Origin of the sequence: Enterococcus sp. DIV0806c (genome assembly GCF_051710905.1) — a bacterium.
Classification (GTDB): domain Bacteria; phylum Bacillota; class Bacilli; order Lactobacillales; family Enterococcaceae; genus Enterococcus_B; species Enterococcus_B mundtii.
In genome coordinates, this window is sequence record NZ_JBIOLO010000001.1 from 852672 (window position 1) to 1070000 (window position 217329).

Consider the following 217329-nt stretch of genomic DNA (forward strand, 5'->3'; position numbering starts at 1 on the left):
TATTTTGCGGCAGATGGACGTATTGATTTTCGTGAATTAGTGAAAGATTTGGCGGCCGTTTTTCGTACAAGGATCGAATTGAAACAAATCGGTGTTCGGGATGAGGCGAAGATGATCGGAAGTATCGGGCCTTGTGGGCGACCACTCTGTTGTTCTTCTTTCTTAGGAGATTTTGTGCCTGTTTCGATCAAAATGGCAAAAGAACAAGGATTATCACTGAACCCAACTAAAATTTCTGGCTTGTGTGGTCGCTTGATGTGCTGTCTACAGTATGAAAGTGAAGCATATGAAGCCGCAAAAAAAGAACTCCCTGACTTTGGGAAAACACTTGAAACTCCTGATGGTAAAGGGAAAGTCGTAGGATTGAATCTGCTTAGTCGCTTAGTTAGTGTGCGACTGAACGGACGGGAGAATCCTGTTGAATATGAATGGGATGAACTAAAAAATTTCATCCAAGTAGGTGAGATGAATGGATAAGAGATCATTATATGATGGGTTGAACCAATTGGAGTCAGAGTTACGAAATACATTGACTGAATTAGTAGAGATGAAACATGCACTGCATGAGATCGTTGAGAAAAATACCACCTTAGAGATGGAAAATCAACGACTACGCGAACATCTTCGTGAATTGAACCAAGTGGCGCAAGCTCCAGCTGAAAATGCCAAACAGGAACTATCAAAATCCCGAATGAATCTTGAAAAGATTTATGAAGAAGGATTTCATGTTTGTTATGATTTGTATGGTTCAAGACGTGAAAATGATGAACCTTGTGCGTTCTGTTTAGAAGTGATCTATCGAGAAAGTGGACGCTAAATCAAAGGATCTAGTGGCTTCTATCACGGTCAACGAATACCGCAAAGCATTCTTGTTTTGCGGTATTCGTCGTTGAACTACCAGGATAAATTTTTTAATTAGAGTAGCTTCCTTTACTCTGTTTGAGAAGGAGAATCATATGTATAACCAAAAGAGCTTTAAAGGAAATCACGTGTTTGGCACACTTTACCTCGTTCCAACACCGATCGGAAATTTGGAGGATATGACTGTTCGCAGTGTGCGCACATTACAAGAAGCGGATTTGATCGCAAGTGAGGATACACGCAATACACAAAAGCTATTGAATCATTTCGAGATCCAAACTGCCCAAAAAAGTTTACACGAACATAATTATAAAGAACGTATTCCTCAATTGATCGACTGGCTAAAAGAAGGAAAATCGATAGCACAAGTGAGTGATGCAGGCATGCCATCTATCAGTGATCCTGGACATGAGCTTGTCGTTGCTTGTATCAAGGAAGATATTCCAGTCGTTGCATTGCCAGGACCTACCGCAGGAATGACTGCATTGATTGCTTCAGGTCTCGTACCGCAGCCATTTTTATTTCATGGTTTTTTACCTAGAAAGAAAAAAGAACAAAAAACAATGTTGGAATCGTTGCGCAATCAAACAGCAACATTGATTTTTTATGAATCACCTTATCGCGTGGCCGCAACGTTGATTAATATGTTAGAAGTGTTCGGTAATCGTCAAGTTGTGCTTTGTCGAGAATTGACGAAGATCCATGAAGAATATTTACGCGGAGACATTGAAGAATTACTTGCTTATTTAGAAAAACAGCCGATCAAGGGAGAATGCTGTTTACTTGTTGAGGGAAGTAACGAAGAGGTCGTACCAAGTGAACAATTTCAAGGTACGTTAAAAGAACAGGTACAACAATTGATTGAGCAAGGAGAAAAAACTAACGTGGCAATCAAAACGATTGCAGTCAAAAACGGAATAAAAAAACAAGAAGTTTATCGTCAGTTCCATGAATTGGATGATTAAACGAAATAAGAAGAACAAGCTACATCAACTATTCTAGATAAATGAAGCGGAGAGACGGAAATCAGGTTTAGATTTTCGTCTCTCCGTTTATTATTGATGAATCATTTCTTAAATTTTAGTTTTCGTATTTTGAAAAGAGTAGAAGGGAACAATACAGCTATTTAGTTTACTGCGATGAATCCACTCTTTTATGATGCAGAAATTATTTTGACAGCTTGTTCGTTTGATTGCATCTAAGTGATATAAGAGTGGTTAATCGGATTAATCTACAGGATCACGATAAGGTAAAATAGAGATATTCCCGCTTTGCCCGGCTTGCCCAGCGCTACCACTTATTCCAGCACTGCCACTTGTTCCCGGTGAGCCCGGCTTGCCATCACTTTTCTTAGACCCGCCTTTTCCAGCAGCGCCGCCATTTCCACCGTGTCCACCACTTCCTGGGGAAACGTCATGTGTACCTGTAAGAATATATTCCACTCCTTCATCTATATAGATAACTATATTTGCTCCGTTTCCACTTTTTCCACCATTTCCGCCATTTCCACCTTTTGCTCCGTTTCCACCGTTTCCGCCATCCGTGCAGCTCTTTGAGTCTTCGCCGTCTCCGCCGTCTCCGCCACTGCCACCATTTCCACCATTTCCGCCATTTCCGCCATTCCCACCATAGCTGCCAAAAGGAGTATCTCCTGTAAGTTTTTTGATATAAAACGTACATTCAGATGAGTTGCCACCCTCTGTTCCGGGAGAGCCATCTGCACCCTCAGTCCCATTTCCGCCCAATTTTTTATTAATATCTGAACCACCGTTTCCGCCGTTTGCTCCAGCTGCGCCATTCCCGCCATTCCCGCCATTTCCTCCATGTGTCCCAATGACGACAATTCCATTATTCAAGGAAGTATGATCCAATTGAGTCATCTGTTCAGTTTGAAAGTGGACATGTGTGTGTGCACAAACGAGACTAGCGTTCTTTTCTAATGTCACCGACTTAAAAGAAAGGGAGACAGTATCGCCAGAATCAATCACAAAACTAGTGTTTTCTTTGATTGTGAGACTTTGCTCCTTGCTGCCATAATGCTGGAGAGTCATAGGGAAGATAAAGCGATTCAACATTTCCTCGTACACCTGAGCATCATTAGAATTACCATATACATAAGCTTTTAGAACAGTACATAGATTTTGACTTGTACGGTTTTCTTTTAAATTGATATCTGGTAGTACTTTGAAGCGTTCATCTTCGGTTGTTAACTCATTTTCAAATAGAAAATCTGGCGTTCCAGTCAATAGTTTGAGAGTCTGAACATCAGGACATTTGATTTGCTGATACGCTATACCAATTTTTTTTGCACTATCAGGAGTTAAAGTAAAAATATCAGAAGTATTCACAATATGATTGGATGGTAGAGTATTATCGGGAGTAGTTTTTGTCAAATTTTTTTTTAAGAATTTAGTTCTGAACTGATTGATTTCTTTAAACTCTTTTTCTAAAACGGGACTAATGTTATTTTTTAAGTTATTTAACATGGTTACTCTCCTTTAATTTTAATTAAGACTGGCCAGTCTTTTACAAACAGATAATAGCATAATATAATGATGTTTAAAAATCATAAGAATTGTTATTTAATATTGAGCGTCTCCAAACGAATAAGTAGACTTGCACAAATAGAGACGTGTGCCAAAGAAAAGACAGCGCGTATTCACAGGATTTAAGGAAGATCTTTTCTTGAAAGGGAACAAAAGTTCGTGTATAATGATAGTGGGGTGAGTCTGATGGAATTACAGTTTCCTTTACATAATGATACGTCAAGAAAAATCATCCATATCGATATGGATGCCTTTTTTGCATCCGTTGAAGAACGAGATCACCCTGAACTTCGTGGTAAACCCTTAGTGATCGCCAGACATCCGAGTGATACTGGCGGGCGTGGGGTAGTGACAACGGCTAACTATGAAGCACGTAAGTTCGGTATTCATTCAGCAATGAGTGCCCAAAAAGCCTATGAACTTTGTCCAGAAGCGATTTTCAAACCGGGAGACCACCAAAAATATAGTGCGATATCAAAAGAAGTCAGGGAGATTTTTTATCGCTATACAGACTTAGTCGAACCAGTTAGTATTGATGAAGCTTATTTAGACGTCACGAATAATAAAATCAATTGTAAATCAGCGATCAAGATCGCCCGCATGATCCAACTTGATATTTGGCAAACGGTGCATCTGACTTGTTCGGCTGGTGTCAGCTATAATAAATTTTTAGCGAAACTTGCATCAGATTTTCAAAAACCTAAAGGAATGACGGTCGTCACCCCCGAAGAAGCAGTCGATTTCTTAAAAGCATTACCAATCGAAAAATTTCATGGTGTCGGCAAGAAAACTGTTCCTAAAATGCATGAATTAGGTATTTTTACAGGAGAAGATCTGTATAAATGCAGTGAAATGATGTTGATCCAACAGTTTGGTAAAATGGGGTATTCGTTGTATCGAAAAGTACGAGGTATCCATGATTCGCCGGTCAATGTCACCCGCGAGCGTAAGTCAGTCGGAAAAGAGCATACGTATGGACAACCACTAAGAACAGAAGAAGAAGTTTTAGGTCAATTACGTCAGCTAGCTGAGAAAGTAGAAGAGTCTCTCCGACGTGTTCAGAAACATGGAAAAACAGTTGTCTTGAAGGTCCGTTATACCGATTATTCTACAGTAACGAAGCGAGTGACATTACCAGAATATGTTTATAAAAAAGAAGCGCTGTTTTATCAAGCGAGTCTGATATGGGAAGAGATTTTAGGGATAGAGAAAGGGATTCGTTTATTAGGTATCACACTGACGAATTTAGATCCGATGACTTATGAGAATATTGTGTTGCCTTTGTGGGAAACGCAAGCGATAGAATCAGAAATAGAATAAAGAATGCTCCATCTTAGACTTTGAGACAAAAGCGAAATTCACTTCTGTCTTGGCCTTTTAGATGGAGCATTCTTTATTGTGTTCAATCAAAACTGAGTATAGTTAAATCAGTTCTTGTTTTTTTATTTGTTCATATGTTTGCGTAGCATCTGTACATTTTTCCCAGATGACGACTTGTTTTTCAGCAAGCGATCGTTGCACGTCAATGATGCGCTGATTACTACTTCCACGAAATTGTAATTTGAAATCTCTTTTTGACCATTCAAAACGGCCATCAACAAGAATATCGATTTTCGAGAGCAGTTCTAGTTTATCTTCCGAATCTTGTAATAATTCATCGAAGGTATAACCGGTCCAAGACCAGATGTCTTTGCTGTGACCAAATTCTTGCCGGATTCGATCGACTACACGTAGGCAAACATTCGTATTCAAAAAAGGTTCACCGCCTAAGAGTGTCAATCCTTGGACGTAATCATTGCGTAGATCAGCCATGATTTGTTCTTCCAGTTCAGCAGTGAATGGTTTGCCGTAACGGAAATTCTGAGCGGCTTTGTTAAAACAACCTTCACAGGCAAATAAACAGCCACTTACATATAAGCTATTACGAACACCTTCACCATCCACAAAGTTGAACGGTTTATAATCGGCAATATAGTCATGACTATAATCTTGAGCCAGCCATTCTTTAGGTTTAGGATTTCTCATAGTAAAACTTCTTTCATTATAAAATGGTATCCGTTATAAAAAATTCTTGAAGGTCGTAGGAGACATAAGAAAATAGCCAGAAGAAGGGGTGCTATCTCTCGTATGACTTGGAGTTGGACGGTTGTCTCACAACCTTATCTACAGTGTTCGAAAGCCAACTCCTACGATAATAAGTCAAAAGATGAAAAAATATAGAAAACTATTTTCCCATCTTCTGTCTTATTACTTGAAGCTGAACGGCTTTCTCACAACCTTATCTACGGTGTTCGAAAAGCTGACCTTCAACATTAAGCTGAAAAATCAAAAAATATGAGAAGCTATTTTCTGATTTCCCATCTTACTGCTCAGGTCAGGGCGCTTTTCTCACAACCTTACTTCATATGTTTCACGCGTGATGAGATTTCTTTGTGTCTGCCGTGGACCATTGGGCGGGCTTGTGGGTTTCCTAGATAGCCGCATGTTCGTTTGACTACGTCACATGATTTTGGATCGTGATTGCCGCATTCTGGGCATTCAAAGCCACGTTCAGTTGGTTGGAAATCTCCTTCAAAACCACATTGATAGCAATGATCGATCGGCGTATTGGTTCCTAAATAGCCTACTTTGTCATAGGCAAAGTCCCAAACAGCTTCTAATGCCTTAGGGTTTTGTTGCAAGACTGGATATTCACAGTAATGGATAAAGCCACCAGAACAGTATTTTGGATAGTCTTTTTCAAATTCAAGTTTTTCAAATGGCGTTGGATTTTTACGCACATCATAGTGGAAACTATTAGTGTAATATTCTTTATCTGTGATATTTTCAACGATACCGAATTTCTCTGTATCTAAACGACAAAAACGATCAGTCAAGCTTTCACTTGGCGTGGAGTATACGCTGAAGTGATAGCCATATTCATTTCCCCAAGCGTCTGCATTGGCTTTTAGTTTTTTCACGATATCCAGAGTGAAGTCTTTAGCTTCAGCATTATTTTCCCACTCACCGCCAAAGAAAGAAGCAGCGACTTCATAAAGTCCAATGTAGCCTAATGAAACAGTTGCTCGACGATTTTTAAATAATTCGTCTACGGCGTCTGTACGAGATAGTCGTTTACCGAATGCACCATACATATAAAGGATCGGTGCATTTGCAGGAATCGCTTCTTTACAACGTTCGACACGATAAACTAATGCATCTTTCATGATCGACAAGCGATCTGAAAGTAATTGCCAGAATTTTTCTTGGTCACCATCTGCTTCCAAGGCGATCCGTGGCAAGTTCAATGTAACCACACCTAGATTCATTCTTCCGACATTCACTTCTTCACCGTTCTCGTCTTTCCAACCTTGTAAGAAGGAGCGACAGCCCATTGGTACTTTGAAGCTTCCTGTCAATTCAACGATCTTGTCATAATTTAGAATATCTGGATACATTCTTTTTGTGGCACATTCTAATGCTAATTGTTTGATGTCGTAGTTTGGATCAGTGGGTTTCAGATTGATTCCGTCTTTTAGTGTAAATATCAATTTAGGGAAGATTGCTGTCCGTTTTTCACTTCCTAATCCATTGATCCGGATTTGTAAAATCGCTTTTTGAATTTCTCGTTCAAACCAATTTTTACCTAGACCGAAGCCAAGTGAAGTAAAAGGCGTTTGTCCGTTGGAAGTGAAAAGTGTATTGATCTCATATTCTAAACTTTGCATGGCATCAAAAATATCTTTTTTTGTTTTGGCTTTTGCGTAGGCTTCTTGACGTTCTGGTGTGTCGATCCATTCTTTGGCATCAATTAAATGCTTTTTGTAATTTAATTGTGCAAAAGGAGCAAGCAATTCATCTGTACGATCGGCAGAACATCCGCCATATTGGCTAGATGCAACATTGGCAATGATCTGTGAGATCTGTGCCGTTGCTGTTTGGATCGATTTTGGTGATTCGACTTCTGCATTCCCAATTTTAAACCCGTTGTTCAACATACCTTTGAAGTCGATCAAACAGCAATTTGTCATTGGTGTATACGGATGATAATCGAGATCATGATAATGGATATCGCCTTTTTGATGTGCGTTGGCAATATGCGGTGGGAGTAATTTTAGCCCAATCGATTTCCCAACGATCCCAGCAGTCAAGTCACGCTGTGTATTGAACACATTACTATCCTTGTTCGCATTTTCATTGACAACACTTTGGTCTTTATTGATCAGTTTCTCAATCGAAAAGTTGATGTCTGTTGCCTTACTACGAGCAAAATCACGTTTTGTTCGATAGTGGATATATTCTTCTGCTAAGGCATATTCGTTTTTTTCTAACAAAATATGTTCAACGATATTTTGGATCTCATAGATTTTTACGTTATTTGCGAAGCGATCTTTGATTTCTTTGATCACAAGTTCTGCGATTGATTGGATCTTTTCGTACGTAATAGGAGATAAGGAACCGTGAATTTTCTTTTCTGCTTTGATCAGTGCGGCATTTATTTTCTGTTCATCAAATGGTACCTCGCGTCCGTCGCGTTTGATGACAGTCATTTTTTTGGTTTCAGGCTGTTTTTCTAGTACAGCCATTTCTTGATCTGTTCGTTTCATTTTCTTCAGCTCCTACAAAAATAGTTCTTGTCTATCATAAAACAAATTGAAGAAAGGAGCAACTAATTATCTGCTACATATAGTGTTTTATCGCTGTATAATTGAATGAGTATACTATATATGGTGTATATTATCTTGTGAAAAAAAGTGAAAACGTATGGTATCAGCTTTTGGAAAATACGAATTATTTTTTTTTGAATAAAAAAATTGAATAAAAAAATTTCATGGATAAATTTTTCGAGTGGTCAGGTGACAAAATCAAAAGGGAAAAAAGTGAAAGGATGTGCTACTATTCAATTAAGGATAAAGGTGGAGGATTAGCATGAGTAAAATAATCGAAGTAAAACATCTAAGTAAAAGTTATGGAAGTAGTAAATCACCGGTCAAGGTGTTAGACAATGTTTCTTTTTCAGTTGAAGAAGGAGAGTTTATTGGGATCATGGGGCCAAGTGGGGCTGGAAAAACTACTCTGATGAATATCTTATCAACGATCAATTTACCAACGATGGGTAGTGTGATGATCCAAGGGAATGAAATCACAAAAATGAAAAAACATGAATTGAGTGATTTCAGACGAAAAAAAATTGGCTTTATCTTTCAAACGTTCAATCTTATCGATACATTGAATGGTAAAGATAATATTTTACTTCCTTTGGCTATTGAAAATATGGCAAAAGATGAAATGGACCGAAGAGTTTTACATGTTGCCCAGCTTTTAGGGATCGAAGAATTACTAAAACGTTATCCTGATGAAATGTCAGTTGGACAAAGACAACGGATTGCGGCAGCTAGAGCTTTAGTAGTAGAACCAGAGGTGATCTTCGCAGACGAACCAACGGGATCATTGGATTCAAAATCAGCAACAGAATTGTTGAATTATTTAAAAACAGTCAACGAAGTCGAAAAATCAACGATCTTATTAGTGACACATGATCCTTATACAGCTAGTTATTGCAATCGTATTTTATTTATCAAAGATGGTGTGATTTTTTCAGAAGTGATCCGCCGAGGAACGAGAAAAGAATTCTTTGAAAAAGTCATCGACATGCAGGCGACGATTGGAGGAGGCGGTAAAATCAATGCTTTATAAACTAGCCGCAAAAAGTTTTTTTAAACAATCGAGGGGCTACCTTGTCTATTTCTTCAGTTTGACCTTATCGACGATGATCTATTACTCTTTTAGCGCGATGACCTATGACCAATCACTGATTCGAAGGGCAAGTCAAGATGTTTCGATAGATACTATTTTAAAGCTTGGTAGTTGGATCATTACCGTTGTTTTACTCTTTTTCGTACTCAGTGCTAATCGTTTCTTTCTCAATCGGAGACAAAAAGAAATTGGGATCTATCAATTGTTTGGAATCAGTAAATTCCAGATTTCATCGATCTATGTGTTGGAAACGATGACTATTGGTTTTTTTGCTTGTATGTTAGGTATTTTATTGGGAAGTATTTTTTCAAAATTGTTTCAAATGATTTTAGTACGAATGATGAAGATGGATATTACTAGTCGTTTTTTTATTTCTATCCCGTCCATTGTTGAAACCGTCGTGGTATTTTTTGTCATTCTTTCAGCAGTTTCTCTTTATTCACTATGGAAGATTTGGAGTTATCCCATGAATCGTAGTTTTGGGGAAAGAGAACAAGTGGAAAGTTCAATGTTGCGTATTCGCACAAGGCATCGTTTATTAGGCGTAATCGGTCTATTGATGATTTCTAGTAGCTATTTCGCCGCATGGAACTTTAGAGAAACGATTAGTCAGCTATTTGAAAAAAAGGTAAATCTAGGATTAATGATTGCTTTCCCATTTTCGATATTTTTTGTTTGTTTATTAGGAACCTATCTGTTCTTTTGTTATTCTTTTCGCTTGTTGCTCCATTTGTTGAGCGATTCGAGATTCAAGTATCGAGGAACCAATTTTTTATTGATTGGGAACACACAGATCCATCTTTTAAAAAGTTGGCGAATGAATTCGTTAATCACATTAGTTATCGGTCTATCTTTGGCAATGATCGGAGGGATGACTGGTATATCGACACTCATTGCACATCGTGAAGAGATTGCTGCTCCTGTTTCTTATCAATTAGATACTCAGACGGCAAACAAACTTCGACCGATCTTAGCAGAAGAAAATCAGAAGATCACTGATGAATTCGTTTTTCATTACAAAGTAGTAGGTAGCTATTATGACTTGAGCATTGGTTCGGTATCTGCCGGCAATGAGATCAAGCCAGTCAATTTGATTTCTGAAAAAGAGTATCACGCTTTTCGCAAAATCAAACCTAGTCTGCCAGAAATCAAACTTACAGGAAAAAATCATACAGTCATGTTAGATGCAATAGAATCGATGTTTCGTAATTTTTCTAGTTACGGGAAAAAGATCCATCTACCTGGTCAGCAAGAACTATTGATCCAACAGGTGCTTCCGGGATTTCTGGGAGATGAAGATATGACCTATTATGGACCGACCTTGGTCGTTGATCAAGCGATCTTTGACCGTGTAACTGGATTAGACTTTCAGATCATCAATTGGAATGTAACTGGTGGCAATCAAGAAAAATTGACCGAACGATTAAATGAAGAAGTAGCTACTAATTGGAACCACACGATTTATTATAGTTATGAGATCACCGATCAAGGGATAGTTGGGACGATCCATACCGATGCTTCTAAAGCAGAGGAAAGTGAATACTCAGAAAATAAATTGACAGGTCAAGCTTCACGTTTGAATTATAATGCTCGCTATCCTAGACTGCGTGCCACTGATCGTCAAATTGGAATCAATATCTTTGTTGCCCTTTTTGTGGGGATGATCGTGATCATTGCAACTGGTAGTATCTTGATGGTTCGGCAATTATCCGAAGCTGAAATTGAACGAACCAATTATCAATTGCTGACAAAATTAGGGATTGCTCAACGTAAAACAAATCGGATGATCTATAAACAAAATGCGTTGATGTTTTTTCCACCAATGATTTTGGGCATCACTCATGCTGTATTTGCCATCAATGTGTTTTCTCAATATGTAGAAGGGGCAGACTATTGGTTGGCATACTTTGTCTGTGGCTTATTGATCGTCATTTACCTACTCTTTTACTTTATGACTAGCCGTTTGTATTGTCGGATCATTGAGGAATAAGAAGAATAGAGCAAAAAGGGTATCCTATTCTAGCTGAACGAAAGACAGAATCGAGTTGTACGAATCTATTTTCGTACGGCTCTTTTTTTTTGTTCTCTTTAGTTAGTGACAAAACTGTTAGCTGTAAAGCGCATTCTGTTAGTAAAACAAATGTTTTTTTGTGGATGGAATGAGTAGAATTTGACTAAGGATCTAAATAGGAGGAAAAAGAGATGAAACAATGGTGGCAGCAACCACAGGTTCGATATTGGCGAACTTTTATGCTTCGAACCCTTGTTTATTCTACGATACTATTGTTACTCATTTATTTGTATCATTACAAAAATATTCAAGGTGGAACATTTATATATAACGAATTCTAGGAGGGAAACGATGAAGAAAAAAGGAATCGTGGAAGCGATCGATTTTTGGGGAATAGCAGACCCAGAGAGAATGGCATATCAGACAGCAGAGGAGCGACACACATATCAAGAATTGAAGTACTCCTCAGATGCATTAGGCTATTACTTAGAGAAGCGTTTGACTACGAAAGGGCCAATCGTCGTGTTCGGCAATCTAGAGTTTGAGATGGTGGTATCATTTTTGGGCGCAGTGAAAGCAGGACATGCGTATCTACCGATTGATGCCCATACACCGAAGGAGCGGATCGAAGCGATTTTACGTGTCGCACAACCTAGTATGATCATTAGTTTAAGCGACTGGGAGATTGAGACAGATCTACCAATCATCCAAAAAGATTGTCTACGCTCGATCATCGCCTCGATAGTTGGTTATCCATTTGAGCATGCAGTGAAAGGTGATGAAAATTTTTATCTGATTTTTACTTCGGGCACCACAGGGGAACCCAAAGGCGTGCAAATCAGTCATGATAACTTAGTGAGCTTTGTCGATTGGGTCTTGAGCGATTTTTCAATCAAAGAGGGACAAGCTTTTTTAGCACAAGCGCCTTTCTCTTTTGATTTATCTGTATTCACTTTGTATCCAGCATTAGTTTCCGGTGGGATCATCAAGCCCTTATTTAAGGAAAACGTACAAGATTTTCAAAAACTATTTGCCGTTTTACCACAATTAAAACTGGACATCTGGGTATCAACCCCTTCGTTTGTCGATATTTGCTTGATGGACGCATCTTTTGACGATGGACATTTACCAGAACTGACTACGTTCATTTTCTGTGGCGAAGAATTGACGAAAAAAACGGCGCAAGCGTTACTCGAACGGTTTCCTTCAGCCAAAATTTACAACACGTATGGGCCGACAGAAGCGACAGTAGCCATCTCTAGTATATTGATCACAAGAGAAGTATTGGCTACGTATGAGCGTTTACCAATTGGCTATGTCAAGTCTGATACTACTGTATCCATTTTGAAAAATGGCGAAAGTGATCATGGCGAGATTTTGATTAGCGGTCCTAGCGTGTCAAAAGGCTATTTGAACAATCCTGAGAAAACAAAAGAAGTGTTCTTTCAAGTAACTAGGCATCAAAACTATCGAACAGGAGATGCAGGATATTTAGCAGAGGACGGTTTGCTTTTTATTGAGGGAAGAATCGATCAACAGGTGAAATTACATGGTTACCGCATTGAATTAGGTGATATTGAACATGCGTTGCTTAAAGATGAACGAATCAAACAAGCAATCGTTGTGCCCAAATATCAAGGATCGAAAGTCCAACAATTAGTGGCGTTTGTTGTACTGAACCAAGCGATTCCGGATACTAATTATCAGTTGATACGTTCGATCAAACAAAGGTTGACCGATTTTCTAATGGACTATATGATCCCACAAAAAGTGGCGTTTATTGACCAATTGCCACAAACGAACAATGGGAAAATTGATCGAAAAGCATTGACAGCTGAGGTGAATAGGTGATGAGTCTCCCACATATGATTCCTTATGCGGAGCCGTATTATTTTCTATTACTGAGTTTTGCGTTAGCGCCAATCATTTTTTCTCTACTATTTTTCCAGAAACGTTTAGGAACTTATCAAGTTCTTGTAACTTTCTTTTTCTTGTTCATCAGCTTTGGAGGAACGTATTGGCAACAAGGACTTGCTTTGATTGGCTATGTGGTCTGGCAAAGTATACTTGTTTGGTGTTATTGCACTTATCGAAAAAAAAGAAATCAGAGTGTATGGTTTTATCTAGCGGTAGTTCTAGCAATTCTACCTTTAGCGATTACGAAAGTCACACCATTTCTAACATCTGGTAAGGGATCACTGCTTAGTTTTCTGGGTATTTCCTATTTAACATTCAAATCGGTACAAATGATCATGGAAATGAGAGACGGTATGATCAAAACCTATCATCCTTACCGTTATATTCAGTTCTTGTTGTTTTTTCCAACCATTTCTTCAGGACCAATCGATCGTTATCGAAGATTTGAAAAAGATCAGCTCCAACCACCAACAAAGGAACAATATCTGGAAATGTTGGAAAAAGGGGTCCATCATTTGTTTATGGGTTTTTTATACAAATTCATCATCGGTCATTATCTGGGACAGGTACTGTTACCCATCGTATCAAAAGGTGCCTGGGCTCATGGCGGAATCTCATGGTGGCTATTGGGTTACATGTATGTCTATAGTTTGTATCTCTTTTTCGATTTTGCTGGCTATAGTTTGTTTGCGGTTGGTACGAGTTATTTGATGGGCTATGATACCCCGATCAATTTCAACAAACCATTTTTAGCTTGGAACATCAAAGAGTTCTGGAATCGTTGGCATATGTCTTTGTCCTTCTGGTTCAGAGATTACGTGTATATGCGGTTGATGTTCTTCTTGATGAAGAAAAAATGGTTCAAGAGTAGGATCGTGACTTCAAATATCGGATACTTTGCATTGTTTCTATTGATGGGTGTCTGGCACGGTTTGACATGGTACTACATTTTGTATGGTATCTATCATGCAACGCTGATTTGTGTGACAGATGCATGGATTCGCTACAAGAAAAAACGGAAGAAAAAACTTCCTTCCAATCGCTTGACCCACGCATTTTCTGTTTTCATGACGTTTCAAGCAGTATGTGCTAGCTTATTGATTTTTTCAGGATTTTTAGATCAACTATTTTTTAAATAAATGACGAGTTTAAAGGAGAGAATAGATATGGAAGAACAAGTTTTAACGATTTTAGCAGAGATTACAGGTACAGATGAAGTGAAAGAAAATAAAGAAATCGATTTGTTTGGTGAAGGTTTATTGGATTCACTAGGATCTGTTCAATTATTAGTTGAGCTGGATGGACAACTTGATGTACAAGTTCCTGTCTCAGAATTTGACCGAGAAGAATGGGCAACACCAAATAAAATTATTGATCAAATCAACGAATTGAAGGGATAACGATGAAGAAAAAGCTGTTTGCGATTTTTGGTCCAGTGATATTTGCGTTTATACTGATTGCGATTTTTTTCACTTCATCTTATCGCGTGAATGTAGCTGACCCAGAAATCATTCATAGAGCAGCCAGTTCGATGTCAGACAACGTCTTACGAGGGGATGTAATCAAAAATACAGCTTTTACTGAAAAAAAGTATGTGCCTTTTCTTGGTTCAAGTGAATTGAGTCGGATCAGTCCTTTTCATCCTTCTGTTTTAGCCCAGAAATATCAACGGAGCTACGAACCATTTTTATTAGGTGCCCCTGGGACTCAATCGCTGAGCCAGTTCATGATGATGCGCTCAGCTAGTAAGGATCTCAGAAATAAAAAAGTAGTGGTCATCGTGTCTCCTCAGTGGTTCGTAAAAGACGGGGTGAAGGAAGACTATTTCAGTACCCACTATTCAGAGTTACAGACATTGGATTGGCTGTTTTCAATAAAAAAAGTGACCGCTTCAGATCGCTATTTCGCGCGACGTTTATTAAGTTTTCCAATCGTTTCGAAAGATGAGGACATCACGCGGATTTTAAGTACAGTACAAAAAGGAATCAAACCCAATGATAAAGAATTAGCAGGCTTGGAAGATAAATGGAACATCTTGAAGCGTGAGGATGAATTATTTAGTGGGATTGGTTTGACGGATAAACAAAAACAGATCGATCAAGCGACTAAACCATTACCGACGAGCTATGAAAAAGAACAACTAAATAAGCTCGCTACGCAGATTGGTGCTAGTAAAACTAAGAATAATCCTTTTGCTCTAAAAGATGATTTCTACAATACCCGAATCAAACACCATTTAGATGAGTTGAAAGACTCACAGAAAGACTGGGATTATCGTTTTTCAAAGGAATATTCTGATTTTCAATTATTATTGCAACAACTAGCAAATGAACATACTGAAGCACTATTCATTCTTCCACCAGTGAATGAAAAGTGGAGTGATTATACTGGTTTGTCTCAAGAAATGTTGCAAGGATTTGCCAAAAAAGTCAAGTATCAATTAAAGAAACAAGGATTTCAACATATCGCAGACTTAACCAAGATGGCTAGTGTTCCCTATTTTATGGAAGATACGATCCATCTTGGTTGGCAAGGCTGGTTGACTGCAGATCAGTACATCCAACCCTTCTTAGAAGAGGAGCAGCCAGTGAGTCATTATCAGATGGACGATGCTTTCTATAGTAAAGATTGGCAATTGCAGACCCCGGATACACTACCAGAAAAATAAGTGATGCATTTGAATCAAAATAAAAGTCGAATAAAGAAATGTGAGGAATGACCTGTAACTTCCAAATAAAGTGGATGTTATGGGTTGTTTTTGAGATGTTAGCAGATCCAAAAAAACTAAAACGAAGATTGGCTTGATAATAAGACTGCATAAATCAAACAAATATGCTGCCCCAAAATCAGTGAACAATGATATAATTCTACTATTAAGTATGGAAAAGAGGGAAAGCGTTTGAATAAAAATGAAGAACAATTATTGATTGATTTAACAACTGCGCGTGGCGTACCAGGAAATGAAGAAGAGGTACGAAAAGTCTATAAAAAATATGCAGAGCAATTCACAGATGATATTTTTTACGATGGTTTAGGTAGTATCATCGCAAAACATGATTCTGGCAAGGGCCCTAAAGTATTTATCTCCGGACATATGGATGAAGTTGGCTTTATGGTTACAAAGATCACAGATAAAGGATTTATTGAATTTCAAACACTAGGTGGTTGGTGGGGCCAAGTCATGTTGGCACAACAAGTAGAAATCAAGACCCAAGAGGGAAAAATTATCCATGGCGTGATTGGTTCAAAACCACCACATGTCTTGACTGCTGAAGTTCGTAACAAACCGTATGATATCAAAGATATGTTTATTGACATCGGTGCGACAAGCAAAGAAGAAGCGACGAAATGGGGCATTCGTCCTGGTGATATGGTCACTCCTTATATTGAATATCGTCGAATGAATGATGGAAAATTCTTGTTAGCAAAAGCATGGGACAATCGTATTGGGACAGCTGTTTCTTTACGTGTACTTGAAAATCTAGCAAAAGAAGGACATCCGAATGTCTTATTTGCTGGAAGTGATGTACAAGAAGAAGTTGGTTTAAGAGGTGCGCGCACAAGTACTCATTTGGTTGACCCTGACATAGCGATTGCTTTAGATACAGGTACTGCTGGAGATACACCAGGGATGACACCGAAAGAGGCAGATTCAGTTTTAGGTAAAGGACCACAAATCTTGATTTTCGATGCTTCGATGATCCCACATAAAAAATTATTGAATTTTGTGATCCAAGTGGCAGAAGAAATGGCTATTCCATTCCAATATACTGTCATCACCGGTGGGGGAACAGATGCGGGCCAAATGCATGTGTCACGTAATGGTGTGCCATCTATTGCAATCACTGTCCCCGTTCGTTATCTGCATTCACATACATCGATCATCCATGAAGAAGATTACTTCAATACAGTGAAGTTAGTTACTGAAGTAGTCAAACGTTTGGATAGTGAAAAAGTAGCAGAAATCAGGAGCTATGAGTAATGAAGAATGTTTCTGAATATCGAAAAAAAGCCCGGGCATCTTTAGAAGGACAGTGGGGGATCAATGCTTGGATCATTTTCCTTTCAGTCTTTATTGGGTTGATCATCCAGCAGCTTTTTGTGGGCATCTTCCCAACAGATAGCACACAGGCAAACATACTCAATTTTTTGATCCAACACGTACTGATCTTTGCTTTTACTTATGGGGTCTATTATATCTCGTTAGTTGTGGTCAGAGGTGGGCGAGCAAAATCTAATCTGTTGTTTGCTGTTTTTCAAAAAGAATATTTTGTATCGATTCTGCTTATCAATCTTTTAAATACCGTATTCAATTGGTTGATCAACGGTATTATACTTTTGCCTAGTTTTTTGATAGGCGGGTTCAATACGTATATCAATTTACTTTTCAATGGAAATGCTTCACCACAAGGGATGATGAATGATTTTACGATTGATCTGAGTTTTGCAATCTTTACAACTTTACTATTCGTCGTGTCGCTATTTGTGATGACGATCGTTGCAGGATTGTTCCAATTTGCTGCTTGGACAAAGTTTGACTATCCGAAACTGACAGTTATCCAAAGTTTGAAATATGCTTGGTTTTTATTAAAAGATCGTATTGGTACCTATCTTCTCCTACAACTTTCTTTTATTGGTTGGTATATTCTCGGATTTATTGCGCTATTCTTTGGTTTACTCTGGGTGATTGCTTACGTCAATGTGTCGATTGCACAGTTTTACGAACAAGCCCGTATTGAAAAAGGTAGCCCAATGGAATACTTTAACTTAGGATAAGCAGTTTTCCTTATGAAAATAAGAAATTGTGGTAGCATAAGTTTTTGAGGGGGAATCAGTCATGAAATTAACCGTTTTAGGTTGCTTAGGTGCATATCCTTATAAAAAACAAGGAACGACGAGTTATTTGTTGCAAGCTGATCAATTTAATTTGTTGATTGATGCAGGGAGCGCAACGCTTGTGAAATTGGAAGACCATCTTGATCCGCTTGCTTTAGATGCTGTGATCATCAGCCATTATCATCATGACCATATCGCAGATCTAGGTGTCTTGCAATATGAGTGGCAATTGCATCCAAACAGAGATCAAGAAAAGATATTACCAATCTATGGACATACGAAAGATGCCAGTCATTTTGAACAATTGACAATGCCGGGAGTGTCCCAAGGGGTGGCATATGATCCAACCCAAGAACTTGAAGTCGGACCATTTTCGATCACTTTCTTGGAAACGATTCACCCAGTGGTTTGTTATGCCATGCGTATTGTCGAAAGAGCCACCGGAAAAGTATTTGTTTTTACAGGAGATTCTGGCTATTTAGAGAGTTTCATCCCATTTGCTAAAGAGGCGGATCTCTTTTTGGCGGACACGTATCTTTTTGCAGGAAATGAGCGACATAAAGCGCATTTCACTTCAAAAGAATCCGGGGAGATCGCAAAAGCGGCAAAAGTCAAAAAACTGGTTTTGACACACTTGCCACAATTTGGGGACCTAACACAATTAGAGAATGAAGCAAAAGAAGCGGCTGGAGAAGAAATCGAAGTTGCTTTAGCTGAAGTCGATAAAGTGTTTGACATATAGGAGGACGAGCAGAATGATTTTTGTACCAAATGAAAACCATGATCCAAGAGTGAATTTAGCAATTGAGACCTTTTTACTGCAAGAGATGCCATTAGAAGAACCAATCTTGCTGTTTTACATCAATGAACCGTCAATCATTATTGGTCGAAATCAAAACACGATTGAAGAAATCAATCGTGAATATGTTGAAGAGCATGGCATCCATGTGGTACGTCGTTTAAGCGGTGGTGGGGCTGTGTATCATGATTTTGGTAACTTGAATTTCAGTTTCATCATGCCAGATGATGGGGATTCGTTCCGTGACTTTGCGAAGGTGACTAAACCAATCATTCAAGCGTTACACGAATTAGGTATTTCAGGTGCCGAATTAAAAGGACGTAATGACCTGGTGATCGATGGCTTGAAGTTTTCAGGGAATGCTATGTATGCTACAAATGGTCGAATGTTTGCACATGGAACGATCATGTTCGATTCAGACATTGATGAGGTAGTCAATGCGCTTAAAGTCAAAAAAGAAAAAATCGAATCTAAAGGAATCAAATCGATTCGTTCGCGAGTTACAAATATCAAACCATTCTTACCTGAGGAAAAACAAGGAATGACAACAGAAGAATTTCGTGAAGACATTCTTTTGAAAATCTTTGGGGTGTCTTCAGTAGAAGAAGTAAAAACTTATGAATTGACAGAAAAAGATTGGGAAAAAATCAATCAAATTTCTGAGCAGTATTATCGAAATTGGGATTGGAATTATGGAAAATCACCGGATTTCAACTTTTCACGCCAAAAACGCTTTTCAATTGGCTCGATCGAAGTACATCTGAATGTCTCAGAAGGGATCATCGAGGATGTAAAAATTTTCGGCGATTTCTTTGGTCTAGGAGATATCAAAGATGTTGAACAAGTGTTGACAGGGTTAAAATATGATAAAGCTACCTTACAAGACGCAGTGGAAACGATCGATATCAAGAAGTATTTTGGTGCGATCGAAGCACAAGATTTATTGGAGTTATTGTACTAAATAAGGTTGTGCCAGAAGCGTCTTGACCTAGGAAGTAAGATAGAAAATTGAAAAATAGTTTTTCATGTTTTACAATTTTTTAGTTTGATGTTGAATGTCCGTTTCTGGAACATCATTTATTTGGTTGTAGGGGGATAAGATAACTAATGTCCCAGACCTGACAAATCTTGAATAGATCATAAAACCTTCAAAAACAGCCGGTTGACTGCTTTTGAAGGTCTTTTTTAGCCAGGGGATATATTGATTTTTAGGCGATCGACCCACTTATCTTTTTCTTGGATCAAGGTGCTGCTGTATTTTTCGAGCGTGTTCTGGATCATCATCAAGTCATACTGTTCCTGTCGTATCAATTCTTCTGTCACATCTTTTGAAAAAATATTTTTCTCATAGTGTGTACTGTGCTCACAGTGGATCTGGATGTGAGAATTGATTTCTTGGATCGATAAATAGATTTCTCGATGCAAAGGATTTTCAATGGCTTGTGTTTCGCGAAACGAGTGCTCTAGAATATGGATGAGTAATTGTGTGAAATCTTCATCATGGATCGGTAAGGAAGCTGGGATATGGGTGTGAAAATCAACCTTGATATTCTTTTTAGCAGCGACTTCTTGATATCTAGCCAAAATCAAATTTGTTAGTTGGTGACCTGTCGGAAAAAGAGACAAATCCAATCGTCTTGTTTCGTCTACGATCCGTTCTAAGTAAGTTTTCGCTTCGGCTTGTTCATTTTTATCAATCAATTGACTCAGTTCTTCCATTTGTACAACAAAGTCATTTTTTGCTTGATCGATTTGTTGGATCTGTGCTTGGATTTTTGTATAATGTGTTTCGATCAGATCTGTTTTAGTTTGTAAGAAAAGCCGTTCTTTATGGTAACTATCGATTTTCATGATATTCTCCATGATGTTGTATCCGACAATAACAATCAGGAGAATCGCAAATAAGAGCGTGGACCAGTTGATGATCGAATGCCCGATCCCTAAGGCAGTTTGAATATAAAACATACAATGAAAGATAGCGATCAAAACGATCCAAGGGCTACATACAGTGAAAAAACGATTTTGTTTATATGCTTCACCGATACTTGCTATAGAAGTAACTAAAGTGCTTACAACACTAACAACACTAGCAAAGGGCATCAATTCGGGTAATTCAAAATCTGAAAATAATGCATAAATTAAGATGTTGGCAAAAACAAATGTTTGGAAATAGCAGAAATAACCATACCATTTCTGATAGTTCGTCATTTTGGACTGATAGTAAAAAATAATCAGTATAGAAGTCAAGATTGCAAATAAGTGTGAAAAAATCGAATGTACGATTGGTTCAAAAAGAACACCGCTCAAGATATCTTCCGAAATCGATTCAAATCCAAGCACGAAAGAAAATAGGCTCAAAATCAATAATGAACGATCTAATCTATTATGCCTGTAGAGAATATAGCTAGTCCAGATCAATAATCCGATGGCAATGACGAAAGCCAAGATCATCGCGATGACTTGTGGGATCGATTGTGAAAAAATGAAGCTGATCATTGGACTGGTAGTTCCCAAATAAACTTTGGGTGTCAGACCAGCATAATTTTGATAAGGCGAGGAAACAACGATTTTCAACGTCTTGCCCACATAGGATTCTGGTAGATCGATGATCGATAAAGACAATCCAGGATTGTTTCGTGCGCTTTCTTTGGAGCGACTGTAGAGTAGCGTGTCATCTAATGAGACACTTAGCCATTGATGGTTGCCTTTGATCAAGAGATTGGCATCCGCCAATTCTTTATGTAGAGTAGTTTCCATTATAAATGGTTCATTCTTGTCGATGGACGGCATGTAGTCGATATGGTTACTGTCGAACTGAAAATAAGGATCATGCTCGGAATAATAGACCCATGAATCATCAATCTGAGACATTTGTTTATTGTCAATTGGTGTGAAGAGGTAATGAAAAAAATAAGCGATACTTATTATAAATAACGATGCAAATATAATAAGTATGCTCCATTTGATTTTCGTATAGAATGGTATAATTTTATTACGTCCGTTATTAAAAAGAACCATAGACAAATCTCCTTTAATAAATTATCTAATTCCAGAGTAAACTTTTTTCATTTAACAGTCAATTTTTAGGTATTTTTATAGTTTTTTTGTTCGTTTCTTTATTTTTTTATAGAGAATGCTCAAACTGAGTATTAATATTGTAAAAAAAATTACGTTATTATATTATAGATTTAATAAAATGTTTCTTAAGGAGGTTCAATGTGCCTATCTATAAAAAAATAACTTTTTTCAGTTCGATTTCGTTAGTGGTTCTTCTAGCAATCATTTTGTGTGTCGTGCTGCTCCCTCGAGTATTTGGACTGACACCGCATATCATTGATGATCAAGCGATGGCATCGTCTTATGCAGAAGGAAGTCTGATCTATGTACAGAAAAGAAAGACAGATACGATTTTAGTTGGAGATGTGATCACCTACTATGAAAATTCAGGTAAACATATCGTGACAAGAAGGGTCGTTGCTATTGAAGATCAACACCAGTATTTTTACACGAAAGCTGATGGAAAAACGCAAATCGAAGTTGAAGCAGTACGAGATCGTAATATTATTGGCACGCCTGTATTCAAGATCCCGTACATAGGGTTATTGTTCTCACGGCATGCGTTCAATTGGATGAAATGGGTATTCTTAGGAATCGCTGTATGCTTGTCTTCCATTACAGCTTGGCATACCTACCTTGAACTGAAAAAACGCCGAGAGAAAGAAACTGATTTTTTTTCTGACATGCAATAATCATATTTTTATTTACCAGCTTCTCCCTCTTGTCGAAAGATAGGTTTCTTCGTATAATGTTTGGAAGAGGAGGGGAAGTATGCGTAACGAAATGATGCATCGTCCCGTTGTAAAAGAAGAGTTATTGGATTTTATGCGGACAAAACAAAAACAGTTAACTGGAGAATTGGGGAAAGTCGAAGAGGAAGCACATGCGGCGGAAGTGCCGATCATTCCTCATGAGACGGTCGTCTTTTTGCAGTTTTTATTAGGACAGATCAAACCAAAAGAAGTACTTGAAATCGGAGCTGCGATTGGATTTTCATCTAGTTTGATGGCGCAAGTTATTGGAAAAGACGGTCATGTGACGACGATCGATCGCTTTGACGTAATGATCAGAAAAGCGAAAGCGACGTATGAGCGTTTAGAGATGACGGATCGAGTGACATTATTGGAAGGCCAAGCGGCTGATATTTTGCCAACATTGACTGGTCCTTATGACTTTATATTTATGGATAGTGCAAAATCAAAATATATCGAATTCTTGCCTGAATGCCTTCGTGTGTTGAAAAAAGGTGGCGTCTTGATGGTTGATGATATTTTTCAAGGAGGGACGATTCTTCTGTCAGATGAAGAGATCCCAAGAGGAAAACGAGCGATCCATCGTAAATTGAATGAATTTCTACGCGTGGTCATGGAACATCCGGATTTGACCTCTACGTTGTTACCTTTGGGTGATGGTGTGATTTTGATCACGAAAGAGGCAGAAACGATCGACTTATAATTGCCAGATTTTTTAGCAAAGATTCAAAAGAATACTAGCTAAGTCGATTTCATTGATAGCAAGGCAGAGGTTGAAAGTAGGGAATCAATCCAATCAAGTTCTGCCTTACTATTTTGAACGAAACAGACGTTCATGTTCCATGTTAAAATGACAAGTCGATCGCAGCAAAAAAGTACAATATGAAAATAGTGGCTGTATTTTTATAGTGAAATCTGTAAGAAAAAAGTACGATAAAAATTTTTGTTTCATAAAATAACTATTTTGTATTGACATAAGCTCTCAATTTATCTATAATTATTTTTGTTCCGCTAAAGCTGTCATAGTAGCTCAGCTGGATAGAGCATCCGCCTTCTAAGCGGACGGTCGGGGGTTCGAATCCCTCCTGTGACGTAAAAAACCGTTAGAAACTTTTGTTTCTAGCGGTTTTTTTGTAGATTGTGCCAAATTTGTGCCAACCAAAATGTTAAAAATCCTAAGAGTATGAATATGATGATTTTGTTTCTAAAGCATGTCAGTTAAAGACTTTGCTACAGTTTTTTCAATTTCCACGGTGCATGATTAAGTGCTTGCCGTAAAAAAAATATTTGGGAATGTGTTCCTAAGAGATAGTGTAAGATATGGAATAACGTGAAGTAGTTTTCTGTCAATTAGAAGTCTTTTTTTTGTCGCTCACTTTTTCTGAAATACCTTCATTTGATTAATCTAGGAAAATCAGACATCTATGATAAAATAAACTATCAAAAGAAACTATCAAAAGAAACTGTCTGATCAGATAGTGTGACCAACGTTTCTTAAATTGAACATCGAACGGCATATTTCAGGAGAGGACAAAGGAAAAGACGAATGTTAATCACAAGAAAATGGATGGATCGTTTGACGCGTCCATACGAGTCACAGGGAATGTTTCGCTGCTTTGCGGAATCTCAGAGTATGGACAGTGTCAGTAGTAAAGCAATTCTATTGATTGATGAGACAAAAGTGACGATTTTGTTTTTGAATTTTTTTCAAACAAAAGTCATTGATCATCTCACGTATGAGCGAACAGTGATCGAAGAGGAACAAGTAGCATTAGGTGGTGGATTATCCGTGGTCTGGCATTTTTCCGCTGGTAGAAAGCACTGGCGGTTTCGTATTATGAAAAAAATCATCCCTTTAGGTGATGAACAAAGAGAATTTTTGACGCAACTCGAGTAAGGATATCACTTACGAAAAAAAGAAGAACACTAGCAACGATAGTGTCGTTGCATAGTCGTTCTTCTTTTTTATTAAAACCGTGTGATGATGTCGTCTAAAATAGCAATCAATTCTTCTTTCTCCACGTTTAAATGACCATTGATCCATTCGGCTAAGACGCTAGTAGTTCCGGAAATAGAAAAAAGGACTTCTACTTTATTTTTGATATCTTTCATATCTAATTGTTCTTCGTCCATGACTCTTTTTATCAGGATCTGTGTAAGTTGGACAGAGAGTTCATCATCCATGAAATCATTGAAGAAAAAGTGAAAAACAGCTTTGTTCTCATCTACATGATTGACTAAAGTATGGACGAATCGGCGAAAGTCATATTGCTCTTTGTTGGGGTAAGTTTGATCGAAGATATCTGTCAGTGTACAAATCGATTCTTCAATGATTTTTGAACGCAAATCATAGATATCCTCATAGTGAGTATAAAACGTCCCTCTTCCGATATCTGCTTGTTGTGAAAGCTCCGCAATCGTGATTTTATTGATGGGTTTTTCTTTCGTTAAATCTAAAAAGGCTTGTTTGATTGCTTGCTTCGTTCGGGTGCTTCGACGATCCATATGTATCTCCTTTTTTAGACAGTATCTTCCTAAGTGTTCATTATTGAACAGATGTTGAATCATTGCCTATAGGAAGTCGCTTTTTGAGTAATTATAATAAAGTTACGTAAAGAAATAAAGTTTTGATTCAAAAGGAGTAGATGGATATGGAAAAATTAACGATTCGTTCAATTGATAGAAAAGACTTAAATAAAGCAAGTGAATTTGCAGCACAAGGGATGAATTTTTCGAGCTATACAGAAAATCCTATCGCACTTTATCTCTATCGTCAGTATGCACTTACAGGTGCATTGATGAAATCAACAGTCACATTAGGTGCGTATCTAGACGGTCAATTTGTCGGCTTTCTTTTTGCTCGCTTCGATGGGGAAACGAAAGTATCTGTTTCATGGGGAAGACGCCTGTTTATCAACGTAGTGGAAAAATTGATGGGATTGACCGGCTATCAAGATGCAATAGGTATTTATGATCAAGCCAATCAAACAATGTATCATGAATTTGCATCTAATCATCCAGAAGGCGAAGTCACTTATTTTGCCGTTGATCCCACATTGAAAGGTAAGCGGATTGGCTCACGCTTGTTAGAAGAAATAGAGAAACGTTATAAAAATAAGCGAATATTTCTCTATACAGACTCTAACTGCAACTACCAATTTTACTTAAAAAAAGGATTCACCATTTTTGGTCGCCAACCAATCGATCTAGGTGGAGGAGAATCAATGACCTGTTACTTACTAAGCACCACCGTATGATCGAAAACTCTAGTGATTAGACGACGTATAACGTTGACTCAGTGATGAGTCGGCGTTTATTTGTATTTTTATACGCTTGATTTGTAAGAGTAAGTTGCAGAAAAAAAACAACAGTTCCTTTATAATCAAAGAGAGATCGTTTTCGTTTGGTCAATCACAGCAATGATCCAGCTAAAAAAACGATCAATCACCGGTTTTAGAAAGGAAGAAAATAGATGACATTATTATCTCAAATTTTAGTTACACTTGTTGCCTTGGAATTTCTTTATATCATGTATATTGAAACTTTTGCGACGGAATCTGCCACAACTAGTCGAGTATTCAACATGCCGAAGGAAGAATTACAACGTCAGTCGGTACAGACTTTATTTAAGAATCAGGGGATCTATAATGGTTTACTTGGTGTGGCATTAGTATACGGTGCTTATTTTTCAAATGCACCAAAAGAAATCACGGGACTATTGCTGATCTATATTTTACTTGTAGCTGCTTATGGTAGCTTGACTAGTGATCGCTTGATCATCGTCAAACAAGGTGGGTTAGCAGCGATTGCACTCATTACATTATTCTTTTAGGATATAATAGAAAAACAGCTGAAAAAATTATGAAAGTTTGTGAAAAAACTTACTTTAATCAACAAAATATGCTATCCTGTAACGTGCATTTCATCAATTTTTTATGAAAATGGGGTAGTAGTGTTGTTAAAGAATTATATTGGTTTATTGAAAAAAGAATTTTCTGGTTATAATCTTTCGGTATTTCAAAAAGATTTATTGGCAGGTATTACAGTCGCGGCGGTTGCTTTACCACTCGCTTTAGCCTTCGGTGTTTCAAGTGGGGCAGATGCAGCTGCTGGTCTGATCACTGCTGTAATTGCTGGTCTAGTCATTGGTGGTTTATCTGGTGGGTTCTATCAGATTTCTGGTCCTACTGGCGCGATGGCAGCAATCTTGATGTCGATTGCCGCAAAACAAGGAATGCAAGGTGTCTTGCTGGCTACTTTTTTGGCTGGAGTTCTTTTACTCGCTGCGGGTGTCTTGCGATTAGGAACGCTGACTTCATTTATCCCTGCACCTGTCATCACAGGGTTTACCTCTGGTATTGCAATCATTATTGCTTTAGGTCAGATCGATAATTTATTCGGTGTTCACTCAGAAGGGGCCAATGTGATGGAAAAATTGGCTAGTTATCAAAACTTAGGCTTTGAAATTTCTTTGCCAACGATTTTAATGGGGAGTTTGGTCATTATTGGGATGCTGATCTATCCTAAAAAATGGGGGCAAAAGATACCAAGCTCATTGTTGGCAATCATCCTCACAACTACGTTGATGATGATCGTTGATTGGCCAATTGCGACCGTAGGGGAAATTCCCCAAACATTGATCAGTAGTAACCGTTTGGTACTTGGTGATTTTAGTTTGTCAGCGATCCAAACAGTGATTGTACCAGCAATCAGCATTGCACTGTTAGGTATGATCGAAAGTTTGTTGTGTGGTGCCTCGGCAGGCCGAATGGCGAATTGTCAGTTAGATAGTAATCAAGAGTTAGTAGCACAAGGAATTGGTAATCTACTGTTACCATTTTTTGGTGGGATTCCAGCTACAGCAGCCATTGCTCGAACGAGTGTCGCAATCAAATCCGGTGCTCAAACCAGAGTAGCTGGAATGACCCATGCAATCGTATTGTTTCTATCCATGCTTATTTTTGCACCAATCATGTCGAACATTCCGATGCCAGCATTAGCAGGCGTATTGATCGTCACTGCTTGGCGTATGAATGAATGGGAAACAATCAAAGAACTATTCGCTAAAAGATACTGGTCAGCGCTTCTTCTATTTTTCTTGACGATGGGGTGTACAGTGATTTTTGATCTTAGTATTGCGATCGTTATAGGAATTATCAGTGGGTGTGTATTTTTTATTGTTAAGAGTGCAGCCATCACGATCTCAGTGGAGGAAATCGACTGGCAGCGAATGAGTTTGCCGGAAACGAAAAAGTTGGATAATTGGGCAGTTGTTTATATCAGTGGTCCTTTATTCTTCATGTCCGCCGAACGATTGAAAGCGACGTTAACAGAATTAACAGATAAAGAAGGAATCATTTTTTCAATGCGCGGGGTGCCAAGTATTGATTTGACGGCGCAAAGTTTATTTGAAGAATTTCAAGAAAAAGCTGCTATAAAAGAACAAACGATTATTTACACCTCGTTACAACCAGAAGTGGAAAAGCAATTGCAACATCTTTGGGAAAAACAAAAGACAGAACAACATCTTACGGTGGCTCATGCGCTGGCCTCTTTACACAAACAAACTATGTTAGATAGTGAAATATAGTCAGTTGGTTCGCTAAAAAAATTGTGACTGCCGCCTGTTCTAAGGTAAAATAAGTTTATAGACGTTTGGGAGGTAGGAATGGATGAACATCAAACAAGTGAGTGAAGAAAAAGGAATCTCTGCGGATACGTTACGCTACTATGAACGAATCGGTTTGATCCCACCGGTGAACCGAACAAACGGAGGTATCCGGGATTATACTGAAGAAGATTTACGTTGGGTCGATTTCACCTTATGTATGCGTAGTGCGGGTTTGTCGATCGAATCTTTGACTGAATATATTCGTTTATATAGCGCCGGTGATGAAACAATCCTTGCTCGTAGGGATCTTCTTATGGAAGAAAGTGAACAATTGGCAAAAAAAATTGCAGAGATGCAAGCTTGTCAGGAACGTCTCCAAAAGAAAATCGCGCGTTATAATCAAGACTTAGTCAAAGGAGATCCAATCTTAGTTTGATCTAGTCGCTAAAACTAAGAACCAACCAATCGATCATGATTTGTGAGACTGGTTGGTTCTTTTGCTGTCTTTACTTTTTTTCAGCAAGTATTTTTCCAAGTTTTTGCCAATCTTCTAAAATCGTTTCTGTCAGCGTTCGATTATAAAAAATGGCCGCTGGGTGGAAGAGTGGAAGAACACGATACTGTTTAGTGGAAAATTGATAAGCATCATGCGGTGGATTTAACTCTAAGACTGGTCCGGTATATAGTTTTCCGTGATTTTTTGAAATTGTATAGCCATTACCTAATAAACGTTGCAGTCCAATATTGCCTAGCGTGGCAATCAAAGAGGGCTGTATATGTTGTAGTTCGTAATCTAAGATTGGTGCATGAGCAAAAACTTCCGTTTTACTTGGCGTTCGATTCGGATAAACGATCTCTGATTTTTTTGTCCGTCCATTGATGCGTTGGACGATTCGATAAGGACGGCTTCTGACAGCGCTAGTAATATACACTTCATCCCGAGATAACCCGACTGATTTTAGTGCATTCATCAACTCTTTGCCAGCTTGGCCGCTAAATGGAATGTGATTCTCAATTTCTGTTTTACCTGGGGCTTCGCCAACTAACATCAATTTGGGTCGGATAGGGCCTTGTCCAGCGACAAATCCTTCCACGCGGTGTCCTTGAATACGCCGAGTTGCTTCGTCAATCAAATGTTTTGGGTAATCCATAGTATCAACTCCTATTCTCATCCATTATAGAAAGAAATCGTTCAATTGACGAATGATTGGCAAAATAAAAAAGTTGTTGACTAATATAGTAGGATTTGTTATTCTAGTAATGTTGTAATTGTGGTCTCCACAGCTACAACCGCACAGAATGAGTTTGATTAAGTACAGGACACCCTGTCACTCTGGATGGCGAGTCTAAGTATGAAAATAAGGAGGTGCTTTAAAGCATGTACGCAATTATTAAAACAGGTGGTAAACAAGTAAAAGTTGAAGTTGGACAAACAATCTACATCGAAAAACTTGACGTTGAAGCAGGCGAAAAGGTTGTATTTGACGAAGTTATTTTAGTAGGTGGCGAAACTACGAAAGTAGGCGCTCCAACCGTTTCTGGTGCAACAGTTGAAGGTACAGTTGAAAAACACGGCAAACAAAAGAAAGTCGTTACTTTCAAATACAAACCTAAAAAACACTCACACCGTAAACAAGGTCACCGTCAACCATACACAAAAGTGGTTATCGACGCGATCAACGCTTAATCTGCGTTTGAGAAAGAAGGCCTAAACAATGATCAAAGGGACATTTAAACGAAATGACGCTGGTCAAATCGTTTCATTTACTTTGACTGGGCACGCTGATGCCGGTCCTTACGGAAGTGATATCGTTTGTGCAGGTGTTTCTGCCTTAGCGATCAGCACTGTCAATGGGATTTCATCATTAGCTGGTTTTGAACCGATTGTTGACATGAATGAAGAAGAAGGCGGCTATTTGTACGTCGAAGTAATTTCACGATTGACACAAGAGCAAAACAATATTGCGGAAATCTTATTGGAGAATCTCCTATTAGGTTTACAATCGATCGAAGCTGAAAACCCAGAATATATCCAAACAAAAACAATTAATGATAAATAGGAGGTGCAGACCATGTTGTTAACAATGAATCTACAATTATTTGCCCACAAAAAAGGTGGCGGTTCTACATCTAACGGCCGTGACTCAGAATCAAAACGTCTAGGTGCAAAACGTGCTGACGGACAAACAGTTACAGGTGGATCAATTCTTTACCGCCAACGCGGAACAAAAATTTATCCAGGTGTGAACGTAGGTATTGGTGGAGATGACACTTTATTTGCTAAAGTTGACGGTGTTGTTCGTTTCGAACGTAAAGGCCGCGACAAAAAACAAGTGTCTGTTTATCCAGTAGCTCAAGAAGCTTAATGAACAGTTGGCTCTATTCCTTGCCTAGCGAGGGATAGAGTTTTTTCATTTTTTCTGAATTACTAATGATTTCCGGCTCAAACAGAGTCAGGCTTTTTTGCGTTGGGAGAATGACTGGCTGTAAAAATAGTTGGTTTACTATTTTCGCTAGTTCTAACTGGAAAAGATATCCCGCAAAGTAAAAAAGAGATAATCGTTTTCTGTTATCTGAAAAAATAGTACACGTTTAGACTTGTCTAAATTGCTTAATAAATAAACAACAAATGTTCTTTTTTTGTTTTGAGCGTGTCTTGTTTTCTTTTTGATATAAATAGTTGACGAATAGTGATTAAATCAATAGTATTAGGTTTTAAGGACAAGAGAAGAGGGGCGAAAATATTGGCAAAACGAATTGACCGAATTTATACGTATGTCAAAGAAAAGACCGCTCATTTATCTATAGAAGAAAATGATCAAGGTGTAACGACCCAAGAGATTGCGGAAGTTTTGGGTATCCAGCGTACTAATAGCAGTAAAGATCTCAACAAATTGGTGCGTGAAGGAAAGTTGAAGAAAACCGATGGTCGTCCGGTTCGGTATGTCTATCAAGAAAGTCCAATCATTGAAAAGCCATTATCCAAATACGTACCTAGTTATAAAGAAGAATTGACTCACGTGAAAAAACCGAGTCTTCAAGTAGATACGAAAGATATTTTTGCCAAAATCATTGGAGCGAATGGTAGTATGAAAAACTCAGTGGAACAAGCAAAAGCCGCCATTTTGTATCCTCCCAGAGGGTTGAACTGTTTGATCACTGGACCGACTGGTTCTGGAAAGACTTATTTTGCTCATGCGATGTTTCATTTTGCTAAAACCAACCATGTGGTGGAAGAAGACACAGAGTTGATCGTCTTTAACTGTGCGGACTATGCTAATAACCCTGAATTACTGATGAGTCATCTTTTCGGGTATGTCAAAGGTGCGTTTACAGGTGCGGAAGAAGAGAAAATGGGAATCATTGATCAAGCGGACGGCGGGATGCTTTTCTTGGATGAAATTCATCGACTTCCACCTGAAGGACAAGAAATGATTTTTTATTTTATGGACCATGGTACCTATAGCCGATTGGGCGAAACAACGAAATCTCATGAAGCGAATGTTCGGATCGTCGGTGCAACGACTGAAGATCCAGGTTCGGCACTACTTGAGACATTTGTGCGCCGTATTCCGATCAATATCAAGTTACCTGCTTTTGATCGACGTCCAGCGAATGAAAAAATCGATTTAGTCAAGATCATGATTGCTCACGAAGCGAATCGTACGCAAAGAAAAATTTCTTTAACAGAAGATGTTGTGAAAGCGCTAATAGGCAGTGTTACTTATGGAAACATTGGACAGTTGAAGTCGAATATCCAATTGGTATGTGCGCGAGGATTTCTAAACCATATGAACAAACCTGAAATATCGATTACGATCGATGATTTAACTGAAGGGATTCGTAGTGGGTTGATTCAACTAGCAAGTAATCGAAAAGAGATGGCAGAGTTATCCAAGATACTTGATCCTAAAATCACCGTTTTTCCGAACGATGATGTGATGCAGTTACAGGCAGACTCCTATGAGTTGCCTTATAATCTTTACGACATTATTGGTGATAAAGCTGCTTTGCTCAAGTCAGATGGTTTGGACCAAGAAGCAATCAATCATTTTATCTCAACAGATATCAATATCCATTTAAAGTCATTCTATAAAGATCACGGTTTTTCATTTAATGCAGATAATAAGTTGGCGGAATTTGTCGATCCTAAAATCATTGAAGTAACGAATCAGATTTATCTCATGGTGAAGCAATCTTTGCCATACGAGTTTCAACAAAATTTTATTTATGCGATGAGTCTGCATATCAGTTCTTTTCTAAAACGAATCCATTTAGGAGAAGAACGGCATACGAATGATAATATCCGAGAAATGGCCATTGATTTTCCTGAGGAATACGCACTGGCGAAAGAAGTACGGCAACATATCGAAATGTATTTCCAAGTGGAAATCCCAGAAAGTGAAGATTACTATTTGACTGTATTGCTTGTTTCATTACGAGCCAATCAAGCAAGTGGTCGAATCGGGGTCGTTGTGGCTGCACATGGCAATAGTACCGCAAGCAGTATGGTCCAAGTGGTTCAACAGTTGCTAGATGCGGATAACGTCCGAGCGGTGGATATGCCACTAGACATGGACCCGAAAACTGCTTTAAGTCGGATTGAGCGTAGTGTGCAAGAAGTAGATGAGGGGAGTGGAACAATTCTTCTGGTGGACATGGGTTCGCTTGCGTCTTTCAATGCTCAGATACAGCAAGATACGGGTATCCCTGTCCGAACAGTCGATATGGTCACGACTTCTTTAGTTTTAGAAACAGTACGTAAAGTGTCGGTGTTGGGAACAGATCTTGACTTGCTTTATGAATCCTTGAAGAATTTCCGTGGGTATGCTGAAGTCTCAAGTGGAAATGTTGCAGAAGCGGACGACAAGCAACGAAAAGCCGTAGTGGCCATCTGTGCCTCAGGAGAGGGAACAGCACAGCGAATCAAATCGTTGATCGAGCGTGCAGTCAGTAAAAGACAAGAAGCTCAATTGGAAGTGATTGCTTTGTCTATCGTCGATTTGAAAACTAAGCTACCAAAGATCCAAAAAAATTATCAAATCATCGCGACGACTGGGATCACGGACCCGCATATCGATGCACCATTCATTCCTTTGGAAAGATTTATTGATCAAAACATTGAGGTGATTTTAGATCAATTACTGTTAGAGTCAGAGTTAGATGAAACCGAAGATGTTTTATTAAATGAAGAAACAGCCAAAAGTACATGTGTGTCATTTATCGCAGATAATTTTACATTTATCAATGGAGAAAAGTTAATCGATCCTCTATGGAAATTTGCAGATGGGTTAATGGATTCAGCAAGCATTGATGTAAAAGAATACGGATTTATGATCAACCTTGTTCTACATGCGGCGGGAATGATTGAGCGTGTCATCTTAAATGAACCGCTCTCTTTAGAAAATCAAGATAATCGTTCGATTAAAAACGATCCGCTCTATGTTAAAATTGTTAAGCCACTAAATGATTTAGAAGAAAAGATAAAAGTCAAGTTTCCGTTAGAAGAAGTGTATTATCTATTGAAAATGATCACTAACCATTTAGAGAAAAAAGAATACACTAATGAAGATATACACAAAAACGATACACTATTTTAGTGTATCGTTTTTGTGTATTGTATAAGAAACCATTAAATAAAGCAGTGTATCTTTTAAAAGTTGGCACGGTTCTTGCTTTTAATAAAGTGTGCTTAACGGAAATTCTTCCGACAGAAGTGGGGAGATGTTTTGAGTAGTGATTTAATAAAAAGGAGATTTACGAATGGATATTCGATTAGCACGTATAGATGATCGTTTGATCCATGGGCAAGTTGCAACTGTCTGGTCTAAATTGACTGGCGTTGAACGTATCATCGTCATAAGTGACGTAGTAGCGAAAGACAAGTTAAGAAAGTTTCTTTTAAAAGAAGCTGCTCCACCAGGGATCATGGCAAATGTCATCACTGTTGAAAAGATGATCCAGATCTTTGAGAGTGGACTCTTAGCGCGAACGAAAGTGATGCTTTTATTTACTAATCCTAAAGACGTTGAGAAAATTGTCCGAAGTGGTGTCCGAATTGATTCTCTAAATATCGGGGGAATGAGTTTTTCTGAAGGGAAGACCATGATCACAAATTTTGTGTCCGTCGATCAACGAGATATCGAAGCCTTTCATTTTTTGGATGGTCAAGGTGTGGAGTTGGAGATTCGGAAGGTGCCTGCTGATCGGAAAATCTTTTTAATGGAATTACTGACCAAAGCCAAGAAAGCATAAAATTGTTGTTGCGTAACGGTCAAATGTATCTGTTGTCAAAGGCAAGCACTTATTTTTATTTTTGATTTTGTTACAACAAAAAGAAGTAGGAGGTATAAATATGGTAGGGATTATCCTAGCAAGTCATGGGCAATTTGCTGAAGGAATCTTACAGTCGGGTTCAATGATCTTTGGCGAACAAGAAAACGTCAAAGCTGTTGTTTTACAACCGAGTGAAGGTCCAGATGACTTGAGAGCCAAATTAGAAGAAGCAGTCGCTTCCTTCGATAACCAAGACGAAGTCTTATTCTTAGTTGATTTATGGGGCGGAACACCGTTCAATCAATCAAACACATTATTTGAAGAACACAAAGATAAGTGGGCAATCGTAAGTGGTTTGAACTTGCCTATGCTGATCGAAGCATATGCTTCACGTTTTTCAATGGAATCAGCACATGAAATTGCTGCTCATATCATTGAAACAGCAAAAGAAGGCGTGAAAGTCAAACCGGAAGAATTAGAACCAGTAGTAGAAACAAAAGCTGCGGCACAAGAAGCTGCACCTTCAGGAACACCTGGTAAGTTCACTTATGTTTTAGCACGTATTGATTCACGTTTGTTGCATGGACAAGTAGCAACTGCTTGGACAAAAACAACAAATCCAACACGGATCATCGTTGTATCTGATGCTGTAGCAAAAGATGAGTTACGCAAAAAATTGATTCAACAAGCTGCGCCTCCTGGTGTAAAAGCACACGTTGTACCAGTTGAACAAATGATCAAACTTGCAAAAGATGATCAACATTTTGGCGGCCAACGCGCATTGCTATTGTTTGAAAATCCTCAAGATGTCGTACGTGCAGTTGAAGGTGGCGTACCATTAGAAACAGTGAACGTCGGATCAATGGCGCATTCTCCAGGTAAAGTACAACCAAATAAAGTACTTGCTTTCAGTCAAGACGATATTGATTCATTCAATAAATTGAAAGAATCTGGCGTGAAATTCGATGTACGTAAAGTACCGAATGACTCTAAAGGAAACATGGATGAAATTTTGAAAAAAGCGCAAGATGAATTAAAAAATCGTGCTTAATTAATTATCAGAAAAAATGGAGGATTACTATCATGGATTTAAATATTATTCAAGTGATCTTAGTCATCATCGTTGCATTTTTAGCTGGTATGGAAGGAATTCTTGATGAATTTCAATTCCATCAACCAGTTGTTGCATGTACGTTGATCGGCTTAGTAACTGGAAATCTAGTTCCTTGTCTTATCTTGGGTGGTACATTACAAATGATCGCTTTAGGTTGGGCAAATATCGGTGCCGCTGTCGCTCCCGATGCTGCATTGGCATCTGTTGCATCTGCAATTATTTTAGTTTTAGGTGGTCAAGGTTCAGCTGGCGTTTCTTCAGCAATCGCGATTGCTGTGCCACTTGCTGTTGCTGGTTTATTATTAACAATCATTTGTCGTACGATTGCGACAGCGTTTGTTCATTTGATGGATGCTGCTGCAAAAGATGGTAACTTTAGAAAAGTTGAATTATGGCATATCGTTGCTATCTGTATGCAAGGTGTTCGTATTGCGATCCCTGCTGGTTTGATCTTAGCAATCGGTGAAGGTCCAGTAAGAAGCTTACTTGAATCTATGCCTGTTTGGTTGACAGACGGTTTAGCTATCGGTGGTGGAATGGTCGTTGCTGTAGGTTACGCGATGGTTATCAACATGATGGCTACAAAAGAAGTATGGCCATTCTTTGCAATCGGTTTTGTATTGGCAACTGTATCAGAAATCACTCTTATCGGTCTAGGCGCAATCGGTATTGCTTTAGCTCTTATTTACTTGGCACTTTCTAAACAAGGTGGTTCAGGTAACGGCGGAAGCTCAAATACTGGTGACCCACTAGGCGATATCATCGATAACTATTAAAGGAGGCGTTCACGAAATGGCAGAAGAAAGAATTCAATTATCTAAAAAAGATCGTATTTCTGTTTGGTTGCGTTCGACTTTCCTTCAAGGATCATGGAACTACGAACGTATGCAAAATGGTGGTTGGGCATTCTCAATGATCCCAGCGATCAAAAAATTATATAAAACAAAAGAAGACCGTGCGGCTGCGTTGACTCGTCATTTAGAGTTCTTCAACACTCACCCATATGTTGCTTCACCAATTCTAGGGGTGACTCTTGCACTGGAAGAAGAACGTGCAAATGGCGCACCTGTTGATGACGTTGCGATTCAAGGGGTTAAGGTTGGTATGATGGGACCTTTAGCTGGTATCGGTGATCCAGTCTTCTGGTTTACAGTAAGACCGATCCTTGGAGCTCTAGCTGCTTCTCTAGCGATGGCTGGAAATATCTTAGGCCCAATCATTTATTTCGTCGCTTGGAATATCATCCGTATGGCATTTATGTGGTACACACAAGAATTCGGCTATAAAGCGGGTTCTAAAATCACAGAAGATTTATCTGGTGGTTTGTTGCAAGACATTACTAAAGGTGCTTCGATCTTAGGTATGTTCATCTTAGGTTCATTAGTTAACCGTTGGGTATCAATTGGCTTTGCGCCAGTAGTATCAAGCGTTAAACTTGACGAAGGTGCTTACATTGATTGGAGTAGTTTACCTGCAGGTGCAGAAGGTATCAAGAGTGCGTTGGAACAACAAGCAGCTGGACTTTCTCTATCTGACTACAAAGTAACAACATTACAAGACAACTTAGACAGCTTGATCCCTGGATTAGCTGCGTTGTTACTAACATTGTTCTGTATGTGGTTACTGAAGAAAAAAGTTTCACCAATCGTTATCATTCTTGGATTATTCGTAGTGGGTATTGTATTCCACTTGATCGGATTAATGTAATCTAAGGCAATAAAAGACTAAATAAGCTGTGACAGAAATCGATCATTGATTTTTGTTGCAGCTTTTTTCATAGAATGCGACGAGACTTTACTTCATCTCTCTTCTGATCAAATGGTGGACGATTGTGGAGAACCGTTTGTTAGAGGTAGTATCTATGCTCGAAAAGGCATACTATTTATGATAAGATGTCTTTGATATAGAAGTAAAAAACGCGAAATTAAGAGTAAGGCTAAACTGAACGAATAGCCAAATCATTGAAACGGTACGACTTTTGATTACCGTAACTTTAGATTGATTAGAAATGGAGTGCTTGAAATGGTACAATCGCTGAACACAAAAGTTGACTTAACGATGAATGCGACATCTTATCTAGGTGTGGCAGAATATGGGAAGATCATGATTGGTGACAAAGGTTTTGAATTTTATAATGATCGTGATGCGCGGAAATTCGTCCAAATTCCATGGGAAGAGGTGGATGTCGTGATTGCCTCGGTGATGTTCAAAGGAAAATGGATTCCACGTTTTGCGATTCGCACAAAGAAAAACGGAACCTATTCATTTTCTGCAAAACATCCCAAGGAAGTTTTGCGAGCAATCCGTAAGTATGTTGACCCAAGTCACATGGTTCGCTCTTTAAGTTTGATCGACGTAGTCAAGCGAGGCGTAATCGGTATTTTCAAGCGTAAATGATTTGTAGCTAGCCCTCATCGTTTGCTTGCTATTTATTTCTTATGATAAAATTAAAGAGTAAAGAGGGAGGTTATACGATGAGTTGGTTATGGACATTGATTGTTGGTGCAATCATTGGAGCGATTGCTGGAGCAATCACAAGTAAAGGAAATTCAATGGGATGCATCACAAATATTATTGCTGGTTTGATTGGTTCAACGATCGGTCAAGCGATTTTTGGCAACTGGGGACCAAGCGCTGCTGGTATGGCACTTATTCCATCTATTTTAGGGGCAGTGATCTTAGTTGCAGTTGTCTCATTTTTCTTTGGTAAAAGATCTTAGAAATGAAAGTCTAAAGCGTTTTGACTTGGGTGGAAAGCTCAAGCCAAAACGCTTTGTTCGTTTCTATTGAAGGAATTTATCTTTCCTATGCCTTTAAAAAAGAAAGTTTGCTATAATGATAAAAAGAGTGCAAAGAAAGAAGGAATTTACACATGATGTTACGAGTAGAAAAGTTACGCAAAAAAATGCGAGAAGCGAATCTAGATTCATTTTTAGTGACAAGTCCTTACAATCTCCGCTATTTGACTAATTTTACAGGAACCACTGGGTTAGCGGTCATCACATTAGAGAAAGCCTTCTTTATTACGGACTTCCGTTATACAGAACAAGCAGCTGCGCAAGCGCAAGGTTTTGAGATCATCAAAAATGTTGCACCAATTTTTGAGGAAGTCGCTGATTTGACTCGAAAAGAAGGATTGAAGAATCTAGCGTTTGAAGAACGCACAGTTTCATTTTTAGAGTATTCAGTATTGGAAGAATTACTTGATGCAGAGTTGATCCCAGTTTCTGATATGATCGAAGAATTGCGTGAAGTAAAAGATGCGGACGAACTAGCGGTTATTGAAAAAGCTTGTAGCATCGCTGATATGGCTTATGATCATATCCTTAAAATGATCCAACCAGGGATGACAGAGATCGAGGTCGCGAATCAATTAGATTTCTATATGCGTTCACTAGGTGCATCAGGTGTGTCTTTTGAAACCATCGTGGCAAGTGGTGTTCGTTCAGCAATGCCACACGGAGTGGCTAGCCAAAAGATCATTGAACAAGGGGATTTGATCACGATCGATTTTGGTTGCTACTATGAAGGATACGTTTCTGACATGACACGTACGTTTGCAATCGGCGATCCAGGAGAACAATTGAAAGAAATCTATCAAATCGTTTTAGATGCCCAATTGGCAGTTCTAGAAGCGGCTAAACCTGGAGTGACAGGTATCCAACTTGATGCAGTAGCAAGAGACTACATCAGCAAATACGGTTATGGGGAAGCATTTGGGCATTCCACTGGCCATGGTATCGGCTTAGAGATCCATGAAGGTCCTAATGTATCTGCGCGAGCAGAGAAACCATTTGTTGTGGGTAATGTCATTACAGATGAACCAGGAATCTACTTACCAGGAATCGGTGGTGTCCGGATCGAAGATGACTTATTGATCACTGCTGAAGGAAACCGGGTATTGACTCACTCACCAAAAGAATTGATTATTTTATGATAATCAGCGTTTTTCAATAAATGTAAATGTCGAAACTCAGACTTTGTTATAGAAAATGGGCTCATTTAATGATACACTATAAGAGAAATCAAGCGATTGTAAACGGCGCGTTTTTTCACGCATGACTGATTTACAGGCGACAGTTTTCCTAGGTACATGACATCGCTTTTGAAGTGAAAGATGTACGTAGGCAAAAGGAGGAATAAATAAAAATGGCAGACGAAAAAAACTTAGTCTTACATGCTAATCAAGATTTAGGAGAAATCGTGATTGCACCAGAAGTGATCGAAGTCATTATCGGTATTGCAGCTTCTAAAGTCGAAGGGGTCTACGGAATGCGTGGGACTTTTGCTAGCAATGTCACAGAATTGCTAGGTCGCGCAGCGCATGGTAAAGGTGTATATTTAGTCAATGACGAAGAAGGTTTGAAAGTTGACTTATATTGTTATTTAGAATATGGCGTATCAGTACCAAAAGTAGCGATGGAAATGCAGGATCGTGTTCACCAAGAAGTACTGTTCATGACCGACATTGCATTAGCTGAAGTCAATATCCATGTCGTAGCAGTTGTACCAGAAAAATTGGAACAACCAGCAATCGATGAACTTTTTGAGGACGAAGAGGAAGAAAATGAATAAAGAGTTATCAAGACACGAGATCCGCGAGATGGCATTACAGGCATTGTTCCCATTAGATTTTAACACTGATCTGACAAAAGAAGATGCAATTTTCAATGCGATCGAGTTGGACCATCAAGAGATGATCAATGAAGAGCAATCAGAATTTGTTCCAGTATATCTAGACACACTAGTTGGTGGCGTCTGTGCAAAAAAAGCATCGTTAGACACGATCATCGAAAAGCATTTAAAAAATAATTGGCGGATCAACCGCATTTCCAAAATGGATCTGATTATTTTAAGAATCGCGATTTTCGAAATGATGTACGTGGATGACGTGCCTGCAACTGTTGCATTGAATGAAGCAATCGAGTTAGCTAAAACATTCAGTGACGACCGTTCACGTAAATTTGTAAATGGTATGTTATCGAATGTGTTAAAAGAATTAGAAGCTGGGGCGTAAGTCCTAGCTTTTTTCTATGATAGTTAGTAAATCTGGTTATGTTACAAGTGGTTTATATGGTAGAATGAAAGCAAAAATATCTGGGAGTGATCGTATGTCAGAATTGATGAATGGAAAAGAATTAGCAGAAAAAATGCAAGCAGAACTTGCGTTAAAAGTAAAAGAGCTTAACGAACGACAGATCAATCCCGGATTAGTTGTTTTATTAGTTGGAGAAAATCCAGCAAGTCAAGTCTATGTTCGTAACAAAGAACGAGTTGCGAATCAATTAGGTATTTATTCAAAAGTAGAGCGTTATAGTCAAACAATCTCCGAAGATGAGCTTCTAAATGAAATTGAAAAATATAACAAGGATCCACGGTTCCATGGAATCCTTGTACAATTGCCTTTACCAAAACATATTGATGAAGAGAAAGTGTTATTAGCAATCGATCCTAAAAAAGATGTTGATGGCTTCCATCCATTGAATCTAGGACGTTTATTTGCAGGGAATCCTGATAAGATCCCTTGTACGCCTTATGGAATCATGAAGATGTTTGAGGCATATGATATTGATTTGACTGGCAAGCGTGCAGTAGTGATCGGTCGCAGTAATATTGTCGGTAAACCCATGGCGCAACTTTTGTTGATGGCTGATGCGACGGTCACCATTGCTCATTCAAAAACGAAAGACCTTGCAGCGTTAACTCGTGAAGCAGACATACTCGTAGTGGCTATTGGGCGTGGCCATTTTGTGACAAAAGACTTTGTCAAACCAGGGGCGGTAGTTGTCGATGTGGGGATGAATCGTGATGAGAATGGAAAACTGATCGGCGATGTCAAATTTGATGAAGTCGCTCCTCTTGCAAGCTATATCACGCCTGTCCCTAAAGGAGTAGGTCCAATGACGATCACGATGTTGATGGCACAAACGGTCCAATCAGCTGAAGCAGAGCGAGGAGAGTTATGACGCAAGAATATTTAACAGTTACCACCTTAACCAAATATTTAAAACGAAAATTTGAAGCAGACCCATATCTGGAAAGAGTTTATCTAACTGGTGAAATCTCAAATTTCCGTATGCGAGCGAATGCGCATCAATATTTCAGTTTAAAAGATGATCACGCAAAAATCTCTGCGATCATGTTCAAAGGTGCTTTCCAAAAGTTACGTTTTCAACCAAAAGAGGGCATGAAAGTGTTGGTGATTGGTCGGATCTCCCTTTACGAAGCCAGCGGTTCTTATCAAATTTACGTGGAACATATGGAGCCAGATGGTGTTGGTGCGTTATACCAAGAGCTAGAAGAACGAAAAGAAAAATTGATGAAAGAAGGTCTATTTGCTGGACCTAAAATGGCATTGCCGAGATTTCCAAAACGCATCGCCGTTTTAACAAGTCCTAGTGGTGCGGTCATTCGTGATATTATCACGACGGTCAAACGCCGTTACCCAATCGCGCAACTTGTTTTGTTCCCAACTGTTGTGCAAGGAAACCAAGCAGCAGATGATGTCGTCCGCAATATCCAACGCGTTGAAGTGTTAGGAAATTTTGATACAATGATTATCGGACGTGGTGGTGGTTCGATCGAGGATCTTTGGCCTTTCAACGAAGAACGGGTGGCTCGTGCGATTTATCAAGCAAAAACACCGAGCATCTCTTCTGTCGGTCATGAGACAGATACGACGATTGCTGACTTAGTGGCTGATGTTCGAGCAGCGACACCGACAGCAGCAGCTGAGTTGGCTGTTCCAGTATTATCGGAAGAGTTGATGCGGATCAAGGAAAGACAAGCCCGCTTAGAGCAAGGGTTTTTACGCCAGATCCAACGAAAACAAGAGCGGTTTGCCCGCTCAAGACAATCCTATGTCTTTCGCCAACCTGAACGTCTCTACGAGGGACAAACGATCAAACTAGATCAATTGCGGCAACGCTTGTATCAAGCAACGCAACAAATTTACCATGCAAAAGAAAAACAAACCATGACCTTAAGTCATCAGTTGCAACAAGTTGCACCAATTTATCGAGTGAAATCAGCCAAGCAAGAAACAAGCTACTTAGAAAAACGACTAGAAGAAAAAATGTACCAATATATGCAACAACAGCAACAAAAGTTTCAACAGACGGTTCAATCACTTGATTTACTTAGTCCTTTAAAAATCATGGGTAGAGGGTATAGTTACACCACGTTGCATGATCAAGTGGCAAAAAGTGTCGATGAGATCCAAGTCGGTGATGAGTTAGTCATTCATTATGCAGATGGACAGGTCAAAGGTAAAGTGGAACAGATCAAAAAGGAGACAGAATAAGATGGCAAATCCAACATTTGAAGAATCATTGCAAGAATTAGAAAAAATCGTCATGCAATTAGAGCAAGGAGATGTTCCTTTAGAATCAGCGTTAGATGCGTTCAAAAGAGGGATGGAATTAAGTAAGCAATGTCAAGATACTCTTTCTAAAGCAGAAGAAACCCTCACAAAAATGATGACTGAGACGAATGAAGAGATCACTTTTGACGAGAAAGAGGGGACACAATGAATCTAACCGATTTTTCTGCGACTCACCTTCCTTTGGTAGAAGAAGAAATGGTTTCTTTCATTACGGAATATACTTCGGATGAACGCTTAAAAGAAAGTATGATCTATTCGATCCATGCAGGAGGAAAAAGAATCCGTCCACTTGCTTTATTAGCAACCGTGGCTTCTTTTGATGCCAAGATCGATACTTCAGCTTATCAAGTGGCAGCAGCATTAGAGATGATCCATACGTATTCATTGATCCATGATGATCTTCCAGCAATGGATAACGACGACCTGCGTCGAGGAAAACCAACCAATCATAAAGTCTATGGGGAGGCAATCGCAATTTTAGCAGGGGATGGATTATTGACGGGTGCCTTCCAGTTGATCAGCATGACCCACTTAGCGAACTCACCAAAATTGTTATTATTGCAACAATTGGCTGTTAGTGCTGGGACACAAGGCATGGTTGCAGGACAAGCGGCAGATATCCAAGGAGAAACGAAAGATTTGACGCTAGAAGAACTAGCATTGATCCATGAACGAAAGACTGGACGTTTGATACGTTATGCTTTGCTAGCAGGTGGGATTTTAGCAGAACAACCAGAAGAAGTTTTGTTACAATTGCAACAAATTGCCGCTCATCTTGGGTTAGCTTTTCAGATCCGTGATGATTTATTGGATGTGACTAGTACGACAGAAGCATTAGGAAAAACAGCTGGCAAGGATGAACGAGCGGATAAAAATACGTATCCACGCTTATTAGGGATCGAGCAGACAAGAGCTGCGTTACAACGAGAAATCCATTCCGCCAATAGGATCATTGCCGAGTTAGAACAAGAAGTTTGTTCATTTGATGGAGAGATTCTTCGTCAGTTGGTCAAACGATTTGATGAGAAGTGAGGAAGAGGATGGAAAAAGAACGAGTAGATGTATTAGCCGTCAAACAAGGGCTATTTGAAACAAGGGAACAAGCAAAACGTTCCGTGATGGCAGGATTGATCTATAATGAGAAAAATGAACGTTTTGATAAACCAGGAGAAAAAATCCCCGTTAGTAGTGAATTAAAAGTCAAAGGTAAAAAATTGCCGTATGTTTCTCGTGGTGGGTTGAAACTAGAAAAAGCATTAAAACAATTTGATCTAACAGTCAAAGATAAAGTATTGCTTGATATTGGGGCATCCACAGGAGGGTTTACCGATGCTGCCTTACAAAATGGAGCAAAAATGAGCTATGCCTTAGATGTAGGCTACAATCAGTTAGCATGGAAAATCAGACAAGATCCAAAAGTGGTCGTGATGGAACGTGTCAACTTTCGTTATGCAAAACCTGAAGACTTTGATCAAGGTGTGCCAGAAGTCGCTGTCATTGATGTATCATTCATTTCTTTGAAGCTGATGCTACCGCCATTACATGCAATTTTGAAACCAGAGGGTGAAGTAATTGCATTGATCAAACCACAATTTGAAGCAGGTAGAGAAGCGGTCGGTAAAAATGGTATTGTTCGAGAAGCGACAACCCATCAACAAGTCATCGAACAAATTTTGACTTTTGCCACAGAGCAAGGGTTTGATGTATTAGATCTAAGTTACTCTCCTATTACAGGTGGAGAGGGAAATATTGAATTTTTAGCGCACTTAAAAAAAGTATCAGATAAAGGAACGATCTATGCGAACGTTGATCCAGCTCACATCGTTGAAATGGCTCATGAACAATTCACGCATAAGCGGTAGTCTAGAAATTGACAAAAAAGACTATGAGTTCTTCTTTATTAAGCGCTTAAAATAAGCTATCATTGAAAGAAGAAGGATTGGTGAAGGAGCGGATTGAGCATGAGAAAAAAAGATCGACATCGTTTGATTACTCGATTACTAAATGAACAAGATATACGTAAACAAGAAGAATTTGTTGAAATATTAAAAAATAAAGGGATTTCTGTTACACAAGCAACGATCTCAAGAGATATCAAAGAGCTTAAATTGATCAAAGTTCCCGCAGTTGATGGTGGCTATCGCTATAGTCTGCCTGCTGAAACAAGTGAAGATGTGAGCACAAAGCTAGAAAAACTATTGAAGGACGCATTTGTAGCAGTTGACCAGATGGAAAAATTTGTTATTTTAAAGACTTTACCGGGCAATGCTTCTGCAGCTGCAAATTTAATCGATAAACGTTACAAAAAAGAATTGTTCTCGATCATCAACGATGATGACAATGTGTTGATGATCACACGATTGGAAGAAGATGCTGTTCAATTAAAGAAAGATTTTCTGCATTACCTTTAATCTAAGGAGTGATTGCAATGCTACAAGAAATCAGTATCACCAATTTTGCGATTATTCCTGAATTGCGTTTGTCGTTTCATGAAGGAATGACAGCATTAACAGGAGAAACCGGAGCCGGTAAATCAATTATTATTGATGCTTTGGGCTTATTAGCAGGTGGTCGTGGATCAAGTGATTATATTCGTCAAGGTGCCGATAAATGTATTCTGGAAGGGTTATTTGAGTGGCCTAAACAAGAAGGTTTTGAAGCGCTGATGGAAGAGTTAGGGATCGAGTCTGATGGCTCGAATCTGATCGTCCGTCGAGATATGTCTTTAGCAGGTAAGAATGTTTGTCGAGTCAATGGACATATCGTGACATTAGCGAATTTGCGACGAGTTGGCAGTTATTTAGTGGATATCCAAGGTCAAAATGAGCATCAGGAATTATTACAACCTGAGTCACATCTTGTGTTACTTGATCGTTTTGGGGACTCGACATTCCAACAGAAAAAAAGAGCGTACCAAGAAGCTTATCAAGCGTATCGTGAACTTGAAAGAAAAGTACGTAAGATCCAACAAAACGAAAAAAATTATGTCCAACGTATTGATATGTTGAATTTCCAACAAGAAGAAATCGCAGCCGCTCAATTAGAAGTTGGTGAAGAAGAAAAACTTCGAGAAGAGCGCGATAAATTAAGTAATTATCAAAAAATCGTCGATGGTTTAGCTACTGCTTATGGGGCGCTTAGTGAAGGTGAACAAAGCAGTCTTGATGGGGTGGGAATGGCTGTTTCCGAGATCCAAAGTATTGCCCATCTTGATTCAGAGTATGAAGCAATTTTTGATAATATCCAGAGTGCCTATTATTTATTGCAAGATGCAGTAGGGGATATGAGCAGGCAAATCGATCTGCTTGAACTGGATGAGAATCGTTTGGAAGAAGTGACGCAACGCATGGAAACGATTCGTCAATTGAAGCGTAAATATGGCGATTCAGTTGAAGCCATCTTAGCCTACTATGAAGAAATCACAGAAGAATTGGATTCATCGGATTTTACAGAAAGTCAACTTGATAAAATGAAGAATGAACTGACCCAAAAAGAAGAGTGGGCGTTTCAATGTGCAGAAGAACTCCATCAAGCAAGAAAAGCGATCGCAAGTGACTTAGAACAGTCGATTCTGCGCGAATTAAAGAGTCTTTATATGGAAAACACCGAATTTGAAGTTCGTTTTTCAACGCAAGCAAATGGACGCTTAGATGAGCAAGGTTTTGATATTGTCGAATTTTATATTACGACAAATCCAGGAGAACCATTGAAGCCACTAGTCAAGGTAGCATCAGGTGGAGAATTGTCACGAGTATTACTTGCTCTGAAAACCATTTTTTCTTCTGAACAAGGTGTGACTAGTATCATTTTTGACGAAGTTGATACTGGTGTTAGTGGCAGAGTGGCACAAGCCATTGCGGATAAGATATTGAAAATATCCAAGTATTCCCAAGTACTTTGTATCACGCATCTCCCTCAAGTGGCTGCTGTAGCGGATTATCAATATTACATTGTAAAAAAAGTCGTCGGCGGAAGAACACAAACATCCGTCTCCGAATTAGCCGCAGCTGAAAGAGAAAATGAAATCGCACGAATGTTAGCGGGGAGTGAAATCACGCCTTTAACGATCGAACACGCCAAAGAGTTGTTACGTTTGGCGAAAAAATAAATAGAAAATAAAAATCACCCTTTGCCTACATTGGCTAGGGTGATTTTATTTTGCTTTTTTAGGGAATAGAGGTAAAAAAACAGTTGAAATCTTTCCCAACAGAAAAAATAATTGGTTATTTTTATATTGTATTTTATTATACTTTTTTTATGATTTTGAGAATGAGATTTTTAAATCCAAAAGCTGTCGATAGTCAATCAATAGTTAATCCGCTTACAAAGGTATATTTTTTTAATCATAAAAAATTTTGGTCAATGATGAAAAGATAAATTCAGTAGTAATGTTTTCCCAGTTTTTGATTATGTTTGAAAAAAAAGCACTACACATAAATTAGTTTAAACGTATGATTATTGAAAATAATTCTTTTTTGAACGCTAAGAACAGATACTTGAGGTTAGTAGGAAAATGATGTCATAAATAGTCTAAAGTATTTCTGTAAATAAACAAGAAATATTATCTGTGTAACTACCACGGATAAAAGATAGGTTTGTAAGAATGTAATAGATCAGTAAATGAATAATACGAATATTCTTAGATCAATAAAAGCTATCATTGATTCGCTTAAAGTATTGTATTAAAAGTATCGTCATATCGTCTATGTAAATGATTCGTTTCCGCTGGTGATTTATTTGTTATAGAAATAGCAAACTCAATGATTATTGTTCGTTGTTTTTGTCCCAATGGTGGTTACGTCGTATTTTTACTCATAGAGAATACCTACAAGAAAGGGAGGAAGGGACAATTCATCTAAAAATTTTTTGTAAATGGGTGATTTAGGAACGTACACTTTTAGAAGTTTTTCTAAGAAAAAGGAATGGAACAAAACAAATACATAAAAATGCGAGGAGTGTAAGATATGCCAGGAATTGATTTCAGAGAAACAGGTGGAAAGTTCATTAATCGAATGCATGACGCTAATAAGACAAATACTCAAAAAGATCTGAATAGATTAGCTATTCGCATGGGGAATGAATCCCTAAATGTGAGAGCAAACCCAATTGTTACTTATCTTTATTATTCGACAGGTATTCTTCAAAATACAACACTACAGCCGATTAATCAAAGGAATGATCGAGTTGCAGGAAATGCGCGCACCTCATTTGGAGAAAGAAATCAAGAAAGTCCTTCGTATGATTTAAATACTAGAGCAAATGCAACTCAAAGCTATCGTAATGTAGTACAGAGAATTCCTCAAGTCAGTATAGATCAAAACGTTCTAGCATCAAATGGGCTAGCTAATGTGACAGGTACGGTTCCTAAACATTTTAATAGTGAGTACGTTCCTAAAAAGGCATTGAAATTTAAACGTAAAGAATCTAGTGAACATAAGGGCAATACATCTCGCAATACAAGTGATGTATTGCAACAATCCCTAAATGGAAGTAGACAGATCAATCCAAGACATCGCCGTGCGCTCTCCAAGGAAGCCTCCTATTTAATTAAGAAAGGCACAAGTGAGCTACATGATCAGAGAGTAAAAATTCTGAATAGTATTCAAAAAGATGAAATGTTTAAGTCTGAAGTAAGATCATCCAACCATGAGCAGACATCCCAAACAAAAGACAATGAGCTAACGAATAATGGGATGACTTCCTGGCAAGAAGAAAAGTTTCACTTGTCACAGGAAGATGTAGATGCAATTAAGAAAGATGCAAGTGGACTACATGATCAGATAGTAAATCATACAAGTAGAATTCAAAAAGATGAGACTTCTTTTGTTTATGAAATCCCTAAGTTTGAAGCAAGACCATCCAAGCTAGATCAGGGAACAGACTCACGTAATCGAACAACCAATATGGAAAATCAGGAAATTTTAAAGGGATTTTTGGATGGATTACAAAAAGCCTATTCATCGCAAACAAAAGATAGTCCAAATTCAGATTTTAGATTGCGAGAAGAAAATGAGCCAACAAGCACTGGAATAGCGTCCTGGCAAAAAGGAAAGAATCACTTGTCACAGGAAGGTGTAGATACAACTCAGAAATCGACGATTGAACTACAGGATAAGGCAATGCAAAGTTTGAAGAGTATTCAAAATGATCACATATCTAAGTTTGAAGCAAGACCATCCAAGCGAAATCAGGGAACAGACTCACGTAATCGGACAACCTATATGGAAAATCAGGGAATGACAAAGAAATTTGTAGAAGGTTTACAGCAAGCCTCTTCATCCCAAACAAAAGATGATCCGAATTCAGAGGTCAGTTTTACAACGCATGGAGGAAAAGAAGTTGACACAGTTAAACTGCGCAATCTCAATGATAATCCTGTATTTGAAGCAAAAAATGTAAGAGGTGAAAACGAAGAAAGCTTGACACACGGTGTAGGAGAAAGTCTAATCAAGTTCAGAGAGCAAGCACAGCTCTATCGTTCTAAGGCTACAATATATCAACAAGCGATTCCTACGCAACCGTCTCAAAATAAATCACAGGATCTGTATAACAGCTTAGCGAATCAAAAAACTATTGATTTAAAAGATACGCCGACAGGTGAATATATTTTAAAAATGATAGAATCATCGGATGGACAGAATTTTCCCGCAGAATTGAAGGATTTTTTGAAAGATTTACAGCAAGCTCCTTCATCCCAGACCAAAGACAGTCCAACTTCAGAGTTTAGATTGAGAGAAGAACAGGCGAGTCAGTCTACACAGTCAGTGACCAGATTTCATAATGAAAATAAGAAAAGTTTTGCGATGCTAACAAGTGATGCGAGAGTAAAAAGCCAACATAAAAATATATCGAATCAAGCAAGCCAGCAACCAAGAACAAACAAAAAAGAGGTTAGTTTAAGTATGTAGTAACCAATGTGACAGACTCTTGATGATAATAGCTAATAACAGGAAATGGAGGTTGCGCCAAATTTGGCGCAACCTCCATTATTTTTACATGACACTGATTACAGCAGTTAGAACGACTGAACCGATTGTCAAAATCAACATTGTCCAAATCACTAATTTTGTGACTTTCGCAAAAGTGCTTGTTTGTTTTTTTTCTCGCATCGTGATTACCTCGATTTATTATTGTTAACTTGATTTTACATGCTTTTCACTGATTCTACAAGAGGGCATCTCTATAAAAACTTACCTTTTTTCAAATAATAAGTAGTCAGAAGTGAAATGATCACGGTCAATAGTATCAACCAAAGAAAAGCATCATCCCTTTCGGCAATTGGTAGTTTAATATTCATACCATAAATACTTCCAATGATTGTTGGAATCGTTAGGATAATCGTTAAAGAAGTTAAAATTTTCATAATATTATTCAAGTTGTTTGAAATGATGGCAGAAAAAGTTTGGTTCATCTGTTCGACAAGCTTCAAGCGGATACGAGCGGTGGTCTTTGCTTGTTCTGTTTCGATGATCACGTCTCTGAGGTGATTCATCATCGCGTGATTATTTTTTACCGATTGGTTCTCGGCTAATTGTTGCAACGCTTCAAGATTCGAGGCAGTCGCTTCTTTGAAATAAACCAAGCTTTTTTGGATATCCATGATTTGATACAATTGTTTATTCTCAGTTGAAACTTTTAGTTGTGTCTCCAACAAATCACATTGTGCAAGTAAGGTAGAGAGATAAGTGTTATAGGACTGAGTGATCTGCCAAAGTAACTGCATAAAAATATTTAGAGTTGTCGAAAGATCGTTTCTTTGAAACGTTTGATGAAAGACTTTTTTCAAAAAAAGTGGTTCGTGATTCGTAATTGTGATAAGCTTCTTTTTGGGCGTGAGAATAATCGAAAACGGATAAGTATCTACTTGGAAATATCCGCTAGGACTAGTTTTTGGAAAAGGGTATTGCAATAATACCAATGCTGGTTTTGTAAGCTTTTCTTGATTAAATTCTTCTACCCGGGAGTTTTCTGCATCGTCTAAGACAGACGTGAGGTAATCTTTAGGTATTTGGAACTGTTTGATCAATTGATTGATTTCTTCTTCTGTTGGTCGCTCGACACAATACCAAATGGTTTCAGCCGTTTCTTCCATTGAATCAACCAATTTCTGGTCTTCAAGTGTGAAATACTTTATCATTGGGAACCTCCTCAATACTTCTTTCTTCTATTATAACCAATTCTTGAAAAGAACACATTGAAAGAGACTACCCACTGATTATCAATCTTGATTTGTCAAAAAACGGCTGCAACAAAATAATAAAACAGTATAAATTTAAACTAAATGAAATCGTTGTGTAAACTAAATCACGTATACTGAACGCAACGATAAAAAAGGAGATTTGTCGAATGGGCAGTTTTTCACCACTTGTATTGTTTTGGTACATCTTTCCGGCAATCGTGATTTTTGGTTGTCAATTTCTAGTAAAAATATTTGCATTGACTCGTCGTTTCAAAGTCAAAGCACCTGATTTAGCCGTTCCTTTTTTGTGGGGAGGCATCCACGCATTGTCTCGTAATACCGCTACGTCTTCATTTTTGCCCTTTTTATTGATCACCATCCTTTTAATGGCAATCTGTATCGCGATATTCCAAGCTTATTACTATGACGAACTTGTGTATTCACGTTATTTCAAAATGACTTGGCGTCTTACTTTTTTGGTGACCTTAGTCATGTATCTCGTTTTGATCGTCCTAAACATCCTTTCGTTTCTCTAATATGGCGCAATCAGGCTGTTAAAAGACTTTAAAAAATCTTTTAGCAGCCTGATTGTTAAAATTTTTTTTACTAATCAAAAAGTTATTCTCAGATTTCCCATAAAAGGTGGTAGAAAGTGGGGGATTGTGGTAGACTGATTTTAGTTAGTGGAGGATTGGGGGTAGTTTCGATGTTAATGGGCGAATTTCGGCATAATATTGATGCAAAAGGTCGCTTGATCGTGCCTTCAAAACTGCGCGAAGAATTAGGCGAACAATTCGTGTTGACTCGTGGATTAGATGGCTGTCTTTTTGGCTATCCGATGAGCGAATGGAACGAATTAGAGTCGAAACTCAATGATATGCCCCTAGCAAAGAAAGACGCTAGAACCTTTGTCCGTTTTTTCTACTCAGCAGCTACAGAATGTGAGTTGGACAAACAAGGACGTATCAACATCCCTAATACATTAAGAAACTACGCAACAATAACGAAAGAGTGTGTCATTGTTGGTGTGTCAAACCGAATCGAAATTTGGGATGAAGCCAAATGGCAAGAATTTTCAGAAGCTGCGGAAGAAAACTTTGATGAAATCGCTGAAAATATGATCGATTTCGGATTATAAGAAATAGGAAGAGGCTGACCAATGACTGAAACATTTCAACACTATACAGTCATGTTAAAAGAAACGGTAGATGGACTTGCAATCAAACCGAACGGAATTTATGTGGACTGTACACTCGGCGGAGCCGGGCATAGCGAATACTTATTAAGCCAACTGAATACAGAGGGTCATCTTTATGCGTTTGATCAAGATCAAATAGCAATCGATCACGCAAAAATCCGCTTGGCTGAGTATGTCGAAAAAGGTATGGTCACTTTTATCAAAGCAAATTTCCGTGAGCTTGAAGAGCGCTTGACTGAATACGTACCTAAGGTCGATGGGATACTTTACGACTTAGGCGTGTCTTCGCCACAATTAGACGAAGCAGAACGTGGATTCAGTTATCATCAAGATGCGCCTTTGGATATGCGAATGGATCAATCGGCACCTTTGTCAGCGTATCATGTGATCAACGAATATCCTTACAACGAATTAGTAAAGATTTTCTTTCGTTATGGAGAAGAAAAGTTTTCAAAACAAATTGCCAGAGAAATTGAACGGGTGAGAAAAGATCATCCGATTGAAACAACCGGGGAATTAGTAGAAATCATCAAACAGGTGATTCCTGCCCCAGCAAGACGAAAAGGCGGTCATCCCGCAAAACGCATTTTTCAAGCTGTGCGAATTGCAGTCAATGATGAGCTAGGTGCGGAGGAAGCCTCCTTAGAACAAGCAATCCGCTTATTGAAGGTCGGTGGCCGGATCAGTGTGATCACTTTCCACTCATTAGAAGATCGGATCGTCAAAAACATGTTCAAAGAATATAGTACGGTCAAAGATTTACCACCCGGGTTGCCGGTCGTACCTGATGAGTTCCAACCTGAATTAAAAGTGATAACGAGAAAACCGATGTTGCCATCTGAAGAAGAATTGGCAGAAAACAATCGTTCTCGTAGTGCAAAATTGCGTATCGCTGAAAAAATACGAGAGAAAGAGGAGTAGAAGAATGGCAGAACTAAAGAAAGTCCAACAATATCCATATGATTTACAAGAAATTGAACTACCAGAGCAACCTCTGCCAGATTCACCCTCAGAGAAAGAAATCGTTCTTCCTCAATCTCCAGCAAAACGCTTGAAGCAAATCTCTATTTTTGAAAAGCTTGCAGTAGTGTGTATTGCTTTTTCTGTCATCGCACTTTGCGTATTAACAGTGATGTTACGAACCAATATCAGTGGTATGGAAAAGCAAATCGGTGCGCTACAGGTTGAATATAATGAAAAAAATCAAGAAAAAATCAGTTTGGAACAAGAGAAAAGTGAACTTTCTCGTACCGAGCGTGTTAAAAAAATCGCAGAAGAAAAAGGGTTGTCAATCAATGACGACAATTTAAGGAAAGTGAAGTAAATGAGTCTTAAAAATAAATTCCGGCGGTTTATGGAAAAGAAAAATCTAAATCCGATGAACAATCGCAAAAAAGTAGGTATCATTTTATTTGCTACGAGTATTGGATTGTTCTTTTTATTTGCCGTTCGTTTTGCATACATCGTGATCGGTGGACATGTGGCTGGCACATCACTAGAAGAAAAAACGAACCAGCTTTATCAAGGTAGTGAAGAGGTCAAGGCAAAACGAGGCACGATTTTTGATCGTAATGGGGTGGCACTAGCAGAAGATGCCACGTCTTACTCGATCAAAGCGATTCTTTCCGAAACATACACGACTGGAAACAAAAAATTATATGCACAAGAAAAAGATTTCGATACACTTGCGGATATTATCAGTAAAAACCTTTCAATGGAAAAAAGTAAAGCCTTGAAGGTGCTACGCGATGGAGCCGAGCAAAATCTCTACCAAGTAGAGTTTGGGAATTATGGACGTAATATCACCCAAGAAACGAAACAAAATATCGAAGCAGAGATGAAAGCAGCTGATGTGACTGGGCTTTATTTCGATAACCATCCTGCACGTATGTATCCTAGTGGGGTATTTTCTTCCCATTTTATTGGCTATGCGGTACCGGATGAAGAAGAAAATGGTTTAGTTGGCCGACTTGGGATCGAATCTGCTTATAATGATATTTTGAGTGGACAAAACGGAAAGATCTACTATCAAAAAGATAATTTCCAAAACCCATTACCAGGTACTGTAGCAGAAGAAGAAAAGGCAACAGACGGTAAAGATGTGTATACGACCCTTGATAGTCGTCTGCAAAGTTACTTAGAAACATTGATGGATCAAGTCAATGAAGAATACCAACCTGAAGAATTGACTGCGATATTGATGGAAGCTAAAACAGGCGAGATCACTGCGATGAGCCAACGCCCGACATTCAATCCTGAGACGATGGAAGGGTTGACTGGTGAAGATGCTGTGTGGCGTAACATCCTTGTACAAGATTCTTATGAACCAGGCTCAACGATCAAAGTCTTCACGACAGCAGCAGCGATCGAAGAAGGTAAATTTGATGAAAATGAATCTTTCCTATCCGGACAGATCAAAGTGGCTGATGCCACGATCAATGACCATGACTTTGGTAAAAAAGGAATACTGACCATGCGTCAAGCTCTTTCATGGTCTAGTAACGTGGGAATGGTAATGCTGGAACAACGTTTAGGTGGTAAGTGGTATAACTATTTGCAAAAACTAGGATTTGGGCAAAGTACTCACTCTGGGTTGGATGATGAAGTTGCGGGTGCTTTACCCACTGCTAATATCGTTGACCAAGCGATGAGTGCGTATGGCCAAGCGATTGGTGTCACGAATTTCCAAATGATGAAAGCTTTCAGCGCGATCGCCAACAACGGGACGATGATCCAACCACGTTATATCAGTAAGATCGTTGATCCAAATACTGGAGAAGAAGTTTCTACTGAAACGGAAGTGTTAGGACAGCCATTTTCGAAAGAAACGACAGAAAAAGTTCGTGAGTATATGCGTGATGTCATAGAAAATGAAAATTACGGGAGTGCTTACGGAGTATATAATGTTCCGGGATACAATATTGCAGCTAAAACAGGAACAGCCCAGATTGCTTCTGATACAGGAGGTTATCTAACAGGTGATACCGCGTATTTGTATTCGATCGTCGAAATGGTACCAGCTGAGGATCCCGAATATGTCCTTTATCTGACAATGAAACATCCTAAGACATATGACCGCACAGCTTTAGCAAAAATTGCGAACCCATTACTGAAACGAGCAATGGATTTCAAAGAAGCTGAAACAGCTACGCCAGAAGAGAAAAAGACGGAAAATATCACTGTCTCTGACTATCGTAATTTGAATCCTGATATTGCCGCTGCTGATGCACAAAAGAGCGGTTTGCAACCAGTAGTCATCGGCGATGGAAATAAGGTAGAAGCGCAATCCACAGCAAATGGGGATGAGCTGATATCGGGAGAAAAATTGATTTTATATAGTGGTGGTACTGCATTGATGCCTGATGTGACAGGCTGGTCAAAGGCAGATATCATGAAATTAGGAAAAATACTTGGTGTCGAAGTGACGTTCCACGGTGATGGTTACTGTACAGAACAAAGCCTCGCACCTTATGAAAAAATATCTGATGAAACATTAAGTTTCCATCTAAAAGAATAATAGGAGAGAAGAGAGCATGGATTTGACACAAACATTAATTCCCATTGCGAGTAGTTGTGCAATGACGATTGCAACAATGCCGTTATTTATTGGTTATTTTCAAATGAAAAAACAAGGCCAAGCCATTCGTGAGGAAGGACCTAAATGGCATAATGTAAAAGCCGGAACTCCAACGATGGGGGGATTGGTGTTTTTAGTCAGTGCGCTCTTGACAGGTATCTGGGTAGGCGCTTGGCAACAACAGCTGACGCCTACTCTTTTCATCCTACTTTTTGTACTTGCCCTATACGGAGCAATTGGTTTTTTAGATGATTTCATCAAAATCTTCAAGAAAAGAAATATGGGATTGAACTCGAAGCAAAAATTGATTGGCCAAATTGTTGGGGGGATCATCTTTTATCTCGTTTATCGTGGTGAAGGATACCCTGGAACACTGAATTTTTTTGGAATTGATCTTCCATTAAGTTGGTTGTACGGATTATTCGCGATTTTCTGGTTAGTTGGTTTTTCCAATGCTGTTAACTTAACAGATGGTATTGATGGTTTAGTAGCTGGATTAGGAAGTATTTCTTTTTTGACCTACGCAGTTATCGCTTGGCACCAACAGCAGTATGATGTCTTAATTATCTGCTTGAGTGTTTTAGGTGGTTTACTAGGGTTTTTCGTCTATAATCGCAAACCTGCCAAAATATTCATGGGGGATGTCGGTTCCTTAGCATTAGGAGGATTATTAGCAGCAATCTCGATCATGCTCAATCAGGAATGGACATTACTATTGATCGGTCTGATGTATGTCATCGAAACAGCTAGCGTGATGTTACAAGTATCTTCTTTCAAATTGACTGGTAAAAGAATCTTTAAAATGTCACCAATCCATCATCATTTCGAGATGAGTGGTTGGTCTGAATGGAAGATAGATACTGTCTTTTGGATAACAAGTGTAATTACTTCGTTGATCACATTGTGGATCGTATGGTAGGAGATGACGAGAATGAAAAAAATAACAACTTATGAAAATAAAAAAGTCCTTGTATTAGGATTAGCAAAAAGTGGATTCAGTGCGGCCAAGTTATTACATGAACTGGGCGCACTTGTCACCGTTAATGATGGAAAACCGTTTGATGAAAATCCTGAAGCGCAAGAATTACTTTCTTTAGGGATCAAAGTAGTGACTGGTAGTCACCCAATTGAATTATTAGATGAAAAATTTTCAATGCTGGTCAAAAATCCAGGGATTCCTTACACACATCCATTCGTTGCAAAAGCTCAAGAAATGGGTATTCCGGTAATTACGGAAGTTGAACTGGCTTACGAAGTAGCGGAATGCCCAATTATCGGCATAACAGGCACCAACGGAAAAACGACGACAACAACAATGACTGGGTTATTGTTGAATGCGGGGAAATCAGCAGGTATCACTCGTTTAGCTGGTAATATTGGCTATCCTGCAAGTAGTGTGGCACAAGAAGCAAATCCGGAAGACAAGATTGTTATGGAACTTTCAAGTTTTCAATTGATGGGGATTACTGATCTTCGTCCCCACATTGCAGTGATCACCAATATCTACGAAGCACATATCGACTATCATGGCTCTCGTCCAGCCTACGTTAAAGCTAAATGGCATTTGCAAAAAAACATGACGTCAGAGGATTATCTTGTACTGAATTGGAATCAGAAAGAATTACAGGAACTAAGTAAAAAAACAAAAGCGAAAGTGTTACCTTTTGCGACAGATCAAGTCTTAGAGACAGGTGCTTATTCTTTTGAGGGAGTTATTTATTACGACAAAGAAAAAGTCATGGAAATCTCAGAAATAGGTGTTCCAGGAGCACACAATGTCGAAAATGCGTTAGCAGCTATTACTGTTGCAAAACAATATAATGTCTCAAATGAAGAAATAAAAGAAACATTGAGTCATTTTCATGGCGTACCACATCGTACACAATATGTCGGTGAGGTCCAAGGACGTAAATTTTACAATGATTCGAAAGCCACAAATATCTTAGCGACCAAGATGGCATTAAGCGGATTTCAACCAGAAAAATTGATTCTGATCGCCGGTGGACTTGATCGGGGCAATAGCTTTGATGAACTCATTCCATCACTTGAAGGTGTGAAGGGATTGATCACTTTTGGTGAAACCAAAGAGAAATTGAAGGATGCTGGTGAAAAAGCGGGCATACCAACGATCTGCACCGCAGAGTCTGTGGAAGCTGCGGTTCCTGTAGCTTTAGAAAATAGCGAGCCAGGAGATGTGGTTTTATTATCACCAGCCAATGCAAGTTGGGACCAATATCCTAATTTTGAGATCCGTGGCGATCGCTTTATGGAAGCCGTTAGAAAATTAAAAATAGAAAAGTAGAAACGAGCGATAATAACTATGAAAATTTTGGTAACAGGTGGAGGAACCGGTGGACATATCTATCCCGCGCTAGCCTTCGTCAATTATGTGAAAACACAAGAGCCGAACGCCGAGTTTATGTATGTAGGTGCAAAACGTGGTTTGGAAAACAAAATTGTTCCAACCACTGGGATTCCTTTTCATACCTTAGAGATCCAAGGATTTCAGCGAAAGTTTTCACTAGCTAATGTCAAAACGATCCAATTATTCTTAAAAAGTATCCATCAAGCGAAAAAAATACTAAAAGAATTTCAGCCAGACATCGTGATCGGAACCGGTGGTTATGTTTCTGGAGCAGTTGTGTATGCCTCAGCTAAGTTAGGGATTCCGACAATCATCCATGAACAAAATAGTGTGCCGGGGATGACAAATAAATTTTTGAGTCGTTATGTGGATCGAATCGCGCTTTCTTTTAAAGATGCAGCGACCTTTTTTCCGGAGGACAAATCAGTTTTGATTGGTAACCCGCGAGCACAAGAAGTTGCAGATACGATGAAAACAGATATTCTAAAAAAATTTGATCTTGATCCTGAGAAGAAAACAGTCTTGATTTTTGGAGGAAGCCAAGGGGCATTAAAAATCAATCAAGCTGTTACTTCTTATTTGGATACATTTGAAGCGACGGATTATCAGATCCTTTATGCATCAGGAGAACGTTATTATCAAAGCATTAAGGAAAAGTTAGGAGAAACAAAAGCAAATATCAGTATTCAACCTTACATCAATGAAATGGCAGCGGTGATGGCGGCAAGTGATCTATTGGTCGGACGAGCAGGGGCAACCTCCATTGCTGAGCTGACCGCACTTGGGTTACCTGCGATCCTTATCCCAAGTCCTTATGTGACAAACGATCATCAGACAAAAAACGCGATGAGTCTCGTTCGAGTTGGGGCGGCTAAGATGATTGCGGATGGAGAGTTGGATGGTGATTCGTTGGGTGCCGCGATAAATGAGATCATGACAGATGAAACACTGCAAAAAAGCATGTCAACTGCCTCTAAAACATTAGGTATCCCGGATGCGTCTGAGCGCTTGTACCAACTAGCAAAATCGTTAATCATAGAATAAGGTGGTGGTCATAGATGAGTAAGAAAAAAGAAACAAAAAAAATGCCTGAGAAGTCAAACGATGAAAACTCGCTGACACCTTGGCAAATGGCCAACCGAAAATACTTAGAAGAACATAAAGAAAAAACAGATCATCAGACAGGAACAAGTGAAAAAAGCGAGCATGAAGAAGAACAAAAAGATCCTATTTCTTCTGAAAAAGAAGAATTGCTTGTTGAAGAAGATGATTTATTAGACTATGAAGAAATCGAACATAAGAAAGACGGAGGACCGTATAATGGTTCGTTTATCGATCGCTTGCCTAATTTAAAAAATTATCGAAACAAAGTTTTATACAAAAGGCTGAGTTTAATCATTTCCATTCTTTTGATTCCTTTGTTATTTTTGATTTATTACGTTTCCCCGTTGAGCAAATTAGAGGGTGTTTCTATTTCCGGAAATGAAGTTGTTTCGAAAGAAGAAATATTGAAGGATACGCAATTAGCATTGAATCAACATATTTGGGGACAGTATTGGCAACGCCAAAGTTACATCGATCATTTGAAAAAAGAGCAACCTCGAATAAAATCTGCTACGATCGGTTTTAGTAGTGTCAATACATTTGATCTGTCTGTCACTGAATATAAAGAGATTGCTTTGATTTTAACGGACGGAAAATATAGCCCTGTGATCGAAGATGGAACAGTGTTGGATGAGACCGTTGAAAGTCCAACAAAAAATCTTCCGATCCTAGAAGGATTTACTGACCCAACAAAAATCAAAGATTTAGCAATAGAATATAATAAACTATCTCCAGAGTTACAAAAAGCCATTTCGGAAATCAAATATACGCCACGTAATACGAATCAAAATTTGATCCAGCTGAATATGAACGATGGCAATCAAGTGATCGTCAATATTACTAACTTAGCATCACAAATGAATTTTTATGCGCAAGTAGCTAGTGAAATGAAAGAAAATGGTGTGATCGATATGGAAGTAGGGATTTTTTCTTACCCTTACTCAAATAATAGCGAAGAAGCAGAAGAAGGATCAGAAGAAAGTACAGATGAAAGTGCGCAAAGTGCGGATCAAACTTCTACTCCAGAAACAGGCGTTGATGATCCTCAAATAAGTGAGAATCAAGACGAAATGAATCCAACGAATGAAAATACGACCCCATCTTCGTCAAGTTTAGATGAAAATTAAGAAAACCACTGTAAAATGTGATAATCTACTTTCTAAAAACTGGTAATTTATGGTAAAATTGGAAACAGTGAATATATCTATAAAGTATATTTTTAAAACGGACGTTATTGGTTCGCATGTATATGGAATAGTTAAGTAGGAGGGAATCCCATTCATGGCAAAAACAGGAATGTACGTAGGCCTTGATATTGGAACGACATCTGTCAAAGTTGTCGTGGCTGAATATATCGACAGCCAAATGAATATTATTGGAGTAGGGAACGCAAAATCAGAAGGGATTAACCGAGGCATCATCGTTGATATCGATAAAACAGTACAAGCGATACAGCGAGCAGTGCGTCAGGCAGAAGAAAAAGCCGGCATTCAAATCAAAAGTGTAAGCGTGGGTCTACCAGCAAACATGCTTGAAGTAGAAAACTGCCAAGGGATGATTGCAGTAAACGGAGATTCAAAAGAAATCACCGATGAAGATGTCCGCAATGTGGCTTCAGCTGCACTGGTTCGTTCAATACCTCCTGAACGTCAAATCGTGTCAATTTTACCACAGGACTTTACGGTAGATGGATTCGAAGGCATCAAAGATCCTCGTGGGATGATCGGTGTCAGATTAGAAATGTATGGTCTATTATTTACAGGACCAAAAACAATCATTCATAACATTCGTAAGTGTGTTGAGAATGCGGGATTGATCGTCAATGAATTAGTGATCACACCTTTAGCGTTGACTGAATCAATTCTTTCAGATGGAGAAAAAGATTTTGGTACAATCGTTATCGATATGGGTGGTGGACAAACAACAACAGCTGTCATGCATGACAAACAGTTGAAATTCACGAGCCTAGATCAAGAAGGTGGCGAATTTGTCACAAAAGATATCTCCATTGTTTTAAATACTTCCTTCAACAATGCAGAAGCATTAAAAATAAATTACGGGGATGCTTATCCAGAACGTACCTCAGAGCAAGAAGAATTTCCGGTAGATGTGATTGGCCAAACAGAACCTGTTCGAGTCGATGAACATTACCTATCAGAAGTGATCTCTGCTCGAATGGAACAAATCTTCAATAAAGCAAAAGAAGCATTAGATCAAATCGAAGCATTAGAGCTGCCTGGTGGTATCGTGTTAACTGGTGGGGCAGCAAGCCTTCCAGGTGTCGTTGATTTGGCACAGGAAATATTTGGCGTAAACGTGAAACTTTATGTACCAAATCAAATGGGTCTAAGAAATCCGGTATTTACAAACGTGATCAGTATCGTTGATTACTCTGCGAATTTAAGTGAAGTATACCAATTAGCTAAAATCGCTGTTATGGGGGAATCAGCACCTGTTCATTATACAACCAATGAGCCGGAAGCTCACACATCATATGAACAATACGATGTGGCAGAAGAAACAATGTATAACGAAGAACCAGAAGAAAAAAATTCTGGCGAAAACGTAACAAGTAAAATCAAAGGATTTTTTACCAATATATTTGATTAATCATCGTGGGAGGAAAAAAACATGGAATTCTCAATTGATAATAACATCAATGACGGCGCAGTCATCAAAGTAATCGGCGTCGGTGGTGGAGGCGGAAACGCTGTAAACCGTATGATTGAAGAAAACGTTAAAGGTGTTGAGTTTATCACTGCCAACACAGACGTTCAAGCATTAAAAAATTCAAAAGCTGAAACAGTGATCCAATTAGGCCCTAAATACACACGTGGTTTAGGAGCAGGTTCACAACCAGAAGTTGGCCAAAAAGCAGCTGAAGAGAGTGAACAATCTTTACGTGAAGCATTAGAAGGCGCAGACATGATCTTCATCACTGCTGGTATGGGTGGTGGAACTGGTACTGGTGCTGCACCGATCGTTGCTGGAATTGCTAGAGAATTAGGCGCATTGACAGTAGGTGTTGTCACTCGTCCATTTACATTTGAAGGACCAAAACGTGGCCGTTTCGCTGCGGAAGGTATCGCACGTTTGAAAGAAAATGTTGATACATTATTGATCATCTCAAACAACCGTCTTCTTGAAGTCGTTGACAAAAAGACACCAATGCTTGAAGCATTCCGTGAGGCAGATAATGTCTTACGCCAAGGTGTGCAAGGTATCTCTGATCTAATCACTGCACCAGGTTACGTAAACTTGGATTTTGCTGATGTAAAAACAGTCATGGCAAACCAAGGTACTGCTTTGATGGGTATCGGAGTAGCAAGCGGTGAAGAACGCGTGATCGAAGCAACGAAGAAAGCAATCTCTTCTCCATTATTAGAAACATCGATCGATGGGGCAGAACAAGTCCTATTGAACATCACTGGTGGCTTGGATATGACGTTATTCGAAGCACAAGATGCTTCAGATATCGTAGCAAATGCAGCAACTGGCGATGTAAATATCATCTTAGGTACATCGATCAATGAAGAAATGGGCGATGAAATCCGTGTAACGGTCATTGCTACAGGTATTGATGAAACAAAAAAGGAACGAAAGTCTAGTCGTCCAGCTAGACAAACGTCAACTCAAACGCAATCTTCTGCTCAAAGCAATCGACTAGACATGGACCAAGCAAAACCAATTACTGCTGAAGATGAAAGCAGTTTTGGTGATTGGGACATCCGTCGCGAACAAAATGTTCGTCCAAAAGTGGATGAGTCTAATTACGAAACTATTGAGAAAAAAGAATTTGATACATTCAATCGTGAAGAAACAAAAACAAAAGGTGACGACGAATTGAATACACCGCCGTTTTTCCGTCGTAAAAAATAAAAGGAGGAAGAGCACATGATTGCTGACAACTTGCAGAATATCAAGCAAGACATTCAGGATTCGTGTGCTCTTGTTCATCGTGACCCGAAAGAAGTGACATTAGTAGCTGTTACAAAATCTGTAGAATCACTCCAAACTGAAGAATTAATCAATGCTGGAGTCACACATTGTGCAGAAAATCGTGTCGATAAATTGTTGCAAAAAAAACAAGATTTGCTTAAATATTCTGAAGTGAAGTGGCATTTAATTGGTAATTTACAACGCAGAAAGGTAAAATTGATTGTAAATGAAATTGATTACTTTCATGCGTTAGACAGTTTGAAATTAGCAGAAGAAATCCAAAAAAGATTAGAAAAACAATTAGCTTGTTTTGTGGAAGTCAATGTGTCTGGTGAAGTATCGAAACACGGTATCTCACCAGCGGAGCTTCTACCTTTCTTAGAATCTTTAGCAGCCTATCCAAATATACAGGTAGTGGGACTTATGACTATGGCACCGAAGGACGCTTCTGCTGAACAAATTCGTAAAGTGTTTGAAACGCTGAGAGAATTGCGTGATCTTGCCCAATCAAAACAATACACACATGCACCATGTACCGAACTGAGCATGGGGATGAGCCAAGATTTTCAACTTGCAATTGAAGAAGGAGCTACATTTATCCGTGTAGGAACAGCGCTATTCAAAGACGAGGAGGAAGAATAATGCCACTTTTAAACAGGGGAGCAATTGCTAATTTTTTCGGATTAGCTGATGAAGAAGAGTACGAATACGAAGATTATCCTGAACAACAACAGGTTGCTAAGCAACCAACTAAATCAAACACACAGTATCAACAACATTCTCCAGCTGTTTCACAGCCGATTGAAAAAAAACAACGCCCAACGACGACATCTCGTCCGGTTGGTCGTGAGAATGCGCCGACGAACGAAACAAAAAAAGTCATCGAATTACATCAAACTTCTACAAAAAATACGCAAAAAGACCAACGACAAACGAGACCATCTGTTCAACCTAACACACAGTTAGCAGGAAAAATCACAGTGATGGAACCTCGTGCCTACTCTGAAGCAATGACGATTGCTAAAAGGATCATTGCGGGAGAAGCAACATTAGTCAACTTTCGGTTAGTAGAAGAAAAGCAGGCTCGACGTATCGTGGATTTCCTAACAGGGACAGTCTATGCGTTAGACGGCGATATCAAACGAGTAGGTGATGAGATTTTCCTTTGCACACCAGCTGGTCTGGAAATCGATAGTTCAACGGCTCAATCTTTCGCAGATGGAAGTATGTTTGATCTGTAAAGAGGAGGAGCAAACATTTATATTCTTTTTATGTTACTTAATTTAATTTCACGTGCTGCATACTTTTATAGCATGATCCTAGTAGTCTATGCGTTACTATCTTGGTTTCCAGGAGGGTATCAATCTAGCCTTGGACGTATATTAGCAAAGATTTGTGAACCATATATCAGCCTATTCGATCGTTTGCCTTTAAGATTTGGACCAATGGATTTTACTGTCTTAGCATCAATTGTCATTTTAAATCTTGCTGTCCAAGGATTGCAGCATATCGTTTTATGGATGATTACGTTCGCTATTTAGTGTAGAACAACCAGGGATATATAGGAGGGAATCAAGTGGATACGAATGTGTATCAGCATTTCCGAGTAGATGAACGTCCGTTTATTGACTCTGTCGGAGATTGGATCGAACAGGTCCAAAGTCAGTATGCACCTTATCTGACAGAATTTCTTGATCCAAGACAATGTTACATCTTAGAGACCTTGATTCGCCAAAATAGTGACTTGCGTTTTCAATTATACGGTGGCTATGAGCAAGCAGAACGAAAAAGATGCTTGATTTTCCCAGACTACTATGAACCAGTTGACGATGATTTTGAAATGTCGTTATATGAAATCCATTACCCAAGTAAATTTGCCAGTTTGAGTCATGGAAAGATTTTAGGTACACTAGTTGGCACAGGGATTAAACGTTCTTACTTCGGTGATATTATTTCAGATGATGACCGATGGCAAGTTTTCATTGCAGACGAAATCGATCATTTTGTCGTTAATCAAGTGACTAAAATCGGGAAAGTGGCTGTTCGCTTAGAGGAGATCAATTACACAGATATGATCTTGCCAAAAGACAGCTGGACTCAAGAAAGAGGTACGGTCAGTTCACTTAGACTGGATAGTGTGATTTCGGAAATTTATAATATTTCAAGACAGCGTTCAAAGCAGCTGATCGAATCGGGGAAAGTAAAAGTTAATTGGACAGAAAATACAAAACCGGATTTTTTGCTTGAGTTATTAGATATTGTTTCGATCAGAGGATATGGTAGAATACAAATCCAAGACCTTGAGGGGAAAACAAAGAAAGACAAGTGCAGGGTGTTGTTTGGTGTATTACGTAAATAAAACAAGAAGGTGGTTTACTCATGGCTTTAACTCCATTAGATATTCAAAATAAAACATTCCCAACAAAAATGCGGGGATATAATCAAGACGAAGTAGATGATTTCTTAGATTTAGTTGTTCGTGATTACGAAGAAGTAACACAAAGAAATCGTGAGTTAGAAAAAGCAGTGAAGCATTCAGAAGAAAAACTTGAATACTTCAATGAACTGAAAGATGCGTTGAATCAATCGATTATCGTGGCACAAGATACAGCCGACAAAGTAAAAACAAGCGCAAGTAAAGAATCAGAAGTGATCGTGACTTCTGCACAAAATAAAGCAGACGAAATGGTAGCAAACGCTGAAAAACGCGCACACCAATTAACAACGGATGCAGAAGAAAAAGCCCGCCGTATCTTGACAGATGCGACTGAAAAAGCAAGACAATTGGCTACAGAAACAGAAGATTTGAAAAAGAAAACACGTGTATTCCATCAACGAATCAGCTTGATGTTGGAATCACAACTTGAACAAGTGAAAAGTCCAGAATGGGATGAAATCTTACAACCATTCTCGAGTTATGTAACAGACAGCCATGAAGTAATCAAAGAAGTTTTGGCAAAACAGCTTGACAATGAAATTGAAAGTGATGTACACTCTGAAACAGGAGTATACGAGTCTCCAGTGACTGCTTTTGATACGCAAGCAATCGATCTTTCGATCATTCCTGGAGAATACGAAGAAGAGTAGAACAGAAAAGCATTTTGACATTCTTAAAGCGAGCCAATGACAGTGTAAGATTGGTAAGACCCTGCAAAGTGAAAGATCCTCTACTTGCTTTATTTCTGAACGACAGTAAGAAATAGCGGCTGACCTCGTTATCGGTCTTCGAGAGTTACGATCGTAACTAAATTTGGGTGGTACCACGGCATGTTCGTCCCTAGGATGAACATGCTTTTTTGCGTTCTGTAAACTATAGTTAAGGAGTGTTTGTATGAAAATGAAAGAAACCTTGCAACTAGGAAAAACAAGTTTTCCTATGCGTGGGAATTTGCCGAACCGTGAAGGTGAGTGGCAAAAAGAATGGGAAGAAAATCAAATCTATCAACAAAGACAAGCGTTGAATGAAGGCAAACCAAGCTTTATTCTTCATGATGGGCCTCCGTATGCAAACGGAAATATCCATTTAGGGCATTCTTTAAACAAAATTAGTAAAGATATCATCATCCGTTCAAAATCAATGTCTGGTTTTCGTGCGCCGTACGTTCCCGGTTGGGATACGCATGGTTTACCAATCGAGCAAGTATTGACGAACAAAGGAATCAAAAGAAAAGAAATGACGATGGCTGAATACTTGGAAAAATGTCGTGAATACGCCCTTTCACAAGTAGACAAACAACGGGAAGACTTTAAACGTTTAGGTGTTGCTGGTGATTGGGAAAATCCTTATGTCACTTTAGATCCTTCCTATGAAGCTGCACAGATCCGTGTGTTTGGTAAAATGGCTGAAAAAGGGTATATCTACAAAGGATTAAAACCAATTTACTGGTCACCATCTAGTGAATCCTCATTAGCTGAAGCTGAAATTGAATATAAAGATGTCAAATCTCCTTCTATCTATGTCGCTTTCACTGTGAAGGATGGCAAAGGTCTTTTGGAAGAAGATACTGCTTTCGTTATTTGGACAACGACACCATGGACATTGCCAGCTAACCAAGGGATTGCTGTAAACCCAACATTTACGTATGTCTTAGTAGAAGCTGATGGTCGCAAATTTGTTGTTGCCAAAGATTTGATGGAAACGGTGCAACAGGCAATTGGCTGGGAAACAGTCGTAGTCTTAAAAGAATTTGCAGGACAAGAGATGGAATACATGACAGCGTCACATCCATTCTATGATCGTGAATCTTTAGTGATCTTAGGAGATCACGTGACCTTGGATGCAGGTACTGGATTAGTCCACACCGCACCTGGACATGGGGAAGATGACTATATTGCAGGAAATCGTTACAAATTACCTGTTGTTTCTCCCGTTGATTCTAAAGGTGTATTTACGGATGAAGCACCTGGATTTGAAGGAATCTTTTATGACAAAGCAAATCCAATGATCACGGATCTATTACAAGAAAAAGGTGCCTTGTTGAAATTGGATTTCTTCACCCATAGTTACCCACATGACTGGCGTACTAAAAAACCTGTCATTTATCGTGCAACACCACAATGGTTTGCTTCAATCAATGATTTCCGCCAAAATATTCTTGATGAAGTGGAAAAAGTTGATTGGATCATTCCATGGGGAAAAACACGTCTTTACAATATGGTACGTGATCGCGGCGATTGGGTCATCTCACGCCAACGTGCTTGGGGCGTCCCACTACCAATTTTTTATGCTGAAAATGGCGAAGCGATCATTACACCTGAGACTATTGAACATGTCGCTGAATTATTTGCGGCCCATGGCTCAATCATTTGGTTTGAAAAAGAAGCGAAGGATTTACTGCCTGAAGGCTTTACGCATCCAGGATCGCCAAATGGCGAATTCACTAAAGAAACAGATATCATGGACGTCTGGTTTGATTCAGGTTCTTCTCATGAAGCTGTTTTACGTCAACGCCCTGAGTTATCTTTCCCAGCAGATATGTATCTTGAGGGTTCAGATCAATATCGTGGTTGGTTCAATTCAAGTATCACTACAAGTGTAGCGATCAATGGTGTTGCGCCATACAAATCAGTTTTATCCCAAGGCTTCACGTTAGATGGCGAAGGTCGAAAAATGAGTAAATCATTAGGCAATACGATCGTTCCAGATAAAGTGATCAAACAATTTGGTGCGGATATTCTACGTCTATGGGTATCTAGTGTGGACTACGAAGCAGATGTTCGTGTGTCTATGGATATTTTAGGACAAGTTGCTGAAGTTTATCGGAAAATCCGAAATACGATGCGTTTCCTATTAGCAAATACGGATGATTTTGACCCTAAGAAAGATGCAGTAGCGTATGAAGATCGTCGTTCAGTTGATAAATATATGACAGTTCGTTTAAATCAAGTCATCAAAGAAATTCGTGAAGAAGGATATGATAAGTATAACTTTATGCAAATCTATCGCACAGTGATGAATTTCTTAACAGTTGATCTTTCTTCTTTCTATCTTGATTTTGCAAAAGATGTTGTTTATATTGAAGCAGAAAATGATCATCAACGTCGTTGTATGCAAACTGTTTTTTACGAAACAGCTGTTTCATTAACAAAATTATTGACACCAATCATTCCTCATACAACAGAGGAAATCTGGTCATTCTTAAAAGAAGAAGAAGCTTATGTTCAATTAAGTGAGCTACCAGGATATGTTGAATATGCGAACCAAGATGAGTTGTTAGATACATGGGCGGCCTTCATGGATTTCCGTGATAAAGTCTTAAAAGCACTAGAAGAAGCAAGAAATAGTAAATTGATCGGAAAATCATTAGAAGCAAAATTAACGATCTATCCGAATCAACAAGTGAATCAATTATTGACAGCAGTTGCTGCGGACATTCCTCAGTTATTGATCGTCTCACCAGACTACTTTACGATTATGCCAGAAAACACTGAAGCGCCTGAAAATGCTTTAGTCTTTGATGATGTAGCGATTTTAGTCGAAAAAGCAGAAGGTGAAACGTGTGATCGTTGCCGTCAAATCCGTAAAGATGTTGGAACTGATGAAAAATTACCACACTTATGCGGACGTTGCGCACAACTTGTTGAAGAATTTTATCCAGAAGCAGTCGCAGAAGGTTTTGAATAAAAGTTAGTAAAAAACAACCAAACACATTTTGTGTTTGGTTGTTTTTATTATTGTCTTTAGACCAAGTTGAGCTCGCAAAGCGAGTGAAACAGAAAACCACCTGCTATGCGGGTGGGGAATAAAAGGTTCTACCAAAAAGCCCTTCCTATCGTTAAAATATGATTGTTCAGGTCATATTGATAACGAAAGGAAGGGAAAAGAAATGGCTAATAAAGCAAATAGTTTAGCCCATACAAAGTGGCTGTGCAAATACCACATTGTATTCACACCAAAGTATAGAAGAAAAATCATCTATAATCAATATCGAGCAAGTATTCAAGAAATTATCAAACGACTATGTAAGTATAAGGGAGTAGAAATCTTGGAAGGACATATGATGCCAGATCACGTCCATCTATTATTGAGTATCCCACCAAAAATAAGCGTGTCAAGTTTTATGGGTTATCTTAAAGGAAAGAGTGCATTGATGATTTTTGATAAACATGCAAATTTAAAATATAAATTTGGCAATCGACATTTTTGGGCAGAAGGATATTATGTAAGCACAGTGGGATTGAATGAAGCGACCATAAGGAAATACATTCAAGAACAAGAGAAACATGATATAGCGCTAGATAAATTGAGCGTTCGAGAATACGAGGACCCTTTTAAGGGTTAGAGAGTAGAACAAAAACCTTTTTAAAGGTAGGCAAAAGTGACAAAGGCAATATGGCTTGAACATGAAATGAGAAAGCCAGCGTCTTTAGGCGCTGGCCGGTGTTAAGGGCTTATAGCCCTAGAGCAAACCACCCTTTTGAAGGGTGGTTATGATTACATCAAAGAGTATTTTTAAGCGAATAGCAAGTAATTGGTCACTAATCCAATTTACCGCGTTCACGGTACCAATGATCTGGTTGCCAGATCCATTCGAAACCGTCTTTTTCTAAAAGCTCGAATGCTGCTTCAGGACCCATAGAACCAGCTTTATAATTTGGGAAATCTGGTTGTACTTGATCCCAAACTTGGCGGATCACGTCAACGATATGCCAAGATTGTGCGACTTCTTCCCAATGAGAGAAGTTGGTGCTATCACCGTTCAATGCATCTAACATAAGCTTTTCATACGCTTCAGGACTATTTTCGACCATTTCAGCACTATTGCGATATTCCAGTTTGATTGGATCGGTGGCGAAGCCTTGACCAACTTTTTTTCCATTTAATGTAAATGAAAAACCTTCTGTTGGTTGAATATAGATAGTCAAAACATTTGGTGGTAACGTTGGATCATTACAAGGTTCGTCGATCGATGTTTTAAATACATTGACAGGTACTTGTTTAAAGACAATATTGATTCGTGTACCTTTTTCAGTAAGACGTTTCCCAGTACGTACATAAAACGGTACGCCAGACCAACGGAAATTATCGATCGTAAATTTTCCAGCAACAAATGTTTCAGTTGTCGATTGTGGATCAACGTTGTCTTCTTCACGGTAGCCTTTGAATGTCTGATCATCTAATTGACCTGCAGCATATTGCCCACGTACAAAATTTTCTAAGACTTCTTTTTTTTCATAAATACGAATAGCTTTTAACGCTTTGATTTTTTCTGATCTGATTTCTTTTTCGGAAAAGGCAACAGGCGGTTCCATCGCGAGTAATGCTAACACTTGAAGGATATGATTTTGGACCATGTCTTTTAACGCACCGCTGTGGTCATAGTAGCCGCCACGATCTTCGACACCTAAACTTTCACCAAAAGTGATCTGGATGTTGTCGATGTAACGATTGTTCCATTGAGACTCAAAAATATTATTGGCAAAGCGAATCGCAGAGATATTTTGAATCATTTCTTTACCTAAGTAATGGTCGATACGGAAAATATCGTCTTCTGGAAAGGCTTGTCGAATTTTTTCATTCAATTCAAATGCAGAATTGAAATCAGAACCAAAAGGTTTTTCGATAATCAATCGGTTGAAGCCAGTTTCAGTGATGATTTTCTGAGATTTCAAATGTGAAACGATCGTGCCGAAAAATTGAGGAGCCATAGCTAAATAGTACATTCGATTACCATTCAAGTGGTATTTTTCATCTAAACGATCAGATAATTCTTTTAATGTTTGGTAATGAGAAGAATCATTGACATCATGAGATTGATAATAAAAATGGCTAGCAAATCGTTCGGCTTCTTCGGCAGAAGGATTTAATGTTTCGATTGTTCCTTTAACCACTTCACGATAGTGTTCATCACTCCAAGGACGACGTGCTGTACCGATCACAGCAAAATGTTCACTCAAGTTACCTTTTTTGTATAAACGAAAAAGTGAAGGATACAATTTACGTTGTGCTAAATCTCCTGTACCGCCAAATATAGTAAATAATACGTTTTTTTCATTCATTATTTGGGTAATCTCCTTTACAGTTTATCGACAAAAATTGTGCTGGCGGCTTTAAAGCTGACAGGAATTTTTTTGGTTTTATTTTGGATGGTGATTGGTCCTTCATAGGCCGCTACATCAGTGATTTCATAAGTTTCATCAATATTGACATCGATTGTGACTAAATAGTCTAATAATTCCTTTTCATCAAGGACACGAGCGATCCGAATTTTTGTACCGACTGGATAGGATTCAAGTGTTTGACGACGCTCTTCATGGACAACCTGTTCTTTTTCAGGAATAATGCCTCCGTGAGGACAATGTTTAGGATGATTTAAATAACTTTCTAAATGATCCGCAAGCTGTTCAGAAGTCACATGCTCAAGTACTTCTGCATCGTCATGGACTTCATTCCAGTTGTAATCTAAATGTTCGACTAAAAAAACTTCCCATAATCGATGTTTACGTATCAGGCTACTTGCTTTTATCAGTCCACTATCAGTCAATTGTACACCTTGGTAAGGAGAGTGTTCGACTAGTTTTTCTTTGACGAGTTTAGAAATCATTTCGCTTACTGAAGCAGGTGACACTGCTAGGCTAGAAACGATTTGTTTATTGTTGACTTTAGTTGTGTCACCGCCTAATTCCAGAATGATTTTTAAATAATCTTCTCGGTTTGGTGTCATATGCGATCATCCTTTCATGGTAAGAAACCATCACTTGTAAGTGTAACAAAAAAAACACAAATTGACTATTTTATGAGAAAAAAATAGGACGGAAATGTCGGTTTTTTTTTCGTATTCAATCGTTCGTCCATCTTTCCAAGTAGTTGTTTGAGATGTGCAGTGATCAAATAGCCACTAGTTGAAAAGTACTTTGATCTTATCATAGCATAATTTGTTCGATCGTTGTGACCTAGAGGAAGTTGCATGGATGAAACTTGTAAAACGAGACAAAGGGTTTAGAAAACAGCAATTTTCTAAACCCTTCGTTTTATTTTTATAAAAAAGAAGTACGTTAATGAAGTAATTGGCAGTGTATCATCTACTAAGCTAGGATAATCATGATTTTTTTGATAACAAATAAGCGGAATCGTTTGCTTCATCGTACAGTAACATGTCGTTGTAAGAAAACGTTAGGTAAAAGCCGTACTGATCTCTAACTATCAATTTTTCGGAAGTAACTTCGACTAATAGTGTTCCTAAAGAACGGTCATCAAGCCAAAAAGAATAATCAGAATGAATGGTCAGTTCATGGTGTGTTTGGCTGGTATCTGTAAATGACCAAGTTCCACAGTATTTATCCAGATGATCGACCTGTGCTTCTTTCTTTTTATGATCGAGTACTTTTTTTCCAGCAAGTGTTGCGATACCGGCAAGTAGGATATAGAGGATTCTTTTTTTCATTTTTTCCACTCCTTTGTCTTCATTTATGATAAAAGCATATTTTGCTTATTGTCCCTTTTCTTATAGTTTACTAAAGAACGTGCATGATTTCTCTAAGACTTTCGACTGGTTTTTCAAGTGTTTTTAGTAAAAATATGGTAGGATACAGTAGTAGGGAGACAGGTGATCACTATTGGAGTACCAAGATGTTGAAATTGCTTACTTCATTGAAAGACCAAATCGCTTTATTTCTTTTTGTTTGAACAAAAAAGGAGAAGTAGTCAAAACCCATGTTAAGAATACAGGTAGAGGCAAAGAGTTATTGCTTCCTGGTGCAGAGGTGGCGTTAGTACACATTCCTGGAACAAAGCGTAAAACTGCGTATGATCTGATTGCTGTTAAAAAAGAGCAGCAGTGGTTCAATATCGATAGTCAGTTACCAAACCGATTAGCGGTTGATGGGATTTTAGATGGGACGATCCACTTACCAAATTTAAATGGTGATATTGTGTTCTACAAACGTGAAGTGACCTTTGGCAAGTCTAAATTCGATATTTATTTAGAAACAAGTTGCGGACAAAAAGCATTTGTAGAAGTCAAAGGGATGACTCTGGAAAACAAAGCAATAGGTGCTTTTCCCGATGCACCGACCATTCGTGGACTTAAACACGTCAATGAATTGATCCGCGCGCATCAAGAAGGCTATGAGGCCTATATTCTTTTTATTGCACAATTTGAACACTTGCATCAAGCAACGATCCATGAGCAGATGCAACCAGAATTAGCCACTGCTTTTCGTTTGGCTCAGCAAGCAGGTGTTCAAGTAATCGTATATAATTGTCAAGTAACAGAAAAACAAGTGGTATTGAAACAAGCAATCCCATTTGACCTAAATACAGTTTTTGAAGATCCTAATTTATAGAAAGAAGGCGTAAAGATGATCCATTTAGGTATAATCGGCACAAATTGGATTACCCATCAATTTGTTCAAGCAGCATTAGCGACACGTAAGTATGAATTAACAGCTGTTTATTCAAGACATTTAGAAAAGGCGCAACAATTTGGCGCAGAATATGAAGGCGATATCGCATTCGCAACAGATTTAACTGTTTTTTTTGAGTTAGAACATATGGTTACCGTCTATATTGCTTCGCCAAACAGTTTGCATTTTCAACATGCGAAGCAAGCAATTTTGGCTAGAAAAAATGTAATTGTAGAAAAACCGGCATTTAGTACGCCAAAAGAAATGGAAGAGATCATTCATTTAGCCAATCAAGAGAAAGTCTTTTTCTTTGAAGCCGCGCGAAATATCCATGAAGCTGGGTTTAAAAAAATTGCTGAATTTTTACCTTTGAAAGATGAGATCATTGGCGCGAATTTCAGCTATATGAAATATTCTTCTCGTTATGATCAAGTGTTAGATGGGGAAGAACCGAATATTTTCTCTCCGCGTTTTTCAGGTGGCGCAATGATGGATCTCGGCGTTTACCTCGTTTATGCAGCTGTAGGTTGGTTTGGCAAGCCGCAAGAAGTTCATTATTTCCCTAGAAAAATAGCCACAGGCGTTGATGGATTAGGTTGGGGAATTTTAAGATATGCTACTTTTGATGTGGCGATCCAACCGGGCAAGATCGGTGATTCATATCTACCTTCCGAGATTTATTTTGATAGTGGAACGGTGATCATGAATGGCGTCAATGCAATTGAGCAAGCAGAATACCATGATCGTAACCACGAACAAATTGAAAAATTAGAGATCGTTGCTTCTGAAAATCCAATGAGTGAAGAGGCAGAAGATTTTGCGAATGTGATCATGAACCCTAAAGATCCACAATGGGGATTACAGTATGAAGAATGGGTCGAACTTGCACGAAACGTGAATCAAGTCGTTTATGATTTGCGAATCAGTGGAGGGATCGAATTCGATGCAGATAAAGAGGGAACTGAGTAATGACTGATTTTGTAAAACATTTTCCAACTAATTGGCAAAACAAATGGGAAGAAAAAGGGTTCACTGTCCCATCGTTTATCCAACAAGAAGTATTCACTGACTTAAAAGAAGGTAAAAGCTTGATTGCTGTTTCTCCAACCGGTTCTGGTAAGACCTTAGCTTATCTATGGCCCTTGCTATTGAATGTGAAAAAAGGTGAGGCAAGTACTTTGTTGATCCTTGCTTCTTCTCAAGAATTGGCGATCCAAGTTGCAGAGGTCACTAGAGAATGGGCAAAAGATTTAGCAATCTCTGTCCAATCTGTTGTGGGCGGCGCAAATGTCAAACGCCAAATTGAAGGACTAAAAAAGAAACCGGAAGTATTGGTAGGCACACCAGGTCGTGTATTAGAGTTGATGAAACAAAAAAAAATAAAGGCTCATCAAATCAAAACAATCGTATTTGACGAGGCAGATCAACTTTTTGATGAAGGAAATCGACCATTTATTGATCAAATCGTTCATCAAGCGCCAACGGACTACCAGTTAGCTTTCTTTTCAGCAACAGCCGATCGTTCCATCCAGCAAATCGAATCATTGACAAAACAATCGCTGAAAGTGGTCGACGTTACAAAAATGGATGATTCAAGGAAAGGACTTAGTCACTATTTTATACGTGTCCCTGCTCGAAAAACAGAGGACTATCTAAGACGATTAGCGCATGTGGAAGGTTTCCAAGGTCTTGTTTTTTTCAACCAGTTGAGCGAGTTAGGCATGATGGAAGAAAAAATGAGTTATCGAGGAATCCGCGTGGCGAGTTTAGCATCTGACCAAAACAAGCTATTACGCAAAGCGGCATTAACTCAATTCAAAGAAGGCAAAATCAGCATGTTGTTATCAACGGATGTAGCTGCTCGTGGGCTAGATATCGCTGAACTTCCTTATGTTGTCAATGTCGACGTGCCAATGACAGAAGAAACATATTTGCATCGTGCAGGTAGAACTGGTCGAATGGGGCAACAAGGACAAGTCATCACCTTTGTGAATGAACATACACTAAGAGATTTAAAAAAAATTGCTCGACAAACAGAAACAGAACTCACTGAATTATTTATTTATGGGGGAGGCTTACAGACAGAAGCCCCTGAAAAAGCCCCAACAAAAATGCTCCCAAAAAAGAAAGAATTAGGAAAAAAAGAAGCAAGTGAAACAGTAACAAAAAAAGTTGCTTCTTCTCCGAAAACAAAACACAAAAACAAGCATAAAAAAGATAAAAATAAAGGAGCAAGGCGCAAATAAGCGCCTTTTTGTGTTATTATATTGAAAATGGAAACAGGTCGTTTGGTTAAAGGAGAGTTAGCATGAACGAAAGACAGGAAGAAATCTTGGATTTACTTACGGAAAATCATAAAGGATTGACAGCAACAGATGTTGCGAAGCAATTAGAGATTGATCGTAGTAATGCAAGCCGTTATCTAAGTGATTTATATAAAGCGCATTACATCGTGAAAAGCACTGGCAGACCTGTAGTTTATTCTATGCCTCCCAAAAAAACAGCTTCAGATAAAGTTCATGTGGACGCTTCTACACAAGTCACTTTTGAAACCTTAGTAGGGGAGAATGAATCATTAAAAGTAAGTATCCAACAGGCAAAAGCAGCGATCTTATATCCGCCAAGAGGATTGCATACGATTATATTTGGGGAGACAGGAACTGGAAAATCGATGTTTGCTGAATGTATGTACCATTTTGCAATCGATTCGGAAATGCTTTCTCCAGATGCCCCCTTTATTTCATTTAATTGTGCGGATTATGCGCAAAACCCACAGTTGTTGTTTGGGCATATCTTCGGAATAAAAAAAGGTGCCTATACAGGTGCAACACAAGATAGCCAAGGTTTGATGGCTAAAGCAGATGGGGGGATCTTATTTTTAGATGAGATCCATCGCTTACCTCCAGAAGGGCAAGAGATGCTCTTCACGTTTATCGACAAAGGGGTTTATCGCCCATTAGGGGAGAGCGCACAAGTCCATGAGGCGTCTGTTCAGATCATCGGAGCAACGACAGAATCATCTGAAAGTTTTTTGACGACATTTAACCGTAGGATACCGATGGCAATCACTTTGCCAAATCTGGCCTCTCGTTCATTAGATGAGCGGTATGAAATCATTTCCTTGTTTATCAAGCAAGAAGCCAATCGCTTGAATCAACGGATCGATATTGAAAAAGAAGCGATTTTAGCTTTTATGCTATACGACGCAGAGGGAAATATCGGGCAAGTAAAACGTGACCTGAAATTAGTCTGTGCGAAGTCATTCCTTCATTATCGTATGCACCAAGAAGAAAAATTAGTCATTCGAAAAGAAGAGTTATCCCTGCAAGTCCAAAAAGGATTATTACGAATCAAAGAAGTCCCTGAACGATTAGATCGCTTCATGGATAGTAAGAGTCAATATTTGACGTTTGAGCCAGGATTCGCTGATGTGGTTTGGTCTAGGGACCCAGAAAGAAACATGCAAGTGTACAATGACATTGAAGAAAAGGTGATGTCGCTTTCTGAATCGGATGGCGAAAATATTGATCTTGAAGCGTTGATCTCGAAAGATGTCGATGCCTATTTTCAAACGTACGTCAAAGAATTGACGAAAAGTACGATTCCTAAAGATTTACTTCCAGAAGACATCTGGCGTTTGACAAATGAGCTATATGATGTCGCTGAGAAACGATTAGATCGAATCTATAACCAAAAAGCACGCTTTGCGTTTGCCTTACATTTGCAAAGTACATTAGATCGTGTCAAAGATGGTCACATGATCGTTCATCCTGACTTGAATAATATACGAAAGAAGTTCAAAAAAGAATTTCAAGTTGCGATCGATTTATCTACGATCATTGAAGAAGATCAACAAGTAGAGATCCCATTTGATGAAATTGGTTTTATCAGTATGTTTTTATCGATCAATCTCGGAGAAAGTGAGCCAGTCAAAGAAAATAAAGTCGACGTGTTAGTCTTGATGCACGGGCGACAAACTGCTTCAAGTATGTTGGAGATGGCACAAGCTTTACTCGGAACAACGATCGGTCAAGCGTTCAATATGCCATTAGAGATGGAAGTTCAATCCATGTATGAAGAAGTATTGAAATATGTAAAAAATCGTCAAAGCAATTTAACAAATGGCTTGATTCTACTGACTGATATGGGTTCACTGAATACATTCAGCGATTTGATCTATGAAGAGACGGGGATACGTACAAAAGCAATCACGATGACCAGTACCATGATCGTCATCGAAGCAATCCGGATGGCAAATGTTGGTAGAAGCTTAGAAGATATCTACCAAAGTATCCAAATGTCTTTTGAATCGATTGTCAAAGATCAATTTAAAATCGAAAAGCAGGAATTGAACGAACGGAAAAAAGCAGTGATCGTAACTTGTTTTACTGGAGAAGGAGTGGCCGCAAAACTGTATCAACGAATCGTACCCGTTATCAATCAGGATAAAGTTGAAGTGATCCAAATGCAGTTTTTGGAACGTGAATCATTTAAACGCCACATTGATGCGTTATTGGAAGAATATGAGATCAAGGCGATTGCCGGAACTGTTGAGGTAGATTATCAAAATATCCCATTCTTTTCTGCCTATGACGTATTCGATGATGAAAAACTCAATACATTGAAACGCATCGCAGATGACGAAGTTCCGACAGCAAAAATTGTTGATTCATTAAAAGACTCATTGAATGCGATATCATCTGTTGAGCGTTTGATCCAAGCTTTGCAAAAAGCGATCCAACAAATCCAAACAGACTTATCGATCATTGTTGAACCAGGTGTGGATACGGGTATCGTGATCCATGTTGCTTTTTTGATTGATGGTCTGATCAAACATGAAAAATTACGTACATTTGATGATTTCCCGATTTTTGCAAAAATGTATCGCTTAGAAATGGATATCGTTCGAACGAATTTGATTGGGATCGAACGTAAATATGGTGTGAAAATCCCGGAACATGAGATTGCTTTTATCACACAAATGTTTATAGAAAATAAAATAAAAAAATGATTGAAATTGCACAGTGCACACACTAATCATTAGTGTGTGCACTGTATTTATTTGATCAGCGTTATGAAAACGCTATTTTAGCTATTTAGTGTTTGGCATGCTTCTTGCATTATAGTTATAGTGTAAAACCAAATTTAAAGGAGTGGAAAAAATGGAGAAAAAAACAATCATGTTAGTATGTTCTGCAGGAATGAGTACAAGTTTATTAGTAACAAAAATGCAAAAAGCAGCAGAAGAAAAAGGAATGGAAGCAGATATCTTCGCGGTTTCAGCTTCAGATGCTGACAATAACCTTGAATCAAAAAATGTAGATGTTCTATTATTAGGTCCACAAGTTCGCTTTATGAAAGCACAATTTGAACAAAAATTAGCGCCAAAAGGAATTCCATTGGATGTTATCAACATGCAAGATTATGGCATGATGAACGGTGCAAAAGTACTTGAGCAAGCTGAAAAATTAATGAAATAATCAAACGTGAAGCTGGAGGTAGAATAGTGGAAGATCAACAAAATCTAGAAGCCATCATGGGATTGATCATGTATGGTGGAAATGCAAAAAGCGATGCAATGGAAGCGATTTCTGCGGCAAAAAAAGGAGATTTTGATTTAGCGGAGCAAAAAATCCGCGATGCTGAAGCCTCTCTGGTAGAAGCACATCATTCACAAACTCAAATGCTCACGCAAGAAGCACAAGGAAATCATATGCAAGTAACGCTGTTGACTGTGCATAGTCAAGATCACTTGATGACATCGATCGCATTTACAGACCTTGCAAAAGAAATCATTGATTTATATCGTAGAACTTACGTTGAATAACTAAAACACTTCTTTTTTGAACGGAAGAAGAAAAAAATTTTTGAACGGATTTTTTTAATTTGATATAAAGAGTCATTCTTTATATAAAAACTTATAGGAGGAAGTAATAATGAATGGATTAACAAGTTGGATGGAAAAATACATCCTTCCAGTTGCCGGCAAAATCGGCGCGCAAAAGCACTTAGTGGCATTGCGTGACGCTTTTATCGGTACGATGCCTGCAACAATGGCTGGATCAGTAGCTGTAATGATCAATGCAATTATTCGTGATTTACCACAGCAATTTATTAGTACGTATGCTGACAGCTTAGCAGCAGACAAAGGTTTTTTTGCCGTATTGAATGTGATCATCGGCATCAATGGGTTCGTCTGGAATGGTACACTAGCAATTGCAGGACTGATTTTTGCCTTTTCATGGGGATATAATTTAGCCCGTGCTTATGGCGTAAATGACTTAGCAGGAGGGATCGTTGGTTTAGCAACGTTGATCCAAGGAATCGCTTTTGGCCCGTCGTTATCAGCTGCATTGAATGTCAATGTTCCACAAAATGTGGCAGATGCGATCAATGGATCGGAAATCGGGGCAACGATTGCTGACGGCACTCTATCAGTTGGTTTATGGGGATGGTTGAAGCTTGATCATTTAAATGGTAACGCCTACTTTACAGTAATGATCATGGGTGCAATCTCTGTTATCATTTTCTGTAAATTGATGCTTGCTAATATCACGATCAAAATGCCTGACTCAGTACCACCCGCAGTTTCTAAAGCATTTGCAGCAATCCTACCAGCAACGATTTCATTATATGTCATCGCTATCATTAATTATGTTGTTGGACGTGTGGCAGATGGTCAACTGATCATTGATTTAGTACAAAAATATATTGCAGAACCTTTCTTGGGCTTATCACAAGGTCTTGGTGCTGTATTGATCGTTACGATCTTCGTTCAGATTTTCTGGTTCTTTGGTATCCATGGTCCGAACGTATTAGCACCAGTATTAGAAGGTATTTGGGGTCAAGCACAATTGATCAACATCGATATCTTCCAAAAGGGTTACAATGGTAAAACAGGAACACCTGCAGTATTAGATGCGATTGAAGATGGTAAAGCGTACATGTGGGTACGTGGCTCATTTGATGCTTTTGCATGGTTTGGTGGGTCAGGTGGAACAATCGTTCTATTGATTGCTATCTTACTATTATCAAAACGTGCTGACTACTTGACTGTAGCAAAACTATCGATTGGACCTGGTATCTTCAATATCAATGAACCAGTCATGTTTGGTTTACCAATCGTCTTGAATGCAATCATGTTTATTCCATTCTTAGTCGCACCAGTTGTTGCGACAACGATTGGTTGGGTGGCAACTTATCTAGGATTAGTCGCACCGGTATCTCAACAAGTGACGTGGGTCGTTCCACCGTTCTTGCTATCGTTCCTTGCAACAGGAGCAGACTGGCGGGCACCGATCGTTACATTAGTATGTATGGTCGTGACCTTCCTGATTTGGGCACCATTTGTGATGTCAGCAAATAAAATGGACCCAGCAGCAGGCGAACCGAAATAAACAGTCGAAGTAGGGGCTATGGGCGATGACGATCCGTCAAATCCCTAGCCCTCGCTTCATTCGAGTAAAACTAAAAGTAATCAATAAAAAAAGAAAAGAGGAAAATAAATGATTTCAATCGCTAGTGCTATGCAACAAGATGCAATCAAAGAGTTGTTAGAAGGATACAACGAAGAAGGCATGACCTTTACTTTCAAAGAAAAACAAGGAATCAAATTATTCTTTGAAACAAGTGCAGAAGATAAAGAAGCAGCTGCCAAAACAGCAAAAGAATTGATCAAAGCCCAACCATGGGGCACAGTATTATATTTCCAAGCAGCAGCAGTCTAAGAAACAAGATAAGGGTGGTTCAAATGATAAAAAATGGATTGTTTTTGTGTAGTATTGGTTCACTGATCATACTATATAGTTTAAATCCGGGAACGCAACAATATGACATTTATAGTATGGTCACTGGATTGTTTTTTGCAGGACTAGGGATTTACTTCTTTTTAAAAGGTAAGAAGAAAGAAGAAGCAAAGGAGAAAAAGAACTAATGGAAATAATTAAAACACTAAATATTCCGGCATCGTTTTTCTATGATAAAGTGATGGATTCTGTTCTTTTCGATGTCCGCAAAGCCACTGGGAAATCAGTGACACGCAAACAATTAAAGAATCTTGAATACGTCAAACAATTCTCTCAAAATAATCGTGCACGCATTATCATTGAGGAAGTCATTGATAACCAATCTTATAAATTTCGTACCTCAACGACTAAAAATGATTTTGTCGTTCATTATCAAATCAAACCAATTGATGAAAAATCGTGTGAAGTCCACTACACGGAACAAATGGAATCACATGGTATGTTGCAGAAAATGAATGATATGATCTTAGGGACGATGTTGATGTATTTTAAAAAGAGACGTTTTAAAAAGATGCTAGGGATGATTGAAGAATCCTATTAAAAGAGGATTGCAAATCAAACCGTCATTCCAAGAGGATAACTAATGATCAAAATGAGAATAAGTTGTGGAAACAACGTTTGGATCAAAAAAACGAAGCGCTAAAAACCAAAATCGTTTGTTCTATTTTGGCTTTTTAGCGCTATTTTTTTAAATCATTTTTTTATGGCAGACTACTTTTTGAAAAGGAATGAAGGTCCGCCTGCTATTCTTATAAAGAAAAAAATAGTACAATTGGTATAGATATTTAAAGGAAGAAGGGGAAGTATGACGAATGTTATAAAAGAATTGGGGAACCAAGCACTAGAAGAAATGTACACTTTAGCAACCTATGCTTTTAATTCACAAGATACAGACGAACGACGTGAACGATTTAAAATGATTGTTGAGAATTCATGGAACTACGGCTTTTTAGATCCAGAGGGCCATTTGACAAGTCAAGTAATGGCCACACCTTTTTCAGTGGATTTCTATGGAATAAACTACTTGATGGCTGGGATCGGCTACGTTGCTTCCTATCCTGAAGCACGAGGACAAGGTGGTATCAATCGGATCATGGAAAAAATCCTTGAAGACTGTCGAGAAAGAAATGTCACGCTGTCTTATCTAGCACCATTTTCTTATCCTTTTTATCGTCGCTATGGGTATGAACAATTATTTGACCGGATCAGCTATGAGTTGGCGAGCCGTGATATGCCAGCTGTAAAGAAAACAACTGGTTATATGAAACGGACAAGTTTTGAAGAATCAGTGGATGCCATACAATCCATTTATACAAGTATGCCTGAGAGTATGCGAGGCGGTTTGGTACGAGAAGAATGGTGGTATTCTTACAAGTTCAAGCAACGAAAAGAGAATCATTATGCACTGTATTACGACCGTGAGGGAAATGCTACAGGATATGTCGTTTATAAATTAGCCGCCCCTACGTTTGTAGTCGTCGAAATGGGTTATCTAAATCATGAAGCATTGAAAGGCTTGATGCGTTTTATTGGTTCACATAGTGGCGCATTTGATTCGTTTGAGTATACATGTGGTTTTTCTGGCTATAGCAAAAATTATTTATTGGATAATCCATATGCTAAAACCACGATCACACCTTATATGATGGGGAGAATCGTAGATATTGAGAAATTTATGCAGACTTATCCATTCCGACATGCAATCAATTTTTCTATTCAAGTGACGGAAGATCCGTATGCAAAATGGAACGAAGGATTTTTTGATATTTCTTATGTCGATGGAGTACTTGAGGTGAAGAAAGTCCAACAGACAGAATTACCTGTGGTCAGTGGAACGATTCAAAGTATGACACAATTATTGTTAGGATATCAAACAGTTGAAGCGCTTGATTTCCATGAAAAAATCAAAGTAGAAGGCGTATTGGTGGCTGAACTTAGTCAAGCACTGCCTAGCCAACAACCAATTCTCAATGATTATTTCTGAGTGAAGATAATCAGATGATAGGAGGATCATAGAAATGGAAGAAATGACATATTGTCAAAGTTGTGGGATGCCACTTGATTCAGTTGAGGTTTTAGGGACAAATAAAAACAATAGCAAGAGTGAAGAATATTGCATTTACTGCTACAAAGATGGCGCATTTTTAACTGATTGTACAATGGATGAAATGATTGAAGAGAGTGTCAAGCACATGAGTGAATCAGGCATGCTGAAAGAACAAGGCAAGACAAAGGAAGAAGCGCGTGAATTCATGCATCACTTTTTCCCAGATTTAAAAAGGTGGAAACATCAATAAAGTTTATTCCAATAGCAAAAAATGGATGCTACCTCATAATTGAATAAAATGACTTCGCATAATGTATTTGGTAATAAGTTGAAAAATGGAGTTTTACTTTTGTTGCTATTTTTTTAAAAGAGCAGAAATATAATAGGGGATTGTGACCTATGGCATCTCATGATTCTTAAAACTGAATAAACAGTGTTCATAAGAAATAAGCCCGCCCCCCAAAATACAAGAACCAATTTCTGGGGAGCAGGCTTATTTCTCGGAGCTGAACATCACTATCACAAACTCGTGATAAGTTCTAAGACGTTCCTGACTGGAATCGAACCAGCGACCTATCGCTTAGGAGGCGATCGCTCTATCCTACTGAGCTACAGGAACAAGCATCAATACTATTATTTTAGCGCTTTGAAGGCATACATGCAAGCTGATTTTAGAGCAAAACGTTTCCAATAAAGGAATCCTGAGTGGTAGAATGATGGTGATAAAGGGGGTTTTGATTATGTCTGATAAGCCAAAAGAAGAAGTAATTGCAGAACGTTTAGATGAAGCAAAAAGAGAACGTGAAGAAATTACGAAAGAGGCAATCCACAAACACGAAGAAGAAAAACCTGTAGAAAAAGAAAGTCGCAAATTTACGTTTACTAAAAAAGAAGATTTATTATAAGCATATCTGTGGAATAACAAAAAAAGATCTGGGAATCTCAGATCTTTTTTTGTTTTATTATTACGCCCAGTCGCCATTTCTGAAGATCGGTACGCGTGAGCCATCTTCGCGGATGCCATCAATATCCATTTTATCTGAACCAACCATGAAGTCCACGTGCGTCTGGCTTCGATTCAAGCCTGCAGCTGCCAATTCTTCATCGGTCATTTCTGTTCCACCTTGCACACTAAACGCATAGGCTGAACCAAGTGCTAAATGGTTTGAAGCATTTTCGTCGAATAATGTGTTATAGAAGATGATACCAGATTGTGAAATCGGTGAAGGATCAGGAACTAGAGCAACTTCGCCTAAACGACGTGCACCTTCATCGGTATCTAGTAGTTTTGCTAAGACTTCTTGTCCTTGTTCCGCTGAAAAATCAACGACTTTGCCGTCTTTAAAAGTAAATTTCATTCCAGTAATGGTCGTTCCTGCATAACTTAAAGGTTTCGTACTTGAGATATATCCATCAACGCGATGACTATCAGGTGCTGTGAAGACTTCTTCTGTTGGCATGTTTGCCATGAATTTTTCATCACGAGCATTATAGCTTCCAGCGCCTTCCCACAAGTGATTTTTCGGCAAGCCAATTACGATATCTGTCCCTGGGGCAGTATAATGTAAAGCTGTAAATTGTTCCTTGTTCAATTCTTCTGCTTTTGTCGCTAATTTTTCATCGTGATTTTTCCAAGCAATTACAGGATCAGATTCATAAATGCGTGTCGTTTTGAAAATCTCATCCCACAATGCGTCGACTTGTTCTTCCTCTGGTAGATCAGGGAATACTTTTGCTGCCCACTGTTTCCCAGCAGCTGCGACAACTGTCCAACTTACTTTGTTTGATTGTGTCGCTTTTCTTAGATTCATCAATGCTTTTCCAACTGCTGATTGATAAGTGGCTACACGATCATTGTCGACTCCTGCGAATGCGTCTGGATCAGAAGAAACAACGCTGATTCTGCTCGCACCTTTTTCAATCCAATCATCTGCTTGATCGATTTTATATTGTGGAACTGTAGTGATTCGATCATCTGCTGCGTGAGTCAAGAATTCTTTTTGAATGATATCGTCTGTCCATTGAACGATCACCTCATCTGCGCCTAATTGATAAGCCTCTTTCGTGATCAATCGGGCTAATTCCGCTTGCTCTACATTGATTTGTAAGACTACTGTGTGCCCTTTCGATACATTGACCCCTGTTTCTGCAATTAAACGGGCGTATTTTTTTAAATTAACATTAAAATCAGCTAACATAATTAAATTCCTCCTCATCATATTTTTTGTAATTCCTCATTGTATGATAACATTTTATTAGAAGTGAAACAAATAAACATCTGATAAAATAATCATTTGTTTTTAATTAGAAAACAGAAAAAAGCATTGATATCCGAGTATAATGACAGAAAAATTTGTAAAAAATAAAAAAACAAGTTTTGCTTATTGAAAAAAAATGGTACAATAGTATTAATCAATGGTGGAAGCGTTATAAAAAATTTCAAGGAGATTAGAAAATTATGGCAAGAAAAAAAACGATAACAAAGGAGCAGATTTTGGCAGCCGCCTATGAAGTTGCTGCCAATGAAGGATTTTCAAAATTCACTGCGAGAAACATTGCAAATAAAATGAACTGTTCTACTCAACCAATCTATTTAGAGTTTAAAAATATGGATGATTTGAAACACGCGCTATTTGAGCAAATCTACGATTATCTAAAATACGAAGTCTTTCCTGTAGAACATACCGGCAATACGATTGTCGATCTAGCGTTGAATTACATCCATTTCGCAAATCGTGAAAAGAAATTATATAGCTCACTTTACTTGGAAGAGTATGGCGGCGGAAGAGAGATGCAAAATTTCTCCTATAATTACTTTATGGACGTAGTGAAAGAAGATCCAAAATACATGGACTTGTCAGATGATAAACTAGTCTCGCTTCACAATGGGACTTGGATCATTGCAACAGGTATCGCAGCTTTGATGTCATCGAATATCATCCATCCGACGGATACACAAATCGAAAAGATGATCCAAGACAGCATCAATGCCATTTTAAGCTTAAAAGATCCGATTGAAGTAGACTGATCTGCTTATTTGAAAAATTGATCGACCCCATTTGATAGTAATGCCTTGATTTACAAAACGTAATGCTTCTAAACAAAAAGAAGGATGTGGTAAACACATCCTTCTTTTTGTGATTAAGATAACATGGATACAAGAGATTTCGCGAACGCTTCAAGATTTTCAATATCTTCTTCCTCAGCGTTTAAATCAACTTTCACACTTTCGGCACCTTTAACAGCACCAGTTTTTGCAAAGGCAGCATCAAAATCGTCCACTGACTTACAAAACTCATCATAGAAAGTATCTCCAGATCCACACACTCCGTAGATTTTTCCAGGTAATTCAAGTTCTTGTAAGTCCTCATAGAAATCAACGATTTCGTCCGGTAGATCACCGTCATCGTATGTATAAGTAGCAACTACGCAAATATCTGCTTCTTGAAAGTCTTCTGCATCTACTTGTGTGCATTCATTGATTTCAACATCGATATCCATATTTTCCAGAGCCTCTGCAACAATATCGGCGATTTCTTCCGTGTTACCAGTCATACTTGCATAAACGATTTTTGCTAAAGCCATAAGGCGCCTCCTAAATTTTAATGAATAGCATTTCAACAACTACCAATTATACCAAAAGTTTGAGAAAAAGGAAGCGAGATTTATAAAGGTACTATGGGATTTGGCTAAATACTTCCTACTATGTTAAAATAAAAAGGATTTGTAAAAAGGAGACGAGAATAGATGATAACATTAAAATCAGCACGTGAGATCGAAGCAATGGCAGAGTCTGGTGCATTATTAGCAGATGTCCATAAAAATCTGCGAGACTTCATTAAACCAGGAGTAACTAGTTGGGATATCGAAGTATTTGTGCGTAATTATATTGAAAGTCATGGCGGAGTCGCTGCCCAAATTGGATTTGAAGGATACGAATATGCGACATGTATCAGCATCAATGATGAGATCTGTCATGGGTTTCCCCGAAAAAAACCACTTAAAAGTGGTGACTTAGTGAAAGTAGATATGTGTATCGACTTAAAAGGCGGAATCTCTGATTCTTGTTGGGCATATGTGGTCGGTGAATCCACACCTGAAATTGATCGATTGATGGAAGTGACAAAAAAAGCACTATATATCGGCATTGAGCAAGCACAAGTTGGTAATCGTATTGGGGATATTGGTCATGCAATCCAAACGTACGTCGAAGGAGAAAATCTAGGAATCGTACGAGACTTTGTTGGACATGGGGTAGGACCAACGATCCATGAAGAACCAACTATTCCTCACTATGGTGAACCTGGCAAAGGGCTAAGATTAAAAGAAGGTATGGTCATTACGATCGAGCCAATGGTCAATACAGGAACATGGAAAATGAAAATGGACCCAAATGGTTGGACAGCGTATACCAGAGATGGTGGGTTATCTTGCCAATATGAACACACATTGGCTATCACTAAAGATGGTCCAAAAATCTTGACTTCTCAAGGTGAGGAAGGAACTTATTAAGTTCTTCTTTCCGTGAACAGTTTTCAAACTGTTTGATTAACTAGAGAAAGTTGTAGATGACTTTCTTCTTCAAATAATGGATAAAAGTTGTAGGAAAGCTAGTAACTAAGATAGTAGGGTGGCAATTGGAAAAATATGTCTATTATTTTCTGGTTTGCCACCCTTTTCCTCAGTGTTATTAGCTTTTTTTTACAACCTAGATAAACGGTGTTCAAAAGCCAGCTCCTTCAATATTAAGGCAAAATTTGAAAAAATATGAAGAGCTATTTTCTCAAATTCTACCTTAATACTTGGAGCTGACCGGCTTTTTCACACCCTATGATAAACGGTGTTCAAGAAGCAACACTTCAATAATAAGTAAAAAAAATCCAAAATGAAAAAGCCATTTTCGATTTTTCTGCCTTATTACTCAGTGTAGACCGCTTCTTTCACAACCTTGATAAACGGTGTACGAAAAGTTGACCTTCAACATTAAGCTAAAAAATCAAAAAATATGGGGAGCTATTTTCTGATTTTCTATCTTACTGCTCAGGTCAAAGCGCTTTTCTCACAACCTATGATAAACGGTGTTCAAAAGCCAACTCCTACGATATTAAGAGCAACATCGAAAAAATATGAGAAGCTATTTTCTCGATGTTGCTCTTAATACTTGGAGCTAAGCGGCTTTTTCACAACCTTGAACAGGAGATTACTATGAATATTTTGAATAAAATAAAACAACATAAGAATTTAATGCGTTTTATTGAGACGACGCAAAAGAGGATCGTTGATTCTGAAATGGGAACGACTTCAGTAGTTGTGGCTTATTATTTACTCTTATCTTTGTTTCCATTGATTATTGCGCTTGGAAATATTCTACCGTATCTTCAAATCGATCAAGAAACTGTCTTGACTTATATTCGCCAAGTGATTCCTGAAACGATCTATCAGTTTATTGGACCGGCGGTAAAAAATTTGTTGACACAAAGTTCTGGTAGTTTGTTGTCATTGTCAGCTATTGCAGCTTTATGGTCAGCTAGTCAGAGTATCAATGCATTACAGATTGCCATGAATAAAGCGTATGGAGTTGAAAATAGAGAAAATTTCATCATTGTCCGTTTCTTTTCCTTAATAGTTATCATCTTGTTCATGATTGCGATTAGTGGTGTCACTTTAGTACTTGGATTAGGACAAATGATTTTAGAGGCGATTCAACCGATCTTTAAAATACCTGTAAACTTTATTGACCAATTCCAAACATTGAAATGGCCGATTACTTTGGTGGCTTTATTTGTGATCATGTTTATGATTTATTGGATTGTACCAAATGCGCAATTGAAATTTAAAGCAGTGATTCCTGGTGCTGTATTTGCAACGACTGGTTGGATGTTGTTGTCACAAGTTTTTGGGATTTATGCTCGTTATTTTGCAACGCGTGTGAGCGGTTATCAAATCATCGGAAGTTTTATCGTTTTGATGCTTTGGTTAAACTTTGCTGCGACGATCATTATTCTTGGTGGAATCATCAATGCTGTTGTGCAAGAGTACATAACAGGAAACGAAATAAAAGAACGAAGAAGCATCACATCAACATGGCTTGGTAAACTAAAAAATAAATTTTCTCAAAAAAAGAATTAGAAACACGAGTTCTTATTGTAAAATAGCGACAGTGTTTTATAATTATTAATGACTCTTTAAATAAAGTAGGTGCCCGTATGCTGGTTTCTTTTAGTATGGTAATAAGGATTTTTTTGACAATTTTATTGTCTTTGATATTGACCCCCATTTTTAAAATAATTTCAGTACAAACTGGGATGGTCGATAAACCGAATGAACGACGAATAAACAAAGTGCCGATGCCTTCAGCTGGTGGCTTACCTATCTTTGTTTCCTTCGTGATATCTAGTTTGTTTTTGTTCAAAGATATCATCCCTAAATTTTATATTCTACCTATATTATTGGCTGCATCCGTCATCGTGTTGACCGGATTACTTGATGATAAATATGAACTTTCACCTAAGCAAAAAAGTATTGGCATTTTATTAGCGGCTTTGATCGTCTATTTCATCGCTGATATCAGAATCGATTCTTTTACCTTACCATTCTTAGGTTATATCCAATTAGGTTGGCTTAGTTTTCCTGTTACCATTTTTTGGATTTTTGGGATTACTAATGCAGTCAATTTGATTGATGGTTTAGATGGCTTAGCAGCAGGGATATCTTTGATTGGCTTGATGACCATTGGTATTATTGGCTACTTTTTTTTACATGCCTCAACAGTATATATACCTATAGTTATTTTTTGTTTAGTCGCAAGTATCATCGGATTTTTCCCTTATAATTTTTATCCAGCCAAGATTTATTTAGGAGATACAGGTGCACTTTTCTTAGGCTTTATGATGGCGGTTTTATCTTTACAAGGATTAAAGAATGTTACGTTTGTTTCATCGATTTCTTTGTTGATCATCATGGGGGTACCTGTTACAGATACTTTTTTTGCAATCATTCGTAGAAAAGCGAATCGAGTATCATTTTCTACGGCTGATAAGAAGCATTTGCATCATCGATTGCTCGCTTTAGGCTTTACGCATAAAGGAGCTGTTTTGACGATCTACTCCATTGCTTTGATGTTTTCATTTACTGCAATGATCATGAATTATACGGGAAGCCTTGGAACGATCGCTTTGTTCTTAGTGATGCTATTTGCTGCTATTTTATTATTTGAATTGATCGGATTGATCAATGAAAAATACCAATTTATTCTAAAAACATTACGGTTTTTAGGGAATAAAGAATACCGTACACAAGTGATGCAGAAATACTTTAAGAAATGGAAAAGACCTTAATGGAGAACAATAAAAAAATGCCGATTTTAATTAGCATTGTGACAGCAAATAGTAAAAAAATATTCCAGACATTAGATACGATCATTGCGACGATCGGTGAAGAACCGGCAATTGAATTTCAAATTTTTGATAATAACTCGACACCTGAATACCAAGATCGATTACGCGAATATTTAAAATATCCGTTCGTGAATATTTATTTCAATAATGAAAACCGAGGCTTTGGATTTGGTCATAACCATACCTTGCTCCAAAGCGCTGCACAATATGCGGTGATTTTTAATCCAGATATCTTAGTTGACGAGCAGACGGTGATCGATCTGGTTGCGCTCTTGGAAACGCATCCTGAATGTGCGATGTTGGCACCTAAAATCTTGAATGAAGATGGGACGACTCAATACTTGATTAGACAGCGTTTAGCTCTATTCGACTATGTACTACGTTTCATTCCTTTCAAATTTGTCAAAAAAATGTTTGATCGGCGCTTGACTCGCTTTGAATGTCGTGATTTACCGGAGGATCGTGATTCTTATGTTCGCATGATTTCTGGTAGTTTTATGGTAGTAGATGTTGCGAAATTTAAATCAATCAATGGGTTTGATACTCGCTACTTTATGTATTTTGAAGATAATGATCTTTGTTTAAGTTTTGAAAAAGCAAACGAAAAAATCCTTTATACGCCACGTTACAGTGTCATCCATCTATATGGAAAAGGAGCACATCGTAATTTCAAGCTTTTTCGAATCTTTTTAAATTCAATGATGAAATTCTTCCATAAGTGGGGGTGGACTTTCTTCTAATGACACCAGAAATAGCAGTAGTGATCGTATTGTATCACCAAAAAATCAGCCAATCGCCTTCTTACGATTATTTAAAAACAGCTACGCAAGCTGGGACAGTGGAGTTAGTTATTTTTGATAATAGTCCTGTTGCACATGCTGATGTGCTTTATTCAGAAAAGAATGTCCATTATCATCATGATCCAGCAAATCCAGGCCTAGCGGTTGCTTACAATTATGCAATTGACCACATTTCTGATACGGTACAGACACTTATAACATTAGATCAGGATACTCAGTTAGGTACTGATTATTTAGAAACCGTAGCCGAACTCACTTGGACAACAGAACGAGTAGCTGCGGTTCCCTTAGTATTTTCTGGTACAAAACAAATCTCTCCGGTGTGGGCAGACCACTATATCAATCGCCACTTCGAAGTGATCGAAGAGCCAGTGGTCACACGTCAGCGGATTATGGCAATCAATTCTGGTGCGGCATTCTCGCTCGCATTTTTAAGAGAGATCAATGGCTATAATACCGTGTTCCCACTCGATTTTTTAGATCATTGGCTTTTTTGGCAAATCAAACAATTAAACAAAGAAATTGTAGTTTTACCCACTATAATGACTCATGATCTCTCAGTATTAGATTATAAAAAAGTCAACGTAACACGCTATCAGTCGATATTGGCTGCTGAGTCGATCTTTTACCAAGAATACGACCGTCAGCATTTAATGCAACATCGGAAGCAGTTAGTATTAAGAATGACAAAGCAATTTTTGACTGTCAAGAATCGTCAAATCTGGCGAATGACTTTAAGTTCGTTTGTTGATAATTGGAAGGTGTGAAATGATGCGATCGGTTTGTATAGCAACCTTTAATGGTGGCGCGTATTTAAAAGAACAATTGGATAGTATCTTAAAGCAACTTTCTCCAGAAGATGAAGTGATTATCTCGGATGATGGTTCAGTCGATGATACTTGGTCGATCTTAACGGAATATGCAAATAATGATCCACGTATCAAACTTTTTGAAGGTCCTAAACAAGGGCTGATCAAAAATTTTGGCTTTGCGATTGAACAAGCTCAGGGAGACCTGATATTTTTAGCAGATCAAGATGATGTATGGTTAGATGGAAAAGTAGAGAAAATTACACAATACTTTAGTCTTCATCCAAAACAACTAGTAGTTATTTCAGATTTAGTGATCGTAGATAGCCAGTTGAATGAGATCCATTCCTCATACTTTACCTTTAGAAGATCCAAAGAAGGCTGGTTGACGAATTTGATTCGTAGTAACTATATCGGTGCGGGTATGGCTTTTCGCTCTTCATTAAAAAAGACGATCTTACCGATACCTGACAATGTACCGATGCATGACATGTGGATTGGTTTGCTGGCGGGAAATCATGCGGGCTTCATTCGAGAACCCTTGACTCTTTATCGGCGACACGATTTTAATGCAAGTGAAATTGAAACGAAGAGTAGTTGGCGCCAGAAAATCGCTTGGCGGATCCATTTGATCCAAGCACTTATACAGCGGAAATGGAAAAAACATCCCTAAAAGATATTGTTAAATTCTCAAGAAATCCATGACAAATAGCAGGATTGATGAGATAATAACGAAAGTGAAAATTCAAAGAAAAAGGAGCGCTTATATTCATGAAAGGAATCATCCTTGCGGGAGGAAGCGGAACACGCTTGTATCCACTAACAAAGGCAACCTCGAAACAGTTGATGCCAGTCTACGATAAACCAATGATCTATTATCCAATGTCTATTTTGATGTTGGCAGGTATCAAGGAGATATTGATTATTTCAACACCTCAAGATACCCCACGCTTTAAAGAATTATTTGGAAATGGGCATGATCTAGGTATTCACCTTGAATATGCGGTTCAAGAGAGTCCCGATGGCTTAGCTCAAGCTTTTATCATTGGGGAAGAATTTATTGGCGATGATAGTGTTTGTCTTGTTTTAGGAGATAATATCTACTATGGTGGCGGACTATCAAAAATGTTGCAACGTGCTGCCTCTAGAGAAAGTGGAGCGACTGTTTTCGGGTATCATGTTAATGATCCGGAACGTTTTGGTGTGGTCGAATTTGATGAAAATATGCAAGCTCTCTCTATTGAAGAGAAACCAACAGAACCAAAATCAAATTATGCTGTCACAGGACTTTATTTCTACGACAACGATGTGATTTCAATTGCAAAAGAAATCAAACCATCTGAGCGTGGCGAACTAGAGATCACTGACGTCAACAAAGCATATTTAGAAAGAGGAAAACTTTCTGTAGAGATTATGGGACGTGGTTTTGCTTGGTTAGACACAGGCACGCATGAATCTTTACTTGAAGCTTCTACCTTTATTGAAACGATTGAAAAGCGTCAAAACTTAAAAGTTGCTTGTTTAGAAGAGGTGGCTTATCGAATGGGCTATATCGACAAACAACAATTAGCTGTTTTGGCAGAACCACTGAAAAAAAATCAATATGGTCAATACTTATTAAGATTGGCTGCTGAATAAGGAGTTTTTAGTGATGAAAGTGACGGATACTAAATTAACAGATGTTAAAATTATCGAAATGGATGTTTTTGGGGACCATCGTGGTTTCTTTACAGAAAGCTATTCAAAAGCAAAATTTGCGGAACATGGATTAGATTTTGATTTTGTCCAAGACAATCACTCTTTATCTGCTGAAGCGGGAGTGATTCGTGGCTTGCATTTTCAAAAAGGGGCATCCGCTCAAACAAAATTGATCCGTGTCACTTCAGGAGCAGTCTTAGATGTGATCGTCGATATTCGTAAAGATAGTCCGACCTATGGACAGTGGGAAAGTTATATCTTATCTGAACACAATCATCGTCAATTACTTGTACCTAAGGGATACGCACATGGTTTTGTGACGTTGACACCAAATGTGAATTTCCTTTATAAATGCGATAATTATTATGATGCCGCAGCAGACGGTGGGATCGCATTTGACGATCCAGAGTTAGCGATTGATTGGCCGATCGATCTTTCAAAAGCAATCATGTCTGAAAAAGATCATAATCATCCTACACTGAAAGAATTTGAAGCAGAAAACCCATTTGTTTATGGTGAAATCTAACATTTGATGAGGAGAAATATTAAATGAAAAATATCATTGTTACTGGTGGAGCAGGCTTCATTGGATCAAATTTTGTACATTATGTTGTACAAAACCACCCAGAAGTACATGTGACAGTCTTAGATAAATTAACTTATGCAGGAAACAAAGAAAATCTAGCAGGATTGCCAGCTGATCGTGTGGAGCTGGTTGTCGGAGATATCGCAGATGCAGAATTAGTCGATCGATTAGTGGAAAAAGCAGATGCAGTGGTTCATTATGCTGCTGAATCACATAATGATAATTCACTTAAAGATCCGTTTCCATTTGTACACACGAACATCATTGGTACGTATACATTGCTAGAAGCTTGCCGTAAGTACGATGTTCGTTATCATCATGTTTCTACGGATGAAGTCTATGGTGACCTACCATTACGTGAAGATTTACCAGGTCATGGCGAGGGTGAAGGTGAGAAGTTCACTGCTGAAACACCTTACAACCCGTCCAGCCCCTATTCTTCAACAAAAGCTGGTTCTGATTTATTAGTGAAAGCTTGGGTTCGTTCATTTGGACTAAAGGCGACAATCTCAAATTGTTCCAACAACTACGGACCTTATCAACACATTGAAAAATTCATTCCACGTCAAATCACTAATATTTTAAGTGGTATCCAACCTAAGTTATATGGAGAAGGAAAAAATGTTCGTGATTGGATCCATACGAATGACCACTCTTCTGCCGTATGGTTGATCCTAACCAAAGGAAATATTGGGGAAACCTATTTGATTGGCGCTGATGGCGAGGAAGATAACAAAACCGTGTTGGAAATGATCTTAGAAATGATGGGTCAGCCTAAAGATGCCTATGAACATGTCAAAGATCGTGCTGGCCATGATTTGCGTTATGCGATCGACTCAACCAAGCTTCGTCAAGAACTGGGTTGGCAACCAGAGTTCACTAATTTCCGGGATGGTTTAGCAGAAACCATCAAGTGGTACGAAGAGAACCAAGAATGGTGGCAAAAAGAGAAAGAAGCAGTTGAAGCAGCTTACGCTAAAAATGGACAATAAGAGGTGAGCAACCAAGCTTCCTCGGACAAGCTGCGTAGATAAGAGTCAAAGACTTCCTCTTATCGGATGTTTTTCTTGCTTGAATAGATAGCTTGAGAGACTCAACCTCTTTTAAATAGTCATTGAAGGGGCACTGCGTTTAACTGACGCTGCCCCTTTTTTCATGAAAAAGTTTTTAAGAGCGCTTGATGGATGCTCATCCTCTCGAAAAGCGAGAACCGATATGGTAGAATAAGCTTGGTTCTTAGAACGTGGTTAGAACATAACTGTTCTGCCGTTGTTTTGGGGTAAGGGGAGAGAAAGATACCGTTATTTTTGTCCGCTACTCTGAACAAACAGTTGAATGAATCGTCTTCAAAAGATAAAGCGTTCATTAAAGACAACAAGATAGCTAATGATATTTTTACAAAAATAATTTAAAAATAAATAAATCAAGGAGCGATTGCGTTATGTTTTTATTAACAGGTGGAAATGGTCAACTTGGTACCGAGTTACGTCATTTATTAGATGAGAAAGGGTTAGATTATGTTTCGACTGACGCCCAAGAACTGGATATCACGGATGCAGAAAAAACAATGACTTATATCACAGACTTAAAGCCTGAAGTCATCTTCCATTGTGCAGCCTATACTGCTGTCGATAAAGCAGAAGACGAAGGAAAAGAATTAGATGAAAAAATCAATGTAGACGGAACGAGAAATGTTGCATTGGCAGCGAAAGCAGTGAATGCGAAATTGATTTATATCAGTACCGATTATGTCTTTGATGGTAAAAAAGAAGATGAAGAATATCTAGAAGATGATGCAACGAATCCATTGAACGAATATGGTCGTACAAAACTACTAGGCGAACAAGCAGTGCAGGAAATTTTAGAAGATTATTATATTATTCGTACGTCATGGGTATTTGGCGTATATGGTCATAACTTTGTTTATACGATGCAACGTTTGGCACAAACCCATGATCGATTAACAGTGGTCAATGACCAATTTGGACGTCCGACATGGACACGCACACTAGCTGAATTTATGGTCTATGTAATCGAAGAAAAAGTACCATATGGTGTCTATCATCTATCAAATGAGAATAGTTGTTCATGGTATGAATTCGCAAAAGAAATCTTAAAAGATACAGCAGTAGAAGTAGCACCTGTTACTTCAGCTGAATATCCACAAAAAGCAACACGTCCACAATATTCAGTGATGAGCCTGAAAAAAACGGAAGATCTTGGTTTTGTTATTCCAACGTGGCAAGAAGCACTTGAACAAATGTTACAAGCTTCTGAAAAATTAAACAAATAAGGTTTTTCCTTAGAAAAAAGAAACAACGAAGAAATTGGAGAATTTTATGGAAAAACAAACAAGAAGTGCAAGGCGAGATAAATCACGACAAACGGAAATAGAACAGACGCATCCATTTTTAGATATCCTATTGAAATTGCGTTATGTGATTGGTTTACTGGTGATCGTTATGGTTGTGACATTCAACTTGAATGGTAGTTCGATCGGCAGTTGGGATAACTATGTGTCACAAAGAGATGATGGGAAAAAGACGGATGTGATTTTTGGTCAAAATCGAGAAGTTCGTTCAGATGAATGGCTAGTCCAAACGCCTTTTTATTTCTCTCAAGCAGAATCGGGCTATCCGGTCATCAACGAAGATTATTCATTGAATGGTCAAAATATGATCATTGCCTACAATTCACCAGTGAAAGATATCACTGTTATCGGTAAACCATTTAACTGGGGATTCTTCTTTTTAGGAAGGGATCGAGGGTTATCTTTTTATTGGGCAATGAAACTGGTAGTCATGGTCCTGTTAGGATTTGAACTACTGATGATCTTAACGAAACGAAACAAGCCACTTTCGTTGATCGGTTCATTTGCATTGACCTTCTCACCAGCTGTTCAATGGTGGTTCATGCAACACGTTGGCGATTTGATTTTCTTTACGATTGGTTTAATGGTCGCCTTTTATCATTATTTTTATCAACATGAAAAAAAGTGGCTGCGCGCATTGATGATGTTACTAGTGGTCATATTCGGTCTCGGCTTTATCTTAGTCATCTATCCGGCCCATCAAGTGATGCTCGCCTATCTATTAGTTTTTTATTTTGTCGGTTTACTGGTCTATTACCGCAAAAAAATACAATGGGATTGGTTTGACGCTGTATTGATTACTGCTGCGTTGTTGTTTATTGGTATTGTCATGTGGCATTTTTGGTCAATTTCTAAAGATGCGTTACTCGCCTCTTTGAATACGTTGTATCCTGGGAATAGAGTAAGTACAGGTGGTAAATGGAAATTTAGTGAATTTTTCTATTTCTTAACGAACTGGAAAATCCCATTCGAGGATATCAGTTTCTCAAATAATTCAGAAGTAGCACTATTTTACCATTTCTTCCCAACTGTCTTTTTAGCAAGTCCATTTGTCTTGTTTGGGAAAAAAGACGACGATCAAAAAATTATTGGTCGGATCTTAATGTTCTTTTGTCTATTCGCGATCTTTTGGATCACCATTGGCTTACCTAGAACGATGGCTCAATTGACCTTGTTATCATTTGTCCCGCCATTTCGTGCGATCTTGACTTTCAGCTTTGCGGCATTTCTATTATCGATTTGGTTTATCGCGTACATTTGGAAACACGATGTCATCCCTACGTGGTATAAATTTGTCTTATTGATTGCTAATGCAGGTATCTATTACTATGCGTTACAAGGTTCCAAGATGGAAGGGTATTTCTCTGACCTTGAGCTGATCAGTGTGATTGTTTTGGGAACACTTCTTTTAGCATTTGCATTGTTTCGACAACGCGTATTTTTCTACCTTTCATTTAGTGCATTGATCATTGCTTCTGGCTTCTTTGTGAATCCAGTTGTCCAAGGAACAGGTGCGATTTTTGAAAAAACGTTAGCTAAGGAAATCCAAAAAATCGACCAACAAGATCCAGGTCAAGTATGGTTAACCGAAGATGAGCTCTATAACTTCACACCGGCTTTAGGAGTGAAGGCGTTCAATACGGTCCGCTTTTATCCAGACAAAGCTGCATGGCAATTGATTGATCCAGAAGGGGAATATGAGCGTTTTTACAATCGTTATGCTCATACTAGAGCCTTTATTGCTAAAGAAGATACAGCCTTCAAGCTAGATCGTCCAGACATGTTCTCAGTGACTTTGAATTTTGATGATGCTGAAAAGTTAGGCATCAAATATGTCGTAACCAAGCGTCCTTTAGATGACTATAACCAGCGTAATGAAGCGCAGTTCACTAAATTATATGGACCAGACGACGATGGGCACATGATCTATGAAGTAGCCTATCCAAACTATGCTATTTGGCAAACCCAATCAACAGGTCAATAAAAATTTGTAGTTTGAAGAAGATGTGTGCTAAAAATGGAGATATTGGATCAGCTAGAGACCTTATTGGTTACGCTGATCCAATCATCCATTCTTAAAAAGTATTATTTAGAAGAGGAGGTGGAAACCATTCAAACATTTGTCGAAAAATTCATAAATAAAATGAGTACTGGGATCTTGTTGTTGATGCTGATCGCTCTTTTTTCTGTCTGGACGATCGGTATAGGGACACCAGCTACTTTATTTTTATATGAACATAGCGCACAGTTCGTCACTTTTGGTGTCTTTGTCTTAACAGGACTTAATATCTATAAAGCAAGAGGATTTGACTTTTTTTATCTAGGAGCAGCAGTTGTCATCTTCTGTTTCTATACGTATTTCAGTGGAATACGAGATGGTTCTTTGGCAGGTAACCTGTTGATCCCAATCCTGATTCTGATTGGATTGAGTGTAAAGTGGATCGAATTTGACAAAGTAGATCGAGGGATTTATTTGCTTGTCTTCTCATTTTTCCTTGCTGTTACGGTATATCGAGTATTTACAGAGATTCAAGTACCTGAAGGACAAAGCATATGGAACCAAGATAATAAATTATCCGATATTTGGATCAATACAAATACGATCGGTAGCTCGTTGATGATGCTTGGACTACTGATCAGTGGTTTCGCCAGTTCGTTTGAACGTTGGTATATTCGGATTCTTGGGGTACCAGCGATCGTCGCTGCATTTTTAGGAATCTGGGTATGTCAATCACGCTCGGCATTGATTGCGATCATCATTTTTGCTTTATTAGATATCTGGCCTAAAAGATTCTTTAAATTTATTCGTGCACCTTTTATCGGCTATTTAGCTATTTTTAGTCTGGCGCTACCGATATCCTATTTAGCTGCCACTTCTGAAGAGATCAATCTTTTCACTGGAAGAGAAGGCATATGGCTGAAATTTTATCAAACGATTTCCGAGAGTACGGAGCAACTACTGGTTGGAATGAAGCCTTTTCTTTATTTTCGTGGAGATGAGGTTTTAGGTAATCACAATAGTTATAATTCTATTTTGAATTTATATGGATTGATAGGAATCGCAATTGTAGGGATTTTATTACTTGTTTTTATTGGAAGACTAACACTGAAAGCAGATTATTCGAATGGACAGCTTACGTTCTTATGGGCATTCATGGCAGTAATGATCCAATCGTTTATGGAAGATACATTGACTTCTTTCCCTTGGGTACCTATCGGCTACTTGTTGTTAGCGATGGCAAGTCATCGTTACGATCAGCCACAGGGTAAGCAAATAAAAATACAAGAGGAAAATCAACTGTCAACTTCAAGACTTGCACGCTATCACTGAATTTGAAAATAAGGGGTGTGAGACAACAGTAACAATCAATTTCGTCTTTCACCTTAGAATCGAATAAATGGTGAGAACAGGAGCAAGCACTTCGGAAACAAGGCTGAACACTTCTGTCTCAACCTCAATCAATAAAATAAAGACGTGGGTAAGCCTTTTTCAGGCAAGCCCACGTTTTTTGCTTCATTGCAATTAAGTATCATCTTTTGTAAAATAGTAACGTTGATAAAAAGTTTACTTAATAGAAAATTAAGAAACAACGAATATCGCAGTCCTTGGCTCAATATGTGGTAAAATGGCTGTTGACTGTAATTAATTGAAACTGCTTGGAGGAACACAAATGTTGAAAGATTTGTTTTTATTTATGAAGGATATCTATCAAAATCGAAAGCTATTACTTCAATTCTCGTTAAACGATTTTAAATCACGTTTTGCGGGTTCATTTTTAGGGATTTTATGGGCGTTCATCAATCCCGTGTTTACGGTTCTCATTTACTGGTTAGTCTTTGGCTTCGGCTTGAAAGCGGCGATGACTGATGGGAAGTATCCGTTTATCGTCTATTTGATCACAGGGATGGTCCCATGGTTCTTTTTCTCAGATGCGTTTACCTCTACAACACTTGTTTTCCGAGAATACACCTATTTAGTGAAAAAAGTGGTATTCAATATCCGTATCTTACCAACAACTAAAATCCTTTCAAACCTGTACTCACATATGTTCTTTATTTTGATTGGTTTAGTCGTAACAATGGGACATGGTATTTTTCCAACGGTCATGTCTTTACAATTGATTTATTATCTATTTTGTATGGTCGCCTTTTTGACCGGATTGACGTGGTTGACCGCCTCGATTCAACCTTTTATACCAGATATCATGCAATTTATCACGATTTTACTACAGCTGATTATGTGGACATTGCCGATTCTTTGGAGTCCAAGTCAATTTAATCCAGCAATCATAAAGATTTTAAAACTAAACCCATTGTATTATGTTGTTCAAGGTTACCGTGAATCCTTCTTAAGTCAAGCTTGGTTCTGGGAACATGGTACTTATACAATCTATTTTTGGGTAGTTACATTAATCATGTTCGTAATCGGTTCCTTGGTGTTCCGTAGATTGAAACCACATTTTTCAGATGTGCTGTAAGGAGTATAGTTATGACAGAATACGCAATTAAATTAAACAACATCACTAAATCATACAATATGTATGCGAAACCGACGGATCGTTTTAGAGAAGCTTTGAATCCGTTCAAGAAATCGTACCATGATGTGTTCTATGCATTGAAAAATATTGATGTAGAGATCAAAAAAGGTGAAATGATCGGTTTTGTCGGTGAAAATGGTTCTGGTAAATCAACGATGCTCAAAATCATTACAGGCGTTTTGACTCCAACAAGTGGAACCATGGAGATCGAAGGAAAGATTTCTGCCTTACTTGAATTGGGTTCAGGTTTTAATCCAGAATATTCTGGATATGAAAATATTTATTTAAATGGAATGGTTCTTGGCTTTTCCCGTGAAGAAGTCGATGCGATGGTGGATGACATCATTGATTTCGCAGATATCGGAGACCACGTTTATCAACCTGTAAAAACTTACTCAAGTGGGATGTTCGTGCGCTTAGCTTTTGCGGTAGCGATCAATGTCAATCCAGATATTCTGATTGTTGATGAGGCACTCGCAGTAGGTGACTTGGAGTTCCAATTGAAATGTATGGAAAAATTTACGGAAATCAAAAATTCTGGGAAGACGATTTTATTTGTTTCCCATGACATCAGCTCGATCCGTCGTTTCTGCGACCGCTCTTACTGGCTAAAAAATGGTGAAGTTGTAGAATTTGGAGATACGATGGATGTGACAACCAATTACGAAAACTTCTTAAAGAAAAAATCAGTAAAAACAGTGGATCGTAACAAAAATCAAGTGGAGCGTTTTGCTGCCCCAGATATCGTCGATGTGTTAAGTGCTGAATTACTAGATGAAAACAAGCAACCGATCGATATGTTAGAACAAGGGGAAGATCTTTATGTAAAGGTCACCTATGAAGTGAAAGATGATACTATCAAAAAACCTGTGTTAGGGATTGCCCTACGAACGGTCGATAATTTCTATGTCTGTGGCTTGAATACTTTACTGGACGATATCACAATTCCTTGGGAAAAAGGAAAAAACGTCTTTTATCTCAAGTATAAGAAGTTAGGCTTACTTGCTGGCGAATACTATTTCGATGTGGCGGTTTTTGAAGAAAATGCCACCGTCCCACTAGTGTATAAAACGAAGTATATGAACTTATTTGTGACGGGTTCTTATATTGGTGAAGGGATCGTAGTCTTGGATCACCAGTGGAAAGAAGGAGATCAAAACAATGAAGTATGATTTCGAGATGGATTTAGATGAACAAAGTAGCGTAGGTAAGATTGTCGGACAAATCAAACCAGGAAGTAAAGTCTTGGAATTTGGTCCTGGCAATGGACGCATGACGAAACATTTGATTGGTGCAAAAAACTGTGAAGTAAGCATCGTTGAACTGGACAAAGAACTATTTGATTACGTCAATGAAATTGCACAAGATGGTTTTTATGGCGACATTGAAAGTTTTGAATGGGCAAAATATTATGCTGGTCAAACATTTGATTATATTTTATTTGCAGATGTCTTGGAACATTTAGTGGATCCTTTGAAGACATTAAAAAAAGTCAGAGAATTTCTAAATGAAGAAGGCGAGATTTTGATTACTTTCCCTAATCTCGTGCATAACTCTGTATTGATTCACCTCTTTAATAACGAATTGCCGTGGGCTTCGTTTGGGCTATTAGATGAAACACATAATTCATTTTATACCCACGAAGGCTTCCAAAAAGTATTTGCAAACGCTGATCTGCACATCAACATTGAAGATTATTTATATCTAGCAGTAGGGGATACTGAATTGAAGTCAGCATATACTGACTTACCAGAAGCAGTTCGTTATGATTTCAAAATGCGCCCATTTGGCGAAGTGTATCAGTATTTCTTTTCATTGAAAAAACACCCAAATGTGGAAGCTAAAATCAATTCACCGCAAAATTCAAATTATGTCAAAATGATGGAAATCATCAAAAAGAGTACGCAAGAAGAAATATTACAGATCCCGTTCAATAATTATACGGGAGAAAACCAAGTATTGACTTTTCCACTGACAGAAGAACCGGCAAGTTTTATTTTTCAATTTGAAAAGCAACCAAGTTACCTTGAGTTCAGTGTTGAAGTAGACGGAGTAAAGCATGATTTTATCGCATCGAATGCGGTCATCAAAACAGCGACAGACTGTTATATCTTTGATGGATCAGAAGCACCAAGACTAGAATTGACCGATATAAGTGGAGAAACGATCAAAATCTCTTGCCATTATCGATTCATTGGTGAATTACCAGCAACGATGGCTGAAGTCCTTAGAGAAATCAAACCTATGGCTGCTGTTCAAAAAGAACTATCTGCTGAAAACGAGAGATTAACAAAAGAAAACCAGCACTTACAAATAGAGAATAAAGAGCAGACGAAAGTCTTGAAGACTACGACTGATCGATATTTTGACTTGTTGCAACCTAACAATTGGGCAATAAAGCCAAAAGGACGATTGGTGAGACCAAAAGAAACGGCAAAAAAAATCCAAGCCAAAGAACTTTCTCTTTGTGTCGACGAAAAAAATTGGGATCCAGAAACAAAAGTACTCAAAATCATTGGATGGGGAATTTCAAATGCGGAACGTAAACCTTTATCTTATAAGTTGTCTGTAGATCAATCACCATTCTTCGAGGTTCAGCAGATTGAGCGAACCGAAGTGAATGAAGCCGAAAAACTTCCTCCCCACACAAAAGCTGGTTTTGAGATCCAGATAGCGTGTGAACAAGAAAAATCATTTTTGATCGAATTGATTGCAGAAAATGGGCAGTCTTGGCTAGTTGAAATATAAATAACTTATTAGGTAAAGGAGTACCAAACCAGTGCAAAAAAAAGAAATTGCTGTATTTATCGATAAAATCACTCGTGAGCGGGCGACCGGCGATTTATTGATCGTTGGTTGGGCAATCGATGAAGTAACGAAAGAAATACCGACGATCCAAGTTGAAAAAGAAAATATTATAGCAAAAAATACACCAGTCGTGCGTTTAGATATCAATCATCTCTATGATTTGGACGTAAAGACGCAAAGTGGTTTTAATCTTCGATTATCTGGAAAGATGAAGGGGAAAGCAATTTTAGATTTTCAAACGAAAGATCATCAAAATGGAATAGCCGTCAAATTGAATGGACGCTATCCTTATGATGATGGCATCGAGTCGAGTTTGGAAAAGAAAAAACGATTGTTAAAAAAAGGCTTGAACTATGCTCGGACGCATGGCCTAAAAAAGGCTGTACGTCGTGTGAAAATGGAATTGAAACCAGGTTCCATCGACTATGCGCAATGGATCGCTAAGCATGAACAAATTGACGTTGCAGCACAAAAAACAAAAGCGCAAGCCTTTGCCTATCGTCCATTGATTTCTGTCGTGATGCCAGTTTATAACGTAGAAATCAAATGGCTAGAAAAATGTATCGATTCTGTGATTGCTCAAACATATGACCATTGGGAATTGTGTATCAGTGATGATGCCTCTACCGATCCTAAAATCCATAAATGTTTAGAACGTTATCAGCAAAAAGATCCACGGATCAAAGTTGTCTTTCGTGAAGAAAACGGTCATATTAGTTTAGCCACGAACTCTGCACTTGAGATCGCTGAAGGAGAATTCATGGCACTACTTGATAACGACGACGAACTTCCTGTCAATGCATTGTTTGAAGTAGTCAATGTCTTGAATGATCGGCCAGAACTTGATTTGATTTATAGTGATGAAGATAAGATCGATGCTGATGGCAATCGCTTCGATCCTCATTTTAAAGCAGACTGGTCACCTAATACGTTGATGGGAAATAACTATATTTCTCATTTAGGCGTCTATCGATTAAGTATCGTCAAAGAACTAGGTGGCTTCCGAAAAGGCTATGAAGGTTCACAAGATTATGACCTAGTTCTCCGTTTTACAGAAAAGATCCCAGCAGATCATATTTATCATATCGATCGTGTCCTTTACCATTGGCGTACGATTCCAGGATCAACAGCTAGTAGTGGTGAAGCTAAAAGTTATATTTACGATTCTGGTGTGAAAGCTTTGACGGATGCATTAGCTCGCAGGAATATCAAAGGTAATGTGCGTCCAGGAAGAATCTCAGGGTTTTATGAGATCAATTATGATGTCCTACAAGAGGAGCTAGTCAGCGTCATCATCCCAACCAAAAATGGGTATGACGATTTGAAAATGTGTATTGATTCGATCATCGAAAAAACGACCTATCCTAACTACGAGATCATTGTAGCTGATAACGGTAGTACTGATCCTAAGATGCAAAATCTTTTTGACTCCTACAAGGAACAACTGAAAGAACGCTTCATTGTAGAGTTGATCGATATTCCCTTCAACTATTCTCGCATCAATAACCTTGCGGCTGAAAAAGCTAGTGGAAAGTATTACTTATTCTTGAACAATGATACCGAAGTGATTGCTCCTAATTGGATGACAACAATGGTCTCATATGCTCAGTTTGATTCGATCGGCTGTGTTGGCGCCAAACTTTACTATCCAGATGATACGACTCAACATGCGGGTGTACTCGTTGGAATCGGTGGCGTCGCTGGTCATGCGTTGAATAATTATGACCGCACACATTGTGGCTATTTCGGACGATTAGTGATCGACGTCGATTATTTAGCAGTGACTGCCGCTTGTATGATGGTCAAAGCAGATGATTTCAAAGCGGTGGGTGGCTTCGATGAGACATTAAAAGTTGCCTTCAATGATGTAGACTTATGTCTTAAAGTCTATGAATTGGGTCGAAACAATGTATATGCTCACCAAGTTGAGCTTTATCACTTTGAGTCAAAATCTCGCGGGTATGAAGATACGCCAGAAAAGCAGAAACGCTTTGCGGGTGAAATCAAAAAAATGCAAGATAAATGGCCCAAATATATCGCACATGATCCTTTCTATAATGACAATTTGACAAAACAAGGAATTGGCGATTTTTCATTACGACCAGAATGATTCTTGCATATTATGCTATGCCTTCAACAAAACTTGATACCTCATCAAGTCTTGTTGAAGGCATATTTTATGGGGACTGTTTTTGACACAACAGTGTTGCTAAAGCTACTAAGAGAAACTTTGAAATTAGGTTACAATTTGGTTATCCACTATGTTTTTAAAGTGTGCTATGGTAAGATGATAGAGGTATTATTTTGTGGTTAGGAGTGTATACATGAATAAAAATGGAGAATGGAATGCTGCTCGTCGGATATTCATTATCATGCTGGATGTCTTAGTTTACAATGCAGCAATATATATAAGTTTCTTATTGAAATTTCAAGGAGAAATTCCCACACGGAATTTTGAGACCTTTCAACATTCTGCAGTGTTTATATCTATTATCTTTATCGTCTTAAATATTTTATTAGGGGCATACGTCTTTTATAATCGAATGATCAGTGACATTATATTTGTGACCGTAATAGGGCAAGTATTGATGTCTTTAGGCGTAATGGTGGTAACTTTCGCTGGTCGATGGTTTGCCTTTCCACGGGCAGTTATTCTTTTATCTTTGGTAGTTGGAACAATTTTACTGAGCTTATACCGTATTTTGGTCTACAAATTATATTTGAAAGTCAGTAGAGACAAAAAAGTAGTGATCGTTGGACTTGAAAAAGATGTTGCTCCAGCAATCCAAAATTTCCAATCTAAAAAAAATAATAAACATAAAGTTGAAGCGGTCGTTATCGATAACTATTATGAGAACATCAAGAAGATGATCGATACGATCGATATCGTCTACTTGTCATCACATATTGAAGAAAATGAAAAAATCAAAATCTATCAATTGATCACTAAGAAAGAAAAAAAATTATTCTTGAATACGACTTTTGAGAACTTAACAATGATCAATCCAAATATCATGAACTTTGAAGATGAAAGTATCATTGAAGCATCTGGTTTCAAGATACAACCAGAAGATGAATTGTTCAAACGATTATTCGATATTATCATCTCCTTTATCTTACTGATCCTTGCATCACCTTTCATGTTGCTTACAGCAATACTAGTCAAAGTGACTTCACCAGGACCAGTGATCTATAAACAAGTCCGTATCACTAAAAATCAAAAAGAATTTTCAATCTATAAATTCCGGTCAATGACAGCGACAGCGGAAGCAAAATCAGGGCCTGTCTTAGCGAAAAGTAATGATGCTCGAGTAACACCGGTCGGTAAATTTATCCGTGCTGTACGTTTTGATGAATTGCCACAGATTTTTAATGTGTTAAAAGGCGACATGTCGATTGTCGGACCACGCCCAGAAAGACCTTTTTTTGTGGATCAATTCAATGCAGAAAATCCTTATTACTATTTGAGACATAATGTCCGTGCAGGCATCACCGGCTATGCCCAAGTTTATGGAAAATATGTTTCTGACTATAACAGCAAGTTACGCTTTGATTTGTTGTATATCAAAAAATATTCGTTAATGATGGATCTAAAGATTTTATTGCAAACGATCAAGATCCTTTTTGATAAAATGTCTTCCCAAGGGTTAGAAGAGGATGAAAATGCTAGTTCACTGCAGGAAATAGATTTTCCAAAAGAACGAATTTATCGCTAGATCGGGAGGCACATAAAATGATAGAACCAAAATTTAGCATTATTGTGCCAGTCTATAATGCGCAATCCACGATAAAAAAAACGATCAAAACATTACAGACATTGGACTACGATGATTATGAAGTGATCATCGTCAACGATGGTTCAACAGATGATACTGAAAAAATGATTGTCACATTGACTGAAGGAAATCCAATTTTTCAATTGATAACAACGGAGAATAATGGCCCAGGTATTGCAAGAAATATTGGTATTGAACAGGCAAAGGGTTCTTATATTTTATTATTTGATGCCGATGATGAACCGAGCAAATCGATTTTAAAGAACTATGATCAACTACTTACCAATCATCCGCAGACAGATTTGATAGTCAGCTCTTTTCTTTTTAGAACGATGGATAATGAAAAAGTAGTATCCGAAAAAGTGAATCAGGTACCTGATTCCATTTATCGAAGCCATGAAACATTTTTAGAAGACATGTATCATTTGATGAATCAACAACTAATGTATGTGGTATGGAATAAGTGCTATCGCAGAGATATAGTCATAGCACAAAATATTCGATTTAGAAATTACCGTAGCTGCGAAGATCGTATCTTTAATTTAGAATACTATCAACATTGCCAATATGTGGTCATGAATCCAATCGTTGAATATACGTATGAATTCGTTGGAGGAAAGGGTATCACTAATAAATATTATCCTAATAAATTTCAAACCTTCAAAGAATTTTATTTGATAGCAAACGATGTAACAAATCAAATAAACAAACCCGGAATGGCTGCACTTTTATTAAAAGGAACGACTTCAGTGATTTTTTCTATTTATGGCAATTCCGATCAAACATCTAAAGAAAAAAACAGAGAAGCAAAAAAAGTTTTAGCTGATCCGGTGATTCTTGAAGCTAAAAATATAGCTTTGACAGATTCAACGGCTAAAAAGGTTACGAAGCTTCTGTATAAATTACCTGCACCGATTTTTTTATCGGCTGTTAGAATAGGTAGTTTTGTAGAAGAAAAGATGCCAGGATTGATGGCTTTCTTAAAACGATCGTATTAAAAAGCACGCTCAATCAGTTGAGCGTGCTTTTTCGTAATGTTTTTTAACCAAATGGCAACTTGTAAAAAACACACGCTTGTGCGAAAATATATAAGAAATTAAAAATGGATGAGGCTGTAATAATGTATAGTAATGATGTAGAACTAAAAAATGTGCAAAAAGTCGTACTTGAAATGTCAAAGTACTTTGTTGAATTTTGTAATGAGAATGGATTGGTATGTTATTTTTGTGGCGGTGGCTGTATTGGATCGATTCGTCATCAGGGATTCATACCTTGGGATGATGACTTAGATTTTTTTATGCCTAGACAAGACTACGAGAAACTAAAGATCCTTTGGAACAAACATGCAAATAAGGATCGTTATCCGTTATTATTTGCTTCATTAGATTACAATGATCATAATTCGTTTATGACTATTCGTGATACAGAAACAACGTTTGTAAAAACGTACCAAGAAAATATGGATATCCCACATGGTATTCCTATCGACATTTTTCCATTAGATGGTGCACCAGAAAGCAGATATAAACAAAAGATTCAAAAAATATGGGCATTGATCTATGCTTTATTCTGCTCACAAGTAGTACCAGAAAAACATGGGGGGCTTTTAGCTACTGGAAGCAGAGTACTTCTGAATATCTTTAGCTCTAAAAAAGCACGATATAAGATTTGGCGTTTCGCTGAAAAACAAATGAGTAAATATCCATTTGGTTCAACAAAGTATGTGACAGAGTTGTGTGTCGGGCCAAAATATATGGGTAATATTTATAAGTTGGATGATTTTAAATCTGCAGTTTTTGTCCCTTTTGAAGATGTCAAGATGCCGATTCCAATCGGTTATGATCGCTATTTGAAACAAGTTTTTGGAGAATATATGGAACTACCTCCAATAGAAGATCGGCAACCCCATCACGAGGCTGTTGTTCTTGATACAAAAGTATCATACAAAAAAAGACATAATAAAAATAAGGAGAATTAAATGGTGAAGAAAAATACAAGAATGTTGCCCAGAAAAATCAGCATTAAAAAGATCTTGTCAGGAACACTTTTGTGCACAATGCTATTGAATGGTTTTGCTCCTAGTATGTCTGCAAATGAAATTCAGTTTTCAAAAGCCAAAACAGGTAAAGATATTTCAGCTGTCCAACAAAGTGATACCACTACCGAAGATACAGCGGGAAGTACATCGAGCAGCTCAACTGAGAATGTAGAAGAGAGTACTGCTACTACAGAAACAATATCAGAGAGCTCTACCACTACGGATGAGTCAAGTGAGTCCGTAGAAAATAGTTCGACTACAACAGAAACTGGAGATAGTTCTTCAACAACCGAGAGTAGCTCTACAAACCAAGAAACGACAGAATCAACTGATGAGGCTGCAAAACAACAATCAACTGAAGATGTCGAAGTTGGTAAACAAGGAACAAACCATAAAAAAGGTACGTATGCAATGCAATCTGGTGGGATATCTTTGCGAGCAGCATCAGTGATTGACAAAGTTTATGCGAACAATCCTAATCTTCCAGGTAAACATTTTATAGATGTAGCTAGTTGGAATGGAAATATTTCAGTAGCTGAATACCAAAAAATAAAAAGTTATGGTGTGACATCTGTATCGGTGAAATTAACAGAAGGAACTTCATACACTAACCCTTATGCTGAGAATCAAATTAACAATGCAAAAGCTGCTGGCTTGACAGTTTCTGCCTACCATTACAGTTTATATACATCAGCCCAAACTGCACAAGCCGAAGCAAATTATTTTGCTGATGCTGCAAATCGATTGGGATTAAATAAGAATACGATCATGTTCAACGACGCAGAAGACCCTACGTTGATTAACAACGGAAGAGACGCACATAATAATTCGCTAGCTTTTAACAGACAACTACAGGCAAAAGGTTTTTCTAATGCAGCTCTATATATAGGAAAATATTGGATCACTAACGGATATATCAATACTTCGGCTTTCGGTAAAGATCGGGTATGGGTAGCGCAATACCCTTATTCACCAGATCAATCAATGCAATGGAACAATGACCATGGCGCGTGGCAGTGGTCTTCTAATATGCACTTCCCTGGGATTGCTAATTATGAAAACAGACCATTTGATATCTCAATGAGTTACAGTGCATTTTTCAGTGCGCCTAATCCCGGTCCAGATCTAAGTAAATATTATACAACCAATCCAGGTAGAGTCATTGTCAAACAAGATGATAACTTTTACAATGATGTGAATTTTACTGATCCAGGTCTTAGAGTCAAAAAAAATACTCTTGTGACTGTAAAAAGTATTCAGACAACTGCTAGCGGTATCCCTCGATTGTATACAGATAAAGGCTACTTAACGGCGAATAAATCATATGTAGTTGCGGCTCAGAGCAATATCGATTCATACTTCACAACGAATCCTAAAAAAGTTCGTTTAAAAGCAGATGATTATTATTACGCAGACACAGACTTCAAGCAACGTTTGAATAAAGTGTCAAAAGGTACCATTGTAGAAGTAGAGGATCTAGCGTATACCCAATCAGGCATTTTCCGTCTTAAAACAAAGAATGGTTATTTAACAGCTAATAAAAATATAGTTGAACAATTTTTAGAAATGTCAGATTTATATTATACAGCAAATCCTGGTCAAATCATTACTTTAAAAAATGATCAATATTATAAAGACGTTGAGTTTTCGACAGCAGGTGAATCTGTCCCAACCGGTACAGTCATAAAAGTAACAGGTATCGAAAAAACTAAAAGTGGGATTCCTCGTCTCAAGACAAATAAAGGCTATTATACTGCTAATAAAGACTACGTGATCGCTACAGTATCTGGCATTGATAATTACTACACGATGCGTCCGACACAGGTTGTTTTAAAAGCAAATGACGCCTATTATCGGGACCCTGAGTTTTTGCATAAAGGAGCGTCGGTCAATAAAGGAACCTTGGTAAATGTAACCGGGGTTGAATATCGTGAAAATGCAGTCCCACGTTTGATTACACCAAAAGGCTATTTAACTGCGAATAAAAGTTACGTACAAGAAGTGCCAAGTAACATCAACGATTATTACTATAGCAATATCAATCAAGTAGTCATGAAGAAGAACGATAGTTACTATAAAGATGTTTCATTCAGCCAAAAAGGCGATCCTGTCTTAAAAGATGAAGTGATCAAAGTGCAAGATATCGTCTTCACTACTAGTGGCATCCCACGTTTAAAAACAGCCAAAGGTTATGTGACAGCAAATAAATCTTATGTTATGACATTAGTTTCTAATAGTGATAACTATTTCATAGAAAACCCAAGGAAAATCATTATGTTAAAAGAGGATCGTTATTATTCGGATCTTGCTTTTAATAATCCTGGGGCGACTATTCCAAAAGGTAGAGTAATCGATGTATTAGGTGTAGAATTTACAACTACAGGAGTTCCTAGATTAAAAACTGCCAATGGGTATATCACAGCAAATAAAACATATGTGACAGCTGCAGCAAATAGCAATAACAACTACTTTGTGACCAATCCAAATAAAGTGCAACTTTTGGTAGATGACCATTATTATAAGGATCTGAACTTTACTCAAAAAGGAAATGCAATTAAAAAAGGGACGATTTTGACAATCGAAGGTATTGAATATACCGCATCAGGTATGCCAAGATTGAAAACAGCGGATGGTTACATTACAGCAAATCAAGCCTATGTAAAAAAAGTAAACTAATACAATAAAACCAGGGACATGAAAAGATCAACTATTTTATGTTCCTGGTTCTTTCTAGTGCGTAAAAATTTAACTAGATAAATGTTTGTCGTTAGGACATTTTACCTGGCATAATATAGAAAACATTGAAACTTATTGGTAGTTGTGAGAAAATGTAAAAGGTTGAATGCAGTTTGACACTGGATTATTATTAGAACATTAAATATGACAAATACTTCATGTACTTGTAAAGGGAAGGAATTTAAATCGAATGATTACAGCTGTTATTATCGCCGGTGGAGTGGGCAAAAGAATGGGACAAGATATCCCAAAACAATTTATCAATATTGAAGGAAAACCGATTATTATTTATACCTTGGAATCATTCCAACACCATCCACAAATTGATCGAATATTAGTGGTTTGTAAATCAGGTTGGGAAGAAACGATGTGGGCGTACATCAAGGAATTCAATATCAGTAAAGTTCAGTGGGTGATTACTGGTGGTTCAAAAGGTCAAGAATCGATTAATAATGGTGTACAATTCTTAAGGGATTATTCTGAGGACGATGACACGATCATCATTCATGACGGCATTCGTCCATTAGTTGATGAACTTGTTCTGTCTGATGTCATCGTAAAATGTAAGGAATTTGGAAATGGTGTCACTTCACTTCCTTATAATGAACAGATTTTTATCAAAAAAACAGAAGAAACGACGGAACAATATGTGGATCGTAATACGTTGCGACGTGTTTCGACACCACAAGCATATCAGTATGGTAAATTGCGAGCTGCATATGATCGAGCAGTAAAAGAGAATATTGGTATGACGGATTCTTCTTATACAAATACGATGATGGTGGATCTAGGTGAAACACTTTATTTTGCTGCTGGTTCAGACAAAAATATCAAATTGACAACTAGAGAAGATTTAGATTTATTCAAAGCATACTTAAAAATGAAAGACTAGGTGGTGAGATAGATGGCTTTAAATACAAATCCGCTATATATAAATGATTTGCAAAAAGTGATCGACCACGTTGAGGGTATCAAAGACTTAAATGGAAAATCACTTTTGATGATTGGTGCATCTGGAATGGTCGGATCGTTTTTAGTCGATACGATCATGTTAGCAAATGATCATTTAGGAATCGATATTAAAGTATATGCGATGGGGAGAAATCGTAAGAAGCTAGAAGCACGATTTGAAAAGTATCAATCAAGTAATAATTTTCAAATCGTAGAAGGGGATGTTACTGAACCTTTAGATCCTTCTATCAAAGCTGATTACATCATTCATGGAGCTAGTAATACGCATCCTAGAGCCTATGCGACAGATCCTATTGGGACGATCATGACTAATTTAGCTGGCACGGAACAAGTCTTAAAGCACGCAGTAGCTACGAATGCTACACGCACACTATTTTTATCTACTGTAGAAATATATGGGGAAAATAGAGGAGATGTAGATAAATTTAAGGAAGACTACTGTGGCTATATCGATTGTAATACGCTAAGAGCCGGTTATCCTGAAGGTAAGAGAGTCAGTGAATCCTTGTGTCAAGCGTATATCGCTAAACATGATCTAGATATTGTCATACCAAGATTATGCCGTACATTTGGACCTACGATGTTATTATCTGATTCAAAAGCTTCTTCACAATTTATTTTGAATGCAGCTCGAGAAGAAGATATCGTTTTAAAAAGTGAAGGCAAACAGTATTTTTCTTATATTTATGTTGGTGATGCAGTCTCTGCCATCCTCCATTTGATGATCCACGGTAAAAACGGAGAAGCGTATAATGTATCAGAAGAGGCTTTTGACATGCAATTAAGAGATCTTGCGGGAAAATTGGCAGAAATAAACAATAAAAAAGTTATCTTTGAATTGCCTGATGAAACTGAAAAAAAAGGTTTCTCAAAAGCAAATACAGCAATCTTAGACAATCAAAAACTCAAGGAAACTGGGTGGAATTCAGCATTTACACTTGAAGAATCTTTAGCTCACACAGTAAAATTAGTTAAGGATGAAGTTTAATGTGTACAATTAGTATAATCGTGCCTGTATATAAAGTAGAGAAGTATTTAAAAAAATGTGTTGATTCTATTATTGCACAAACTTTTACTGATATTGAAATTATTTTAGTCGATGATGGTTCTCCAGATGATAGTGGGAAAATATGTGACGAATATGCGGTTCAAGATAAACGTATAAAGGTCATTCATAAAGAAAATGGCGGATTGAGTAGTGCTCGTAATGCGGGTATTGAGATGGCTAAAGGAAAGTATTTAGGATTTATTGATAGTGATGATTATATTGCTGAAGATATGTTTGAAATATTGTATGATCAGTTACTGGATTATGATGCGGATATAGCTACAATAGGCATGATCGATGTGTATGAAAACAAAGAAACAAAGGTCAATAACTTAAAATTAGTTGAAGTTCTAGATCAAAAAGATGCGATAAAAGCTGTTCTAGATAGTACAGATGTATACGCGTATGCAGTCAATAAACTTTATAAAAAAGAACTTTTCGACACTGTACGCTATCCTATTGGGAAAATTGTAGAAGATGCTTTTATAATTATGGATCTATTACTTCAATGTGATAGGATAGTTACTAATACTGAACAAAAATATTATTATTATCGAAGAAATGACAGTATTACTGGATTGTCTTTTTCGACTAAAAATTTTGATGTGATTGAAGCATGGGAAAAAAATGGTGAGTTAGTGAAGAACGCTTACCCAGAACTTTCAGATTCGATCCATCGTAGAATATGTTGGGCATATTTTGATGTTTTAGATAAGATAGCGATCAGTGATAATAGTGAATCAAAAGAAATCAGAAAACCGCTAGTGAAATTTTTAAAATCGAATTTCATGTTTGTAATGAAAAATCCAATATTCACTAAAAGTCGAAAACTGTCGATGCTTGCATTAATGATAAGTAATTTATGTTATGATACATTAGCCAAGATAAAATATAATTATGTAACTAAGAAAAATAGTTGATGGCTTAAAAATGAATGTGACAGGAGAAGAATGAGTTTTATGGAAACAAAAAAAGATGATTATCTTCAAAAAGGTAAAAATATTTTTATAGTAGGGTTATTGGTCCTGCTCATCAGTAGAGCAGTTGGTGCGTACAGTTTACTTCCTTCTACAATTGATAGTGTACTGTTTTCGATATTAGCGATATTTGGTTCAATTGTATTATTAGCTGATTTTTTTACTAGAGTATTGAAAAAAAATCGTTGGACATATGATATCTTGCTACTTTTATTTATCGTTATCATGTGTATTTCTAGCTTGATAAACATGAAGTACGGTATATTTGGTAATCTCAAATTTATTGTATGGCAAGCATTATATTTCTTTATTGTCTATGACAATGGAATCAGCAGTGATAGAAATAAGGCCGATCACTTATTATCGATCATAAGTGGAACATTGATAGTGATTTGGACTAGTTTAGTAGTCGTTTCATTAGGGATGTTTTTGACTCAGTACAATTATTCAGTCCAATTAAGCAGAGTCAATCCCCTTAGAATAGGTATGTTGGAAGGTAGACTATTTGGTGTATTTTCTGATCCAAACTATGGTTCCGTGATGTGTGTAGTAACGATCTTTCTTAGCTTGTATTATATCTTTAGTAAGAAATATTCAAACAAATGGTTGTTGACAGGTGTGTATTTTTCAATCTTCTTAAATATCAGTTACATCATTTTATCAGGTTCTAGAAATGGCTTGATTACTTTATTAGTGACAACTTTTGTTTTTGTTTTCTTTTCGATGTATCAGTATCAATTAAAGAAAAAAATGAACCTTCTTTTAAACATCTTGCTTTCAATAGTAAGTGGGGTGGCTGTTATGGCCATTGTTTTTGGCGGAGCTCAGTTGATCAAAATCGGATGGTCATATTTTCCACAGTTTTTTGAGAAAAAACAAACTGGAATTACAGCAGGTAGAGTCAACTTAACAAGGCCCGATGTGGCACAAAGTACAGATGTATCTAATTTACGTTTTACTATTTGGAAAAGTGCTGTAGAGATTTTTCAATCAAGTTGGTTATTTGGTACTTCCCCTAAAAATATGATTGCTTATGCACAAGATGTTTTACCAAATACTTATATTGCACAACGTAATTTTTCTGTACACAATGCGTATTTGAATACTCTAGCATCTACTGGGATATTAGGTGGTCTAACATTTGTTGCTTTCATCGTTAGTAAAGCAGCTCGTATCATCACCCTTTTATTCAAACCAATCACTAATTTATTTGGTACACGAATGATTTATTGTATTTGTGGTATTTTTGCATTAGCATTTTCTGGATTTTTCCATAATGAAATGATTCTTGTGAATATTTCTGGCGCATTCTTATTCTGGTTTTTACTTGGTGAAGTAATCGGGAAGCTAAAAGCAAGCGATGGAATGAATCAATAAGAATGTGAGGAAAAGTTATATGATAGCGTCGCTTAAAAATAAAATCGATCGGATGATTTTTGTAGTCAAAAGTCTCTTCTTGCGAGTAGGAAGATACGCTGTTTTTTATTGTTGTTATCCATTTTTAGTCATGCAACCTTTAAAAAGAAATAAAATCGTTGTTTCTAGCTATTTTGGAAAAGGTTATGGAGATAATCCTAAGTATATTTGTGAATATTTACTATCCCAAAAAAATGATTTAGACATTGTTTGGTTATGTAAGCCAGAAGTCCTTCAACATCAAGCAGATCTATTTCCAGATACGATAAGGTTAGTGAAAAATAAATCAGTTCGAGCATTGATTGAGATGTTCACGGCTAAGATTTGGATCGACAATTGTCGTAAAAGCTTTTATCCACCCAAAAGAAAAGGACAGTTTTATCTCCAGACCTGGCATGCTGGATTCGGACTCAAGCGAATCGAGAATAATGCAGCTGGTAAATTAAAACCAAGATATGTAAAATTAGCCAAAAAAGATTCTCAAATGTGCGATCTATTGGTTTTTGAAAGCTCTGATCTATTTAAAGATATCGGTAAAATGTTCTGGTATGAGGGAGAAATTTTTAGAGAAGGTGTTCCTAGAAATGACGTGATCGTCAATAACGATCCCACTATCATCCGTAAAGTGTATGAGTATTATCAAATTCCAACAGACCAAAAAATTGTTTTATACGCACCGACCTTTAGAGCAGGAGAACTGATAAAAGTCAGTCCAGATTTTTTGGAGCAAGTTAGAAAAGCTTTCTCAGATAAATTTGGCATCGACTATCAGATGCTTATCCGTCTTCATCCAAATGATACGGAGAATAAAAAACAGATTTTAGGAGAATTAGATAACTCTACTCTTATTGATGCTTCTGACTATAATGATATGCAAGAATTGTTGTGCGCAACAGATGTATTGATCACAGATTATTCTTCAACTATCGGTGAAGCATTAGTATCTAACAAAAAGTGTTTTATCTATGCGTATGATTATGACCAATATCTAGAAAATAGAGGTCTAGTAATGGATTTAGCAGACTTGCCATTTCCGTTGATTAGAAGTCAAGAAACATTCATTGAAGGTATTGAGAATTTTGATTTGGACGAGTATCTAGCTAAAATGGAAGAATTTAAACAAGGCTTGAATATTTCCGAATCTGGTCATGCAAGTAAAACATTAGGAGATCGTTTGTTGATTGAGATGTCTAAGTAGTTAGTTATAGACAAGACAGAGTTTGGGGTTGTTACAAACGTTAATTTAGGCACCTATGGACCTCTAAAACTGAATAAATAGAGGTTCATAGGGCTTTTTAAACTTGGTCAAAGGGCATGCCAGAAGTAGTTTCTTCGGAAATAAACAGAATACTTTTGGCACGATATCAAACTCAAATTTATTCTGAAAGGTCGTAAAAGAAGTATGAGTAAATACAAAAAATTAGTCGGGAATTCTTTCATATTCGCAGTAGGTAATTTAGGGAGTAAACTAATATCATTCGTATTGGTTCCACTTTATACATATTATCTAACTACACAAGAATATGGGAAGGTTGACTTAGTTACGACAACTGTCAGCCTATTGATCCCAATTGTTTCAGGAGGAATATCTGTTGCTGTTTTAAGATTTGCACTGGACAAAGATGTAGATAAAAAATCAGTCGTAACAAATGCTACGATCATTGCAATAATTGGGATTGTGATTACAGCGTTATGTTACCCATTATTGGCAATGACTGGTGCTTTTGATCAAATACTTCTAGCATTTATGTTTTTACTGGCATTTCAAGTATTTACACAAATCATTGCACAATTTGCTAGAGGTAACGGACAAGTTCGTATTTTTGCTTTTAATGGTATGATCAAAACTCTAGCGATCGGATTATTGAATATTTACTTCCTGGTAGTATTAAAAATGGGATTGAATGGATATTTGATATCATTGATACTTGCGGAAATCATTTCCTTCATTTATCTTGCATGTACAACACCATATTTTAAAGATTTTTCTGTTAAACTTATTAATAAATCTTTTATGAGAGAGATGCTAGTTTTTTCGATTCCGACTATTCCTAATGATGTCTTATGGTGGTTTGTCAATAGTGCAAGTCGATACTTTATTTTGTATTTTCTTGGAGTAAGCGCAAACGGAATCTATGCTGTCGCTAATAAAATACCTTCTGTTATCTCTATGATGCAGTCTGTTTTCTCACAAGCATGGCAGATTTCTCTTGTTGACGAGCGAGACTCAGAATCTCGTGGAGAATTTCATGCAAATATTTTTAAATATTATTCATTTTTGCTATTTTTTACAGCTTCATCGATCATGGTGATTTTAAAGTGGCTTTTAGGTAATTTAGTCCAAAGTTCATTTTTTATCAGTTGGCAAGTCACTCCGTTTTTATTGATTTCTGCTATTTATTCTGGATTTATCGGTTTCTATGGACAGTTTTATATTGCAGAAAAGAAAACAAAAGGATTGATGAATACTTCATTGATTTCCGGTTTACTGAGTGTCATACTTAACTTTCTTTTCATTTCATCTTTTGGCTTGATAGGGGTTGGATTTGCTTCGATGATCAGCTTGTTTGTTGGTTGGATGATTCGAATTTATGATACAAGTAAATTTATCACTGTAAATATAAATGTATGGAATATCGTATTAAATCATGTAGTTTTGGCCGCCCAAGTTGCATTGATCTTTTTATTCGATGGGTTATTGTTGATTGGATTAGAATTAGTTTGCTTAATTGCTTTATTATTTGTTAATATGGACATCGTAAAAGGTCTTTTAAAGACTGGTAAACGCATGGTACATTCAAGAAAATAAAAATATCAAAAATAGAGGAGTGAGTTCAAATGAATTCTATTTTAATAACTGGTGGAGCCGGCTTTATCGGTTCTACACTAGCCAATCATTTGAGTGAAAATAATAAAGTGGTCGTTATTGACGATCTATCTATGGGAAATAAAGAAAATCTTGATTCTACCAAAAACATTGTCTTCGTTGAGGAGGATGTAGCTGATGAAAAAGTAATGGAAGAGCTATTGAACAATCACCAGTTTGACTATATCTTCCATTTAGCTGCTATAGCTAGTGTTGCTGATTCCGTTGAACGTCCATTGGAAACTCATCGAGTGAATTTTGATAGTGTCTTGATGTTACTTGAGTTGATTCGTAAGTATCAGCCAAATTTAAAGCGTATTGTATTTAGCTCTTCTGCAGCTGTTTATGGAGATGAACCAACACTACCTAAAAAAGAAGAGTCAGTTATTCGACCGTTGACGCCTTATGCTATTGATAAATTTGCCGCTGAACAATATGTACTTGATTATTGCCATTTGTATGATGTGCCAGGAACTGCGGTACGTTTCTTCAACGTATACGGTCCAAATCAAAATCCAAATTCGCCATATAGTGGGGTGATCTCGATTTTAGTGGATCGCTATAAAAAGCAACTTGCTGATGAAAAAGCGTCATTTACTTTATTCGGCGATGGCAGTCAATCAAGAGATTTTGTCTATGTTGAAGATGTTGTGCAAGCTTTATTACTTGTTTCTAAAGAAGAAAAAGCACTAGGGCAACAATTCAATGTTGGAACGGGGAACAGTACAACTTTACTTGAGTTGATCCAGACAATCAATCAGATTCTTGAAGTTGAATTACTGTTAGATTATCAAGAGGAGAGAGTAGGAGATATCCACGACTCTTTAGCTGATATCACTAAGCTTTCAGCACTAGGTTACCAACCTAAACATAGCATACTTGATGGCATGAGAAAATATTTAGCAACAGAAATAAATACGACAAAATAATAAATTTTCTTTATTCAGGAAACAACAGAGAAAACCTTGTATCAAGCCAAATTGCTTATACAAGGTTTTCTTCGTTCTTATTCAATTATCACAGATGACAGGTCAACACATTGCTTATTCATCATTTCCCATCAATTTATAAATCTGATCTCTAAGGTCGGTGGCAGTTGTTTTATATTTTTTATCGGCTTGGATATTACTTTCTAGCACAACTGCATCAGAGGTATCTTTTTTCATTGCTAATACCGCATGGAAACGATTGATGTTTCCTTGAGCAAATATTGTATCCCTTCCACTATAGACCCCACCATTATATGGACGCCCACTCAAATTCTTTCCCCATAGAGAAAAAAGTAAATCTTTTGGAATCAATTGCCCTTTTAATACTTTTGTAAAAAATTCATTCAAATCATAGACGGACATACTGATATTCCCAGTTCCTAATTCATTACGTATATCTGTTTCAGATTCAGTCAAAGCTTGATGATAATCATCGTCTGGACTCATTTGATAAGAGACTGCGTGTTCTGAAGTGTTTTTGACTTGGTCATAGAAGGTCGTCTGTTTCAATTGTAAGGGAGTGATGATTTGATCATACACCAACTTTTCGTATGGCTGATGGGTCAATTTCATTAAAATACCTGTTAGTAATGTGAAATTCAATGGTTCATATTTGTAACTTTGATCATTGGTATATTCGAGATGGTCTATGGCAAACTGGATCACCTCTTGGTCATTCATCGGTACGGTCGGAGAAGCTGTTTTTTTCAATCCTGATCGCATATATAATAAATCTTTGATCGTGATTTTATTGCTACCGTTGATTTGGGGATAAAATTTAGCCAGTTTTGTATCTAAAGAAAGTTTCCCTATATCCACTTGTTTTAGAATCAGTAGCGCAGTCATTGCTTTTTGGATCGAACCAATTTGATAATACAGAGATGGAGTATTTGGTTGCTGTGCTTCTTCGTTAGCGTATCCGTAGCCCTTTTCAAGGATCACTCGATTGTTTTTACGAATATAGACAGATCCAACATAATCATTTTTTTGTAACAATTGGTCGATTTGATCGGCAAGGACCTGTTCGTCTTTGGTCAAATCTAGGGAATCGTTTGCCACTTGAATCGAGGCGGATACTCTTGACTGTGCCATTTCATAGGTAGACCAAGTGATGATTCCAATAGTGACGACTAAAATGAATAAGCAGATTTTTTGAGAGAAAGAAAAATGGGAAGCTTGTTTTCTTCTTAAATGTTTCCTTTTGTTCATGTATATCAATCCTTCCTGTCTAAGAGCTTAGTGATTAAATGAAGCAGATTATTGTTATTTAGTAAATAAGAATCATTTTATTTTCTATTTTAAGCCGAAGAGAATCGATTTACTACTTACAATTTTGACATAAGAATTGTTAAAAATAATTCACCTCTGCCTGAATTTCATGTATAATGAATAAAGTTATGAAGTTGATAGTAAGGAGGAGTTGTTTTGTCAGAAAACAAACAACATCCAGATGAGAAGAGACGACGACAAAAGAATGCAACTGATTCGACAGATGTAGTCAGTAAGCGAAAAGACCTACGTAAAAAAGAAGATAAAATCGTAGGAAAAATTATTTTAGTGATTGCGCTTACGTTGCTAATTATTGGATGTGTATTTGGTTTTACGGTCTATCGCTATATCGATAGTGGCTTAAAACCTTTAGACCCAGAGAATGAACAATTGGTTTCGATCGAAATCCCTAGTGGCTCTTCAAATAAGCAAATCGGAGAGATTTTAGAACAAGACCATATCATCAAGAGCGGTATCGTATTTAATTATTATACAAAATTTAAAAATATGACTGGCTTTCAGGCTGGCTTCTACCAATTAGCCCCTAACATGACGTTAGATGAAATCGGTAAACAGCTCCAAGAAGGTGGAACCTCAGAACCTACAGAAGTGGCAGATGGGAAAATCACGATACCAGAGGGATATGATGCAGAGCAGATTGCAGAACGAGTAGCTAAAATCACTGGAAAAGACAAGCAAGAATTTTTAGATCTACTAAAAAATGAAGCCTTTTTCACTGAGTTAACTCAAAAATATCCTGATTTATTAGAAAGTGCAGCTAAGGCAGAAAACACCAAGTATCGCTTAGAAGGTTACTTATTCCCAGCGACTTATGATTACTATAAAGATATGTCACTCAAAGATTTGATCATTCAGATGGTCAATAAAACGAATACCGTGTTACAACCATACTTCTCTACGATCAAGCAGCAAAATCATACGGTTCAAGAAATCATGACACTTGCTTCATTGATCGAAAAAGAAGGCGTATCTGAATCAGACCGTAAAAATATTGCTAGAGTTTTCTTTAATCGGATTGACATAGGGATGCCATTACAATCAGATATTTCTATTTTATATGCGTTAGGCGAACACAAAGAATTTGTCTCTTATGAAGATACGGCAGTCGATTCACCATATAATCTGTATACAAATAAGGGATATGGGCCAGGACCATTCAACAGCCCAAGTGAAGCAGCTATTCAAGCTGTGATTGAACCTGCAGAGAATGATTATTATTATTTCGTCGCAGATATCTCTACAGGTGAGGTTTATTTTGCAAAAACATATGAAGAGCATATGGAATTAGTACAAAAATACGTAAATAATTAAAATTGAGCGTTATCTGTAACTTTATTTATTTTTAGAAAAACATTTACATTTTAGAAAAAGCATGGTAATCTTTTTTGGACTGTAGTCCGTAAAAGATTACCTTTTGCGGTATTCCATAGAAAAAGGAGAAGAGTTATACATGGTAGAAAAAGTATATCCTATGACGCTTGAAGGAAAAGCGAAATTAGAGCAAGAATTAGAAGAATTAAAAACAGTTAAACGGGGAGAAATCATTGAACGAATCAAGATCGCCCGTGGCTTTGGTGATTTATCTGAGAACTCAGAATATGAAGCAGCTAAAGATGAACAAGCTTTCGTAGAAGGACGTATCACGACAATCGAGAATATGATCCGTTTTGCACAGATCATTGACAATGATGGCGTTGATTCGGATGAAGTATCTATTGGTAAAACAGTGACGTTCATTGAGTTACCAGATGGTGAAGAAGAAGAGTATACGATCGTGGGAAGTGCTGAGGCAGATCCTTTCTCAGGAAAGATCTCAAATGATTCCCCGATCGCACAAGCTTTGATCGGCAAATATAAAAATGATGAAGTAACGATTTCAACACCTGGTGGCGATATGCAAGTAAAAATCGTCAAGGTCGCGCAAGCATAAGTTGAAATGTAGACACAGATAATCAATTATTGGTTTGTCTATACAAGAAGGTCTGGGACCATGACACAAAGTCCCAGGCCTTTTACTGTAGAAAGCGATAGTTACATCTAAAGTCCTATAGCATCTCAAAACAAAAATAGGTATGATAAAAAAGAGAATGAAAAGGAAAGGAGAATAGCGATGAATAGCTCTTGGCGCTTTTTTATAGTAGTAGAAGCCTTACTATTGATCTTTGCAGTTTGGCAAATCGTAAATAATGTTGAATTATTACTATTAGTTTTATTTGGTATTTTTAATATCTATCTTGCATTGCGAAAATCACCGAGATCGGGGTTTCAAAATTTTCAATTTGTACTAGGTGGACTAGTTATTTTTTTCAGTTTGATCAATAGTCCTGCGCTGTGGGTAATGGCAGTCTTTGCTGTCTTGTTCATTGGTCTTAAAGGTGTAGAGATTTCTGGGATCGATCTAACAAAAAATGCTTTTTGGCGAAAAAAACAAATCATTATGGTTCAAACAGAGCAAGTGAAGTCCCACAATAATGAACGAAAAAAACAACAATTATTCGGTAATCAGCGAATTGGTAATGATGTGTATGAATGGGATGATATCAATATCGCTCTACTTTCAGGAGATACGATCATCGATTTAGGGAACACCTTGTTACCTAAAGACGATAATATCGTTATCGTCAGAAAAGGAATCGGTCGGACACGCATTTTAGTTCCATTAGGGATTGCAATCAGTCTCGAACATGCAACGTTAGTAGGAAATGTACAATTTGAAGAAGAACAATTTGCATTGAAGAACGAGTCGATTAAAATCTATAGTAACGATTACGATGAAAATCCACGTCGTTTAAAAATCATTACGAACACATTACTTGGGGATATTGAGGTGATTCGAGCATGATTGAGAAACTTTCTCGACCGATGCTAGCTATTTATGCTTCGATCGCCTCATTTATCGTCATTTTATTTTCATTTTTTACTTATTTTTACGCAAGTAATCAAACTCATTTTTGGCGTACTTTATTAAGTGCCAGAATTTTATATGTACCATTGATCTTTCACTTATTAGCGATTTCTTCAGGTGTCGGTTTGATTGTTTTTTTGATTGTCTCTCTTTTACAAAAAGCACGTTATGGGAAAATCGAAGAACAATTACGGGCAATTTCTTCCGGTAACTATGAAGCAAAAGTTTTAAATGATTCCTTACCAAGTGCATCTGACGATATATATGTCAAAGAAATTGAAAAAGAAATCACTAAAATCAAAGAAAAAATGATCGAAGTATCAAGTGAACTTCAAATATTGACGAGTCGACCTCAATACGTTGATGGACAAACAAAAGAAGAAATCTTAGAATTAGAAAGACATCGTTTAGCGCGTGAGCTACATGATTCGGTTTCCCAGCAATTATTTGCAGCGATGATGATGATGTCTGCTTTGACGGAACAAGCCGAAAAAAGTGATACGCCTGAAATGTTTCGTAAACAACTAAGAATGGTAGCAGATATCATCAATGCTTCACAATCTGAAATGCGTGCGTTGCTACTACATTTGCGACCAGTCAACCTTGAAGAGAAAAGTTTGAAACAAGGGATTGAACAATTATTAAAAGAATTAAAAAACAAGATACAAATTGCATTGAAATGGGATATTGAAGATATCACTTTGTCTGATTCGATTGAAGATCATCTCTTTCGGATCGTTCAAGAACTACTTTCAAATACGTTGCGTCATGCAAAAGCAAATGAATTAGAAGTGTATCTGCATAAAATCGATAATAACCTTTTATTACGAGTGATCGATGACGGTACTGGCTTCAATATGAATGAAACAAAAACCGGTAGCTACGGACTAAACAATATCAGAGAACGTGTAGCAGGTATTGGTGGAACAGTAAAAATCATTAGTTTCAAAGGACAAGGGACAAGTGTGGAAATCAAAGTTCCTTTAATAAAGGAGGCGGAAAAATGATAAAAGTATTACTAGTCGATGATCATGAAATGGTACGTTTAGGGGTTTCTTCCTATTTGTCGATCCAAGAAGATATCGAAGTGATCGGAGAAGCAGAAGATGGGCGACAAGGTTACGAAAAAGCCATGGAACTTCGTCCGGACGTGATTCTAATGGATTTAGTCATGGAAGAAATGGACGGGATCGAATCTACAAAAGCAATCCTCAAAGATTGGCCAGAAGCAAAAATCATTATTGTTACGAGTTTTATTGATGATGAGAAAGTATATCCAGCTATTGAAGCTGGCGCAACAGGCTACTTACTTAAAACATCGACGGCCCATGAAATCGCCGATGCGATCCGTGCGACTCAAAGAGGTGAACGAGTGCTTGAACCTGAAGTAACCTCTAAAATGATGGAAAAAATGAGTCGACGTAATGAGCCAATCTTGCACGATGATTTGACGAATCGTGAAAATGAGATTCTTATGTTGATCTCTGAAGGAAAGAGCAATCAAGAAATCGCTGACGAGTTGTTTATTACTTTGAAAACAGTCAAAACACATGTTTCTAATATTTTAGCGAAATTAGAAGTGGAAGATCGTACCCAAGCTGCCATATACGCGTTCAAACATGGGTTGGTAAAGTAAAAAGAAGCAAAATAATGAATGTACAACTATATTGGGATACGATTAACTATATTACAGATTATTTTTATCAAATATTAATCCTCTTATTGACAAAAACCAATTTTACCTGTAGGGTTTAATTATAAAAACTTGTTAGGTGAGGCTCCTAAAAGAACACAGGCTACTGCCCTTAAACGTCGAGAGACGCCACAGGGTATAACAGGCAACGTCGGCTTAAGGCGTGCTTAACGTAGCTATCTGGATTATATTTCCAGAATTACGTCTTTTAGTGCTAAAGCTCAGACGAGAAGTTCGTTCAGGTAAACATTGGTACCATTTTGATGGGATCTTATGAGACGGCTTCTTTTGGAGGCCGTCTTTTTTATGCACTTCCTGTTTTTCTAAACGAATCCATCCAACAAGTTTATATCGAAAAAACGATGTAACAAAGGAGAATGCGAGATGAGAACATTAAATGATACAAATAACCTAGAAACACAATTGAAGATTCTTAATTATCTTGAGCAAAAAAAGCTTGAAGAATTGAAGAACTATTTAGCAACGATCGAGAAAGTGGAATTGATCCAACTATTTGTTACGCTACCTTTAGATAAACAAGTGCTGGTCTTTCGATTATTATCAAAAGACAAAGCCCTCGAAATCTTTGAAACATTTGAACCGTCTGTCCAACAAGATTTGCTTCGTTCGTTTACGGATGATGGAGTGATTGAATTTGTGAATGAGATGGCTCCAGATGATCGGGTAAGGTTGTTTTACGAACTACCAGCAAGTGTAACTAAAAAACTATTGGCAGAGCTTTCTGAAGAAGAGCGAGCAACAACGAATCGATTGATGGGCTATGAACATGAGACGGCTGGGCGGATCATGACGACTGAATTTATTTCAATTAAAAAAGAAATGACTGTTGAAGAAGCACTGCATAAAATCAGAAAATTAGCGAAAGAAATGGAAACAATCTATATTTTGTATGTGACAGATATGGCGAAAAAAATTGAAGGAGTACTATCATTAAAGGATCTAGTCATTGCAGAAAGTGATCAACGGATTGAAGAAATCATGATCAAGCACGTCGCTTATGTAACCACAGATACAGATCAGGAAGAAACTGCACGATTGTTACAAGAGTTAGATTTGATCGCTATTCCTGTCGTGGATAAAGAAACACGACTAGTAGGTATTGTGACAGTGGATGACGCCATCGATGTCTTAGAGCAAGAAACGACCGAGGATATGTTCAATGCTGCTGGTTTAGCAGACGTCGCCTCTGTAGAAGCTGATCGTAGTACAGTACTGATTAACGGCAGTCTTTGGCAAATCTGGAAAGTCCGCTTGCCTTTCTTAGCGATCACATTAGTTGCAGGGATGTTAGCTGGTCTAGTGATCGATGAGTTTGAACAAACGTTAGAATCAGTGGCCGCTGTTGCTATTTTTATTCCTTTGATCATGGATATGGGTGGGAATGTAGGGACGCAATCATCGACGGTTTTTGTTCGCGGATTATCTTTAGGACATATTGATCTCAACACGTTTATCAAGCACTTTTTGAAAGAAACAGGTATTGGTCTAAGTTTAGGGATTGTTGTAGGTATCGTATCTGGAATAGTTGCTTCTGTGTGGCAAGGGATACCATTGTTAGGTGTAGCTGTGGGGATCTCTCTGGTCTTTGCAATGACCTTAGCTGCCGCCCTTGGTTTTTTGATTCCTTTTATCTTATTGAAATTGAATATTGATCAAGCTGCTGGATCTGCACCAATCATTACCTCGATCAAAGATATTGCTGGGTTATTTATTTACTTTATTTCAGTTAACGTATTCTTAGGCTACCTATTGTAGGAATAATTAGTATATTATAGGCATATCTTTTTAGTAGAAACATCAAGGAATATTCTATGATCTACCAGAGTAGCCCTTCTTTTGATCCTCCATAAAAATTAGGGGTTTCCGTAAAGAAAAGCAGGGTTGCTTTTGTTTTTAGAGTGGCTTTGCTATACTTGAAATGGAATGGAAAAAGGAGGAGAAAAGTGAAACAGAATTTTGCAATCGTAGGACTTGGACGTTTTGGTGGCAGTATCTGTCGTACGTTAGTCGAAGCTGGTCAAGAAGTTTTAGCCATTGATAGCAGTGAAGATCGCGTGAATGAATATATGAATATCGCAACACATGCAGTGGTTGCGAATGCACAAGATGAAATGACTCTACGGTCTTTAGGAATCAGAAATTTTGATCATGTGATCGTAGCAATTGGAGAAGACATCCAAGCAAGTATTTTAGTGACTCTGATGGTCAAAGAAATGGGTGTTCCGAATATCTTAGCGAAAGCACAAAATGAGTATCATGCTCGTGTTCTTGAAAAGATCGGTGCAGATCGTGTTGTTCATCCTGAGAGGGATATGGGGATACGGATCGCACATAATCTTGTTTCTAAAAATATTTTGGATTATTTAGAGCTGTCAGACAAATTTTCGCTCGCTGAGATTCGGGTATCCAACCCTAAGTTCTTTAATAAAACGTTAGCAGAACTAAATTTCAGACAGCGATTTGATTTGACTGTAGTAGCCATCCGGCGTTTCGATCGTTCTGTCGTGGTGTCACCAGCCGCTGACGAGTATGTACGTGAAAATGATAATTTACTTGTTATCGGAGAAACAGAAGATGTAGATATACTTGATGACAAAATGAATCAATAAAAAGGGGCTCATCACATGCAATTAACAATAACGGACAAAGCAAAAGAATGGTTTCAAGAAGAGGTAGATTTACCTGAAAATTATGGTATCCGTTTTTTTGGGAAAGTATATGGCAAAACAGAAGTACATGAGGGATTTTCAATCGGTATGTCTGTGGAGTTACCAGAACGTCCGATGAAACAAGAAACGATCGATGGTCTATTATTCTTTATTGATGAAGCCGATGATTGGTTCTTCAAAGGCTATGATCTGGTTGTTGATTATGATCCACAATTAGAGGAACCAACGTATCATTTCCAAGAAACAGCAGATGTATAAGGTGAGAGATAGTCTTTATCTTTAGGAAAATAAGCCTGACGAACGAAAAGTAAGTTTTACTTACTTTCGGATTGTTAGGCTTTTTTTTTTAGACAGTCAAACGCTGATTCATTTTTACTAGGTTCATTATAGAAAAAAGTCGTTCAAGGTATAAAGTGCATCATACTTCATTCTTTTGAGGGTTTAAGCTAGACTAATAAGTAGAGAGGATGGGTGTGATGACAAAAAAAATAATTTATTCAGTACGTTCGTTTCGTGAAGAATTTATCGAAAAGATCAAAGAAATAGCACCAGAATATTCATTTCAAACGGAAGTAGCATCCGACGAACTTTCTGAAATAGCAATCAGTATCGGTTGGAACGGCGATTATCAAGAAGGTATATTCGCTTCTGATCGCTTAAAGTGGGTCCAATCGATTTCTGCCGGGGTAGATAATCTTCCATTAAACGAATTCGCCGAAAAAGATATCTTACTTTCCAATGCAAGTGGTATCCATGTAGAATCGATTAGTGAGCATGTGATGGGCATTATTTTAGGCTATTCACGTGGATTGTTTCAAGCCCAACGAGCGCAGTTCCATAAAGATTGGCTAGGATCAGAGATCCATTATCAAGCATTGGCAGATCAAAAATTACTAATTATTGGAACTGGACATATTGGAAAAAAATTGGCACAACATGCAGCTGTATTTGGTTTGGAATGTATCGGCATCAACACATCTGGACATCCAGTAGAGGGCTTCAAAGAGACTTATCCATTAGATAAATTAAAAGAAATCTTGCCGAAAGCAACGATTGTGGTGAATATCTTACCTTTGACAGATCAGACAAAAGGATTGTTTGACACAAAAGTATTTGAAGCTTTTGATAAAGAAGCGCTATTCATCAATGTAGGACGTGGGCCTTCTGTAAAAACATCTGATTTAATAGCTGCGTTAGACGATGGACAACTTGCTTTTGCGGCTTTAGATGTGTTTGAAGAAGAACCATTAGCGAAAGATAGTCCATTATGGGAAAGAGAAGATGTATTGATCACGTCACACATTGCAGGTCAGACACCACATTTCCAAACAAAGTTTATGGATATTTTTCTAAAAAACTTAAAATCCTACGTAGAAAAAACAGAATTAGAAGTAAATGAAATCGATTTGAATGAAGGTTATTAAAGGTTATTAAATGAAAAAGAATCTCTAGAAGAGGTATGTAGTGACTACCTCTCCCAGAGATTCTTTTATTTTGGCAATTGGATTTTTGGCCAGCCTTTGACTGCTTGAGCAAAAATGAATATACCCGCAAATGCAATAAACGCTGTTGTATCAAAAGTTGGTACAAAAATCATCAGAATCGTTGCAATAACAGTAGGTAATGAAATCGCATAGATCATTGTTTTTAGACAATCGAGAAAAGTTACTTTAGCCAAACGTAATCTTGCGTAAACATAAGCTGCAAAATTGGCCATAAGTAAAGTGATGATCAAATTTAAAAAGCTAGGATAAATGGAAATCAAAAATACTAAAGCTTTGATCCAAAAAGGGATCGTTGCTTCACTTAATGTACTACGTAAGCTTTCACCTGTTAGATTTTTTAAGGTATTATTCGTATACTCAATTTCAAATTGATTGTTGTTCAACAATGCCGAAGTCGTGCCAGTATTCGGTAAAGCTAATACCAATTTATCCTTTAAGAGACCGACACTTAGGAAATTCCCTATCAAATCTGAAGAGATATCTTCAGGGGTACGTTTTCCTTCGGGATCAAAGGTAAAGATGATCGAATCCGTTTGATAAATAAAACCATCATTTGTTGGCGAATCGATTTGTCCGTCACGAATCTTAAAATCTGGAATTTCAGATGCGATTTTTTGACCATCGGATTTGATCGTGTCTAGCACTTGAAAAATTTGGTAAGAAATAGGTAATGCCATTAGTATACTTAAACATAAAAGATAGACTAATGATTTTCCAAATGATACGTTTTTAGCATTTTTAAGCTCGGTGAATCGAGCAAATGAGCTAATGATTAATTGTTTTGTTGTCATAATTACTCCTTCTGTAGAATTGTCATCACTAGCAATTCTAGCGGAGTATGCTATGAATTACAAGAGTTCTAAAACATTCTCTCACGATAGATAAGGTTATATTCTTATTGTTCATTGTTTTCTAGAGATGAAAATTGTTAGCAGATAGAGTATGATAGGAAAGAATGATAAATAAGGTAGGTAGAAAAATGAAGATTTATGTTCAATTTAAAAGCTATTTAGAAAGTAAAGGGTATTGGGAAGTTTTCATCTATCTATTTTTTGGTGGATTAGCAACGATTGTCAATTTTGTCAGTTATGCAATCGCGCAACAAATCTTCCAGTTATCGATGCCCATTTCGAATACGATTTCTTGGATTTGTTCTGTTCTGTTTGCATTTGTCACCAATAAGGTATGGGTCTTTCGATCAAAATCTCCTAGTTATACGCATTTGTTTATTGAGTTTGGAAAATTTGTTTTTTACCGAATCGTTTCTTATGGACTAGACATGGGCGCCATGTTCTTGATGATCAAAGGATTGGAAATGAATGATTATGTGGCTAAAATCATTACACAGGTTTTAGTCGTATTGGCAAATTATGTCTTTAGCAAATTATTTATTTTCAATAAGACAGAAATTATCGAAGAGCCAGTAGAAACCAGTAAAAAATTGGAAGACTAGGCATAACAATTGAAGAATTCCCCTCACTTTGTTACTCTTTTAGTGTAAAGAGACCCAACAACTATGAGGAGGAATTTTTTATGACTTACACATTACCAGATCTACCCTATGCATTTGATGCATTAGAACCATATATTGACGAAGAAACGATGCATTTGCATCATGACAAACATCACAATACTTATGTGACAAACTTAAATGCAGCGATCGAAAAATATCCTGAACTAGGTGAAAAAACAATAGAAGAATTGGTTTCAGACATGGATGCTATTCCATCTGACATTCAAACTGCTGTACGTAATAATGGTGGTGGACATGCGAACCATTCATTCTTCTGGAAAATCATGGCACCAAATGCTGGTGGCGAACCAACAGGAGCAATCAAAGACGCAATTAATGAAACATTCGGCGATTTTGCAACATTCAAAGAAGAATTCAAAAAAGCAGCAGCAGGACGTTTCGGTTCTGGCTGGGCTTGGTTAGTACTTGAAGATGGCAAACTTGCCATCACTTCTACTGCCAACCAAGATTCACCATTGATGGAAGGCAAGAAACCTGTTCTAGGTTTAGATGTATGGGAACATGCTTACTACTTGAAATACAAAAATGTACGTCCTGACTACATTGAAGCTTTCTGGAATGTTGTGAATTGGGATGAAGTGAACAAGCATTTCGCAGGATAAAATAGCTTTCTTCCATTTGCCATGCAATTTAGAAAATTAACGGGGCAATGCTTGCGAGCGTTTTCTAAATTCGGTATAATGTTTGTGCAAGGGTTACTTGCAAGAACTTTTTTGGAGGCTATATATTTATGGAACACGGTACAGTAAAATGGTTCAACAATGAAAAAGGATTTGGGTTTATTACAGTAGACGGTGGAGACGATGTATTCGTACATTTCTCAGCAATCCAAGGCGATGGCTTCAAAAGCTTAGAAGAAGGCCAAGAAGTAGAATTTTCTATCGTTGAAGGTGCGCGCGGTCCTCAAGCTGCTGAAGTATCTAAATTATAAGATCATGTTGACGAAAAAAGAAGATACGGCTTGCCGTATCTTCTTTTTGTTTTTTTATTTTCTTTTTCTGGAAAAAATGGTTTTACAAGAAAAATTAGTTATTTTTGCTTATCACCATACATCATTTCTTTGATTTTTTGGACTAAGTGCTTATTTTCTGAAGCAGAAAGGTCATTGCGGATGGTAATATAAGGAATTTCATCTTCATAACTGATTATTTTGGTGGGGGCTTCAGTTGTACGAATAATCAAGTCAGGATTTAGCAATAATTCATTTGTGAAAAGGACATTCAAATACAAACGTAATTGGTCTTGTAAAACTTTTACATATAATAATTCGATACTTAGTGGATAATCACTTTCTAATTTCACTTTGATCTCTTTATCAAAAAATGTGGGTGGGGCAATGACTAAAAATGCTTCGATCTCTCGCATATGGAGAGCTACTAGAATGTTTTAACAATATTTACTTGAACAATCACTTACAACAAATAAAAAAAGACGGAGAGAACGGAGAAGTTGTTTTATTTCCTGATTTCTCCGCTTTTTTTTGCTGGAAATGCTTAATAGGAAGGCATAAACAAAGTTAAAAAAACTAGTTTTTTTAATTTATTGAACAAAAAATCATAAAAATCCAATAAAACGTATAAAAAGAATCGCTTTCTTTCTTTTCTGTTTATGCGCCCTATGGTATGATAATTAAGAATTTTACAAAAAATACATATAAATCACGAAGATAAACACTATTTTTTAAAGTTTTATTAGGATTAAGTAGTTGGATTGCTGAATGATTGGGTGTATGAGAGAATAATCAAGAATATGTATGATAGAGGTGTAGTATGAAGCGGTGGCAAAAAGTGATATTGACTTTATTGGGAATAATCGTACTTCTCATCGGCGGAGTTTCAGCTTATGGAATCAAGTTTATGGGTGAAGCGAGCCAAACAGTCAATCGGATTTCAAAACAATCTGATCGTGTATCAGCAAAACGTGACGATCGAGTAAGCATTGATGATCAAGAACCCTTTTCAGTATTATTATTAGGATTAGATACAGGAGGCCTTGGACGAACAGAACAAGGGAGATCCGATACGATGATGGTCGTGACCGTCAATCCACAACAAAAGAAATCAACGATCATTAGTTTGGACCGAGATATCTATACGAATATCGTCGGATATGGGACGGTCGATAAGTTGAACCATGCCTATGCATTTGGTGGTGTAGAGATGGCGATGGATTCAATCGAACAATTACTTGATATCCCTATTGACCACTATGTCACGATCAATTTGGATGGTATGAAAGACTTGATCGATGCAGTAGGTGGGATCGAGATCGACAATAAAATCGACTTTACTTTAGATGGCGTCCATGTTCCAGAAGGAAAACAAACAGTTGATGGTGAAAAAGGGTTGGCGTATGCAAGAATGCGTCATGAAGATCCTGAAGGTGACATTGGTCGACAAGCACGTCAACGAGAAGTTGTGACGAAAATCGTCAATAAAGTAGTCAGTCTTGATGGCGTAAGTAACTATCGAAAACTTTTAGATGCGGCAGGCAACAATGTGACTACTGATTTGGATTGGGATGACATGCTAGATATTGCAACAAATTATACCTCTGCTTTCCAAACGATCAAGCAAGACCAACTAAAAGGAAAAGACACGACGATCAATGATGTGTACTACCAAATACTAGGTCAAAATGACTTATTATCGATCCAAAACCAATTGAAAAAACAATTAGAGATCAAACCAAGTGATACGTTGCCTAACTTAAAAAATGATAATGCCTATATGATGTTTTATGATGACTCAGAAAATGGTGATGGAGATTCCACTGCTAATACCACGACCAGTGAGACATCTGAGTATTCACAAGATACGTACAATCAATATGGCACTGATGGGTATGGTCAGCAGTCGGTCTACTCAGAAGACACCTCTCAATACTACGACCCGAATCAGTATAACCAGCAACAAGATTATGACCCATACGGCGGTCAGCAAAATGATCAAAGCACAGAAACTTGGACAGGCAATGGCTATTAACAAGTTTTGTTCATATGATTTATCCAATAAATAAAACAAGTAGATATCGAAAATGAAGGATATATCCTTTATTTTCGATATTTTTTGTTTTATTTTATTTTTTATTTAGTTATTTTTCGTTTGTTTTAAATGTTTTTCTTATAACAAAAAAACATTTTGGAATCATTGGTGGATTTTTTTGATTGCAGAAATGTCTTAAAAGCATTTGTTTATTAGATGTTTTACGCTATTTAAATCAAAATCGAGTAATCTTTTATATTTTGATTTTTATACTCAAAATTAAAAAACACTAATTCTTATTTAAAAATGTTATATTTTTAGTTTTTATTTGTTATGATATCGTTGTGCAAGAGGGGAATACATAGCACGAAATAAAATTGTTGATGGGGGATATACATACTAATGAAAAGAAATGTTCGTCTAAAGAAATTATTGGCTGGTGCTGCATTATGCAGTCTGCTAGTAGCACCGTTGTTTTTGAATGAACAACAAAGTGCAGCAACAGAACAAACAATCAAAACAACACCTGATTTTGGTGTAGGTCAAGGTATTGAATGGCCAGAACAAGTCGTTGCACCATTTGTCGATATGACGGCTTATACGTCAGGTACAGAGTTATCGAATAATGGCGCGTTGAATCTAGCGGCGATCGCAAAGGAAACAGGGCAAAAATTCTTTAATTTAGGATTTATGCAAGCAAAAGGAATCAAAGATGGTAAGATCGATTGGGCGTGGGGCGGATTTGCCGGATTGAGTGAGAACGACAGTGATCAATGGCAATATGAAGGCATTAAAAAAACAATCCGTGAATTAAGAGCGGTCGGTGGAGATGCTGCTGTTTCATTTGGTGGATTGAACACAGGTGCTTTCTGGGAAGTCAGCCATGATGAAGATATGCTTTATGATGCTTATATGGAAGTGGTTCAAGGATATGGCTTTACTCGTGTAGATTTTGACGTGGAAGCAGGGGCGATGGGCTATACAGAAAACTTACTCAATGCGAAAGCAGTCAAACGACTACAAGATACTACAGGAGTGCAAGTAACATTAACATTACCTGTTATGCCGACTGGTTTGATTTCGACTGGACTAGCCGTATTGCAAGCTTATTTAGAAGCGGGTGTCGATTTGACCAATGTCAATATTATGACGATGTGTTATGGTCCGAGTGTCACTGATTATGCACAAGGATCATTAGATGCGGTCGACAATACAATGGTCCAATTGAAGAATCATTATCGCCAATATGCTGGTATCACTTTGACTGATGAAGAAGCTTATGCAAAATTAGGTACAACTCCTTCGATTGGTTTTGAGAACGAACAACATCCATACTTCACGACAGAAATGTTCAATCAAGTTGTCGAACATGCAAGAGAACGTAAAATAGGAATGGTTTCTTATTGGTCGATGAACCGTGATGCAAAAACAGATGGTGGACAAGGGCAAATAAAGAACCAATTTGAATTCTTGAAAGTGAGTGAAGCATTTGCTGAAGGTAATGAGGGCGGCGGAAGCGAAACTCCGGAAGATAAAGAAAAACCATCTGTTCCGACAAATCTTTCTGTTGGGAACATCACAAAAAATAGTGCGCATATCAACTGGACGGCGGCGACTGACAATGACCGTGTGGCAAAATATAACTTGAGATTAGTAGGGAATGGACAAACGATCAATGTTACGACTACTTCTCTTTCATACGCGTTTACAAACTTAAAAGATGATACAGAATATACGGTAGAAATCAATGCAGAAGATCGTTCTGGAAATATTTCGGATACGGCAAAAGTTGCATTCACAACTTTAGCGAATGTAGTAGATCCAGGGGAGCCGGGCGAACCAGGAGAAGCTCCTGCATGGGAGGCGACAAAAGTTTACCTAAGTGGTGATGTTGTTTCTTATAAAGGTGCATTATACCGTGCCAAATATTGGACACAAAACAGTATTCCAAGTGAGTCAGGTTTGTATGGTCCTTGGGAATTGATTTCAGGAACGCCAGAAGGTGGCGATGAGATCGCCGCGTGGGAAGCGAATAAAGTTTATGTACAAGGAAATCGAGTGACGTATAATGGGATCGTTTATGAAGCGCAATATTGGACACAAAACAACAAGCCAAGCGAATCTGGATTGTACGGTCCTTGGAAACAGGTTGGATAAAATACCAATTAATAGTTAATAAAAAAACTACGTGAATTGCTCACGTAGCTTTTTTTATGCTAATAATAAGTCTGTTACACCCAATTTTATATAGTTGAGGTCGGTATTATCGAATAAAGTGAATAAAGAAATTTCCTCTAACTTTAAAAAAAGTGTAAACAGGGAAAAGAAATCCGAATTTTTAGACATTATATTTGAATCTCCAAATCATCAGTTGTTTCTAAAGTAAAGGCTATAAAAATCGGACTATTTATATTTTTTGGTTATTATTCATTTTAATTATTTTTTAATCTAAAACAAATGTTTATTGATAATTATTATTTATCTTTAAATGAAATTATATTAAGACCCTATTTAATAACTTTTTTCAGTTTTTCTAAATTAAAAAAACTCTAAATAGGTTAAAATAAGGTTATATAAAAATTATAAAACATTCATATTATAAATAAAGATATTACTTTTTTGTTATTTCGTTGCTATGATGGATGTGTGAGATAGCTATCACAAAAAAATAAAATCGCAAGGAGGAATTGCAGATGAAAAAAATTGTTTTATTAATTGGTATGTTCATTTTAGGAGGAGCTTTTTTTACGATAAATGTCAATGCGGAAGCGGATAATTCACATCCTGTAAGTACAAATGGGAATCGACTTCGCTATAATACGCCATATCGTTTAAGAGACAAGAATTTACCTCATCGAAATCCTGTGACATTTGAAGCGTGGGCGAGCTATGACTACGCAATATTCGGTCATTATACAAGGCCTGGTTATCGAGGTGGAACGCCGATTATTATTGAAAGCACAACTGGGAAAACGGGATTCATTGATTCAAATGATCCAATAGCTATTCGATCAACGAGTTCAAATTGGGGTGGTTGGGTCTATTGGGATGTGACGAATTCTTATTTAGCTAATTCAGTCTGGTTTACAAACAGACGTGTGCCAATCGGTCATTTAGTTGGGAATTCCCGAGATCGTTCAGTAGGAATCGGTGGTATGACGTTTAGTTCAAATTTAGGGTTTCCGTTGCCTACATATTTGGAGTTGGGTGGATCCGATGCAAATAAGCCTTGGATGACATTTAGAACAGTAACGCAAAATCAGCTTATAATGCCACCTATAAACGTTAGAAGGACACCGTTTTTATTAACTGATGCATAAGGAGTATAGGTCTCGCTGTGTTCTTGAAGTATCACTTGAATGGAAGCGTGTATTGAATAGTAAAAAGCGATGAATTGTTAAGTAATTACATAATAAGTTCGAACTGTTGATCAATAAAAAATAAATATGACAGAAGTGATTAGCTAAAAATGGGCTCTTCGTCAAGTTGTGTTGATGGATCCAATCGAAAATGGTGTACAGACGTAATCAAATTGCACGATGGAGATGGGAAAAAGCCTATTTAAGTGCATTCGTCGATCTCTATGATCGTTCGATTATCTCTTGGGAACTAGGTCATTCAGACAATAATTTACTTGTCGGGAATACGATAAAAAAGCAACGTATAAGAACTCTGGTGTACGACCATTCCCTCATAGTGATCGCGGATTTCAATACATGTCTTATGACTATAAGAAACTTGAAAAAAATATAAGTTCAACAAAAGTATTTCTCGAATGGGGTGTTGTCTGGATAATCAACCGATTGAAACTTTGTTGGGAAACATTTAAAGAGAGAAAGTTTCATCAAGAAAGCTATCAGAGCTTTGAAGAGGAAAAGAAATCTGTAAGTAAATATATGCGGTACTATAATAACTACCGCTATTCGGAATCTTTAAATGCGCTTTCTCGGAAGGGGTTTAGAAAACAAACTGCATGAAAATAGGAATCGAGACACTCGATTCCTATTTTCATGCAGTTTGTTTTTTTCACTGTCTACTTGACGGGAGCCAATTCAACATTTTGCTAGATAGGCTTTATTAATTCAAAATAAAAATCGCGTAATTCAAGATAGATGCAAAAAACACCCATAAATAGTAAGGGATCGTCAACCACATTGCTGTGCGATTGTGCAGCCATAAATGATAGACCAAAGCTGTTAAGAAAATCATTAATAAAGTGATATCGATTGCTGAAATCAAAGTATTTCGAAGGTTGAAGAATAAAGCTGACCATAAAAGGTTGAAGATGAATTGAATAGTAAAGAGCCATAGTAGTTTAGAGCGGTGTTTTTGATTTTGTGTATTTAGAATAAAGTACAAAGAAATGCCTATTAAAATATAGAGGACCGTCCACATAGGACCAAAAATCCAACTAGGTGGTGCAAAAGCTGGGAGTTGTAACGAGTAATAATATCTTCCTGGATTGCCGCTAAGAATGCCAGATAAAAATCCTAGAGCAACGATTCCGATAATGCAAACCCACAAACGATAATCTTTTAATCGATTGATAGTGTATACCATAAAAAAAACTCCTTTCTTTAGACAGTTTAACATAATTATTTATAACATCACCTATTTATGACTTGTAATTTTTTAAGTTATTTTAAAAAATGTTAATATAGCGTACATATTGACCAGAATAAATTAGTAACGGGGTGATTAAATCGTTGTTTAAAGCTATTTTAAGTTGATTTTAAAACGTTGTTGCAATACCGAACATTTTCGTTTTTACTTTTTTATTTAACTATAAAACGGAGATAAAACGATTAAATAACCTTAATTTTTTATTTGTTTTTGTTATATTATTTTGAGTTATCTGATATTATAAAATTTGTAATCGATTACGAACAAGGGAAATGAATTAGTTGAATGGGGAGAGTTTAAAAAAATGAAGAAAAAAAGTATAAAAAGATTATTAGCTGGAGCGGCTTTGTGTAGCTTATTGGTTGCACCGTTGTTTTTAAATGAAGAGCAAGGAGCGGCAACAGAGCAAACAGTTCGCGCAACACCTGATTTTGGTGTAGGTCAAGGGATCGAGTGGCCAGAACAAGTCGTAGCACCATTTGTAGATATCACGGCGTATACTTCAGATGAAGTGCTGTCAAATAAAGGTGCCTTGAATATGGCAGCAATTACTAGAGAAACAGGTCAACGTTTCTTTAATCTAGGGTTTATGCAAGCTAGAGGAATCAAAAATGGTAAACTTGATTGGGCTTGGGGAAGTTTCAATGGTTTAAGTGAAAGTGATAGTGACCAATGGCAATATGAAGGAATCAAGCAATCGATCCGTGAGTTAAGAGAAGTAGGCGGAGATGCAGCTGTGTCATTTGGCGGATTAAATTCTGGTGCCTTCTGGGAAGTAACGCAAGATGAAGATATGCTTTATGATGCTTACATGGAAGTAATCCAAGGTTATGGTTTTACACGTATTGACTTTGACGTAGAAGCGGCTGCTATGGGGTACCACGAAAATTTAGCAAATGCGAAAGCAGTAAAACGATTACAAGATGCAACTGGGGTTGATGTGACGTTGACATTACCAGTTATGCCTACAGGATTGATCTCAACAGGATTATCTGTCTTGCAAGCTTATTTAGAAGCGGGTGTTGACTTAACTAACGTGAATATCATGACGATGTGTTATGGATCAAGTGTGACGGACTATGCGCAAGGTTCATTAGATGCGGTAGACAATACAATGGTCCAATTGAAAAATCACTACAAACAATACGCTGGTAAAACATTAACGGATGAGCAAGCTTATGCAAAATTAGGTACGACTCCTTCTGTAGGTTTTGAAAATGAACAACATCCTTACTTTACAACAGATATGTTCAACTTGGTTGTACAACATGCCAAAGAACGCAAAATCGGTATGGTATCATATTGGTCTATGAACCGTGATGCAAAAGTGGACGGCGGACAAGGGCAAGTGAAAAACCAATATGAATTCTTAACTGTCGGTCAAAGTTTTACAGATGGTTCTGAAATGCCTGAAGATACACAAAACCCATCAACACCGACAAATGTAGGTTCAGATTTCATTACGACACAGCGTGCGCGTATCAATTGGACAGCGTCAACGGATAATGACCGCATTGCTCGTTATAATCTTAAATTAACTGGTGCAGGCGAAACAGTATCAGCGACAACGATGGCTGTGTCTCATACCTTTGAAAACTTGAAGAGCAATACGACTTACACAGTTGAAGTGATTGCAGAAGACCGTTCTGGAAATGTTTCGGATGCAGCAACTTATACTTTTACTACGCTTGAAGAATCAGAATCTACTCTACCCGCTTGGGACCCTGCAACAGTTTACTTAGGTGGAGAGCGTGTTACATATGAAGGGCTGATCTATGAAGCGAACTACTGGACGCAAAATGATATTCCAAGTGAATCTGGTCCGTATGGTCCTTGGAAACTTGTAACTAAATAACCTGTATTTTTCATATTACTCCATAAATAAAATGATAAATTGTAAAAAATATTAATAACTTGTATTAAAAAATGATATTTAAGTTATTATTGATATAGATATGTAAAAGAAGAGAGCCTAAAATAAGCTCTCTTCTTTTTATTGAAAAAACAATATGCATAACGAAACATTAAGAAAATATTAAGTGTATAATAAAATCATTTAGGTGATTAACTATCTTTAGTGTCAATGAAACCCTATTAAATCAATCTTTAAATCTTTTTTTGAAATCATTTCAACTAAAATAAAGTTATAAAAGCATAACGTTTGTTTTTATTTTAGAAAACGTTTACAATGAACCTATCAAATATAGGAGGTTCAGTTATGAAAAAGTTTAGTGTTATGATGTTCGTAGGAATTGTTATGTTAGGTTTGTTTGGCTTTGGTACATCTGGTTATGCACATGGTTATGTAACATCTCCAGGGAGTCGTGCCTATTTCGGTACAGCAGCTGCAGGTAATTTGAATCAAAACGTTGGACGCGCACAATGGGAACCACAAAGTATTGAAGCGCCTAAAAATACATTTATCGATGGAAAAATCGCAAGTGCAGGTGTTAGCGGGTTTGAACCATTAGATGAACAGACAGCAAATCGTTGGCATAAAAGTGTAATTAATGCTGGTCCTTTGAATATCACTTGGAACTTAACTGCACAACATCGTACAAGTACTTGGGATTACTATATTACAAAACCAGGTTGGAACCAAAATCAACCTTTGAAATTCAGCGATTTTGAATTGATCACAAAAATCGATGATAAAGCAACAGTTCCACCAAAAACAGTAAATCAAACAATTACTGTTCCTCAAGATAGAAAAGGCTACAACGTGATTTTAGCTGTTTGGAATATTTCAGATACAACAAATGCGTTCTATCAAGTAATTGATGTCAATGTTCAATAGACAAACTTTGAAGAGAAACCTTTTTAACTGATCATATAAAAGAACACCCATGAAGTGACTCTCATTTTCACTTCATGGGTGTTTATTTGTATGTTCGAACCATCTAAAATAAAAAGAGCGAGGTTCGATAATGATCCCATTTTTTGGCGAACTTCAGGTTGTATTGTATGATAGAGATAAGGACACCAAAAGGGTAGGGTTACGGAGGAAATCAAATGAAAAAATTTTTACGAAAAAAAAAGAAAAACAAAGAATCGATTGAAGATACTGTAATCGAAAACGAAGAAATAAAAGTAGAAGAAACATTGGAGCAAACGCCTGAGGAACAAAAAGAATTTGCTTCCTTTTTTGCTGAAACAATGAAAAGACTTCCTCAAAAAACATCCGCGGCTATTTTACGAAATTTTGATTCGTCAAAAAGCAAAGCGGAACAAACATTAGCAAAGAGTAAAACACAGTTCGACCGTCTATTTGAAGAATTCTTAAAAGGGGTAGACGAACCCTTACGTAGAAAATGCCATGCAACGATTCATGCGGCCTCTTTGACAGCGGCGATCATCGGTTGTTCACCGATCCCTTTTTCAGATGCTTTTTTACTTGTACCAGTTCAGCTAACGATGATGGGACGTCTCCACAAGTTATTTGGACAATCATGGTCTGAATCATTAGGTAAAAGTGTCTCAAAAGAGTTGATCGTTGTTAGTTTAGGTAGAAGTGCAGTAGGGAATATCATTAAGATCATTCCGGCAGTAGGTACAGTGGCTGGTGCAGCGATCAACGCAACAGTCGCTAGTACGATCACTGAGTCATTAGGTTGGATCACAGTAAAAATGCTGAATGATGGCGAAGATATTTTTGATGATGTCATGTCTTTCAAAGGGCAAGTTCAAACACTTTTTACTTTATTGAAACGAAAAAAACAAATGAAATAAGGTTTGATCAGAAATAATCGGATAAAAAATAAGCATTGACCTCTGAAATAGTTTTGACTATTAAGCAGAGAGAAATGCTTATTTTTTTTAAGGATTCTGGCTGGCGCTATTGAATTATTTTTTTGTTAATTTCACGACGACTTCACAGCGTGCTGTTTGAGGGAACATGTCGACAGACTGTAGATACTCGACGTGAAATACTTTCGCTAATTGGACGAGGTCTCTTGCTAAAGTCGAAACGTTGCAAGAAATATAAACTAATTTTTGCGGTGGATTTTTTAAAATTGCTTGGATCAACTGATCATCCAAACCAGTACGTGGCGGATCAACGATGATCCCATCCGGACGAAAGCCTTCATTCAACCACTTTGGTAAGAGCTCTTCCGCCGTTCCCACTTCATAACGAGTATTCTCATATCCTAAACGTTGTGCGTTTTTCTGTGCATCTGCAATGGCTTGAGGGATGGTATCCATTCCGCGTACTTCTTTTGCTTTGTTTGCCACACTCAAACCAATTGTCCCAACACCACAATAAGCATCTACGATCGTTTCTTCTGGTTGGATGGCTAAAGCTTTGATTCCTTCGCCGTATAAGACTTCTGTTTGTTGAGGATTCAACTGGAAAAAGGCACGAGGTGAAAGATCAAAAGTTACTTCATTGATCCGTTCCTCAATGGCTTCTTTTCCCCAAAGGTGTTTTGTTTCGTCACCCATCACAAGAGAGGTTTTTAAAGGCTGCACGTTTTGCATGATCGAAACGACTTCAGGGAGTTGTTGATTGATCTCGCGAATCAGGGCATTTTTTTGTGGGAATTTTTGACTCCTAGTGATAAAAACAACTTGTAGCTCACCTGTCTGTATACCCACTCGGACCATGATCGTGCGGAAAATCCCGCTATCCGCACGTTCATCATAAATCGGTAAATCATATTTATTCAATAAATCGACGACTGTATTCATCACTTTTTGTGTCGCAGGCTCTTGCACTAAACAATCAGTGATCGCTACTAAGTCATGAGAATTGGCTTGATAGAGCCCAGCTTCGATTTTGTCTGTCTGTTTATTTTTTCTCAATTGAAATTGTGCTTTATTCCGATAACGCCAAGGATCATCCATTCCAATCGTTGGTAAAAGTGGATACTCACGATAACCGGCGGGTTTGAATTTTTCTAAGGATTGCAAAAGCAAATCTTTTTTGAAATCGAGTTGTGCATGGTACGCTAAATGTTGCAATTGGCAACCACCACATTCATAGTAGACTGGACATGGAGCAGTCACACGGTCACTACTTGTTTTTTTGACTTTAACGAGTTGTCCTTCGGCATAGCGAGGGGTCGCTTTGGTGATCTTCACTAGGACTTCTTCTTTAGGAAGGGCATAAGGAACAAAAACGATCATGCGTTTAAAGTAGCCGATTCCTTCTCCGTTGATCCCTAAACGTTTGATTTTTAATGTGATCGTTTGGCCGTTTTTAACAATTGCTTCTGGCATAGGTATCTCCCTTTTTATCATTATGTGGCTATATTCTAACATATTATAGCGAAAGTTGGGGATTTTCTATGTTATGATAGGAATATATGTTCGAGGAGGGATAGTTTGCTTTCTATTGCAAGAATCAGTAAAGGCAAGGGGCCTTTTTATCAGATTGATCTGTCAGATGGCGAAACACTACAAGTATCAGAAGATATTTTAGTACGCTATCGTTTATTAAAAGGACAAGAATTGACAGAAGATAAATTAGCTGAAATCAAAAAGAGTACAGGTTATGATTTTGGCTTACAGCAAGCATTGAATTATTTGAGTTATCAACTAAGAACGGAAAAAGAAATTCGGATCTATTTAAAAGACAAAGAAATAGGACAAGAAGACCGTCATAAAATCGTTGAAAAATTAAAAGAATTAGGCCTGATTGACGATCTGACATTTGGTGAAAGTTACGTCCGTACGAATATGCGTTTGAGTGACAAAGGACCAAAAAAATTGGCACAACAAATGCAACAAAAAGGGCTATCACCAGAAGTGATCGAGCAGTCTTTAAGCCAGTATCCATTTGACGAGCAAGTAGAAAATGCGCGACAAACAGCAGAAAAGACTTATGAAAAAAATCGTGCCAAAAGTCAAAAGGATCTATTACGGAATATCCAACAGAAGTTGATGACAAAAGGATTTACCAATGATGTGATCCAAGAAGCGATGCAAACATTACCCCAAGAAACCGATCCAGAAGCTGAATACGAGCTTTTAGTACAACAAGGGGAGAAAATCTGGCGTAAGAATAGTCGCTTTGAACCTCAGAAGAGAAAGATGAAAGTAAAGCAGAGTCTCTATCAAAAAGGCTTTGATTTTGAGATGATCCAGCGCTTTATTTTAGAAAAGGAAGAAGAAGCAAGTGAGTAGAGAATGGGAAAACTGGTCCTTAGAAAAAACAAAAGAATTTCAAGAACGTTTTATTGAATGGTATGAGCTTGAAAAGAGAAATCTCCCTTGGCGTTATAATCAAGACCCTTATCGTATTTGGATATCAGAAATCATGTTGCAACAAACCAGAGTCGATACAGTCATTGATTATTTTTATCGCTTTATGGAGTGGTTCCCAACCATCGAAGCGTTGGCGCAAGCACCTGAAGAAAAACTGTTGAAAGCTTGGGAAGGCTTAGGTTACTACTCGAGGGCCAGAAATATTCAAGCTGCTGCAAAACAAATCATGGAAGATTTTGACGGAAAGATGCCACAAACACCGGAAGAAATCAGTACATTAAAAGGGATCGGTCCTTATACGACAGGGGCAATCGCAAGTATTGCTTTTGGGGTACCTGAACCAGCGATCGATGGAAATGTCATGCGTGTGGTTAGTCGGCTGTTCTGTATTGAAGAAGATATTGCGAAAGCATCAAGTCGCAAAGTATTTGATCAAGCCATGCGGAAAATCATTGACGAAGAGCATCCGGGTGAGTTCAATCAAGCATTGATGGATCTTGGCTCAGCAATCTGCACGCCGACCTCGCCTAAATGTGAGGAATGCCCGATCCAAGCTTTTTGTTTAGCAAAAGAAAAAGGGATTCAAACCGCCTATCCTGTCAAAACAAAAAAAGCAAAGCCGCGAGATGTTTATTATGTTTGTGCCGCGATTGAAAACGCAGAAAGTGCTTTTTATTTTGAACAACGAGATCAACAAAAATTACTGGCTGATATGTGGACATTTCCGATGGTAGAAGTAACGAAAGAGGTATACGAAAAACTAGAAACAGACTGGCAACCTAAGAACGAAATCAGTTTATTCGATGAGGTTTTAGTCGCTGAAGATGGTGCTTCAGTATTGCCTTTTGCTCATGCGGACAAAGTCGTATGGCAAAAACGTCACTTAGGGGAAGTGACGCATATCTTCAGTCATTTGAAATGGCATGTTTTATTATTTTATGGTCGGTTGCCTAAGACTGAAAAAGACCTATCTGAGACTGGCAAACAGACGCAGTGGCTGATACCAGAAGCATTTGAACAAGTAGTTTTCCCAAAAGTGCAAATGAAGCTCATCCAGCAGTTGGATAAAAATCGAAACAATAGTAATCCTTTCTAGGCAAAGATGATTTTTATTGCTATAATAATTACGATGTCGGTGTAATGAACACCCCAACACAAAGCACAAAATGTTGCTAAGGAAGGATTGCGATGGGAGTTCCAAAAGAAGGAGAGTTTGTAACGATCCAAAGTTATAAACACGACGGCAAATTGCATCGAACGTGGCGCGATACCATGGTATTGAAAACAAGCGAACATTCAATGATCGGTGTCAATGATCATACTCTTGTAACAGAGTCTGATGGACGACGTTGGGTGACGCGAGAACCAGCGATTGTATACTTTCACAAAAAATACTGGTTCAATGTAATAGCAATGATCAGAGAAAAGGGGGTTTCCTATTATTGTAATCTGGCTTCACCTTTTTTATTAGATGATGAAGCATTAAAATATATTGATTATGACTTAGATATCAAGGTTTTTCCTGATGGCGAGAAGCGCTTGTTAGATGTCGATGAATATGAAATGCATAGTCAAATGATGAATTATCCAAGTGATATTGACTTCATTTTAAAAGAGAACGTGAAGATTTTGGTTGACTGGATCAATAATGGAGATGGCCCATTCTCAGAAGGCTATATTGATATTTGGTATGACCGTTACAAGCAATTGTCGCAAAAGTAAACGAAAACAGTAAGTAAGTGAAGGAATCTTCATCTTGCTTACTGTTTTTACTTGGATGCTTCACAAGTTTTTTTTCATGTTGAGATGTTGGATGCCCGCATCTTCGAAGACTTCACCGTAGGCTTGATAATCAAGCTTCTCGTAAAAAGGAATAGCGGTCAGTTGAGCGCCTAATTTTATCGTATCAAAGCCTTGGTTTTTAGCAAAAGCCTCTGCTTCTCTTAGCAAGACTTGCCCCAAACCTTGTTGACGGTATTCAGCAAGGATCGCCATACGTTGGACTTTTATCTGGCCATTTTCGAGTGGCAGTAAACGAACAGTACCTTGCGCCTCCTGTGCATCTGTATAAAGGACGAAATGGATACAATGTGCCTCATCCTGATCGATTTCTCTCTCAAAGGGAACACCTTGCTCGACAACGAAGACTTGGTTTCTGATACGTACAGCATCGAGATAGATCGGACTCATCGTATCTTTTGTATGAACTACTTTCATCAAACAGCCACCTTTCTTTTCAGTAGTATACTGTAAAGTGATCGGAATGGAAAGTGCATAAAATAAAATCAAAAATAACAGATTTTTTCAAAAGAATGTTATATACTATCATAAAAAAGGAAAGAAGTGAATTATTTGTTCGATAAGTTAAAACAATCAAAGTTGATGTTCTGGTCATTCGAATTGTTGATTTTAGCAACATTGATCTTAGTCTCCTCGAAAATCAGCTTTGTCTTCCAACCAATCGGGACATTCTTCTCCACATTATTTGCACCAGTTTTGATTGCTGGTTTTTTGTATTATATTTTGAATCCAATCGTTGGATTATTGATGAAAACAAAAATAAAACGGATCTGGGCAGTAGCAATTGTACTGTTATTGTTAGTTGCCGCTCTGGTCTGGATCTTGTTAAGTGTTATCCCAAGTTTAGTCCAACAAATATCTTCCTTGGCCTCTAACACGCCGAACTTTATTCGCCAAGTAGAGACTTGGTTAGCAGAAGTTGCGCAATGGTCCGTATTCAAAGATGTCGATATCAATAAATATTTTGAGCAATTGGATATTTCATATGGCACGATCATCCAACAATTTCTGAGTGGCTTGTCTAATAGCTTAGGTTCGATCGTTGGAACGATTGCTTCAGCGACCATCGTTATTATTACCGCGCCGTTCATCTTGTTTTACATGTTGAAAGATGGCGAAAAACTTGTACCAAACATCAAACGTTTCTTCCCAGAAAAACGAAGAGAGCAAATCGTTGAATTGTTAGGACAGTTGAATAAAACGTTAGCTAATTATATTAGTGGCCAAGCAATTGAATGCTTATTCGTTGGTACATTCACCTTTCTAGGTTATTTTGCATTAGGCGTAGATTACGCCTTCCTTTTCGGAGTAATTGCTGGTTTGACCAACCTCATTCCTTATTTAGGCCCATATTTAGGTTTAGCTCCTGCCTTTTTAGTGACAGTATTCAATGATCCATTCAAAGCATTGCTGTGTTGTGTGGTCGTTTTGATCGTTCAGCAACTAGACGGAAATATCATTTATCCGAATGTCATTGGTAAATCATTGAAGATCCATCCACTAACGATCATTATCGTTCTACTTGTTGCAGGAAACATTGCCGGATTACTTGGGATTTTTCTGGGTGTACCTTTTTATGCGATCTGTAAAACAATCATTTCTTATGTTGTCAAGATCGTAAAAGAAGATAAACAAAACGAGAACAAGAAAAAAATAGCGACGACTCTTGAATCTTAATGATCGAATGGCTATTTTTATTGCAAAGAAAATCGCTTTATGATACCATTTTAACGTGGCTACCTTTAGCCACGTTTTTTTCTTTAAAAAAATAAAAATATAAATGAATAAGGAGAGAATGCGATTATGAATGCTGACCCTGAGAGTCAGTCGCTGTTAGCGCAAATTTTATTATTGATCATTTTGACATTGATCAATGCTTTTTTAGCAGCTTCCGAAATTGCAGTTGTATCGATCAATAAAAATCGGATCGAACAAAAAGCGGAAGAAGGAGATGTTAAATCTAAAAAGCTTTTAAAAATATTGCAGAACCCAAATAACTTCCTATCAACTATCCAAGTAGGAATCACTTTGGTCAATATTTTATCTGGTGCATCTTTAGCTAATACTTTATCCGTAAGATTAGCCCCACTATTAGGTGGCGGTGCCGCAGCAAGAAGTATTGCAAATATTATCGTACTGGCTATTTTGACCTATGTTTCGATTGTTTTTGGAGAATTATACCCGAAAAGGATCGCTTTGAATAAATCAGAAGAGGTAGCGAATTTTACCTCAGGTATGATCCGAATGATTGGTGTCGTAGCGAAACCTTTCGTATGGCTATTGTCTGCATCTACCAGCTTGTTGGCACGGATAACACCAATGACTTTTGATGATGAAGATTCAAAGATGACCCGCGACGAAATGCGGTATATGCTTGAAAACGAAGGGGTATTGAACAACGAAGAGTTGGAAATGCTTCAAGGTGTCTTTTCCTTAGACACAAAAGTTGCAAGGGAAGTAATGGTTCCTCGAACAGATGCTTTTATGATCGACATTAATGACTCCATTGAAGAAAATGTCAACGAAGTACTATCGGAGAATTACTCAAGAATTCCTGTTTATAATGAAGACAAAGATAAAGTTGTTGGAATTCTTCATACGAAAAATTTATTAAAAGCTGCCCATAAATTTGGGTTTGAACACTTAGAAATCAAAAAAATCATTCAGGAACCACTTTTTGTTCCAGAAACGATTTTTATTGATGATCTATTATATGAAATGAAAAAAACACAAAATCAAATGGCGATCCTGTTAGACGAATATGGGGGAGTCGTAGGTTTAGCGACATTAGAAGACTTACTTGAAGAAATCGTTGGAGAAATCGATGATGAGTCAGACGAAGTAGAAAATCTCTACGAACAAGTCGGTGACTATGAGTATATCATCCAAGGTCGCATGTTGATCGATGAATTTAATGAGGCGTTTGAAAGTAATCTTCACATGAGTGATGTGGATACGATGGCCGGCTATTTGATCACAGCTTTAGGTATGATTCCCGATGAAGGAGAAAAACTTTCATTTGATGTTGAAAATATTACCTTGATTTCTGAAGAAATGGAAGGTTCAAGAGTACTTAAAATTCGTGTGATCTTCCATGATCCAGAAGAAATAGAAGCTGAACCTGAAGAAGAACGTCGCTATTTCAAAAAAGATTTTGAAGATGACGAACCTCGAAGATAAAGCACCTTCGATGATCTTTTAACGAAACAAAGAGCGGATATATCACTTGCTGTATGAAGTGATGTATCTGTTCTTTTTTTGGAGATATCGAATGAAAAGAAAAAGTAAAACTGTTTCGCTTACTTTTTCAAATTGAAGATCCATGCTATACTATTTGAGTTGAAGAAAAGGATAGAGGAACTATCGAATAGTCGAAGGGGTTCTCTTTTATGAAGCAATAGACAAATGAAGAATGGAGTAAATTTATGAACAATCCAGAATTAAAACAGCAAGTGGACAATCGACGCACATTTGCGATCATTTCCCATCCGGATGCAGGGAAAACAACGATCACCGAACAACTGCTTTTATTCGGTGGTGCGATTCGCCAAGCAGGAACGGTCAAAGGGAAGAAAACAGGTAATTTTGCAAAATCTGACTGGATGGAAATCGAAAAACAACGTGGGATTTCTGTTACTAGTTCCGTGATGCAATTTGATTATCACGGTAAAAGAGTCAATATTCTAGACACACCTGGGCATGAAGACTTCTCAGAAGATACGTATCGTACGTTGATGGCTGTCGATAGTGCAGTCATGGTCATTGATAGTGCAAAAGGGATCGAGGCACAAACCAAAAAACTTTTCCAAGTAGTTAAAAGAAGAGGTATCCCTATTTTCACTTTTATCAATAAGTTGGACCGAGATGGTCGAGAACCGCTTGATCTATTAGAAGAATTAGAAGAGTTATTAGATATCGAATCTTGCCCAATGAATTGGCCAATTGGTATGGGTAAAGGATTGGAAGGATTATACGATATCCATCATAACCGAGTAGAATTCTATCGTCCTGAGAATTATCAAGATGAACGCTTAGCTCAATTAGATGAAGAGGGCCACTTGCCAGAAAATCATCCCCTAAGAAATAATTCATTGTACGAGCAAGTATTAGAAGAAGTAGAGCTGTTAAAAGAAGCCGGGGATTCCTTTAATGAAGAAAAAATTGCACGAGGAGAGCAGACGCCAGTATTTTTTGGTTCAGCTTTGACTAATTTCGGTGTTCAGACGTTTTTAGAAACATTCGTTGATTTGGCGCCATCTCCTTACGGACACAAAACCCGTGAAGATCAAGTAGTCAGCCCTTATGAACAAGAGTTTTCTGGTTTCGTCTTTAAGATCCAAGCCAATATGAATCCAGCTCACCGAGATCGTATTGCATTTGTACGGATTTGCTCAGGGACTTTTGAACGTGGAATGGACGTTTCATTGGAACGGACGAACAAAAAATTGAAATTGAGTAATGTCACGCAGTTTATGGCAGATGCCAGAGAAAACGTTGAAAATGCTGTAGCAGGAGATATCATTGGTGTATATGATACCGGAAACTATCAAATCGGCGACACATTATATGAAGGAAAACTAAAAGTAGCTTATGAAGAATTACCTTCATTTACGCCTGAGCTTTTCATGAAAGTAACGGCTAAAAATGTGATGAAACAAAAATCATTCCACAAAGGAATCAATCAATTGGTACAAGAAGGTGCCATCCAATTATATAAAACCTATGTGACTGAAGAATACATCATCGGGGCTGTTGGACAATTGCAATTTGAAGTTTTCCAATATCGGATGTTGAATGAGTACAATGCAGAAGTGATCATGTCGCCAATGGGTAACAAGATTGCTCGTTGGATCGAGCCAGAAGATCTGGATGAGAAAATGAGTTCGAGTCGTAATATCTTAGCGAGAGATCGCTTTGATCAACCGCTATTCTTATTTGAGAACCAGTTTGCAGAGCGTTGGTTTGCTGACAAGTATCCAAACGTAAAATTAAAAAGTTTGATGTAATCAGTGATTCTCGTTACTCGTCAGTTGCTTTATTTTTAACATAAAGCTTAAAAATATTCATTTAGCATATAAATAAAAAACAAACACACGGCGATTCATGTTTTCAGTGAATTGTCGTGTGTTTGTTTTGGATTTTAACGTTTTTTTGGTTATTTTGAAAAAATCAATTATAATCAAATAAAAAAATAGATTAGAATATTTTTGCGTATGTATATATAAAATAAGCAAAGAAAGTAGGGAACAAATGGAAACAGAAATCGAAAAAAAACAGCGTATTGAAAGAAAAAAAGCAAAAATGCGTCGAGTATGTCAAATGTTGGATATTGAGAACTGGGAAAAAAATGAACGGATCGTCAAAGAAATCCGCTCGATCATCCAAGCGGATCGACCTGTAAAGGGGAGGGAAGTTGGAAATAGGAAAAAGAAAAAAAGGGAATGCCAAGTGCCGTCGACAAAACCCTTTTGATTCATGATTTAGTTTTTATATCTACATAGCAATTGGTGCATCTAAATTTCTTTTTGGAATAGAGATTTCTACTAATCCCGGTAACTCGATCACTTGGATGTCTTCAGGATGGTACTCAGCGTCATGGATTTTTTTTAAGAAGTAGTGTTGGATTTCTTCAATTTCCTTTGGTTGGATATTGCGATTTTCATTCATCAGAACGATTTCGTTGTGCTCAGGAGCTTCTGTATAAATAACGGTTGTATTTCCTGCGGTATACACCTTGACCATATGTGCATCTGTATTTTCCAACTGATTCAAAACTAATCGTGAATGGCTGTTTGTTACATTAACTAGTTTCATGGCGCTCACCTCTCTTATGTATTTAAGAAATAACTTACATTAATTATAATTTTTTTTTAGTAAAATGAACAGCATTTTGTCTTCTTAAAATTGAATGGAAGAGAAAAAATCGTTACTTTCTTTTCCAAAAATAAAAACAAAAGCGGAGAGTGGCAAACTCTCCGCTCGATTTTTACTACCATTCCAATATGGAATTATTCTGTCGATTCGTTGTTTGCTTCTTTGACTAAACGTTCAGGTTTAGACGTAATGACGATTTTGTCGTCTTTATCTAATTTTGCTTTAAGATCTGAGATCGTTGGATGATCAAGATAGAATTCGGCAATGCCGTCTTCAATTTGTTCTTGGATCGTCCGACGTAATGGTCGGGCACCCATTGCTGGATCGTAACCAAGATCAACCAGCTTTTCTTTGACATTCGTAGGAACGTCCACATGTAATTGTTGAGCCGCCAACAATTGGTTGACATCATCAAGCATGAGAGTAACGATCGTCATCAAGTTTTCTTTTGATAAAGCACTGAACTCGATGATTCCATCAAAACGATTCAAGAATTCTGGTGTGAAATAGTTATTCAATTGATTCAAGACAGAACGAGTCACACCTTCACGAGCAGCACCAAAGCCAACATTGGCTTCTACTTTTCCAGTTCCTGCATTACTTGTCATGATGATGATCGTGTCTTTGAAGCTGACTGTACGACCTTGCGCATCGGTTAAACGTCCATCATCTAAGATTTGTAGGAACATGTGTAAGACATCTGGATGTGCTTTTTCTACTTCATCAAGCAAAACCAAACTATACGGATTTCTACGTACTTTTTCAGTCAATTGACCAGCTTCTTCATAGCCGACATAGCCTGGAGGAGAACCAATCAATTTTGCGACACTGTGTTTTTCCATGTATTCTGACATATCGAAACGAATCATTGACTCTTCAGATCCAAATAATTCGTAGGCTAGTTGCTTCGCTAATTCTGTCTTACCAACACCAGTAGGACCAACAAATAAGAAAGAACCAATTGGACGGTTTTTCTTACTTAAACCAACTCGATTACGACGAATGGCTTTGGCTACCCGATCAACCGCATTATCTTGCCCAATCACATGTTTTTTCAAGTCGTCTGCTAAGTTTTTCAATTGGGTTTGTTCTTTTTCTTTTAATTCACCAACAGGGATGCCTGTCCGTTGTTCAACGATTTTTTCCATGTCTTTCTCAGAGATCACTGGGATTTCTTCTTCTGAAAGTTGACGTTCTTGCATTTTTTTCAATTTATTGATTTGATCGCGATAATAAGCTGCTTTTTCGAAATCTTCTTCTTTAGAAGCCAACAACTTTTGTTCTTCCGCTTCTTCTAATTTCTTTTCGATCATTTTTGGATCAACGATTTGGATCGTCAAGTTTTTCTTAGATCCTGTTTCATCCAGTAAATCAATGGCTTTATCCGGTAAAAAGCGATCTTGGATATAACGATTGGACAATCTAGCCGCAGCTTCGATCGCAGCATCTGTATATTTGACGTGATGGTAGTCTTCATAGCGCTTTTGCAATCCTTGTAAAATACTGATTGTTTCATCTACAGAAGGTTCATCGACACGAACAGGTTGCATCCGGCGCTCTAACGCAGCATCTTTTTCAATGATTCGGTATTCATTCAATGTTGTTGCCCCAACCATTTGTAATTCGCCACGAGCTAACGCGGGTTTTAATATATTTCCGGCATCCATGTTACCATCACCAGCTGAACCAGCCCCAACGATTTCATGAACTTCATCTATAAATAAAATGACATTTTCTGCTTGTCTGATTTCTTCAATCAGTTTTTGCATCCGTTCTTCAAATTGTCCTCTGATTCCTGTGCCTTGGACAAGTGAAACAACATCTAAACGAATTACTTCTTTATCTAGTAATTTTTGTGGAACATCGCCATCAACGATTTTTTGAGCGAGTCCTTCAACCACAGCCGTTTTACCGACACCTGGTTCCCCGATCAATACAGGGTTGTTCTTTGTACGGCGATTCAAGATTTCGATCACGCGCTTGATTTCATCATCTCGACCGATGACTGGATCGATTTCACCTTGGCGCGCTTCTTCTGTGATATTGATACCGTATTCGCCTAAAAGACCATCTGAAGCGGGTCCTTGTGGAGGTTGTCCACCATTGAAGTTGTTGTTCCCACCAAATTGAGTAGGGGGAGTTTGTTCATAATTTCCTTGTTGTTGCATTTGACGAGACATCGAACGAAACAGATCGTCCAGACTCCCAAAGCCAAATGGATCATTTTGGGCCATACTTGTTAGACCTCCATTTTGCTGATTTTTGATTTTTTGGTAACAGCTCTGACAATAGTCAAGTTGTGTACGTTGGCCATTGACAGTCGCATACAAGTGAATCGTTGCTTCATTTTTTCCACAGTTTTGACAAAGCATAAAACATTCACGTCCTTTCAAACATTGGTCATTAAGTCTATTTTACATCGCGCCTATCTTTGGGTAAAAGAATAACACTCGATTAACAAACCTTATAAAAGTCATACCTTGTTGACCATTACTGACCATTTAATTTTATTATACTAATTTTTTGAATAGACGCAAGCAATTGATTCTTTTGTTCAGGCAATGTGACAAAACATTTGGGTACGAGTCTCAAGTTGTCGTCGAATCTGTAGGGGAATATAGCTAAAATCTCATGAATGGTTCAACCACTCGACAATCACTGAGGGGCGAGACGGTTTATTAGATATAAAAAAACATGGAATTTATTAAAACAGGAATAATCGTAACTACACATGAAACAGTTCTACAGAATAGTTTACTGGATTTTCTCTCAATTTAAATGAAAACTGTTGTATCTAAGGAAAAAAAATGGTAATCTTTACAGATGAAAGGGTTCATCTGATTAGTTCTATCATGGATTGCTAAAAAAGAAAACCCTCACATAAAAACAACACTCACTTAAAGGAGACCGATTAATATGGAAAAGAAAGAATTTCACGTAGTAGCAGAAACTGGGATCCACGCACGTCCAGCTACACTATTAGTACAAACAGCAAGCAAATTTAACTCTGATGTAAACTTAGAGTATAAAGGTAAATCAGTAAACTTAAAATCTATCATGGGCGTTATGTCTTTAGGTGTAGGTCAAGGTTCTGACGTTACTATCACTGCTGAAGGTGCTGACGAAGCTGACGCTATGGCAGCTATCGTTGAAACAATGAAGAAAGAAGGCTTATCTGAATAATGGTTGAAATGCTAAAAGGGATCGCCGCTAGTGACGGAGTAGCCGTTGCAAAAGCTTACCTGCTAGTTCAACCGGATTTATCATTCAGTAAGACGACAGTTGAGGATACTTCAGCTGAAGAAGCTCGCTTAGATGATGCTTTAGCAAAATCAACTGAAGAATTACAACAAATTCGTGAAAAAGCAGCGCAAAGCTTAGGTGAAGCAGAAGCGCAAGTATTTGACGCACATTTAATGGTTCTTTCAGATCCTGAAATGATAGGTCAAATCAAACAAAACATCAAAGATAACAGTGTAAATGCTGAATCAGCTCTTAAAGAAGTAACGGATATGTATATCGGTATGTTCGAAGCAATGGAAGATAATGCTTACATGCAAGAACGTGCAGCAGATATTCGTGACGTTGCAAAACGTATTTTAGCACATCTTCTAGGTGTGACTTTACCAAACCCTTCAATGATCAATGAAGAAGTTGTTGTCGTGGCGCATGATTTGACACCAAGTGACACTGCTCAATTAGATCGTAACTTCGTAAAAGCTTTTGTAACAGATATCGGTGGACGTACATCGCATTCTGCAATCATGGCTCGTTCTCTTGAAATTCCAGCAATCGTTGGAACAAAAGAAATCACTGCGAAGGTAAAAGAAGGCGTAATGTTAGCTGTTAATGGGATCGAAGGCGATGTAGTCATTGAGCCAACAGCAGAACAAAAAGCCGAATTTGAAAAAATCGGTGCAGATTATGCTGCACAAAAAGCAGAATGGGAAAAACTGAAACATGCTGAGACAGTGACTGCCGATGGCAAACACTTTGAATTAGCAGCCAACATTGGTACACCTAAAGATTTAGTTGGTGTACACAACAATGGTGGTGAAGCAGTTGGACTTTATCGTACTGAATTCCTTTATATGGATTCACCAGATTTTCCTACTGAAGAAGACCAATACGTTGCTTACAAAGCAGTATTGGAAGGAATGGAAGGAAAACCTGTCGTTGTTCGTACAATGGATATCGGTGGAGATAAAGAATTACCATACTTGCAATTGCCGCATGAAATGAATCCTTTCTTAGGATACCGTGCATTACGTATCAGCTTGTCAGAACAAGGGGACGATATGTTCCGTACGCAAATGCGTGCGTTATTACGTGCCTCTGTACATGGAAACTTGCGTATCATGTTCCCAATGGTTGCTACACTAAAAGAATTCCGTGGTGCAAAAGCAATCTTTGAAGAAGAAAAACAAAAATTAGTAAATGAAGGCATTGAAGTCTCTGATTCGATCCAAGTAGGGATCATGATCGAGATTCCAGCTGCAGCCGTTATTGCGGATAAATTTGCTAAAGAAGTAGACTTCTTCTCAGTAGGAACAAACGACTTGATCCAATACACAATGGCAGCTGACCGTATGAACGAACGTGTTTCATACTTGTACCAACCATACAACCCATCAATTCTACGTTTGATCAAAAACGTCATTGATGCAGCACATGCTGAAGGTAAATGGGCTGGTATGTGTGGAGAAATGGCCGGCGATCAAATGGCTGTTCCTTTACTAGTAGGTATGGGATTAGATGAGTTCTCAATGAGTGCAACATCGATCTTAAAAACACGTAGCTTGATGAAACGTTTAGATACAAGCAAAATGGCGGAACTAGCGGATCGTGCCCTAAATGAGTGCGATACAATGGAAGAAGTCGTAGAACTTGTCAATGAATATCTAGCTTGATTTTCAGAACAGGCACAGTATTTTGCTGTGCCTGTTTTTTTGTCTTCTTGCAATAATAAATAAAATTCCGTTCCAACTTACAAGTTTGTTGGGAAAAAATCGGACTTAAGGTTGAGTGACAGCTTTCACGCTGTGTTATAATATAAGAGTGAGGGGGAACGTAGATGAAGGTATTATTATATTTTGAAAGTGAGAAGATACTTTCTAAGTCCGGCATTGGTCGTGCACTTGATCACCAAAAGCGTGCGCTTAAAGATGTAGGGATCTCCTATACTTTAGATAGTAAAGAAGACTATGATATTTTGCACATCAATACATATGGTATCAATAGTCACAACATGGTCAACAAAGCGCGTAGAAACGGTAAAAAAATTATTTATCATGCGCATTCAACGGAGGAGGATTTTCGTAATTCCTTTATCGGTTCGAATCAATTAGCACCATTTGTAAAAAAATATTTAGTCGGGTTGTATGAAAAGGCAGATTACTTGATTACACCAACTCCATATTCAAAAAAATTGTTACAAAGTTATGGCATCGATTTACCTATTCAATCGATTTCCAATGGGATCGATTTGGAAAAATACCAACCAGACCCTGTCAAAGAACAAAAATTCAGGGAGTACTTCAATCTTTCACCTGATCAAAAAGTGATTATTTGTGTAGGACTGTTCTTTGAAAGAAAAGGAATCATTGATTTTGTTGAAATAGCCAAACAATTACCAGAATATACATTCATCTGGTTTGGTCATGTGCCGATGTACTCGATCCCAAGTAATATCAGAAAAATCGTGAAAGAAGATCATCCCGATAATGTCATTTTTCCAGGCTATATTCGAGGAGAAATCATCGAAGGAGCTTACTCAGGAGCAGATCTGTTCTTTTTCCCTTCTTATGAAGAAACGGAAGGTATTGTGGTACTGGAAGCTTTAGCAAGTAAACAAAATGTGTTAGTACGTGATATTCCAGTCTATGATGGCTGGCTTGAAGACCAAAAAAATTGTTATATGGGGCGAAACAATGAAGAGTTTTCAAAACTCATTCAAAAAATCATTCAACATGAAGTACCTAGTTTAGTTGAATCTGGCTATCAAACGGCTGAAGAACGAAGTATCAAAAGAATTGGTCAACAACTTCAATCCGTTTATCAACAAGTGCTAAAGGCATCCGATTCTTCAGATGAACAAATGCAAGAATCAAAATAAAGGTAGTTTGGAGGCGAAAAAAGATGAAAATCGGCTTTTTTACCGATACCTATTTTCCACAGGTAAGTGGTGTAGCTACATCGATCAAGACATTAAAAGAAGAACTCGAAAAAATGGGACATGACGTATATATATTTACGACAACAGATCCCAATGCAGACAAGTTAGAAAAAGATGTGATTCGTATGCCAAGTGTTCCTTTTGTATCATTCAAAGAACGTCGAGTAGTGGTACGAGGAATGTGGTACGCCTATTTAGTGGCAAAAGAATTAGAGTTAGATCTTATCCATACTCACACTGAGTTTGGAGCGGGGGTTCTTGGCAAGATGGTCGCAAAAAAATTAAAAATCCCATCGATTCATACGTATCACACGATGTATGAAGATTACCTGCATTATATTGCAAAAGGGAAAGTGATTCGACAATCCCATGTCAAATACTTATCTCGTCTATTTGTGAACCATACGACAGGTGTGGTTTGCCCAAGTGAGCGTGTGATCGAGACATTGCGAAGCTATGGGGTGACAGCCCCATTACGAGTGATACCAACAGGGATCGATATCGAAAAATTTAAACGTCCAGAAATCACACAAGAACAAATCAATGAATTACGTACCTCATTAGGAGTAAAGGAAAACGGCTTGATGATTTTATCTTTAAGTCGAATCTCTTATGAAAAAAATATCCAAGCGTTGATCCAAGGGTTTCCAGAAGTCATCAAACACTATCCAGATGCACGACTAATCATAGTCGGAAATGGGCCTTATGTTGAGCAACTAAAAGAACTGATCACGTCGCTGGATTTAGCTGATGTGGTTCAATTTACTGGAGAAGTCGATAACAATGACGTCGCATTCTATTATCGGGCGGCTGATTATTTTGTGTGTGCTTCGACATCGGAAACACAAGGATTGACGTATACAGAAGCAATGGCAGCTGGTACACCATGTGTAGTTGAAGGAAATGATTATTTGAATCGTTTATTTGATCATGCTTCCCTTGGCCGAACATTTGAACGAGATGAAGACTTTGCACCTGCACTTATTGATTATATTGAAAGCAAAGTTGAAAAAAATCCAGAAGTGTTTGAAAAGAAACTTTACGAGATCTCTGCTACTCATTTTGGTCAATCAATGATCGAATTTTATGAAGATATGCTTGTGTATTACAAAGAAGAGATGCGTAAAAAAGAAGAAGAAGCATCCATTGAGCGGATTAAAATTAAATTAAATTCTTTCAAAAAATAAAAAAACAGTGAATAATCCTAAAAAAATCCTTGTTTCTAGCGTATACTAGCATAGAAACAAGGATTTTATCGTTTAGGAGGGCAAAAGATGAAAATTGGTTTTATCGGCACAGGAGTTATGGGAAGCGCGATTGTTCGTCATTTACAAAAAGCTGGCCATGAACTGACTGTTTATAATCGTACGAAAACAAAAGCTGCGCCACTTATGGAAGAAGGAGCAGTATGGGCAGATAGTCCACAAGAAGTAGCTGAGATGAGCCAAGTCATCTTTACAATGGTTGGCTATCCTCAAGATGTGGAAGAAATCTATTATGGTGAGAAAGGCATTTTCCAAGCAGGCGTAAAGGGGAAAACAGTCATAGATTTGACGACAAGTACGCCAACACTTGCTGAAAAAATTGCAACAAGCGCACAAGAGCTTGGAGCAGAAGCCTTGGATGCCCCTGTCTCAGGAGGCGATCTAGGTGCAAAAAATGGCACCTTAACGATCATGGTGGGTGGAAAAGAGAATGTCTACGAGCAAGTATTACCACTATTTCGTGAGTTTGGAACAACATTTACGTTGCATGGTTCAGCCGGAAAAGGACAACACACAAAAATGGCAAACCAGATCATGATTGCCGGAACAATGACTGGCATGACAGAGATGCTCGTTTATGCACAGAAAGCTGACTTAGACTTAGAAAAAGTGATTGCGACGCTTTCAGGCGGTAGTGCGGCAAATTGGTCATTGAGTAATTATGCACCTCGTATTTTACAAGAGAATTATACACCAGGATTTTTTGTCAAACATTTTATCAAAGATTTGAAGATTGCTTTAGCCGAAGCAGAAAAAGTAGGATTGGACTTACCAGCGACCAAAGAAGCCCGAAAGCTATATGAACAGTTAGCAGAAAAGGGTTTCGAGAACGATGGAACGCAAGCATTGATCAAGCTTTGGTGGGAAGATGGTAGACAGCCGAAAAAAAAATCCTAAAAAACTAGTTTTTTTGGAGAAAATCAATGCAAGTCGACGATGCTTTTGATACAATATAACAGAACTAAGAAAAGGAGGACCTCCGATGGCACATTCACAATTAGTCGCAATCATTAAACGACTGGAGGCTATGGTCGAATCAGCAGACAATGAGCTGCAAGTTCGTCGCTTTGAAAAAGAGGGCGTAGAAAAATGCACCGTAACTTATGATAAAGCGACAGAAACATTTGAACTAACTGAAACAGACACACATCAACAATACGAATTCGACAATATCGATATCGTTGCGATGGAGATCTATGATTTGATTCAATAAGATTTCGAGCTAGCTAAAAGAGCCTGGGATTCAACCAATCGGTTGGATTCCAGACTCTTTTTTTGTTTCCTGTTCGTCTTTTGTCAGTTTACGTTGGTAGCTGATCAAGATTTGAACAGGATCGATTTCTTCTTGAGACAGTTGTCGCTTGAGTGACAACCTATTGTCCTTTTCATAATAGAAATGAGGTGCTTGTCCAGGGGCTGTGATCGTTGTGTCAGCCACTTGACCGTACGAAACCAAGAAATGCTTGATCTTGGTCTCATCGCTAGCTAACGGCATGCTCAATGTGATTCTCGGTGTTCGTAAAAATTTTTTTTGTTCTTGTATCCGACCAGTAAAGTACGTGATCAATTCGATATCCCGTTGTAGAATAGCTGCCTTCTCAAAATTAAGCTGTTCAATAAAATGCAATTGTCGTTTTTTTAAATAGCCTAACAATTTTTTGTTTCTTCCTTGCAATAGACCTTGTATCTCTTTCTTTTTTTGTTCAAAGCTCAGTGTCTTCATTTCAGGAAGTTGGACTTGTAACGCCAAATGACTGATTTCAGAAAGCCAAGGCATTTGATAGTTTTCTTCGATGATTCGAAGGATACTAGGCATTTTTTTATAAAGGCGAAAAGGTCCGTAAGTTCTTGCGGTAGGAATATTCGTGAGAAAAAGACCATCGGATTGAATATGTAAATAGTTATAGTTGTCAAAATAATTCATCCGACGATTGTAGATAGGGCGATAGTGTTGGATCAATTGACACTCTAATAATAAGGCATCTAGTTCAGTATCAACGACAACGATCTCAAAATCTGCAATCGAACGAACCAAGCGCAAGACTTTTTTCGAGTGTTGTTTATTTTGATGAAAGTACGTACTTACGCGATTTTTTAAATTTTTAGCTTTACCCACATAAATGATTTTTCCATCGCTATTTTTCATCAAGTAAACACCAGGTAATAAAGGTAGGTTTTTTACTTTCTCTTTTAAGTGCATAAGCGCTCCCCTAATTGAATTTGAACTAAAAAGATTATAACAGATTTAAAAAAATGAACAATAAAAGGGATTATATTTTATAAATAAATTAGAGAGATACTTTGATAATCAAAATATTTTTTTTGTTCTTTTATTTTAATTTTTAGAGGTTAAAAGGTTGATATTAAAGCATTTTGTCATAAGTTTAAAATTAAAAAAAATTAATAATGCAAAAAAATCTAGTTAAAAGGTTGCATTTTGAAAAAAGTTAAGATATAGTTTGAACATCAAAAGATTTGATAATCAAACTAATTTTAGTGGATGGTGGAACATGGAACCTGATTTTAATACAGTAAATGATTATCTCGTTAGTGTCTTCAATGATATTTTGACGATCGAAGAATCCGAATTAAAAAAGTCACAATTCAAAGATCTGTCGATTACAGAGATGCATACGATCGAGGCAATCGGTATGTACAAGAAAAAGACAACTTCAGAAGTAGCCAAAGAACTGTCGATTACTGTTGGGACCTTGACCACTGCTATCAACAAGTTAGTTAGGAAAGGCTACGTTGAGCGTATCCGTAGTGAAGACGACCGACGAGTGGTGAAGCTGGGGTTGACCAAAAAAGGTAAGTTACTTTACCGCGTGCATCAGCATTTCCATCGTGAAATGGTCAAAAACATTATGGATGGTATGGCTACCGACGAACAACAAGCTTTGCTGTCTGCATTGAAAAACTTGCATGATTTCTTGCGAGATTACAAGTGAGGAAGTTTAATGGAACAATTTGGAACGATCACAGCAACGGCAAGTTTCTTACCGGAAAAAATCATCACAAACGATGATCTCTCAAAAATGATGGACACTTCGGATGAATGGATTTCATCCCGTACAGGAATCAAAGAGAGACATTGTGTGACCGAGCAGGAGACTTCCGATTTGTGTTACCTCGTTGCCGAAAAATTACTAAAGAAAAAAACACTCGATCCAAAGGAACTCGATTTTATTATCGTTGCTACGATGTCGCCTGATTATACATCGCCTTCTGTAGCAACTTTAGTTCAAGGAAGGATCGGCGCAACCAAAGCAATCGCATTTGATATCAGCGCCGCATGTTCAGGGTTTGTTTATGCTTTGAGTGTTGCAGAGAAACTGATTCGCTGTGGCTCAATGAAAGGTTTAGTAATTGGTGGCGAAACATTATCTAAACTGATCGATTGGACGGATCGTTCAACCGCTGTCTTGTTTGGTGATGGTGCTGGTGGGGTTTTGTTAGAAGCTGGCTCAAATCAAAAATTAGTGAGAGAATCGCTAGCGGCAGATGGTTCGCGTGCGCAATCCCTTACTTCTGGCTATCTACCAAATCGATCGCCTTTATACACGAAAGATTCAGAAGGTTCTTACTATTTAAAAATGGTTGGACGGGATATTTTTGACTTTGCTGTAAGAGACGTTGCGATGAACATCAAGGAACTCATTCAAGACACACCTGTTGATTATCTGCTTTTGCATCAGGCAAACTTACGAATTATCGAAAAGATTGCTCGCAAAGTAAAAATTCCCCAGGAGCAATTTCTAACGAACATGGATAAATATGGCAATACTTCCGCAGCAAGCATCCCGATTCTTTTAGATGAAGCGATAGAAAGCGGAAAAATTACCTTAGGTCAACAACAAAAAGTGGTATTTACAGGTTATGGTGGAGGATTGACATGGGGAAGTATCCTCATGGAACTATAAACTGATAAAAATAAAAAATATAAAATAAAGAAACAATATCGGAGGAATTATCATATGGTATTCGAAAAAATTCAAGAAATCATTGCGGAAGAATTAGGGAAAGACGCAGAAGAAATCAAATTAACGACAAACATCCAAGAAGACCTTGAAGCAGATAGCTTGGATTTATTCCAAATCATCAACGAAATCGAAGATGAATTTGATGTGAAAATCGAAACAGAAGACGGCATCAAAACAGTTCAAGATTTAGTCACTTATGTTGAAAAACAAACTGCATAATCATCAAGATTAGGTTGGGGGCTGGGACATTTTCCGAAAAAGGAATGTCTTAGCCTTTTTTTAAATGAAACAAAAAGCTATCTATCCTGAATATAAATTGGAGACTATGATGAAAACAGCATTTTTATTTAGCGGACAAGGTGCACAATACCAAGGAATGGGTCAAGACCTCTACCATGAACCCATTGTGAAACAGACTTTTGATGAAGCTAGTCAGATCTTGGGCTATGATATGGCGGAGCTTTGTTTTTCAACAAATGAACGTTTGGATCAAACAATCTATACGCAGCCAGCTATTTTAACTGTCAGCATTGCGTGCTATCGTTTGCTAAAAGAACGTGGGATCACTCCTCAAGCCGTTTTAGGGCTTAGTTTAGGTGAGTATTCTGCTTTAGTAGCCAGTGGCGCGCTTTCCTTTAGAGAAGCAGTCGCATTGGTCGAAAAAAGAGGCACGTTTATGACAGACGCTGCACCTACCGGTAGTGGAAAAATGGTAGCTGTGATGAACGCACCGGTGGATGTCATCGAGAGCTGTTGTAAGCAGGCGGAAGAAACGGGGATCGTTTCCCCCGCAAATTACAATACACCTCAGCAAATCGTCATCGGAGGGGAAGAAAAAGCAGTGGATCAAGCGGTGGCACTATTACAAGAACAAGGGATCAAACGAATGATTCCACTCAATGTAAGTGGCCCTTTCCATACAGCAATCTTAGAACCTGCTGCTAGACAATTAGCGGAGGAACTAAGCAAGATCGTTTTTTCAGAACCTGAAATACCTGTGATCAGCAACACCACGACAGAGATCATGACGAAAGAAAGAATTCCAGGTTTACTTGAACAACAAGTAATGAAACCCGTTCGTTTTTACGAAAGTATCGAAAAACTTAAAGATTTAGGGATCGATCAAGTGGTCGAAGTCGGGCCCGGTAAAGTATTAAGTGGCTTTATGAAAAAAATCGACAAGTCGATCGCCGTTGCACGTGTGGAGAATCAACAAACATTTGAAGAAACAATCAATCGATTGTCATAGGAGGCAAGTTATGGACGTAACTGGAAAAAATGTATTTATTACAGGCAGTACACGAGGAATCGGTGAAGCGATCGCTTTAGCCTTTGCCAAAGCAGGCGCAAACATCTTTTTAAATGGTCGTGGAGAGATCCCAGCCGAAAAAATCAATGCGATCAAAGCGCATGGGGTTGAATGTGTAGGGATCACAGGTGATATCTCCGATTATGACAAAGCAGGAGAGATGATCAAAGAAGCAGAACAGCAGTTGGGTTCTGTCGATATTTTGGTCAATAATGCGGGAGTTACGAATGATAAACTTGTCCTACGTATGGATGCAGATGATTTCAAAAAATGTTTGGATATCAATCTAACAGGAACTTTCAATATGACACAGCACGTGCTAAAGAAAATGATGAAAAAAAGAGAAGGCGCGATCATCAATCTTTCAAGTGTTTCAGGATTGATCGGTAACTTGGGTCAAGCCAATTATGCAGCAAGTAAAGCAGGGGTTGTCGGTTTCACTAAATCTGTGGCAAGAGAAGTTGCCACACGAGGAATCACATGTAATGTGATTGCTCCGGGGTTTGTCACTACAGATATGACAGATGTATTATCCGAAAAAGTAAGAGAACAAGCAGAAAAACAAATTCCAATGCAACGTTTCGGCCAAGTGGAAGATATTGCGGAAGCCGCATTGTTCTTAGCGAAAAGTTCGTATATCACAGGTCAAGTCATCAATGTTGACGGCGGATTGGTCATGCACGGATAGGGAGGAAAATTTATGAATCGAGTAGTAATTACAGGTTATGGAGTCACTTCACCGATCGGTAATGATGCAGATAGTTTTTTAGCTAGTTTAAAAGCTGGGACAAATGGCATTGCACCGATCACAAAATTTGATGCAACAGACACAGGAATCACTTTAGCAGGTGAAGTAAAAGACTTTCCTTTTGATAAATATTTTGTAAAAAAAGATAGCAAACGTATGGATATGTTTTCAATCTACGGCATTTATGCTGCAATGGAAGCATTGACAATGAGTGGAATTGAAAAAGAAACGATCAACCAAGATCGTTTTGGCGTTATCGTTGGCTCTGGGATCGGTGGGTTACCAACGATCGAAAGCCAAGTCATCCGCATGCACGACAAAGGAGCAAATCGTGTATCACCAATGTTTGTTCCAATGTCGATCGCCAATATGGCAGCTGGTAATATTGCGCTACGTGTAGGGGCGAAAGGAATTTGTACGTCGATCGTGACCGCTTGTGCCAGTGGAACGAATGCGATTGGTGAAGCATTCCGCAACATCAAACATGGTTATTCCGATATCATCCTTGCAGGTGGAACAGAAGCAACAATCTGTGAAATGGGGATCGCCGGATTTGCGGCATTGACTGCTTTGTCAACATCGACAGATCCTGAACGTGGTTCGATGCCATTTGATGAAGACCGTAATGGTTTTGTCATGGGTGAAGGGGCAGGAGTATTAGTCCTTGAATCACTGGAACATGCACAAGCTCGTGGCGCAAAAATCTATGGTGAAGTCGTGGGTTACGGTTCAAATTGTGATGCTTACCATATGACAGCTCCAACACCAGATGGTTCTGGTGCGTCAAAAGCAATGAAATTGGCGATGGAAGAAGCCGGGATCGATGCAAAAGAAGTGGGCTATATCAACGCACACGGAACAAGTACACCAGCAAATGATCAAGCAGAAGCTAAAGCGATCCAAATCGCTTTAGGAGACTCTTTCAAAGAAACCTATGTCAGCAGTACGAAATCAATGACTGGACACTTATTAGGTGCTGCAGGTGGGATTGAGGCGCTTGCCACTTTGATGGCGTTAGAGCATCAGTTTATTCCACCAAACATCAATGTTGAAAAACAAGATCCTGAAATCGATCTGAACGTTGTGATCAACGAAAGTAAACCAGCTGAACTGTCTTATGCCATGAGTAATTCATTAGGATTTGGTGGACATAATGCTGTACTATGTATGAAACGCTGGGAGGAATAATGTTGAAGATCAATGAAATCAAAGAATTAGTCAGTCAATTTGATCAGTCAACTTTAACAGAATTTGACTTGAAAGACGGACAATTTGAATTATATATGAATAAAAATGAAATGAGTCGGGGAATGGGGCAAACAGTACCACCAACGAGTGCTTCTGAACCACAACCTCAACAAGTTGTACCGGCTTTACCAAAAGAAGAAAGCCATGCTGTTCAACCGGAAGCAGTTACGCCGACAATTGATGGGACTGAAGTGAAATCACCAATCGTTGGAATCGTCTATCTACAACCATCTCCTGACAAGCCAGCATTCAAAAAAGTAGGAGACAAAGTTTCTAAGGGTGAAGTGATCTGTATCATCGAAGCAATGAAATTGATGAACGAAGTAACCAGTGATGTCGATGGTGAGATCGTTGCGATCTTGATCGACAATGAAGAAGTCGTAGAATACGGACAACCACTCTTTATCATCCAACCAAATTACGCCAAGGAGAACCAGACCTATGAATATACAAGAAATCAAAGAAATCATCCCTCATCGCTATCCGCTGTTGCTGATTGATCGAGTGGAAGAAATCGTCGAAGGCGAACGGATCGTTGCTAAAAAAAATGTGACGATCAATGAACCTTTTTTCCAAGGACATTTTCCAGAAGAACCTGTGATGCCTGGGGTTTTGATCGTAGAAGCGATGGCCCAAGCAGGAGCAGTAGCTCTATTATCATTGGAACAGTTCAAAGGAAAAACTGCTTACTTTGGCGGATTAGATAAAGCGAAGTTTCGTAAAAAAGTGACTCCTGGAGATACGTTGATATTAGAAGTGGAAATCACTAAAATCAAGTCTTCTGCAGGAATAGGCAAAGGAATTGCAAAAGTGGACGGCAAAAAAGTTGCTGAAGCTGAATTAACCTTTATGATTGGATAGGTGAGTTATGTTTTCAAAAGTCTTGATAGCAAATCGCGGCGAAATAGCCGTACGGATCATTCGTGCCTGCCGTGAGCTTGGAATCCAAACCGTTGCGGTCTATTCTGAAGCGGATGCGGAGGCATTACACACACAATTAGCAGATGAAGCCGTCTGCATCGGTCCTGCAAGAGCAACAGATTCCTATTTGAATGTACAAGCAGTTCTAAGTGCAGCCATCGTTACAAAAGCAGAAGCAATCCATCCTGGATTTGGATTCTTATCAGAGAACAGTCGATTTGCTTCGATGTGTGAAGAATGTAATATCGTCTTTATTGGACCTAAAAGCAAAACGATCGATGATATGGGAAATAAAATCAACGCACGTCAGTTGATGCAACAAGCAGATGTTCCTGTGATCCCAGGTAGTGATGGTGTGCTATCGACTGTTGAAGAAGCAGTGGAAGTGGCAGAAAAAATTGGCTATCCAGTGATGCTCAAAGCCGCCGCTGGTGGTGGCGGTAAAGGAATCCGCAAAGTCTTGTCAAAAGAAGAATTACCACAACATTTTTCATCCGCCCAACAAGAGGCAGCAGCTGCTTTTGGTAACGATGATATGTATTTGGAAAAAATCATTTATCCCGCAAGACATATTGAAGTGCAAATATTAGGTGATCAATTTGGTCATGTTCTGCATCTAGGTGAACGTGATTGTTCCTTACAACGAAATAATCAAAAAGTCTTAGAAGAATCACCATCTGTTGTGATCTCTGAAGAAAAACGAAATCACTTAGGTGCAGCAGCTGTTAGAGCAGCAAAGGCAGTGAACTATGAAAATGCAGGAACAATCGAATTTTTAATGGATGAATCCGGTGATTTTTATTTTATGGAAATGAACACCCGCATCCAAGTTGAACATCCAGTAACAGAAATGGTCACAAATATCGATCTTGTCAAAAAACAAATTGAGGTTGCGGCCGGACGACCACTAGAGATCCAACAAGAAGATATCATTTTCCAAGGGCATGCGATCGAATGCCGGATCAATGCAGAAAATCCAGCATTTCATTTCGCGCCTTCACCAGGTAAAATCAAGAATTTGTTGCTGCCAGCTGGTGGTATGGGATTAAGGGTCGACAGCGCGGTTTATTCTGGTTACACGATTCCGCCTTATTATGATTCAATGATTGCTAAGGTCATCGTACATGGCGATACACGTTTCGATGCGTTGATGAAAATGCAACGGGCATTGAGCGAGATCGTAATAGATGGCGTGATCACGAATGCTGAATTCCAAATGGATCTGATCAGTCACCCTGCAGTGATTGCTGGTGATTACAGTACCGCATTCTTACAAGAAGAGTTTTTACCAAACTGGATTCCCGAGACGGAGATAGGAGACGAATAAGATGGCTTTATTCAAAAAGAAAAAATACATTCGAATCAATCCTAATCGAGAAATCAAGCCAACGAATGCACCATCGGTCCCTGACAATATGTGGGCGAAATGCCCAAATTGTAAACATATCATCTACACGAAAGATATCGGGGAAGAAAAAGTATGTCCACACTGTAGTTATAACTTTAGGATCGGCGCATGGCAGCGATTAGCGTTGATCATTGATGAGAAAAGTTTAGAGGAATGGGATACGGATCTCGTCACAAAAGATCCTCTTGATTTTCCTGATTATCAAGAAAAGATCGGCAAGATGCAAGAAAAGACTGGCTTACATGAAGCAGTTCTAACTGGTCAAGCGACTATTAAAGGCATTCCTTTTGCTATTGGTGTCATGGACCCTAATTTTATCATGGGAAGTATGGGAACGATCGTAGGGGAAAAGATCACTCGTTTGTTTGAACGTGCGGCGAGTAAAAAATTACCCGTCGTATTGTTCACTGCTTCAGGGGGCGCCCGGATGCAAGAAGGGATCTTCTCTCTCATGCAAATGGCCAAAATCTCCGCAGCGGTCAAACGTCATAGCAATAAACAGCTATTTTATTTGACTGTCTTAACAGATCCGACGACAGGTGGCGTTACCGCCAGCTTTGCGATGGAAGGGGATATCATCTTAGCTGAACCCCAAAGTTTGATCGGCTTTGCTGGCCGCCGAGTGATCGAACAAACAATCAAACAAGAACTACCAGAAGATTTCCAAAAAGCAGAATTTTTACTGGAACATGGCTTTGTGGATCAAATCGTTCCACGAAAAGAACTCAAGGATACGATCCATCAATTACTAGAATTGCATACGCAGAAAGGGTGGATCAACCATGAATAAAACTGCTCACGATATCGTCCAACTGGCGCGAGCAAAAGATCGTTGGACAAGTCTTGATTTTTTTGAAACGATTTTTGAAGGCTTCCAAGAGTTTCATGGTGATCGCTTATTTGGTGATGATGAAGCGATTGTCGGAGGTGTGGCAAAACTAGCCGGAAAACCTGTGACCGTCATTGGCATCCAAAAAGGTCGTGACTTACAAGAAAATATTCGCCGGAATTTTGGTTCTCCTCATCCGGAAGGTTATCGTAAAGCACTGCGTTTAATGAAACAAGCAGAAAAATTCAACCGTCCGGTCATTACGTTGATCAACACTGCTGGTGCCTATTGTGGAATCGGTGCAGAAGAACGTGGCGAAGGGGAAGCGATTGCCCGTAATCTATTAGAAATGTCGGATTTGAAGGTACCGATCATCAGTATCATTATTGGTGAAGGCGGTAGTGGCGGGGCTTTAGCCTTAGCCTTAGCCGATGAAGTCTGGATGTTAGAACAAACGATCTATGCTGTTTTATCACCAGAAGGCTTTGCTTCGATTCTTTGGAAAGACGGCAGCCGAGCAGCCGAAGCCGCTGAATTGATGAAAGTCGCTGCTGGTGAATTATTAGAGTTAGACGTCATCGATCGAGTGATCCCCGAAACATTCAATGGAGAGCCTTTAGGCAAAGAAAAAGTTGCGCGTATGATGCAAAAAGCATTGATCGAAAAACTGACTGAACTCTGTCAGAAACCAACTGAAGAATTGATCGAACAACGCTACCAACGTTTTCGTAAATATTAAAGGTAACGCGTCATATGCACGCTCCGCTTATGTAAATGAAAAACTGTAGAGGGATTCCTCTATAGTTTTTTTGTGTATGAACAAATAGCTTAATCTCTAGTAGAATGATGGTTGCTTGTGTGTCAATAAATAATGGAAAGTATTGATTATTGTCGATACAGAATACATGTAAAAATAGTATTCTAAAACATATTTTTGTTATTTTTAATGTATATGATATCTTTGTTTAAAAGGAGTTGATGTAGTGTTGGACAAATTGTCGAATGTTCTTTTTTTATGGAGTGTTACTTTCGGTAACGCTATTTTTGCCTGGCTGTTCTAAATCGGATGATCATCAATTAGAAAACGCCGAGATCGTTCAACTAACGAATGCTGGGACGATACAAAACAGAGGTAGTTATACTCTTAAAGAGGGCAATTTAGAAATCATGAAAGAAATCCAACTGGCACAAAGCCTTGATCAAGATCCCGCAGATTTAAAACTATCAAGCAGTGAAGAACAAGAAATCAAAAGTTTGCTGACACCTGATTTTACAACCGAAGAACAAGAATTAAAAACGACTGAACTTTTTCAAACGTTTGTTAAAGAAATCAAACATGTAACAGTCGAAGTAAATCAGAAGAAGAAAACGACAACATTAGTCGGAAAGGATTATCGAAAAGAATTTTCTTGGGTAGGTGAAAGTGGAAATCGTTTATCTGACTCACATAAGATTGAATATAGTTTTGTGTCAGGGAATGAGGAATAGTTGAGTAAAGGAATAGCCTTAAAAAACGATGCTTCTTGCATAATGATTATTGAAGTAGAGGAATTTCAGAATAATTTGAACAGAAAGAAGGGGGGCACCATCTTTTCCCTGTTCTTTTAATTGATTAAAAATATTTTGCTGTACCGAATCAGGATTTTTGATTTGAAATTTTAAAAGTTGTTGAAACCATAGGTATTTCTTTTTAGTGCTGGATATTGGTACTTAACTATTTAAGTAGGCCATCTGAATAGTTATAGTGTAAGGCGTTCTTGGTGTGTGCATAAACTTGCTAACGTATCTTATCGTCTTGGTATAGCTTTCAGGAAGTTATATTGTCCAGATATTCGCGAAACATCCATTACACAGTAATCGCCCATTTCTTTCCCACATAAAGAATGCCTTGTTACAATTACACTATTATGATAAGTTTAATGTAGTGTATTTGTAACGTAAGTGAGGGGATTAAATGCAAGATAAGCTGAAAGCGTTGTTGCGTATTCGCGATGGAAATTTATCTATGAAGGAAGCTAGAAAATTAGGAATTTCAGCAACTACTGTACAAAGATTGGTGAATCAAGGAATTTTGATGAAAGTTGATCGTGGTTATTATGTAGAGACTGGTCATGGAATCGATGATTTATTTTGTCTTCAGCAACGATTTTCCAGAGGAATATTTTCTCATGAAACGACATTAGATATATATCAACTTTCTACAAACATGCCGAATTTCATTCATTTGACTTTTCCACATGGTTATAATGTGAATCGTTCAATTACGAAAGAGCAACAGTTACAATTTCATTTTGTGAAGAAGGAAGTATACGAGTTAGGGAAAGTGGAGGGCACTTCCTTTCAAGGAAATCCTATTATTATATACGATAAGGAACGAACTCTTTGTGATATTTGGAATCCGAGATATGAAATTGAATACGAAATGAAATTAGAAGCTTTAAAAGAGTACATGAGAGATCCTATGAGAGACCCAAGTAAATTAAGAGATTATATGACAAAACTACATGTAGAAAAAGAAATGAAATATCATATGCAGAGTTTGTATTGATGGAGAGAAAATATGACCCCTACACAATTTACAGCAAAAACAAGAAATCTTGCAAAAAGTATAGGATTAAATGCACAGTTAGTTCAAAGGCATTTTATGATGGATCGCTTAGTTGAACAAATCTCTGAATCGAAGTATAAAAATGACTTTATTTTGAAAGGTGGTTTTCTATTAGGTTCAAAATATGGAATTGATAGAAGAACAACAATTGATATTGATACGACATTTAGAAATAGTAAATTAACTAAAGAAAAATTGAAGAACATCTTTAAAGAATTAACTAGTAAACCTACGAAAGAGGGAATTGTTTTCTCTGTTCAAGAGATTAAAGAGACAAGGGAAATTGATTTTTATCCTGGGTTTCAAATTAAAGTGATTGCTCATTTAGAAAAAATACGTGTCCCATTTAAATTGGATGTAACAACAGGAGATTCTATTTATCCTGAAGTAGATATACATCATCATCAATTGATGTTTGAAGATAAAAAAGTGGAGATTCCAGCTTATCCAACTGAACAGATTATTGCAGAAAAGCTGAGTGCTACATTTAGCTTTGGGACAGACAATTCGAGACTGAAAGATTACTACGACCTATTTGCCATCCCAAAACTAGAAAATATTGATATGAAAGAGCTATATATAAGTGTCCGAAATACATTTACAAAACGTGGAGACAACAAACCGTTATCTTTTTATTATGAAAGGGAAATCGAAAAGATAAAAGGGAGCGATTATTTGGAAAAACTATGGGACAAATATCGCTCAGTTAATTCTTTTGCGAATTCTATTTCATTTGCAGATACAGTTAACGGAGTTGCTTATCTAATGCAAAATATAATCAAAATTGAAAATCAAGAAAGAAAACAATAGTTTACAAGAATTGAAAAAAATCAAGATGGCAAACGATATTAATTGTGTGATTTAGCGTAAATCAGCGGAAGAAATAAGCTTGGTACAGAGGTGTTTGGCCTTGAAAAACAAAGTAAAATAGACTGAAAATCAAATAAAAAAAGCTGAGACTTGGTTCTCAGCTTTTTTTCATTTCTTCCCTTGAAATATTAAAATAAATATTCTTAATTCGTGATTATTATTCATTATTAAAGCATAAAAGTGAAATAAAATAAATAAATATACAAAAAAATGGTTTATTTTTGAAATTTTCATGCTATAATGACAGAACAAAATGAATAAGGGGCGAGACAATGAAAAAGATTTCAGGAATTATTTTATTTTTAGTTACAACATTCGCATTAGGAGCGTGTGGTAATGGGGATGCAGCAGAATCAAACGATCAATTGGCAGAAATCAAGGAAAGTGGTGTATTGAAAGTAGCAACATCTGCTGATTATGCGCCGTTTGAATTTCATACGATCGTCGATGGGAAAGATCAAATCGTCGGATCAGACATTGATTTAGCAAATGCCATTGCAGATGAACTTGGTGTGAAACTGGAGCTTTCAGATATGAGTTTCAATACAGTGTTAGCCTCTTTAAAAGAAGGAAAAGTCGATGTAGCGATTTCAGCAATTTCAGCGACTGCAGAACGGAAAGAACAATTTGATTTCACCGATAATTACTACAATCCGCCACAAGTTCTCGTGATCAATAAAAAAGATGAAGACACGTTAACAAGCATTGATCGCTTGGCAGGTAAAAGCTTAGGGGCGCAAAAAGGCTCGATCCAAGAAGCAGTGATCAACGAACAAATCAAAGAAGCTAAAGTAGTCACGATCGATAAAGTACCAAATATGGTGATCGAGATCAATCAAGGTTCGCTGGATGGCATGGTCGTTGAACAAACGATTGCCGAAGCATATATCGCTCAAAATCCCAACTTGATGATTGCAGATATTCCTTTAGAACAATCAGACGATGAAGCTTTTGCTATTGCCTTACCAAAAGGGAGTACAGAATTACAAGAAGAGTTGAATAAAATTATCAAAAAACTAAGTGATGAGGAAAAAATCGATGAATTCATCAAAAAAAATCATGAACTAGCTGAACAAACAGCGACAGAATAGAGGGACGCAGTGTGAATTTTTCGTTTTTAGATAAGTACTTACCTTATTTTTTATCCGGCGCGGTCGTTACGATCGTCATTTCGATCTTGACTGTCATCTTTGGTACAATGATCGGCTTAGCCATGGCATTATTGAAGCGCTCAAAGATCAAGCCTTTGAATTGGTTAGCTAATAGTTATATCGAATTATTAAGAGGCACACCGATGTTATTGCAGATCATGATCGGATTCATCTTATTGCAACGTTTCTTTCCAGCGGTGGATTGGTCCGTGGGGATTTTAACGATCGACTTAGGGCGTTTGATACCAGGAATCATCGTATTATCACTGAACTCTGGGGCGTATGTTGCTGAAATCATACGTGGAGGAATTGCGGCTGTTGATATGGGACAAACAGAAGCTTCGTATTCACTAGGCTTACGTCCTGTACAGGCGATGCGTTATGTCATTTTCCCACAAGCGTTGAGAAATATTTTGCCACCATTAGGAAATGAGTTTGTCACGTTGATCAAAGATTCTTCTTTACTGACAGTGATCGGTATCAATGAATTGATGGGATCTGCTCAAATCGTTATCTCAAACTCCTATATCCCATTGGAACCTTATTTTATTGCCGCAGGGTTATACTTCGTTATGACCTTTGTAACATCGCGGTTGTTGAGTAGTTGGGAGAAAAAACTCGGAAAAGGGTATCAACGTTAGGAGAGAATGTCGTATGGAAAAATCAATAGTATCGATCAAACAGCTAAGTAAATCATTTGCAGAAACAGAAGTATTGAAAGGAATTACTACGACCATTTCCGCCGGGGAGGTCGTGGTGATCATCGGTCCTTCAGGTTCAGGAAAAAGTACGTTTCTCCGTTGTTTGAATCTACTCGAATCCCCTACAGCTGGTACGGTGGAGTTTGAGGGAACGGATATCACACACAAGCAACACGATATTTTTAAAACAAGAGAAAAAATGGGCATGGTTTTTCAACAGTTCAATCTATTTCCCAATATGACAGTATTAGAAAATATCACCTTATCACCAATCAAAGTGAAAAAAATGCCTAAGAAAGAAGCCGAGGCGATCGCTTTGGAATTATTGGCAAAAGTTGGCTTGTCAGATAAAGCCACCGCCTATCCTTACTCTTTATCAGGTGGACAGCAGCAACGGATAGCGATTGCCCGAGCGTTGGCAATGCAACCAGACGTCATGTTGTTCGATGAGCCCACTTCGGCACTTGATCCAGAAATGGTGGGTGAAGTACTCTCGGTTATGTTGCAATTGGCACAAGAAGGGATGACGATGGTCATTGTCACTCATGAAATCGGCTTTGCGAAAGAAGTGGGTGATCGAATCATCTTTATGGATCAAGGACAGATCGTGGAAGAGGGGACACCTAGTGAAGTGCTGGAGCGGACGAGCCAGCCTCGGACCATCGATTTTTTGGCCAAAGTACTGTAGTAAAAATTAAGATATAAGGAATGGCGCTCTTTTTCCAACATTACCTATGGATAGTGATTTCAGTTCTTTAGGTTTTTCTAAAATTGTATGAATGATGTTCCAAAAGTAACTCTTTCAGTAATAAGCAACCAACTCCAGAAATAGAAGAATCTATTTTATGAGCTGGTTGCTTATTTTTTGGAGTTGGTTCCTTCTGTTATTCCCTCCATTAAAAGGTTTAATGTATAGAGGTAGTTTTTTTTTAGATTTTACAGTATAATATGGGGTTGAGGAGTACATATCGTGCTCCTTCATTTTTTGCAGATGAGGAGACAACATGTTTTCAAATTATAAACCTACATGGATGGTAGAAGCCGTCTATAAAATTACCCCTGCACAACTGAAAAAACTAGGGATCAAAGCCGTCTTGACGGACCTTGATAATACACTGATTGCTTGGAATAATCCAGATGGAACGGAAGAATTGTTCACTTGGATTTTAGAAATGAGAAATGCGGGCATACCAGTAGTCGTTGTTTCTAACAACAACTCAGAACGCGTAGCTCGTGCAGTTAAAAAATTTGAGCTACTTTATGTTGCAAGAGCGTTGAAGCCTTTGCCAGTGGGAATCAATAAAGCAAAAAAAATGTTGGATCTGGCAGATGAAGAGATCATCATGATCGGTGATCAGATCATGACCGATATTCGTGGCGCGAATAGTGCCGGTATCCGTAGTGTCTTAGTTAAACCAATCATTGAGACTGATAGTTGGAAGACGAAATTCAATCGGTTCTGGGAACGTAAGATCATGAGTTATTTAGTAAAGAAACATCCAGATATGGATTGGCGAGGTGGCATTGAATGAACGAAGAATTGCAATGTATCGGTTGTGGCGTGATGATCCAAACAGAATATCCTGATGAATTAGGCTATACACCAAAAGCAGCACTCGAAAAAGGGTTAGCAACAGGGGATGTTTATTGTCAACGTTGTTTCCGTTTGAGACATTATAATGAGATCCAAGATGTATCATTGACAGATGATGATTTCTTGCGATTACTAAATGAATTAGGACAAAAAGACGCATTGATCGTCAATGTGGTTGATATCTTTGATTTCAACGGCTCACTGATTCCTGGTTTACATCGTTTTGTCGGCAATAATCCTGTTCTTTTGGTAGGAAATAAAGTCGATATTTTACCTAAATCATTGAAAAAATCAAAAATGATCCAATGGATGAATGAGCGTGCCCATGAAGCAGGGCTAAGACCTGTTGAGGTGTTGTTGACAAGCGCAAAAAAAGCACCTGAAATGACAACACTTCTAGAGAAAATCGAAAAATATCGTGAGGGTCGAGATGTATATATCGTTGGTGTGACGAATGTCGGAAAATCGACATTGATCAATCAGATCATCAAAAATACGGCAGGTGTCCAAGAAGTGATCACGACTTCGCAGTTCCCAGGAACAACGTTAGACAAAATCGAGATCCCATTGGATGATGGCCAATTTTTGATCGATACACCAGGAATTATCCATCGTCATCAAATGGCCCACTATTTAGGCAAAAAAGACTTACGTATCATCGCACCGACGAAGGAAATCAAGCCTAAGGTGTATCAGCTGAATGAAGGTCAAACGCTTTTCCTTGGAGGATTAGCTCGATTCGACTTTATCAGTGGCAAACGAGGTTCATTTATTGCTTATGTATCAAATGATGTCAATTTACATCGGACAAAATTAGAAAAAGCCGATGCTTTTTATGAAAAACATGTAGGCGGCTTATTGCAACCACCACGTCCGAATGAAGTCAGTGAATTCCCTGAACTTGTTCGCTTTGAGTTTTCTGTAAAAGAAAAGACAGATATCGTCTTTGCAGGACTAGGTTGGATCACGGTAACGGAACCAGCAGTCATCGCAGGCTGGGCGCCAAAAGGGGTACATGTGTTAAGAAGAAAAGCACTGATTTAAGAAAGAAGGAAAAACATGAGTTTAAGAGGAAAGCAAAAACGATTTTTACGTAGTCAGGCACACCATCTTCAACCGATCTTCCAAATCGGTAAAGGTGGGATCAATGAAGCAATGATCGTCCAAATCGAAGAAGCACTTGAAAAAAGAGAATTGATCAAAGTATCATTGTTGCAAAATACAGATGAGATCGCGGAAGATGTGGCACAAGTATTAGAACAAGCCATCGCATGTGAAGTGGTTCAGATCATCGGACGCGTGCTTGTTTTATACAAAGCATCATCTAAAGAGAAATACCAACGGATATCTAAAGAAGTACATGCAATCTAAGGAGTGACGAAGATGAAATCGCAAGCGAAATCCTTTGTTCGACCTCAAGTATTTCCAAAAGAAATGCCCCATCTTTATGAGAAAAGAAAACAGGTGGGGATCTTGGGCGGAACTTTCAATCCTGTGCATCTAGCCCATCTAGTGATGGCAGAACAAGCAGGACAGAATTTAGGACTAGACCATGTCTGTTTAATGCCTTCCTATCAACCACCTCATGTGGATGAAAAGCCAACTATACCGGCAGAACATCGCTTAAACATGCTGGAACTTGCGATCGAAGACAATCCTTTTCTAACGATTGAAACGATTGAAATCGAACGAGGCGGCAAAAGCTATACGTATGACACGATGAAGGCTTTGACTCAAAATAATCCTGATACGGACTACTATTTTATCATCGGCGGTGATATGGTCGAATATTTACCAAAGTGGTACAAAATCGACGAGTTATTGACAATGGTCCACTTTGTCGGTATCCATCGACGTGGGTATCAAGTGGAAACCCCGTATCCTGTGATCTGGGTCGATGTCCCTGAGATTGATCTAAGTTCGACAAAGATTCGTCAAAAAATTCAACAAGGTTGTTCCGTCCGTTATTTGATCCCAGATAAAGTCTTGGATTATATTCAGAAAGAAGGATTGTATCAACATGAATTATAGTACAGATTATACGGCCTATACTCGAGAAATTTTGATGCAAAAAGTCCAAATGAGAATGAGTGAACAACGCTTCAAACATGTCTTGGGTGTAGAACAAACAGCTGTTGCACTTGCTGAAAGGTATGGTTGCTCGCCAGAAAAAGCGAGTATCGCCGCATTGACACATGATTATGCGAAAGAACGACCAGACGATGAGTTTATCTTATTCATCGAACGTGAGCAACTTGACCCAGAGTTATTAGCTTATGGAAATGCAATTTGGCACGGATTAGTCGGTGCATCATTTGTTGAACGAGAATTAGGCATCACTGATGAGGAGATCTTACAAGCAATCCGTCTCCATACGACAGGAGCTGCTGAGATGTCCTTACTCGATAAAGTCATCTATGTGGCTGACTATATCGAACCAGGACGTTCTTTTCCAGGTGTCAAAGAAGCCCGTGAGATTGCCATGATCGATTTAGATGAAGCAGTTGCATTCGAAACCAAACATACATTAGCACATTTGATTGCGCAAGAAAGCAAAATTTATCCAAAAACAATTGAAACATATAATCATTGGGTGGCAAAATAGCTGATCCATTAGGAGGAAATCATCATCGATAGTAAAGAACAATTAAAAATCGCTGTCCAAGCAGCAGATTCAAAACGTGCAGAAGATATTTTAGCTTTAGACGTCCGTAAAGTGTCGCTATTAGCTGACTACTTTATGATCTGTTCAGCAAACAGTGAACGTCAGATCAATGCCATCGTGGAAGAAATCATTGAAAAAGAAGAAGAAAGCAAATACGAAGTAAAACGCGTAGAAGGAAAAGAAGGCGGCAAATGGATTCTGATCGATCTAGGTGATTTGATCATCCATGTATTCCATGCCCCAGAACGTGGTTTTTATAATTTAGAGAAGTTATGGTCGGATGCGCCACTTGTCGATTTGACTGAATGGTTGGATTAGCATGGCCTACGAAACATTTGCCTTTATTTACGATGAAGTCATGGATGACGGGCTTTATGAACAATGGCTCGCATTTTCTAAACGCCATTTGCCTGAAACAACTAAAAACATCCTTGAACTAGCTTGTGGTACAGGAGCATTAGCTGTGGCTTTTGCCAAAGACGGCTACAATGTAACTGGTTTGGATCTATCAGAAGAAATGCTGATGATCGCCAGTCAACGTGCCTATGAAGAAGAAGCAACGGTACAATTTGTTGAAGGGAATATGTTAGATCTATCAGAGAGTGGGCAATACCAAGCCATCACTTGTTTCTCAGATTCTTTGTGCTATATGCAAAACGATCAAGAAGTACAACAAGTATTCGATGAAGTCTATCAGGCATTGGAAGAAAACGGCCGTTTCTTGTTTGATGTCCATTCCGTTTATCAAATCGATCAAGTATTTCCGGAGTATAGTTATCATTACCAAGGAGACGATTTTGCCTTTCTTTGGGACAGTTATACGGGGAAAGAAAAACATAGCATTGAACATTATTTGACATTCTTTGTCGAATCACAAGAAAAAGACGGTACGTTCACACGTGAGGATGAATTACATCAAGAACGTACGTATCCACTAGAAAACTACTTGCGGATGTTAGAGAATAGCGGATTTGCTAAAGTAGAAGTATTCGCTGATTTTACAGACGAAACACCTAACGAAGAATCCAGACGTTGGTTTTTTGTCGCCCAGAAAGAAGAAGGCGAAATTGACGAACTGTAGCAAACAATAAAAAGGAGAGACGGCTGGATTAAAAAGCTTAGTCTCTTCTTTTTTACTAGGCGAAAGGAGAAAAGCGAATGAAAGTATGTGGCATCATTGTTGAATATAATCCCTTTCACAATGGTCATCTTTACCATGTCCAACAAGCACGGGAACGAACCGGTGCCGATGTAGTGATTGCGGTGATGAGTGGCAATTTTTTGCAGCGAGGTGAACCGGCGATTTTAGATAAGTGGCAACGTGCAGAAGTAGCCTTGCAAAACGGAGTGGATCTCGTAGTTGAATTACCAATCGAGTGGGCAGTACAATCTGCTGATTATTTTGCCAAAGGAGCAGTTCAACTGTTGCAAAAATTAAACTGTGACTATTTATGTTTTGGAACAGAAGATGAAGCGACCTTCGATTATCAAGCATTCGGTCAATTTGTTTTGCACCATCAGGATCAAATCACCAAAGCTTTTCAAGAATTACCTGATCAGACAATGAGTTATCCGCAAAAGATGACACAGGTATTCAAACATGTCTACCCAGAAATCTCACTTGACTTTTCTTCACCCAATCATATTCTAGGGTTGAGCTATGCAAAAGAAAATGCTACGTATGAACATCCAATGGAATTAGTTCCGATCAACCGTAAAGGGGCTGGCTATCATGATGAAGACTTATCAGAAGAAACAATAGCCAGTGCCACAGCGATTCGTAAAGCACTAACTGAAAGTCGATCGATTTCTGCAACAGTTCCATCAGAGACAGAGACGTTTTTAAAAATAGCAAGTTTGCAAACTTGGACATCCTATTGGCCCTTGCTAAAATACCGTCTTCTTTCTTCCACCGTTGACTCGTTGCAAAAAATCTACCAGATGACGGAAGGTTTAGAGATCAGGATGTTAGAAGCGGCAAAGACAGCTAATACATTTTACGAGTTTGTCGAACAAGTCAAAACAAAACGCTATACGTGGACGAGGATCCAGCGCTTGTCATGCTACGTGTTATTAAATATCCAAAAAGAAGAGATGAGAGAGCAACAGATGCAAGAATACATCCATGTGTTGGGCTTTACAACAGCAGGTAGAGCATGTCTCAAAAATAAAAAAACCTTAGCCCTTTTTGCGAAAATCGGCAAAAAAGAAGCGCAAGTGGCAAAACTACTCGTTCGCAGTGATCAAATCTATCGCTTAGGTGGCGAGGTAGCGGAACAAGTATTTGGGCGAAAACCAGTCTTTATCGAAACGATCGAAGAGAAAAAAAGCTTCACATAAACCTGATTCACAAGTATAATGAAACAGGACGTTTTGTGTGTTCCCGCACGAATCAAAAAGAATCTATCTTATATCAAATCAGAAAGCGAAGTGAAACTATGGGACGTAAATGGGCCAATATCGTAGCTAAAAAAACAGCTAAAGATGCAAATAACAGCCGAGTTTATGCGAAGTTCGGAATTGAAATCTATGCAGCAGCAAAATCAGGTGACCCTGACCCACACGCTAACCAAAAACTACGTTTCGTCATTGAACGCGCTAAAACTTACAATGTACCAAAACATATCATCGACCGAGCAATCGAAAAAGCAAAAGGTTCAGGGGATGAAACATACTCTGAATTGCGCTATGAAGGATTTGGACCAAATGGCTCAATGGTGATCGTAGACACATTGACCAACAACGTCAACCGAACAGCCGCTGATGTGCGTGCAGCATTCGGTAAAAACGGCGGAAATATGGGCGTTTCTGGGGCAGTATCTTATATGTTCGACAATACCGCGATTTTTGGTTTTGCCGGTGAAGATGCAGATGAGATCTTAGAATACTTGATGGAAAAGGACATTGATGTGCGTGATGTCATGGAAGAAGATGGCCAAATCATCGTTTACGGAGAAGTGCCAGATTTCCACAGTATCCAAGAAGCACTAAAAGAAAAAGGCATCACTGACTTTTCAATTGCGGAGATCCAAATGATCCCTCAAAATGAAGTGACGTTGACTGGCGAAGACTTGGAACAATTCGAAAAAATGATCGATGTATTAGAAGATCTAGAAGATGTCCAACATGTCTTCCATAATGTTGCCTTAGAAGATTAATTGAATAAAGCGGATAGAAGAGGCCATGGCAGAAGTGTTTAGCCTCGAGAAATAAGGCGCCAGCCACGAAAATTGTTTTTCAAATTTTTGTGGCTGACGCCTTATTTCTGAAGATATACTTCTGTTCCCGCCGTTTGTTCAGTTTTAAGTGTTGTAAGAGGATGAATGTCCAGACACTTTTTTATTTTCCTAAAAAACAAACAGCCGTTATTCTGTTTGAAAAGCCATTGTCATGTTTTGCTTTTGATCTTTTATTTATCCAACTTTTTCTCGTAAAGGGATTTTTTGTCGATTCTAAAAATGAAGTATAGTCATACGATGTGAAAGAAAGAGAACAAGTACAGAGTAGCTAAATTAAAAATCCTGTGTTATTTGTTACAGTTTTTTTGTGATTTATTATCATTTCTATTTCAACCTGTGTTATTATTAAAGTATCGTGAGTAAACGAATAGTAATTTGATGTAGGCGGGGAAAGAATAATGGAAGCAAAAATTAATCTAGAGCCTTTCGAACGTATTCTAAGCGGTTACCAAAAAGTAGAAGAGTTGGCAGTCAATATCACCGATTGCTCAAAGCTTGCACAAAAATATGCACCTTATGGGGTAGAAGGCTATCGTTTAGGAAACTATATAGGCACAGGCTATTTGAATCGTTACCTAGAATGTATGGTTGATCGCGCGCCCATGCTGATCTATAAAAAAAAATATTTGATTCCATTGCTTTTTCGACGTTCTGACTCAGCATTTCAGTTGTTTGAAGAAGATTATCGGATGGAAGCTTTCTTTTTATTATTGGACTGGAGTCTGAAGCATCAACCAGAAAAGATATTGATTGAGACAAGTCAAAAAGTAGATACGAAAAAAGAAAAAGTCATTGATACAGCTTATTTGGCTTTTCGTGTATCAGAAATATTGGATAGTGGGGGTTACCCGATCAGTAATTTCCAAACAGTCGAACAATTCATGGATTGGAATCGTATTTATCGTCTGATCGATAATGGAGGGATTGGTCGCCATAGTAAAGTATTTGACCCAGAATATCCCGAAAATATCGAAGAATTGCGAATGATCGTCTCACTTGTTCGTTTGAAATACCCAAACACAGATTTGATGTTGTGACCGATAGATGAATAAAAAGAGGCAGAGACAGAAGTGTTTAGCCTCGAGAAATAAGGCGCCAGCCACGAAAATTGTTTTTTCAATTTTTGTGGCTGGCGCCTTATTTTTTGAAGAGGTTACTTCTGTTCTCGCCGTATATTCAGTTTAAAGTGGTGGGAGAGGACTGATTTTCCTGATGCTTTTTATTTTTAATAACGAATCAATCTAAAGCGAGAGACTCATGATTTTCAGTAGCCAATGTTTGTAGAAAAGAAGCGTCTTTCGCTGATGTGAAGAGGATCAATTCATGCATAGCACGCGTACACATCGTATATAAGATTTGTTTGTCATGACCTGAATTGAAATGTGCATCATCGACATTCCATAAAAAGACTCGGTCAAATTCTAATCCTTTTGCTAGATAAGCAGGAAGAAGAATAATTGAACGTTTCATAAAATCAGACTCGTCCGCAATCAATTGGACTTGATCTTTTAGCGAACTAGGCAATTGTTCATAGAGTACTTCACATTCAGCGATCGTTTTACCAATGATCGCAGTACGCCAATATTTTGCTTGCTCTTTCGTGTCAATGATCGTTTGTTCCAACCAATTGATTTTACTTACAGATGAATCACTTTGGACGATCAACGGTAGGCGACCTTCACGAGCCGTTGTTTCTACAAGATTGTCGTGAGCTAAGAAATGATTGGCAAAATCAGTGATTTGCTTCGTGGAGCGATAGCTCGTCGTCAATTGGAATTGGGTCACTTCTTTCTCTGGGAAAAGCGACTCTAGCGAACCAGTGATCGTCTCGTTCCCAAAAACATTTTGGTTCAGATCCCCACAAAATGTTAGATTGGCAGTTGGATAGATTGATTGCAGCAATGCGACCTGCGAAGGAGCAAAATCTTGCATTTCATCAATGAAAATATACCTTGCCTTTTGTGTGACTGATACAGGATGGATTCGACGCATCAATAGGAAGTACAAGACGGCGTCTTCCTGCGGCAATTCTCTTTTCCGTAAGTTCATTTTGACTTCTTGAAGATGTTCGTTCCAAGAAGTTTCGCTGATTCCATGTGCGGTTAACATCGTTTTAGGAATCGTTTGTAAAAAGTGAAGAAACTGTTTCGGTAAGTTGACGAATTGATAATGTAAAATTCCTCGGTGAACTTTACGGAATCTTTTTTTCACGATTTGATTCGTGAGTTTTTTACGCAATGATTTTTCTTTTTGTTCGGTGTATTCTAAATTTGGATCGGTTGCATATAGTTCTTGAAGTTGTTCTTCTGCAAGTTCTTTGACCCATTTCTGACGGGTTTCATCCTTTTGCAGGCCGCCCAATTTTTTCAATAACTTTGTCTGTAATAAAGATAGACGTTGATGCAATGGAAGTAGTTCATTGGTTTCTTGGTACCATCTTCGGATCGCTTCTTTGGATAGGATCTTTCGACCATTGATTTTCATCTCACGGAACAATGGACCAAAATCAGTGATCGTCTGGATGTAAGTCTCAAGATGATCAACGAAAGTCAATCCGGATTTCAACGTTTTTATCGGGTCATCAGCACCAGAAAGGAAACCGACTTCTTGTTGTTCTTCTTCAGTCAACTCAAATTCAGGAACCAATTGCTGTAAATAATTTTTGAAGGTTTGTGTCGGAACACCACTTTCACCAAGAGATGGTAAAACAGTGGAGATGTAATCAGAAAACAGATGGTTTGGTGAGAACAATAAGACGTTCTCAGCATCCAGCCATTTCCGATTGTGATAAAGGATGAATGCGATACGTTGAAGTAATGCTGAAGTCTTACCGCTTCCAGCAATTCCTTCGATCAGCATCACTTTACTGTTGGTGTCACGGATAATGGCATTTTGTGCTTTTTGGATCGTTGAAACGATGTTTTTCATGTGAGCACTTGATGCGTCATCCAAGATTTCTAATAGAAAATCATCATTGATGACTTCAGATGTATCGACCATAGAGACAATTTTTCCTTCAACGATTTTGAACTGTCGTTTCAAGAGAAGTTCGACGTCGATTTTTTCGACATCTGTTTCATAAAAAGCAGGACCGATTTCTCCTTCGTAATACAGGTTAGCGATCGGTGCACGCCAGTCGATCACGATGGTTTCTTCTTCTGTATCTCTCAATGAGGCGATGCCAAGATAGAGAGTTTCTTTTTCCGTCTCTTCTTTGAAATCGATACGAGCAAAGTAAGGACTGTCTTTCATTACTTCTAATGTTTGCAGACGTTTTTGCTGAGATTCTAATGTGTGGTATTTTAAAAGCAATTCTTGTTCATGTTGGCGGTATTCGACCACTGACTCATAAAAAGACTCGTTGGAGCCGCTACGTATTTTGTGATTAGCTGTTTCTTTTGTGGAGTCATTCATTTTTTCAGTCAAGTCGCTTAATTTGCGATTCAATAGGCGTTGTTCAAGTTGGATCATTTGTGTGGTTTCTTCCACATGCTGTTGTTCTAATTGTCTTTCATTCATTGCATCGTTTACTCCTTCCGCCGTAAATAACGAATTAAAAGTATAGCACAGTTTGACTAAAAAAGGTACACAAGTGAGTTAACTAAAAATAAACGTCAAACTACATGAGAGTGATAGTTGTTTTCATTTAGGGGTTTTTAGTTCAAATGGCTTTAGAGAACAGGTATTCTAAATGTGGAGAAAGGAGCTGAACGAAATGACACATTTTAAAAAATTTGCGATGACACTACTGATTGGAGCGGTGGCCCTCATCAGTGAGTTTATGTTCGACCGTCCTCGCCTTGCGTTTATGATCATTGCTATCACCGGTGGTACACTCGCCTTCTTGATGTTTGTCGAAATGATCAAAACGCTACGTTCAGGGAAATATGGGGTCGATATTTTAGCAATTACAGCTATTGTTGCGACATTGCTCGTCAATGAATATTGGGCGAGTTTGATGATTTTGATCATGTTGACAGGTGGCGAAAGTTTGGAAGACTATGCACAAAAAAAAGCAGGTCAGGAATTGCAATCCCTATTAGATAATACGCCAAGAACTGCCCATAAATTGCAAGGAGATCAACAACTGGATGTTGCGGTAGACACACTTGAGATCGGCGATCATCTGGTGATCAAACCAGGGGAAATCGTTCCAGCTGACGGACGAGTGATCATGGGGGAATCTACTTTTGACGAAGCGTCATTGACTGGAGAAGCAAAACCGATGAGCAAGAAAGTCGGTGATGAATTGATGTCCGGTTCGGTCAATGGGGACTCATCTGTCAAAATGGTGGTTGAGAAACGGGCAGAAGATAGCCAGTATCAATTAATTATCAAACTAGTAGAGGAATCGAAAGAAAAACCCGCACGTTTTGTCCGTCTAGCAGATCGTTATGCTGTTCCCTTTACTCTGATCGCTTATGTGATCGGTGGGATCGCTTGGTGGGTCAGTGGTGATCCTGTGCGCTTTGCGCAAGTCTTAGTTGTAGCATCACCATGTCCATTGATTTTGGCTGCACCTGTCGCTCTAGTAGCGGGAATGAGTCGCTCAAGTAAAAGTGGGATCGTTGTCAAGACTGGTACCGCTGTGGAAAAATTAGCAGAGACCAAAACGATTGCGTTTGATAAGACAGGAACGATCACCAAAGGGATACTTGAAGTAACGGGTGTCGCTCCAGTTGATGGGTTTTCAGAAGTGGAATTATTACGTGTAGCGGCGAGTGCGGAACAAGGCTCAGCCCATATCTTGGCCCGTTCCTTAGTTCAAGCAGTTCCCCAATTGTTACCAGTCACTGATTTAAAAGAAATCTCAGGGCAAGGGATTACAGCTACGGTTGATGGCATGCAGGTTAAAGTAGGGAATGCACGCTTTATTGATGTTCCGGAAGCTAAAACAGATACGACTGCGATCTATGTGTCAATTGATGGAAAATATGCCGGAACGATTTACTTCTCAGACACGATCCGTCCAGAAGCAAGTAAAACAATCGCAAACTTGAAAGCTCAAGGCATCACCGACTTACTGATGGTGACTGGGGATGGTCGTACGGTTGCAAAAGCAATTGCCGAGGAAGTTGGCTTGACCGAAGTTCATGCACGTTGTTTACCACAAGATAAATTAACGATTTTAACTAGTATCCCCAAAGAAAAGCGGCCTGTCACGATGGTAGGAGATGGTGTCAATGATGCTCCTGCCTTGACTGTCGCGGATGTAGGCATCGCGATGGGCGCACATGGCTCAACTGCTGCAAGTGAAAGTGCAGATGTCGTCATTTTAAAGGATGATTTAGAACGAGTGGCAGAAGCAGTGATGATTTCTCGGGAAACGATGAAAGTAGCGAAACAATCTGTTTTGATCGGTATTTTTGTTTGTGTCTTTTTGATGATCGTTGCCAGTACAGGAGTCATTCCAGCGTTGTTTGGCGCAATGCTTCAAGAAGTGGTTGATACAGTTTCCATTTTAAGTGCGTTACGGGCAAAAAAGTCAGCGAAACAAAAACAACATTCCATGATCACACAAAATTAAAGGCAAAATGATAAAAGAGACTTTTCAGCAAAATCTTTTTGCGGTATGATGCAAAGAGAGAAGCAACACTTGATCAATAAAAGAGCAAACCATGAAAGGAAGTTGAGAATATGCCATTCGTACACGTAGAATTAGTCGAAGGACGTAGCCCAGAACAATTAGAGAACATGATGAAAGATATCACCGAGGCTGTCCATAAAAATACGCAAGCACCAAAAGAACACATTCATGTGATTATCAACGAAATGAAAAAAGGCACATATGGTGTCAATGGTGAATGGAAAAAATAAGTGGATTCGAGGCTTGATTTTTTGAAATAATAGTGGTTAAATAAACACATAGATGATTGATGAGAAAGACAACTGAATTTGAGAGTCTTCGATAAGAGAGGAAAAGCTAGGCTGAAACTTTTCCAGGAGAAAACCAAAGGATGACCACTTTCGAAACCTTTGTTGAAACAGAGGCGGTCGTACCGTTATCACGCTTGAGGAGTACGTATGTCGTATTCAAAATTAGGTGGAACCACGAATTTTTCGTCCTAGTATCTGTATAGATACTAGGATTTTTTTTATTGGTGGCGAAGCTAAAAACAGAAATTTAAAGGAGGAACCCCTATGATAAAAATGACATTTCCTGATGGTGCAGTCAAAGAGTTTGCGCCAGGGATCACTACTGCAGAAATTGCAGAAAGTATTTCTAAAAGTTTAGCAAAGAAAGCCTTGGCTGGAAAAGTGAATGGCGAACTGATCGACTTGAACCGCGGGATCGAAGAGGATGGCTCGATCGAGATCGTGACACCTGATCATGAAGACGCACTTGGTTTGGTTCGTCACTCAAGTGCTCACTTGATGGCACAAGCTATGCGCCGTCTATATCCAAATATCCACTTTGGTGTAGGACCAGCAATCGATTCAGGGTTTTACTACGATACAGACAATGGTGAAAGCCAAGTCAGTGCCGAAGATCTACCAGCGATCGAAGCGGAAATGATGGCAATCGTCAAAGAAAACTTGCCGATCGAACGTCGTGTGTTATCAAAACAAGAAGCATTAGAAATCTTTGCAAGTGATCCTTACAAAGTGGAATTGATCAGTGAATTACCAGAAGACGAAGTAATCACGGCTTACCAACAAGGAGAGTTCATCGACTTATGCCGTGGCCCACATGTCCCTTCAACTGGTCGGATCCAAGTCTTCAAATTATTATCTGTAGCAGGAGCTTACTGGCGTGGAAATTCAAATAACCAAATGATGCAACGTGTTTATGGAACAGCATTTTTTGATAAAAAGGCGTTAAAAGAGTTTATCCAAATGCGCGAAGAAGCTAAAGAAAGAGACCATCGCAAATTAGGAAAAGAATTAGAATTATTCATGGTAGCACCTGAAGTTGGTTCTGGTTTACCTTTCTGGTTACCAAAAGGTGCAACAATCCGTCGTACGATCGAACGTTACATCGTAGACAAAGAAATCAGTTTAGGCTATCAACATGTGTATACACCGATCATGGGGGACGTAGAGTTATACAAAACTTCAGGCCACTGGGATCATTACCAAGAAGATATGTTCCCACCAATGGATATGGGAGATGGCGAGATGCTCGTGCTACGCCCAATGAACTGCCCACATCACATGATGGTCTACAAAAATACGATCCATTCTTACCGTGAGTTACCGATCCGTATCGCAGAACTTGGTATGATGCACCGTTATGAAAAATCAGGTGCGTTGTCTGGATTACAACGTGTACGTGAAATGACATTGAATGACGGACACACATTCGTTCGTCCTGATCAGATCAAAGATGAATTCAAACGTACGTTGGAGTTGATGGTCGCAGTTTACGCTGATTTCAATATTACAGACTATCGCTTCCGTTTAAGTTACCGTGATCCAAACAACACAGACAAATATTTTGACGATGACGCAATGTGGGAAAAAGCACAGATCATGTTAAAAGCTGCGATGGATGAAATGGAACTTGACTATTTCGAAGCGGAAGGAGAAGCAGCCTTCTACGGACCAAAATTAGATGTCCAAGTTAAAACAGCATTGGGAACAGAAGAAACATTATCAACGATCCAATTAGACTTCTTGTTACCAGAACGCTTTGATTTAACTTATGTAGGAGAAGATGGCGAAAATAATCATCGCCCGGTCGTTATCCACCGAGGCATCGTTTCAACAATGGAACGCTTCGTGGCATATTTGACAGAAGTATACAAAGGCGCATTTCCAACTTGGTTGGCACCGATCCAAGCAACGATCATCCCAGTTTCAGTTGATGCTCATTCAGATTACGCGTATGAAATCAAAGAACGTCTACAAATGAAAGGCTTGCGTGTAGAAGTCGACGATCGCAATGAAAAAATGGGCTATAAGATCCGTGCTTCACAAACGCAAAAAATCCCATACCAAATCGTGGTTGGAGATAAAGAAGTGGCAGATGCAACAGTCAATATCCGCCGATACGGTAGTAAAGAAACTGCCGTAGAGGACTTGAATATCTTTGTCGATGCGATGGCAGAAGAGGTTCATAATTACAGCCGTTAAGACGAGTTCGTAAGAGAACCAACGCCTAATTTAATAAAAACAGGAAGGACAACAAAGAATTGTTCCTTCCTGTTTTTTTATGAGGCACTCATTACATACGTCAAAACGCTTGATCATGCTAAAATAAAAGTATTAGATAAATAAGGGGGAACGTAGAGAATGTATCAACCGATCCAACCTCATCATCTGTTTCATCAAGCATATGAAGAAAAAATACATTATAAAGAAACGGTTCTCCCAGACTTAGCAGATGTCTTGGTGTGTATGTGGGAGTCTATTGCAAAGGATATTCTCTATTTTCTTGTTTAGTATGAGAATTGTTTGCCTTTGAGTATGATATAATGACATAGACATTTAGAAAAAGGGATGTGTATGAGATGAGCGTAGTGAGTCGCATTGAAAGTATGATGAATGACTATTCTTCTGCCGAAAGAAAACTAGCAGATTATATCGTAACACATGTAGAAAAAATACCAACGATGACAGCCAATGAGCTAGCAGAAGCGGCGGGCCTGAGCGCTCCCACAGTTGTTCGTTTCTCCAAAAAACTTGGATTTCAAAGTTTAACGGATTTTAAAATCACTATTTCCACCGAACTACAAGCAGGTATCGTGGAAGGATTCAGTGATATTGAACCAAATGAATCATTTTATTCGATCAAACATAAATTAGGGAATAATGCGCAAGTGGCGATCAAAGAAACCGTGGATATTTTAGAAGAGGAGATGATCCAACGTGTCGTTGAGCGTCTGGAAGAAGCACAAACAGTTTATCTATATGGTGTGGGCGCATCTTCTTTAGTCGTTGAGGATATCCTCCAAAAATGGTCTCGTGTAGGAAAACCAATCATTTTTGAAAAAGACATCCACGTCTTATTGCCACAATTAGTGAGTAATGAAACAAAAAAAGTGCTATGGCTTGTCTCTAACTCAGGAAACAGCAAAGAAGTGGTGATGATCGGACAGTTAGCCAAAGAAATGGGAATCGATATTATCGCATTGACTCAATTTGGAAATAACCGATTAAGTAAATTGGCGGATGTCGTTGTCCAGACATCAAGACCAAAAGAAATCACGAACCGAAGTGCAGCAACTAACTCATTATTGGCTCAATTTGCAACGATTGATATCATTTTTTATCTTTATATGGCAAAGAATGAAAAATTAACCGAGAAAGTCACTCAAACCAAAGAAGTGATCAAAAATTATGTCAAACAAAAATGAAATAACAGATGATAGTTTTCCACAATGTCATATTTGTTTCCATTGTTTCACAGTAAAAGAAAACTTTATTTTCAAAAATAACCATATTTTTTAAAGTTTTTTAGAATCTATTTGTGTGACACATTGCTTGTTTGTGAAACAAACTAGTCTTTTTTGGGTCGAGAATTAAAGAATTTCTTGCGGATCAGGATTTTACTTTTTAATTTTGTTTTTTTTAGGTACAATGGAGCCTATAAGTAGGCGAAAAAGAAGGAATGATGAAAAGTTTTATGAAAAAAAATACAAATAATTCTTGGTTAGATCGAATAAAAAAAGGAACACAAGAACCAAAAAATAAAACGTTTCGACGGTCACATGTTCCCTTTCGTTTAAATTTCCTTTTTTTCATTATATTTACGTTGTTCGTGTCATTGATTGCTCGATTAGGTTATTTGCAGATCGTAAACAGTGAGGAACTAGAAGCAAAAGTCAAATCATCTTCGTCTCTAACGGTACAAGTAAGTTCACCCCGAGGCATGATCTACGATGCCACCGGGAAAGCTTTGGTGACAAACCAAGCCAACCAAGCAATCACATTCACGAGAGGCAGAAACATGACAGCGGAGGATTTGCTGAAAACAGCAAATACCTTGACACAGTTGATCGATATGCCAGTGGATGAAAACTTGACTACACGTGATAAGAAGGATTTTTGGTTAGCAGATCCCGATCATTTGAAAGCTGCGACTGAACGCCTATCGGCAAAAGAAAAAAGCTTGAGCACGAGTGGACAATACCAAGCAACTGTAGATAAAGTGACAGATGAGGAAATCAATTTCAATGAGGAACAATTGAAAGCAGCAACGATTTTTAAACGAATGAATAATGCGTATGAACTGAATACAGTTTTCATCAAAAATTCTGGTGTTACAGATCAAGAATTGGCGATCGTGGCAGAACATGCATCAGACCTGCCAGGTGTTTCAACAGGAACTGACTGGGTACGCCAGTATAATGCGGCGGATTCCATCAAGAGTATTCTAGGAAGCGTAACATCAGAAAAACAAGGCTTACCTGCCGATCAAGTGGAAGAATTCTTGGCAAAAGGCTACTCACGTAATGACCGAGTAGGCCAAAGCTATTTAGAAAAACAATATGAAGATGTCTTACAAGGCACAAAGACACAATATGAAATCACTTTAGATAACAATGGAAATGTCATCCAACAAAAAGAATTGTATGCAGGAGAAAAAGGATCGAATTTGATGTTATCGATCAATGCAGAGTTCCAAGCGAAGGTCGAAGAAATTCTTAGAAACAATTATCAAAAATTAGTCGATAATGGAAAAGCCCAATACTCACCAGGTGCGTATGTAGTCGCGATGAATCCTCAAACGGGTGAAGTATTAGCGATGACGGGTTTCAGCCATGAGCAAGGCTCAAAAGAGTTGACTGAAAATGCCCTTGGTACGATCACGAATGCCTTTGTTCCAGGATCTGTTGTAAAGGCAGGTACGTTAGCCGCCGGTTGGCAAAGTGGCGTGATCAGCGGTAATCAAGTATTAGTAGATGAACCGATTCGATTACAGGGCTCTTCAGAAAAAAGTTCCGTCTTCAATCGTACTGGATCTGTACCGTTGGATGTGGTCCAAGCGTTAGAGCTTTCATCAAATACCTATATGATCAAAGTAGCGTTGAAGATGCTAGGGTTAGAGTACGTGCCAAATATGGGCTTACCTAGTCTAAGTGAAGAGGCACAAGCGTATGAACAATTGCGTGACGGCTTTAAACAATTTGGACTTGGAACAGTCACAGGGATCGATTTACCAAATGAGTCTGCGGGGATCTCACACTCTGTTGAATACATGAAGAAATTCAATGCAGACAACGGACAAGACTGGTTCACACCAGGAAACTTTACTGACTTGGCATTTGGCCAGTTTGATACGTATACCCCGATCCAGTTAGCGCAATATGCTGCAACGGTGGCGAACGGTGGAAAAAGAATCCAACCACGCATTGTCAAAGGCATTTACGGAAACGACGAGAATGGTAACTTAGGTGAAGTGAAAAAAGAGATGGAACCAGTTGTCGAAAATACAGTAGACGTGTCTCCTGAAGAGATGGCTCTTTTACGTGAAGGATTCCATCAAGTAGTTCATGGAACAAATGCTTACACGACTGCTCGATCATTAGCAGATGCAAAAATGGATCTTTCTGCTAAAACAGGGACAGCCGAAACAGTCGCTGAAGGTCATCCCGATATCGTAACAGTCAATAGTAATATTGTGGCTTACGGACCAACAGAAAATCCTGAGATTGCGGTAAGTGTTGTCTTACCAAACCTGCTAGATGAAAAAGACCATATGAATTCGGTCATAGCCAAAGAGATCATGAATGCTTATTACGATATGTTCATGGCAAACAGATAACAGAGGTCAGAGCAGAAGTATTTAGCCTCAAGAAATAAGGCGTCATCCACGAAGATTTTGTGGATGGCGCCTTATTTTCGAAGAGCTTACTTCTGCTCCCACTGTTTATTTGGTTTTAAGTGGTGCGAGAGGACGAATGCCCCAGACGGATTTTTTATAATGAAAGTAATTTTTCAAGGTAATTCGCCAAACCGTCTTCTTCATTTGTTTGCTCAGTGACATCGTTGGCTACGCCTTTTAGTTGCTCAGTCCCATTAGCCATTGCCACACCCCAGCCCGCATATTCAAGAAGTTCTAAGTCATTGTGTTCATCACCAAAAGCAATCACATCTTTTTGTTCGATCGATAGATAATTCGCTACTTGATGGATTCCTTTCGCTTTTTCGATCCCTTTTGAAACAATCTCCAGTATCGCCATTGGGCCACCCCAAGTCCTTACATCGACATGCTTCCCAAATTGACGTGTTAGTTCGGCAGAAACTTGTTCAGCATATTGTTTTTCTGTACGTACCAATAAGGACGTAGGGTTAGTTGTTAGATTTCGTGGAGACAGTAGGTTTTCTGGTTTAGGATTTGGTGAAGCAAAGAATTTTGCGTCAAAAAAATCAAAAGTATCGATAAAGAAAGTGTCGCGATTCTCCGCAGCAATAAAATCTAGATTCAATTGATTTTTTTGCGCTAAGATCTCAAAAACAATCTCTTTATTGATCAATGTTTCTTGCTCCCCAGCCCATTGTTGGTTTGGGATATGCACAAGCGCACCGTTAAAGTTGACCATCGGTGTTGTCAATTCTAACTGTTGATAATATTGATAACTCATTCGATAAGGACGTCCTGTTGCAATACTGACATGATGGCCAGCATCAATGGCTTTTCTCAATGTTTCTTGGGTTTTAGAAGTAATGATCGACTCAGGATTCAACGTTGTTCCATCCAAGTCGATCGCAATCAATTTTTTGTTCAATGCTGTCATTCCTTTCAAACAACGATTTGTTTTAGTCTAGCATATTTCAATGAATAAACAAGGTGCAGATCTTTCTGAAAAATAATTGCTTTGAAGCAAAAATAGAAAATAAGAAACGAAATCAACCTAAACACGAACATTAAAAGATTAAAATGGTATTTCATAAAGATTTATGTTGAAAAACGAATGAAATGTCTATATAATTTATAAATGTTCGACGGAAAATTATATTTGGATTTATTTTTACATATTATATAGTCCGTTAGAAAAAATCAGGGAGTGGAAATTTTTATGGAAAAGTTTTTCCAACTAAAGAAAAATAATACAAATGTACCAACAGAAATAATGGCGGGTGTCACGACATTTTTTGCCATGAGTTATATATTATTTGTTAATCCGACGATCTTGTCAGCTGCTGGCATGCCATTTCAGGCAGTCTTTTTAGCGACGATCATTGCTTCGATCATCGGTACTTTAGTTATGGGATTATTTGCTAATGTGCCGTATGCACAAGCCCCTGGAATGGGTTTGAATGCTTTCTTCACGTTTACAGTTGTTTTTGGATTAGGTTATTCTTGGCAAGAAGCATTAGCCATGGTCTTTATTTGTGGGTTGATCAATGTATTTATTACAGTAACAAATATTCGGAAAATGATCATCCATGCCATTCCTGAGAGTTTACAACATGCAATTGGCGGTGGTATCGGGATTTTTGTTGCATACGTTGGGATCAAAAATGCTGGATTTTTGTCTTTTTCTGCAGATCAATCAGCGATTTCTAGCTCTGTGGTTGACAACGGTCAAGTAACCAACGTGACCATCAATGGTGGCATCGTTCCAGAACTTGCAAACTTCAATAATGCGCCAATCTTATTAGCAGTCATCGGGCTAGTATTGACAGCGATTTTAGTGGTTAAAAATATCCGTGGCGCGATCTTGATCGGGATCGTTGTAACGACGATCATCGGGATTTTGATGGGGGTCGTTGATCTAGGAGCGATCGACTGGGAACAAAATTCTTTGGGGAATTCGATCAATGAACTGGGAACAACCTTTGGTGCGGCATTCGGTGCGGAAGGGATGCAATCATTATTTAGTGATAGCTCTAAGATTCCACAAGTACTGATGACGATCATCGCATTTAGTTTATCCGATACATTTGATACGATCGGAACATTCATCGGTACCGGTAGACGTACAGGAATCTTCTCTAAAGAAGATGAAGAAGCTTTAGAAGACGGTCGAGGATTTAGAACAAAAATGGATAAAGCGTTGTTTGCTGATGCAATCGCCACATCGATCGGTGCGATTTTTGGAACATCGAATACTACGACTTATGTTGAATCGGCAGCTGGAATCGGTGCTGGTGGACGTACAGGTTTGACTTCAGTCGTCGTAGCTGCATTATTTGCTTTGAGTAGTTTATTCTCTCCACTGATTGCTATTGTACCAGCACAAGCGACTGCACCAGCATTGATCTTAGTTGGTGTGATGATGATGGCTTCGTTTGCTGATATCAATTGGTTAGATATGGAAGAAGCATTACCTGCCTTTTTTGCTTCGATCTTCATGGGATTAGCTTACAGCATCTCATACGGAATCGCTGCTGGATTTATCTTCTATACGATCATGAAAGTAGTCAAAGGCAAAACTAGTGAGATTTCATTTGCTTTATGGGTTGTTGATATTTTATTCATCCTCAACTTCGTTATTTTAGCAATCATTTAAATGACAAAAAATAGGGGTAAAGAGTAAGCTAACTCTTTGCTTCTATTTTTTTGGTATTCTTCCTCTTTTGCAAAAACGAACGATACCGGCACATACGTTGCACACACGTACAAAAATAGGTATGATAATAGAGACGAAAGAAGGGTGATAGATGAAGGTTCAATGGAGAAAAAATTTATTCGTAGCTTGGATAGGCTGCTTTTTTACTGGTTCAAGTATCAGTTTAGTCATGCCGTTCATTCCAGTTTACGTCGAACAACTAGGTACACCTAAGGATCAAATTGAATTATTTTCAGGATTAGCGATTTCAGTAACAGCCTTTGCTGCGGCGATCGTTGCGCCTATTTGGGGAAATCTAGCCGATCGAAAAGGACGGAAAATGATGATGATCCGGGCAGCAGCCGGTATGACGATCACTATGGGATCACTAGCTTTTGTCCCAAATGCTTATTGGCTTTTAGTCATGCGTTTCTTTAATGGGATTTTATCTGGATACATACCTAATGCGACAGCGATGATTGCTTCACAAGCGCCTAAAGAGAAAAGTGGTTGGGCGTTAGGCACGCTTTCTACTGGGGCAGTGGCAGGGACGCTGATTGGTCCGTCAATGGGAGGCGCTTTGGCGCAATGGTTCGGAATGGAAAATGTTTTCTTGATTACTGGAGGGTTATTACTGATCACCACGATCTTAACGATTTTCATGGTAAAAGAAGATTTCCAACCGGTAGAGAAAAAAGATATGATCAGTACCAAAGAAGTTTTTGCTAAAATGGATCACTTCTCTGTGTTAGTCGGTTTATTTGTTACTACTCTAATCTTACAATTAGGGATCACCACGATCAGTCCAATCTTGACATTGTACATTCGGGAATTGAGTGGTGATACATCAAATATCTTATTTGTTAGTGGATTGATTGTTTCAGTATCAGGTGTTTCAGCAGTATTTTCTTCTCCAAGACTGGGGAAATTAGGGGATAAGATAGGAAATCAGAAGGTGCTGTTAGCAGGTTTGGTACTTTCGTTTTGTTGCTACTTACCAATGGCATTTGTGACTACGCCCTTACAATTAGGGATCTTACGTTTTATATTAGGTTTTTCGACAGGTGCGTTGATGCCATCGATCAATACATTGATCAGCAAGATCACACCAGAAGAAGGTGTCAGTCGAGTATATAGCTATAACCAAATGTTTACGAACTTTGGTCAAGTACTAGGACCGATGTTAGGTTCGACAGTCGCTCATGCGTACAATTACAGTACAGTGTTTATTGTGACTAGTCTCTTTGTTCTGACGAATATTCTTTTATCACTATTTAATTTTAGAAAAGTACTTCATCAAAAACTATGATCAAGAAAAAAACAGATTGGAGTATTTCTCCAATCTGTTCGGCTTTTATGAATGTGAAGCGGACGAAGTTTCTTTTTTAGGTGTTGCAACAGCGCTGATCAAAATGACGATCAATCCTGCAACCAATGAAATAATAGTCGTCATGGTAAAATCATATGGGCTACTAGACAATGCACCACCGATATAGCCAACCACTTGACCTAAAATGACTGCCCAAAATAATGTGACGATATATCGCATATCAAACACCTCTTTTCTATGTTCAGTTTACCAGATTTTTTTTGAATGTAAAGGGAGAAACAGGCATTCAACGTCAGTGGATAGTATAAAAAGTATAAATCGTTCGTCGGATGAAAAAGCATGAAGAAAGACGAATACACGTAACCAGTCATACAAGATAACGAGTTGATGTTACGAATATTCCCCTAAAAAGAAAGTGAATGGAAAAGGTGGTATGTAAAAATGTTTCTTCCACAACTTTATACGATCACCTCGTATTCTTTGTTGCAAAGTACGATTCGCATAAACGAATACGTTCGAGAAGCAAAGAAACTAGGCTATCAGACATTAGCAATCACAGATAAGGATGTGCTATCTGGGGCAGCGGAATTTTACCGCATCTGTATGAATGAAAAAATACAACCAATTATTGGACTGAACTTGACCTACCAGTTTCAAGAACGTCATTATGAGTTACTACTCTACGCAAAAGATAGAATCGGCTACCAACAATTGATCAAGCTCTCAAGCAAGAAAATGATCCGAGAAAAAATCGAGCTTCACGAGATCGATGAACTCGATCATTTGCTTGTCGTTTTACCAACCAAAAAATCGATTGCTGATGACTACGGTGTGTCAGCATCATTTGATAGCCATTGGCAAAGCTTGCAAGAAAAAATAGCATCTTCTCATCTTTATGTAGGTGTCACAGAAGAAACGCCCCTAGAAGCTCCAGAATGGCTCGCTTATTTACGAGCAAATCAATTTCAACTTTGTGCAGTACATCCGATTGCTAGTTTGCACCAAGAGGAACTTTTTTCTTTGGAAACAATGAAACATCTGCGTGAAGGAACGCAACTCTCTTTTGATGAAGTACGACAAACGACTCGTGATTCAGCAACAGGTTTTTTACTTCCCGAAGCAGAATTACGACAAAGATTCATAAACGCAGGATTGGAAGAAGCGTTGAACCATGCGCAGCAATTAGCTAAAACAGTAACTTTTGAATTTCAGTTCCATCAGAAATTACTACCACATTATCCGGTACCAGAAAATCGAGGTGCAGGAGAGTATTTACAGGAACTTTGTCAGAAGCAATTAGGCAAGCGTGTGGAAAAGATCACTGCAGCCTATCAAGAGCGCTTAGATTATGAACTGTCAGTGATCCACCAGATGGGATTTGATGATTATTTCTTGATCGTTTGGGATGTTATGGCTTTTGCTCATAAAAACAACATCGTTACTGGTGCTGGCCGTGGTTCAGCTGCGGGGTCATTAGTCGCCTATGTGTTGGAGATCACAGATGTAGATCCATTGGAGTACGACTTGCTATTTGAACGTTTTTTGAATCCAGAACGATACACGATGCCAGATATCGATCTAGACATTCCTGATAATCGCAGAGAAGAAGTGCTGATTTATGTTCGTGAGAAATATGGTCAATACCATATGGCACAAATCGCCACCTTTGGAACCATGGCAGCTAAAATGGTGCTAAGAGACGTGGCACGTGTCTTTGGCCTTTCACAAAGCGAAGCAAATCGTTGGTCTAAAGCGATTCCTAATCAATTGAAAATGACGTTGAATGAGGCTTATCGAACTTCTAAAAAGCTGGTTGAATTAGTACAAGCGAGTGAAAAAAATCAATTGTTGTTCCATACTGCAAAAATACTTGAAGGTTTGCCAAGACACGTTTCTACTCATGCAGCTGGTGTCGTTTTAAGTGATAAGAATCTACTAGAGTTAGTTCCTTTACAAAAAGGATCAGATGAAGCATATTTGACTCAGTATACAATGAATGATGTCGAAGCTATTGGGTTGTTAAAAATGGATTTTCTTGGATTAAGAAATCTGTCTATTATCGATTACACAGTGAAAGCAATCAAACGTGTCGAAAACAAAGATATCGAGCTCAAAGAAATTCCATTAGATGATCCTAAAACTTTACAGCTTTTCCAACGTGGCGAAACAACAGGGGTCTTTCAATTCGAATCTGCAGGGATTCGGAATGTCCTGCGGAGATTAGGACCAGAAAACATTGAAGACATTGCCGCTGTCAACGCCTTGTATCGTCCTGGACCAATGCAAAATATCGATACATTTATCGCTCGTAAGAAAGGGAAGGAAAGAATCCATTATCCCGACGATTCACTGCAACCGATTTTGAAAAATACGTATGGCGTCATTGTGTATCAGGAACAAATTATGCAGATTGCTTCAACCATGGCTGGATTTTCTCTTGGACAAGCGGATATTTTGAGGCGAGCAATCAGTAAAAAGAAAAAAGACGTGATTGATCAAGAAAGAGATCATTTTGTTCAAGGTGCCAACCAACAAGGGTACAGTAAGGAAAAGGCCAATGAAGTGTACGAATATATCGAACGCTTTGCTAACTATGGGTTCAATCGCTCCCATGCGTTTGCTTACTCCTTTGTTGGCTTTCAAATGGCCTATCTCAAAGTTCATCACCCTGGTGCATTTTTTATGAGTTTGATGAATTCCGTCCGTCACAACACGGCAAAGTTGAAAGAGTATATTGCTGAGGCAAAAAAGTATAAAATAAAGCTGACCCCTCCTTCGATCAATCAAAGTTTTTATGGTTTTGAGCTGACGGATAAAGAAACCATCCGTTTTGGATTGACAGCAATCAAAGGTGTTCGTCGAGATTTTGTTGAGGAGATCATTCGTGAACGAAAAGAAGATGGTCCATTCCGTTCTGTTGATCAGTTTCTGATTCGTATCAATAAACGTTGGCTCAAATTGGAGTTGCTACAAACATTAGTTGCATCAGGTGTTTTTGATGAATTAGTAGGAAACCGCAGACAGTTGATGTTGGATCTGGAAGGTAAGATCCAAAACATCTTATATAGTGGTGGTAGTTTAGACCTTTTAGATATCATGGCTTTAAAAGAGGAAGAAGTCGCAGATTATAGCCTCGAAGAGAAGCTTCAATTAGAAGAAGAGCATTTAGGTGTCTATTTATCTGGTCATCCAACGGAAGGGTATGAGCGACTTAAATTAGCAAAAAAAGTCCATTTAGTCACAGAAATCGTACCTAAACAAGCCACAAATGTTTTAGTGATGGTCAAAGAGGTAAGAGAGATCCGTACGAAAAAAGGAGCGTTGATGGCTTTTGTCAGCGGGACAGATAGTAGTGGAGAAATAGCCATTACCGTTTTTCCAGAGCTGTATCGACAAGCGCGTCCATTATTCAAAGAAAATCAAGTGATTTTCGTGCAAGGTCGTTCAGAAATCAGTAAATACAATCAAGAATTGCAGCTGATTGCAGAAGTAGTCGCTGATCCAGAAGAATTGCAACAGCAGTATCCAGAACAAACGTGTTATTTGAGAATCAGGGAAGAGGCAGATCAACCAGATACGATGAAGCAACTGCAAGATTTGTTCAAAAAATTCCCAGGATATATTCCTGTTGTCATGTATCATGAAAAAGACCAACGAAAAGTTGTGTTATCTGAAGCCTTTTGGCTCGATGGTTCAGACAGTCTCAAGAAGCAATTAGCTTACCTTTTAAATGAAGAAAATGTTGTTTTCAAATAACTTACGGTAAAAGATACTATTTGCTTTCATTTTTTTTCATTTTTTTATCAGGAAATCAAGACAAGTGAGCAAAATAATGTTAGAATGTTAGTCGTGGTTAATACAAAGAAGGTTATAAACCTAAGTCTTGCTTAGGATAAAGTAATTTAATGAGGTGAAGATGAATATGAAACGCATCGGAATTTTGACTAGTGGTGGAGATGCTCCTGGGATGAATGCAGCAGTTCGTGCAGTCGTTCGTAAAGGTATATATGAAGGATTGGAAGTTTACGGGATCAATTATGGTTTTGCTGGATTAGTTGCCGGAGATATCCGTCGATTAGATGTTGCAGATGTCGGTGATAAGATCCAACGCGGGGGTACATTCTTATACTCTGCACGTTATCCTGAATTTGCAACAGAAGAAGGACAATTAAAAGGAATCGAACAATTGAAAAAATTCGGTATCGAAGGTCTTGTCGTGATCGGTGGCGATGGTTCTTACCATGGCGCGATGGCTTTGACTAAACGTGGTTTCCCAGCAGTGGGTGTACCAGGTACGATCGATAACGATATTCCAGGAACTGATTTTACGATCGGTTTTGATACAGCAATCAACACAGTATTAGAATCAATCGACCGTATCCGCGACACAGCAACTTCACACGTTCGTACGTTCGTGATCGAAGTAATGGGACGTAATGCTGGAGATATCGCTTTATGGTCAGGTGTTGCTGGTGGAGCGGATGAGATCATCATTCCTGAGCATGATTTTGATATGGCAGTTGTTGCCAAAAAAATCCAAGATGGCCGCGATCGTGGCAAAAAACATTGCTTGATCATTTTGGCAGAAGGCGTAATGGGCGGAAACGAATTTGCAGAAAAATTGTCAGAATATGGCGATTATCATACACGTGTATCGATCTTAGGACACGTTGTACGTGGTGGTTCACCAACTGCACGCGACCGTGTATTAGCAAGTAAATTTGGCGCACATGCTGTTGAATTATTGCAACAAGGAAAAGGTGGTTTGTGTATCGGTATTCGCGACAACGATATCGTTGAGGCTGATATCATCGACACACTAGAAAATAACAAACACCAACCAGATTTATCATTATATGACTTGAACAACTCACTTTCTTTCTAATAAAGAAAAGTAGTCAGATAAATCAATAGATATATATGGGAGTGGGAAGCAGGTCTTCCCAATATCTAACAGATATTTAAGCTTTGAATGGCTTTAAATAAACAATTTGAATGGGAGAGTTTTGTAAAATGAAAAAAACGAAAATCGTTAGTACATTAGGACCAGCCAGTAATTCAGTAGAAACTATTTCTAAATTGATTGAATCTGGAGCAAATGTCTTCCGCTTCAACTTTTCACATGGTGATCATGAAGAACAATTATCACGTATGGTAATGGTTCGCGAAGCAGTGAAGAAAACTGGTAAAGATGTCGGCATCCTTTTAGATACAAAAGGTGCAGAAATCCGTACAACAGTTCAAGGCACAACTGAAGAAGATTTTGGCCGTGCAGGCTACATCAAATTTGAAGTTGGCGACAAAACACGCATCTCAATGGACCCTGAACATGTAGGTTCAAAAGAAAAAATCGCAGTGACTTATCCAGGTCTTTTTGAAGACGTTCATGTAGGTGGACATATCTTATTCGATGATGGTTTGATCGACATGGAAATCATTGAAAAAGATGAAGCAACACGTGAATTAGTAGTAGAAGTAAAAAATGCAGGTATGCTAGGATCACGTAAAGGTGTTAACGCACCAGGCGTTTCAATCAGCTTGCCAGGTATCACACCAAAAGATGCAGACGATATCCGTTTCGGACTAGATAACGACATCGACTTCATCGCTGCAAGTTTTGTTCGTAAAGCACAAGACGTATTAGATATTCGTGAAATTTTAGAAGAAAAAGACATGACACATGTTCAAATCTTCCCTAAAATCGAATCTCAAGAAGGTATCGACAACATTGATGAAATCATCAAAGTTTCTGATGGTATCATGATTGCTCGTGGAGACATGGGTGTTGAGATCCCTGCTGAATTAGTACCAATGGTTCAAAAACGTATCATCAAAAAATGTAACGCTGCGGGTATCCCAGTAATCACTGCAACACAAATGTTAGAATCAATGCAAGAAAACCCACGTCCAACACGTGCGGAAGCATCTGACGTTGCCAATGCAGTATTTGACGGAACAGACGCAACAATGTTATCAGGTGAATCAGCAAATGGTGACTATCCTGTTGAAGCTGTTGCAACAATGGCTCGTATCGACCAACAAGCTGAATTAGCATTAGCAGAATTAGGTTCATTCCAATTAAATGAATTTGACAAAACTGATGTAACAGAAACAATCGGTTTATCAGTGGCACGTGCTGCGAAAAACTTAGGCGTAAAAACAATCGTTGCTGCAACTGAATCTGGTTATACAGCAAAAATGATCTCTAAATACCGTCCAGATGCTGATATCTTAGCTGTCACATTTGACGAACGCACAAAACGTGGTTTGATGCTTAACTGGGGTGTATATCCAACAGTTGCAGAAAAACCAACAACAACAGACGAAATGTTTGAATTAGCTGCGAAAAAAGCAGTCGAATTAGGTTTCGCTTCAGAAGGTGACTTGATCTTGATTACTGCTGGTGTACCAGTTGGTGAACGTGGAACAACAAACGTAATGAAGATTCAAATGATTGGTTCAAAATTGCTTGAAGCACAAGGAATTGGTCAACAATCTGTTGTAGCAAACGCTGTAGTTGCTTCATCAGCAACAGAAGCTATCAAAAAAGCAAAAGATGGTATGGTATTAGTTGTTCCTTCAACTGATAAAGAATTCATGCCTGCAATCGAAAAAGCAGCAGCAGTAGTTGTTGAAGAAGGCGGTTTGACTTCTCACGCAGCAGTTGTGGGAATTGCACAAGATATTCCTGTAATCGTTGGTGCGAAAGATGCAACTTCAACAATCAAAGATGGTGAATTGATCACTGTTGACGCTCGCCGTGGTATCGTTTATCGCGGAGAAACAACAGCTATCTAATCGAAAACAAAATCAAAAAGAGTGTTGAGAGAAATCTCAGCACTCTTTTTTTATCCTGTATTTTGTGTGAGCAAGTTATTTTTGTGTTTTCATAAATTCATGGATGACTTCGATCACGTTTTCATGTAAAACCGTTGGTAACTGCTGTGCGCGAGTGGCTAATGAAATCAAAAACCGTGGTTGAGCAGTATCTGCTAAAGGAATAGCTACAAGATTGTCTTCAGGATGAATCGCGATCTCGGTGAGAAAGCCAATCCCGATATTTTCTCGGATCATGCTTTTCAAAATCGTTAAGTCATTACTCTGATAAACGATCTTAGGTACGATATGCGTTTGCTTAGAAAGCTTTGTAAACGCAGCAGGATGGACGTAGTGTTCATTTAATAAAACAAACTGATCGTTGACTAGCTCCTTAAAAGAAACGCTTGTACGATCTGCTAGAGGGTGTGAAGGGGACACAACGATCATGAAGCATTTATCCAACAATGGCTCGACTTCTAGCTTTTGATCGACGATCGGTTGTGTTGATCCAAGAATCGCAAGATCAATCCGCCCTTGATGAATCATGCCATATAGATCACGAGAACCACCGTCGATGATATCGATTTGACCCATTAATTGATGCTTGATAAAATAGCTCGATAATTTGGGAAAATATTCATTGCCAATGATAGGTGGCATGCCAAAGCGCAATTTTTTCTTTTGTAGCTGAGCAATCTCTGCCTTAGCAAGTGTAATTTCTTGTAAGACGGATTGTGCATGGATCAACAATTGCTTACCAGCAGGAGTGATGATCAATTCATGATGGGAACGATCTCTTGTAATCAGTGTGGCACCAATTTCTTTTTCCAAGCGTTGTAAGGCATAAGTGATCGTTGGTTGACTGACGTCAAAAAACTTAGCCACCTTAGTAAAGTTTTTTTGTTTGACGATTTGAACATAGTATTCAAGATCTCTCGTATTCATGAATCGATTCGCTCCCTTGACATATAAATAATGTTTATTGTAATCGATAATTTTGACTATAACAAACCTAAAAGACTACACTTAAAAAAGAAATAAGTAATCTGCTAGGCTAGTGGCACACAAATCGTCTTTTAGATTAAAACAAAAAATAGAAGAAGCAACATGATTAAGCAGTGTTAGCTCCTATCTACAAAGAGATTGCTTCACTAAATGGGTACTGAGGAGATGGAAGAAATGGTATTTTTTCAATCAATTGAAAGTGTGATCAGTATCATCTTGATGATTGGATTAGGCTATGTACTAAAAAGCTTGGGGTGGTTTGATGAACAGTTTGGGGGAAGTATCTCTTCCTTGATCACTAAAGTAGCTTTACCCGCCTCGATTTTCGTTTCAGTTATGAAGAATTTAACTAAAAGCAGTTTGATCGAATTATCTGGAAGTTTGATTTATCCGATCGCTGCAGTGATCATTTCCTACCTGATTGCTTATGTGCTAACAAAATTACTCAAGATACAACCAGGTAGACGGGGGATTTTTATGAATGCAGTGGTGAATGCCAATACGATATTTATTGGCTTGCCACTTAATATTGCCCTTTTTGGCGAAGCCTCTTTACCTTACTTTTTAATTTATTATGTGACAAATACCGTATCGACATGGGCATTTGGTGTGTTTTTGATCGCTAATGATGACCCGACAAAAGATCGAACAGAAAAGAAAACGAAGCTGAATTGGAAAAAGCTTTTACCAGCGCCTTTATTAGGTTTTATCCTTGCGCTTTTCTTCTTGGTGTTAGAGATCCCTGTACCTGATTTTGTCAATTCAACACTAAATTATGTAGGCGGGATCGTGACGCCATTATCATTGATCTATATCGGAATTGTTTTATACGATGCAGGGTTGAAAAGTATTCGATTTGATCGGGATACGATCGTGGCTTTGATCGGTCGATTTATCTTAGCACCAGCTATATTGATTGGACTGATGGTAATAGGTAAATATGCCTTTGGTGCAGAACTAGCCCCTCTACTGAAACAAACGTTGATCGTACAGTCAGCTACACCTATGCTAGCTGTCTTGCCAATACTTGCAAATGAAGCCCACGGTGATGTGAAGTATGCAACGAATCTTGTCACGACGAGTACCCTGCTATTTGTGTTCGTTGTACCTATTTTAATGCAATTGATCCAATACATTTGATATCTGATCAAACGGTGGTAGCTAGCGACAAAGTAAACGCAGAGCGAATAAATCTCACGTAGATGAGAAAAACGCTCTGTGTTTTTTTATGAAGTGTAAGGTGTCAAGAAAATTTCATTGACAACCGACTTTTTGCCCTGTATAATAGCTTTTGTTGCTTAGGAGTGATGAAACTATGAAATGGTCTTTATTGGAATTGAGAAAATACCAAGAGACACCGTTAACTTTTCATGAGACCCTTGACGTAAAAAAGGCTCTTATGAAGCGAGACGATTCAATTTTAGATGTTGCGCCTGTGGAAGTCGAAGGTCTAGTCTCAGTAGATAACAAAGGCTATCTCGTTCATTACACTGCGCAGACGACACTGACTGTTCCGTCCACTCGTTCATTGACACCAGTTGAATTACCAATCAAGCTGTCTGTGGATGAATTGTTTATGACGATGGAACAATACCAACGTAGAGATGTTCAGTTACCTTCAGAAGAGATCCTCTTAATCGAAGGAACGCATCTAGATGTGACAGAGTCGATCGAAGACAACATTTTATTGGCGATTCCGATGCGTGTACTCACAGAAGAAGAAGAGCATTCCACTGAATTACCGAAAGGGAATGATTGGGAAGTGCTATCCGAAGAAGAGTACGAAAAACGCAAAACGGAAGAAGCTGAGACAAAAGTAGATCCTCGTCTTGCAAAACTATCAGAATTTTTTGATTCAGCATCAGAAGAAGATGATAACGCGTAAGATTGGAATATATTGTATCAAATCTTGATACGAGACTTTACAAGGAGGTGTAGCAAAATGGCAGTACCAGCTAGAAGAACATCGAAAGCTAAAAAAGCAAAACGTCGTACTCATTACAAATTGACAATCAAAGGATTGAACGAATGTCCAAACTGTGGTGAAATGAAAAAAAGCCATCACGTATGTGCAAGTTGTGGTTACTACGATGGTAAGGACGTAATGTCTAAAGAAGCTTAATACATTTTATTTAGAAAATGTAAAACCTCAAGGCTAACCATGGAGCCTTGAGGTTTATTTTTTTGATTCTGAAATAACGATTGTATTCGGAATGATAAGAAGTAAGAAACATCATCGATTCGTACTTATTTGGTTTGCAAGTAAGCTATGTTAAGCTATAATGAGAGAGATTAGGGAGAACATCCCATATGTAGGAGGAGTTTATATGTCAAAACAACAAATCGGCGTTGTCGGAATGGCCGTCATGGGTAAAAATCTAGCCCTTAACATTGAAAGCCGCGGCTACTCTGTTGCACTATTCAACCGTACAGGAGCAAAAACAACAGATGTGGTAGAAGAGCATCCAGACAAAAACTTCAAAGCAACATACACGATCGAAGAATTTGTTGATTCAATCGAAAAACCACGTCGTATCCTTTTGATGGTCAAAGCAGGACCAGCAACAGATGCAACGATCCAAGAATTATTACCACATTTAGACAAAGGTGATATTTTGATCGATGGCGGGAATACCTTCTTCCAAGATACGATCCGTCGAAATGAAGAATTAGCCAACTCTGGTATCAATTTTATCGGGACTGGTGTTTCAGGTGGAGAAGAAGGTGCGTTGAAAGGACCTTCGATCATGCCTGGTGGACAAAAAGAAGCGTATGAATTAGTTGCACCGATCCTTGAACAAATTTCTGCAAAAGCAGAAGACGGCACGCCTTGTGTAACTTACATTGGTCCAAATGGTGCAGGCCATTATGTCAAAATGGTCCATAATGGGATTGAGTATGGTGATATGCAACTGATTGCCGAATCTTACGACTTGATGAAAAATATTTTAGGTTTATCTGTCGATGAGATGGCTGATATCTTCAAAGAATGGAACGAAGGTGAATTAGATAGCTACTTGATCGAAATCACTGCGGACATTTTGACACGTAAAGACGATGAAGGCACAGGTCAACCGATCGTAGATGTGATCCTTGATGCTGCTGGAAATAAAGGAACAGGGAAATGGACAAGTCAAAGTGCTTTAGACCTTGGTGTACCACTTCCATTGATCACAGAGTCTGTCTTTGCCCGTTATATCTCTGCATACAAAGATGAACGTGTACAAGCAAGCAAAATCTTGACACATACGAATGATTTTGAATTCAACGGCGATAAAAAAGAATTTATCGAAAAAATTCGTGAAGCGTTATACTTCAGCAAAATTATGAGCTATGCACAAGGGTTTGCACAGCTACGTGTCGCATCGAAAGACTATGGCTGGGATTTACCATTCGGTGAAATTGCAAAAATCTGGCGCGCCGGCTGTATCATCCGTGCTCGTTTCTTACAAAAAATCACTGATGCCTACGAAAACAATCCTGACATTGAAAATCTATTATTGGATGACTACTTTGTTGAGATCACTAAGAAATACCAACAAGCCGTACGAGAAGTTGTTGCGTTAGCTGTTCAAGCAGGCGTACCGGTACCAACATTCTCTTCAGCGATTGCTTACTTTGATTCATACAGAGCCGAACGTTTGCCTGCAAATATCATCCAAGCACAACGTGATTATTTTGGCGCACACACGTATGAACGTGTTGACAAAGAAGGAATCTTCCATTACTCATGGTATAACGAAGATTAATCAACTTCTTTATTCTTCAACATGCTAGACAAATAAGTAATAAATGAAAGAGCTGAGGTCAATTTATAGAGGGCGACTTCAGCTCTTTTTTAAAATAGTATTCCATGATAAAATGATTATAGATTTTAAATTAACTATTGGTATAATAATGGAGTTTAGAAGCCTAGGAGAGAAAGGACAAAATTGAATGAGTAATATTCTAATCATTGAAGATGAGAAAAACTTAGCCCGATTTGTCGAGTTAGAATTAAAACATGAAGGGTATAATGCTGAAGTACATTACAATGGACGAACAGGTCTGGATGCTGCTTTGAATAATGAGTGGGATGCAATTTTATTAGACTTGATGTTACCTGAATTGAACGGACTTGAAGTTTGTCGTCGCGTACGCCAAGCGAAAAATACACCAATCATCATGATGACTGCGAGAGATTCTGTCATTGATAGAGTTTCTGGTTTAGATCATGGTGCAGATGATTACATCGTCAAACCATTTGCAATCGAAGAATTGTTAGCACGTCTACGTGCTTTATTGCGCCGCATCGACATCGAAGGAGATAAAAATGTGGCAAAACAAACGACGATCACTTATCGCGACTTAACGATCGAAAAAGAAAATAGAGTCGTACGTCGTGGCAATGAAGTCATTGAATTAACGAAGCGTGAATATGAACTATTACTTACTTTGATGGAAAATGTCAACGTGGTACTTGCACGGGATGTTTTATTAAACAAAGTATGGGGCTACGAAACCGAAGTGGAAACAAACGTAGTGGATGTGTATATTCGTTATCTCCGTAATAAAATCGATGTTCCTGGTGAAGAAAGCTATATTCAAACAGTACGTGGAACTGGTTACGTGATGCGCTCGTGAGCAATTACAATCAAACCGAAAAAAGAGAACTTAAAGGTCCATCCTTGACGATCAAGTGGGCCTTTGCAAGTTCTTTCTTCATATTTGTCGTCTTTACGATTTTTGCAGTGATCACCTATAAATCATCGATCAATCTAATCGTAGCTAAGGAAAGAGCAAATGTCGAACATACGATTTCTGAAGCGGCTTCTCGTTTATCAAATTCAGATGAGGAGTTGACATTGATCAATGCCTATCGAAACTTAACGAACGCTGACCAAACCGGCGGCACTGGAGATGATACCGCGGTCATTGAAGGGAACTTGATGAAAATCGACTCCTTTATTTCTGAGCTTGGTCAAGCATCGATGGATCTGTATGTTTATGATCTGGATGAAAAATTGATTTTTAAAACACACGAAAAAAGTCGTTCATTGATTCAAACGACCAGGAAGATCCCAACGATCGTTACTCTAGACGGGAAAACTGGCTTTTTATCGATCCAACCTATTTATTCTAAACAAACAAGAGAAAAAATCGGCTATACTCAAACATTTTATGAACTTTCATCTTTCTATGATATAAGAAATAATCTTTTATTGACTTTGATCGTGCTAGAAATCGTCTCCTTGATACTAAGTAGTATCTTAGGTTTCTTCCTATCTTCCTACTTCTTAAAACCGTTAAAAGTATTACGAGATACGATGGATACGATCCGTAAAGATCCACAATCAGATATTCATATGCCAGAGATTGATACAGATGATGAGTTAGCAGACCTTGCTGAGATCTTCAATGAAATGCTAGATCGTATGCGTCTGTATATCGAACAACAAGAACAATTTGTGGAAGATGTATCACATGAATTAAGAACACCTGTAGCAATTATTGAAGGGCATCTTAGCTTATTAAATCGTTGGGGGAAAGATGATCCCGAAATTTTAGAAGAATCCCTAACTGCAAGTATGCAAGAAATCAGTCGGATGAAAAGCTTAGTACAAGAAATGTTAGATCTATCACGTGCAGAGCAAGTAGATGTTTATTATGCCAACGAAACGACGAATGCAAAAGAAGTGACTTACCAAGTATTCAATAATTTTAAATTACTTTATCCTGATTATGTTATTACACTGGATGATGACTTAGCTAAAGAAGTAACACTACAAATTTTTAGAAATCATTTTGAACAATTGATTATCATCATTTTAGATAATGCAGTAAAGTATTCAACGACAAGAAAAGAAGTCCATATCTCGATTTCATCCACGCTTAGTGAATTTGAGATCGCGATCCAAGATTTTGGTGAGGGAATACCTGAAGAGGACTTGAAGAAAATATTTAATCGTTTTTATCGTGTAGATAAAGCAAGAGCACGAACAAAAGGTGGAAATGGCTTAGGATTGTCGATTGCCAAACAACTTGTAGAAAGCTATAAAGGCAGAATATTAGCAGAGAGCGTAGTGGGGCAAGGGACGATTTTTAGAATTTTTGTACCAATTGTACGAACAGAAGACAAGTAAAGTGATGACTTTGCTTGTTTTTTTTTATGTATTTATCGATAAGCTTCACTAGGTCATTGATTTCTAAGAAGTTCTTACGTAGCCCTTCCCCTAAAAAGAGACGAACTATAATTGTAAAATACTAGAATAATACAATTAAATAACATCAAAAAACTGTTGATTTTTAAACATCTTATACGAATATTCGGCTTTGAAAATAATCGTTGAAAAAAGCATTTTTTCTATTGCAATTTTTTTAAGTCCTTGATATATTATTATTTGTTCTGACAAAGCAGTAAGAAACGTCATGATAAATTGTTGAATTTAAATGTTGACGAGGTTTTAATGCTATGTTATAATAACGAAGTCGTTAAAAAACAAGGTGGTAAAAACCTTAATATACCAACAAAAAAGTTGTTGACAAATAACAAGCAAGATGGTATATTAATGAAGTCGCTAAGAAATAACGACAAACAACTTTCTAAGTTAAGAAAGAAAAACTTGTTGACAACTTCTTAAAGAAATGTTAAGATATAAAAGTTGTTAAATAAGAAAGAATAGACCTTTGAAAACTGAACAAAGTAAGACAAACCAAATGTGTAGGGCGTCTTGATTCAATTCAAGACAACAAACATTTTTAACAAGCAAGCAATATGCTAGCAAACAATTGAGCTTAGCAATCGAAAGATTGTTCTAACTTTTATTTATGAGAGTTTGATCCTGGCTCAGGACGAACGCTGGCGGCGTGCCTAATACATGCAAGTCGAACGCTTCTTTTCCCATCGGAGCTTGCTCCACCGGGAAAAGAGGAGTGGCGAACGGGTGAGTAACACGTGGGTAACCTGCCCATCAGAAGGGGATAACACTTGGAAACAGGTGCTAATACCGTATAACAATCGAAACCGCATGGTTTCGTTTTGAAAGGCGCTTTACGGTGTCGCTGATGGATGGACCCGCGGTGCATTAGCTAGTTGGTGAGGTAACGGCTCACCAAGGCCACGATGCATAGCCGACCTGAGAGGGTGATCGGCCACATTGGGACTGAGACACGGCCCAAACTCCTACGGGAGGCAGCAGTAGGGAATCTTCGGCAATGGACGAAAGTCTGACCGAGCAACGCCGCGTGAGTGAAGAAGGTTTTCGGATCGTAAAACTCTGTTGTTAGAGAAGAACAAGGGTGAGAGTAACTGTTCACCCCTTGACGGTATCTAACCAGAAAGCCACGGCTAACTACGTGCCAGCAGCCGCGGTAATACGTAGGTGGCAAGCGTTGTCCGGATTTATTGGGCGTAAAGCGAGCGCAGGCGGTTTCTTAAGTCTGATGTGAAAGCCCCCGGCTCAACCGGGGAGGGTCATTGGAAACTGGGAGACTTGAGTGCAGAAGAGGAGAGTGGAATTCCATGTGTAGCGGTGAAATGCGTAGATATATGGAGGAACACCAGTGGCGAAGGCGGCTCTCTGGTCTGTAACTGACGCTGAGGCTCGAAAGCGTGGGGAGCAAACAGGATTAGATACCCTGGTAGTCCACGCCGTAAACGATGAGTGCTAAGTGTTGGAGGGTTTCCGCCCTTCAGTGCTGCAGCTAACGCATTAAGCACTCCGCCTGGGGAGTACGACCGCAAGGTTGAAACTCAAAGGAATTGACGGGGGCCCGCACAAGCGGTGGAGCATGTGGTTTAATTCGAAGCAACGCGAAGAACCTTACCAGGTCTTGACATCCTTTGACCACTCTAGAGATAGAGCTTCCCCTTCGGGGGCAAAGTGACAGGTGGTGCATGGTTGTCGTCAGCTCGTGTCGTGAGATGTTGGGTTAAGTCCCGCAACGAGCGCAACCCTTATTGTTAGTTGCCATCATTTAGTTGGGCACTCTAGCAAGACTGCCGGTGACAAACCGGAGGAAGGTGGGGATGACGTCAAATCATCATGCCCCTTATGACCTGGGCTACACACGTGCTACAATGGGAAGTACAACGAGTCGCGAAGTCGCGAGGCTAAGCTAATCTCTTAAAGCTTCTCTCAGTTCGGATTGT

The 217329-nt window shown here is 38.2% G+C and carries 203 protein-coding genes, 2 tRNA genes, 1 rRNA gene, 1 pseudogene, 1 riboswitch and 1 other annotated feature (2 of these 209 running past the window's edge); of the genes and pseudogenes, 180 read left to right on the forward strand and 27 right to left on the reverse strand.

Annotated features, from left to right (window positions below):
- The 3 genes from IGK77_RS03985 to rsmI all read left to right on the forward strand — a co-directional run.
- Positions 1–477: the 3' portion of a PSP1 domain-containing protein gene (locus IGK77_RS03985; RefSeq protein ID WP_071866997.1), read on the forward strand. It extends 348 nt beyond the left edge of the window; the window shows 477 of its 825 coding nt (coding positions 349–825); the start codon falls outside the window, past its left edge; the stop codon is at positions 475–477.
- Positions 470–817: a DNA replication initiation control protein YabA gene (locus tag IGK77_RS03990; RefSeq protein ID WP_010736045.1), complete on the forward strand. Its 348-nt coding sequence runs from the start codon at positions 470–472 to the stop codon at positions 815–817. Before IGK77_RS03985 ends, IGK77_RS03990 begins: the two co-directional genes overlap by 8 nt.
- Positions 818–956: 139 nt before the next feature.
- Entirely contained in the window at positions 957–1826 is an 870-nt protein-coding gene (rsmI, locus tag IGK77_RS03995) for a 16S rRNA (cytidine(1402)-2'-O)-methyltransferase (protein WP_071866996.1), read from the forward strand.
- 261 nt (positions 1827–2087) lie between these two features.
- Here rsmI and IGK77_RS04000 read toward each other — a convergent pair whose 3' ends face one another.
- A complete protein-coding gene (locus IGK77_RS04000) occupies positions 2088–3347 on the reverse strand; it encodes a hypothetical protein (RefSeq protein WP_074800134.1) in 1260 nt (419 codons plus the stop codon).
- 243 nt (positions 3348–3590) lie between these two features.
- Here IGK77_RS04000 and dinB point away from each other — a divergent pair, with 243 nt between their 5' ends.
- The gene (gene dinB, locus IGK77_RS04005; RefSeq protein WP_177187677.1) at positions 3591–4727 is read left to right on the forward strand and encodes a DNA polymerase IV; all 1137 of its coding nucleotides are present in this window, start codon (positions 3591–3593) and stop codon (positions 4725–4727) included.
- A gap of 102 nt (positions 4728–4829) precedes the next feature.
- On the opposite strand, the gene nrdG is transcribed toward dinB, so the two are convergent.
- Together nrdG and nrdD are read right to left on the reverse strand one after the other, a co-directional pair.
- Positions 4830–5432 (reverse strand): anaerobic ribonucleoside-triphosphate reductase activating protein, encoded by a 603-nt coding sequence (gene nrdG / locus IGK77_RS04010; RefSeq protein WP_071866994.1) that lies wholly within the window; start codon positions 5430–5432, stop codon positions 4830–4832.
- A 371-nt stretch (positions 5433–5803) separates the two neighbouring features.
- A complete protein-coding gene (gene nrdD / locus IGK77_RS04015) occupies positions 5804–7993 on the reverse strand; it encodes an anaerobic ribonucleoside-triphosphate reductase (RefSeq protein ID WP_019723769.1) in 2190 nt (729 codons plus the stop codon).
- Between the two features lie 322 nt (positions 7994–8315).
- On the opposite strand from nrdD, the gene IGK77_RS04020 reads away from it, so the two are divergent.
- The 11 genes from IGK77_RS04020 to IGK77_RS04070 all read left to right on the forward strand — a co-directional run bounded on the left by IGK77_RS04020 (position 8316) and on the right by IGK77_RS04070 (position 19667).
- Positions 8316–9083: an ABC transporter ATP-binding protein gene (locus IGK77_RS04020; protein ID WP_071866992.1), complete on the forward strand. Its 768-nt coding sequence runs from the start codon at positions 8316–8318 to the stop codon at positions 9081–9083.
- A complete protein-coding gene (locus IGK77_RS04025; RefSeq protein ID WP_074800139.1) occupies positions 9073–11133 on the forward strand; it encodes an ABC transporter permease in 2061 nt (686 codons plus the stop codon). The genes IGK77_RS04020 and IGK77_RS04025 overlap by 11 nt, the downstream gene beginning before the upstream one ends.
- Before the next feature lie 212 nt (positions 11134–11345).
- A complete protein-coding gene (locus IGK77_RS04030) occupies positions 11346–11495 on the forward strand; it encodes a teichoic acid D-Ala incorporation-associated protein DltX (protein ID WP_010736035.1) in 150 nt (49 codons plus the stop codon).
- A gap of 10 nt (positions 11496–11505) precedes the next feature.
- Positions 11506–13005 carry a D-alanine--poly(phosphoribitol) ligase subunit DltA gene (gene dltA / locus IGK77_RS04035; RefSeq protein WP_074800141.1) on the forward strand — a complete coding sequence of 500 codons (1500 nt, stop codon included), beginning with the start codon at positions 11506–11508 and terminating at the stop codon, positions 13003–13005.
- Positions 13005–14210 (forward strand): D-alanyl-lipoteichoic acid biosynthesis protein DltB, encoded by a 1206-nt coding sequence (gene dltB / locus IGK77_RS04040; RefSeq protein ID WP_074800145.1) that lies wholly within the window; start codon positions 13005–13007, stop codon positions 14208–14210. Before dltA ends, dltB begins: the two co-directional genes overlap by 1 nt.
- A 27-nt stretch (positions 14211–14237) precedes the next feature.
- Complete coding sequence (dltC, locus tag IGK77_RS04045) at positions 14238–14471, forward strand: D-alanine--poly(phosphoribitol) ligase subunit DltC (RefSeq protein WP_071866988.1); 234 nt, start codon at positions 14238–14240, stop codon at positions 14469–14471.
- Between the two features lie 2 nt (positions 14472–14473).
- Entirely contained in the window at positions 14474–15739 is a 1266-nt protein-coding gene (dltD, locus tag IGK77_RS04050) for a D-alanyl-lipoteichoic acid biosynthesis protein DltD (protein WP_074800150.1), read from the forward strand.
- 231 nt (positions 15740–15970) lie between these two features.
- Positions 15971–17053, forward strand: a complete 1083-nt coding sequence (locus IGK77_RS04055) for a M42 family metallopeptidase (RefSeq protein WP_071866986.1) — start codon at positions 15971–15973, stop codon at positions 17051–17053.
- Positions 17053–17847, forward strand: coding sequence for a DUF975 family protein (locus IGK77_RS04060; RefSeq protein ID WP_071866985.1), 795 nt, complete (start codon positions 17053–17055; stop codon positions 17845–17847). Before IGK77_RS04055 ends, IGK77_RS04060 begins: the two co-directional genes overlap by 1 nt.
- Before the next feature lie 61 nt (positions 17848–17908).
- Positions 17909–18649: an MBL fold metallo-hydrolase gene (locus tag IGK77_RS04065; RefSeq protein ID WP_071866984.1), complete on the forward strand. Its 741-nt coding sequence runs from the start codon at positions 17909–17911 to the stop codon at positions 18647–18649.
- Positions 18650–18662: 13 nt separating this feature from the next.
- Complete coding sequence (locus IGK77_RS04070; protein WP_071866983.1) at positions 18663–19667, forward strand: lipoate--protein ligase; 1005 nt, start codon at positions 18663–18665, stop codon at positions 19665–19667.
- Between the two features lie 224 nt (positions 19668–19891).
- Here the strand turns inward: IGK77_RS04070 and IGK77_RS04075 are convergent, their stop codons facing one another.
- On the reverse strand, positions 19892–21724 hold the full coding sequence (locus IGK77_RS04075) for a hypothetical protein (RefSeq protein ID WP_074800153.1): 1833 nt from the start codon (positions 21722–21724) through the stop codon (positions 19892–19894).
- Positions 21725–21924: 200 nt separating this feature from the next.
- Here IGK77_RS04075 and IGK77_RS04080 point away from each other — a divergent pair, with 200 nt between their 5' ends.
- From IGK77_RS04080 to IGK77_RS04095, 4 genes are all read left to right on the forward strand, one after another.
- Entirely contained in the window at positions 21925–22455 is a 531-nt protein-coding gene (locus tag IGK77_RS04080) for a signal peptidase I (protein ID WP_071866981.1), read from the forward strand.
- Between the two features lie 79 nt (positions 22456–22534).
- Positions 22535–23218, forward strand: a complete 684-nt coding sequence (locus IGK77_RS04085; protein ID WP_071866980.1) for an O-methyltransferase — start codon at positions 22535–22537, stop codon at positions 23216–23218.
- A 316-nt stretch (positions 23219–23534) separates the two neighbouring features.
- Positions 23535–23608 (forward strand) — tRNA-Arg (locus tag IGK77_RS04090).
- Between the two features lie 453 nt (positions 23609–24061).
- Positions 24062–24412, forward strand: coding sequence for a hypothetical protein (locus tag IGK77_RS04095; protein WP_074800156.1), 351 nt, complete (start codon positions 24062–24064; stop codon positions 24410–24412).
- 71 nt (positions 24413–24483) lie between these two features.
- On the opposite strand, the gene IGK77_RS04100 is transcribed toward IGK77_RS04095, so the two are convergent.
- Positions 24484–25020: a TetR/AcrR family transcriptional regulator gene (locus IGK77_RS04100; RefSeq protein WP_074800159.1), complete on the reverse strand. Its 537-nt coding sequence runs from the start codon at positions 25018–25020 to the stop codon at positions 24484–24486.
- A 146-nt stretch (positions 25021–25166) separates the two neighbouring features.
- Here IGK77_RS04100 and IGK77_RS04105 point away from each other — a divergent pair, with 146 nt between their 5' ends.
- The 4 genes from IGK77_RS04105 (at position 25167) to IGK77_RS04120 (ending at position 28562) form a co-directional block, all read left to right on the forward strand.
- On the forward strand, positions 25167–25772 hold the full coding sequence (locus tag IGK77_RS04105) for a GNAT family N-acetyltransferase (RefSeq protein WP_074800162.1): 606 nt from the start codon (positions 25167–25169) through the stop codon (positions 25770–25772).
- Positions 25773–25987: 215 nt separating this feature from the next.
- Positions 25988–26347: a DUF1304 domain-containing protein gene (locus tag IGK77_RS04110; protein WP_071866976.1), complete on the forward strand. Its 360-nt coding sequence runs from the start codon at positions 25988–25990 to the stop codon at positions 26345–26347.
- A gap of 123 nt (positions 26348–26470) precedes the next feature.
- Positions 26471–28105, forward strand: coding sequence for a SulP family inorganic anion transporter (locus IGK77_RS04115; RefSeq protein ID WP_074800164.1), 1635 nt, complete (start codon positions 26471–26473; stop codon positions 28103–28105).
- An 82-nt stretch (positions 28106–28187) separates the two neighbouring features.
- Positions 28188–28562 carry a MerR family transcriptional regulator gene (locus IGK77_RS04120; RefSeq protein WP_071866974.1) on the forward strand — a complete coding sequence of 125 codons (375 nt, stop codon included), beginning with the start codon at positions 28188–28190 and terminating at the stop codon, positions 28560–28562.
- Positions 28563–28632: 70 nt separating this feature from the next.
- On the opposite strand, the gene IGK77_RS04125 is transcribed toward IGK77_RS04120, so the two are convergent.
- Positions 28633–29277 carry a uracil-DNA glycosylase gene (locus IGK77_RS04125; RefSeq protein ID WP_071866973.1) on the reverse strand — a complete coding sequence of 215 codons (645 nt, stop codon included), beginning with the start codon at positions 29275–29277 and terminating at the stop codon, positions 28633–28635.
- A 127-nt stretch (positions 29278–29404) separates the two neighbouring features.
- Positions 29405–29484: a sequence feature (ribosomal protein L21 leader region), on the forward strand.
- Between the two features lie 20 nt (positions 29485–29504).
- On the opposite strand from IGK77_RS04125, the gene rplU reads away from it, so the two are divergent.
- From rplU to IGK77_RS04230, 21 genes are all read left to right on the forward strand, one after another.
- Positions 29505–29813 carry a 50S ribosomal protein L21 gene (gene rplU, locus IGK77_RS04130; protein WP_019723824.1) on the forward strand — a complete coding sequence of 103 codons (309 nt, stop codon included), beginning with the start codon at positions 29505–29507 and terminating at the stop codon, positions 29811–29813.
- 28 nt (positions 29814–29841) lie between these two features.
- Positions 29842–30186: a ribosomal-processing cysteine protease Prp gene (locus IGK77_RS04135; protein ID WP_010736012.1), complete on the forward strand. Its 345-nt coding sequence runs from the start codon at positions 29842–29844 to the stop codon at positions 30184–30186.
- A 12-nt stretch (positions 30187–30198) separates the two neighbouring features.
- Positions 30199–30492: a 50S ribosomal protein L27 gene (rpmA, locus tag IGK77_RS04140; RefSeq protein ID WP_010736011.1), complete on the forward strand. Its 294-nt coding sequence runs from the start codon at positions 30199–30201 to the stop codon at positions 30490–30492.
- A 378-nt stretch (positions 30493–30870) separates the two neighbouring features.
- Complete coding sequence (locus tag IGK77_RS04145; protein WP_074800166.1) at positions 30871–33726, forward strand: sigma-54-dependent transcriptional regulator; 2856 nt, start codon at positions 30871–30873, stop codon at positions 33724–33726.
- Positions 33727–33889: 163 nt separating this feature from the next.
- On the forward strand, positions 33890–34381 hold the full coding sequence (locus IGK77_RS04150; protein WP_066026051.1) for a mannose/fructose/sorbose PTS transporter subunit IIB: 492 nt from the start codon (positions 33890–33892) through the stop codon (positions 34379–34381).
- Between the two features lie 100 nt (positions 34382–34481).
- Positions 34482–35453, forward strand: coding sequence for a mannose/fructose/sorbose PTS transporter subunit IIA (locus tag IGK77_RS04155; RefSeq protein WP_071865918.1), 972 nt, complete (start codon positions 34482–34484; stop codon positions 35451–35453).
- Positions 35454–35485: 32 nt separating this feature from the next.
- Positions 35486–36292: a PTS mannose/fructose/sorbose transporter subunit IIC gene (locus IGK77_RS04160; protein ID WP_071865919.1), complete on the forward strand. Its 807-nt coding sequence runs from the start codon at positions 35486–35488 to the stop codon at positions 36290–36292.
- A gap of 16 nt (positions 36293–36308) precedes the next feature.
- The gene (locus IGK77_RS04165; RefSeq protein ID WP_019724014.1) at positions 36309–37223 is read left to right on the forward strand and encodes a PTS system mannose/fructose/sorbose family transporter subunit IID; all 915 of its coding nucleotides are present in this window, start codon (positions 36309–36311) and stop codon (positions 37221–37223) included.
- Between the two features lie 315 nt (positions 37224–37538).
- Entirely contained in the window at positions 37539–37913 is a 375-nt protein-coding gene (locus IGK77_RS04170; RefSeq protein WP_071865920.1) for a DUF956 family protein, read from the forward strand.
- A 77-nt stretch (positions 37914–37990) separates the two neighbouring features.
- Positions 37991–38236 (forward strand): GlsB/YeaQ/YmgE family stress response membrane protein, encoded by a 246-nt coding sequence (locus IGK77_RS04175; RefSeq protein WP_010736004.1) that lies wholly within the window; start codon positions 37991–37993, stop codon positions 38234–38236.
- Positions 38237–38388: 152 nt separating this feature from the next.
- On the forward strand, positions 38389–39453 hold the full coding sequence (locus IGK77_RS04180) for a M24 family metallopeptidase (protein ID WP_071865921.1): 1065 nt from the start codon (positions 38389–38391) through the stop codon (positions 39451–39453).
- A 212-nt stretch (positions 39454–39665) separates the two neighbouring features.
- Entirely contained in the window at positions 39666–40091 is a 426-nt protein-coding gene (locus tag IGK77_RS04185) for an Asp23/Gls24 family envelope stress response protein (protein ID WP_010736002.1), read from the forward strand.
- Positions 40084–40533 carry a transcription antitermination factor NusB gene (gene nusB / locus IGK77_RS04190; protein ID WP_010736001.1) on the forward strand — a complete coding sequence of 150 codons (450 nt, stop codon included), beginning with the start codon at positions 40084–40086 and terminating at the stop codon, positions 40531–40533. Before IGK77_RS04185 ends, nusB begins: the two co-directional genes overlap by 8 nt.
- A 94-nt stretch (positions 40534–40627) precedes the next feature.
- On the forward strand, positions 40628–41482 hold the full coding sequence (locus IGK77_RS04195) for a bifunctional methylenetetrahydrofolate dehydrogenase/methenyltetrahydrofolate cyclohydrolase (protein ID WP_071865922.1): 855 nt from the start codon (positions 40628–40630) through the stop codon (positions 41480–41482).
- Complete coding sequence (xseA, locus tag IGK77_RS04200; protein ID WP_074800173.1) at positions 41479–42819, forward strand: exodeoxyribonuclease VII large subunit; 1341 nt, start codon at positions 41479–41481, stop codon at positions 42817–42819. Before IGK77_RS04195 ends, xseA begins: the two co-directional genes overlap by 4 nt.
- 1 nt (position 42820) lies before the next feature.
- Positions 42821–43048, forward strand: coding sequence for an exodeoxyribonuclease VII small subunit (locus tag IGK77_RS04205; RefSeq protein WP_010735998.1), 228 nt, complete (start codon positions 42821–42823; stop codon positions 43046–43048).
- Positions 43045–43932 (forward strand): polyprenyl synthetase family protein, encoded by an 888-nt coding sequence (locus tag IGK77_RS04210; protein WP_074800176.1) that lies wholly within the window; start codon positions 43045–43047, stop codon positions 43930–43932. The genes IGK77_RS04205 and IGK77_RS04210 overlap by 4 nt, the downstream gene beginning before the upstream one ends.
- A gap of 8 nt (positions 43933–43940) precedes the next feature.
- On the forward strand, positions 43941–44762 hold the full coding sequence (locus tag IGK77_RS04215) for a TlyA family RNA methyltransferase (protein ID WP_010735996.1): 822 nt from the start codon (positions 43941–43943) through the stop codon (positions 44760–44762).
- A gap of 99 nt (positions 44763–44861) precedes the next feature.
- A complete protein-coding gene (locus IGK77_RS04220; RefSeq protein ID WP_010735995.1) occupies positions 44862–45311 on the forward strand; it encodes an arginine repressor in 450 nt (149 codons plus the stop codon).
- Between the two features lie 17 nt (positions 45312–45328).
- Positions 45329–47008 carry a DNA repair protein RecN gene (gene recN, locus IGK77_RS04225; protein WP_071865925.1) on the forward strand — a complete coding sequence of 560 codons (1680 nt, stop codon included), beginning with the start codon at positions 45329–45331 and terminating at the stop codon, positions 47006–47008.
- Positions 47009–47864: 856 nt separating this feature from the next.
- Positions 47865–49808, forward strand: coding sequence for a hypothetical protein (locus IGK77_RS04230; RefSeq protein ID WP_074800180.1), 1944 nt, complete (start codon positions 47865–47867; stop codon positions 49806–49808).
- An 84-nt stretch (positions 49809–49892) separates the two neighbouring features.
- On the opposite strand, the gene IGK77_RS04235 is transcribed toward IGK77_RS04230, so the two are convergent.
- The gene (locus tag IGK77_RS04235; RefSeq protein WP_010735989.1) at positions 49893–50009 is read right to left on the reverse strand and encodes a DUF4044 domain-containing protein; all 117 of its coding nucleotides are present in this window, start codon (positions 50007–50009) and stop codon (positions 49893–49895) included.
- Positions 50010–50080: 71 nt separating this feature from the next.
- On the reverse strand, positions 50081–51037 hold the full coding sequence (locus IGK77_RS04240) for a magnesium transporter CorA family protein (protein WP_010735988.1): 957 nt from the start codon (positions 51035–51037) through the stop codon (positions 50081–50083).
- 209 nt (positions 51038–51246) lie between these two features.
- Here IGK77_RS04240 and IGK77_RS04245 point away from each other — a divergent pair, with 209 nt between their 5' ends.
- The 18 genes from IGK77_RS04245 to tnpA all read left to right on the forward strand — a co-directional run bounded on the left by IGK77_RS04245 (position 51247) and on the right by tnpA (position 70044).
- Positions 51247–51615: a DUF3397 domain-containing protein gene (locus IGK77_RS04245; protein ID WP_071865927.1), complete on the forward strand. Its 369-nt coding sequence runs from the start codon at positions 51247–51249 to the stop codon at positions 51613–51615.
- Positions 51616–51785: 170 nt separating this feature from the next.
- Complete coding sequence (gene mraZ, locus IGK77_RS04250) at positions 51786–52217, forward strand: division/cell wall cluster transcriptional repressor MraZ (RefSeq protein WP_029594184.1); 432 nt, start codon at positions 51786–51788, stop codon at positions 52215–52217.
- 21 nt (positions 52218–52238) lie between these two features.
- Positions 52239–53198, forward strand: a complete 960-nt coding sequence (gene rsmH, locus IGK77_RS04255) for a 16S rRNA (cytosine(1402)-N(4))-methyltransferase RsmH (protein WP_065095669.1) — start codon at positions 52239–52241, stop codon at positions 53196–53198.
- Between the two features lie 4 nt (positions 53199–53202).
- Positions 53203–53601 carry a cell division protein FtsL gene (gene ftsL, locus IGK77_RS04260; protein ID WP_010735984.1) on the forward strand — a complete coding sequence of 133 codons (399 nt, stop codon included), beginning with the start codon at positions 53203–53205 and terminating at the stop codon, positions 53599–53601.
- A complete protein-coding gene (locus tag IGK77_RS04265) occupies positions 53602–55794 on the forward strand; it encodes a penicillin-binding transpeptidase domain-containing protein (protein ID WP_074800183.1) in 2193 nt (730 codons plus the stop codon).
- Positions 55795–55810: 16 nt separating this feature from the next.
- Entirely contained in the window at positions 55811–56773 is a 963-nt protein-coding gene (mraY, locus tag IGK77_RS04270; RefSeq protein WP_066026042.1) for a phospho-N-acetylmuramoyl-pentapeptide-transferase, read from the forward strand.
- Between the two features lie 12 nt (positions 56774–56785).
- Positions 56786–58156, forward strand: a complete 1371-nt coding sequence (murD, locus tag IGK77_RS04275; protein WP_071865930.1) for a UDP-N-acetylmuramoyl-L-alanine--D-glutamate ligase — start codon at positions 56786–56788, stop codon at positions 58154–58156.
- 18 nt (positions 58157–58174) lie between these two features.
- Complete coding sequence (gene murG / locus IGK77_RS04280; RefSeq protein ID WP_071865931.1) at positions 58175–59263, forward strand: undecaprenyldiphospho-muramoylpentapeptide beta-N-acetylglucosaminyltransferase; 1089 nt, start codon at positions 58175–58177, stop codon at positions 59261–59263.
- Positions 59264–59277: 14 nt separating this feature from the next.
- Positions 59278–60450, forward strand: coding sequence for a cell division protein FtsQ/DivIB (locus IGK77_RS04285; RefSeq protein WP_074800187.1), 1173 nt, complete (start codon positions 59278–59280; stop codon positions 60448–60450).
- Between the two features lie 154 nt (positions 60451–60604).
- On the forward strand, positions 60605–61933 hold the full coding sequence (gene ftsA, locus IGK77_RS04290; protein WP_074800190.1) for a cell division protein FtsA: 1329 nt from the start codon (positions 60605–60607) through the stop codon (positions 61931–61933).
- A gap of 21 nt (positions 61934–61954) precedes the next feature.
- Positions 61955–63202: a cell division protein FtsZ gene (ftsZ, locus tag IGK77_RS04295; protein WP_010735977.1), complete on the forward strand. Its 1248-nt coding sequence runs from the start codon at positions 61955–61957 to the stop codon at positions 63200–63202.
- Between the two features lie 15 nt (positions 63203–63217).
- Positions 63218–63904 (forward strand): YggS family pyridoxal phosphate-dependent enzyme, encoded by a 687-nt coding sequence (locus tag IGK77_RS04300; RefSeq protein WP_071865934.1) that lies wholly within the window; start codon positions 63218–63220, stop codon positions 63902–63904.
- On the forward strand, positions 63904–64503 hold the full coding sequence (locus tag IGK77_RS04305) for a cell division protein SepF (RefSeq protein WP_065095674.1): 600 nt from the start codon (positions 63904–63906) through the stop codon (positions 64501–64503). Before IGK77_RS04300 ends, IGK77_RS04305 begins: the two co-directional genes overlap by 1 nt.
- Positions 64504–64533: 30 nt before the next feature.
- Entirely contained in the window at positions 64534–64803 is a 270-nt protein-coding gene (locus IGK77_RS04310) for a YggT family protein (protein ID WP_071865935.1), read from the forward strand.
- Between the two features lie 35 nt (positions 64804–64838).
- Complete coding sequence (locus IGK77_RS04315) at positions 64839–65621, forward strand: RNA-binding protein (protein WP_065095675.1); 783 nt, start codon at positions 64839–64841, stop codon at positions 65619–65621.
- Positions 65622–65641: 20 nt separating this feature from the next.
- Positions 65642–66349 (forward strand): DivIVA domain-containing protein, encoded by a 708-nt coding sequence (locus IGK77_RS04320; protein WP_019722916.1) that lies wholly within the window; start codon positions 65642–65644, stop codon positions 66347–66349.
- Between the two features lie 244 nt (positions 66350–66593).
- Positions 66594–69386: an isoleucine--tRNA ligase gene (ileS, locus tag IGK77_RS04325; RefSeq protein ID WP_074800193.1), complete on the forward strand. Its 2793-nt coding sequence runs from the start codon at positions 66594–66596 to the stop codon at positions 69384–69386.
- Positions 69387–69588: 202 nt separating this feature from the next.
- Positions 69589–70044 (forward strand): IS200/IS605 family transposase, encoded by a 456-nt coding sequence (gene tnpA, locus IGK77_RS04330; RefSeq protein ID WP_100917284.1) that lies wholly within the window; start codon positions 69589–69591, stop codon positions 70042–70044.
- 196 nt (positions 70045–70240) lie between these two features.
- Here the strand turns inward: tnpA and zwf are convergent, their stop codons facing one another.
- From zwf to IGK77_RS04345, 3 genes are all read right to left on the reverse strand, one after another.
- Positions 70241–71764, reverse strand: coding sequence for a glucose-6-phosphate dehydrogenase (gene zwf / locus IGK77_RS04335; protein ID WP_177187671.1), 1524 nt, complete (start codon positions 71762–71764; stop codon positions 70241–70243).
- A 14-nt stretch (positions 71765–71778) separates the two neighbouring features.
- Positions 71779–72426 (reverse strand): metal-dependent transcriptional regulator, encoded by a 648-nt coding sequence (locus tag IGK77_RS04340; protein WP_071865938.1) that lies wholly within the window; start codon positions 72424–72426, stop codon positions 71779–71781.
- 375 nt (positions 72427–72801) lie between these two features.
- Positions 72802–73146, reverse strand: coding sequence for a DUF4828 domain-containing protein (locus IGK77_RS04345; RefSeq protein ID WP_071865939.1), 345 nt, complete (start codon positions 73144–73146; stop codon positions 72802–72804).
- A 172-nt stretch (positions 73147–73318) separates the two neighbouring features.
- Here IGK77_RS04345 and sfsA point away from each other — a divergent pair, with 172 nt between their 5' ends.
- From sfsA to IGK77_RS04405, 12 genes are all read left to right on the forward strand, one after another.
- Positions 73319–74047 (forward strand): DNA/RNA nuclease SfsA, encoded by a 729-nt coding sequence (gene sfsA, locus IGK77_RS04350; protein ID WP_071865940.1) that lies wholly within the window; start codon positions 73319–73321, stop codon positions 74045–74047.
- A 15-nt stretch (positions 74048–74062) separates the two neighbouring features.
- Entirely contained in the window at positions 74063–75076 is a 1014-nt protein-coding gene (locus tag IGK77_RS04355; protein WP_074799790.1) for a Gfo/Idh/MocA family protein, read from the forward strand.
- Complete coding sequence (locus IGK77_RS04360; protein WP_074799789.1) at positions 75076–76353, forward strand: DEAD/DEAH box helicase; 1278 nt, start codon at positions 75076–75078, stop codon at positions 76351–76353. The genes IGK77_RS04355 and IGK77_RS04360 overlap by 1 nt, the downstream gene beginning before the upstream one ends.
- Before the next feature lie 62 nt (positions 76354–76415).
- Positions 76416–79118, forward strand: coding sequence for a sigma 54-interacting transcriptional regulator (locus IGK77_RS04365; RefSeq protein WP_074799788.1), 2703 nt, complete (start codon positions 76416–76418; stop codon positions 79116–79118).
- A gap of 151 nt (positions 79119–79269) precedes the next feature.
- Positions 79270–79587, forward strand: coding sequence for a PTS sugar transporter subunit IIB (locus IGK77_RS04370; RefSeq protein WP_010735963.1), 318 nt, complete (start codon positions 79270–79272; stop codon positions 79585–79587).
- Between the two features lie 26 nt (positions 79588–79613).
- Positions 79614–79934, forward strand: coding sequence for a PTS lactose/cellobiose transporter subunit IIA (locus tag IGK77_RS04375; protein ID WP_010735962.1), 321 nt, complete (start codon positions 79614–79616; stop codon positions 79932–79934).
- A gap of 109 nt (positions 79935–80043) precedes the next feature.
- Positions 80044–81504 carry a PTS sugar transporter subunit IIC gene (locus IGK77_RS04380; protein WP_074799787.1) on the forward strand — a complete coding sequence of 487 codons (1461 nt, stop codon included), beginning with the start codon at positions 80044–80046 and terminating at the stop codon, positions 81502–81504.
- A 108-nt stretch (positions 81505–81612) separates the two neighbouring features.
- Positions 81613–81834, forward strand: coding sequence for a hypothetical protein (locus IGK77_RS04385; RefSeq protein ID WP_010735960.1), 222 nt, complete (start codon positions 81613–81615; stop codon positions 81832–81834).
- Positions 81835–81857: 23 nt separating this feature from the next.
- Positions 81858–82040 (forward strand): DUF3188 domain-containing protein, encoded by a 183-nt coding sequence (locus IGK77_RS04390; protein ID WP_010735959.1) that lies wholly within the window; start codon positions 81858–81860, stop codon positions 82038–82040.
- On the forward strand, positions 82040–82453 hold the full coding sequence (locus tag IGK77_RS04395; RefSeq protein WP_010735958.1) for a DUF3284 domain-containing protein: 414 nt from the start codon (positions 82040–82042) through the stop codon (positions 82451–82453). Before IGK77_RS04390 ends, IGK77_RS04395 begins: the two co-directional genes overlap by 1 nt.
- A 264-nt stretch (positions 82454–82717) precedes the next feature.
- Complete coding sequence (locus IGK77_RS04400) at positions 82718–83896, forward strand: GNAT family N-acetyltransferase (RefSeq protein WP_438713008.1); 1179 nt, start codon at positions 82718–82720, stop codon at positions 83894–83896.
- A 34-nt stretch (positions 83897–83930) separates the two neighbouring features.
- Positions 83931–84209 (forward strand): zinc ribbon domain-containing protein, encoded by a 279-nt coding sequence (locus IGK77_RS04405; RefSeq protein ID WP_071865946.1) that lies wholly within the window; start codon positions 83931–83933, stop codon positions 84207–84209.
- Between the two features lie 295 nt (positions 84210–84504).
- Here IGK77_RS04405 and IGK77_RS04410 read toward each other — a convergent pair.
- Positions 84505–84578, reverse strand: a tRNA-Arg gene (locus IGK77_RS04410).
- A gap of 121 nt (positions 84579–84699) precedes the next feature.
- Between IGK77_RS04410 and IGK77_RS04415 the strand changes: the two genes are divergently transcribed.
- Positions 84700–84864, forward strand: a complete 165-nt coding sequence (locus IGK77_RS04415; RefSeq protein ID WP_169823209.1) for a hypothetical protein — start codon at positions 84700–84702, stop codon at positions 84862–84864.
- A gap of 60 nt (positions 84865–84924) precedes the next feature.
- Here IGK77_RS04415 and IGK77_RS04420 read toward each other — a convergent pair whose 3' ends face one another.
- Positions 84925–86157, reverse strand: coding sequence for an aminopeptidase (locus IGK77_RS04420; RefSeq protein ID WP_071865947.1), 1233 nt, complete (start codon positions 86155–86157; stop codon positions 84925–84927).
- A 260-nt stretch (positions 86158–86417) separates the two neighbouring features.
- Here IGK77_RS04420 and IGK77_RS04425 point away from each other — a divergent pair, with 260 nt between their 5' ends.
- A complete protein-coding gene (locus IGK77_RS04425; RefSeq protein WP_010735953.1) occupies positions 86418–86987 on the forward strand; it encodes a TetR/AcrR family transcriptional regulator in 570 nt (189 codons plus the stop codon).
- Positions 86988–87100: 113 nt separating this feature from the next.
- Here the strand turns inward: IGK77_RS04425 and IGK77_RS04430 are convergent, their stop codons facing one another.
- Positions 87101–87544 (reverse strand): flavodoxin, encoded by a 444-nt coding sequence (locus IGK77_RS04430; protein WP_010735952.1) that lies wholly within the window; start codon positions 87542–87544, stop codon positions 87101–87103.
- Between the two features lie 162 nt (positions 87545–87706).
- Here IGK77_RS04430 and map point away from each other — a divergent pair, with 162 nt between their 5' ends.
- The 27 genes from map to IGK77_RS04565 all read left to right on the forward strand — a co-directional run bounded on the left by map (position 87707) and on the right by IGK77_RS04565 (position 121724).
- Positions 87707–88471, forward strand: a complete 765-nt coding sequence (gene map, locus IGK77_RS04435) for a type I methionyl aminopeptidase (protein WP_071865948.1) — start codon at positions 87707–87709, stop codon at positions 88469–88471.
- Between the two features lie 693 nt (positions 88472–89164).
- A complete protein-coding gene (locus IGK77_RS04440; RefSeq protein ID WP_010735950.1) occupies positions 89165–90088 on the forward strand; it encodes a YihY/virulence factor BrkB family protein in 924 nt (307 codons plus the stop codon).
- A 77-nt stretch (positions 90089–90165) separates the two neighbouring features.
- Positions 90166–91296 carry an MraY family glycosyltransferase gene (locus IGK77_RS04445; protein ID WP_071865949.1) on the forward strand — a complete coding sequence of 377 codons (1131 nt, stop codon included), beginning with the start codon at positions 90166–90168 and terminating at the stop codon, positions 91294–91296.
- Positions 91296–92096, forward strand: a complete 801-nt coding sequence (locus tag IGK77_RS04450) for a glycosyltransferase (protein ID WP_071865950.1) — start codon at positions 91296–91298, stop codon at positions 92094–92096. The genes IGK77_RS04445 and IGK77_RS04450 overlap by 1 nt, the downstream gene beginning before the upstream one ends.
- Positions 92096–92923, forward strand: a complete 828-nt coding sequence (locus tag IGK77_RS04455; RefSeq protein ID WP_074799785.1) for a glycosyltransferase — start codon at positions 92096–92098, stop codon at positions 92921–92923. Before IGK77_RS04450 ends, IGK77_RS04455 begins: the two co-directional genes overlap by 1 nt.
- A 4-nt stretch (positions 92924–92927) precedes the next feature.
- The gene (locus IGK77_RS04460; RefSeq protein WP_074799794.1) at positions 92928–93638 is read left to right on the forward strand and encodes a glycosyltransferase family 2 protein; all 711 of its coding nucleotides are present in this window, start codon (positions 92928–92930) and stop codon (positions 93636–93638) included.
- A gap of 98 nt (positions 93639–93736) precedes the next feature.
- Complete coding sequence (gene rfbA / locus IGK77_RS04465; RefSeq protein WP_010735945.1) at positions 93737–94603, forward strand: glucose-1-phosphate thymidylyltransferase RfbA; 867 nt, start codon at positions 93737–93739, stop codon at positions 94601–94603.
- Between the two features lie 13 nt (positions 94604–94616).
- A complete protein-coding gene (rfbC, locus tag IGK77_RS04470; protein WP_074799784.1) occupies positions 94617–95189 on the forward strand; it encodes a dTDP-4-dehydrorhamnose 3,5-epimerase in 573 nt (190 codons plus the stop codon).
- 23 nt (positions 95190–95212) lie between these two features.
- Positions 95213–96241: a dTDP-glucose 4,6-dehydratase gene (rfbB, locus tag IGK77_RS04475; RefSeq protein ID WP_071865952.1), complete on the forward strand. Its 1029-nt coding sequence runs from the start codon at positions 95213–95215 to the stop codon at positions 96239–96241.
- 449 nt (positions 96242–96690) lie between these two features.
- Positions 96691–97542 carry a dTDP-4-dehydrorhamnose reductase gene (gene rfbD, locus IGK77_RS04480; RefSeq protein WP_074799783.1) on the forward strand — a complete coding sequence of 284 codons (852 nt, stop codon included), beginning with the start codon at positions 96691–96693 and terminating at the stop codon, positions 97540–97542.
- A 46-nt stretch (positions 97543–97588) separates the two neighbouring features.
- Positions 97589–99604 carry a DUF7657 domain-containing protein gene (locus tag IGK77_RS04485; RefSeq protein WP_074799782.1) on the forward strand — a complete coding sequence of 672 codons (2016 nt, stop codon included), beginning with the start codon at positions 97589–97591 and terminating at the stop codon, positions 99602–99604.
- A 117-nt stretch (positions 99605–99721) separates the two neighbouring features.
- Positions 99722–100951 carry an EpaQ family protein gene (locus IGK77_RS04490; RefSeq protein WP_177187670.1) on the forward strand — a complete coding sequence of 410 codons (1230 nt, stop codon included), beginning with the start codon at positions 99722–99724 and terminating at the stop codon, positions 100949–100951.
- 340 nt (positions 100952–101291) lie between these two features.
- The gene (locus IGK77_RS04495) at positions 101292–102098 is read left to right on the forward strand and encodes an ABC transporter permease (protein ID WP_019722596.1); all 807 of its coding nucleotides are present in this window, start codon (positions 101292–101294) and stop codon (positions 102096–102098) included.
- 11 nt (positions 102099–102109) lie between these two features.
- Complete coding sequence (locus tag IGK77_RS04500) at positions 102110–103330, forward strand: ABC transporter ATP-binding protein (RefSeq protein WP_010735938.1); 1221 nt, start codon at positions 102110–102112, stop codon at positions 103328–103330.
- Positions 103320–104906, forward strand: coding sequence for a class I SAM-dependent methyltransferase (locus tag IGK77_RS04505; RefSeq protein ID WP_074799781.1), 1587 nt, complete (start codon positions 103320–103322; stop codon positions 104904–104906). Before IGK77_RS04500 ends, IGK77_RS04505 begins: the two co-directional genes overlap by 11 nt.
- Positions 104907–104937: 31 nt before the next feature.
- Positions 104938–107076: a glycosyltransferase family 2 protein gene (locus IGK77_RS04510; protein ID WP_071865957.1), complete on the forward strand. Its 2139-nt coding sequence runs from the start codon at positions 104938–104940 to the stop codon at positions 107074–107076.
- A gap of 214 nt (positions 107077–107290) precedes the next feature.
- Positions 107291–108682, forward strand: coding sequence for a sugar transferase (locus IGK77_RS04515; RefSeq protein ID WP_071865958.1), 1392 nt, complete (start codon positions 107291–107293; stop codon positions 108680–108682).
- Between the two features lie 17 nt (positions 108683–108699).
- A complete protein-coding gene (locus tag IGK77_RS04520; protein WP_071865959.1) occupies positions 108700–109740 on the forward strand; it encodes a glycosyltransferase family 2 protein in 1041 nt (346 codons plus the stop codon).
- A gap of 122 nt (positions 109741–109862) precedes the next feature.
- Entirely contained in the window at positions 109863–110720 is an 858-nt protein-coding gene (locus tag IGK77_RS04525; RefSeq protein ID WP_074799780.1) for a LicD family protein, read from the forward strand.
- On the forward strand, positions 110721–113456 hold the full coding sequence (locus tag IGK77_RS04530) for a DUF5776 domain-containing protein (RefSeq protein WP_373865787.1): 2736 nt from the start codon (positions 110721–110723) through the stop codon (positions 113454–113456).
- Positions 113457–113706: 250 nt separating this feature from the next.
- Positions 113707–114408 (forward strand): IspD/TarI family cytidylyltransferase, encoded by a 702-nt coding sequence (locus IGK77_RS04535; protein WP_071865961.1) that lies wholly within the window; start codon positions 113707–113709, stop codon positions 114406–114408.
- Between the two features lie 12 nt (positions 114409–114420).
- Complete coding sequence (locus tag IGK77_RS04540) at positions 114421–115476, forward strand: NAD-dependent epimerase/dehydratase family protein (protein ID WP_074799779.1); 1056 nt, start codon at positions 114421–114423, stop codon at positions 115474–115476.
- Entirely contained in the window at positions 115476–116456 is a 981-nt protein-coding gene (locus IGK77_RS04545) for a glycosyltransferase family 2 protein (RefSeq protein ID WP_071865963.1), read from the forward strand. The genes IGK77_RS04540 and IGK77_RS04545 overlap by 1 nt, the downstream gene beginning before the upstream one ends.
- Positions 116457–116495: 39 nt before the next feature.
- On the forward strand, positions 116496–117890 hold the full coding sequence (locus IGK77_RS04550) for an O-antigen ligase family protein (protein WP_256209270.1): 1395 nt from the start codon (positions 116496–116498) through the stop codon (positions 117888–117890).
- A gap of 19 nt (positions 117891–117909) precedes the next feature.
- On the forward strand, positions 117910–119127 hold the full coding sequence (locus IGK77_RS04555) for a CDP-glycerol glycerophosphotransferase family protein (RefSeq protein WP_074799777.1): 1218 nt from the start codon (positions 117910–117912) through the stop codon (positions 119125–119127).
- Between the two features lie 204 nt (positions 119128–119331).
- Positions 119332–120738 carry a lipopolysaccharide biosynthesis protein gene (locus IGK77_RS04560; protein WP_071865966.1) on the forward strand — a complete coding sequence of 469 codons (1407 nt, stop codon included), beginning with the start codon at positions 119332–119334 and terminating at the stop codon, positions 120736–120738.
- Positions 120739–120767: 29 nt separating this feature from the next.
- The gene (locus tag IGK77_RS04565) at positions 120768–121724 is read left to right on the forward strand and encodes an NAD-dependent epimerase/dehydratase family protein (RefSeq protein ID WP_074799776.1); all 957 of its coding nucleotides are present in this window, start codon (positions 120768–120770) and stop codon (positions 121722–121724) included.
- Between the two features lie 114 nt (positions 121725–121838).
- Here IGK77_RS04565 and IGK77_RS04570 read toward each other — a convergent pair whose 3' ends face one another.
- The gene (locus IGK77_RS04570) at positions 121839–122993 is read right to left on the reverse strand and encodes a serine hydrolase domain-containing protein (RefSeq protein WP_071865968.1); all 1155 of its coding nucleotides are present in this window, start codon (positions 122991–122993) and stop codon (positions 121839–121841) included.
- Between the two features lie 216 nt (positions 122994–123209).
- On the opposite strand from IGK77_RS04570, the gene mltG reads away from it, so the two are divergent.
- From mltG to IGK77_RS04615, 9 genes are all read left to right on the forward strand, one after another.
- Positions 123210–124385 (forward strand): endolytic transglycosylase MltG, encoded by a 1176-nt coding sequence (gene mltG / locus IGK77_RS04575; RefSeq protein WP_071865969.1) that lies wholly within the window; start codon positions 123210–123212, stop codon positions 124383–124385.
- Positions 124386–124524: 139 nt separating this feature from the next.
- The gene (gene greA / locus IGK77_RS04580; protein ID WP_010735922.1) at positions 124525–125004 is read left to right on the forward strand and encodes a transcription elongation factor GreA; all 480 of its coding nucleotides are present in this window, start codon (positions 124525–124527) and stop codon (positions 125002–125004) included.
- 180 nt (positions 125005–125184) lie between these two features.
- A complete protein-coding gene (gene liaF / locus IGK77_RS04585; RefSeq protein WP_019723159.1) occupies positions 125185–125916 on the forward strand; it encodes a cell wall-active antibiotics response protein LiaF in 732 nt (243 codons plus the stop codon).
- Entirely contained in the window at positions 125913–126986 is a 1074-nt protein-coding gene (liaS, locus tag IGK77_RS04590; protein ID WP_019723158.1) for a two-component system sensor histidine kinase LiaS, read from the forward strand. Before liaF ends, liaS begins: the two co-directional genes overlap by 4 nt.
- Complete coding sequence (locus IGK77_RS04595; protein ID WP_071865970.1) at positions 126983–127615, forward strand: response regulator transcription factor; 633 nt, start codon at positions 126983–126985, stop codon at positions 127613–127615. The genes liaS and IGK77_RS04595 overlap by 4 nt, the downstream gene beginning before the upstream one ends.
- A gap of 121 nt (positions 127616–127736) precedes the next feature.
- Positions 127737–127912, forward strand: a riboswitch (M-box (ykoK) riboswitch).
- Positions 127913–128056: 144 nt separating this feature from the next.
- The gene (mgtE, locus tag IGK77_RS04600; RefSeq protein ID WP_074799775.1) at positions 128057–129448 is read left to right on the forward strand and encodes a magnesium transporter; all 1392 of its coding nucleotides are present in this window, start codon (positions 128057–128059) and stop codon (positions 129446–129448) included.
- A gap of 188 nt (positions 129449–129636) precedes the next feature.
- Positions 129637–130302 (forward strand): potassium channel family protein, encoded by a 666-nt coding sequence (locus IGK77_RS04605; RefSeq protein ID WP_010735916.1) that lies wholly within the window; start codon positions 129637–129639, stop codon positions 130300–130302.
- Positions 130303–130317: 15 nt separating this feature from the next.
- A complete protein-coding gene (locus IGK77_RS04610; protein ID WP_074799774.1) occupies positions 130318–130620 on the forward strand; it encodes a HesB/YadR/YfhF family protein in 303 nt (100 codons plus the stop codon).
- Positions 130621–130838: 218 nt separating this feature from the next.
- The gene (locus IGK77_RS04615; RefSeq protein WP_074799773.1) at positions 130839–131786 is read left to right on the forward strand and encodes a phosphoglycerate dehydrogenase; all 948 of its coding nucleotides are present in this window, start codon (positions 130839–130841) and stop codon (positions 131784–131786) included.
- A 65-nt stretch (positions 131787–131851) separates the two neighbouring features.
- On the opposite strand, the gene IGK77_RS04620 is transcribed toward IGK77_RS04615, so the two are convergent.
- Positions 131852–132658, reverse strand: a complete 807-nt coding sequence (locus IGK77_RS04620) for a DUF1189 domain-containing protein (protein WP_074799772.1) — start codon at positions 132656–132658, stop codon at positions 131852–131854.
- A gap of 188 nt (positions 132659–132846) precedes the next feature.
- On the opposite strand from IGK77_RS04620, the gene IGK77_RS04625 reads away from it, so the two are divergent.
- The 3 genes from IGK77_RS04625 (at position 132847) to IGK77_RS04635 (ending at position 134332) form a co-directional block, all read left to right on the forward strand.
- On the forward strand, positions 132847–133320 hold the full coding sequence (locus IGK77_RS04625; protein ID WP_074799771.1) for a GtrA family protein: 474 nt from the start codon (positions 132847–132849) through the stop codon (positions 133318–133320).
- 80 nt (positions 133321–133400) lie between these two features.
- Positions 133401–134003 carry a superoxide dismutase gene (locus IGK77_RS04630; protein ID WP_074799770.1) on the forward strand — a complete coding sequence of 201 codons (603 nt, stop codon included), beginning with the start codon at positions 133401–133403 and terminating at the stop codon, positions 134001–134003.
- Between the two features lie 128 nt (positions 134004–134131).
- Positions 134132–134332: a cold-shock protein gene (locus IGK77_RS04635; protein ID WP_010735910.1), complete on the forward strand. Its 201-nt coding sequence runs from the start codon at positions 134132–134134 to the stop codon at positions 134330–134332.
- A 98-nt stretch (positions 134333–134430) separates the two neighbouring features.
- On the opposite strand, the gene IGK77_RS04640 is transcribed toward IGK77_RS04635, so the two are convergent.
- Entirely contained in the window at positions 134431–134766 is a 336-nt protein-coding gene (locus IGK77_RS04640) for a hypothetical protein (protein WP_256209269.1), read from the reverse strand.
- A 404-nt stretch (positions 134767–135170) separates the two neighbouring features.
- On the opposite strand from IGK77_RS04640, the gene IGK77_RS04645 reads away from it, so the two are divergent.
- The 4 genes from IGK77_RS04645 (at position 135171) to IGK77_RS04660 (ending at position 140362) form a co-directional block, all read left to right on the forward strand.
- Positions 135171–136385, forward strand: a complete 1215-nt coding sequence (locus tag IGK77_RS04645) for an LCP family glycopolymer transferase (RefSeq protein WP_074799769.1) — start codon at positions 135171–135173, stop codon at positions 136383–136385.
- A gap of 402 nt (positions 136386–136787) precedes the next feature.
- Positions 136788–138542, forward strand: coding sequence for a carbohydrate-binding protein (locus IGK77_RS04650; RefSeq protein WP_071865977.1), 1755 nt, complete (start codon positions 136788–136790; stop codon positions 138540–138542).
- A gap of 536 nt (positions 138543–139078) precedes the next feature.
- The gene (locus IGK77_RS04655; protein ID WP_071865978.1) at positions 139079–139705 is read left to right on the forward strand and encodes a hypothetical protein; all 627 of its coding nucleotides are present in this window, start codon (positions 139079–139081) and stop codon (positions 139703–139705) included.
- A gap of 396 nt (positions 139706–140101) precedes the next feature.
- Complete coding sequence (locus IGK77_RS04660; RefSeq protein ID WP_074799768.1) at positions 140102–140362, forward strand: IS3 family transposase; 261 nt, start codon at positions 140102–140104, stop codon at positions 140360–140362.
- Between the two features lie 100 nt (positions 140363–140462).
- On the opposite strand, the gene IGK77_RS04665 is transcribed toward IGK77_RS04660, so the two are convergent.
- The gene (locus tag IGK77_RS04665; RefSeq protein WP_074799767.1) at positions 140463–140945 is read right to left on the reverse strand and encodes a TspO/MBR family protein; all 483 of its coding nucleotides are present in this window, start codon (positions 140943–140945) and stop codon (positions 140463–140465) included.
- Positions 140946–141312: 367 nt separating this feature from the next.
- Here IGK77_RS04665 and IGK77_RS04670 point away from each other — a divergent pair, with 367 nt between their 5' ends.
- The 3 genes from IGK77_RS04670 (at position 141313) to IGK77_RS04680 (ending at position 144737) form a co-directional block, all read left to right on the forward strand.
- Entirely contained in the window at positions 141313–142863 is a 1551-nt protein-coding gene (locus IGK77_RS04670; protein ID WP_074799766.1) for a fibronectin type III domain-containing protein, read from the forward strand.
- A 333-nt stretch (positions 142864–143196) separates the two neighbouring features.
- Complete coding sequence (locus tag IGK77_RS04675; RefSeq protein ID WP_375148118.1) at positions 143197–143805, forward strand: lytic polysaccharide monooxygenase; 609 nt, start codon at positions 143197–143199, stop codon at positions 143803–143805.
- Between the two features lie 215 nt (positions 143806–144020).
- The gene (locus IGK77_RS04680; protein WP_071865983.1) at positions 144021–144737 is read left to right on the forward strand and encodes a YcjF family protein; all 717 of its coding nucleotides are present in this window, start codon (positions 144021–144023) and stop codon (positions 144735–144737) included.
- A gap of 114 nt (positions 144738–144851) precedes the next feature.
- On the opposite strand, the gene rlmD is transcribed toward IGK77_RS04680, so the two are convergent.
- Positions 144852–146228 carry a 23S rRNA (uracil(1939)-C(5))-methyltransferase RlmD gene (gene rlmD, locus IGK77_RS04685; protein WP_115357459.1) on the reverse strand — a complete coding sequence of 459 codons (1377 nt, stop codon included), beginning with the start codon at positions 146226–146228 and terminating at the stop codon, positions 144852–144854.
- A 105-nt stretch (positions 146229–146333) separates the two neighbouring features.
- Here rlmD and recX point away from each other — a divergent pair, with 105 nt between their 5' ends.
- The 3 genes from recX to ntdP all read left to right on the forward strand — a co-directional run bounded on the left by recX (position 146334) and on the right by ntdP (position 148937).
- A complete protein-coding gene (recX, locus tag IGK77_RS04690; RefSeq protein WP_071865985.1) occupies positions 146334–147134 on the forward strand; it encodes a recombination regulator RecX in 801 nt (266 codons plus the stop codon).
- Positions 147127–148311, forward strand: coding sequence for an A/G-specific adenine glycosylase (mutY, locus tag IGK77_RS04695; protein ID WP_071865986.1), 1185 nt, complete (start codon positions 147127–147129; stop codon positions 148309–148311). The genes recX and mutY overlap by 8 nt, the downstream gene beginning before the upstream one ends.
- Positions 148312–148403: 92 nt before the next feature.
- Positions 148404–148937, forward strand: a complete 534-nt coding sequence (gene ntdP / locus IGK77_RS04700; RefSeq protein WP_010735893.1) for a nucleoside tri-diphosphate phosphatase — start codon at positions 148404–148406, stop codon at positions 148935–148937.
- 60 nt (positions 148938–148997) lie between these two features.
- Here ntdP and IGK77_RS04705 read toward each other — a convergent pair whose 3' ends face one another.
- A complete protein-coding gene (locus IGK77_RS04705) occupies positions 148998–149432 on the reverse strand; it encodes a GNAT family N-acetyltransferase (protein ID WP_019722746.1) in 435 nt (144 codons plus the stop codon).
- A gap of 135 nt (positions 149433–149567) precedes the next feature.
- Here IGK77_RS04705 and IGK77_RS04710 point away from each other — a divergent pair, with 135 nt between their 5' ends.
- The 4 genes from IGK77_RS04710 (at position 149568) to IGK77_RS04725 (ending at position 154487) form a co-directional block, all read left to right on the forward strand.
- The gene (locus tag IGK77_RS04710; RefSeq protein WP_071865987.1) at positions 149568–150692 is read left to right on the forward strand and encodes an AI-2E family transporter; all 1125 of its coding nucleotides are present in this window, start codon (positions 149568–149570) and stop codon (positions 150690–150692) included.
- Positions 150693–150818: 126 nt separating this feature from the next.
- Entirely contained in the window at positions 150819–152195 is a 1377-nt protein-coding gene (locus IGK77_RS04715; RefSeq protein WP_071865988.1) for a hemolysin family protein, read from the forward strand.
- Between the two features lie 245 nt (positions 152196–152440).
- Positions 152441–154021 (forward strand): peptide chain release factor 3, encoded by a 1581-nt coding sequence (locus tag IGK77_RS04720; protein WP_071865989.1) that lies wholly within the window; start codon positions 152441–152443, stop codon positions 154019–154021.
- A gap of 244 nt (positions 154022–154265) precedes the next feature.
- Complete coding sequence (locus IGK77_RS04725) at positions 154266–154487, forward strand: flagellar motor switch protein (protein WP_071865990.1); 222 nt, start codon at positions 154266–154268, stop codon at positions 154485–154487.
- 21 nt (positions 154488–154508) lie between these two features.
- Here IGK77_RS04725 and IGK77_RS04730 read toward each other — a convergent pair whose 3' ends face one another.
- Together IGK77_RS04730 and IGK77_RS04735 are read right to left on the reverse strand one after the other, a co-directional pair.
- Positions 154509–154829 (reverse strand): DUF1827 family protein, encoded by a 321-nt coding sequence (locus tag IGK77_RS04730; RefSeq protein WP_071865991.1) that lies wholly within the window; start codon positions 154827–154829, stop codon positions 154509–154511.
- Between the two features lie 194 nt (positions 154830–155023).
- Positions 155024–157261 carry an ATP-dependent Clp protease ATP-binding subunit gene (locus IGK77_RS04735; protein ID WP_071865992.1) on the reverse strand — a complete coding sequence of 746 codons (2238 nt, stop codon included), beginning with the start codon at positions 157259–157261 and terminating at the stop codon, positions 155024–155026.
- 544 nt (positions 157262–157805) lie between these two features.
- On the opposite strand from IGK77_RS04735, the gene IGK77_RS04740 reads away from it, so the two are divergent.
- The 6 genes from IGK77_RS04740 to IGK77_RS04765 all read left to right on the forward strand — a co-directional run bounded on the left by IGK77_RS04740 (position 157806) and on the right by IGK77_RS04765 (position 163542).
- Positions 157806–158072, forward strand: coding sequence for a phosphocarrier protein HPr (locus IGK77_RS04740; protein ID WP_002287602.1), 267 nt, complete (start codon positions 157806–157808; stop codon positions 158070–158072).
- Complete coding sequence (gene ptsP / locus IGK77_RS04745; RefSeq protein ID WP_019723966.1) at positions 158072–159799, forward strand: phosphoenolpyruvate--protein phosphotransferase; 1728 nt, start codon at positions 158072–158074, stop codon at positions 159797–159799. Before IGK77_RS04740 ends, ptsP begins: the two co-directional genes overlap by 1 nt.
- 164 nt (positions 159800–159963) lie before the next feature.
- The gene (locus IGK77_RS04750) at positions 159964–161004 is read left to right on the forward strand and encodes a glycosyltransferase family 4 protein (protein ID WP_071865993.1); all 1041 of its coding nucleotides are present in this window, start codon (positions 159964–159966) and stop codon (positions 161002–161004) included.
- Positions 161005–161027: 23 nt separating this feature from the next.
- A complete protein-coding gene (locus tag IGK77_RS04755) occupies positions 161028–162251 on the forward strand; it encodes a glycosyltransferase family 4 protein (RefSeq protein WP_071865994.1) in 1224 nt (407 codons plus the stop codon).
- A gap of 87 nt (positions 162252–162338) precedes the next feature.
- On the forward strand, positions 162339–163226 hold the full coding sequence (locus IGK77_RS04760) for an NAD(P)-dependent oxidoreductase (protein ID WP_074799763.1): 888 nt from the start codon (positions 162339–162341) through the stop codon (positions 163224–163226).
- An 85-nt stretch (positions 163227–163311) separates the two neighbouring features.
- Positions 163312–163542: a YkuJ family protein gene (locus tag IGK77_RS04765; RefSeq protein ID WP_010735881.1), complete on the forward strand. Its 231-nt coding sequence runs from the start codon at positions 163312–163314 to the stop codon at positions 163540–163542.
- 30 nt (positions 163543–163572) lie between these two features.
- Here the strand turns inward: IGK77_RS04765 and IGK77_RS04770 are convergent, their stop codons facing one another.
- Positions 163573–164529: a GIY-YIG nuclease family protein gene (locus IGK77_RS04770; protein WP_074799762.1), complete on the reverse strand. Its 957-nt coding sequence runs from the start codon at positions 164527–164529 to the stop codon at positions 163573–163575.
- A 310-nt stretch (positions 164530–164839) separates the two neighbouring features.
- On the opposite strand from IGK77_RS04770, the gene fabT reads away from it, so the two are divergent.
- The 27 genes and pseudogenes from fabT to IGK77_RS04905 all read left to right on the forward strand — a co-directional run bounded on the left by fabT (position 164840) and on the right by IGK77_RS04905 (position 186640).
- Positions 164840–165280, forward strand: a complete 441-nt coding sequence (gene fabT, locus IGK77_RS04775) for a fatty acid biosynthesis transcriptional regulator FabT (RefSeq protein ID WP_010735879.1) — start codon at positions 164840–164842, stop codon at positions 165278–165280.
- Between the two features lie 9 nt (positions 165281–165289).
- Complete coding sequence (locus IGK77_RS04780) at positions 165290–166252, forward strand: beta-ketoacyl-ACP synthase III (protein WP_074799761.1); 963 nt, start codon at positions 165290–165292, stop codon at positions 166250–166252.
- 54 nt (positions 166253–166306) lie between these two features.
- Positions 166307–166531: an acyl carrier protein gene (locus IGK77_RS04785; protein ID WP_034688440.1), complete on the forward strand. Its 225-nt coding sequence runs from the start codon at positions 166307–166309 to the stop codon at positions 166529–166531.
- A 109-nt stretch (positions 166532–166640) separates the two neighbouring features.
- A complete protein-coding gene (gene fabD / locus IGK77_RS04790) occupies positions 166641–167561 on the forward strand; it encodes an ACP S-malonyltransferase (RefSeq protein ID WP_074799792.1) in 921 nt (306 codons plus the stop codon).
- A gap of 10 nt (positions 167562–167571) precedes the next feature.
- Positions 167572–168309: a 3-oxoacyl-[acyl-carrier-protein] reductase gene (fabG, locus tag IGK77_RS04795; protein ID WP_071865998.1), complete on the forward strand. Its 738-nt coding sequence runs from the start codon at positions 167572–167574 to the stop codon at positions 168307–168309.
- A gap of 12 nt (positions 168310–168321) precedes the next feature.
- Positions 168322–169557, forward strand: coding sequence for a beta-ketoacyl-ACP synthase II (fabF, locus tag IGK77_RS04800; RefSeq protein ID WP_010735874.1), 1236 nt, complete (start codon positions 168322–168324; stop codon positions 169555–169557).
- A 2-nt stretch (positions 169558–169559) separates the two neighbouring features.
- A pseudogene (gene accB / locus IGK77_RS04805) lies at positions 169560–170030 on the forward strand (acetyl-CoA carboxylase biotin carboxyl carrier protein); the annotation flags it as partial.
- 28 nt (positions 170031–170058) lie between these two features.
- On the forward strand, positions 170059–170478 hold the full coding sequence (fabZ, locus tag IGK77_RS04810; protein WP_010735872.1) for a 3-hydroxyacyl-ACP dehydratase FabZ: 420 nt from the start codon (positions 170059–170061) through the stop codon (positions 170476–170478).
- Between the two features lie 7 nt (positions 170479–170485).
- Positions 170486–171865 carry an acetyl-CoA carboxylase biotin carboxylase subunit gene (locus IGK77_RS04815; RefSeq protein WP_438713025.1) on the forward strand — a complete coding sequence of 460 codons (1380 nt, stop codon included), beginning with the start codon at positions 170486–170488 and terminating at the stop codon, positions 171863–171865.
- A gap of 1 nt (position 171866) precedes the next feature.
- The gene (gene accD / locus IGK77_RS04820) at positions 171867–172736 is read left to right on the forward strand and encodes an acetyl-CoA carboxylase, carboxyltransferase subunit beta (RefSeq protein ID WP_062805459.1); all 870 of its coding nucleotides are present in this window, start codon (positions 171867–171869) and stop codon (positions 172734–172736) included.
- The gene (locus IGK77_RS04825) at positions 172729–173514 is read left to right on the forward strand and encodes an acetyl-CoA carboxylase carboxyl transferase subunit alpha (RefSeq protein WP_010735869.1); all 786 of its coding nucleotides are present in this window, start codon (positions 172729–172731) and stop codon (positions 173512–173514) included. Before accD ends, IGK77_RS04825 begins: the two co-directional genes overlap by 8 nt.
- 263 nt (positions 173515–173777) lie before the next feature.
- Positions 173778–174263 (forward strand): hypothetical protein, encoded by a 486-nt coding sequence (locus IGK77_RS04830; RefSeq protein WP_074799758.1) that lies wholly within the window; start codon positions 173778–173780, stop codon positions 174261–174263.
- Between the two features lie 466 nt (positions 174264–174729).
- Positions 174730–175323, forward strand: a complete 594-nt coding sequence (locus tag IGK77_RS04835) for a type IV toxin-antitoxin system AbiEi family antitoxin domain-containing protein (RefSeq protein WP_074799757.1) — start codon at positions 174730–174732, stop codon at positions 175321–175323.
- A 12-nt stretch (positions 175324–175335) separates the two neighbouring features.
- The gene (locus IGK77_RS04840; RefSeq protein WP_438713027.1) at positions 175336–176193 is read left to right on the forward strand and encodes a nucleotidyl transferase AbiEii/AbiGii toxin family protein; all 858 of its coding nucleotides are present in this window, start codon (positions 175336–175338) and stop codon (positions 176191–176193) included.
- A gap of 332 nt (positions 176194–176525) precedes the next feature.
- Entirely contained in the window at positions 176526–177344 is an 819-nt protein-coding gene (locus IGK77_RS04845; RefSeq protein ID WP_074799755.1) for a transporter substrate-binding domain-containing protein, read from the forward strand.
- A gap of 11 nt (positions 177345–177355) precedes the next feature.
- A complete protein-coding gene (locus IGK77_RS04850; protein WP_074799754.1) occupies positions 177356–178045 on the forward strand; it encodes an amino acid ABC transporter permease in 690 nt (229 codons plus the stop codon).
- Between the two features lie 13 nt (positions 178046–178058).
- Complete coding sequence (locus IGK77_RS04855) at positions 178059–178793, forward strand: amino acid ABC transporter ATP-binding protein (RefSeq protein ID WP_071866008.1); 735 nt, start codon at positions 178059–178061, stop codon at positions 178791–178793.
- A gap of 316 nt (positions 178794–179109) precedes the next feature.
- Positions 179110–179637 carry a YqeG family HAD IIIA-type phosphatase gene (locus IGK77_RS04860; protein WP_010735865.1) on the forward strand — a complete coding sequence of 176 codons (528 nt, stop codon included), beginning with the start codon at positions 179110–179112 and terminating at the stop codon, positions 179635–179637.
- Complete coding sequence (yqeH, locus tag IGK77_RS04865; RefSeq protein ID WP_071866009.1) at positions 179634–180743, forward strand: ribosome biogenesis GTPase YqeH; 1110 nt, start codon at positions 179634–179636, stop codon at positions 180741–180743. The genes IGK77_RS04860 and yqeH overlap by 4 nt, the downstream gene beginning before the upstream one ends.
- A gap of 15 nt (positions 180744–180758) precedes the next feature.
- The gene (gene yhbY / locus IGK77_RS04870) at positions 180759–181070 is read left to right on the forward strand and encodes a ribosome assembly RNA-binding protein YhbY (protein ID WP_019724120.1); all 312 of its coding nucleotides are present in this window, start codon (positions 180759–180761) and stop codon (positions 181068–181070) included.
- A gap of 12 nt (positions 181071–181082) precedes the next feature.
- Entirely contained in the window at positions 181083–181730 is a 648-nt protein-coding gene (locus IGK77_RS04875; RefSeq protein ID WP_010735862.1) for a nicotinate-nucleotide adenylyltransferase, read from the forward strand.
- Positions 181720–182304 (forward strand): bis(5'-nucleosyl)-tetraphosphatase (symmetrical) YqeK, encoded by a 585-nt coding sequence (gene yqeK / locus IGK77_RS04880; RefSeq protein ID WP_023519420.1) that lies wholly within the window; start codon positions 181720–181722, stop codon positions 182302–182304. The genes IGK77_RS04875 and yqeK overlap by 11 nt, the downstream gene beginning before the upstream one ends.
- A 24-nt stretch (positions 182305–182328) precedes the next feature.
- Positions 182329–182682 carry a ribosome silencing factor gene (gene rsfS, locus IGK77_RS04885; RefSeq protein ID WP_034688417.1) on the forward strand — a complete coding sequence of 118 codons (354 nt, stop codon included), beginning with the start codon at positions 182329–182331 and terminating at the stop codon, positions 182680–182682.
- 1 nt (position 182683) lies between these two features.
- Complete coding sequence (locus tag IGK77_RS04890) at positions 182684–183445, forward strand: class I SAM-dependent DNA methyltransferase (RefSeq protein ID WP_066025699.1); 762 nt, start codon at positions 182684–182686, stop codon at positions 183443–183445.
- 77 nt (positions 183446–183522) lie between these two features.
- Positions 183523–184704 (forward strand): nucleotidyltransferase, encoded by a 1182-nt coding sequence (locus IGK77_RS04895; RefSeq protein ID WP_071866011.1) that lies wholly within the window; start codon positions 183523–183525, stop codon positions 184702–184704.
- A gap of 98 nt (positions 184705–184802) precedes the next feature.
- Positions 184803–185522: a YebC/PmpR family DNA-binding transcriptional regulator gene (locus IGK77_RS04900; protein ID WP_029594248.1), complete on the forward strand. Its 720-nt coding sequence runs from the start codon at positions 184803–184805 to the stop codon at positions 185520–185522.
- A 479-nt stretch (positions 185523–186001) separates the two neighbouring features.
- Entirely contained in the window at positions 186002–186640 is a 639-nt protein-coding gene (locus IGK77_RS04905; RefSeq protein ID WP_071866062.1) for a hypothetical protein, read from the forward strand.
- 199 nt (positions 186641–186839) lie between these two features.
- Here IGK77_RS04905 and helD read toward each other — a convergent pair whose 3' ends face one another.
- A complete protein-coding gene (helD, locus tag IGK77_RS04910) occupies positions 186840–189122 on the reverse strand; it encodes an RNA polymerase recycling motor HelD (protein WP_074799753.1) in 2283 nt (760 codons plus the stop codon).
- Positions 189123–189318: 196 nt separating this feature from the next.
- Here helD and IGK77_RS04915 point away from each other — a divergent pair, with 196 nt between their 5' ends.
- The 6 genes from IGK77_RS04915 to IGK77_RS04940 all read left to right on the forward strand — a co-directional run bounded on the left by IGK77_RS04915 (position 189319) and on the right by IGK77_RS04940 (position 197313).
- Positions 189319–191130 (forward strand): heavy metal translocating P-type ATPase, encoded by a 1812-nt coding sequence (locus IGK77_RS04915; RefSeq protein ID WP_074799752.1) that lies wholly within the window; start codon positions 189319–189321, stop codon positions 191128–191130.
- 110 nt (positions 191131–191240) lie between these two features.
- Complete coding sequence (locus IGK77_RS04920) at positions 191241–191420, forward strand: 2-hydroxymuconate tautomerase (RefSeq protein ID WP_002287649.1); 180 nt, start codon at positions 191241–191243, stop codon at positions 191418–191420.
- 324 nt (positions 191421–191744) lie between these two features.
- Positions 191745–193679 (forward strand): threonine--tRNA ligase, encoded by a 1935-nt coding sequence (gene thrS, locus IGK77_RS04925; protein ID WP_074799751.1) that lies wholly within the window; start codon positions 191745–191747, stop codon positions 193677–193679.
- A gap of 159 nt (positions 193680–193838) precedes the next feature.
- On the forward strand, positions 193839–193988 hold the full coding sequence (locus IGK77_RS04930; RefSeq protein ID WP_256209268.1) for a hypothetical protein: 150 nt from the start codon (positions 193839–193841) through the stop codon (positions 193986–193988).
- 68 nt (positions 193989–194056) lie between these two features.
- Positions 194057–194902 carry a MurR/RpiR family transcriptional regulator gene (locus IGK77_RS04935; protein WP_010735849.1) on the forward strand — a complete coding sequence of 282 codons (846 nt, stop codon included), beginning with the start codon at positions 194057–194059 and terminating at the stop codon, positions 194900–194902.
- A gap of 254 nt (positions 194903–195156) precedes the next feature.
- The gene (locus tag IGK77_RS04940) at positions 195157–197313 is read left to right on the forward strand and encodes a peptidoglycan D,D-transpeptidase FtsI family protein (RefSeq protein WP_074799750.1); all 2157 of its coding nucleotides are present in this window, start codon (positions 195157–195159) and stop codon (positions 197311–197313) included.
- A 154-nt stretch (positions 197314–197467) separates the two neighbouring features.
- On the opposite strand, the gene IGK77_RS04945 is transcribed toward IGK77_RS04940, so the two are convergent.
- Positions 197468–198277: a Cof-type HAD-IIB family hydrolase gene (locus IGK77_RS04945; RefSeq protein WP_010735846.1), complete on the reverse strand. Its 810-nt coding sequence runs from the start codon at positions 198275–198277 to the stop codon at positions 197468–197470.
- 291 nt (positions 198278–198568) lie between these two features.
- Between IGK77_RS04945 and IGK77_RS04950 the strand changes: the two genes are divergently transcribed.
- Together IGK77_RS04950 and IGK77_RS04955 are read left to right on the forward strand one after the other, a co-directional pair.
- Entirely contained in the window at positions 198569–200005 is a 1437-nt protein-coding gene (locus IGK77_RS04950; RefSeq protein ID WP_071866067.1) for an NCS2 family permease, read from the forward strand.
- A gap of 151 nt (positions 200006–200156) precedes the next feature.
- Positions 200157–201353 (forward strand): multidrug efflux MFS transporter, encoded by a 1197-nt coding sequence (locus IGK77_RS04955; RefSeq protein WP_010735844.1) that lies wholly within the window; start codon positions 200157–200159, stop codon positions 201351–201353.
- 45 nt (positions 201354–201398) lie between these two features.
- Here IGK77_RS04955 and IGK77_RS04960 read toward each other — a convergent pair whose 3' ends face one another.
- Entirely contained in the window at positions 201399–201593 is a 195-nt protein-coding gene (locus IGK77_RS04960) for a YjzD family protein (protein WP_010735843.1), read from the reverse strand.
- Between the two features lie 222 nt (positions 201594–201815).
- On the opposite strand from IGK77_RS04960, the gene dnaE reads away from it, so the two are divergent.
- From dnaE to pyk, 3 genes are all read left to right on the forward strand, one after another.
- Complete coding sequence (dnaE, locus tag IGK77_RS04965) at positions 201816–205130, forward strand: DNA polymerase III subunit alpha (RefSeq protein WP_074799749.1); 3315 nt, start codon at positions 201816–201818, stop codon at positions 205128–205130.
- 166 nt (positions 205131–205296) lie between these two features.
- Complete coding sequence (gene pfkA, locus IGK77_RS04970; RefSeq protein WP_034691339.1) at positions 205297–206259, forward strand: 6-phosphofructokinase; 963 nt, start codon at positions 205297–205299, stop codon at positions 206257–206259.
- Between the two features lie 128 nt (positions 206260–206387).
- Entirely contained in the window at positions 206388–208172 is a 1785-nt protein-coding gene (gene pyk / locus IGK77_RS04975) for a pyruvate kinase (protein WP_074799748.1), read from the forward strand.
- Between the two features lie 75 nt (positions 208173–208247).
- Here pyk and IGK77_RS04980 read toward each other — a convergent pair whose 3' ends face one another.
- Positions 208248–209138 (reverse strand): LysR substrate-binding domain-containing protein, encoded by an 891-nt coding sequence (locus IGK77_RS04980; protein ID WP_071866069.1) that lies wholly within the window; start codon positions 209136–209138, stop codon positions 208248–208250.
- 234 nt (positions 209139–209372) lie between these two features.
- Between IGK77_RS04980 and IGK77_RS04985 the strand changes: the two genes are divergently transcribed.
- The 7 genes from IGK77_RS04985 to IGK77_RS05015 form a co-directional block, all read left to right on the forward strand.
- Positions 209373–210338, forward strand: coding sequence for an AEC family transporter (locus IGK77_RS04985; protein ID WP_019723059.1), 966 nt, complete (start codon positions 209373–209375; stop codon positions 210336–210338).
- Between the two features lie 175 nt (positions 210339–210513).
- Positions 210514–211083: a YceD family protein gene (locus tag IGK77_RS04990; RefSeq protein WP_010735837.1), complete on the forward strand. Its 570-nt coding sequence runs from the start codon at positions 210514–210516 to the stop codon at positions 211081–211083.
- 57 nt (positions 211084–211140) lie between these two features.
- Entirely contained in the window at positions 211141–211320 is a 180-nt protein-coding gene (gene rpmF, locus IGK77_RS04995; protein ID WP_010735836.1) for a 50S ribosomal protein L32, read from the forward strand.
- Between the two features lie 205 nt (positions 211321–211525).
- Positions 211526–212947, forward strand: coding sequence for an NADP-dependent phosphogluconate dehydrogenase (gndA, locus tag IGK77_RS05000; protein WP_034688385.1), 1422 nt, complete (start codon positions 211526–211528; stop codon positions 212945–212947).
- A gap of 187 nt (positions 212948–213134) precedes the next feature.
- Complete coding sequence (locus IGK77_RS05005) at positions 213135–213821, forward strand: response regulator transcription factor (protein WP_010735834.1); 687 nt, start codon at positions 213135–213137, stop codon at positions 213819–213821.
- Entirely contained in the window at positions 213818–215320 is a 1503-nt protein-coding gene (locus IGK77_RS05010; RefSeq protein ID WP_071866070.1) for a HAMP domain-containing sensor histidine kinase, read from the forward strand. Before IGK77_RS05005 ends, IGK77_RS05010 begins: the two co-directional genes overlap by 4 nt.
- 681 nt (positions 215321–216001) lie before the next feature.
- A 16S ribosomal RNA gene (locus IGK77_RS05015) occupies positions 216002–217329 on the forward strand (it continues 233 nt past the right edge of the window).

Coding starts and splice junctions, on each gene's coding strand:
- IGK77_RS03990 (WP_010736045.1), top strand. CDS start 470: ATGGATAAGAGATCATTATATGATGGGTTGAACCAATTGGAGTCAGAG.
- rsmI (WP_071866996.1), top strand. CDS start 957: ATGTATAACCAAAAGAGCTTTAAAGGAAATCACGTGTTTGGCACACTT.
- IGK77_RS04000 (WP_074800134.1), bottom strand. CDS start 3,347: ATGTTAAATAACTTAAAAAATAACATTAGTCCCGTTTTAGAAAAAGAG.
- nrdG (WP_071866994.1), bottom strand. CDS start 5,432: ATGAGAAATCCTAAACCTAAAGAATGGCTGGCTCAAGATTATAGTCAT.
- nrdD (WP_019723769.1), bottom strand. CDS start 7,993: ATGAAACGAACAGATCAAGAAATGGCTGTACTAGAAAAACAGCCTGAA.
- IGK77_RS04020 (WP_071866992.1), top strand. CDS start 8,316: ATGAGTAAAATAATCGAAGTAAAACATCTAAGTAAAAGTTATGGAAGT.
- IGK77_RS04025 (WP_074800139.1), top strand. CDS start 9,073: ATGCTTTATAAACTAGCCGCAAAAAGTTTTTTTAAACAATCGAGGGGC.
- IGK77_RS04030 (WP_010736035.1), top strand. CDS start 11,346: ATGAAACAATGGTGGCAGCAACCACAGGTTCGATATTGGCGAACTTTT.
- dltA (WP_074800141.1), top strand. CDS start 11,506: ATGAAGAAAAAAGGAATCGTGGAAGCGATCGATTTTTGGGGAATAGCA.
- dltB (WP_074800145.1), top strand. CDS start 13,005: ATGAGTCTCCCACATATGATTCCTTATGCGGAGCCGTATTATTTTCTA.
- dltC (WP_071866988.1), top strand. CDS start 14,238: ATGGAAGAACAAGTTTTAACGATTTTAGCAGAGATTACAGGTACAGAT.
- dltD (WP_074800150.1), top strand. CDS start 14,474: ATGAAGAAAAAGCTGTTTGCGATTTTTGGTCCAGTGATATTTGCGTTT.
- IGK77_RS04060 (WP_071866985.1), top strand. CDS start 17,053: ATGAAGAATGTTTCTGAATATCGAAAAAAAGCCCGGGCATCTTTAGAA.
- IGK77_RS04065 (WP_071866984.1), top strand. CDS start 17,909: ATGAAATTAACCGTTTTAGGTTGCTTAGGTGCATATCCTTATAAAAAA.
- IGK77_RS04070 (WP_071866983.1), top strand. CDS start 18,663: ATGATTTTTGTACCAAATGAAAACCATGATCCAAGAGTGAATTTAGCA.
- IGK77_RS04075 (WP_074800153.1), bottom strand. CDS start 21,724: ATGGTTCTTTTTAATAACGGACGTAATAAAATTATACCATTCTATACG.
- IGK77_RS04085 (WP_071866980.1), top strand. CDS start 22,535: ATGCGTAACGAAATGATGCATCGTCCCGTTGTAAAAGAAGAGTTATTG.
- IGK77_RS04095 (WP_074800156.1), top strand. CDS start 24,062: ATGTTAATCACAAGAAAATGGATGGATCGTTTGACGCGTCCATACGAG.
- IGK77_RS04100 (WP_074800159.1), bottom strand. CDS start 25,020: ATGGATCGTCGAAGCACCCGAACGAAGCAAGCAATCAAACAAGCCTTT.
- IGK77_RS04105 (WP_074800162.1), top strand. CDS start 25,167: ATGGAAAAATTAACGATTCGTTCAATTGATAGAAAAGACTTAAATAAA.
- IGK77_RS04110 (WP_071866976.1), top strand. CDS start 25,988: ATGACATTATTATCTCAAATTTTAGTTACACTTGTTGCCTTGGAATTT.
- IGK77_RS04120 (WP_071866974.1), top strand. CDS start 28,188: ATGAACATCAAACAAGTGAGTGAAGAAAAAGGAATCTCTGCGGATACG.
- IGK77_RS04125 (WP_071866973.1), bottom strand. CDS start 29,277: ATGGATTACCCAAAACATTTGATTGACGAAGCAACTCGGCGTATTCAA.
- rplU (WP_019723824.1), top strand. CDS start 29,505: ATGTACGCAATTATTAAAACAGGTGGTAAACAAGTAAAAGTTGAAGTT.
- IGK77_RS04135 (WP_010736012.1), top strand. CDS start 29,842: ATGATCAAAGGGACATTTAAACGAAATGACGCTGGTCAAATCGTTTCA.
- rpmA (WP_010736011.1), top strand. CDS start 30,199: ATGTTGTTAACAATGAATCTACAATTATTTGCCCACAAAAAAGGTGGC.
- IGK77_RS04150 (WP_066026051.1), top strand. CDS start 33,890: ATGGATATTCGATTAGCACGTATAGATGATCGTTTGATCCATGGGCAA.
- IGK77_RS04155 (WP_071865918.1), top strand. CDS start 34,482: ATGGTAGGGATTATCCTAGCAAGTCATGGGCAATTTGCTGAAGGAATC.
- IGK77_RS04160 (WP_071865919.1), top strand. CDS start 35,486: ATGGATTTAAATATTATTCAAGTGATCTTAGTCATCATCGTTGCATTT.
- IGK77_RS04165 (WP_019724014.1), top strand. CDS start 36,309: ATGGCAGAAGAAAGAATTCAATTATCTAAAAAAGATCGTATTTCTGTT.
- IGK77_RS04170 (WP_071865920.1), top strand. CDS start 37,539: ATGGTACAATCGCTGAACACAAAAGTTGACTTAACGATGAATGCGACA.
- IGK77_RS04175 (WP_010736004.1), top strand. CDS start 37,991: ATGAGTTGGTTATGGACATTGATTGTTGGTGCAATCATTGGAGCGATT.
- IGK77_RS04180 (WP_071865921.1), top strand. CDS start 38,389: ATGATGTTACGAGTAGAAAAGTTACGCAAAAAAATGCGAGAAGCGAAT.
- IGK77_RS04185 (WP_010736002.1), top strand. CDS start 39,666: ATGGCAGACGAAAAAAACTTAGTCTTACATGCTAATCAAGATTTAGGA.
- nusB (WP_010736001.1), top strand. CDS start 40,084: ATGAATAAAGAGTTATCAAGACACGAGATCCGCGAGATGGCATTACAG.
- IGK77_RS04195 (WP_071865922.1), top strand. CDS start 40,628: ATGTCAGAATTGATGAATGGAAAAGAATTAGCAGAAAAAATGCAAGCA.
- xseA (WP_074800173.1), top strand. CDS start 41,479: ATGACGCAAGAATATTTAACAGTTACCACCTTAACCAAATATTTAAAA.
- IGK77_RS04205 (WP_010735998.1), top strand. CDS start 42,821: ATGGCAAATCCAACATTTGAAGAATCATTGCAAGAATTAGAAAAAATC.
- IGK77_RS04210 (WP_074800176.1), top strand. CDS start 43,045: ATGAATCTAACCGATTTTTCTGCGACTCACCTTCCTTTGGTAGAAGAA.
- IGK77_RS04215 (WP_010735996.1), top strand. CDS start 43,941: ATGGAAAAAGAACGAGTAGATGTATTAGCCGTCAAACAAGGGCTATTT.
- IGK77_RS04220 (WP_010735995.1), top strand. CDS start 44,862: ATGAGAAAAAAAGATCGACATCGTTTGATTACTCGATTACTAAATGAA.
- recN (WP_071865925.1), top strand. CDS start 45,329: ATGCTACAAGAAATCAGTATCACCAATTTTGCGATTATTCCTGAATTG.
- IGK77_RS04230 (WP_074800180.1), top strand. CDS start 47,865: ATGCCAGGAATTGATTTCAGAGAAACAGGTGGAAAGTTCATTAATCGA.
- IGK77_RS04235 (WP_010735989.1), bottom strand. CDS start 50,009: ATGCGAGAAAAAAAACAAACAAGCACTTTTGCGAAAGTCACAAAATTA.
- IGK77_RS04240 (WP_010735988.1), bottom strand. CDS start 51,037: ATGATAAAGTATTTCACACTTGAAGACCAGAAATTGGTTGATTCAATG.
- IGK77_RS04245 (WP_071865927.1), top strand. CDS start 51,247: ATGGGCAGTTTTTCACCACTTGTATTGTTTTGGTACATCTTTCCGGCA.
- mraZ (WP_029594184.1), top strand. CDS start 51,786: ATGTTAATGGGCGAATTTCGGCATAATATTGATGCAAAAGGTCGCTTG.
- rsmH (WP_065095669.1), top strand. CDS start 52,239: ATGACTGAAACATTTCAACACTATACAGTCATGTTAAAAGAAACGGTA.
- ftsL (WP_010735984.1), top strand. CDS start 53,203: ATGGCAGAACTAAAGAAAGTCCAACAATATCCATATGATTTACAAGAA.
- IGK77_RS04265 (WP_074800183.1), top strand. CDS start 53,602: ATGAGTCTTAAAAATAAATTCCGGCGGTTTATGGAAAAGAAAAATCTA.
- mraY (WP_066026042.1), top strand. CDS start 55,811: ATGGATTTGACACAAACATTAATTCCCATTGCGAGTAGTTGTGCAATG.
- murD (WP_071865930.1), top strand. CDS start 56,786: ATGAAAAAAATAACAACTTATGAAAATAAAAAAGTCCTTGTATTAGGA.
- murG (WP_071865931.1), top strand. CDS start 58,175: ATGAAAATTTTGGTAACAGGTGGAGGAACCGGTGGACATATCTATCCC.
- IGK77_RS04285 (WP_074800187.1), top strand. CDS start 59,278: ATGAGTAAGAAAAAAGAAACAAAAAAAATGCCTGAGAAGTCAAACGAT.
- ftsA (WP_074800190.1), top strand. CDS start 60,605: ATGGCAAAAACAGGAATGTACGTAGGCCTTGATATTGGAACGACATCT.
- ftsZ (WP_010735977.1), top strand. CDS start 61,955: ATGGAATTCTCAATTGATAATAACATCAATGACGGCGCAGTCATCAAA.
- IGK77_RS04300 (WP_071865934.1), top strand. CDS start 63,218: ATGATTGCTGACAACTTGCAGAATATCAAGCAAGACATTCAGGATTCG.
- IGK77_RS04305 (WP_065095674.1), top strand. CDS start 63,904: ATGCCACTTTTAAACAGGGGAGCAATTGCTAATTTTTTCGGATTAGCT.
- IGK77_RS04310 (WP_071865935.1), top strand. CDS start 64,534: ATGTTACTTAATTTAATTTCACGTGCTGCATACTTTTATAGCATGATC.
- IGK77_RS04320 (WP_019722916.1), top strand. CDS start 65,642: ATGGCTTTAACTCCATTAGATATTCAAAATAAAACATTCCCAACAAAA.
- ileS (WP_074800193.1), top strand. CDS start 66,594: ATGAAAATGAAAGAAACCTTGCAACTAGGAAAAACAAGTTTTCCTATG.
- tnpA (WP_100917284.1), top strand. CDS start 69,589: ATGGCTAATAAAGCAAATAGTTTAGCCCATACAAAGTGGCTGTGCAAA.
- IGK77_RS04340 (WP_071865938.1), bottom strand. CDS start 72,426: ATGACACCAAACCGAGAAGATTATTTAAAAATCATTCTGGAATTAGGC.
- IGK77_RS04345 (WP_071865939.1), bottom strand. CDS start 73,146: ATGAAAAAAAGAATCCTCTATATCCTACTTGCCGGTATCGCAACACTT.
- IGK77_RS04355 (WP_074799790.1), top strand. CDS start 74,063: ATGATCCATTTAGGTATAATCGGCACAAATTGGATTACCCATCAATTT.
- IGK77_RS04360 (WP_074799789.1), top strand. CDS start 75,076: ATGACTGATTTTGTAAAACATTTTCCAACTAATTGGCAAAACAAATGG.
- IGK77_RS04365 (WP_074799788.1), top strand. CDS start 76,416: ATGAACGAAAGACAGGAAGAAATCTTGGATTTACTTACGGAAAATCAT.
- IGK77_RS04370 (WP_010735963.1), top strand. CDS start 79,270: ATGGAGAAAAAAACAATCATGTTAGTATGTTCTGCAGGAATGAGTACA.
- IGK77_RS04380 (WP_074799787.1), top strand. CDS start 80,044: ATGAATGGATTAACAAGTTGGATGGAAAAATACATCCTTCCAGTTGCC.
- IGK77_RS04385 (WP_010735960.1), top strand. CDS start 81,613: ATGATTTCAATCGCTAGTGCTATGCAACAAGATGCAATCAAAGAGTTG.
- IGK77_RS04390 (WP_010735959.1), top strand. CDS start 81,858: ATGATAAAAAATGGATTGTTTTTGTGTAGTATTGGTTCACTGATCATA.
- IGK77_RS04395 (WP_010735958.1), top strand. CDS start 82,040: ATGGAAATAATTAAAACACTAAATATTCCGGCATCGTTTTTCTATGAT.
- IGK77_RS04400 (WP_438713008.1), top strand. CDS start 82,718: ATGACGAATGTTATAAAAGAATTGGGGAACCAAGCACTAGAAGAAATG.
- IGK77_RS04405 (WP_071865946.1), top strand. CDS start 83,931: ATGGAAGAAATGACATATTGTCAAAGTTGTGGGATGCCACTTGATTCA.
- IGK77_RS04415 (WP_169823209.1), top strand. CDS start 84,700: ATGTCTGATAAGCCAAAAGAAGAAGTAATTGCAGAACGTTTAGATGAA.
- IGK77_RS04420 (WP_071865947.1), bottom strand. CDS start 86,157: ATGTTAGCTGATTTTAATGTTAATTTAAAAAAATACGCCCGTTTAATT.
- IGK77_RS04425 (WP_010735953.1), top strand. CDS start 86,418: ATGGCAAGAAAAAAAACGATAACAAAGGAGCAGATTTTGGCAGCCGCC.
- IGK77_RS04430 (WP_010735952.1), bottom strand. CDS start 87,544: ATGGCTTTAGCAAAAATCGTTTATGCAAGTATGACTGGTAACACGGAA.
- map (WP_071865948.1), top strand. CDS start 87,707: ATGATAACATTAAAATCAGCACGTGAGATCGAAGCAATGGCAGAGTCT.
- IGK77_RS04440 (WP_010735950.1), top strand. CDS start 89,165: ATGAATATTTTGAATAAAATAAAACAACATAAGAATTTAATGCGTTTT.
- IGK77_RS04445 (WP_071865949.1), top strand. CDS start 90,166: ATGCTGGTTTCTTTTAGTATGGTAATAAGGATTTTTTTGACAATTTTA.
- IGK77_RS04450 (WP_071865950.1), top strand. CDS start 91,296: ATGGAGAACAATAAAAAAATGCCGATTTTAATTAGCATTGTGACAGCA.
- IGK77_RS04455 (WP_074799785.1), top strand. CDS start 92,096: ATGACACCAGAAATAGCAGTAGTGATCGTATTGTATCACCAAAAAATC.
- IGK77_RS04460 (WP_074799794.1), top strand. CDS start 92,928: ATGCGATCGGTTTGTATAGCAACCTTTAATGGTGGCGCGTATTTAAAA.
- rfbA (WP_010735945.1), top strand. CDS start 93,737: ATGAAAGGAATCATCCTTGCGGGAGGAAGCGGAACACGCTTGTATCCA.
- rfbC (WP_074799784.1), top strand. CDS start 94,617: ATGAAAGTGACGGATACTAAATTAACAGATGTTAAAATTATCGAAATG.
- rfbB (WP_071865952.1), top strand. CDS start 95,213: ATGAAAAATATCATTGTTACTGGTGGAGCAGGCTTCATTGGATCAAAT.
- rfbD (WP_074799783.1), top strand. CDS start 96,691: ATGTTTTTATTAACAGGTGGAAATGGTCAACTTGGTACCGAGTTACGT.
- IGK77_RS04485 (WP_074799782.1), top strand. CDS start 97,589: ATGGAAAAACAAACAAGAAGTGCAAGGCGAGATAAATCACGACAAACG.
- IGK77_RS04495 (WP_019722596.1), top strand. CDS start 101,292: ATGTTGAAAGATTTGTTTTTATTTATGAAGGATATCTATCAAAATCGA.
- IGK77_RS04500 (WP_010735938.1), top strand. CDS start 102,110: ATGACAGAATACGCAATTAAATTAAACAACATCACTAAATCATACAAT.
- IGK77_RS04505 (WP_074799781.1), top strand. CDS start 103,320: ATGAAGTATGATTTCGAGATGGATTTAGATGAACAAAGTAGCGTAGGT.
- IGK77_RS04515 (WP_071865958.1), top strand. CDS start 107,291: ATGAATAAAAATGGAGAATGGAATGCTGCTCGTCGGATATTCATTATC.
- IGK77_RS04520 (WP_071865959.1), top strand. CDS start 108,700: ATGATAGAACCAAAATTTAGCATTATTGTGCCAGTCTATAATGCGCAA.
- IGK77_RS04525 (WP_074799780.1), top strand. CDS start 109,863: ATGTATAGTAATGATGTAGAACTAAAAAATGTGCAAAAAGTCGTACTT.
- IGK77_RS04530 (WP_373865787.1), top strand. CDS start 110,721: ATGGTGAAGAAAAATACAAGAATGTTGCCCAGAAAAATCAGCATTAAA.
- IGK77_RS04535 (WP_071865961.1), top strand. CDS start 113,707: ATGATTACAGCTGTTATTATCGCCGGTGGAGTGGGCAAAAGAATGGGA.
- IGK77_RS04540 (WP_074799779.1), top strand. CDS start 114,421: ATGGCTTTAAATACAAATCCGCTATATATAAATGATTTGCAAAAAGTG.
- IGK77_RS04545 (WP_071865963.1), top strand. CDS start 115,476: ATGTGTACAATTAGTATAATCGTGCCTGTATATAAAGTAGAGAAGTAT.
- IGK77_RS04550 (WP_256209270.1), top strand. CDS start 116,496: ATGGAAACAAAAAAAGATGATTATCTTCAAAAAGGTAAAAATATTTTT.
- IGK77_RS04555 (WP_074799777.1), top strand. CDS start 117,910: ATGATAGCGTCGCTTAAAAATAAAATCGATCGGATGATTTTTGTAGTC.
- IGK77_RS04560 (WP_071865966.1), top strand. CDS start 119,332: ATGAGTAAATACAAAAAATTAGTCGGGAATTCTTTCATATTCGCAGTA.
- IGK77_RS04565 (WP_074799776.1), top strand. CDS start 120,768: ATGAATTCTATTTTAATAACTGGTGGAGCCGGCTTTATCGGTTCTACA.
- IGK77_RS04570 (WP_071865968.1), bottom strand. CDS start 122,993: ATGAACAAAAGGAAACATTTAAGAAGAAAACAAGCTTCCCATTTTTCT.
- greA (WP_010735922.1), top strand. CDS start 124,525: ATGGTAGAAAAAGTATATCCTATGACGCTTGAAGGAAAAGCGAAATTA.
- liaF (WP_019723159.1), top strand. CDS start 125,185: ATGAATAGCTCTTGGCGCTTTTTTATAGTAGTAGAAGCCTTACTATTG.
- liaS (WP_019723158.1), top strand. CDS start 125,913: ATGATTGAGAAACTTTCTCGACCGATGCTAGCTATTTATGCTTCGATC.
- IGK77_RS04595 (WP_071865970.1), top strand. CDS start 126,983: ATGATAAAAGTATTACTAGTCGATGATCATGAAATGGTACGTTTAGGG.
- mgtE (WP_074799775.1), top strand. CDS start 128,057: ATGAGAACATTAAATGATACAAATAACCTAGAAACACAATTGAAGATT.
- IGK77_RS04610 (WP_074799774.1), top strand. CDS start 130,318: ATGCAATTAACAATAACGGACAAAGCAAAAGAATGGTTTCAAGAAGAG.
- IGK77_RS04615 (WP_074799773.1), top strand. CDS start 130,839: ATGACAAAAAAAATAATTTATTCAGTACGTTCGTTTCGTGAAGAATTT.
- IGK77_RS04620 (WP_074799772.1), bottom strand. CDS start 132,658: ATGACAACAAAACAATTAATCATTAGCTCATTTGCTCGATTCACCGAG.
- IGK77_RS04625 (WP_074799771.1), top strand. CDS start 132,847: ATGAAGATTTATGTTCAATTTAAAAGCTATTTAGAAAGTAAAGGGTAT.
- IGK77_RS04630 (WP_074799770.1), top strand. CDS start 133,401: ATGACTTACACATTACCAGATCTACCCTATGCATTTGATGCATTAGAA.
- IGK77_RS04635 (WP_010735910.1), top strand. CDS start 134,132: ATGGAACACGGTACAGTAAAATGGTTCAACAATGAAAAAGGATTTGGG.
- IGK77_RS04640 (WP_256209269.1), bottom strand. CDS start 134,766: ATGCGAGAGATCGAAGCATTTTTAGTCATTGCCCCACCCACATTTTTT.
- IGK77_RS04645 (WP_074799769.1), top strand. CDS start 135,171: ATGAAGCGGTGGCAAAAAGTGATATTGACTTTATTGGGAATAATCGTA.
- IGK77_RS04650 (WP_071865977.1), top strand. CDS start 136,788: ATGAAAAGAAATGTTCGTCTAAAGAAATTATTGGCTGGTGCTGCATTA.
- IGK77_RS04655 (WP_071865978.1), top strand. CDS start 139,079: ATGAAAAAAATTGTTTTATTAATTGGTATGTTCATTTTAGGAGGAGCT.
- IGK77_RS04660 (WP_074799768.1), top strand. CDS start 140,102: ATGTCTTATGACTATAAGAAACTTGAAAAAAATATAAGTTCAACAAAA.
- IGK77_RS04665 (WP_074799767.1), bottom strand. CDS start 140,945: ATGGTATACACTATCAATCGATTAAAAGATTATCGTTTGTGGGTTTGC.
- IGK77_RS04670 (WP_074799766.1), top strand. CDS start 141,313: ATGAAGAAAAAAAGTATAAAAAGATTATTAGCTGGAGCGGCTTTGTGT.
- IGK77_RS04675 (WP_375148118.1), top strand. CDS start 143,197: ATGAACCTATCAAATATAGGAGGTTCAGTTATGAAAAAGTTTAGTGTT.
- IGK77_RS04680 (WP_071865983.1), top strand. CDS start 144,021: ATGAAAAAATTTTTACGAAAAAAAAAGAAAAACAAAGAATCGATTGAA.
- rlmD (WP_115357459.1), bottom strand. CDS start 146,228: ATGCCAGAAGCAATTGTTAAAAACGGCCAAACGATCACATTAAAAATC.
- ntdP (WP_010735893.1), top strand. CDS start 148,404: ATGGGAGTTCCAAAAGAAGGAGAGTTTGTAACGATCCAAAGTTATAAA.
- IGK77_RS04705 (WP_019722746.1), bottom strand. CDS start 149,432: ATGAAAGTAGTTCATACAAAAGATACGATGAGTCCGATCTATCTCGAT.
- IGK77_RS04715 (WP_071865988.1), top strand. CDS start 150,819: ATGAATGCTGACCCTGAGAGTCAGTCGCTGTTAGCGCAAATTTTATTA.
- IGK77_RS04720 (WP_071865989.1), top strand. CDS start 152,441: ATGAACAATCCAGAATTAAAACAGCAAGTGGACAATCGACGCACATTT.
- IGK77_RS04725 (WP_071865990.1), top strand. CDS start 154,266: ATGGAAACAGAAATCGAAAAAAAACAGCGTATTGAAAGAAAAAAAGCA.
- IGK77_RS04730 (WP_071865991.1), bottom strand. CDS start 154,829: ATGAAACTAGTTAATGTAACAAACAGCCATTCACGATTAGTTTTGAAT.
- IGK77_RS04735 (WP_071865992.1), bottom strand. CDS start 157,261: ATGCTTTGTCAAAACTGTGGAAAAAATGAAGCAACGATTCACTTGTAT.
- IGK77_RS04740 (WP_002287602.1), top strand. CDS start 157,806: ATGGAAAAGAAAGAATTTCACGTAGTAGCAGAAACTGGGATCCACGCA.
- ptsP (WP_019723966.1), top strand. CDS start 158,072: ATGGTTGAAATGCTAAAAGGGATCGCCGCTAGTGACGGAGTAGCCGTT.
- IGK77_RS04750 (WP_071865993.1), top strand. CDS start 159,964: ATGAAGGTATTATTATATTTTGAAAGTGAGAAGATACTTTCTAAGTCC.
- IGK77_RS04755 (WP_071865994.1), top strand. CDS start 161,028: ATGAAAATCGGCTTTTTTACCGATACCTATTTTCCACAGGTAAGTGGT.
- IGK77_RS04760 (WP_074799763.1), top strand. CDS start 162,339: ATGAAAATTGGTTTTATCGGCACAGGAGTTATGGGAAGCGCGATTGTT.
- IGK77_RS04765 (WP_010735881.1), top strand. CDS start 163,312: ATGGCACATTCACAATTAGTCGCAATCATTAAACGACTGGAGGCTATG.
- IGK77_RS04770 (WP_074799762.1), bottom strand. CDS start 164,529: ATGCACTTAAAAGAGAAAGTAAAAAACCTACCTTTATTACCTGGTGTT.
- fabT (WP_010735879.1), top strand. CDS start 164,840: ATGGAACCTGATTTTAATACAGTAAATGATTATCTCGTTAGTGTCTTC.
- IGK77_RS04780 (WP_074799761.1), top strand. CDS start 165,290: ATGGAACAATTTGGAACGATCACAGCAACGGCAAGTTTCTTACCGGAA.
- IGK77_RS04785 (WP_034688440.1), top strand. CDS start 166,307: ATGGTATTCGAAAAAATTCAAGAAATCATTGCGGAAGAATTAGGGAAA.
- fabD (WP_074799792.1), top strand. CDS start 166,641: ATGAAAACAGCATTTTTATTTAGCGGACAAGGTGCACAATACCAAGGA.
- fabG (WP_071865998.1), top strand. CDS start 167,572: ATGGACGTAACTGGAAAAAATGTATTTATTACAGGCAGTACACGAGGA.
- fabF (WP_010735874.1), top strand. CDS start 168,322: ATGAATCGAGTAGTAATTACAGGTTATGGAGTCACTTCACCGATCGGT.
- fabZ (WP_010735872.1), top strand. CDS start 170,059: ATGAATATACAAGAAATCAAAGAAATCATCCCTCATCGCTATCCGCTG.
- IGK77_RS04815 (WP_438713025.1), top strand. CDS start 170,486: ATGTTTTCAAAAGTCTTGATAGCAAATCGCGGCGAAATAGCCGTACGG.
- accD (WP_062805459.1), top strand. CDS start 171,867: ATGGCTTTATTCAAAAAGAAAAAATACATTCGAATCAATCCTAATCGA.
- IGK77_RS04825 (WP_010735869.1), top strand. CDS start 172,729: ATGAATAAAACTGCTCACGATATCGTCCAACTGGCGCGAGCAAAAGAT.
- IGK77_RS04830 (WP_074799758.1), top strand. CDS start 173,778: ATGTTCTTTTTTTATGGAGTGTTACTTTCGGTAACGCTATTTTTGCCT.
- IGK77_RS04835 (WP_074799757.1), top strand. CDS start 174,730: ATGCAAGATAAGCTGAAAGCGTTGTTGCGTATTCGCGATGGAAATTTA.
- IGK77_RS04840 (WP_438713027.1), top strand. CDS start 175,336: ATGACCCCTACACAATTTACAGCAAAAACAAGAAATCTTGCAAAAAGT.
- IGK77_RS04845 (WP_074799755.1), top strand. CDS start 176,526: ATGAAAAAGATTTCAGGAATTATTTTATTTTTAGTTACAACATTCGCA.
- IGK77_RS04855 (WP_071866008.1), top strand. CDS start 178,059: ATGGAAAAATCAATAGTATCGATCAAACAGCTAAGTAAATCATTTGCA.
- IGK77_RS04860 (WP_010735865.1), top strand. CDS start 179,110: ATGTTTTCAAATTATAAACCTACATGGATGGTAGAAGCCGTCTATAAA.
- yqeH (WP_071866009.1), top strand. CDS start 179,634: ATGAACGAAGAATTGCAATGTATCGGTTGTGGCGTGATGATCCAAACA.
- yhbY (WP_019724120.1), top strand. CDS start 180,759: ATGAGTTTAAGAGGAAAGCAAAAACGATTTTTACGTAGTCAGGCACAC.
- IGK77_RS04875 (WP_010735862.1), top strand. CDS start 181,083: ATGAAATCGCAAGCGAAATCCTTTGTTCGACCTCAAGTATTTCCAAAA.
- yqeK (WP_023519420.1), top strand. CDS start 181,720: ATGAATTATAGTACAGATTATACGGCCTATACTCGAGAAATTTTGATG.
- IGK77_RS04890 (WP_066025699.1), top strand. CDS start 182,684: ATGGCCTACGAAACATTTGCCTTTATTTACGATGAAGTCATGGATGAC.
- IGK77_RS04895 (WP_071866011.1), top strand. CDS start 183,523: ATGAAAGTATGTGGCATCATTGTTGAATATAATCCCTTTCACAATGGT.
- IGK77_RS04900 (WP_029594248.1), top strand. CDS start 184,803: ATGGGACGTAAATGGGCCAATATCGTAGCTAAAAAAACAGCTAAAGAT.
- IGK77_RS04905 (WP_071866062.1), top strand. CDS start 186,002: ATGGAAGCAAAAATTAATCTAGAGCCTTTCGAACGTATTCTAAGCGGT.
- helD (WP_074799753.1), bottom strand. CDS start 189,122: ATGAATGAAAGACAATTAGAACAACAGCATGTGGAAGAAACCACACAA.
- IGK77_RS04915 (WP_074799752.1), top strand. CDS start 189,319: ATGACACATTTTAAAAAATTTGCGATGACACTACTGATTGGAGCGGTG.
- IGK77_RS04920 (WP_002287649.1), top strand. CDS start 191,241: ATGCCATTCGTACACGTAGAATTAGTCGAAGGACGTAGCCCAGAACAA.
- thrS (WP_074799751.1), top strand. CDS start 191,745: ATGATAAAAATGACATTTCCTGATGGTGCAGTCAAAGAGTTTGCGCCA.
- IGK77_RS04930 (WP_256209268.1), top strand. CDS start 193,839: ATGTATCAACCGATCCAACCTCATCATCTGTTTCATCAAGCATATGAA.
- IGK77_RS04935 (WP_010735849.1), top strand. CDS start 194,057: ATGAGCGTAGTGAGTCGCATTGAAAGTATGATGAATGACTATTCTTCT.
- IGK77_RS04940 (WP_074799750.1), top strand. CDS start 195,157: ATGATGAAAAGTTTTATGAAAAAAAATACAAATAATTCTTGGTTAGAT.
- IGK77_RS04950 (WP_071866067.1), top strand. CDS start 198,569: ATGGAAAAGTTTTTCCAACTAAAGAAAAATAATACAAATGTACCAACA.
- IGK77_RS04955 (WP_010735844.1), top strand. CDS start 200,157: ATGAAGGTTCAATGGAGAAAAAATTTATTCGTAGCTTGGATAGGCTGC.
- IGK77_RS04960 (WP_010735843.1), bottom strand. CDS start 201,593: ATGCGATATATCGTCACATTATTTTGGGCAGTCATTTTAGGTCAAGTG.
- dnaE (WP_074799749.1), top strand. CDS start 201,816: ATGTTTCTTCCACAACTTTATACGATCACCTCGTATTCTTTGTTGCAA.
- pfkA (WP_034691339.1), top strand. CDS start 205,297: ATGAAACGCATCGGAATTTTGACTAGTGGTGGAGATGCTCCTGGGATG.
- pyk (WP_074799748.1), top strand. CDS start 206,388: ATGAAAAAAACGAAAATCGTTAGTACATTAGGACCAGCCAGTAATTCA.
- IGK77_RS04980 (WP_071866069.1), bottom strand. CDS start 209,138: ATGAATACGAGAGATCTTGAATACTATGTTCAAATCGTCAAACAAAAA.
- IGK77_RS04985 (WP_019723059.1), top strand. CDS start 209,373: ATGGTATTTTTTCAATCAATTGAAAGTGTGATCAGTATCATCTTGATG.
- IGK77_RS04990 (WP_010735837.1), top strand. CDS start 210,514: ATGAAATGGTCTTTATTGGAATTGAGAAAATACCAAGAGACACCGTTA.
- rpmF (WP_010735836.1), top strand. CDS start 211,141: ATGGCAGTACCAGCTAGAAGAACATCGAAAGCTAAAAAAGCAAAACGT.
- gndA (WP_034688385.1), top strand. CDS start 211,526: ATGTCAAAACAACAAATCGGCGTTGTCGGAATGGCCGTCATGGGTAAA.
- IGK77_RS05005 (WP_010735834.1), top strand. CDS start 213,135: ATGAGTAATATTCTAATCATTGAAGATGAGAAAAACTTAGCCCGATTT.